The organism is Novosphingobium sp., assembly GCF_039595395.1.
In the GTDB taxonomy this organism is placed as follows: domain Bacteria; phylum Pseudomonadota; class Alphaproteobacteria; order Sphingomonadales; family Sphingomonadaceae; genus Novosphingobium.
The window spans coordinates 1,446,437-1,677,122 of the sequence record NZ_JBCNLP010000006.1 but is presented as its reverse complement, the minus strand read 5'-3'; the positions used below and the strand labels follow the sequence as shown (position 1 = coordinate 1,677,122).

The 230,686-nt window shown below is 63.3% G+C and carries 185 protein-coding genes, 7 pseudogenes and 1 other annotated feature (1 of these 193 only partly in view); of the genes and pseudogenes, 95 read left to right on the top strand and 97 right to left on the bottom strand.

The genetic code is table 11. The annotated features are described in order from the left end of the window. Window positions 1-74 precede the first annotated feature (74 nt). From ABDW49_RS26920 to ABDW49_RS26870, 11 genes are all read right to left on the bottom strand, one after another. Window positions 75-3,428, bottom strand: coding sequence for a glycosyl hydrolase (locus ABDW49_RS26920; protein ID WP_343616843.1), 3,354 nt, complete (start codon window positions 3,426-3,428; stop codon window positions 75-77). A gap of 99 nt (window positions 3,429-3,527) precedes the next feature. After that, window positions 3,528-4,166: a TetR family transcriptional regulator C-terminal domain-containing protein gene (locus tag ABDW49_RS26915; RefSeq protein ID WP_343616842.1), complete on the bottom strand. Its 639-nt coding sequence runs from the start codon at window positions 4,164-4,166 to the stop codon at window positions 3,528-3,530. Between the two features lie 71 nt (window positions 4,167-4,237). Then, window positions 4,238-6,379, bottom strand: coding sequence for a PQQ-binding-like beta-propeller repeat protein (locus ABDW49_RS26910; RefSeq protein WP_343616841.1), 2,142 nt, complete (start codon window positions 6,377-6,379; stop codon window positions 4,238-4,240). A gap of 619 nt (window positions 6,380-6,998) precedes the next feature. Beyond that, entirely contained in the window at window positions 6,999-7,466 is a 468-nt protein-coding gene (locus ABDW49_RS26905) for a hypothetical protein (RefSeq protein WP_343616840.1), read from the bottom strand. A gap of 29 nt (window positions 7,467-7,495) precedes the next feature. Further along, window positions 7,496-8,209 carry a trypsin-like peptidase domain-containing protein gene (locus ABDW49_RS26900; protein ID WP_343616838.1) on the bottom strand — a complete coding sequence of 238 codons (714 nt, stop codon included), beginning with the start codon at window positions 8,207-8,209 and terminating at the stop codon, window positions 7,496-7,498. Beyond that, a complete protein-coding gene (locus tag ABDW49_RS26895) occupies window positions 8,209-8,622 on the bottom strand; it encodes a helix-turn-helix domain-containing protein (protein ID WP_343616836.1) in 414 nt (137 codons plus the stop codon). Before ABDW49_RS26895 ends, ABDW49_RS26900 begins: the two co-directional genes overlap by 1 nt. 222 nt (window positions 8,623-8,844) lie before the next feature. Next, window positions 8,845-10,389, bottom strand: a complete 1,545-nt coding sequence (locus ABDW49_RS26890) for a CehA/McbA family metallohydrolase (protein ID WP_343616835.1) — start codon at window positions 10,387-10,389, stop codon at window positions 8,845-8,847. 83 nt (window positions 10,390-10,472) lie between these two features. Beyond that, a complete protein-coding gene (locus ABDW49_RS26885; RefSeq protein WP_343616833.1) occupies window positions 10,473-13,277 on the bottom strand; it encodes a TonB-dependent receptor in 2,805 nt (934 codons plus the stop codon). Between the two features lie 127 nt (window positions 13,278-13,404). Continuing rightward, the gene (locus tag ABDW49_RS26880; RefSeq protein ID WP_343616831.1) at window positions 13,405-14,406 is read right to left on the bottom strand and encodes a FecR domain-containing protein; all 1,002 of its coding nucleotides are present in this window, start codon (window positions 14,404-14,406) and stop codon (window positions 13,405-13,407) included. Then, window positions 14,399-14,947, bottom strand: a complete 549-nt coding sequence (locus ABDW49_RS26875) for an RNA polymerase sigma factor (protein ID WP_343616829.1) — start codon at window positions 14,945-14,947, stop codon at window positions 14,399-14,401. The genes ABDW49_RS26880 and ABDW49_RS26875 overlap by 8 nt, the downstream gene beginning before the upstream one ends. After that, window positions 14,947-17,793 (bottom strand): TonB-dependent receptor, encoded by a 2,847-nt coding sequence (locus ABDW49_RS26870; protein WP_343616827.1) that lies wholly within the window; start codon window positions 17,791-17,793, stop codon window positions 14,947-14,949. Before ABDW49_RS26870 ends, ABDW49_RS26875 begins: the two co-directional genes overlap by 1 nt. Window positions 17,794-18,577: 784 nt before the next feature. Between ABDW49_RS26870 and ltrA the strand changes: the two genes are divergently transcribed. Then, window positions 18,578-19,909, top strand: coding sequence for a group II intron reverse transcriptase/maturase (ltrA, locus tag ABDW49_RS26865; protein ID WP_343613260.1), 1,332 nt, complete (start codon window positions 18,578-18,580; stop codon window positions 19,907-19,909). Window positions 19,910-20,199: 290 nt separating this feature from the next. Here the strand turns inward: ltrA and ABDW49_RS26860 are convergent, their stop codons facing one another. Both ABDW49_RS26860 and ABDW49_RS26855 read right to left on the bottom strand, forming a co-directional pair. Beyond that, window positions 20,200-20,985 (bottom strand): DUF4886 domain-containing protein, encoded by a 786-nt coding sequence (locus ABDW49_RS26860; protein WP_343616826.1) that lies wholly within the window; start codon window positions 20,983-20,985, stop codon window positions 20,200-20,202. Window positions 20,986-21,297: 312 nt separating this feature from the next. Beyond that, entirely contained in the window at window positions 21,298-22,218 is a 921-nt protein-coding gene (locus ABDW49_RS26855) for a LysR family transcriptional regulator (protein ID WP_343616825.1), read from the bottom strand. A gap of 107 nt (window positions 22,219-22,325) precedes the next feature. On the opposite strand from ABDW49_RS26855, the gene ABDW49_RS26850 reads away from it, so the two are divergent. Next, window positions 22,326-23,447, top strand: coding sequence for an alkene reductase (locus ABDW49_RS26850; RefSeq protein ID WP_343616823.1), 1,122 nt, complete (start codon window positions 22,326-22,328; stop codon window positions 23,445-23,447). After that, window positions 23,444-23,926 carry a nuclear transport factor 2 family protein gene (locus ABDW49_RS26845; RefSeq protein ID WP_343616821.1) on the top strand — a complete coding sequence of 161 codons (483 nt, stop codon included), beginning with the start codon at window positions 23,444-23,446 and terminating at the stop codon, window positions 23,924-23,926. The genes ABDW49_RS26850 and ABDW49_RS26845 overlap by 4 nt, the downstream gene beginning before the upstream one ends. A gap of 171 nt (window positions 23,927-24,097) precedes the next feature. On the opposite strand, the gene ABDW49_RS26840 is transcribed toward ABDW49_RS26845, so the two are convergent. Continuing rightward, window positions 24,098-24,736: an NAD(P)H-dependent oxidoreductase gene (locus ABDW49_RS26840; protein ID WP_343616819.1), complete on the bottom strand. Its 639-nt coding sequence runs from the start codon at window positions 24,734-24,736 to the stop codon at window positions 24,098-24,100. A 281-nt stretch (window positions 24,737-25,017) separates the two neighbouring features. Between ABDW49_RS26840 and aac(6') the strand changes: the two genes are divergently transcribed. Then, window positions 25,018-25,479, top strand: a complete 462-nt coding sequence (gene aac(6'), locus ABDW49_RS26835; protein WP_343616817.1) for an aminoglycoside 6'-N-acetyltransferase — start codon at window positions 25,018-25,020, stop codon at window positions 25,477-25,479. A gap of 1,636 nt (window positions 25,480-27,115) precedes the next feature. Here aac(6') and ABDW49_RS26830 read toward each other — a convergent pair. Next, complete coding sequence (locus tag ABDW49_RS26830; RefSeq protein WP_343616814.1) at window positions 27,116-28,636, bottom strand: hypothetical protein; 1,521 nt, start codon at window positions 28,634-28,636, stop codon at window positions 27,116-27,118. 326 nt (window positions 28,637-28,962) lie between these two features. Continuing rightward, window positions 28,963-29,889 (bottom strand): intradiol ring-cleavage dioxygenase, encoded by a 927-nt coding sequence (locus ABDW49_RS26825; protein ID WP_343616812.1) that lies wholly within the window; start codon window positions 29,887-29,889, stop codon window positions 28,963-28,965. Between the two features lie 153 nt (window positions 29,890-30,042). On the opposite strand from ABDW49_RS26825, the gene ABDW49_RS26820 reads away from it, so the two are divergent. From ABDW49_RS26820 to virB11, 8 genes are read left to right on the top strand one after another with little or no spacing between them, the layout of a single operon-like run. Further along, a complete protein-coding gene (locus ABDW49_RS26820; RefSeq protein WP_343616810.1) occupies window positions 30,043-30,627 on the top strand; it encodes a lytic transglycosylase domain-containing protein in 585 nt (194 codons plus the stop codon). Further along, on the top strand, window positions 30,624-30,926 hold the full coding sequence (locus ABDW49_RS26815) for a TrbC/VirB2 family protein (protein ID WP_343616808.1): 303 nt from the start codon (window positions 30,624-30,626) through the stop codon (window positions 30,924-30,926). The genes ABDW49_RS26820 and ABDW49_RS26815 overlap by 4 nt, the downstream gene beginning before the upstream one ends. A gap of 5 nt (window positions 30,927-30,931) precedes the next feature. Continuing rightward, a complete protein-coding gene (locus ABDW49_RS26810) occupies window positions 30,932-31,216 on the top strand; it encodes a VirB3 family type IV secretion system protein (RefSeq protein ID WP_343616806.1) in 285 nt (94 codons plus the stop codon). Further along, window positions 31,206-33,587 (top strand): VirB4 family type IV secretion/conjugal transfer ATPase, encoded by a 2,382-nt coding sequence (locus tag ABDW49_RS26805; RefSeq protein WP_343616804.1) that lies wholly within the window; start codon window positions 31,206-31,208, stop codon window positions 33,585-33,587. The genes ABDW49_RS26810 and ABDW49_RS26805 overlap by 11 nt, the downstream gene beginning before the upstream one ends. Next, window positions 33,584-34,732 (top strand): type IV secretion system protein, encoded by a 1,149-nt coding sequence (locus ABDW49_RS26800; protein WP_343616803.1) that lies wholly within the window; start codon window positions 33,584-33,586, stop codon window positions 34,730-34,732. Before ABDW49_RS26805 ends, ABDW49_RS26800 begins: the two co-directional genes overlap by 4 nt. Next, on the top strand, window positions 34,729-35,433 hold the full coding sequence (locus tag ABDW49_RS26795; RefSeq protein ID WP_343616802.1) for a TrbG/VirB9 family P-type conjugative transfer protein: 705 nt from the start codon (window positions 34,729-34,731) through the stop codon (window positions 35,431-35,433). The genes ABDW49_RS26800 and ABDW49_RS26795 overlap by 4 nt, the downstream gene beginning before the upstream one ends. A 13-nt stretch (window positions 35,434-35,446) precedes the next feature. Beyond that, window positions 35,447-36,529 (top strand): TrbI/VirB10 family protein, encoded by a 1,083-nt coding sequence (locus ABDW49_RS26790; RefSeq protein WP_343616801.1) that lies wholly within the window; start codon window positions 35,447-35,449, stop codon window positions 36,527-36,529. Next, window positions 36,526-37,500: a P-type DNA transfer ATPase VirB11 gene (virB11, locus tag ABDW49_RS26785; RefSeq protein ID WP_343616799.1), complete on the top strand. Its 975-nt coding sequence runs from the start codon at window positions 36,526-36,528 to the stop codon at window positions 37,498-37,500. The genes ABDW49_RS26790 and virB11 overlap by 4 nt, the downstream gene beginning before the upstream one ends. Before the next feature lie 30 nt (window positions 37,501-37,530). On the opposite strand, the gene ABDW49_RS26780 is transcribed toward virB11, so the two are convergent. Further along, the gene (locus ABDW49_RS26780) at window positions 37,531-38,283 is read right to left on the bottom strand and encodes a response regulator transcription factor (RefSeq protein ID WP_343616797.1); all 753 of its coding nucleotides are present in this window, start codon (window positions 38,281-38,283) and stop codon (window positions 37,531-37,533) included. 350 nt (window positions 38,284-38,633) lie between these two features. Between ABDW49_RS26780 and ABDW49_RS26775 the strand changes: the two genes are divergently transcribed. Together ABDW49_RS26775 and ABDW49_RS26770 are read left to right on the top strand one after the other, a co-directional pair. Then, the gene (locus ABDW49_RS26775) at window positions 38,634-38,777 is read left to right on the top strand and encodes a hypothetical protein (RefSeq protein WP_343616795.1); all 144 of its coding nucleotides are present in this window, start codon (window positions 38,634-38,636) and stop codon (window positions 38,775-38,777) included. An 82-nt stretch (window positions 38,778-38,859) separates the two neighbouring features. Next, window positions 38,860-40,827 carry an ATP-binding protein gene (locus ABDW49_RS26770; protein WP_343616793.1) on the top strand — a complete coding sequence of 656 codons (1,968 nt, stop codon included), beginning with the start codon at window positions 38,860-38,862 and terminating at the stop codon, window positions 40,825-40,827. Between the two features lie 475 nt (window positions 40,828-41,302). Here ABDW49_RS26770 and ABDW49_RS26765 read toward each other — a convergent pair whose 3' ends face one another. From ABDW49_RS26765 to ABDW49_RS26755, 3 genes are read right to left on the bottom strand one after another with little or no spacing between them, the layout of a single operon-like run. After that, window positions 41,303-41,521, bottom strand: a complete 219-nt coding sequence (locus ABDW49_RS26765) for an EamA family transporter (protein ID WP_343616791.1) — start codon at window positions 41,519-41,521, stop codon at window positions 41,303-41,305. Then, on the bottom strand, window positions 41,500-41,730 hold the full coding sequence (locus ABDW49_RS26760; protein ID WP_343616789.1) for a hypothetical protein: 231 nt from the start codon (window positions 41,728-41,730) through the stop codon (window positions 41,500-41,502). The genes ABDW49_RS26765 and ABDW49_RS26760 overlap by 22 nt, the downstream gene beginning before the upstream one ends. Window positions 41,731-41,753: 23 nt before the next feature. After that, complete coding sequence (locus ABDW49_RS26755; RefSeq protein ID WP_343616787.1) at window positions 41,754-41,945, bottom strand: hypothetical protein; 192 nt, start codon at window positions 41,943-41,945, stop codon at window positions 41,754-41,756. Between the two features lie 261 nt (window positions 41,946-42,206). On the opposite strand from ABDW49_RS26755, the gene ABDW49_RS26750 reads away from it, so the two are divergent. Continuing rightward, window positions 42,207-44,402, top strand: coding sequence for a TonB-dependent siderophore receptor (locus tag ABDW49_RS26750; protein ID WP_343616786.1), 2,196 nt, complete (start codon window positions 42,207-42,209; stop codon window positions 44,400-44,402). 274 nt (window positions 44,403-44,676) lie between these two features. Here ABDW49_RS26750 and ABDW49_RS26745 read toward each other — a convergent pair whose 3' ends face one another. From ABDW49_RS26745 to ABDW49_RS26720, 6 genes are all read right to left on the bottom strand, one after another. Then, entirely contained in the window at window positions 44,677-45,051 is a 375-nt protein-coding gene (locus ABDW49_RS26745) for a glutathione S-transferase family protein (RefSeq protein ID WP_343616784.1), read from the bottom strand. A gap of 161 nt (window positions 45,052-45,212) precedes the next feature. Next, window positions 45,213-46,130 carry a formylglycine-generating enzyme family protein gene (locus tag ABDW49_RS26740; protein WP_343617407.1) on the bottom strand — a complete coding sequence of 306 codons (918 nt, stop codon included), beginning with the start codon at window positions 46,128-46,130 and terminating at the stop codon, window positions 45,213-45,215. A gap of 83 nt (window positions 46,131-46,213) precedes the next feature. Beyond that, window positions 46,214-48,145, bottom strand: a complete 1,932-nt coding sequence (locus tag ABDW49_RS26735) for a glycoside hydrolase family 3 N-terminal domain-containing protein (RefSeq protein WP_343616782.1) — start codon at window positions 48,143-48,145, stop codon at window positions 46,214-46,216. A 79-nt stretch (window positions 48,146-48,224) separates the two neighbouring features. Next, on the bottom strand, window positions 48,225-50,618 hold the full coding sequence (locus tag ABDW49_RS26730; protein WP_343616780.1) for a TonB-dependent receptor: 2,394 nt from the start codon (window positions 50,616-50,618) through the stop codon (window positions 48,225-48,227). Between the two features lie 518 nt (window positions 50,619-51,136). Continuing rightward, complete coding sequence (locus ABDW49_RS26725) at window positions 51,137-52,186, bottom strand: LacI family DNA-binding transcriptional regulator (RefSeq protein WP_343616778.1); 1,050 nt, start codon at window positions 52,184-52,186, stop codon at window positions 51,137-51,139. Between the two features lie 128 nt (window positions 52,187-52,314). Continuing rightward, window positions 52,315-53,355 carry a LacI family DNA-binding transcriptional regulator gene (locus tag ABDW49_RS26720; protein ID WP_343616776.1) on the bottom strand — a complete coding sequence of 347 codons (1,041 nt, stop codon included), beginning with the start codon at window positions 53,353-53,355 and terminating at the stop codon, window positions 52,315-52,317. 273 nt (window positions 53,356-53,628) lie between these two features. On the opposite strand from ABDW49_RS26720, the gene ABDW49_RS26715 reads away from it, so the two are divergent. From ABDW49_RS26715 to ABDW49_RS26695, 5 genes are all read left to right on the top strand, one after another. Next, on the top strand, window positions 53,629-56,040 hold the full coding sequence (locus tag ABDW49_RS26715) for a TonB-dependent receptor (RefSeq protein ID WP_343616775.1): 2,412 nt from the start codon (window positions 53,629-53,631) through the stop codon (window positions 56,038-56,040). A gap of 65 nt (window positions 56,041-56,105) precedes the next feature. Beyond that, window positions 56,106-57,485 (top strand): sulfatase, encoded by a 1,380-nt coding sequence (locus ABDW49_RS26710; RefSeq protein ID WP_343616774.1) that lies wholly within the window; start codon window positions 56,106-56,108, stop codon window positions 57,483-57,485. 11 nt (window positions 57,486-57,496) lie between these two features. Continuing rightward, window positions 57,497-58,948, top strand: a complete 1,452-nt coding sequence (locus ABDW49_RS26705) for a sulfatase-like hydrolase/transferase (RefSeq protein ID WP_343616772.1) — start codon at window positions 57,497-57,499, stop codon at window positions 58,946-58,948. Window positions 58,949-58,952: 4 nt separating this feature from the next. Continuing rightward, window positions 58,953-60,410: a sulfatase-like hydrolase/transferase gene (locus tag ABDW49_RS26700; RefSeq protein WP_343616770.1), complete on the top strand. Its 1,458-nt coding sequence runs from the start codon at window positions 58,953-58,955 to the stop codon at window positions 60,408-60,410. A gap of 176 nt (window positions 60,411-60,586) precedes the next feature. Next, window positions 60,587-62,170, top strand: a complete 1,584-nt coding sequence (locus ABDW49_RS26695; protein ID WP_343616768.1) for a sulfatase-like hydrolase/transferase — start codon at window positions 60,587-60,589, stop codon at window positions 62,168-62,170. Between the two features lie 39 nt (window positions 62,171-62,209). On the opposite strand, the gene ABDW49_RS26690 is transcribed toward ABDW49_RS26695, so the two are convergent. Beyond that, window positions 62,210-63,640, bottom strand: a complete 1,431-nt coding sequence (locus ABDW49_RS26690) for an MFS transporter (RefSeq protein WP_343616767.1) — start codon at window positions 63,638-63,640, stop codon at window positions 62,210-62,212. Between the two features lie 148 nt (window positions 63,641-63,788). Between ABDW49_RS26690 and ABDW49_RS26685 the strand changes: the two genes are divergently transcribed. The 5 genes from ABDW49_RS26685 (at window position 63,789) to ABDW49_RS26665 (ending at window position 71,541) form a co-directional block, all read left to right on the top strand. Then, window positions 63,789-64,799 carry a LacI family DNA-binding transcriptional regulator gene (locus ABDW49_RS26685; protein ID WP_343616765.1) on the top strand — a complete coding sequence of 337 codons (1,011 nt, stop codon included), beginning with the start codon at window positions 63,789-63,791 and terminating at the stop codon, window positions 64,797-64,799. A 38-nt stretch (window positions 64,800-64,837) separates the two neighbouring features. Further along, entirely contained in the window at window positions 64,838-65,893 is a 1,056-nt protein-coding gene (locus ABDW49_RS26680; protein WP_343616764.1) for a LacI family DNA-binding transcriptional regulator, read from the top strand. A gap of 175 nt (window positions 65,894-66,068) precedes the next feature. Further along, window positions 66,069-68,348, top strand: a complete 2,280-nt coding sequence (locus tag ABDW49_RS26675; RefSeq protein WP_343616762.1) for a TonB-dependent receptor — start codon at window positions 66,069-66,071, stop codon at window positions 68,346-68,348. Window positions 68,349-68,417: 69 nt separating this feature from the next. After that, on the top strand, window positions 68,418-70,154 hold the full coding sequence (locus ABDW49_RS26670) for an arylsulfatase (protein WP_343616760.1): 1,737 nt from the start codon (window positions 68,418-68,420) through the stop codon (window positions 70,152-70,154). 4 nt (window positions 70,155-70,158) lie between these two features. Further along, window positions 70,159-71,541, top strand: a complete 1,383-nt coding sequence (locus ABDW49_RS26665; RefSeq protein WP_343616758.1) for a sulfatase-like hydrolase/transferase — start codon at window positions 70,159-70,161, stop codon at window positions 71,539-71,541. Window positions 71,542-71,613: 72 nt separating this feature from the next. Here ABDW49_RS26665 and ABDW49_RS26660 read toward each other — a convergent pair whose 3' ends face one another. The 3 genes from ABDW49_RS26660 to ABDW49_RS26650 form a co-directional block, all read right to left on the bottom strand. After that, window positions 71,614-72,483 (bottom strand): SDR family oxidoreductase, encoded by an 870-nt coding sequence (locus ABDW49_RS26660; RefSeq protein ID WP_343616757.1) that lies wholly within the window; start codon window positions 72,481-72,483, stop codon window positions 71,614-71,616. Window positions 72,484-72,666: 183 nt separating this feature from the next. Further along, entirely contained in the window at window positions 72,667-73,041 is a 375-nt protein-coding gene (locus ABDW49_RS26655) for a hypothetical protein (protein WP_343616755.1), read from the bottom strand. Window positions 73,042-73,053: 12 nt separating this feature from the next. Beyond that, window positions 73,054-73,824, bottom strand: coding sequence for an isocitrate lyase/phosphoenolpyruvate mutase family protein (locus tag ABDW49_RS26650; RefSeq protein ID WP_343616754.1), 771 nt, complete (start codon window positions 73,822-73,824; stop codon window positions 73,054-73,056). A gap of 190 nt (window positions 73,825-74,014) precedes the next feature. Between ABDW49_RS26650 and ABDW49_RS26645 the strand changes: the two genes are divergently transcribed. The 3 genes from ABDW49_RS26645 (at window position 74,015) to ABDW49_RS26635 (ending at window position 76,073) form a co-directional block, all read left to right on the top strand. Further along, a complete protein-coding gene (locus ABDW49_RS26645; RefSeq protein ID WP_343616752.1) occupies window positions 74,015-74,587 on the top strand; it encodes a TetR/AcrR family transcriptional regulator in 573 nt (190 codons plus the stop codon). Between the two features lie 198 nt (window positions 74,588-74,785). After that, the gene (locus tag ABDW49_RS26640) at window positions 74,786-75,712 is read left to right on the top strand and encodes a bifunctional helix-turn-helix transcriptional regulator/GNAT family N-acetyltransferase (protein ID WP_343616750.1); all 927 of its coding nucleotides are present in this window, start codon (window positions 74,786-74,788) and stop codon (window positions 75,710-75,712) included. A 163-nt stretch (window positions 75,713-75,875) separates the two neighbouring features. Next, window positions 75,876-76,073, top strand: a complete 198-nt coding sequence (locus ABDW49_RS26635; RefSeq protein ID WP_343616748.1) for a hypothetical protein — start codon at window positions 75,876-75,878, stop codon at window positions 76,071-76,073. A 157-nt stretch (window positions 76,074-76,230) separates the two neighbouring features. Here the strand turns inward: ABDW49_RS26635 and ABDW49_RS26630 are convergent, their stop codons facing one another. Next, window positions 76,231-76,539, bottom strand: coding sequence for an alkylphosphonate utilization protein (locus tag ABDW49_RS26630; RefSeq protein WP_343616746.1), 309 nt, complete (start codon window positions 76,537-76,539; stop codon window positions 76,231-76,233). 179 nt (window positions 76,540-76,718) lie between these two features. Between ABDW49_RS26630 and ABDW49_RS26625 the strand changes: the two genes are divergently transcribed. Together ABDW49_RS26625 and rarD are read left to right on the top strand one after the other, a co-directional pair. After that, the gene (locus tag ABDW49_RS26625; protein ID WP_343616744.1) at window positions 76,719-78,722 is read left to right on the top strand and encodes a beta-L-arabinofuranosidase domain-containing protein; all 2,004 of its coding nucleotides are present in this window, start codon (window positions 76,719-76,721) and stop codon (window positions 78,720-78,722) included. Between the two features lie 89 nt (window positions 78,723-78,811). Beyond that, window positions 78,812-79,720, top strand: a complete 909-nt coding sequence (gene rarD / locus ABDW49_RS26620) for an EamA family transporter RarD (RefSeq protein ID WP_343616743.1) — start codon at window positions 78,812-78,814, stop codon at window positions 79,718-79,720. Window positions 79,721-79,743: 23 nt separating this feature from the next. Here the strand turns inward: rarD and ABDW49_RS26615 are convergent, their stop codons facing one another. Next, a complete protein-coding gene (locus ABDW49_RS26615; protein ID WP_343616742.1) occupies window positions 79,744-81,189 on the bottom strand; it encodes a TonB family protein in 1,446 nt (481 codons plus the stop codon). A 268-nt stretch (window positions 81,190-81,457) separates the two neighbouring features. Here ABDW49_RS26615 and ABDW49_RS26610 point away from each other — a divergent pair, with 268 nt between their 5' ends. The 4 genes from ABDW49_RS26610 to ABDW49_RS26595 all read left to right on the top strand — a co-directional run bounded on the left by ABDW49_RS26610 (window position 81,458) and on the right by ABDW49_RS26595 (window position 86,576). Next, window positions 81,458-82,309 (top strand): helix-turn-helix transcriptional regulator, encoded by an 852-nt coding sequence (locus ABDW49_RS26610; RefSeq protein ID WP_343616740.1) that lies wholly within the window; start codon window positions 81,458-81,460, stop codon window positions 82,307-82,309. A 100-nt stretch (window positions 82,310-82,409) separates the two neighbouring features. Next, window positions 82,410-83,993: an efflux transporter outer membrane subunit gene (locus ABDW49_RS26605; protein ID WP_343616738.1), complete on the top strand. Its 1,584-nt coding sequence runs from the start codon at window positions 82,410-82,412 to the stop codon at window positions 83,991-83,993. Beyond that, entirely contained in the window at window positions 83,990-85,531 is a 1,542-nt protein-coding gene (locus tag ABDW49_RS26600; protein ID WP_343616737.1) for an MFS transporter, read from the top strand. The genes ABDW49_RS26605 and ABDW49_RS26600 overlap by 4 nt, the downstream gene beginning before the upstream one ends. A 10-nt stretch (window positions 85,532-85,541) precedes the next feature. Further along, complete coding sequence (locus tag ABDW49_RS26595; RefSeq protein WP_343616735.1) at window positions 85,542-86,576, top strand: HlyD family secretion protein; 1,035 nt, start codon at window positions 85,542-85,544, stop codon at window positions 86,574-86,576. A gap of 31 nt (window positions 86,577-86,607) precedes the next feature. Here the strand turns inward: ABDW49_RS26595 and ABDW49_RS26590 are convergent, their stop codons facing one another. Both ABDW49_RS26590 and ABDW49_RS26585 read right to left on the bottom strand, forming a co-directional pair. Beyond that, window positions 86,608-87,552, bottom strand: a complete 945-nt coding sequence (locus ABDW49_RS26590) for a transporter (protein ID WP_343616733.1) — start codon at window positions 87,550-87,552, stop codon at window positions 86,608-86,610. Between the two features lie 393 nt (window positions 87,553-87,945). Next, window positions 87,946-88,887, bottom strand: a complete 942-nt coding sequence (locus ABDW49_RS26585; protein WP_343616731.1) for a LysR family transcriptional regulator — start codon at window positions 88,885-88,887, stop codon at window positions 87,946-87,948. Between the two features lie 108 nt (window positions 88,888-88,995). Between ABDW49_RS26585 and ABDW49_RS26580 the strand changes: the two genes are divergently transcribed. From ABDW49_RS26580 to pcaD, 8 genes are all read left to right on the top strand, one after another. Next, the gene (locus tag ABDW49_RS26580; RefSeq protein ID WP_343616729.1) at window positions 88,996-90,156 is read left to right on the top strand and encodes a muconate/chloromuconate family cycloisomerase; all 1,161 of its coding nucleotides are present in this window, start codon (window positions 88,996-88,998) and stop codon (window positions 90,154-90,156) included. Between the two features lies 1 nt (window position 90,157). Next, window positions 90,158-90,448, top strand: coding sequence for a muconolactone Delta-isomerase (gene catC, locus ABDW49_RS26575; protein WP_343616727.1), 291 nt, complete (start codon window positions 90,158-90,160; stop codon window positions 90,446-90,448). A 54-nt stretch (window positions 90,449-90,502) separates the two neighbouring features. After that, the gene (locus ABDW49_RS26570; RefSeq protein WP_343616725.1) at window positions 90,503-91,399 is read left to right on the top strand and encodes a dioxygenase; all 897 of its coding nucleotides are present in this window, start codon (window positions 90,503-90,505) and stop codon (window positions 91,397-91,399) included. Between the two features lie 14 nt (window positions 91,400-91,413). Further along, a complete protein-coding gene (locus ABDW49_RS26565; protein ID WP_343616723.1) occupies window positions 91,414-92,766 on the top strand; it encodes a Rieske 2Fe-2S domain-containing protein in 1,353 nt (450 codons plus the stop codon). Further along, window positions 92,763-93,269, top strand: a complete 507-nt coding sequence (gene benB / locus ABDW49_RS26560) for a benzoate 1,2-dioxygenase small subunit (protein WP_343616722.1) — start codon at window positions 92,763-92,765, stop codon at window positions 93,267-93,269. The genes ABDW49_RS26565 and benB overlap by 4 nt, the downstream gene beginning before the upstream one ends. A 38-nt stretch (window positions 93,270-93,307) precedes the next feature. Next, window positions 93,308-94,330, top strand: coding sequence for a benzoate 1,2-dioxygenase electron transfer component BenC (benC, locus tag ABDW49_RS26555; RefSeq protein WP_343616720.1), 1,023 nt, complete (start codon window positions 93,308-93,310; stop codon window positions 94,328-94,330). Then, window positions 94,327-95,097, top strand: a complete 771-nt coding sequence (locus ABDW49_RS26550) for a 1,6-dihydroxycyclohexa-2,4-diene-1-carboxylate dehydrogenase (RefSeq protein WP_343616718.1) — start codon at window positions 94,327-94,329, stop codon at window positions 95,095-95,097. The genes benC and ABDW49_RS26550 overlap by 4 nt, the downstream gene beginning before the upstream one ends. A 103-nt stretch (window positions 95,098-95,200) precedes the next feature. Next, window positions 95,201-95,998 carry a 3-oxoadipate enol-lactonase gene (gene pcaD, locus ABDW49_RS26545; RefSeq protein ID WP_343616716.1) on the top strand — a complete coding sequence of 266 codons (798 nt, stop codon included), beginning with the start codon at window positions 95,201-95,203 and terminating at the stop codon, window positions 95,996-95,998. On the opposite strand, the gene ABDW49_RS26540 is transcribed toward pcaD, so the two are convergent. Next, entirely contained in the window at window positions 95,995-96,894 is a 900-nt protein-coding gene (locus tag ABDW49_RS26540) for a LysR substrate-binding domain-containing protein (RefSeq protein ID WP_343616714.1), read from the bottom strand. The two genes, pcaD and ABDW49_RS26540, sit on opposite strands and share 4 nt — an antisense overlap. 118 nt (window positions 96,895-97,012) lie before the next feature. Here ABDW49_RS26540 and ABDW49_RS26535 point away from each other — a divergent pair, with 118 nt between their 5' ends. Together ABDW49_RS26535 and ABDW49_RS26530 are read left to right on the top strand one after the other, a co-directional pair. After that, window positions 97,013-97,753 carry an SDR family oxidoreductase gene (locus ABDW49_RS26535; protein ID WP_343616712.1) on the top strand — a complete coding sequence of 247 codons (741 nt, stop codon included), beginning with the start codon at window positions 97,013-97,015 and terminating at the stop codon, window positions 97,751-97,753. 40 nt (window positions 97,754-97,793) lie between these two features. After that, window positions 97,794-98,663 (top strand): SDR family oxidoreductase, encoded by an 870-nt coding sequence (locus ABDW49_RS26530; RefSeq protein ID WP_343616711.1) that lies wholly within the window; start codon window positions 97,794-97,796, stop codon window positions 98,661-98,663. A 131-nt stretch (window positions 98,664-98,794) separates the two neighbouring features. Here ABDW49_RS26530 and ABDW49_RS26525 read toward each other — a convergent pair whose 3' ends face one another. The 5 genes from ABDW49_RS26525 to ABDW49_RS26505 all read right to left on the bottom strand — a co-directional run bounded on the left by ABDW49_RS26525 (window position 98,795) and on the right by ABDW49_RS26505 (window position 106,616). Next, on the bottom strand, window positions 98,795-100,411 hold the full coding sequence (locus tag ABDW49_RS26525; RefSeq protein WP_343616709.1) for an alkaline phosphatase D family protein: 1,617 nt from the start codon (window positions 100,409-100,411) through the stop codon (window positions 98,795-98,797). Between the two features lie 5 nt (window positions 100,412-100,416). Beyond that, complete coding sequence (locus ABDW49_RS26520; protein WP_343616707.1) at window positions 100,417-103,608, bottom strand: TonB-dependent receptor; 3,192 nt, start codon at window positions 103,606-103,608, stop codon at window positions 100,417-100,419. 110 nt (window positions 103,609-103,718) lie between these two features. Continuing rightward, window positions 103,719-104,723 carry a FecR domain-containing protein gene (locus ABDW49_RS26515; protein WP_343616705.1) on the bottom strand — a complete coding sequence of 335 codons (1,005 nt, stop codon included), beginning with the start codon at window positions 104,721-104,723 and terminating at the stop codon, window positions 103,719-103,721. Continuing rightward, window positions 104,692-105,297, bottom strand: a complete 606-nt coding sequence (locus ABDW49_RS26510) for an RNA polymerase sigma factor (RefSeq protein WP_343616703.1) — start codon at window positions 105,295-105,297, stop codon at window positions 104,692-104,694. The genes ABDW49_RS26515 and ABDW49_RS26510 overlap by 32 nt, the downstream gene beginning before the upstream one ends. Before the next feature lie 107 nt (window positions 105,298-105,404). Beyond that, window positions 105,405-106,616, bottom strand: coding sequence for a hypothetical protein (locus ABDW49_RS26505; RefSeq protein ID WP_343616701.1), 1,212 nt, complete (start codon window positions 106,614-106,616; stop codon window positions 105,405-105,407). Window positions 106,617-106,781: 165 nt separating this feature from the next. On the opposite strand from ABDW49_RS26505, the gene ABDW49_RS26500 reads away from it, so the two are divergent. From ABDW49_RS26500 to ABDW49_RS26490, 3 genes are all read left to right on the top strand, one after another. Beyond that, window positions 106,782-108,227: an alkaline phosphatase family protein gene (locus ABDW49_RS26500; protein ID WP_343616699.1), complete on the top strand. Its 1,446-nt coding sequence runs from the start codon at window positions 106,782-106,784 to the stop codon at window positions 108,225-108,227. Then, window positions 108,224-108,526: a cytochrome c gene (locus ABDW49_RS26495; protein ID WP_343616697.1), complete on the top strand. Its 303-nt coding sequence runs from the start codon at window positions 108,224-108,226 to the stop codon at window positions 108,524-108,526. Before ABDW49_RS26500 ends, ABDW49_RS26495 begins: the two co-directional genes overlap by 4 nt. A 489-nt stretch (window positions 108,527-109,015) precedes the next feature. Continuing rightward, window positions 109,016-112,006, top strand: a complete 2,991-nt coding sequence (locus tag ABDW49_RS26490) for a TonB-dependent receptor (RefSeq protein WP_343616695.1) — start codon at window positions 109,016-109,018, stop codon at window positions 112,004-112,006. Window positions 112,007-112,154: 148 nt separating this feature from the next. Here the strand turns inward: ABDW49_RS26490 and ABDW49_RS26485 are convergent, their stop codons facing one another. Together ABDW49_RS26485 and ABDW49_RS26480 are read right to left on the bottom strand one after the other, a co-directional pair. Further along, window positions 112,155-113,330 carry a serine hydrolase gene (locus ABDW49_RS26485; RefSeq protein ID WP_343616693.1) on the bottom strand — a complete coding sequence of 392 codons (1,176 nt, stop codon included), beginning with the start codon at window positions 113,328-113,330 and terminating at the stop codon, window positions 112,155-112,157. Window positions 113,331-113,411: 81 nt separating this feature from the next. Continuing rightward, window positions 113,412-114,257 carry an AraC family transcriptional regulator gene (locus tag ABDW49_RS26480; RefSeq protein WP_343616691.1) on the bottom strand — a complete coding sequence of 282 codons (846 nt, stop codon included), beginning with the start codon at window positions 114,255-114,257 and terminating at the stop codon, window positions 113,412-113,414. A 181-nt stretch (window positions 114,258-114,438) separates the two neighbouring features. Between ABDW49_RS26480 and ABDW49_RS26475 the strand changes: the two genes are divergently transcribed. Next, the gene (locus ABDW49_RS26475; RefSeq protein WP_343616689.1) at window positions 114,439-115,308 is read left to right on the top strand and encodes a PhzF family phenazine biosynthesis isomerase; all 870 of its coding nucleotides are present in this window, start codon (window positions 114,439-114,441) and stop codon (window positions 115,306-115,308) included. A gap of 1 nt (window position 115,309) precedes the next feature. After that, window positions 115,310-115,774: a RidA family protein gene (locus tag ABDW49_RS26470; protein ID WP_343616687.1), complete on the top strand. Its 465-nt coding sequence runs from the start codon at window positions 115,310-115,312 to the stop codon at window positions 115,772-115,774. 47 nt (window positions 115,775-115,821) lie between these two features. Here ABDW49_RS26470 and ABDW49_RS26465 read toward each other — a convergent pair whose 3' ends face one another. Then, window positions 115,822-117,189 carry a TonB-dependent receptor gene (locus ABDW49_RS26465; RefSeq protein ID WP_343616685.1) on the bottom strand — a complete coding sequence of 456 codons (1,368 nt, stop codon included), beginning with the start codon at window positions 117,187-117,189 and terminating at the stop codon, window positions 115,822-115,824. A gap of 293 nt (window positions 117,190-117,482) precedes the next feature. Here ABDW49_RS26465 and ABDW49_RS26460 point away from each other — a divergent pair, with 293 nt between their 5' ends. Together ABDW49_RS26460 and ABDW49_RS26455 are read left to right on the top strand one after the other, a co-directional pair. Continuing rightward, window positions 117,483-117,653 carry an aldehyde dehydrogenase family protein gene (locus ABDW49_RS26460; RefSeq protein ID WP_343616683.1) on the top strand — a complete coding sequence of 57 codons (171 nt, stop codon included), beginning with the start codon at window positions 117,483-117,485 and terminating at the stop codon, window positions 117,651-117,653. Window positions 117,654-117,837: 184 nt separating this feature from the next. Beyond that, a complete protein-coding gene (locus tag ABDW49_RS26455) occupies window positions 117,838-119,295 on the top strand; it encodes a catalase (RefSeq protein WP_343616681.1) in 1,458 nt (485 codons plus the stop codon). 85 nt (window positions 119,296-119,380) lie between these two features. Here the strand turns inward: ABDW49_RS26455 and ABDW49_RS26450 are convergent, their stop codons facing one another. After that, window positions 119,381-119,617, bottom strand: coding sequence for a hypothetical protein (locus ABDW49_RS26450; protein WP_343616679.1), 237 nt, complete (start codon window positions 119,615-119,617; stop codon window positions 119,381-119,383). A 63-nt stretch (window positions 119,618-119,680) separates the two neighbouring features. After that, on the bottom strand, window positions 119,681-120,340 hold the full coding sequence (locus tag ABDW49_RS26445) for an HD domain-containing protein (RefSeq protein WP_343616677.1): 660 nt from the start codon (window positions 120,338-120,340) through the stop codon (window positions 119,681-119,683). 316 nt (window positions 120,341-120,656) lie between these two features. Between ABDW49_RS26445 and ABDW49_RS26440 the strand changes: the two genes are divergently transcribed. Together ABDW49_RS26440 and ABDW49_RS26435 are read left to right on the top strand one after the other, a co-directional pair. Beyond that, the gene (locus ABDW49_RS26440) at window positions 120,657-121,724 is read left to right on the top strand and encodes a GlxA family transcriptional regulator (protein ID WP_343616676.1); all 1,068 of its coding nucleotides are present in this window, start codon (window positions 120,657-120,659) and stop codon (window positions 121,722-121,724) included. A 359-nt stretch (window positions 121,725-122,083) separates the two neighbouring features. Then, window positions 122,084-122,920 (top strand): alpha/beta hydrolase, encoded by an 837-nt coding sequence (locus ABDW49_RS26435; RefSeq protein ID WP_343616675.1) that lies wholly within the window; start codon window positions 122,084-122,086, stop codon window positions 122,918-122,920. A 749-nt stretch (window positions 122,921-123,669) separates the two neighbouring features. Here ABDW49_RS26435 and ABDW49_RS26430 read toward each other — a convergent pair. The 7 genes from ABDW49_RS26430 to ABDW49_RS26400 form a co-directional block, all read right to left on the bottom strand. After that, window positions 123,670-124,281 carry a TetR/AcrR family transcriptional regulator gene (locus ABDW49_RS26430; protein ID WP_343616673.1) on the bottom strand — a complete coding sequence of 204 codons (612 nt, stop codon included), beginning with the start codon at window positions 124,279-124,281 and terminating at the stop codon, window positions 123,670-123,672. 124 nt (window positions 124,282-124,405) lie between these two features. Further along, entirely contained in the window at window positions 124,406-125,017 is a 612-nt protein-coding gene (locus ABDW49_RS26425) for a carbonic anhydrase (protein WP_343616672.1), read from the bottom strand. A 234-nt stretch (window positions 125,018-125,251) separates the two neighbouring features. Continuing rightward, complete coding sequence (locus ABDW49_RS26420; protein ID WP_343616671.1) at window positions 125,252-126,445, bottom strand: acetyl-CoA C-acyltransferase; 1,194 nt, start codon at window positions 126,443-126,445, stop codon at window positions 125,252-125,254. A 79-nt stretch (window positions 126,446-126,524) separates the two neighbouring features. Then, window positions 126,525-128,291: an efflux RND transporter permease subunit gene (locus ABDW49_RS26415; RefSeq protein ID WP_343616670.1), complete on the bottom strand. Its 1,767-nt coding sequence runs from the start codon at window positions 128,289-128,291 to the stop codon at window positions 126,525-126,527. Window positions 128,292-128,459: 168 nt separating this feature from the next. Beyond that, on the bottom strand, window positions 128,460-129,671 hold the full coding sequence (locus ABDW49_RS26410; protein ID WP_343616668.1) for an efflux RND transporter permease subunit: 1,212 nt from the start codon (window positions 129,669-129,671) through the stop codon (window positions 128,460-128,462). Next, window positions 129,668-130,804, bottom strand: coding sequence for an efflux RND transporter periplasmic adaptor subunit (locus ABDW49_RS26405; protein WP_343616667.1), 1,137 nt, complete (start codon window positions 130,802-130,804; stop codon window positions 129,668-129,670). The genes ABDW49_RS26410 and ABDW49_RS26405 overlap by 4 nt, the downstream gene beginning before the upstream one ends. 72 nt (window positions 130,805-130,876) lie before the next feature. Continuing rightward, window positions 130,877-131,494, bottom strand: a complete 618-nt coding sequence (locus ABDW49_RS26400; protein WP_343616666.1) for a TetR/AcrR family transcriptional regulator — start codon at window positions 131,492-131,494, stop codon at window positions 130,877-130,879. A gap of 89 nt (window positions 131,495-131,583) precedes the next feature. Here ABDW49_RS26400 and ABDW49_RS26395 point away from each other — a divergent pair, with 89 nt between their 5' ends. Genes ABDW49_RS26395 through ABDW49_RS26385 form a run of 3 tightly spaced genes read left to right on the top strand, consistent with a single transcriptional unit; the run spans window position 131,584 to window position 135,336 of the window. Then, the gene (locus ABDW49_RS26395) at window positions 131,584-133,041 is read left to right on the top strand and encodes an efflux transporter outer membrane subunit (RefSeq protein ID WP_343616664.1); all 1,458 of its coding nucleotides are present in this window, start codon (window positions 131,584-131,586) and stop codon (window positions 133,039-133,041) included. A 46-nt stretch (window positions 133,042-133,087) separates the two neighbouring features. Then, window positions 133,088-134,578 (top strand): aldehyde dehydrogenase family protein, encoded by a 1,491-nt coding sequence (locus ABDW49_RS26390; protein ID WP_343616662.1) that lies wholly within the window; start codon window positions 133,088-133,090, stop codon window positions 134,576-134,578. A 47-nt stretch (window positions 134,579-134,625) separates the two neighbouring features. After that, window positions 134,626-135,336: a dienelactone hydrolase family protein gene (locus ABDW49_RS26385; protein ID WP_343616661.1), complete on the top strand. Its 711-nt coding sequence runs from the start codon at window positions 134,626-134,628 to the stop codon at window positions 135,334-135,336. A 62-nt stretch (window positions 135,337-135,398) separates the two neighbouring features. Here the strand turns inward: ABDW49_RS26385 and ABDW49_RS26380 are convergent, their stop codons facing one another. Continuing rightward, window positions 135,399-136,265 carry an alpha/beta hydrolase-fold protein gene (locus ABDW49_RS26380; RefSeq protein WP_343616660.1) on the bottom strand — a complete coding sequence of 289 codons (867 nt, stop codon included), beginning with the start codon at window positions 136,263-136,265 and terminating at the stop codon, window positions 135,399-135,401. Window positions 136,266-136,486: 221 nt separating this feature from the next. After that, entirely contained in the window at window positions 136,487-136,909 is a 423-nt protein-coding gene (locus ABDW49_RS26375) for a hypothetical protein (protein WP_343616658.1), read from the bottom strand. Between the two features lie 276 nt (window positions 136,910-137,185). On the opposite strand from ABDW49_RS26375, the gene ABDW49_RS26370 reads away from it, so the two are divergent. After that, the gene (locus ABDW49_RS26370; RefSeq protein WP_343616656.1) at window positions 137,186-137,722 is read left to right on the top strand and encodes a TetR/AcrR family transcriptional regulator; all 537 of its coding nucleotides are present in this window, start codon (window positions 137,186-137,188) and stop codon (window positions 137,720-137,722) included. A 184-nt stretch (window positions 137,723-137,906) separates the two neighbouring features. Here ABDW49_RS26370 and ABDW49_RS26365 read toward each other — a convergent pair whose 3' ends face one another. Together ABDW49_RS26365 and ABDW49_RS26360 are read right to left on the bottom strand one after the other, a co-directional pair. Next, a complete protein-coding gene (locus ABDW49_RS26365) occupies window positions 137,907-138,704 on the bottom strand; it encodes an oxidoreductase (protein WP_343616655.1) in 798 nt (265 codons plus the stop codon). 21 nt (window positions 138,705-138,725) lie between these two features. Beyond that, entirely contained in the window at window positions 138,726-139,469 is a 744-nt protein-coding gene (locus ABDW49_RS26360; RefSeq protein WP_343616653.1) for an SDR family NAD(P)-dependent oxidoreductase, read from the bottom strand. Between the two features lie 268 nt (window positions 139,470-139,737). Between ABDW49_RS26360 and ABDW49_RS26355 the strand changes: the two genes are divergently transcribed. Further along, window positions 139,738-140,307: a TetR/AcrR family transcriptional regulator gene (locus tag ABDW49_RS26355; protein WP_343616651.1), complete on the top strand. Its 570-nt coding sequence runs from the start codon at window positions 139,738-139,740 to the stop codon at window positions 140,305-140,307. Between the two features lie 4 nt (window positions 140,308-140,311). On the opposite strand, the gene ABDW49_RS26350 is transcribed toward ABDW49_RS26355, so the two are convergent. The 3 genes from ABDW49_RS26350 to ABDW49_RS26340 form a co-directional block, all read right to left on the bottom strand. Further along, window positions 140,312-140,689, bottom strand: a complete 378-nt coding sequence (locus ABDW49_RS26350) for a hypothetical protein (RefSeq protein ID WP_343616649.1) — start codon at window positions 140,687-140,689, stop codon at window positions 140,312-140,314. Between the two features lies 1 nt (window position 140,690). Then, window positions 140,691-140,870, bottom strand: coding sequence for a hypothetical protein (locus tag ABDW49_RS26345; protein ID WP_343616647.1), 180 nt, complete (start codon window positions 140,868-140,870; stop codon window positions 140,691-140,693). A 128-nt stretch (window positions 140,871-140,998) separates the two neighbouring features. After that, entirely contained in the window at window positions 140,999-141,616 is a 618-nt protein-coding gene (locus tag ABDW49_RS26340; protein ID WP_343616646.1) for an AraC family transcriptional regulator, read from the bottom strand. 47 nt (window positions 141,617-141,663) lie between these two features. Between ABDW49_RS26340 and ABDW49_RS26335 the strand changes: the two genes are divergently transcribed. Further along, window positions 141,664-141,849 (top strand): hypothetical protein, encoded by a 186-nt coding sequence (locus ABDW49_RS26335; protein ID WP_343616645.1) that lies wholly within the window; start codon window positions 141,664-141,666, stop codon window positions 141,847-141,849. A gap of 304 nt (window positions 141,850-142,153) precedes the next feature. Here ABDW49_RS26335 and ABDW49_RS26330 read toward each other — a convergent pair whose 3' ends face one another. Further along, window positions 142,154-143,866, bottom strand: a complete 1,713-nt coding sequence (locus ABDW49_RS26330) for an ATP-binding protein (protein ID WP_343616644.1) — start codon at window positions 143,864-143,866, stop codon at window positions 142,154-142,156. 197 nt (window positions 143,867-144,063) lie between these two features. On the opposite strand from ABDW49_RS26330, the gene ABDW49_RS26325 reads away from it, so the two are divergent. Continuing rightward, the gene (locus ABDW49_RS26325; protein ID WP_343616643.1) at window positions 144,064-144,438 is read left to right on the top strand and encodes a response regulator; all 375 of its coding nucleotides are present in this window, start codon (window positions 144,064-144,066) and stop codon (window positions 144,436-144,438) included. On the opposite strand, the gene ABDW49_RS26320 is transcribed toward ABDW49_RS26325, so the two are convergent. After that, complete coding sequence (locus tag ABDW49_RS26320; protein ID WP_343616642.1) at window positions 144,435-145,070, bottom strand: response regulator; 636 nt, start codon at window positions 145,068-145,070, stop codon at window positions 144,435-144,437. The genes ABDW49_RS26325 and ABDW49_RS26320 overlap by 4 nt on opposite strands. Before the next feature lie 370 nt (window positions 145,071-145,440). On the opposite strand from ABDW49_RS26320, the gene ABDW49_RS26315 reads away from it, so the two are divergent. Together ABDW49_RS26315 and ABDW49_RS26310 are read left to right on the top strand one after the other, a co-directional pair. After that, complete coding sequence (locus ABDW49_RS26315; RefSeq protein WP_343617405.1) at window positions 145,441-146,271, top strand: alpha/beta hydrolase; 831 nt, start codon at window positions 145,441-145,443, stop codon at window positions 146,269-146,271. A gap of 69 nt (window positions 146,272-146,340) precedes the next feature. Next, the gene (locus ABDW49_RS26310) at window positions 146,341-146,493 is read left to right on the top strand and encodes a hypothetical protein (protein WP_343616641.1); all 153 of its coding nucleotides are present in this window, start codon (window positions 146,341-146,343) and stop codon (window positions 146,491-146,493) included. Between the two features lie 87 nt (window positions 146,494-146,580). On the opposite strand, the gene ABDW49_RS26305 is transcribed toward ABDW49_RS26310, so the two are convergent. Both ABDW49_RS26305 and ABDW49_RS26300 read right to left on the bottom strand, forming a co-directional pair. After that, the gene (locus ABDW49_RS26305; protein WP_343616639.1) at window positions 146,581-147,453 is read right to left on the bottom strand and encodes an AraC family transcriptional regulator; all 873 of its coding nucleotides are present in this window, start codon (window positions 147,451-147,453) and stop codon (window positions 146,581-146,583) included. Between the two features lie 40 nt (window positions 147,454-147,493). Next, entirely contained in the window at window positions 147,494-147,646 is a 153-nt protein-coding gene (locus tag ABDW49_RS26300) for a hypothetical protein (RefSeq protein WP_343616638.1), read from the bottom strand. Between the two features lie 224 nt (window positions 147,647-147,870). Here ABDW49_RS26300 and ABDW49_RS26295 point away from each other — a divergent pair, with 224 nt between their 5' ends. Together ABDW49_RS26295 and ABDW49_RS26290 are read left to right on the top strand one after the other, a co-directional pair. Next, window positions 147,871-148,539, top strand: a complete 669-nt coding sequence (locus tag ABDW49_RS26295) for a response regulator transcription factor (RefSeq protein ID WP_343616636.1) — start codon at window positions 147,871-147,873, stop codon at window positions 148,537-148,539. Between the two features lie 111 nt (window positions 148,540-148,650). Beyond that, entirely contained in the window at window positions 148,651-151,665 is a 3,015-nt protein-coding gene (locus ABDW49_RS26290) for an ATP-binding protein (protein ID WP_343616634.1), read from the top strand. Here ABDW49_RS26290 and ABDW49_RS26285 read toward each other — a convergent pair. From ABDW49_RS26285 to ABDW49_RS26225, 13 genes are all read right to left on the bottom strand, one after another. Then, window positions 151,634-151,909, bottom strand: coding sequence for a hypothetical protein (locus tag ABDW49_RS26285; RefSeq protein ID WP_343616632.1), 276 nt, complete (start codon window positions 151,907-151,909; stop codon window positions 151,634-151,636). The genes ABDW49_RS26290 and ABDW49_RS26285 overlap by 32 nt on opposite strands. Window positions 151,910-152,039: 130 nt before the next feature. Then, complete coding sequence (locus ABDW49_RS26280) at window positions 152,040-153,089, bottom strand: fatty acid desaturase (protein ID WP_343617404.1); 1,050 nt, start codon at window positions 153,087-153,089, stop codon at window positions 152,040-152,042. A gap of 57 nt (window positions 153,090-153,146) precedes the next feature. After that, complete coding sequence (locus ABDW49_RS26275) at window positions 153,147-153,704, bottom strand: ankyrin repeat domain-containing protein (protein ID WP_343616630.1); 558 nt, start codon at window positions 153,702-153,704, stop codon at window positions 153,147-153,149. 67 nt (window positions 153,705-153,771) lie between these two features. Then, window positions 153,772-155,331, bottom strand: coding sequence for a catalase (locus ABDW49_RS26270; protein WP_343616628.1), 1,560 nt, complete (start codon window positions 155,329-155,331; stop codon window positions 153,772-153,774). 510 nt (window positions 155,332-155,841) lie between these two features. Next, window positions 155,842-157,113, bottom strand: coding sequence for an SGNH/GDSL hydrolase family protein (locus ABDW49_RS26265; RefSeq protein ID WP_343616626.1), 1,272 nt, complete (start codon window positions 157,111-157,113; stop codon window positions 155,842-155,844). An 87-nt stretch (window positions 157,114-157,200) separates the two neighbouring features. After that, a complete protein-coding gene (locus tag ABDW49_RS26260; RefSeq protein ID WP_343616624.1) occupies window positions 157,201-158,388 on the bottom strand; it encodes a family 43 glycosylhydrolase in 1,188 nt (395 codons plus the stop codon). After that, on the bottom strand, window positions 158,385-160,031 hold the full coding sequence (locus tag ABDW49_RS26255; protein WP_343616622.1) for a tannase/feruloyl esterase family alpha/beta hydrolase: 1,647 nt from the start codon (window positions 160,029-160,031) through the stop codon (window positions 158,385-158,387). Before ABDW49_RS26255 ends, ABDW49_RS26260 begins: the two co-directional genes overlap by 4 nt. 23 nt (window positions 160,032-160,054) lie before the next feature. Beyond that, the gene (locus tag ABDW49_RS26250; RefSeq protein ID WP_343616620.1) at window positions 160,055-163,138 is read right to left on the bottom strand and encodes a TonB-dependent receptor; all 3,084 of its coding nucleotides are present in this window, start codon (window positions 163,136-163,138) and stop codon (window positions 160,055-160,057) included. A gap of 208 nt (window positions 163,139-163,346) precedes the next feature. Further along, the gene (locus tag ABDW49_RS26245) at window positions 163,347-164,735 is read right to left on the bottom strand and encodes an ATP-binding protein (protein ID WP_343616618.1); all 1,389 of its coding nucleotides are present in this window, start codon (window positions 164,733-164,735) and stop codon (window positions 163,347-163,349) included. Further along, on the bottom strand, window positions 164,732-165,451 hold the full coding sequence (locus ABDW49_RS26240; protein WP_343616616.1) for a response regulator transcription factor: 720 nt from the start codon (window positions 165,449-165,451) through the stop codon (window positions 164,732-164,734). Before ABDW49_RS26240 ends, ABDW49_RS26245 begins: the two co-directional genes overlap by 4 nt. A gap of 1,383 nt (window positions 165,452-166,834) precedes the next feature. Further along, window positions 166,835-167,239: a thioesterase family protein gene (locus tag ABDW49_RS26235; protein WP_343616614.1), complete on the bottom strand. Its 405-nt coding sequence runs from the start codon at window positions 167,237-167,239 to the stop codon at window positions 166,835-166,837. Between the two features lie 279 nt (window positions 167,240-167,518). Next, complete coding sequence (locus ABDW49_RS26230) at window positions 167,519-167,893, bottom strand: hypothetical protein (protein WP_343616612.1); 375 nt, start codon at window positions 167,891-167,893, stop codon at window positions 167,519-167,521. 113 nt (window positions 167,894-168,006) lie between these two features. Beyond that, window positions 168,007-168,294, bottom strand: coding sequence for a hypothetical protein (locus ABDW49_RS26225; protein WP_343616611.1), 288 nt, complete (start codon window positions 168,292-168,294; stop codon window positions 168,007-168,009). Window positions 168,295-168,780: 486 nt separating this feature from the next. On the opposite strand from ABDW49_RS26225, the gene ABDW49_RS26220 reads away from it, so the two are divergent. The 3 genes and pseudogenes from ABDW49_RS26220 to ABDW49_RS26210 form a co-directional block, all read left to right on the top strand. Continuing rightward, window positions 168,781-169,104: a PsiF family protein gene (locus ABDW49_RS26220; protein ID WP_343616609.1), complete on the top strand. Its 324-nt coding sequence runs from the start codon at window positions 168,781-168,783 to the stop codon at window positions 169,102-169,104. Between the two features lie 84 nt (window positions 169,105-169,188). After that, entirely contained in the window at window positions 169,189-169,962 is a 774-nt protein-coding gene (locus ABDW49_RS26215) for a slipin family protein (RefSeq protein WP_343616608.1), read from the top strand. A gap of 280 nt (window positions 169,963-170,242) precedes the next feature. After that, window positions 170,243-170,457 (top strand): annotated as a pseudogene (locus ABDW49_RS26210) (IS5/IS1182 family transposase); the annotation flags it as partial. A gap of 58 nt (window positions 170,458-170,515) precedes the next feature. Here ABDW49_RS26210 and ABDW49_RS26205 read toward each other — a convergent pair. Beyond that, window positions 170,516-170,893 (bottom strand): hypothetical protein, encoded by a 378-nt coding sequence (locus ABDW49_RS26205; protein WP_343616607.1) that lies wholly within the window; start codon window positions 170,891-170,893, stop codon window positions 170,516-170,518. Window positions 170,894-170,920: 27 nt separating this feature from the next. After that, a complete protein-coding gene (locus ABDW49_RS26200; RefSeq protein WP_343616606.1) occupies window positions 170,921-171,811 on the bottom strand; it encodes an NmrA/HSCARG family protein in 891 nt (296 codons plus the stop codon). 110 nt (window positions 171,812-171,921) lie between these two features. Here ABDW49_RS26200 and ABDW49_RS26195 point away from each other — a divergent pair, with 110 nt between their 5' ends. The 5 genes from ABDW49_RS26195 (at window position 171,922) to rsgA (ending at window position 176,804) form a co-directional block, all read left to right on the top strand. Beyond that, window positions 171,922-172,779 (top strand): LysR substrate-binding domain-containing protein, encoded by an 858-nt coding sequence (locus tag ABDW49_RS26195; RefSeq protein ID WP_343616605.1) that lies wholly within the window; start codon window positions 171,922-171,924, stop codon window positions 172,777-172,779. A gap of 196 nt (window positions 172,780-172,975) precedes the next feature. Next, the gene (locus tag ABDW49_RS26190; RefSeq protein ID WP_343616603.1) at window positions 172,976-173,812 is read left to right on the top strand and encodes an SHOCT domain-containing protein; all 837 of its coding nucleotides are present in this window, start codon (window positions 172,976-172,978) and stop codon (window positions 173,810-173,812) included. Between the two features lie 170 nt (window positions 173,813-173,982). Next, entirely contained in the window at window positions 173,983-175,170 is a 1,188-nt protein-coding gene (locus ABDW49_RS26185) for a PHB depolymerase family esterase (protein WP_343616601.1), read from the top strand. A gap of 448 nt (window positions 175,171-175,618) precedes the next feature. Further along, window positions 175,619-175,741: a hypothetical protein gene (locus tag ABDW49_RS26180; protein WP_343616599.1), complete on the top strand. Its 123-nt coding sequence runs from the start codon at window positions 175,619-175,621 to the stop codon at window positions 175,739-175,741. 7 nt (window positions 175,742-175,748) lie between these two features. Next, window positions 175,749-176,804: a ribosome small subunit-dependent GTPase A gene (gene rsgA / locus ABDW49_RS26175; RefSeq protein WP_343616597.1), complete on the top strand. Its 1,056-nt coding sequence runs from the start codon at window positions 175,749-175,751 to the stop codon at window positions 176,802-176,804. A 272-nt stretch (window positions 176,805-177,076) separates the two neighbouring features. Here the strand turns inward: rsgA and ABDW49_RS26170 are convergent, their stop codons facing one another. Continuing rightward, window positions 177,077-177,493 (bottom strand): helix-turn-helix domain-containing protein, encoded by a 417-nt coding sequence (locus ABDW49_RS26170; RefSeq protein WP_343616595.1) that lies wholly within the window; start codon window positions 177,491-177,493, stop codon window positions 177,077-177,079. Between the two features lie 67 nt (window positions 177,494-177,560). On the opposite strand from ABDW49_RS26170, the gene ABDW49_RS26165 reads away from it, so the two are divergent. Continuing rightward, window positions 177,561-178,406 (top strand): methyltransferase domain-containing protein, encoded by an 846-nt coding sequence (locus ABDW49_RS26165; RefSeq protein WP_343616593.1) that lies wholly within the window; start codon window positions 177,561-177,563, stop codon window positions 178,404-178,406. A gap of 1 nt (window position 178,407) precedes the next feature. Here ABDW49_RS26165 and ABDW49_RS26160 read toward each other — a convergent pair whose 3' ends face one another. Continuing rightward, window positions 178,408-179,067 carry an NAD(P)-dependent oxidoreductase gene (locus ABDW49_RS26160; protein ID WP_343616591.1) on the bottom strand — a complete coding sequence of 220 codons (660 nt, stop codon included), beginning with the start codon at window positions 179,065-179,067 and terminating at the stop codon, window positions 178,408-178,410. Between the two features lie 260 nt (window positions 179,068-179,327). Between ABDW49_RS26160 and ABDW49_RS26155 the strand changes: the two genes are divergently transcribed. Both ABDW49_RS26155 and ABDW49_RS26150 read left to right on the top strand, forming a co-directional pair. Then, window positions 179,328-180,224, top strand: a complete 897-nt coding sequence (locus tag ABDW49_RS26155; protein ID WP_343616589.1) for a LysR family transcriptional regulator — start codon at window positions 179,328-179,330, stop codon at window positions 180,222-180,224. 98 nt (window positions 180,225-180,322) lie between these two features. Beyond that, entirely contained in the window at window positions 180,323-180,718 is a 396-nt protein-coding gene (locus ABDW49_RS26150; RefSeq protein ID WP_343616587.1) for a carboxymuconolactone decarboxylase family protein, read from the top strand. Here the strand turns inward: ABDW49_RS26150 and ABDW49_RS26145 are convergent. After that, window positions 180,709-181,575, bottom strand: coding sequence for a LysR family transcriptional regulator (locus ABDW49_RS26145; RefSeq protein ID WP_343616584.1), 867 nt, complete (start codon window positions 181,573-181,575; stop codon window positions 180,709-180,711). The two genes, ABDW49_RS26150 and ABDW49_RS26145, sit on opposite strands and share 10 nt — an antisense overlap. A 93-nt stretch (window positions 181,576-181,668) precedes the next feature. On the opposite strand from ABDW49_RS26145, the gene ABDW49_RS26140 reads away from it, so the two are divergent. After that, entirely contained in the window at window positions 181,669-182,115 is a 447-nt protein-coding gene (locus tag ABDW49_RS26140; RefSeq protein WP_343616582.1) for a cupin domain-containing protein, read from the top strand. Between the two features lie 2 nt (window positions 182,116-182,117). Here the strand turns inward: ABDW49_RS26140 and ABDW49_RS26135 are convergent, their stop codons facing one another. Then, the gene (locus tag ABDW49_RS26135) at window positions 182,118-183,011 is read right to left on the bottom strand and encodes a LysR family transcriptional regulator (protein WP_343616580.1); all 894 of its coding nucleotides are present in this window, start codon (window positions 183,009-183,011) and stop codon (window positions 182,118-182,120) included. A gap of 129 nt (window positions 183,012-183,140) precedes the next feature. On the opposite strand from ABDW49_RS26135, the gene attM reads away from it, so the two are divergent. Together attM and rlmJ are read left to right on the top strand one after the other, a co-directional pair. Continuing rightward, window positions 183,141-183,932 (top strand): N-acyl homoserine lactonase AttM, encoded by a 792-nt coding sequence (gene attM / locus ABDW49_RS26130; protein ID WP_343616578.1) that lies wholly within the window; start codon window positions 183,141-183,143, stop codon window positions 183,930-183,932. Between the two features lie 471 nt (window positions 183,933-184,403). After that, window positions 184,404-185,234 (top strand): 23S rRNA (adenine(2030)-N(6))-methyltransferase RlmJ, encoded by an 831-nt coding sequence (gene rlmJ / locus ABDW49_RS26125; RefSeq protein WP_343616576.1) that lies wholly within the window; start codon window positions 184,404-184,406, stop codon window positions 185,232-185,234. A 622-nt stretch (window positions 185,235-185,856) separates the two neighbouring features. Here rlmJ and ABDW49_RS26120 read toward each other — a convergent pair. Next, a pseudogene (locus tag ABDW49_RS26120) lies at window positions 185,857-187,024 on the bottom strand (IS3 family transposase). A gap of 66 nt (window positions 187,025-187,090) precedes the next feature. Here ABDW49_RS26120 and ABDW49_RS26115 point away from each other — a divergent pair. The 4 genes and pseudogenes from ABDW49_RS26115 to ABDW49_RS26100 form a co-directional block, all read left to right on the top strand. Next, a pseudogene (locus ABDW49_RS26115) lies at window positions 187,091-187,933 on the top strand (IS3 family transposase); the annotation flags it as partial. 51 nt (window positions 187,934-187,984) lie between these two features. Beyond that, on the top strand, window positions 187,985-188,737 hold the full coding sequence (locus tag ABDW49_RS26110) for a hypothetical protein (protein WP_343616574.1): 753 nt from the start codon (window positions 187,985-187,987) through the stop codon (window positions 188,735-188,737). Window positions 188,738-188,766: 29 nt separating this feature from the next. Further along, window positions 188,767-189,255, top strand: a complete 489-nt coding sequence (locus ABDW49_RS26105) for a DUF1543 domain-containing protein (RefSeq protein WP_343616572.1) — start codon at window positions 188,767-188,769, stop codon at window positions 189,253-189,255. A 101-nt stretch (window positions 189,256-189,356) separates the two neighbouring features. Further along, window positions 189,357-190,604 carry a DUF2252 family protein gene (locus ABDW49_RS26100; protein ID WP_343616571.1) on the top strand — a complete coding sequence of 416 codons (1,248 nt, stop codon included), beginning with the start codon at window positions 189,357-189,359 and terminating at the stop codon, window positions 190,602-190,604. Window positions 190,605-190,706: 102 nt separating this feature from the next. On the opposite strand, the pseudogene ABDW49_RS26095 reads toward ABDW49_RS26100, so the two are convergent. Beyond that, window positions 190,707-190,796: pseudogene (locus tag ABDW49_RS26095) on the bottom strand (transposase); the annotation flags it as partial. A gap of 928 nt (window positions 190,797-191,724) precedes the next feature. On the opposite strand from ABDW49_RS26095, the gene ABDW49_RS26090 reads away from it, so the two are divergent. Continuing rightward, the gene (locus ABDW49_RS26090; protein WP_343616570.1) at window positions 191,725-192,543 is read left to right on the top strand and encodes a hypothetical protein; all 819 of its coding nucleotides are present in this window, start codon (window positions 191,725-191,727) and stop codon (window positions 192,541-192,543) included. A gap of 426 nt (window positions 192,544-192,969) precedes the next feature. Beyond that, window positions 192,970-194,137 (top strand): annotated as a pseudogene (locus ABDW49_RS26085) (IS3 family transposase). 1,507 nt (window positions 194,138-195,644) lie between these two features. Here the strand turns inward: ABDW49_RS26085 and ABDW49_RS26080 are convergent. Beyond that, window positions 195,645-196,163: an STM3941 family protein gene (locus ABDW49_RS26080; protein ID WP_343616568.1), complete on the bottom strand. Its 519-nt coding sequence runs from the start codon at window positions 196,161-196,163 to the stop codon at window positions 195,645-195,647. A 631-nt stretch (window positions 196,164-196,794) separates the two neighbouring features. On the opposite strand from ABDW49_RS26080, the gene ABDW49_RS26075 reads away from it, so the two are divergent. Further along, on the top strand, window positions 196,795-198,210 hold the full coding sequence (locus ABDW49_RS26075; protein ID WP_343616567.1) for a hypothetical protein: 1,416 nt from the start codon (window positions 196,795-196,797) through the stop codon (window positions 198,208-198,210). Window positions 198,211-198,502: 292 nt separating this feature from the next. Here the strand turns inward: ABDW49_RS26075 and ABDW49_RS26070 are convergent. The 8 genes and pseudogenes from ABDW49_RS26070 to ABDW49_RS26035 all read right to left on the bottom strand — a co-directional run. Continuing rightward, window positions 198,503-199,442, bottom strand: a pseudogene (locus tag ABDW49_RS26070) (IS3 family transposase); the annotation flags it as partial. Next, window positions 199,335-199,448: a sequence feature (AL1L pseudoknot), on the bottom strand. Its footprint overlaps the pseudogene before it by 108 nt. 279 nt (window positions 199,449-199,727) lie before the next feature. Beyond that, window positions 199,728-200,765 carry an IS110 family transposase gene (locus ABDW49_RS26065; RefSeq protein WP_343616565.1) on the bottom strand — a complete coding sequence of 346 codons (1,038 nt, stop codon included), beginning with the start codon at window positions 200,763-200,765 and terminating at the stop codon, window positions 199,728-199,730. A 76-nt stretch (window positions 200,766-200,841) separates the two neighbouring features. Beyond that, window positions 200,842-201,132: pseudogene (locus ABDW49_RS26060) on the bottom strand (transposase); the annotation flags it as partial. Between the two features lie 50 nt (window positions 201,133-201,182). After that, window positions 201,183-201,989: an Arm DNA-binding domain-containing protein gene (locus ABDW49_RS26055; RefSeq protein WP_343616564.1), complete on the bottom strand. Its 807-nt coding sequence runs from the start codon at window positions 201,987-201,989 to the stop codon at window positions 201,183-201,185. A 1,109-nt stretch (window positions 201,990-203,098) separates the two neighbouring features. Next, a complete protein-coding gene (locus ABDW49_RS26050; RefSeq protein WP_343616562.1) occupies window positions 203,099-205,678 on the bottom strand; it encodes a glycosyl hydrolase 115 family protein in 2,580 nt (859 codons plus the stop codon). Then, window positions 205,665-208,301 carry a family 78 glycoside hydrolase catalytic domain gene (locus ABDW49_RS26045; RefSeq protein ID WP_343616560.1) on the bottom strand — a complete coding sequence of 879 codons (2,637 nt, stop codon included), beginning with the start codon at window positions 208,299-208,301 and terminating at the stop codon, window positions 205,665-205,667. The genes ABDW49_RS26050 and ABDW49_RS26045 overlap by 14 nt, the downstream gene beginning before the upstream one ends. Window positions 208,302-208,380: 79 nt before the next feature. Beyond that, on the bottom strand, window positions 208,381-211,302 hold the full coding sequence (locus tag ABDW49_RS26040; protein ID WP_343616559.1) for a TonB-dependent receptor: 2,922 nt from the start codon (window positions 211,300-211,302) through the stop codon (window positions 208,381-208,383). Between the two features lie 427 nt (window positions 211,303-211,729). Then, window positions 211,730-214,507, bottom strand: coding sequence for a TonB-dependent receptor (locus ABDW49_RS26035; RefSeq protein WP_343616557.1), 2,778 nt, complete (start codon window positions 214,505-214,507; stop codon window positions 211,730-211,732). A gap of 235 nt (window positions 214,508-214,742) precedes the next feature. On the opposite strand from ABDW49_RS26035, the gene ABDW49_RS26030 reads away from it, so the two are divergent. Both ABDW49_RS26030 and ABDW49_RS26025 read left to right on the top strand, forming a co-directional pair. After that, window positions 214,743-215,357, top strand: a complete 615-nt coding sequence (locus tag ABDW49_RS26030; RefSeq protein ID WP_343616555.1) for a sigma-70 family RNA polymerase sigma factor — start codon at window positions 214,743-214,745, stop codon at window positions 215,355-215,357. After that, complete coding sequence (locus tag ABDW49_RS26025; protein WP_343616553.1) at window positions 215,266-216,243, top strand: FecR domain-containing protein; 978 nt, start codon at window positions 215,266-215,268, stop codon at window positions 216,241-216,243. The genes ABDW49_RS26030 and ABDW49_RS26025 overlap by 92 nt, the downstream gene beginning before the upstream one ends. A gap of 24 nt (window positions 216,244-216,267) precedes the next feature. Here the strand turns inward: ABDW49_RS26025 and ABDW49_RS26020 are convergent, their stop codons facing one another. From ABDW49_RS26020 to ABDW49_RS26010, 3 genes are read right to left on the bottom strand one after another with little or no spacing between them, the layout of a single operon-like run. Next, window positions 216,268-216,801 carry a DUF3237 domain-containing protein gene (locus ABDW49_RS26020; RefSeq protein WP_343616552.1) on the bottom strand — a complete coding sequence of 178 codons (534 nt, stop codon included), beginning with the start codon at window positions 216,799-216,801 and terminating at the stop codon, window positions 216,268-216,270. Then, window positions 216,798-218,534, bottom strand: coding sequence for a tannase/feruloyl esterase family alpha/beta hydrolase (locus ABDW49_RS26015; RefSeq protein WP_343616550.1), 1,737 nt, complete (start codon window positions 218,532-218,534; stop codon window positions 216,798-216,800). Before ABDW49_RS26015 ends, ABDW49_RS26020 begins: the two co-directional genes overlap by 4 nt. Before the next feature lie 14 nt (window positions 218,535-218,548). Further along, the gene (locus ABDW49_RS26010; protein WP_343616549.1) at window positions 218,549-221,461 is read right to left on the bottom strand and encodes a TonB-dependent receptor; all 2,913 of its coding nucleotides are present in this window, start codon (window positions 221,459-221,461) and stop codon (window positions 218,549-218,551) included. Between the two features lie 229 nt (window positions 221,462-221,690). On the opposite strand from ABDW49_RS26010, the gene ABDW49_RS26005 reads away from it, so the two are divergent. From ABDW49_RS26005 to ABDW49_RS25970, 8 genes are all read left to right on the top strand, one after another. Further along, complete coding sequence (locus ABDW49_RS26005; RefSeq protein ID WP_343616547.1) at window positions 221,691-222,083, top strand: BlaI/MecI/CopY family transcriptional regulator; 393 nt, start codon at window positions 221,691-221,693, stop codon at window positions 222,081-222,083. Continuing rightward, window positions 222,080-223,756: a M56 family metallopeptidase gene (locus ABDW49_RS26000; protein WP_343616545.1), complete on the top strand. Its 1,677-nt coding sequence runs from the start codon at window positions 222,080-222,082 to the stop codon at window positions 223,754-223,756. Before ABDW49_RS26005 ends, ABDW49_RS26000 begins: the two co-directional genes overlap by 4 nt. A 246-nt stretch (window positions 223,757-224,002) precedes the next feature. Next, window positions 224,003-224,398 carry a UrcA family protein gene (locus tag ABDW49_RS25995; RefSeq protein ID WP_343616543.1) on the top strand — a complete coding sequence of 132 codons (396 nt, stop codon included), beginning with the start codon at window positions 224,003-224,005 and terminating at the stop codon, window positions 224,396-224,398. A 295-nt stretch (window positions 224,399-224,693) separates the two neighbouring features. Then, window positions 224,694-225,122 carry a prephenate dehydrogenase/arogenate dehydrogenase family protein gene (locus ABDW49_RS25990; protein WP_343616542.1) on the top strand — a complete coding sequence of 143 codons (429 nt, stop codon included), beginning with the start codon at window positions 224,694-224,696 and terminating at the stop codon, window positions 225,120-225,122. Then, window positions 225,097-225,435, top strand: coding sequence for a hypothetical protein (locus ABDW49_RS25985; protein WP_343616541.1), 339 nt, complete (start codon window positions 225,097-225,099; stop codon window positions 225,433-225,435). The genes ABDW49_RS25990 and ABDW49_RS25985 overlap by 26 nt, the downstream gene beginning before the upstream one ends. Window positions 225,436-225,739: 304 nt before the next feature. Next, on the top strand, window positions 225,740-226,108 hold the full coding sequence (locus tag ABDW49_RS25980; protein WP_343616540.1) for a hypothetical protein: 369 nt from the start codon (window positions 225,740-225,742) through the stop codon (window positions 226,106-226,108). Continuing rightward, window positions 226,105-228,945: a response regulator gene (locus ABDW49_RS25975; RefSeq protein ID WP_343616538.1), complete on the top strand. Its 2,841-nt coding sequence runs from the start codon at window positions 226,105-226,107 to the stop codon at window positions 228,943-228,945. The genes ABDW49_RS25980 and ABDW49_RS25975 overlap by 4 nt, the downstream gene beginning before the upstream one ends. Then, window positions 228,942-229,910, top strand: a complete 969-nt coding sequence (locus tag ABDW49_RS25970; protein WP_343616537.1) for a diguanylate cyclase — start codon at window positions 228,942-228,944, stop codon at window positions 229,908-229,910. Before ABDW49_RS25975 ends, ABDW49_RS25970 begins: the two co-directional genes overlap by 4 nt. A gap of 48 nt (window positions 229,911-229,958) precedes the next feature. On the opposite strand, the gene ABDW49_RS25965 is transcribed toward ABDW49_RS25970, so the two are convergent. Beyond that, window positions 229,959-230,686: the 3' portion of a beta-N-acetylglucosaminidase domain-containing protein gene (locus tag ABDW49_RS25965; RefSeq protein ID WP_343616536.1), read on the bottom strand. Its footprint extends 1,174 nt past the window's final position; only the last 728 of its 1,902 coding nucleotides appear in the window; its start codon lies off the right edge, out of view; the stop codon is at window positions 229,959-229,961.

Genomic DNA, 230,686 nt, shown 5'->3' with positions numbered 1-230,686 from the left:
GCCGGAAAGACCCGTGCCAGCCCATGGATGAGCCTCCTGTCTTGCGGGAACCAGCCAGTGGCTCCCGCCCGGACTCAGCGCGGCGCCGCCATCAGGCGGACAGGCCCCAACAGGCCCGATGGTCGCAGCGGAGCATCTGCCGCATAGGTCGGCCCGGTCACATGGGTGATCTTTTTCGCCCCCGGCTGTGCATCCCCGATCAGGCGGTTGACCCACAGATTGGCCACTCTGACGCTGATCGTGTTGGTGCCCGTGTGAAGCAGGCCCGTGACGTCCACCTGATAGGGCGCTCGCCAGGCAACCCCCGCGCGATGGCCGTTGACGGTGACATCGGCCACGTCATGCACCTGCCCCAGATCGAGCGACAACCGCCCCTGCGGCGGCGCCCAGCCCCTGGGCAGGGTCAAGCTGCGGCGATAGGTGCCGATCCCCGAGAAATAGCGGATGCCTGCCTCGGGCGACTGTGACCAGTCGGTCAGCCCGGTGGCGCTTTCGCCAGCAGGCGCGCCCCGGCCAGATTGATAGGTCACGCTCCAGCCATCGGTCAGGGCCATCAGGGGGCGCTCCACGCGGGGCGACACCGCGCGGTGAGCCAGCGTGGTGGGGCGGCGCATCACGACAAACACGGCTTCGCCTGAAGCCAGCGCCAGCGGGATCTCCGTCCGGCCATGCGCGGCGGTAAAGCCTGCCGCCTCAACCCTGCCCGTTTCGGCATGCCACAGTTCGGGATCGAGCCCGGCTCCGCGCAGGCTGATCGCGCCCTTGGCCGTGACTGACGAGGGATTGCTGACGAACCATATGTCGCCATCCCCGGCCTTGCGGTGAAGCACGGTGAGCGCTCCCGAGCCCTGCCATATCCAGTCGGGCGCAATCGCTTCGGCGCGCAGGGCAGGCGCCATCTCGCGCCCCTCATGCAGATGGGGCGAGATCGCGGGGTTCTTGCCGTCTCCCCAGATCGCCGCGATCGTTGCCGAAACCTCACCCGGATCGTCGGCCAGACTGGGCGAGCCGCTGGGCCGGGGGCCGATCACCGTGGCCCCCGCCTGCAGCAGATCGCGGATCTTGCGCAGCACCGGCAAGCTCATCCGCCCACTGTCACCGCCCAGATAGAGCGCCCGCCAGCTTTGCCCGTCAGGCGTCACCAACTGCCCGTCCCGCACCGAAATCCGCGTCAGCAGCCCTTCGCGGTTGAGGAAATCATAGTCGTGCCCCGCAGGCACCTGTTCCATCACCCTGTCGCCATAAAGGCTGGTGAGCGGTGCGTCCTCGCCATAGAAACAGGCGATGTCGGCGTCGTGATGCCCCTGCTGCAGCAGATAGCTGGAGCGCGCGAGATAGCTGATCCAGCCATCGGCCATCGGCGCCCATGTCTCGTTCCGGTTGAAATACTGGCCCAGAAAGGTGGCCAGCGCCAGACCGGGCGCCGCATCGGGCAGGGGCTGATGCGCGCTTTCATGGATATGGATGCGGTTCACCCCCAGCGCGAATTCGGCATCGACCGTGCGCTTCAGATCGGCGGGCGCAAAGCCCCAGGGATGGCCGAAAGCGGACATGGATTCCGCCGCCACCGCGCTGCGCCCATAGACATTGGCGACCGATGCCGCGCCCTTCAGATCGGCGCGATAGGTCGGCTGGGCTTCGGCATCGGGTGCGATGGTCCACATCGCGCCCATGGGAACATCGGCGCGGGCGCGCATCGTCATGTCATCGCCCAATTGCGGGCGATGGTCTTCCAGCGCCTCGGCGGAGAGCGTCATGCCGCGCGCGTGGGCGGCCTGCGCGATCGTGCCGTAATAGGCCTCTGCATAAAGATCGCCGATGGTCTGCCGCCAGTCGTGGAGAAAGCCATCGCTGGAGCGCGCGTCGCCCACCACATAGCCGGCCAGGGTCGGCAGCCATGGCGTGGGATCATACCCCCGGCGGCGGGCAAATTCGGCGGGCAGCGTTTCGGTCCAGTTTTGCGGGCCGGCCTCGATGCTGTCGCTGAGCAGGGCTGAGAGGCCTTTCGGGCCGAAGGCATCCTTGCCCAGCGCTGCAGCATAAAGGCCAAGATAATGGTCGAGATAGGCCGCAACGCGCGGAGCCGACAACTTGTCGACCTCCAGCCCGGTCGCCTCATCGGGGGCAGGGTCGTTGTGATGCCCGGTCAGCGACCATCCCATGCGCAGGATGCGCCAGCGCCCCGGCGGCGGGGTCCAGTTCAGTGTGCCATCGGCGGCCATGAAGCGGCTGATGTCGATCACGGATTGGGGCGCGGGGCCCGATGCCTCTGGCGTGGCGGCCGCCGTATAGTCCGACAGCGTGGCAAAGCCCGCCTGCTCGATGGCGCGGTTGACATGGCCCTCGGCGGAAAGGGTGAATTCCGAGACGGCAAAGCTGGCTGGGGGCGCGGTGTTGAAAGGCGGGCGCAGGGCTCCGGGAGCAAAGGTGAAATGGTCGATAAAGCCCGGCGCGGGGTCATGTTTCAGCCGCAGGCGGAACCAGTTGGCAGTGACCGGCGCGAAGCTGGCGGCCTTCGCGGGCGATGACAGCGACGAGGGCGCATTGGCGGCGAAACTGGCGATCTGGCGCCAGTGCTCGCCATCGTCGCTGGCTTCCAGCGTGGCCAGCGCAGGATTGGGCGTGCCAAAGCCACTGCGCGCCGGAACCCCGGCCAGCGCCGCGCGCACGGTTTGCGGCGTGTCGTAATGATAGGCGATCCAGGCGCCGTCGGCGGTGGCAGGCAGATCGAAACTGTCCGCGAAACGGCCATTGCTCAGCGCGGTGGCGGTGGGAGCCGGGCCGCCGGACACGGTGATCTGCGGCACGGGCAGGGGAGAAGCCGTCACCGGCATGGCCAGCACCCGCGCATCGCCATAGAGGCTGGGCGCATCGGTATGGCCGGTGGAGACCATGGCCATCGGCACATCCTGAAACGGCCCGGCCACACTCGGCGGCTGAGGCAGCGCCAGATGCAGCGCGTGCCCGCCATCGACCAGCGTTTCGCTCCACACCAGCTTCTTCATGGCATCCTCGGGCTTGACCCATGGTCCGCCCGTGGCGCTCCAGCCCGGCGAGGTGGCGATGCCCAGCGTCATGCCGCGCTTGCCCGCCTGATCCATGCTGGCCCGCAGCACCTCTTGCCATTCCGGCGACATATAGCTGCGGCGTTCGGGAATGATCGTCGGCGTGCCCATGCCGCCTTCGAAGATATGGGCCTCGGCAATGCCGCTGGCGGCCATCCAGTCGAGGTCGCGGCGGGCGCCATCGGCATCGACATTGCCGTTCATCCAGTGCCACCAGACATGGGGGCGGGCTGAGGCGGGGGGATGGGCAAAGCCCTCTGCCCAATGGCTGCTGGCCTCGCTCTGGGCCTGGGCGATGCTCGCGATGGTCAGGCCAAGCGCGGCGGCGCCATGGAGCATGAACCCTTTGCGCCACCGCTGCATCACGACACTCCCGACATTTATATTGGAATTGCGAATCTATTACGATCGATTGCGCGTCTTGCCAATGTCAAAAAATGGGATTTGATGTCATGATATGATTTATTGCCCGACGCCTCGATCACCGAACCGGCGCAGTTCGCGAATGGCATCGCGCAGATCCCCGGCGGCATCCACCTGCGCATTGACCAGCGATTGCAACTGGAGCCCGTCGGACAGGGCAATCAATTGCCTCGCCTGCCGGGCGGGATCGACCTCCGGCGCGATGATGCCTGCTTCCTGCTCGCGGCGGATGTTCCGTTCCAGCATGGCGCCGACTTCGGCAAAACGCTTGAGAAAGAAATCATGCGCCGGATGGGCGGGATCGACGGCCTCGGCGGCGAAGCTCAGATAGAGGTGCATGATGCCGGGGATGGCCATGTTGCGCACCACCTGATCGGCAAAACTGTCGAGCGTGCTGCCGTCACGGCCGACGCTGGCATGGCTCTGCTCGTCCCAGCGCATGATGACGCATTCGAGCAGCTCCTCGCGGCTGGCGAAGTAATAGAGAAGGTGGGCCGCCTCCATCTCCATCGCCCGGCCGATTTCGCGCAGGGACGGATTGAGCAATTCCTTGCGCGCGATCTTCTCCATCAGCGCGGTCAGGATCTCCTCGCGCCGCGCCGCTGCCCGCGCCGAGATGCGCGGGGCCGCCCGCTTCTGCCCGTTTCTGGCCGACCCGTCGGCTGGTTCTGCTGTCATGGTTTGGGCATGGCACAATCATGACAGCGAGAACAGCCTGACGGGGCGGAACGCATGGTCGGCAGGATCGGTCAGTGCCGGGGCAGGGCAAAGGCCGAATAGCCTGTCCCCGGCGGCGATTTCGCATCGCGCGCATTGCTGGTGGCGATGACCACGAATTGCCGTCCGCCCGCCATATAGGTCATGGGGGTGGCGGTGCCTGCCTGAGGCAGGGTGGTCTGCCACAGGACCTTGCCCGAACCGGCGTCAAATGCCCGCAACTGGTGGTCGTAGATCGTCGCGCCGATGAACAGCAACCCGCTGGCCGTGGTGATGGGGCCGCCATAATTCTCGCTGCCGGTGGTGGCCATGCCGGAGGCTTTCAGGGCCGGATACTCGCCGAAGGGGATATGCCACAGATACTGGCCGGTGTTCATGTCGATGGCGCTCAGCGTGCCCCATGGCGGCGCCACTGCCGGATAGCCGTCGGCATCGAGGAATTTGCGATAGCCGGTGAAGATGAAGCGCTGGCCCTGCGCGCTCCCGCTCCCGATGGCCTGCATCTCGCCGCGCTGGGGCTGGTCGCCATTGCGCAGATAGTCCATCAGCGCGGTCATCTGCGGGGCCAGATTGCTGAAGGCGGGCATGCGGCCCTGCCCATGCAGGATGGTACTGGCCACATCGCCTTCCAGACGGCGGCTGAACACATCGGTCAGCGAGGGGAAGTCTGGCGGCGACCCCTTGCGGTCCAGCCCGTGGCAGGCAGCGCAATTCTGCTGATAGACCGCCGCGCCCTGCGCCTGAGAGGCCGGAGCCAGCGCGCCGGTCCAGGCCACATCGTTGGCGTTGATGTAGAGAATGCCCTTGCCCCGCGCGATGGCCTGCCCGCCCCATTCCGCGCCGCCGTCGAAGCCGGGAAAGACCACGGTGCTCTTGCCCACCTGCATCGGCGCGAAGGGCCCGTCACTGGCCAGATCGGCAAAGGCTTTCAGCGCCTGGGCATGGGCGGCAGGCGTGCGGTTGGTCAGCAGATCGGGGGTGAGGCGCTGGCGCGCATAGGGTGCGGGCAGGCGCGGCATGGGCTGGGTGGGGGCGCTGTGCTCGCCCGGCACGATGCTGGCCGGGATCGGCACCTCGTCGATGGGGAAGAGGGGCTCGCCGGTGACGCGGTCGAAGAGGAACAGGACGCCATGCTTGGTGGCCTGCGCCACCGCCTCCACGGGCTTGCCATTGTGCTGCACGGTCAGCAGCACGGGCGGGCTGGGGGGATCGCGGTCCTGAATGTCGTGATGCACCAGTTGGTGGTGCCACAGCAGCCTGCCCGTCCGCGCATCGAGGGCGACCAGACTGTTGGCATAGAGATTGTCGCCCTGCCGGTTGCCACCGTAGAAATCATCGACCGCCGAGCCGGTGGGGGCAAACAGGATGCCGCGCGCCGTATCGACCACCATGCCCGCCCAATTGTTGGCGCCGCCCGCGGTTTTCCAGGCATCGGCGGGCCAGGTTTCGTGGCCGGGCTGTCCGGGGTGGGGTATGGTGTTGAAGGTCCAGCGCAGCGCGCCGCTGCGCACATCATAGGCGCGGATCGCGCCGGGCGCGGCAGGGGTGGCCTCCGCCGTGCGGAAGCCGACGATGGCCAGATCGCCCCAGATGGTGGCGGGGGTGGTCAGCGCCAGAGCAATCGCCTCGGCGGGGCGGCCCAGCCCCTGGCGCATATCGATGCGGCCATGGTCGCCGAAGCTGTCGATGGGGGCGCCCGTGGCGGGATCGAGCGCATGGAGATACATCCCCGCGCCCACCAGCAGGCGGCGCTCCTTGCCGTCGGTCCAGAAGCTGAGGCCGCGCACCGGCTGCTTGTTGGCGTCGGCAAGGGTTCTGCGCCAGAGGATGCTGCCCTTGGCGCCGTCGATCGCCAGAACCTCCTGCTCGGGGGTCATGGCATAGAGTGTGCCGCCGATGGCCAGCGGTGTGGTTTGTAGGCCGCCCTCGCCGGTGTCGAGGCGCCATGCCGGCGTCAGTGATGCCACATTGGCGGGGGTGATCTGGGTCAGGGGCGAGAAATGGTCGCCGCCCGGATTGCCGTGATAGCTCGCCCAGTCGGTGTCTTCACCGGGCGCGCCGCGCAGCGCGCTGCCCTGAACAAGCGCGACGGCGAGCGCGGTGATCGCGCCGAGTCCGACAAGGCGCATCACGGCTTTCGAGGCAAATCCGGTGTCTGAGGCTTTGGCCTGCATGTGTCTCTCCCGATCCTGTTTCCGGGATTTTTAACACAATTAAAATTCCAGCACCAGACCTCGCATCTTAACTCCGCCGAGACCCGCAGGATTCTGCGGATTGCAGTAGCATACTCCAGATCTGTAGATAACTAAATGAAAATCATAGCATAAATCATAGCAGACGTTCGGATTGATCGGTCGCCTCTGTCTAAGCAGACAGCCGATACAAATTCGATCGGCACCACTTCGCTTGGATTACCCAATCTACATGATCGCCAAGCCGAACCGATGAAAACCTGAAGCGGGAGCTTCCGGGCCCTCCGAAGTGCCCTTAAACTGATTGCATCAGCCCTCCAGCGATTCTCGATCTCGTGCGCTGCCTGTAGACAATGAGGCCCTCACTGTGGACCCGGCGGGCGAAGGGACTGTGCTTCAGCCGCGCGACGATCAGGCCCGAGACCGCATACGAGGGTTGACCGTCGAAATTGACCCGAGGATTGCCTTGGCAGCGCCATCGACGGGCGCCAGTGCGACCGCTTGAACTAGGCGCCGCACCAGAATTCCGGGGAACATCGGTTGATAGGATAGGCTGTGCGCATACCACGCACCGCAATTTCTTCCTCAATCGCCAACGGGATTATTGAACAGATAAGTAGGAGTTTGCTGGTTCGAATCTAGAGTGCCACCCCATGTTGTGGTTCTCACGCTTCAGGAAATTTTCGCCGTCATCGATCGAGATGAGGTAAAGTGCGATGCTGTCGGGGACGCGCCGAAGCATGGGCTCGATGCGCAGCGGCTGGATGAATCCACGGACGATATCGCGGGGCGTCCCCCGCAGTGTCAGCGCTTCACCAAACGTCCAGCGATCGCGTTCAGCCGGTGGGAAGTCGGAGACATCCGGATCCCATCCGGTCTCGTCGAGTGCCATCTTGAGCAAGCCCATTATCTCCCAGAGTGGGCTGGCAGTATTGTCGTCGAGTCCGAACTCGCGCCGCCACACCTCCATGTCTTCCGCGGTGCGTGGGAGGCTGGCGATATCGACATCCTGCGGCTCGATCTCGCGCGCGAAGGCGAACAGGCAGTGGGCAATTTCTTCTGGAAGCATGGGTCAGCTTTCAAGCAGGGGATATGCGCTCAGGCGCGCGGCGGCGCACCGTCGGTGCGCCATTCCTGCACCGGCAGGCGGGGCCGGCTGTCGTCGATGATCCAGCGGATCGCCTCGACCGAGGCGATCCGGCCGATGCCGTTATTATGGCCCATCACAAGCCCGAGCAGCGCGCCGCGCTCGTCGAGCACCGGCCCGCCCGACATGCCGTTGCTGGTTGAGAGAAGATGCTCGATGACGCCGGGCGACAGCGCCACGACCGAGAGGCCCCGAACGACTGCCTGGGGCCAATCGTCGACGTCGGTCGGGAAGCCGTGAGCGGTGATGGCTTCGCCAACTGCCACCGCCGCAGCGGCTGCAAGATCGTAGATCTCGACGCTGCCCATAAAATCGAACTCCGCCACGGGCGAGAGATCGAGCGCGAGAATATCGGCGACACTGCCGGCCTCCGCCTTGTAGGCGAACAAGGGTTGGCGCTGATCGTCGAACAGCACCGATACCATGCCCGGGCCGACATGAACCGCGATCTCGTCGGGCCACTCAGCCCAGCGGTCATGCACGCCATTCGCTCCGAGCGCAACATGCGCGGCTGTGACCAGCCAGAGCCGCCCCTCATAGAGGGCGAAGAAGCCGGTGCCGCCAGCCACCGCGCCCGCCGCATTGCGGGTGCGGATCGGGACGGCCTTGGCCTTCGCGACAGCGGGCGCGGCACCGGCCGCAGCGAGTTCGTCAGGAGCCCCCATCACGCAGCCTCGCGGTCACGCGAGGCGCCGAAGGCCACGACAGCGGCATCGACAGCAGGGCCATGATCGAACGCCCAAGCGCACAGCGCCTCAAAGGGCTGACGGAGCGAATGCCCCAGCGGCGCGATCGCATATTCGACGCCGATCGGCTGAGTTGGCAGCACGGTTCGGCTGACGAGGCCATGGCGTTCGAGGCACTTCAACGCATCGGACCATGCCTTGTGGCTAATGCCGTCGAGACGCCGTTTGATCTCGGTGAAGCGCGCCGGGCGCAGGCAGATTACGGTGAAGATCATCACCATCCATTTGTCCGGGATCTTGTCGAGGACTGGCCCGAACTGGGGGATGTGCAACATTGCTGCCGCCGAGGCGGCGTCGACATCGGTATGCTTGACGATATCTGCACTAGTCATGGTGGGTTCTTGATAGCAGATATAGTCTGCATATCTAGACCGGTCATTGCAAAGGTAGGGACCGATGATGGCGAGAAAGGCAGGTTCGGGCGGGTTATGCCATTCAGCAAGAGGTCTTTAATGTCCGTAAAGTCCCACGGTCGGTCGATCTGAGCCCTTCCTGGCGAGGTGAACGACCGGCAGCTATGAACGGGACCAATCGACCCTTGGATGACCGCTTTGTCAGCGGTACCTGTCTCTATCGATATAGACCGGATTCCCGATGAGCAGCCGCTTGCCGTCCTTGTCCCGGACATCGACCCGCAGCCATCGCGCCTGTTGCATTGGGGCGAGCGGAATACGCAGAGTCTCGTTATCGCCGGTCAGCACGCCGCCGCCGGGAACAGAGTTGTGATCACCATCGATGATCAGATCGATCATGCTGCCCGACATGCCCCTGACCGAGACGGTCGCCTCCATGGCCTGACCCTTGCCTCGGCTGAGCGTGCCGCCCATGGCTGCGGACTTTGCGCCAGCTCGCACCGTCAGATCGAGAAGCGCGGCACGATGCGAACCATCGACATCGATAAACACCCGGCCAGCCTTGATCCCGGCCAGAATTGCGGGTTGCGACAGGGCCTGCGCATAGACCACCGTGGTTGGCGTGCCGACCGGCGATTGCGCGCCCACCGGCGAGATGGCCGCGCGGCCATCGATCGGATCATGGTTGTCGCTGCCGCCCACGCCGGTGAGATGGAAGCCCTTGTTCAGCAGATCTTCCCAATAGGCGGTGCCCGATCCCTTGCCGTCGTCGAAGTGACCCTTGTCAGCGGCCAGACCGCCATTGGCGACCTCGATCGAGGAGACGCGGCGATAATCGGTGCCCGGTGCGCTCCAGCCGCAGCCCAGACAATCCTCGCCAGTGGGGATTTCGGGGTGGTTGACCGAGATCAGCGCTCCGGAAAAGGCGGAGGCATCGAACATGGCGTTGATGTCGCTCTGCCCCGGTGTGCCCAGGCGGAAATCGACGAAATCAGTGATGCCCAGCAGATTGTAATGGCCATATTGCGTGGTCATCTCGCGGCCGGGGATCACCAGCATACGGTCGAAATAAGGCGCCAGTTCAGCCAGAAAGCCGACCTGTGACGTGGCGTTGTGATCCGTCACCACCAGAAAATCGAGCCCGCGTTTCGCCGCCGCATCCAGCGTGAAATAGACCGGGCAGGGCACCGCCTTGCCGCTCTGGCTCTGGCAGGCGGCATCGCTTTCCCCGGTATGGGTGTGCAGATCGCCGCGATACCAGCCGGGGGTGTCACGGATCGGCGAGGGGGTGATCACCTGCGCCGCCGCGCCATGGTCAAAATGGACCGTCACCTTGTAAGGCGATGTCTCGCCCGCCCGGATGCTCGCCACCGCCAGGCTGAGGCGCCAGACGCCGGGGTGGATCGGCCCGGGCAGATAGGAGGAGGAGGCATAGCTGTCGGCCACCACGATATGCGGCTTGATGCCGCCGCCCCAGCCGCGCAGGCGCTCGGGGTCGTAGAGGCCATTGACCAGGGTCGTGCCCTTTTCGCGGCCTAGCCAGGTGACATCGATGGTGATCTTGCTGGTCCCCGCAGGCACATCGAAAGGCAGCTCGCGGTAGGAGCCGAGATCGGCATGGGTCAGGGTGCCGGTCAGCACGGTCTCGGCGGGCGTATCGGCGAAGGCTGGCGCGGTGGTGAGAAGGGGGGCGGCAAGAAGGATCGCGGTGCCACTGGTAAGCAGGGGGAGGGCGGCGCGGATCATGGCAATCTCCATTGTCGGGCTCGATCGTCGGGCGGGTCGCGGGGGCAGATCGCTGCCCCCGCTCGTCATTGGTTGCAGGCCGATCAGAACTTCCTCGTCGCCGAAATGGTGAAGAAGCGCCCCGTCGCCACATAGGAGCCATTGCCCCCGCCATCCTGCGTACCAAGGTATTGCGTCGTCTTGCCCAGCGTCTTGTAGAACATGATCTCATTGGTCAGGTTCTTGGCGGCCACGGTGAAGGTGATGCCGCGCACCGGATAACTGACGCTGAAATCCAGCGTCTTGGTGGGCTGGAGATATTCGTCGAGATTGTTGCTGGTCAGTCCCACCAGCTGCAGGCCCTGATACTGGTAGGACAGGTCTGCATGCAGGCCATGGGCGTCATAGAGCAGATCGAAGTTGTAGATCGTCTGCGGCGCGCGCGGCAGCCAGGTGCGGCGTCCGTAATGGTCGGCCCGGCCGCTGTCGGCGCTGCTGTGCTGAAGCGTGAGCGATCCGGCCACGCCAAAGCCGCTCAGCAGGCCTGGGGCGTTGCGGAAGTAATGCCGCGCATCGATCGAGAGGCCATAGATCATGGCATCCTTGCCGTTTTCCGGCATGGTCACCGCCACGCCGCCATTGTTGATCGTGGCGCTGCTGGCGCTGGGCATCGCGCCGGTGGTGGTGGCGGTGTAAATGAAGTTGTTGATCGACTTGTAATAGGCATTGGCCTCGATCAGCGTGTCCTGCGGGCCGTACCATTCGGCCGAGAGGTCGTAATTCCAGGCGGTGGCGGGTTTCAGATCGGGGTTGCCCTGGCTGATGCTGTCGATGGCGCCGGTGATGTCGTTGCGGGTGTAGGTGACCGGGCTGGCGATCAGCCCGAAGGCCGGGCGCGAGAAGCTGCGGCGCACCGCACCGCGCACAACCAGATGCTGGTCGGGGCGCCAGTTGGCGATCAGGCTGGGCAGCCATTCGCCGTAATGGTTGCCGGTGGAGGTGAAGGAGCCGGTGTTGCCATCGACGATCCATTGGCTGCTGGAGAAATCGGTGTATTCATAGCGCAGCCCGGCAATCGCTTCGAGCGGGCCCGATTTCAGCTTGGCCGAGACATAGCCGGCATAGATCGATTCATTGCCGCTGACCGTGTTGCGGTTGTAATCGTTGATCGTATAGGCGCCCGGATTGCCCACGACATTGCCGTTGGAATCCAGCGCATACTGGCTGGTGTAGATATAGGGCAGCACCCCGTTCTCGAAGGTCGAGCGGTCGAGGACGCGGAAGGTCCCGGCGTAATCGCCCAGTGTCGATGACAGGTTGCGCCCTGCCAGCAGCGATGTGGCGGGACCGGCCGGATTGTTGAAGGGGCGCTGCACGCCATTGGCATCGGTGATGACGAAATTGTCGCCATTGTTGCCGAAGAACTGATGCTGATACTGATAGCGGTCGGTCGAGCTGTATTTGGCACCCGCCGAGATCGTGTCGAGCAGCCCGCGTTGCACATCGTAATGCATGTCGAGGCGGCCGCTATAGGTGTTGGCGCTGCTGCCGCTGTCCGATCCCTGGAACTTCCAGAGGCGATCGGTGTCCTGGTTCAGCTCGTAATTCTTCGTCGCCTGGGAATCATAGGTGACGACGGTATGCGCCGGATTGCTCAGATCGATGTTCGAGGCATAGCCGGTGGTGTTGACCGTACCATACAGGCTGCCCTCGACGTAATTGGGGCGGGCGGTGGTGCTGCGCCCGAAGGAGCCAGAATAGGACAGGTGCAGGCGGCCCAGATCGCTGGTGCCCCCCAGCTTCACCGTCAGCAGCTGCTCTTTCTGGTCACGCAGCTGGAAATAGCCGCCCGGCATGATGCCTTCGGGGCTGTAGGTGACACCGTTGGAATAGAGGCTGGTCTGGCCGTTGAGGATGCTGTGCTGCGTATCGTCGCCCTTGACCGAATAGCGTGAATAGGACCCCTGCAGATAGAAGCTGTGCCGGTCGCCGTGGTAATCGAGCGAGGCGCTGCCACCATAGCGCTTGATGTCGTCATGGTAATAGTCATAGCGCACGCCGGTTGGCGTCAGCCCGCTGACATTGCGGTAATTGGTTGCCGTCGCCTCGGAAGCGAGGTTGGGGGCATAGCCGGTGGCCTCGACCGTTTCGGCGGCGGTGCTCTTCTTGTCGTAATAGGCGGTGAGGTAGAAGCCGATGTTCCTGGCGGCGCCGAAGGTGCGGGCGAATTCGAAGGAACCGCCCACGCCGCCCCAGTCCGCGCCGCTGCGCGTGGCCTGATCGGCGATATGGCCCTGAACGGTGGCGCTGGTGTAGGTGCCCTTGAAATCGAAGGCGGTGGGGGTGCGGATGTCGATCGATCCGCCAATGGCATCGCCGTCCATATCCGCTGTCGGCGTCTTGGACACGGTCACGGACTGGATGCCGTTGGGCGGCAGCATCTTGAGCGACAGGGCGCGGGTGTTGGGATCGGCCTGAGGCACGCGCATGCCGTTGAACGTATAGGCGTTATAGGCTGAATCGATGCCACGGATGGAGACATATTCCTGCTCGCCGGTGGCCGCCTGGCCCAGCCCCATGTCGCTGAAGCCCGAAAGGCCGGGCAGATGGGTGATGGCATCGACGATGGTGCCCGCCGGGCGCGCGGCGATTTCTTCCTTCGACATGATGTCCACCACGCCCGCGGCTTTCTGCTTTTGCTCCAGCGCGTCATGCAGGCTGCTGATCCGGGTGCCGGTCACCAGAATGCTGCCATCGCCCTGACCGTCAGCGGTAGTGGCGGCGGAACTGGCGGCACCGGCGGTGTTGGCATCCGTGGCGGCATGGGCCAGCACCGGTGCGGCCAAGGCCAGCGCCATGACCGAAAGGCTGGCCACGCCCAGCGCGGCTCGACAGGAAGAAAATGACATATGTGTCCCCAATGAAGATGCGAGAGGGCGGCCCGATCAGGCGGCCTCGCGGGGGAAAACGGGGGTGCCGGCGCCACCCCCAAAATTTTCACACAAATGTCACAACAAAATTCGGAGCGGGCAGGGCTCAGCCGCCCCTGCTGGTGATCTCGATCCCGTCGGGCGCCTGTTCGACGCGCACCGGCAGCGTGGCCTCGAAGGCGGCGCCCCAGTCCTCGGGCCGGTCCCAGCGCAGCACGCCCGAAAAGCGCAGCGCGCCCACGCCGGGGCCGCCGATGCCGATCCGCCGCCCGCTGTAGCCCGACAGGCGCTGCGCCACCTCGGCCAGCGGCAGATCGTTGAACACCAGCCGCCCTGTCCGCCAGTCGGCGGCGGAGGGATCGGCGGGGGCGACATGCGGATGGGCCCCGCCGATAAAACGCTGCCCGGCGGTGAGGAACACCGGCGCATCGCCGCCGCGCGCGGTCTCGATCCGCACCCGGCCCGACAGCAGGTCGACCACCAGCCCCGCCGGGCCTGGCGCCACATTGAAGCGGGTGCCCAGCGCGGTGACGCGGTAACCCGAAGCCTCGACGGTAAAGGGGCGGGTGTGATCCTTGGCGACCTCGTAATAGGCCTCGCCGCCGATCTGGCGCAGCAGGCGCTGATGCGGTTTGAGCTGCACCTCGACTTTGCCGTCGCGCGAGAGCGAGACGCTGGAACCATCCTGAAGCGTGGTGGTGATCGGTTCGCTGGTCGCGGCGATCAGCAGGGGTTTGGCTTCTCCGCTGCCGAACTGCCGCCAGGCCAGTGTGCCGCCGGTGAGGGCCACCAGCGCCAGCGCCGCCGCGATGGCCCCGCGCCGCCACCAGCCATGGCGGGGAGCATCGGAGGGCGTCTGCTCGACCTCGCCGAAGGGTTCTGCGGAGGGCACGGTGACCCGCGACCGGGGCTTTCCGGCGATGCCGGCCAGCGTCCACTGGTCGATCAGCTCCTGCGCGAAGGCCTCGCCGCCCGGCGTGGCGGCGATCAGCCGGTCCAGCTCGGCGCTGTCGGCCTGATCCAGCGGGGCCGAGAGGCCGCGCGTGACGAGAAGGGCGATGGCATCGAAGGCGGGATCGCGGGGCCCGGCCTGCCCGGCCTCACTCATCGTCGCCGCCCGCCATCGGGTGCCGCAAGGTCTCGAGTGCCGCGGCAATGTATTTTTCGACGGAACTGACGGACACATTCATGCGGCGGGAAATCTCGGCTTGGGACAATTGGTCGAAACGATGAAGGATGAAGGCACGGGACAGTTTGGAAGGCAAGTCCCGTATTTTCTTGCGTATAACGCGCAGAGTTTCCCGATCCTCAACGATGCGGTCGGGCAGGGGCGCTTCGCAGGCCAGTTGTTCGTCGAGCGCGACGGCCAGACCGGCGGAGGGGCGCACCGCCACGGCGCGCCGATGATCGACAAAGACGCTGGCGGCGGCGGCAAAGACATATCCATCGGCCACCGTGCCTTCCAGCCTCACCTTGTCGAGCAGCTTGAGGAACACGCCCTGGGTCAGATCCTCGGCCTCCTCGCGCGTGGCGCCGCGCCGCCGGAAATAGCGTTCCAGTGGCTGGCGATGGCGTTGCACGAAGCTGTCAAAGCTGCGCGCCTGCTCCAGCCTCTGACTGAAGGGCGGTCTTGGTGGATCGTCAGACATCAGGGTTTGCGCTTCCAGGTGACGGACAGGACGAAACGGCGACCAAAGGTATTGATTTCATTAGGCTGGTTCGTATCGACGCCATAGAGATATTTGCGGGCATCCGTTATGTTGGTGACGCCGAAGCCGAAGAGCAGATTGCGCGGCCCTTTCCAACTGATCTGGCCGTCGAGCGTGCCAAGCGGGGCAACATATTCCTCGCCAATGGTGCTGCTGCCATAGCTGATCATGTAGCGGCTGCGCCAGAACCATGCCAGATCGAGGCCCAGAGGCCCGCGCGTGTAATGCCCGCGTGCGCTCATGCTCAGGCGCGAGAGGCCCACCAGTTCGTTGCGGATGATGCGGTCTCCGGCATCGAAGCTGGCATGCACCCCATTGGCGGTGACGGAGCCGTCGAAGGTCAGGCGGCCCGCCAGCGGATGGGGCAGCGGCACGGGCAGCGACCAGGCCAGCTCCGCGCCTGAGATGATTGCCGCCTTGCCGTTGACGGTGATCGTTTCGGTCAGGTCGCCATAGGGCGGCACATTGACCAGCTGGTTCTGCGAGGTGAGATAATTGTCGAGATAGCGCTGGAACAGCGTGAGCGACACCGTTCTGCCGCGCGGCCCGTAATAGCTCAGGCCCACATCGACATTGGTGCCCGTGAAGGGCTTCAGATCGGGGTTGCCGCCCGATGCGGTGCGGTTTTCCAGCGAAGTGGTGAAGCGCGGCGCGAGGTCGGTCAGGTTGGGCGGGGTGAAGCTGCGCGCCGCATCGACGCGCAGCACCCAGCTTGGCGCCAGATCGAGCCGTAGCGCCAAGCTGGGCAGCGCCACCGTATAGGTGCGGGCATAGGACACCGGCGAGGCGAGGTTATCGACCTCCTCATAACCGCTCGACAGCTGGCGTGTCTGGTTGACCCGCAGCGCCAGCGTGCCGCTGACGGGCAGGCGGCCGATCCGGCCCGCCATGTCCAGCGCGCCATAGGCCGCGCGCGAATCCTCGATGATGTTATAGGTGGCGGCCAGATCGTCGGCGGTGAGCGGCGAACTCAGCAGGTCGGGGGTGAGCAGATCATTGAAAGCCCCTGCCTTGGGCACCAGCCATGAGGTGGGAATGGAGGTGGCGCCCGCAAAGGCATTGCCGATGGGCATCACCTCGATCTGGCTGGCGAGGGCCGATCCCGTTTCGCCGACCAGCGTGTCGATGAAGAAATCACGCCGCCAATAACGCCGCGTGCGCCGCCCCAGCGCGATGCCGCCGCGCAGCGTGCCAGCCACCCAGTCCAGATGCCGCGCAACATCCAGCCGGGCCGAGGCATCAGTGTCGAGCGAATCCTTGGGGGCGTAATTGTAGATCCAGCCCTGATAGGTGGCGCTGTCCTGCAGGTTGACGTTGGTGGAAAGCGAGGCGACCTGCCTGTATCCGCCCGAAAAATCGAAGGTGAGCGGCGCGAAGAACGCGATCCGCTCGCGCGAGGTGCCAAGGCCGCCGGGCTGATAGCTGTGGGCATTGGAATAGGCCAGATCCGCGCTCCACTGCCAGGCCCCGGCAGAGCCCGTGTAATGCGCCCCGGTGGCCAGCAGATCATGGCGGTTCAGGCTGGTTTCCAGCGAACCCATCCAGCGCACATTGTCGATGGTGCCGGCCACCACCGTATTGCCGACCAGCTTGGCCGTGTTCGCCTCGAAGACCGGCGTGTTGTAGGTGGCGTCATCGGGATAGATGTCGAGGCCATATTCCGTGTAATGCACATCGAGCCTGGTGCGCAGCACGGTAAGCTCAATCTGGTGGCCCGGCGCGGGTTGCCATTGCAGCGCCATGAAGGTGGATTTCTGCTGGCGGTCCTCCATCTCGATGGTCGGGCGCACCCGGCCGGGCGTGTAGGTGCCGGCGGGAAACACGCCCGGCCAGGCATCCTTTTCCCATTCGAATTCCAGAAAACGATCGTTGCGCACCTTGAGCGCCTGGCTGGAAAGCTGCGCCAGAATCCCGAAGCTGCGGGCATCGTTCACCCAGCTGGCCAGCCCAGAAAAGCCGTTGGCCCCGCCGGGGCGCATGCTGCTGCGCGTCTGCTGGGCCTTCAGGATGATCTGGCGGCCCATGGCGAAAGGGCGCGGCGTCTTCACATCGGCGGTGATGCCGATGGTGGGATCGGAATCGCCGGTCAGCCCGGTTTTCGCCACCGAGATCGTGTCGATCAGATCGGCTGGCAGCATCTCGAAACGGAAGCTGCGGCCCATTGGCGTGCCATTCTCGATCAGATCGTTGATGGCCACCGTCCGCCCGTCGAGTTTGGCCAGATGGAAGGAGGAATCGAGCCCACGCGCGAAGAGATAGATGCCGTTGCCGCGCTCATTGTCAAATTGCAGGCCGGGCACCAGCCGCAGCCCGTCGGCGGCGGAGGTGGCGGGCAGGCGGCGCATCGCCTCGCCGCTGACGACATCGACCGGTGTGGTGGACAGCCGCGCAACCATCGAGGCCGCTTCGCTGTCGGCGTTTCTGGCAATCACCACGATGGATTGTTCGGCCAGCGTGGCCGGGGCGGGCTGGTGCCTGTCGTCCTGTGCGATGCGGGGAGACATGGGGCGGGGTGGCGGCGGGGCGGCCGGCAGCAGGGCGTAGAGATTGGGCCGCAGCGTCACCAGACGCAGGTCCGATTGTTGGGCCAGTACAGCCAGAGCCTTGAACGGATCGGCAGCGCGCGGACGCGAGACGCAGCGGCGCGGTACGCGCGCGGCGTTGAAGGCCAGTGTGATCCCCGATTTCTGGCCCAACTCGACCAGAGCCTGGGCCAGCGCGATGCCCTTGCAGGCTTCCCCCGCGCTGGCGGGCGTGGCGGTGCACAGGCAGGCGGGCAGCGCCATCCAGGCCCGGATCGTGGGGCTTCGGAGATTCGGGCGAGGGGAGATCGTCATAGCAACACGCCGGTCGCCGCTTATGGCCGCTTTGTTTCAAGCCCATGAAACGCGCCGGCATTCAACGGTGCTCGTTATAATCGTTGCGCATGACCGTTAGGTCAGCGAGCCCTGCTGCGAGCGGGACGGGGCTTGAACCGGCAGGTCTCGGCCTAACTCAAGCCATTCCACTGTACGAGCTTGAATGGCTGCTCCTGCCGGAAGCCGACATTTGGAAAGCCAGGGCGGAATGACGGGATTGTCCGTGCGCCGTGCCAAGGCGGCGTTTTCCAGTGGGTGAAAGCCCCACCCGGCTATGCTCCAGCCGGAAGCAACCGGGGCAGGCATGGAGGTGACGAAATGTCTGAAGCCCCTGGATGACAGTCACATAGGTGACTGTGCGAGTGTGCAGGCCGCAACGTGAGTGAACGCTGAGCAAACCTCGAAAACGTCGATGTGTGGGCCGACCCGGCCGGACTTCCGGGGAAGGCTGATATGGATGGGGGAGTTTGAGCGACGCTGAACCCATCCGCCACACCGGGGTAGTGGCGGCAGCATGTACACAAGGAAAGCGCACGCAACACGGGAAACCCCATCACGTGCTCGGGGACGAGCAACCGGACGCCCGCGAGGGATGGGACGGGCGGGGTGGGGTGGCGGAGAGGCCCGTAGTACCGGGGAAGCCGGGTAATGCCGGTGGAGGGAAGGAGCCTCAGTTCAAGGCGAACGCACCAAGTAGTGAGGGACCGCGAGATTGGGAAACCTATCAACTCCGAAAAGCGTCCAGAAACTGCAGACGGCGTTGCACGCGAAAGCGAAGGCGGAAGCCGACTATCGCTTTTACGCGCTGTACGACAAGATCAGCCGCGACGACATTCTGGCGCATGCCTATGCCCAGTGCCGCTCCAACAAGGGCGCACCGGGGATAGACGGTCAGGACTTCGCGGATATTGAGGCATACGGCGTCGAGCGGTGGCTGGCGGAACTGGCGCGTGCCATCAGAGAGGAGACGTATCGACCGGAACCGATCAGGCGGGTCCATATACCGAAAGCCAATGGCAAACTCAGGCCGCTGGGCATTTCCACCGTGCGGGATCGGGTCTGCATGACAGCAGCAATGCTGGTGTTGGAGCCGATCTTTGAGGCCGACCTTCCGCCGGAGATCTATGCCTACCGAGCTGGGCGTAATGCTCAGCAGGCCGTGATCGAGGTGGAGGATCAGCTGTTCCATGGTCGTCCCGATGTCGTGGACGCCGACCTTGCCGACTACTTCGGCAGCATTCCCCATCCCGAGCTGATGAAGTCCTTAGCCCGCCGGATCGTCGATCCACGCGTGCTGCATCTGATCAGACTGTGGCTGGACTGCGCTGTCGAGGAAACCGACGACAAAGGCAGGAAGACACGAACGACGGTGGCCAAGGATCAGCGACGCGGCATCCCGCAGGGGTCACCCATCTCACCATTGCTGGCAAATCTGTACATGCGCCGGTTCGTGTTGGGGTGGCGGAAGCTCGGTCTTGGGCAACGTCTTGGCGCTCGGCTCGTCACCTATGCCGACGACCTCGTCATCCTGTGCCAGAAGGGCAGCGCGGAAGCTGCGCTCGACCATATGCGCAGGTTGATGGGCAAACTGAAGTTGACGGTGAACGAGGAAAAGACACGCATCTGCAAGGTACCGGACGAGACGTTCGACTTTCTGGGATACACATTCGGTCGGATGTACTCTCCGACGACGGGAAGAGCCCGCATGGGCTACCGACCGTCGAAGAAGAGCATCAAGCACGCGGTTGAGAAAATCCACGCGCTGACCGAGATGACGTCTACGTGGCAGGATTCCGCAGTACTGATAGCCAAGATCAACCGGGTGCTACGCGGTTGGGCCAACTATTTCTCGGTCGGCACAACGAGCAAGGCATACCGGGCCGTCGACAGCTATACGTTGGTGCGGGTGCGTCGGTGGCTGCGTATCAAACATCGAGGCAAGCGACGCAGGGCTCGGACCTATCCAGACGAGTACCTCTACGAGACCATCGGCCTCGTACGCCTGACCAAGCTTGGACGTGGCTCGTCGTGGGCGAAGGCGTGATGTCTTGTCCGAGAGCCGGGTGCGGGAAATCTGCACGCCCGGTTCGCCGAGCGGGGGGTGAAAACGGAACGTCTGGCAAGCCCCACAGGCGCGCCGCACGTCACCGCGTCACCTCCCGACTCTACCAAGGGCGGCCTATCAGAACCGCTGCCTACGAGGTGAGCCACCGGCAGCGTTTGACTAGGTCAATCGGGCCCGGGAACGGCAGCTATGTCAGCGTAGGTAATCCTGGGACTTGTCAGAAAACCGCTTGGTTTAGCCGGAAAACAAAGATCCAAATTTGAGCGGTCTCAGATTTCGTTGCGATGCAGGCTCACAACGTTGCGAATGTTGCTTGCGGTTATGGAGGATAATCTTTCCGGAGCCCATGAAACCCTAGCCGCATCTGACCCTGAAAGTGCTTCATAGAGGCATAGGGCAACGAAGTAGCTTGCTGCCACAGTAGGATGGTTGCCGTCCTCGGTCAGCGCAATCTCGGGTTGGCTCTGGCGCAGATATTCCCAAAGGTTGCCGACATTCACAGGCAAGGCATTGCTTCGCCGAGCCAGCTCAAGATGATCCTTCTGGATTTTCTGGTAATGATCCGCCCGGCTCTCGTCGTTGGTATAGAGGGAGCGATCATACGCCCAATTCACGATCAGTTCCGATTGCCCGCTGCGGGGATGCACGGATTGCAGCAATGAAAGGCCGTGGCTCATGAAGTTCGTAGCCTGGTTCTCGCTTGATTGCCCCCGGCTTTCTCCCTGAAAAACGACATCGTCCCATGGACGGACGACTTCGCGTTGTACCCTCCAATCCTGAGAAAGGCTTTCAAAGCTTGAGCCATCGGGGGCGATCAGCAGGATTTCATATTTTTGCGACGCGCCAGCAGAGTCTGCAATGTGGCGCAGCATGCCAGGCATGTCATTGTGCGATGTCCGGCTGTTGCCGATGATGAGAATGCGGCGGGGCGGGCGAGGGTCGGTTTGATCCCGGGCAATCTGTCCGAACTCTGTGGCGGAGTAATCCTGCCCAAATTCGAACCAGCACAGACTGCCCAATAGCATGGCGAGTAAACATGAGCGGAAGGTAAGCATACCTCTCATTAAACTGCGAAACGTTCAAAAACACTTATCTGTAGGGCATAGGGTGAGGCAGGCGGGAAAGCCTTCTGGCCTCAATGACACGAGATACGTTCGCTGGTCGGTCAATGAAGTCGAGGATTGCAGCATTGAGCGGCTTGGAGGGGGTGAACCGCTCCGGATTTGCCGGAGGGTTCAGCTCTGGAGTGTTGGATGAATGAAGGCCCGCTTGTGACGATCGCGTTTAAGGCCCTGTATGGCGGCTTTGTCAGCGAACGTCGCCTTTGTCCGACTGTGCGAGCAGCAAGAGGCTGCGTTTAAGGGCTTTTAGGCCTCAAAACCCGATCCGGGCCTGTGGGCTGCTTCGGTCAGCGCGTCGATGACGGTGCGCATTTTCGGCTGGAGATAGCGGGAGGTCGGCCAGACGGCGTGGATCGGCATTTCGGCCCCGGCATAATGGTCGAGGACCGAAACCAAACGGCCCGCCGCCAATTCCTGTGCAATCAGCCATGTGGGCAGCTGACATAAACCACCGCCAGCCAGCACGGCCTGTACCATGGCATCGCCGTCGCTGAATTCGTGCCGCACATGGATTTCGTGAGGGACACAATCCCCGACCTCGTTCTTCAGCAGCCAAGTCGGCCGCGGAATCCGACGCCAGCCAATGATGCAATCGCGCTGCTTCAACGCGTCCAGCGTCGCTGGCGCGCCATGTGCCACAATGTAGGCCGGTGAGGCGCAGATCAGCAACCGTTGGGTGCCAAGCCGTTTGGCAGTCAGGTCGGCATCATTGCCCAGAGTTCCGATCCGCACCGCCAGATCGATCCCTTCGTCAACGATGTCGCTGGTGCGTTCAGAGAACATTACCGACAGATCGAGGCGCGGATGCCGGGCGGTCAGCTCCATCAGCACCGGCATCACATGGCGGCGCCCGAAAGCGGCGGGCAGGTTGAGGCGGATCGTGCCGACCGGATTGTCGCGCCCGGTGGTGATGCCGGTCTCGACCCCGTCCAGATCCTCGAGAATGCGCTGGCAGGCGGTGAAATAGTCCTGGCCCTCAGGGGTCAGCGTCAGCCGCCGTGTCGTGCGGTGCAGCAGCTTGATGCCGAGTTTCGCCTCAAGGCGCGAAACGCTCTTGCCGATGGCCGAACTCGTCAGGCCGAGATGAGACGCTGCGGCGGTAAAGCTGCCGGTCTGCACGGTGGTGACGAATTCGGCGAGCCCTGTGAAGCGGTCCTGATGGATCATTCCGGAACTGTGGGATGAAGTGATGTGCCTCGCAAGGGGATTATTTCGCACAGATCGCAGGATAGATCATCGGGAACCTGCTGCCATCGCTTTGCAAGGAATGCACCTTGAACCAGCTCTTCTCGCCATTCGACCTCGCCGGTCTCCCGCTGCCGAACCGTATCGTCATGGCCCCGATGACGCGCGCCCGGGCCATCGACACGATCCCGGACGAGCTGACCGTGCTCTATTACCGCCAGCGCGCGAGCGCCGGGCTGATCGTCAGCGAGGGCGCCCCGGTCTCGATGGAGGGGCGGGGCTATCTCTTCAACCCCGCGCTTTACACAGCGGAGCAGGCCGCCGGCTGGCGGCGGGTGACCGATGCCGTTCACGACGAGGGAGGCCGGATCTTCGCCCAGCTCTGGCATGTCGGCCGCGTCTCGCACAGCTCGCTTCAGCCCGATGGCAAGGCGCCGGTCTCCCCCGCCGCCACGCGGGGGGCCGCGTCCTGCGCCTTTTCCTATGACGCGGATGGCCAGCCCGGCCTCGTGCCGGTGAGCGAGCCGCGCGCGCTCGAGACCGGGGAGGTCGCGGCGATCACGCGGGATTTCGTACGCGCGGCGCGCATGGCGGTGGATGCCGGCTTCGATGGCGTCGAACTGCATGGCGCCAATGGCTATCTCTTCGAACAATTCGTCAATGGTGCGCTCAATCAGCGCGCGGATTGCTATGGTGGCTCGATCAAGAACCGGCTGCGTTTCATGCTGGAAACGCTCGATGCGCTGATCGCTGAGGTGGGCGGCCATCGCGTCGGGGTTCGCATCTCGCCCTTCGGTCGCCTGTTCGACATGCAGCCCTATGCCGATGAGGCCGAGACCTGGGTTGCGGCGGCGGCGGCCTTCAACGAGCGCCCGCTCGCCTATGTGCATCTGAGCGACCAGTTGACGATTGGCGCCGAAAAGATGCCCGAGGGTTTCGGTCATGCCTTCCGTCAGGCCTATCGCGGTACGTTGATGGCGGCGGGCGGTTTTGACCGGGACAGTGCCGAGCGCGCTTTGGCGTCGGGCGATCTTGACCTTATCGCTTTTGGTCGCCCCTTTATCGCCAACCCCGATCTGGTCGACCGGCTGAAGCATGGTCATCCCCTCGCGGTGCCTGAACGTGCCACCTGGTACGGCCCGTCGGGTGAAAAGGGTTATACCGATTACCCGACATGGGCTGAACACACCGAAGCGGGAAGCGCAGCGTGAGCGAGGGAACAATGACCTCCATGGAGATGCGCCTCGCAGCCTTGCTGGACATCGAGGACATTCGGCAATTGCGGTTGCGATACTCCCAGTCGCTCGACAGCGGCGACATTGATGGGCTGGATCGAGTCTTTGCCGTGGATGCGCTGGTGGAGGTGACCATCGGCGCGATGCAAGGGATCGACACGATCAAGGCCGGGCTGGCCGAGGCCTATCGCCAATTCGACCGCGATGGTCGCAACCATTATCCCTTCCTGCATGTCATCGCCAACCATCAGGTGGCGCTGACCGGGCCTGATACGGCAGAGGGGAGCTGCTATCTGGTGGATTTCGAAACGGCATCCAAGCTCGATCCCAACCCGCTGCTGTTGCTGGGCCTATACCATGATCGCTATCGCAGGATCGATGGCGCATGGCGGATCAGCGAGACGAGGCTGGATGTCATCTGGCCTTCTGCGGACCCGTCCGAGGATACGGCGTAAGGGCGAAGCTGCGGGGCTGGATCGACAGGCCACCCCAAAAGATCTCGGAAGAGAGTGATGAATGGAGGGCAGGATTGAAGACCTGGGTATGAAGGTTGGAATGTCCGCATTTCAGCGTGAGCGGCGGGATGGTGACAATCTCGTGAAAGATGCCACCATCCTGTGCGATAATTATTGGACCTCAGTGACGAAGCTGGCCCGGTCACGGCGAACCTTCTTGAGGTTGACCAGCCAGTCGCCTTCTTCCTGCCGATAGCCCAGCGGCAGCAGGATCACGCTGCGTAGATTGCGAGCCTTCAGATCAAGGATTTCGTCAACGGCCTCGGGATCGAAGCCTTCCATCGGCGTGGCATCCACCTCCTCGAAGGCTGCCGCCACGAGTGCTGATCCCAATCCGATATAGGCTTGGCGGGCTGCGGCCTGATAATTGGCCTCGGTGCCGCGACCGGCAACGATACTCAGCAACTGCTGCCGGTAGTTTTCCCAGCCCTCGTTGATAAAGCCGCGCACCTCATTGGTCAGATCGAACATCATGTTGACGCGCTCGGGGGTGATGTCGTCCCAGGCCGCGAAAACCAGCAGATGCGAACAATCGGTGACCTGCGCCTGATTCCAGGACACTGCGCGGATCTTTTCGCGGATCTCGGGATTGGTCACCAGCAGCAGTTCGAAGGGCTGGAGTCCGCTCGACGTGGCGGTCAGCCGAACGGCCTCAATGATCCGCTCGATGCTCTCGGTCGAGACAGTCCTGGCAGGGTCGTATTTTTTGGTCGCATAGCGCCAGGACAGTTTCTCGATAAGCGTGCTCATGTCAGCTTCCTTGCTAGCCCACGGGGGAAAGGCGGTTCGCGCGGAAAGGATGCGGTACCGCTTATCTATAGATATTTCTGCTACGGTCCCCAATCAAGAACTAGAAGAGGAGATTGCAGAGACCCGTCGATACAAGGCGCGGCAGCACCAAACCGGCAGATCTCGACGACATATGGCCATTACCAGTTTGCCCAAGGGGAAGTCCCGGGCCGTCCTCGCCGACAGTCGTTTTCAGGAATCGGGAAAGCGCCGACCGGGGATTGCCAACCTCCGCAATCTTGATGCACAGTTCTGTCATGATTGTTCGAACCGCCGTTGAACTCGACATAGATGCCTTAGCTGCCATGAGGGCAGAGCTTTGGCCGGATGGGTCAGTGGATGAGCATCGCGCGGAAGTGGTGGCTATGCTTGGTAGAGGCCTTGACGTGTCCGCTGCGTTCGTCGCTTCGGACCAAAAGGGATGCCCTTTCGGCTTTGCAGAGGCCGAGTTGCGTTACGACTACGTGAACGGTTGCGATACTTCGCCGGTGGCTTTCCTTGAAGGCATCTATGTTAGCCCGCAACGTCGAGGTACAGGGATCGGCACGAGGCTCGCGCTGGCGGTGCAGAGTTGGGCACGGGAACGTGGCTGCGCTGAACTCGCGTCTGACGCACCCCTAGACAACCATGCAAGCCATGCCTTCCACGCGGCCATCGGTTTCGTTGAGACGGAACGGGTTGTCTACTTTCGACAGTCTTTGTAGGATTTCGTTCTGGAAACCTAAGGACACGACCCTCTTTCCCGATCCCCATGGTAATTCCGAATCTACGAGGGAAGGGCCAAACTTGGTCCGGAATGGCAGGCTGCGGTGGAAGTCGCCGTTTGCCGATGGCCTCGCATACGGCGGGTCTGTCCCAACGCCTGACAATCAAGGCTCTGCAAGGAAGGTGTATGAGCGGCAGCTTTTGACGAGGTCAATCGGACCCGGAAACGGCAGCTAGGTCAGCGCAGAGTGCCTAACAGCCATTGGATCAAGCGCGCTGAAGCGGTTCTGGGTACACGCCAGAGCAGCGCGATCCAAGGGTCCCTCTGGAACGGGCATTGATCCCACCGCGCCCCAAGAATGCCTTTTGGAACATCAGCTTGTTTTTTAGCCGGGAGGCCGAAGATACGCGGAATTTGACTTGGAGGCCGCATTTACCGAGCGCGGTACACCGGGATGGGCGATGGTCGTGCCGGGGCGAAACCGGGACAGAGTTGTTGGTGACAGCACCATTGGTCCCCATATCCGGCTTGGGCTCCGTGCGCATTCGTTGGACCGCCTTGTTCGCCTTACTTGCCACTGAGCGCGGCAGGGAACCTGGCGACTATTCTGCCGGAGGGGCGGGCGTTACCCCGAGAAGCTGACCGTCATTTGATCCACGCCCAATAAGTTTGTAAAGGCAGCCCCGCTGACCCGTCTTTGCTGCTGGTAGCGCCCTATTCTGAAAGCGGCAATTCTTACAGGCCAATCGTTAGGCAATATCGGCGCATCTGCAAATCACCGCGCGCATATAGATCGCTGTCTACGGGCTCATTGATCGTTCTCTCATAGGTCGCGTCCGATTTTTCCAAAGTGCGCTAAGGGGCGAGATTATCCGGACGATAGGTGATCCAGATTTCATGAAAACTGTGTCGCCGCTCGATCGAATTTAGTTTCTTGATTGCTGCACCGGCGCATCCATGACCGCGATATTGCGGTTCAACGCTATAACCGACGTGGCAGCCATAAAAACGCATATAGTCAGTGTTTCCGAGACGTAGCTGGATGGTGCCGAAGACCTCACTCTCGCTTACAATGTCGTAGTGTTCAGCTGGAACCCGGCCTCGCAGCGGATCTGCTTCAGTCGCCTTCCGAAATTTAAAAACCGCCATAGCACGCCACTGTCGATTAAAACCTCGTTGGCTTCATAGGCATCACAGTTGCTTATGGCATTTTGCCAGAAGAGGCCTGCCGAAAATCCGCCCACTTGCCCGCGTTCGCTCAGGGTGTCATTTCGCCCTCAGCCGAAATCGCCCCAGCTACACTACACCGCGGGGCAAGATCGGCGGCCGCGCCAACGTTTGGCAAGCTTTTTACATGCGTTACTGTTCGCCGCTCGATATAAATCTCGTCTCGAGGAAAAATACCAGAAATTTATTGCTGCCGGAAACACGTCAAAATCGCCATGTCGCCATTATGTGATGCATGATTGTTACGCCAAATGCCTTGATCAATTCTGTCACAGCTGCCAAAAATCTATAACTTTATCATCATATTTAATTAAATTATTATTTATATATCGAAATCATCGATATGGTTGCGTAGATTGATCAAAACTTCATTCTGTAAATACCTAGCGCCTCATCGATTTTCAATATTATCTTAAGCGGTATATCAAGAATGTCCGCCACCCCACGACTGTATGATCAGCGAGTCGATAATCTCGCTGAAGCACGCCTTTGATGTAGAGGCGTACCGGCCAGTTCGGCGGGATTGAAGATGGTTCGCTGGACATCACTACCACTCGGGGATGACTATTCATTATACGATGTACTTCACCCATGCCATCGACGCCTAGCGCGTAAAAATCAACCGTACCATTTAAGTGGTTGGGAAATATGTAAGGGGTGACGAGGCAGGCGTGAGTATATTGGTAGAGAATCGGATCGCCCTCATTGATGTAGACGCAAGCACCTTTACGCTCTCGATCAATGATGGCAGCGAGCTTCTCCACCTGTTCGATGGTTCCTTGATGATGCATTGTGTAACGGGTCACCCCAAAGGCGGCCCCAATGCCAACGAGGAGAAATGCGACCGTGAAAAGCATTCCATCTCGCCACCGACGGCCGAGCGCGGGAGAGGCAAGGATGCAGAGAGGGACTAGCATAGGTGCGACATAATGATCGTACCACACGCCAAACATCAGAAAGCCAAAAATGGCGACTGCCGACCAGAACCGAAGAAAGGCTATCACTCGCTGGTTCTGGTGAATCGGTTGCATAAGGATACTTGGTGCTAAAAAGATAGCAAGCCAAATGGGTAACAGCGCCCCCATTTCCTTTGCTAAGCGGCTAAAAGCGTCTTCGGCATCTTTCGATCGGGCGAAAATGGATTGGAAATTCGCATAAGCGAATTCATGTCCGTGACCAATCGTGATATAAAAGGCGAAAGCGGCGAACGTTGGGAGCAAAGCCATCGCCACCCATCCAGAACTGATCATTGCAAGCTGAAGTTTTGACCAGCCTTGCTGACATCCCAGCCACATCAGCGCTAAGCCAAAAGCAATCCCCTCGAACAATACGGTATATTTGATCTGCAGGGCAAGACCTATCAAGGCCATCACAGCTAGACCACCGCTAAGCAACCGGGCGTGCGCGCCCTGAGTGATCAGGCGACAGAGAAGCAAAGCGGCCAGCGCCACAGGCAAATTGAAAAATACAGGAGCTTGGCCACCGAAGCAGAGATAACCAGACAGGCAGAGCAAATAACCAAGGCCTGCGCAAAAGGCGCCCGGTGCCTTTGCCACCATCCGCGCAATCCGATAGATTGTCAGTGCAGTGCAAACCGCAAACATTGTTGCCACGAGCTGATATTGCACCACGCCTAACCCACCCAGCAATCTGATGGCGGCGTATATGACAAAAAGCCCTATCGGTTTGCGGTCCCAGATATCTACGAATGGCAGCGCCCCATGTAGCATGCGATCACCGACCAACAAATAAAATTGCTCGTCGATATGCAATAAAGGGTAGCCAAACGTTGATCCGCGGATCAGCAAAGCGGCAAGCACGAAACCTGCGAACGCTATAAATATCTCTCGATATGCCGGATTGTCATCGTTGCTGTGCGCGGGTGCCCTATCGGGCAAGGCGCAAAAGTTGGGAGAAATCTTTAGCATGATGTACCGTTTCTATCCAGTCGGGATGATCGGTTTGAGGATGTGACTGAGAAATTTCTCGAATTTTGCATCTATCACTGCTGATATTGGGTTGACGCACTTAAGTCATGGATTGTGAAAATCACCTCTTGATTATTCGATCACTGGAAATTCGCCTTAGGAAATACAGTCACTCGCCACCCTTCCAAATGGGGTCCATTACGAATGCGGATATTGAATTTATTTTCATGTATTCTCCAAAGAATAGGGTGGGGTTGGCGAATTTCTTTAACGCTCTTCGTCAGTGCATTTTCATCGCCGCTCACGCTTGAGAATGACCTGAATCCTCAAACAGCAATCCCGATTGTGGCGGTGGCCGTGTATCCGTTGGCGATGCTGCCGGACATGGATGGCGTCTGCTGGGCCAGTACGGCGGCACTGTTGTCGCCGAATACATTGTCCGATGACAGCGAGATCTTCGAATAATTGCTGATGCTGGCGCTGTAACGGGAATCGCTGTTGAAGACGACGGTGTTGATCGCGGCAGGCATCGCCAACTGTGAGATCAGCGAGGAGGTGGTGCCCTTGGGCGAGGTGCCCAGCCCGTTCAGGAAGACCTCGAAATGGATATGAGGCCAGCGCCCCGAATAGCAGGCGGGATAGATGGTGGTAAAGGTTACCTCTCCGTTGGCATCTGTAACCTGCACGCCGCGCAGATAGCTCTCGGTGGTCACGCCGCTGGAATAGAGCGAATAGAGCCCGGCCGCATCGCAGTGCCAGACATAGATCGCGGCGCCCGAGATCGGCGCGCAGCTTGAGTTCACATTCACCAGCGTCAGCGTCAACTTCACCTGCACTCCCGAAGCCGTGGTGGTGGAGGAAATGAAGCTGGAGCGAATGTCCGAGCGCACCACACCGCTGACGGTCAGCACGTTGGAAGTGGCCCCGGCGGAGGTGTTGGTGCCGTCAGCCGGGTAGGGGCCGTTTGTTTCCACCGAATCCGCCACGCAACTGCCTGAAGTCGTCGAAGTGCTGCTGCTGGCCGAGGATGATGCCGAGGAAGCAGCGGACGAACTGCTCGATGCGGCAGAGGAGGACGAGCTGCTCGACGAGGAGGTGCCGCTGCCATCGCCGCAGGCCGCGACTGTGGCCATCGTGCCCGCTGAAGCGAACCACATCAGCGCGCGCCGCCGCGCCAGGGTCAGTTTTTCAAGGGCAGGCAGGTCGCTCATCAGACCGTGAGCGTGATCCTCGTCCCTGTCGCTCTCGCGCATGGGGTTTTCTCCTGAAGCAGTGGGTTGATCCTGCCAAGTCTTGTGCGCCTGTGTTTCCTGCGAATTTCAGGAGAAGAGCGCCGATGGTGATCGGCTGATCATCTGCAACAAAGGTGAAATCCTGCTGCAATTGGGCCGCGTCAGCAAAGCAGGATGCGACATCTTATTCCTCTTCTGGCAGCATGGGTCTGCTGGCCCGGTTCGGCCCATGCCGATGTTCTCGACATCGCCCCCGATGGTGGCCAAAGCTGGCGTCGGGGCGCCATGACTGTGCAATGGCGCGAGGAAGGCGCCGAGCCTGTCGCGAAGGCCCGCGCTACCGCCCCAACCGCTTCCTTCGCGCCTGCTTCCTATGCCGCCACGGTGCAGGCCGCAGCCGCCCGCCAGTCGCTCAGCCCGGCTCTGCTTGGGGCGCTGATCTGGCAGGAAAGCCGCTGGCACCCCAATGCCGTTTCACGCGCGGGCGCTGTCGGGCTGGGCCAGCTTATGCCCGCCACGGCCCGCCATCTGGGCGTGGACCCACGCGATCCGCAGGCCAGCATCCATGGCGCCGCGCGCTATCTGCGCGAACAGATTGACCATTTCGGCGGCAATCTGGAGCTTGCGCTGGCGGCCTACAACGCTGGGCCCGGACGGGTGGAGCGGGCTGGCGGCGTGCCCGCCATCGCGGAAACCCGCAACTATGTCCGCGCCATAACCGACCGCCTGATCGCCACGACATCCGGAGACGGCCAATGAGGCGCACCATTCTGTCCCTGTCCGTCATACTCTGGGCCACACCGGCCTTCGCGGCTAGCCGTGGAGGGCCTGCTGGCTCAGGTCCCATCGTCTCGGCGCTGACCTGGGTGCGCGACACGCTGCTGGGGCAGGTGGCGACCTCCGTGGCGGTGATCGCCGTGGCCATGGTGGGTTTCATGATGCTGACGGGCCGCATGAACTGGCGCTTCGGGGCGACGGTCATTCTGGGCTGCTTCATCCTGTTCGGCGCGGCCAGCATCGTGGCGGGCATCCAGTCCGCCGCCAGCATGGGCGGCTGAGCGCCATGGCGGGGCTGGGGCGTGCGCCGGTGTTTCGGGTGTTGACCCGGCCGCAGATGTTCGGCGGCGTCACCTTTTCCTTTTTCGTCATCAACATGGCGGCCACCACCGAGGCCTTTCTGGTGCTGCGCAGCTTCTGGGTTCTGCCACTGGCCTTGGTCCTCCATGGCGCGGGCTATCTGGCCTGCCTGCGCGAACCGCGTGTGTTCGACCTGTGGCTGACCCGCGTCAGCCGCTGCCCGCGCGTGCGCAATTGGCGACATTGGGGGTGCAATTCCTATGCGCCCTGACCGCACATGGCCCCGAGGCTGGTTGGGCCCCGCCGCATGGAGCGCGCGAGAAGCCCGCGCGGGCGACCGTCTGCCCTATGCCGCTCATCTTGATCCCCAGACGCTGCGCCTGCGCGATGGGGCGCTGATGCAGGTGCTGGTGGTGCCCGGCCTGCCCTTCGAAACCGAGGATGCCGAGCATCTCGACCATATGCTTGCGGTGCGCGATGTGATGCTGCGCTCGGCGCTGGATGCGGGCTTTGTGCTCTATCACCATGTGGTGCGCCGCGCCGTCTCCGTGGCGCTGCCCGCGCGTTTCCCCGATGCTTTCTCCGCGGCGCTCGACGGGGCATGGCAAGACCAGCTTTCGCATCGCCAGCTTTTCATCAATGAGCAGTTCGTGACGCTGGTGCGCCGCCCGCCGCGCGGCAAGGTGGGTCTGCTCGAACGCCTTGGCCGCAGGGTAAGCCCTGAGGCCGATCCGGCCCTACGCCGTGAACTCTCCGCCGCCAGCGAGGCGCTGCTCTCCGGCCTCGCCCCCTATGGCGCAAGGCTGCTGGGGTGCCCCGATGGCCGCTCCGAGCCGCTCGAACTGCTCTCGGCCATCTACAACGGCGACTGGCAGGCGGTGGCCCGGCCCTTGGAGGGTGTCGATCTGGGCCATCATCTGCCCTATGCCCGCGTCTCCTTCGGGCTGGAGGCGCTGGAAACGCGCCGTCCCGATGCGCGCGATGTCGCGGCGATCCTCTCGATCAAGGACTATCCCGATACCACCCGCGCGGGTCTGGTGGACGCCATGCTGCGCGTGCCCGCCCCCATGGTGCTGACCCAGACCTATGCCCCCGCCGACCGGCAAGTGGCGCGCGAGAGGATCGATCTGGCCATCCGCCGCCTGACCAGCGCCGATGCCGATGCTCTGGCCGAACGCGCGCAGATGAGCGCGGCGCGTGATGCGCTGGGGCTGGGGCAGGCGGGCTTTGGCGACCATCATCTGAGCGTGATGGTGCGCGCCGAAACACTTGCCGCGCTGGAAACCGCCTGTTCCGCCGTCCGCCATGCCCTGTCCGAAACAGGCGCCATCGCCGTGCGCGAGGATGTCAATCTGGAGCCCGCCTTCTGGGCACAATTCCCCGGCAATGAGAGCTATGCCGTGCGCCGTGCGATGATCTCCAGCACCAATGCGGCGGGGTTCCTCTCGCTGCATGGCTTTGCGCCGGGGCAGGCGCGGGGCAACCAATGGGGCGATGCGATCAGCGTGCTGGAAACCACCAGCGCCACGCCGCGCTACATCAATTTCCATCAGGGCGATCTGGGCCATTTCACCGTGATCGGCCCCAGCGGCAGCGGCAAGACGGTGGTGCTCAATTTCCTGACGGCGCAGGCGCAGAAGGTGGCCCCGCGCACCGTCTTCTTCGACAAGGATCGCGGCGCAGAAATTTTCCTGCGCGCGATGGGCGCGCATTACACGCGGCTGGTGCCGGGCCAGTCCACCGGTTTCAATCCACTGAGCCTGCCAGACACACCGGGCAACCGCGCCTTTCTGCATGATTTCCTCGCCTGCCTGCTGGATGCTGGCGATCCGGGCGAGCTGGCCACCATCGCCGATGCGGTGGAGACGCTCTACGATCACGCGCCGCCCCTGCGCCGCCTCTCGCATCTGGGCGAGCTGCTGGCCGGGCATCACCGCCCGCGCCCCGGCGATCTGGCCAGCCGTCTTGCCCCATGGGTGGGGGGCGGCGTGCAAGGCTGGCTGTTCGACCATGCGCAGGACCGGCTCGACCTCGACCAGCGCGTGCTGGGGTTCGACATCACCGCCCTGCTCGATACGCCCGCCTTGCGCACCCCTGCCCTGATGTATCTGTTCCACCGCATCGAGGAGCGGCTGGACGGATCGCCCACCATGATCCTTGTCGACGAGGGCTGGAAGGCACTGGACGACCCCATCTTCGCCGCGCGGCTGCGCGACTGGCTCAAGACGCTGCGCAAACGCAATGCCATCGTCGGCTTCGCCACCCAATCGGCACGCGATGCGCTGGACAGCGGCATCGCCGCCGCGCTGGTCGAGCAGACCGCCACCATGATCTTCACCCCCAATGCCCGCGCCCGGGCCGAGGACTATTGCGAAGGCTTCGGCCTTTCCGCCCATGAGCTTGAGCTGATCCGCGCCCTGCCGGTGGCGAGCCATTGTTTTCTTATCCGCCAGGGGCAGGACTCCGCCGTTGTGCGGCTGGATATGGAGGGTATGGCGCCTTTTCTCACCGTGCTGTCCGGGCGGGAGGGCAGCGTGCGCCAGCTCGATGCGCTACGTGCCCAGCTCGGGAATGACCCCGCACTCTGGCTGCCTGCGCTGACCGGCGCGGACTGGCCCGGCATAGCGGAGGAAGCGGCATGACCTGCCCGGCCATCGCCTCACCCTCGGGCCTCAGCATCGCCGACAGCCTGCGGGCGGTCGACTGCCTTTCCGCGCAGGCCACGGCCAGCGCCTTTTCCCGCCTGTTCGGCACGCATGGCGCGCTGACGGCGGCGCTGACCATTGCACTCACCCTCTATGTCGGCTTTCTGGCGCTTGGCCTGCTCAGCGGGCGGCTGACGATCGGGCTGGGCACGCTGGGGCCACGCTTTGTGGTGCTGGGGCTGGTGCTGACCTTCGCCACCAGCTGGGCCGCCTATCAGACGGTGGTCTGGAGCGCCCTGACCGCCGGGCCAGACGAACTGGCCGGCGCCATGCTGGGCATCAAGGGCAGCGCGTCCCACGCCTTTGCCGGTCGGCTGGACGACATCTTCACCGCCATCAGCGAGGCTGCGGAACGCGCCCGTGCGGCTCAGGGTGACGCCAAGGGCACCACGCCCGCCGATTTGCTGACATGGGCTGCGCTGATCTTCCTGTTGGGCACGGTGGGCGTGCTGGTCACCAGCCGCATCGTGCTGGCGGCCCTGCTGGCGGCGGGGCCGGTCTTTGTGGTGCTGGCGCTGTTTCGTGGCGGGCGCGGGCTGGCCGAGGGCTGGCTGAAGGCGACGGTGCTGTTCGCGCTGGTGCCGCTGTTTGCGGTGCTGATCGGCGTGGGCGCCGTGGGTGTGCTTGGGCCGATGGTTACGGCACTGGACACCGGCGATATCCCCATGGCGCAGGCCGTCACAGTGCTGATGGCAGCAATCATCCATGCGGCTCTGATGGGTTTGTCGCTGAAGGTGGCGGGCCATATCACCGGGCAGTGGCGGATCTTCTCGCCCGATGCGGCGGCTCCCAGGCAGGCGAGCCAGAGCTTTGCTCAGACGGCCTATCATGCGCGATCGCAGGCACAATCCTTTGCCTCCCCGCGCGCGGGAACAGCGCTCGGTGCGGCTCACACACAGGCCGATGAAAGGGTGCGCGACATGGTGATGGCGATTGGGCACCGCACCGGCGGGGCCGCGTCGTCCTCGATCACGACCATCACCAACGCCACCACGCCGGTCGGGGGGCAGGGGACCAGCCGCGCGGCACAGGTCGGGCGCAGCCTGCGCCGACCCGCACCCTGGCAGGAGACACGCTCATGACCCCGCGCATATTTGTCCTGCCGCTGGCGCTGCTGATCGCCCAGCCTGCTCCGGCCGCCGACCGCCGCGTGCTGGAACTGCCATGGCAGCCCGGCGTGGTGGTGCCGATCACCACCACCCCCGGTTTCGAGGCGGCCATCGCCATGTCGCCTGACGAGCGGGTCGAGAACATCGCCATCGGGGATTCCGCCTTGTGGCAGGTGACGCCCAACCGTCGTGCCAATCTGATATTCCTGAAACCCGTCAGTGCCCGCGCTCCGGTCACCAATATGACGGTGATCACCGACAGGCACATCTACCTGTTCGAACTGCATGCTTCGGCGAAAGGCACGCCGCTCTATCATGTCAGCTTCGCCTATCCGCCCGCGCCTGCGCCCAACGCCGCCGCACCGGACAAACCAGCCGCACCCGAGGAACCGGCCGCCATGCCCCGCCTCAATTTCGCGTGGAAACGGGGCGGTGACACCGCTCTGTTGCCCGACCGGGTGTTCGATGACGGTACTTCGGCCTATCTGTCATGGCCGCAGGGCCGGGACCTGCCCGCCGTGCTGGCCAGCGACGGCAAGACCGAAGGCCCGGTCAACTATGCCATGCGCGACGGGCTGATCGTGATCGATGGCCTGCCCCTGCGGCTGATCCTGCGCGCGGGCAATGCCACCGCCACGCTGGAGCACTGTCCCGATGCCACCGCCTGCCGATGAAAGCCTCTTTGCGATGAGCTCACAGCCCCTTTCCGCCCGCAACGATCCGCGCGCCAGCCTGTCGGATGAGGATTTGGCGGAGGCCTCCACCAACAGCTTTCCCGTGGTGGCCAGTGCTACGCGGCGCAGCGACCGGATGGGCCTTCTGGCGGGCGCCGCCATTGCACTGACGCTGGGCGCGGTCACGTTCCTTTCCCTCGGACGAGCCCCGGCGGCAGAGCCTGTTCGCGCAGATGACGAGGTCGCATCCACCCCGGCGTTGTCGCCCACGCCAACCGCAGTTGTAAACGCTATTCCGGCAAGCGCTTCGATGACGCCGCCGCCCGCTTTGACACCGGCACAGCAGGCCGCGCTGGCGAAAGCGGGAGTCGTGGCGCCCGATCATCTGGCCTCGCCGGTGATGGTTTATGATGCGCCGATGGATGTGATCCCGGCAGTTGCGACTAAACCCACCGCCCCCGGCGCGGCCCCGGCAGCCGGGCCGCTGGCCGAGAACGACGCCTTCGCCAGCCGCATCGCGGGCGGCGGTGTGGAAACCGCCAGCGCCAGCCGTCTGGCCAATCCGGCGTTCACGCTCACGCAGGGAACGCTGATCCCGGCCATTCTGGAAACCGCCATCGACAGCGATCTGCCCGGCTTCGTGCGGGCCGTGGTCACGCAGGATATTCGCTCCTTCGATGGATCGCAGGTGGTGGTGCCTCGCTCCTCGCGGCTGATCGGCCAGTACAAAAGTGGCCTGGCCGTCGGGCAGACGCGGGCCTATGTCATGTGGAGCCGCCTGATCCGCCCCGATGGCGTCAGTGTGGCTTTGGGCTCGCCGGCGGTGGAGTTTTCGGGCCGCTCGGGCCTGTCGGGCGAGGTGAACGGTCATTTCTTCAAACGCTTCGGCTCTGCCGCGATCCTTTCGGTGCTGGGCGGGGCGGGGGCGCTGGTGGGCTCCGGCACCAGTGTCGTGATCGGCTCCAGCGGGCAGAGCGCGGCCTCGGTCGCGGCGCAGCGCGATGCGCAGATCCCGCCCACCGTGCGCATTCGGGTGGGCACGCCGATCCGCGTGTTCATCGCGCGCGATCTCGATTTCTCGACCGTCGAGCCATGAGCGCCATCGTCGCTGAGGGGGCTTTCCTCGCCGCCGCTCTGGAGCCGTTGCGCTCCTTTCTGGACCGGGAGGAGGTGACCGAAATTCTGGTCAACCGCCCCGGCGAGGTCTGGGTGGAGGCTGCTGGGCAGGCCGCCATGGCCTGCCACGCCGTTCCCGAACTGACTGACCGACACCTTGGCCGACTGGCCCAGCAGGTGGCGCGCATCAGCCATCAGGGCATCAATCGGCAGAGCCCCTTGCTGGGCGCGGTGCTGCCCGATGGCGCGCGCATCCAGTTTGTCGCGCCGCCAGCCACGCGGCGGCATTGGGCCATGGCCATCCGCCGCCATCGCCTGCCCGATCTGCCGCTGGACAGTTGGCGCCCCGATGGCCCTTTGCTCCCGCCGCGCGCACCCTTGCCGCCGGATCGCGACGGCGACCCCATCGGCTGGCTGAAGCGGGCGGCGGCGCAGCGGCGCACGATCCTGATCGCGGGGGGCACATCGACGGGCAAGACCACCTTTCTCAACGCGCTGCTCGCCGCCGTGCCGGTGCAGGATCGCATCATCGCGGTGGAGGATACGCCTGAAATCCGCCTCTGCGCGCCCAATGCGCTGGGTCTGGTGGCGGTGCGCGAGGCTCAGGGCGAGGCGCAGGTGACCACCGGGGACCTGCTGCAGGCCAGCCTGCGCCTGCGCCCCGACCGGATCGTGCTGGGCGAAATGCGCGGCAGCGAGGCGGTGACCTTTCTGCGTGCCATCAACACCGGCCATCAAGGCTCATTCTCCACCATCCATGCCAACAGCGCGCGCGGGGCGCTCGATCAACTGGCGCTGATGGTGCTGCAATCGGGACTGGGGCTCAGCCGGGCCGATACGCTGGCCTATGCCGCATCGGTGATCGATGTGGTGGTGGTGCTGGGGCGGGACGGGGGGCAGCGCCGGATCGTCGATATCGCCTGCCTGGGCAGCGGCAGCGGCGACCTCTGACCGGATCGCCGCCCCCCGGGCCGGCAAGGCCTATCCGGCGCGCTGGGTCACCACCGGCTGGAAGAGATAGCCTTCATTGCGGATCGTGCGGATCACATCCTGCCCGCCTTCGCCCATCGACAGCTTGCGCCGCAGGCGGCTGAGCTGCACGTCGATGGCGCGGTCGAACTGGTCGCTGTCTTCCCCGCGTGACCAGTCGAGCAATTGGTCACGCGTCAGCACCCGGCGCGGATGTTCGGCAAAGGCGCGCATCAGGCGGAATTCGCCATCGGTCAGGGTGATCGCCTGCCCGGCGGGATCGATCAGCAGACGCATGCCGATGTCCAGCTGCCAACCGGCGAAATGCAGCACCGGCTGGGCCGGCTCCGCGGGCGCGGCCTCCGATGCCGTCGTCTGGCCGGTGGCGGAGCCCGCGCGTGCCTCACGGCGCAGCACCGTGCGGATGCGGGCCAGCAGCTCGCGCGGGTTACAGGGTTTGGCCAGATAGTCGTCGGCGCCCATTTCCAGCCCGACGATCCGGTCGATATCGCTGCCCACCGCGCTCAGCATGATGACGGGGGGCGCGTCCGGGCCCAGCTGGCGCAGGGCGGTCAGCCCGTCCTCGCGCGGCATCATCACGTCGAGCACGATCAGGTCATAGCGCTGCTGCGCCAGCATGGCGCGCATCGTGGGGGCATCCGCGGCGGTGTCCGTGCGATAACCGTGCTTCTGCAGGAAATCGCTGATCAGGCCGCGAATGCCGTCATCGTCATCCACGATCAAGATCGAGGTATCGAGGTCCATGGTGCAAGGTGATATGTGCATCATGGAGTGATAGCAAGGCCGCGCGCCAACAGCATTTCAGCCCATTGGCCCGCTGACATCCGGGCGCGACATCCGTGAAATCCGCCTGCAACATGGGGCCCCCAGAAAAAACCTGTGCAGGCAGCTTCCTCTCTCGATCATGGCCCGTCCGCCCCTGTGGCGGGCTCTGGATCGTTGTTGACGAAGACCGCGCACTGCCTGCTTGCCGCCGCCGGGTCGATCAGGACCGGTGTCGGCGTCGGGGCCGTCGATTGGACAGGACGCGAGGTCGCACCCGTTCATGTCCGCAGGCGGCCCCGACTTTTCCGGTATGACGAAGGGAGGAGGGGATGAAGGCATCGCCGAAACCGCGCCGGATCGCGCTTGCGCTGCGCTGGCTGGGCGAACCCCGCCCCGAACGCGTCGCGGCTGTCGCCACGGTGGTCGGGCTGCTGGTCGCGGCGGGCATTCTCAGTGTGGTGGGGCGCGTATGACCACCCGTACCCGGCGCTGCTGCTGATGCCGCGCGCCAAAAGACTTCCTGCGGCCAGCCCTTCTGTGGCAGAGCAGCACGCCATGAGAACACCGCGCTTTCCCCGTCTGGCCGGGCCGCCGCTGGGCTGGCAACTGGTCGCCATGCTGGTGTGCACGCTGGTCGCCGCGCAGCTGGTGACGCTGGCGCTGACCCTGCTGCTGCCGCCCCATCCGCCACGCCAATGGAACCTCGATTCCGTCGCGACGGCGCTTGCCGGGCGCGGGCTGGACCCGGATCTGGAGCAGGCTCGGCTGGACGGCCCGCCCGATGTCGAGGGCACCGGCTGGCTGATATCGCAGACCGCGCGCGAGGCGCTGGCAAAACAACTGGGCAAGCCGGTGGATGACATCGTGCTGGCCTTCTATACCCAGTTGCCGGTGGGCGGCGTGGCCATCCCCGCCCGCCAGCGGGTGCCCTTTACGGCGCGCTCCGCCAGCGTCTCGCCCTTCACCGTGCCCCGCGCCTATGCGCAAGGCATGCCCGGCGGCCCCGGTGGCCCAGGCGGTGGTTTCCCGGGAGGGCCGCTGCCCAATGTGGGCTTCCCAGGCGGCATGCCCGGCGGTGGATATCCCGGCGGCGCCAGAGGCGGCGGCATGCCAGGCCCCGGCCCGGGCGGCAATAGCGGCGCAAGGGGCACCGGCCCCTCCCACGAGGGCCTGCCGATGGGGCCGTCAGCGCCCAATCCGGCGGGCAGCGGCCCCGCGCTGGGGGCAACTGTGCTGAGCCAGCTGCGCGCGCCCTTGCCGCGCGAGGCTTTCGCGCCGGATCAGAGCTTGCCGGAGGCGCGGGACAGTGTGGCGCCCCCGCTGCCCGCCGCTCAGCCCTCATCCTCGCCCGCCGCTGCGCCAAGGGTGGCCCCCCATGTCGAAGCCGCCCCGCTGGTGGGCGCCCGCACAGCGCCGCTGGAGATGGCGCTTCCCGCAACGGCTCTGCCCACGGTTGCCCCCAGGGGCGCGCAATCGCCCGTCGCTGCCCATGCCGAGAAGCCGCAGCCCATTCCCTTCCGCAGCCAGCCGCAAGGCCTGCTCGACCGCGCGACGCCGCCCTTTATCGAGGGCGATTTCATCGCCGCCGTGCGCCGCCCCGATGGACATTGGGTGGCCGTGGCCCCGCGCGCCGAACCTTTCCCCAACCGCTGGCAGAAGCAGGTGCTGCTGTGGTTCATCCTCTCGCTGGTGTTCGTCAGCCCGCTGGCCTGGTTCTTCGCGCGGCGCATCGTGCTGCCGCTGGAGGGCTTCGCGCGCGCCGCCGAGATGCTGGGGCGCGATCCTTCGGCCACCATCATCCCGCTGAGCGGCCCGGCCGAGATCGGTCGCGCCGCCCATGCCTTCAACCAGATGCATAACCGCCTGCGCGCCTTCGTCGATGATCGCACCGCCATGGTTGGGGCGATCAGCCATGATCTGCGCACGCCTCTTACGCGCCTGCGCTTCCGACTGGAGGATGTGAGCGACGACCAGCGCCCGGCCTTGCTGCGCGAGGTGGCCGAGATGGAGGACATGATCCATGAGGTGATCGCCTTTATCCGCGATGCCTCCACGCCGGGCGTGCGCCAGCGCCTCGATCTGGCCGATCTGGTGGCCGACAGCATTGCCGATGCCCGTCTGGTGGGCGCCGATGTCGAACTGATCGGGCAGGTGCCGACGATGGTGGAGGTCGATCCGGCGGGCCTGCGCCGCCTGCTGAGCAATCTGCTGGAAAACGCCGTCAAATATGGCGAGCGCGCCCGCGTGCGGGTGACGCTGGATCATGGCGAGGCCATGGCCGAAATCCTCGACGCGGGTCCCGGCATTCCCGATGAGGATCTGGACCGCGTGTTCGAGCCCTTTTACCGCAGCCCCCAGGCGCGCCGTTCGGGCCGCCCTGGCAGCGGGCTGGGGTTGGCGGTCTGCCGCTCGATCGCTCGGGCGCATGGCGGCGATATCCGTTTCCGCCGCGGCAGCGAGGGCTTTGCCGCCGTGCTGACGATGCCTGTCGTCTATGATGCGCGGCCAAGGCTGGCGGCATGAGGCCTGAGGGGCTGACTGGCAGTATAACCATACTTTCCATTCCAGCGAAAGGATCGCACCGTCAAACCCTGGGATCAAACACCTCGCGCGCCTGGGCTGGCAGTGATTTGCCTGGCAGCTCAGGAAAGACCAAAGAGCTGGTGCGGCATTTGTCGGTAAGGAGTATGCTCTTTGTCGGGAAGCCGACTGGCATATTCCTAAAAAGGCCTTTCCTAACAGATCTGTTCGGTATCGAACTTGCCCCAAACGAGCAGGTTCGGCTCTGGGCGACAGGATGCTGATCACAGCTTCCGCCAGCCGCCCAAACCCAAACCAAGGTTGTTTGACTCAACGATGGTCAGTGCGGCCCTGAGCCTGGCGAAGCCGGCTTATTCGTTCACCAAAAGGTGAAATTGGAACGGAGGCAAGAACACATAGAAGGGTTGAATAGCACCGAGGTCACAATCTTACGCCCACCAGGCTGACGACACCACCGTCAATGTTGCCCGCCGCGATTGGCGATAAACACACCGCCCAACGTCACAACCAGCCCGATCCCCATGCCCAGTGAGAGCGGTTCGCCAAACATGGCTCGCGCCCAGAGCATCGCCACGGGTGGGCTGAGATACAGCACCGTGCTGACCTTCGTCGGTGAAAAGCGGCTCAGGCAAACATAATAGAGGCCGTAGCTGCCTAATGTTGCCAATGCGACCAACCATGAATACCGTTCCAGAAGCCCGCCACCAGCGATGGCAAAATAGAGCCGCTTTGCAAGGCAAAGGTCAGGAACACCAACGTGCTGGTGGTCCAGCGACGATGCATCAGCGTTACCAGTGTCATAGAGGCCATGCCGGTGATGGGCAGCGCATAGGCCCAGAAGGGCGCACCACCCACATGAACCGTGCCTGCCGACGCAGTCAGCATCCCCACCAACGCAATGCCAATGCCTAGCCATTCCGTCCGGGAATTTGCTGACCCAGGATCGAGATGGAAAACAGCGCGATGGCCAGCGGCAGCATATCCGGCATCAGCGCCACCAGACCGGTGGGCACACCCCGACCGATCGCCACGATGCAGCTGCCCATATAGCCGGCCATAGTGAAAGTGCCGACGAAGCCCTCGATCAGCGTGCTGCGCAACCTCAGGGGTGGCCCATAACAGTTAACGATGCGATGTGGACTGTCCGGCCTTTCGTCACCTCAAGATGCTTGTCGGCCCTTGAATATATGGCTGCTCTTCGGCGGTTTTGCTGCCTGCGGGGACTGGGCATCACTTGTACGGCGAATGCCCTATAGCAAAAACATAAAGCTTATTGCAATCAATTGGCAATAGCGATAACCGCATCCCTAACGTCGCTCGATCGCGGCGTCGATTGATATGACGAACAGCGGGGAACGACATTGGCAACCAAATTCAAGCTCTGCCTGGGCGTGGCGCTCGTGGCATGTGCGGTGCCGATCTGGGCGCAAGCCGCCGATGCGCCTGCACCCGCCGCGCCATCGCTTGCCGAAAAGGACGCGCCAGCCAGCGAGGACGAAACGGGCATCGTCGTCAGCGGCAAATACACGATCCCCAACAAGATCGACACTGCCACCGGCCTTGGCCTCACCATTCGCGAGACGCCCCAGTCGGTCAGCATCGTGACGGCGCAGCGCATCCTCGACCAGAACCTCATCAGCGTGAAGGACGTGGTCGAGAACGGCATCGGCGTGGTCGTCAAGGAAACCGATGACGTCCGCAACTCCTTCTACGCGCGCGGCTTCCAGATCCAGAACACCCAGATCGACGGCGTGCCGACCGCATGGGCGCTGGGCGGCGACCGGGGCGAAACCATCGCCGACGTGTCGATTTACGATCGCGTCGAGATTGTGCGCGGCGCCACCGGCCTGCTGAGCGGCGTGGGTGACCCTTCCGCCTCGATCAACTTTGTGCGCAAGCATGCCGACAAGACGAAGTGGGGCGGCTACGCCAACGCGGCCTACGGCAGTTGGGATACCTGGCGCCTGTCGGGCGATGTCGGCGGCAAGGTCGACGCCGAAGGGCGCGTGCGCGTGCGCGGTGTGGCCCGCTATGAACAGGGCAAAGGCTTCACCGACTTCTACAGGAACAAGAAGCTCGTGCTCTACGGGGTCGTCGATGCCGACATCACGCCGGACACGCTGCTGCGCGCGGGCTTCAGCCATCAGAAGAACACGCCGCACGGCGTCTTCTGGGGCAGCCTGCCGACCTTCTACAGCGACAACACCGTCGCCAACTGGGATCGCTCGAAGACCACCACCCAGCCGTGGACGACCTGGCAGACGGTCAATCAGTCCGCCTTCGCCACGCTCAGCCATAATTTCGGCAACGGCTGGAGCCTGACCGGCAATTACAACCGCAACCGCAACACGCAGTTCACGCAGATCCTGTATCTCTCGGGCAAGGTGGACAAGACGACCGGCCTCGGCCTCGCCAGCAATCCCTATTCGGCCTATGGCGAGAGCATTCAGAACAGCTACGATGCGCAGTTGAAGGGCAAGCTGACCGTCTTTGGTCGCGACCATGAACTGGTGCTGGGCTATCTGAACAGCGTCATCAACCGCCAGACCGACTCCTACACGCCGCTCGGTGGCTACCCGCCGGCCGGGAACTTCCTGACGTGGAACGCCAATTCCTATCCGAATGCCGGCTTCTCGACGACGCCGAACGTAGGCGTGGAAAAGCAGCGGATCAAGCAGATCGGCTATTATGGCGCGCTGCGCATCAATGTGGCGGATTGGCTGAAGGTGATCGGCGGCGGGCGTCTCGCCTCGTGGCGGCAGACCGGCGTGGCTTATGGCACGGTCAGCAATTACGGCAACAAGGACGTCTTCATTCCCTACGCCGGTGTGCTGGCGGATCTGGCGCACAACCATCGCCTGTATGCCAGCTACACCACCATCTATCAGCCGCAGAACCTGCGTGACAGGAACTACAATCAGCTCGACCCGGTCACCGGCAAGTCCTACGAGGTCGGCGTGAAGAGCGCCTTCTTCAACGAGGCGTTGCAGACCTCGGCCGCCCTTTTCCGCATCGAGCAGGACAATCTCGGGCAGGTCGATGGCGAGCAGATTGCCATTCCGGGCGTCACGCTGGCTCAGTTGTACCAGCCCTATGTCGGGGCGCGGGGCGTGGTGAGCGAAGGCTTCGAGCTTGAGGCGACGGGCAGCCCGCTGCCGAACTGGAACCTGAATGCCGGTTACAGCCTGTTCCGCGCCAAAACCGCCGCCGGACTCGATGCCAACGCCGATCAGCCGCGCAGCGTGTTCAAGGTCTTCTCGACCTATACGATCCCGACCATCCTGCAGGGTCTGACCTTCGGCGGCGGCATGAACTATCGCAGCTCGGGCTACACGAACGGCACGATTACCGGCACCACGACGGCGTTCCGTTTCCAGCAGGATGGCTTTGCGCTGGTCAGTCTGATGATGCGCCTTAACCTCACCGATCGGGCGAGCCTGCAGGCGAATATCGATAATCTGCTGGACAAGACCTATTTCAGCCAGATCGGCTCGTTCAGCCAATATCGTTATGGCGAGCCGCGCAACTTCACGGTGAGCGCGAATTACCGCTTCTGATCCGGCAATTTCGGATCCTGTAATGCCGATGGCGTCGAGGGGCGGGTGGCGACACTTGCCCCTTTCGCTGTCTGGCCGTTATTTGATCGCAGGGTACGATTTGACGCATTTTCCCGGCTCAATGCCCGGCAGTACTCCGGGTTTCGCGATCGCAATGAGCCTTGGTTGATGCCCTGAACTACCGGCAGCATTTAACCAGGGCAACTGGACCCGGAAAGGTCGGCTTTTTTGGCGAAATCGTACGCGCTTTTCGCGCTTGACCGAGAGAAACCGATCAATCGCGATCGGGGGCGCCCAATGGGAAAAACCTGCGATAGGGCCGTGCCTCATCGACACAGCGTCTGACGCTCGGTCGCGTCAGCAACCTTGCGCGGTAAGCGGCGAGTTGCGGAAATTGGTCGCCGATCGGATGCGCCCAGTCTGCATAGAACAGCGACGGGCCGGCGGCGCAATCGGCCAGCGAGAAAGCGTCTCCCGCCGCCCATTCACGTGAGCGCATACGGCGATCCCACCAGTCATAGGCCGTATCGAGCATCCCCCTGGCCCGCTCCACGCCAAAGGCGTCGCGTTGATCGTCAGGGCGCAAGGCATCACCGACGATCGCCTGCATCGGCGTCATCGCATAGTTGTCGAACAGGCGGACAAGCATCCTGACGTTGATCGCCGCTGGTTATGAACAGACGGCAGCTTGTGGCAAACTGACCATTGGCTCTGCACGTCGCCTTTGTCAGCGGTGGGCGCCATACCCCTGGGTAAAAACACAATTAAAAATTCTGGGAAGATGAAATGAGCGGGGCTGGCCAGCCCCGTTCAGCCCCGCAGCACGCAGCGGAAGCCGATATGGCTGGTGGAGCTGTCCACGCTCTGCGGATGGCGGGCGGCGGGGCGATAGCGCTGGCAATAGCTGGGCGCGCACAGATGCGAGCCGCCCTTCAGCACCTTGCGCGGGATCTTGACGAGGGGGCTGGCCGGATCGAAGCTTTTGGCGCGAAAGCCGCCGCGCGGGTTGCTGACGGCGCAGCAGGCGGATTTGGCTTTCTTTTTCGCGGTTTCGGGCAGGCTCCACCAGTCCTCGCACCATTCCCAGACATTGCCGATCATGTCGAAAACGCCATAACCATTGGCGGGAAAGGCCTTCACCGGGCTAGTGCGGATCCAGCCATCCTCGGCCAGATTGGCGAAGGGGAACAGGCCCTGCCAGGTGTTGGCCTGATGCACGCCGCCTGGTGCCAGCTCATCGCCCCAGGCAAATTCCTTGTCGACCAGCCCGCCGCGCGCGGCACATTCGAACTCGGCCTCGGTGGGCAGCGCCTTGCCCGCCCAGGCGGCATAGGCGGCGGCATCCTGATGCACCACATGCACCACCGGATGGTCCATCAGATCCGCGATCCCGCTGTCCGGCCCGGTGGGGTGGCGCCAGTCGGCGCCGGGCATCCAGTGCCACCATTGCGACGGGTCCGACGTGTCGACCGGCCGGTCGGTCATCGTGAACACCGCCGAGCCGGGCACCGCCAGCGCCGGGTCCATGCCGGGATATTGCGCGGGATCGGGCGCGATTTCGGCGAAGGTCCGATAGCCGGTCGCTTCGACAAAGCGGGCGAATTCGGCGTTGGTCACAGGCACTTCGTCGATCCAGAAAGGATCGACCTTGACCCGGCGCAGCGGCGCTTCCTCAGGGTAAAAGGCGGTTGATCCCATGGTGAAGGTGCCACCGGGGATGGCCACCATGCCATCGGGAGCGGGGCGGGATGCTGCGTTGGGGTCCATGGCCATCCCCAATCTCTAGGCCAGATGGATGGGGGCGACAACCATCACCGATGCGCCCCCGCCACGATGCCATCGCCCCGGCGATAGAGCGGCTGGGCGCTGTCGTCGGGCAGGGCCGGGTTTTGCGCCATGACCGCCGCCATGGAGGAGGGCAGTTCGAAAGGCAGGCGTCCGCGCGCCACCGCCTTGCCGGTCACCACATCGAGCAGCGCGGCATCGCTCGCGCCGAAAACGGCGAGCAGGGCGCCCGCGCGGTCCTTCACATTGGTGAGGATCGCGGGCCGGTCCATATCGACGGCCAGCACCACCGGCAATTTTGCGGGCAGTCGGGCCAGCGCCGCGAGCAGCGGATCGCCGGGCTGAAAGTCGAGCCTGCCCTCGCTCTGGCGCCCGCCGAAGAAGTGGTTCGGGTGCAGCTTTTCATGCGGCGCGGCGGCGCGCATCAGGGCGACATCGGCCTGTGCCGGGTCCTCGACCGGTGTGAAACCGGCGGCTTTGGCGGCCTGAGGCGCGATGCCCAGCAGCCAGGCGCGGCGTCCCGAGGCGTGGAGCGGCAGCAGGTGATTACGGTTTTCCAGCAGCACTTGCGAGGCACGCTGCGCGGCATCGGCCTCATGCTGCGCCTGTGGCGCCCCCACGATGCGCGCGGCCTGCGCCACATCGACAAAGGGATGATCGAACAGGCCAAGCTGGAATTTCAGCATCAGCACCGGGCGCACCGCCGCATCGATGCGCTCGGGCGAGATTGTGCCGGCATGCACCGCCTCCAGCAGCGGCGCCGGATCGTTGACGCCGCCGAACTGGTCGACACCAGCCTCGGCGGATTTGGCGAAGCGCTGCGCTTTGGTGAGTCCCTCCACGCCCCATGGCATGCCGATCGCGGGGGGCACCTGGGGCTTCTCGGCGGTCGGCGCGGCGCAGGTGCCGGTGCAGTCATTGGTGATCGCCCAGTCGGAGAGGATCAGTCCCCTATAGCCTTCGCGCCCGCGCAGCAGATCGGTCAGCAATTGCTTGCTGAAGCCCGCGCCCACCGGTTCGAGCGGCTTGCCGTCCAGCGTGACGCCGGTGGTGATGACATAGGTGGGCATCACACCCGCCGGATGCACCGCCAGCGCGCCCTTGAAGGCAGCCAGATGCAGGGCGAAGCTGCGGTCGTCCAGCCTGGCGGTACGGCCATAGATGTTGTGGCCGTCGAAACCCTCGGGCTCGGCGCCATAGCCGACCCAGTGTTTGACCACCGTGGCCACGCCCGTGGGGGTGACGCCGCCCGCGCCGCCCTGAAAGCCCTCGATATAGGCAGCCGTCAGCGCCGAGACTGTTGCCGGGTCCGAACCGAAGGTGCCCACCTGTCGGCCCCAGCGCGGTTCGCTGGCCAGATCGGCCTGAGGCGAAAGCGCCATATGGATGCCCACGGCGCGATATTCGCGCGCGGCAATCGCCCCGAAGCGCTTCACCACCGCAGGATCGCCCAGCGCGGCAAAGCCCAGCGTCTCGGGCCATTGCGAGAAGCCTACGCTGCCGTTGCTCATGCCCATCACCGCCTGGAAATGGCTGCGCGGATCGGTGCTGATGGTGACGGGAATGCCCAGCCGCGTGGCGGCGGCGATGGCCTGCACATCGTTGTTGGCCTTGGCCATCTGCGCGGGCGGCAGCGTCAGGCGGCTGATAAAGCTGGTGAGCTTGCCCTCCCCGATCAGCGTTTTGACCGCTTGCATGTCATAGCCCTCGCTCGACGTGCCCGAGGAGGAGCCCGGCGCCGGCAGCGAGCCATGCAGCAGCGTGCCCACCTTCTCTTCCAGCGTCATGCGCGCCAGCAGGTCTTCGGTGCGCTGCGTCGGCGTCAGGCGCGCATCCTCATAGGGATCGAGGCGGTGATTGTGGTTGAGATCGCGCCAGCGGGGCGCGTCCTTCGTCGCGCCGCACAGGGCAAGCGACACCAGAGGCAGCAAAAGAGCAGTGGCAAGCGGGCGGGACATCAGGCGCGGGCTCCCGGAAAAGAAGGTCAAAGAGGCGGCGCGCAAATGCTCTGCGCGCCGCCCCGGATGGCTTCCGCGCTTAACGGAAGCGGTAGGAGATCGAGCCGCCGAAGTAGCGCGATGCATCCTTGTTGTAGGTGCCCACCATGTCATAGGGCGTCGCCGTCGTGGAGAGCAGCGAGTTGTGGCCGATGCTGGTCAGATAGTTCTTGTCGAACAGGTTCTTCACGAAAAGCGTGAAGGTGTAGCGGCCCGACGCATCCGAAAGCCCGATGCTGGCATCGACCAGCGTATAGGCGCCCTGCACCGCCAGCGGGTCCTGCTCCAGCGTGAAGTTCTGCGCGCTGGTGTAGACCACGCCGATCTGACCGAAGGCGTTCAGATTGCTGCTGACCGGCGCCTCATAACGGGGCACCGCGCTGATGCGCCACTTGGGGCTGGCGGGCAGCGGGGCGCCGCGCAGGTTCTGCTGATAGGTCGTGCCGTTGCGATAGCACTGGTTGATCGGCATGCCGCTGCTGGCGGGCGAGGAGGTGGTGTTCTGGAACTCGATCGGGCAGTTCAGCCCGTCGATGTTGACCTCGGTCTTGGCGTAGGTGACCGAGGCGTTGAGGGAGAAGTGGCTGTTGAGGCGGAAGGTCGTTTCCAGCTCGACCCCGCGCGAGGAGGCGGTGCCCGCATTGGTCGGCACGAACTGGATCACGCCGGTCGCTGGGTCCGAGCGGTTGGCCTGCACCTGCAGATTGCTGTATTCCGAGAGGAACAGCGCAGCGTTGAAGCTCAGCTTGCGGTCGAAGGCGCTGCCCTTGAAGCCCAGCTCATAGGCGTTGACATATTCGGGCTTCAGCACGGTCTGGCTGGCGAAACCGTTCGAGATTTCGGTGTCGTAACCCAGCCCCTTGTAGCCGCGCGTGTAGGAGCCATAGGCCTGCGCACTGCGGCTGAACTCATACTGCAGCCCCACCTTGCCGGTCAGCGAGGTGTCATGCGCCGAGGTCGAACCCGAGGAGGTGCCGTTCGAGGGGAACACCACATCGCCCGGCTGGATCGCGCCCTGACGCCAGCCCGCGTTGGTGCCTTCCTCATAGCCGACGCGCAGCCCGCCGATGGCCTTCAGGCCGCGCCACACCTGATAGTCGACCTGACCGAAGGCGGCCACGCTGGTCTGCTTGAGATGCGCGTCGCTGGCCGCCGACTGCCACACGGTGTTGGCGGCGGGGCAGGCCTGATAGAGCGTGCCGCCGGTGCACTGGGCGCGGCGACGGTCGAAGGGACGGTCGAGGATGCTGGTCATGAAGAACACGCCGCCGACATAGTTGAAGCGGCCATGGCCCTTGTTGGCGACGCGCAGCTCCTCGCTGAAGGCCGAGAGGTCGACGATGCCGTGGTTCTGGTTCCAGTAGGAATAGGGCGCGGCGGACGTCGGCCCCAGATAGAGCGGCGTGGTCGAATTGATGCGGTCGATCGGCTGGTTCACCGCCAGATGATACTTCTGATAGGCGGTGACCGAGGTCAGCGTGACCTTGTCGAGGTCCCAGTTGGCCTGCATCGAATAGGTCTGCGAGCGGCTGTTGGCATAGGTGTCGCTGTCTTCGCTGATGGTGCGGTTGTTGCGGCCGGGCGTGACGGGCCCCATCACCTGCAGCAGGCCGGGCGTGGTGGCCGCGATCAGCGTGGAGGCGCAGCAGTTGGAGTCGCTCTGGCGGTATTCGCCGGTGAAGAGCAGGTTGAGATTGTCCGCCGCATCCCATTCGAGCTTGCCGCGCACGCCGCCGCTCTTTTCGCCGTTCACCCATTTGCCGGTGCCGACATTGTAGGTGACGCCCTTCACATTGTTGTAAAAGCCCGAGATGCGGGCGCGCACCGTGTCGCTGAGCGGGCCCGAGACGGTGCCCTTGACGCGATATTCGTCATGCTCGGCGATGGTGGCGTCGAAGCCGGCTTCCAGCTTGTGCGAGGGGCGGGCGGTGGTGACGCTGATGACGCCGGCGGTGGCGTTCTTGCCGAACAGCGTGCCCTGCGGCCCGCGCAGCACCTCGATGCGCTCGACATCGGACAGGTCCGAGAAGCCCTGGGCGGCGCGCACGGCGACCACGCCATCGACCACGGTGGAGACCGAGGATTCCACGCCCTGACCGAAGAGCGCGGTGCCGATGCCGCGGATGCGGAAGACGGTGTTGGTGGGATTGGCGCCCTGCTGGAAGGTCAGCGAGGGCACGGCGGCGACCAGCGAGCTGGTGTCATTGATCTGGCGCTTGGCCAGCATGTCGCCACCCACGGCGGTGACGGCCAGCGGCACGTCCTGCAGGCGCTCGGAGCGCTTTTGCGCGGTCACCACGATGTCGCCGGGGGCCGGGCCGTCAGCGGCCGGGGCAGCGGCAGGCGCGGTTTGGGCCAGAGCGGCGCAGGGCGCCAGCACGGCCAGGGCCAAAGACAGCGGGGCAACGCCGCCGCGCAACAGGGTCTTGGTCATTGTTGTTTCTCCATCCCGGAAGGGGCTGCCGTCTGGCGGCGCCCGTGTGTCGTCATATCTGTCAGGCATGCGCGCCCGGTTCCGGCATGGTGGATGCCGGATGGAACAGGGCGGTTGCCGGGGAGTGGGAAGCGGCCCGATCGGGCGCGATTTCCGCGTTGAAAATGCCGGCCATGGCGCAGGCTGTGTGCCGCGCTCATTCTTCTATGGCTGGGATGTCATCTGTCTCGTTCCCTCCCCGGCCCGCTGCCCTTCTGTTCGGGGCGCAAGCTCAATCCCATATGGAAGCCCGGCGTTTTGCCTGAGTTCCAGCGTTTGAATTTATAGCGCTAAAATATACTTCCGGAGAGAAGTGTCAATCGTGGAGCCGAAAGGTCGCAGCAAGCGGCCAGTTTGGCATCGCATTGATAGAAAGCAAATTTTATGGAAATTGCATGATGCAGAAAGGCAACTGTCGGGATTTTAAAACGATGTTGCTCTGCGATCAGGCCTGTCCCTCGGGCGAGGCGACCATGGGCTCAGCCCTCGACGCGGCCCACCGACTCGCGCTGGATCAGCGTGTAGGGCAGATAGATAGCCTCGGGCTGCGGCGCCTCCTTGCCGGGATCGCGCAACCGCTGCACCAGCTCGGCCATGCCGCGCTCGGCGATCTGGGCGATCGGCTGGTGCATGGTGGTGAGTTCGGGCCAGATTTTCACCGCCAGCGGATCATCGTCGAAACCGCAGACCGACACATCCCCCGGCACCGAAAGGCCCATGCGATGGGCCACCGAGATCGTCGCGGCGGCCATTTCGTCATTGCTCGACAGGATGGCGCTGGGCCGCCGGGGCAGGGTGAGCAGCATGGTGGCCGCCGTCATGCCGGTTTCGTAATTCAGCGCGCTGTCCACCACCAGCGCCGGGTCATAGGGCAGGCCGGCCTCTTCCAGCGCCGCGCAATAGCCGCGATGGCGGGTCTGGCGGATCAGATTGGTGCCATTGGCGCGGATAAAGCCGATGCGCCGGTGGCCCATGGCGATCAGATGGCGCGTCATCTCATGCGCGGCCGAGACATCGTCGATGCGCACCGAGGGGATGCGGCTCAGCGTGTCACCGGGGGCCAGGGCGATCATCGGGATGCCGATCTGCCGGGCCAGGGGGCTGTCATTGATGATCTCGCCCAGCGGCGGCGGCAGCAGCAGGGCGTTGACGCCATCGCGGATCAACTGGTCGATATGGTCGCCGATGGAGGCGAGTTCGCGCCGCTCGAAGGGCTGGGCCGTAAGCTGGACGCGGAACTTCGAGGCGCCCGCCAGAGCGCCGATCAACAGCGCGCTGACAAAGCCGTTCTGCGCATTGTGATAGAGCAGGCCGATATGCGGCTGGATCGCGCTGGCCAGCGCCTGCGCGGCGGCATTGGGGCGATAGCCCAGTTCGCGGATCGCCTCGAGCACAAGCTGGCGGGTGGGTTCGGCGGTGGTCTGGCGCCCGTTGATGACGTTGGAGACCGTCATGGTCGACACGCCCGCGCGCTGCGCCACCATCGCCATGGTCACGGCCTGACTGGATCGTCTTGGGGCTCTGGCCACGTGTGCTGTCTGTCCTTTGCGAAAGGGGACCTCTTGCCTAAGCCTTCGCGGACCAAAGGCAAGGGGGGAGGCGCGCGCGATTTAGCCTTACCTTATTTAGCGCTAAATTCGCGCGATGACGCGGTTTGTCAACCCGAGATCGGGCGGTTGCCGAGCAATCGTCCGCAACTGGCGCGATAGACCAGCTCGATGGGAAAGGCCTGTTGCCGCACGGCAGCGACCGGGGCGCTGGTCAGCCATTCCACCGCGCAGATGGCCATTTCGCGGTTGGGCTGGCGCACGGTGGTCAAGGGCGGCCAGGTCAGCCGCGCGAATTCGGCATTGCCATAGCCGACCACCGCCAGATCGCGCGGCAGGCTCAGCCCCATCTGATGGCCCTGAGCCAGAGCGCCCGCGGCCAGCTCGTCGTTGAAGGCCGAAATGGCGGTGGGGCGGGACGGGTGGGCGAGCAGGCGCGCGGTCTCGGCAAAACCGGCGGTGTCCTGATCCTGCGGCCTTTCCCACATGACGGCGTTGATTTCGGCGGGGTCGGCGCCCAGCGCCAGCAACTGATCGCGAAAGGCATCGTGGCGCAGCCGTCCGGCCAGATGGAAATGCGGCCCGCGCAGAATGCCGAAGCGGCGATGGCCCAGATCCCAGAGATGGCGCGCAAGGGCGCTGGCCCCGGCCACGTCATCGGCAAAGACCGCGTCGGAGCGATCGACGTCATCGATGGGCGAATGGCGGACATAGCGGATTTTCAGCCGGTCCAGCATGTCGAGCAGGGCGTGATTGTCGCTGAGCGGGGCGGCGACGAACAGGCCGTCGAGCGGATTGGCGCGCAATTGCCGCTCCAGATCGACCAGTTCCTCGGGCGTGTTGCCCTCCAGCTCGCGCAGCACCATCTGATAGCCGCGCGCCAGGCACACATCGGACACGCCGCGATAGATCTGCGTCATGAAAAAGCGCGTGATCGCCGAGGACAGAATGCCGATGCGGAAGGTGCGCGAACTGGCCAGCGCCCGTGCCGAGACATTGGCCTGATAGCCGATCTGCTCGACCACCGCCATCACGCGGGCGCGCATCGCCTCGCCCACGCCGGGCTCGCCGTTGATCACGCGCGCGACCGTCTTGCCGGAGACGCCCACGAGGCGGGCGACATCGTCGAGGGTGGGGCGTTTTTCACTCATGCCGCATGGCGTTAGCGCAGCAGGGCGGGGGCTGTCCATGGCGGTGATCGAGGGGCTGCGCGCGGGTCCATCAAGGATCGTTTGACAGCGCTGACGTTGACCCATATCAATCAACGTCAGCGCTGACGTTGATTCGGCGCATGGGCTTATAAAACGCTGATAAAATCAGGGGCGAACACGCCCCGGCCATCGGGGGGTGAGACTGCGAACCGGATCATGCCGGCAGCGCCCCCTGATGCTCGCACAAGATGCACCAAATAGGGGGAGGACCACGTGACCAATCGATTGATCGCCACGCTGCTGACCGGGATCGCCATGTCGGCGCTGGCCCATCCGGCCTGCGCGCAGACCGCGCCCCATGCCGCGCCCGCCGCCGAGGAACCGGCGCCCGGCGAGATCGTGGTGACGGCGCAGAAACGCGCCGAACGTCTGCAGGATGTGCCCGTTTCGGTGACCGCGCTCAGCGCTCAGTCGCTGGCCACGCGCAACATCACCGACACCACCAACATCGGCCAGATCTCGCCCTCGCTGACCTATACGCAGGGCACCAATCCCACCAACTCCACCTTCCGCATCCGGGGGATCGGCACGGCGGTGTTCGGGGTGGGCAATGAATCCTCGGTTTCGGTGGTGATGGACGGGGTGGTGATGGCCCGCGCCGCGCAGGGCTTCACCGATCTGGCCGACATCGAGCGGGTCGAGGTGCTGCGCGGGCCGCAGGGCACGCTGTTCGGCAAGAATGCCACGGGCGGCGCGATCAACATCGTCACCGCGCGCCCGACCGACACCTTCACCGGCAAGATGTCGGCAACGGTCGCTGAAATGGGCGAATATCACGTCAACGGCACGGTCTCGGGCCCGCTGGCCGAGCATGTGAAGGCGCGCCTCACCGCCTTCTACAACAAGGATGACGGCTTCACCTACAACACCACGCTGCGGCACAAGACCAACGGTTCGGAAAGCTGGGGCGTGCGCGGCAAGGTGGAGTTCGATTTCGACCGGCTCAATGTGCTGGCCTCGGCCTCTTACGGGCGCACGCATACTCTGTGCTGCCAGTCGGTGTTCATCCGCGCGGACAATCCCAATCTGGCGACGCTGCTTTCGCCGGTGGTGGCCGGGCCGAACAACAATCAGGTGTCCTCGAACCTCGACACGGTGACCTCCACCAAGCAGCAGGTCTATTCGATCGAGGCGAAATATGACGCCGATGCCATTTCGGTGACCTCCATCACGGCCTATCAGAAGTTCAACCTGTTCAACAATCAGGACGTGGACAACATCAACACCGGCGTGCCGATCTACACCGGCGGTACGGCGGCGCCTTACTATGCCTCCTTCGATGTCAATGGCGGGGCGTGGCAGTTGGGCAATTTCACGCAGGAGCTGCGCGCCTCCAACGCGCATCAGGGGCGGCTGAACTATGTCGCGGGCGTGTTCTATTCGGACGTCACCATCGATCGCGGCTTCACCCGCCGCATCGTCACCTGCAATGCGCCCGCCACCGCGGGTCTGGCCATCGGCGCGCCTTGTCCGGCGGCCAACACCGTGGGCTCATCGGGGCAGAGTCTGGCGCATCTGCGCAGCGACCAATATGCCTTTTTCGGCCAGGTGGATTACAATCTGGTCGGCGGTCTGAAAGCCATCGGCGGGGCGCGCTGGCAGCATGAATTCATCTCGGTCTATGGCTTCCAATATGCCACCCCGCCCTTCGCCGGAGACAGCCAGAATGTCGCCGTCACCAACGGTTATACCGCCGCCGCCGACAATGTGCTGACCGGCAAGCTGGGGCTGCAGTATGAGTTCAGCCGCCGCGCTCAGGCCTATGCCACCTACACGCGCGGCTATAAGGGCCAGTCGCTGGGCACTGAATACAACCAGACCTTCAACAACAATGCGCTGGTGCGGCCCGAAACCGTCAACGCCTATGAGGTCGGCTTCAAGGGCAGCACCGCCGACCACAAGCTGAGCATCGCCATCTCGGCCTATCTGGCCAAATACAAGGATCTGCAGGTTCAGGCCAACCGCTCGGACCAGTCGACGGGCAATTTCCTTTTCGTGGTGACCAATGCCGGCCACGCCGAAACCAAGGGCGTGGAGATCGAGGGCACGGTGCGCCCCACCGACCGGCTGAGCATCGCGGGCTCCTTCGCCTACACCCATGCGCGCTTCGATGCCGACGGGCTGGCCTGCCCGCTGCAGTATCAGGCCGCTTTCTCGACCGTGGCCTATGGTGCCGCCGCACCGACCAACGCCTGCTTCAAGCAGGTGGGCGCCAATGGTGTGGTCTCTGGCGCGAACCAGAATGTGCGCAATGGCGTGCTGCCCAACACGCCCGAGTGGCGCTTTACGCTCAACCCGCATTACGACCTGCCGCTGGGGCGCTACACCGCCTATGCCGACGCCAATCTGAACTATCAGAGCAGCGTTCTCTTCGCGCTGGAGCAGGATCCGCTGCTGGTGCAAAAGGCCTATGCCACTGTGGACCTGTCGCTGGGCCTGCGCCCCGCCGGCAAGGGGTTGAGCTTCGCGATCTTCCTTAAGAACCTCACCGACCAGCGTTTCTATTCCGCCATGGGCCATGCCAGCGAGCTGACCTCGCAGGCGGTGACGCCCAACAACCTCACCGCTTTCGTGCCCAAGGCGGCGATGCGCTATGTCGGGGCGACCATCGGTTACAGCTTTTAAGTTCCCCTCTGCCGGGGCGGTGGTCTTCACCGCTCCGGACTTTTTCGAGACGAAGGCAAGACAGCATGCAACACAATCGGCGCGGATTTCTGGGTGTGGCGGGCGCGGCTCTGGCGGCGGGGCTGGCCAGCAGCGTGACGCATGCGGCGGCGCCGAAACGCCAGCCCAACTTCATCGTCATCCTGTGCGACGACATGGGCTATGGCGATATCGGCCCGATGGGCGGGCGCGATATTCCCACGCCGCATCTGGATCGCATGGCCCGCGAAGGCATCACGCTGACCGATTATTACGCTGCGGCCAATGTCTGCACGCCCTCGCGCGCGGGGCTGCTGACCGGGCGCTATCCGGTGCGCACCACCATGTCGCGCGTGCTGCTGGCCAATGACAAGCAGGGCCTGCCCAAGAGCGAGAAGACCATTGCCGATGCGCTGAAGCCCGCCTATGCCAGCGCCCTGATCGGCAAATGGCATCTGGGCCATACGGGCGACGCGTGGGACGCCACCCATTACGGCTTCGACCTGTTCTATGGCATCCCCTACAGCCACGACATCTCGCCGCTGGCGATCTACGAATTCCAGAAGGGCGAGAAGAAGGGCCAGTGGGATGTCGATTATCCCAGCCTGCAGCAGCAGTTCTACGCCCGCGCCGAAAAATTCATCGACGAGAACGCCAAGCGGCCGTTCTTCCTCGAACTGGCGCTGAGTTCGCCGCATCTGCCCAACTATCCGGCCAAGGGCTTTGCCGAGGGCTCGAAGAACGGCGGCGCCTATGGCGATACGGTGATGGAGATCGACAGCATCGTCGGCCGCCTGATGGCCAGGCTGGCGGCGCTGGGGATCGACCGCGACACGATGGTGATCTTCACCTCGGACAATGGCCCGTGGTTCGAGGGTTCGACCGGCGGTCTGCGTCAGCGCAAGGGTGGCGGCGCCTATGACGGGGCGTACCGCGTGCCCTTTATCGCCCGCTGGCCCGGCACGATTCCGGCGGCCCGACGCAGCGATGCCATCGCCATGGGCATCGACATCATGCCCACGCTCTGCGCGCTGGCGGGGTTGCCCCAGCCTGCGGGCGTCACTGTGGATGGCAAGGATATCTCCGGCGTGCTGACGCGCGGCGGCGCCACCCCGCATGAGCAGTTGCTGCTGTTCCAGGACGAGGATGTGGTCGGCATCCGCACCCAGCAGTGGAAATATGTCCGCGCCGATTTCTACATGCGGTTCGAAATGTCGCTGGAGGGGCGCGGCTATCCGCAGCTCTACGATATGCGCGACCCGCGTGAGCAATACAGCGTGGCCTCGCTGCACCCCGATATCGTCAAGGCGATGCAGGCGCGGATGAAACAGGCCGAGGCTGATTTCGCCCCCTTCAAAGGCGATCGGCCCAGCGGGCTGATGCAGGCGCGCGACGGCGCCCATGTGCCCGCCATCTGGCAGGACTGAACGAAAAGAGGATGCAGGCAATGGCAGAGCGGATGACAGGGCGGATCAAATGGGCAGCAGCAGCCATGGCGCTGGCCTGCGGGCTGGTGGACACTGGCGCGATGGCTCAAGCCCCCGCGCCGGAATACAGTCACGGCCCGGCTGGCCCGGCTTCCGTCCAACCGGCGCGCACCGGCGGCAGGCCCAATGTCATCTTCATTCTGGCCGATGACATTGGGGTTGAGGGCTTCAACACCTATGGCGGCGAATATTACACGCCCAACATCGACCGTCTGGCGTGGGAGGGCACCCGCTTTGCCAATGCCCATGCCATGCCGCTGTGCAGTCCCTCGCGCACCCGGCTGATGACGGGCATGGAAAACCACCGCAATTACGAGGCCTTCGGCTATCTGGCGCCCGGCCAGACGACCTTCGGCAATGTGATGAAATCGGCAGGCTATGCCACGGGCATCGTCGGCAAATGGCAGTTGATGGGCAATGGCTTCGACGGGCGCGTGGGGATCACGCCCGAGGCGGCGGGCTTCGATGAGAGCTATCTCTGGCAGTTGAAGGCGCTCGACGCCAAGGGATCGCGCTATTGGGGGCCGACGCGCGCCACCAACGGCCACAACAGGATCACCGAGGAAGGCTTCGGCCCCGATTTCGACAGCCGCTATGCCCTCGATTTCATCAGCCGCCACAAGGCCGAGCCCTTCTTCCTCTATTACCCGATGGTGCTGGTCCACAGCCCCTTCGTGCCCACGCCCGACAGCATGAACGCCCAAGGCCCCAAGGCCCGCTTTGCCGCCATGGTCACCTATATGGACGGTCTGGTCGGCCAGCTTATGGCCCGCCTGAAGGCCGAGGGGCTGGACAGGAACACGGTGGTGATCTTCAGCGGTGACAATGGCACCAACCGCGCCATCACCTCCACCCGCGACGGCTATCAGATCCGGGGCGGCAAGGGCACGCCCACCGTGAACGGCACCCATGTGCCGATGATCGTCTGGGCGCCGGGCAAGGTGCCCGCCAATGTCACGCGTGACGGCCTGTTCGACTTTGCCGACCTTATGCCCACCATCGCCGATATCGGCGGGGCGAAGGTGCCAGCGGGGATCGATGGCGTCGACCAGATGCCGGTGGTGCTGGGGCAAAAGCCCGCTGCCCGCGACTGGATCTTTGAGCATTATGCGCCGGTCTGGGTGTTCAACCCTGCACGCTATGTGTTTGATACCAAATACAAGCTCTATGGCGACGGGAAGTTCGTGGCCATCGATCAGGCGGCGGGCACCGAGACCGAGATCGCCAAACCCACCGGCGAGGCCGCTGCCCGCAAGGCCGCGCTGCAAAAGGTGCTCGACGGCATGCATGACGGGGCGCTGAACCCCGAACGCTTCCCCTGGTGCAAGGGCGAACCTTCGCTCGACCCGGCCAGACCCGCCGTGGTCGCCGGATGCAAGATCACGCCCGAGGGCAATGAGTAAACCCATGCGTAAACTTGTGAAAACCCTGCTGGCCGGTGCCGCGCTGGCGGTTACGGCATCCTCCGCCCCGGCGCGCGGGCCTGTGCCCGCGCCATCGGCCCGCCCCAATGTGGTGGTCATTCTGGTCGACGATCTGGGCTGGCCCGATGTCTCGGCCTATGGCCGCCACGATGTCGAGACGCCCAACATCGACCGCATTGCCCATAGCGGCGTGGCCTTTTCCAGCGGCTATGTCACGGCCTCGGTCTGCGCGGTGTCGCGCGCCGGGCTGCTGAGCGGGCGCATGCCGATGCGTTTCGGCTACACCTACAACATCAACGACGACGGCAATGGCGGCGACGATGGCGCGGGCCTGCCCGAAAGCCAGAAGACCATCGCCGAGCGCCTGAAACCCCTGGGCTATCGCACCGCCGCCATCGGCAAATGGCATGTCGGGTCGGAGGACCGTTTCTATCCCACCAACCGGGGCTTCGACGAGTTTTTCGGCTTTCTGGCGGGCGAGACGATCTATGTCGATCCCAAGACCCCCGGCATGGTCACCACGCCGACCGCTCAGGATGCGAAGAAGCCGCCCTTCGATCATCGCATGAAAAACGGCACGATCCTCGAAGGGCCCGACCGCCATGTGGTGAACAACTTCAACCGCTATCTCACCAATGAGATCACCGACCATGCGGTGGATTTCATCGACCGCTCGGCCAGGGGCAAGCAGCCCTTCTTCGCCTATGTCGCCTACAATGCGCCGCATTGGCCTTTGCAGGTGCCGCAGGTCTGGTACGATAAATTCCCGCAGATCAAGGATCCGATCCGCCGCACCTATGTGGCGATGATCGCGGCGATGGACGCCGGGGTGGGGCAGATCCTCGACACGCTGGAGCGCGACCATCTGCGCGACAACACCATGGTGGTGTTTCTCGCCGACAATGGCTGCCCGGTGCAGTTCGGTTTCTGCAATCAGGCGCATCCCTGGGGCGCGGGCAAGTTCACCTATCTGGAAGGCGGGGTGAGGGTGCCGTTCCTGCTGTCCTATCCCGGCCATCTCAAGCCCATGGGGGTGGTGGATACGCCGGTGTCCTCGCTGGATATTGCGCCCACCATTTTGCGCGCCGCCGCGCCGCGCATGGCGATGCCGGGGGAGTTGGAGGGCCGCAATCTGCTCGATGAGGCGCGTCATCCGCCCGCCACGCCGCGCCTGCTGGTGTGGGGGCAGGCGCCGGTCTTTGCCGCGCGTCAGGGCGACATGAAGCTGTGGCGTTCGGACGACTGGCATCAGACGCATCTCTACGATCTGGCGAAAGACCCCTGGGAGAAGACCGATCTCTCCTCCGCCAATCCTGCCGCCAGGGCGAAGCTGGATGCCGATATCGAGGCCTTTGCCAAAAGCTTGCCCCAGCCTTTGTGGAAGCTCCATTTCACCCGCAAGGTGATGATCGGCGGGCGTGAGACGGAATGGGTCTATTGATGAGGACAGCGTTGTCTAATTCGTATCGCATAGTTTTATAGGACAAGAGGCGAGGCTATATCCTCGGGAATATCCCGAACAACAGCAAGGCTTGACAACGCTGTCTCAATCATGATCTCTGCCCTTATGGCGTGAGGCGGGTACCGCCGTGCCCGGAGAGGATGGAAGGACGACACATGCTGCGCAGGGATTTTATCGCCGGGGCAGGGGCGCTGGCCGGCCTGTCGCTGGCCGGATCGGCACGCGGTTTCGATGGCACGCCGATGGGGGCGCCACCGCGCCGCGCCGATGGTCGCCCGATGAACATGATCCTCTACTTCACCGATGAATGCCGCGCCGATGCGCTGGCCTGCTACGGCAATCCGGTGACAAAAACGCCCAACCTCGATCTGCTGGCGCGGCAGGGCACGATCTTTCGCAACTGCCATGTGCAGAACCCGGTCTGCGCCCAGTCGCGCTGCTCGATGCTGACCGGCTGGCCCACCAGCGTGCGCGGCCATCGCAGCCTCTATTACCTGCTGCGCCAGAACGAACCCAACATGTTCCGCACCCTCAAGAAAGCGGGCTATGATGTGTTCTTCTTCGGCAAGAACGATGTCCTCACCCCCGACAGTTTTGCCGACAGCGTCACCGAATGGAAGGATATCGCGGGTGGCGGAGGCTTTTCCGCCTTGCGCGGCAAACCCTCCACCGGGCCGACCACCATGCTCTTCCCCGGCGGCGGAGACCGGCGCAACACCGGCGACTATCGCATGGTGCAGGACGCGATCCGCGTGCTGGAACGGCGCGAGGCGGACAAGCCTTTCTGCATCTTCCTGCCGCTGCTCCAGCCGCATCCGCCCTATGCCGCGCCCCAGGGCTTCGACACGCTGTACAATCCTGCCGACCTGCCCGCGCTGGTGCCGCCCGGCCTGCCGGGCAAGCCGCTGTTCCATCAGGCGATCCGCGAGACCTATGGCCTCACGCAGGTCAGCGATGCGGAATTGCGCAAGGTGCGCGCCACCTATTACGGCCAGGTCAGCTACACCGACTGGGTGCTGGGCGAGCTGATGGAGGCCATGGAGCGCACCGGGCGTGACCGCGACACCGCTCTGGTGGTCAGCAGCGACCATGGCGATTACGCGGGCGACTATGGCCTGATCGAGAAATGGCCATCGGGTCTGGAAAGCTGCCTCACCCATGTGCCGCTGATCGCCCGCGTGCCCGGCGGCAAGGCGGGCGGCGATGCGCGCGACATGGTTGAGCTTTACGACATCATGGCGACCTTCCTGGAACTGGGCGGCACGCGCGCCACGCATACCAATTTCGCGCGCAGCCTGCTGCCGCAGATCCACGGGGGGCCGGGCGATCCCAACCGCGCGGCCTTCAGCGAGGGCGGCTACAACATCTATGAGCCGCAGGCCTTCGAGCCCAAGCTGGGCGGGCTCTATGCCCCCAAGACCAATTTGCAGAACGACCGGCCCGAGACGATCAGCCGCAGCGCCTCGGTCAAGACCCAGCGCTGGACCTATATCGCGCGGCCCGGCGGGCAGAGCGAACTCTACGACCGTCAGGCCGACCCCATGGAAACGCGCAACCTGATCGCCGAGCGCAAGCATGAGGCAGTGCGCGGCGAGATGCAGCAGCGGCTGATGAACTGGTACATCGACACCAGCGGCGTGCCCGAAGAGTATCGCGATGCCCGCGATATGCCGCCTTTCGTGCGCAATTCGACCTTCCCCGATGCCGATGCGCGCAGCCGGGTGTTGCTGGACCAATAGCCATCAACGCCGGGGCGGAGAAACCTGCCCCGGCTTCGCTCAGGCGACGATGGCTCCTTCCACCGTCGGAGCCGGGCGGATGACGGGAAACAGCGGCGCGTTGAGCCGCAGCGCCAGCAGCGCCACCATCACCAGCACGGCCTGCAGGCTGAGGATCGCCAGCAGCTCCTTGGGATAGCCCCAGGAGCCGCTGTCGGCGAAATAGGGCTGCACGATCAGCACGCTGCCCAGCACCATCCCCATCTGCTGCCCCAGCCGCAGCAGCGCGGCGGCCATGCCCGCGTGTTGGACATGGACCCAGGCCACCGCCACAGGCCCCAGACAGCCCGAGGACATGCCGCAGCCGATCCCCGCCACCACGCAGCCGGGGATCGCCCAGAGCAGCGGCATGTCGCTGCTGCCCAGCACCGCCATCACGCAGGAGGCGCCAAAAGCGATCAGCAGCGCGCCAAGCGCCAGCACCCGCCGCCCGTACTGCACCAGAAAACGCCGTCCCAGCAGCATCAGCCCGGTCAGCGCGCCGCAGCCGAAGGGCAGATACATCAGCCCGGCATGAAAGGCCGAATGGCCCCGCCCATGCTGCATGGCGAAGTTGAAGATGACCAGAAAGCTGCCATGGCTGGCGGCCAGCCCCACGGTCATCAGCGTGCCGGTCAGCAGGTTGGTGTAGCTGGTCAGCTCGGGCGAAAAGATCGCCTCGCGCCGCGTGTCCGCCGCCAGCCACTGGCGGCAGGCCAGCCCCAGCAGCACGGCCAGCACCATAAAACCGGCCGGATAATGGAAGCGGCTCTCACGCCCCCAGCACATGAAGGCCATCATCAGGCAGGCGATGGCTCCCGACAGCAGCAAGGTGCCCATGACCCCTGTCGGGCGTCCGCCGCGCGCGGTGCCTCTGGGCAGGAAGAGCATGCCGCACAGCAGCGCCGCCAGCCCGCCCGCCATGTCCATGGCAAAGACGGCGCGCCAGCCCATCCCGCCCGCATCCGGTGAGATCAGCCCGCCGCCCAGCACCGGCCCCAGCATCGTGCCCATCGCCGCCGAGACACCCAGATAGGGCAGCTTGCGCACCCGCTCGACCGGAGAGAACAGGATCTGCATGAAGGCCAGCATCTGGGGCGCCACCATCGCATTGCCGATGCCTTGCCCGATGCGCGCCGCGATCAGCGATCCGATGCCCGGTGCCAGCATGCTCCAGCCCGAACAGGCGGTGAAGATCGCCATGCCGGTCAGATAGATCAGCCGGTGCCCCCAGATGTCGGCCAGATTGCCTGCCAGCAGCAGACTCATGCCGAAACCGAAGGCATAGCCCGAAATCAGCCAGCGCGCCGACAGGGCGTCGGCATGGAAATCGGCCTTGATGCTGGGGATGGCGACATTCATCAGCGATGCGTTGAGCATCTCCATGAACATGGTCAGCACGATGGTCAGCAGGATCAGCATCCGCGCACGCTCGGAGATGCCTGTCTGCATGGTTGCCTTGCCCTCCCCGTGTGTGGCCGGTCTGTGCCGGATTCCTGCCGGGACCATAGACGTTATGCCGCCCCTTTGCCATGAGCAAACTTGCCTTGCGCGCCAGAGCAGGCAATGGTCCGGCCTGACGCTGATGGATGGGATGCAGGTGGCGACGATCAAGGATGTGGCCAAGGCGGCGGGCGTGTCGTTCAAGACCGTTTCGCGCGTGGTCAATGGCGAAAAATCGGTCGGGGCGGCGCTGCGCCAGCGGGTCGAGGCGGCAATCCGCGATCTGGGTTACACGCCGAGCCTTGCCGCGCGGCAATTGGCGGGGCAGCGCAGCTTCATCATCGGGCTGGTCGTGCCGCGCGCGGGGATCAGCTATATCGCGCGGATGATGATCGCGCTGGCCGCCGCCTGCCGCCAGGCGGGCTATCATCTGATGACCGAGGCGGTGGATTACGATGCCGTTCAAGCCTCGGCGACTGGCAAGATCCATTTTTCCGCCCGCCCCGATGCGGTGATCGTCACCCCGCCCTTCAGCAACGATCCCGCCCTGGCGGCGCATTTCGCGGCGGAAGCCATTCCGCTGGTGCGCATCGCCACGGTGATCGAGGGCCATGGCCTGCCGATCCATGTCGATGAGGAACCGATCACCATCAAACTGATGCGCCATCTGATCGCGCAGGGGCATCGGCGGATCGGCATGATCGGACCGCCGATGCCGGTGCGCGCCTCCGAAGCGCGGGTGAGCGGTTACCGCCGGGCACTGGAGGAGGCGGGCTTGCCGTTCGATCCCGATCTGATGCAGCGCGGGGATTTTTCCTTTGCCTCGGGCGTTCATGGCGTAACGGCGATGCTGGCGCTGCCCGACCGGCCCACGGCGATCTTTGCGGCTGGCGACGAGATGGCGGCAGGCGTGCTGGCCCAGGCGCAGCGGCTGGGCTATCGCGTGCCCGAGGATCTGGCGGTGGCGGGCTTTGACGATTCCCCTGTGGCGCGCATGGTCTTTCCGCCGCTGACCACCGTCTATCAGCCGGTGAACGAGATTGCTCAGGCGGCGGTCGATGCGGCTGTTCACGGGCATGTGCCCGCCGCGCCCTTTGGTTATGAATTGCGCATTCGCGGTTCGACCAGCGGCGACCGGCAGCTTTGTCTGGAGCCATATCGGTTCTAGATGGGCCATCATACAAACAACCCCACTGGATGGAAACAATGGCTCCGATTCGCCCGACCATCATCGACATTGCCCAGCACGCCGGAGTCTCGTTCAAAACCGTGTCGCGCGTGCTCAACAACCACCCCAAGGTGGGCGAAGAGTACCGGCGCAAGGTCGAGGCCTCGATGGAGGCGCTCAACTTCAAGCCGAACCGGGCCGCGCAATTGCTGCGCGGGGGCAAGAGCTTCGTGCTGGGCCTGCTGGTGACCTATGGGCAGTCGATCCAGCAGCTCGATGAAAGCAACCGCCTGGCCAGTTACACCACCGACGTGATGACCGGCATGATGCAGGCTTGCCAGGCCAAGAGCTATCATCTGGTGGTCGAGAACATCGACTCGTCCAATCCCGAGGCGGGGCTGGCCTGGCTGTCGAACTGCATGGACGATGTCAGCTTCGACGGATTGGTGCTGATGCCGCCGCTGTGCGATCTGCCGTGGATGCTCGATGCGCTGGAGGCGGCAGGGGTCAATTTCGCGCGGATGAATCCGGGCACCCAGCTTGGGCGCGGCATCTGCATGGTGATCGACAATTACAGCGCCGGGCGCCGGATCGGGGATCTGCTGCTGGGCCATGGTCATCGCCATATCGGTTATATCTCCGGCCCTCCGGCGCATCAGGCGCATACGCCGCGCGGGGCCGGGTTGCTCGATGCGGCGGCACAGATCCCGGCGACACAGGTCGATGTCGTGCCCGGCGATTTTACCCTGGCGACCGGTCTGGCGCGGGCGCGCGACCTGTTGACGCGCGATCCGCGCCCCACGGCGATCTTTGCCGCCAATGACGAAATGGCCGCAGGCGTGCTGGCGGCGGCGATGGAATTGGGGGTGGCGGTGCCTCGGGACCTGTCGATCGTCGGCTTTGGCGGCCTGCTGATTTCGCAGACGACATGGCCGCGCATCACCACCGTCCATCAGCCGACGATCAGTATGGCGCGCATGGCAGCCGATGCGCTGATCGCAGGTTTCGGCAAGCCCGTGAGCGAGATCGGCCGGGTGATCGAGATCGATTTCGAACTCAAGGAGCGGCAATCGGTGGCGGATATTCCGGCCTGATGTCTCCCTGCAGCGGCATCAAATCGTTCTAAAATAGCGCCATACTTGAAATTTTGCTGCTTCCTTGACGGTCTCGCGTATTTGAGACAAGGTTGTCTCGACTCGGAACGCATCCGTTGATGCGTGCTGGCGACAACAAGGGCCCAGGCGAAAAGCCGGGAACAGGAGGGGGATTATGCGGAAATTTCAGGGGCATCTGTGGCTGTGTGCGTCTCTTGGCGCGATACTGGCCGGCACGGCGGGGCAAGTGCAGGCGCAAGCTGCCGACAATGCCAATGGCGACATCATCGTTACCGCGCAGAAGCGCGAACAGAATCTGCAGGATGTGCCGGTCTCGGTCTCGGTGCTGTCCTCCGCAGCGCTGGCCAACAACCGTGTCGCGGGCATCGAGCAACTCGCTCAGATCGCCCCCTCGGTGAACTTCACCAACAGCGCCAACACGCGCGGGCAGGGCGTTTCGGTGCGCGGCATCGGCACGCTCAACTTTTCCGACGGTGTGGAGCCTTCGGTTTCGACGGTGATCGATGGTGTGGTGATCGGGCGCTCGGCGGCGTCCTTCTTCGATTTCAGCGACATCCAGCGTGTGGAAGTGCTGCGCGGGCCGCAGGGCACGCTGTTCGGCAAGAATGCCAGCGCGGGCGCGATCAACCTCGTCACCGAAAAGCCCAGCCTGAGCAGGAATGCGCTCGACGCCTCGATCGGCTATGGCTCCTACAATGATTTTCGGGTCAAGGCCTCGGTCTCGACGGTGCTGGCCAAGGATCATCTGGCCGCGCGCCTGTCGGGCTTTCGCACCACGGCGGATGGCGTCATCACCAATCTCTACAACGGGCAGAACCTCAACAACATCAACAGCTGGGGCCTGCGCGGCAAGCTGCTGTGGGATCTGGACGGTGACACGTCCTTCTATCTGATCGGCGACTATTCCAAGAACGACCGCCGCTGCTGCGTCTCGACGATCCGCTCGATCCTGCCCACCACCACCTATTACACCGGCCAGACCCGCGCGCAGTTGACGGCAGGCCTGCCGCTGGGCCCGGTCAACCGCTTCGTCAATCAGGATGGCGCGGCCTTCGGCAACCAGAGCGCGGGCGGCGTCTCGCTGGAGGGCAACACGAAGATCTTCGGTCAGACGCTGACCTCGATCACCGCCTGGCGCGCGTTCGACGATTACGACAACAACGACACCGATGGCGTGCAGGTGAACGTCTACAACATCAACAATGCCCGCCAGCACCAGAAGCAGTTCACCCAGGAACTGCGCCTGACCTCACCGGCGCGTCAGCGGCTGGAATATGTGCTGGGCCTGTTCTATTTCTGGCAGGATCTGGCCACCACCACGCAGACGGCGGGCACCGGCAATCAGGTGTTGGCGCCCGGCGCTTTTCTGGGCAGTCAGGTCGATCGTGACATCAAGAACAACAATGGCGCCGCCTTTGGCCAATTGACCTTCCATGCCACGCCTGCCTTCTCGCTGATCGGCGGCTTCCGCCTGACCACCGAAAGTGCCGATGCCAATTTCGCGCGCACCGTCATGACCGGGGCCAGCGGCGCTGCGCCCAACACGGGCGGCGCCTACACCACGCCCAAGCTGCATGTCGCCAACACCGATTTCAGCTACAAGGCGGGGGCCGAATACAAGATCTCGCCCGATGTGATGGCCTATCTGACCTATACGCGCGGCTATAAGGGCCCGGCGGTCAATCTGCTCAACAACCTCTCGGCCTCGGTGGTGAATTCCGGGCAGGCGATCCTCAAGCCCGAGATCGCGCGCAATCTGGAACTGGGCCTGCGCACCCAGATGTTCGACCGCAAGCTGACGCTGAACATCACCGGCTTCCACGAGACCTTCACCAACTTCCAGGCGCAGACCTTCAATGCGATCCTGAGCACCTTCACCCTGGCCAATGCGGGCAAGCTGACCACCAATGGCGCGGAGGTCGAGGCGATCCTGCATCCGGCCACCGGGCTCAACCTCTCGGCCAATGTTGCCTATACCGACACCAAGGTGCAGGGCTTTGTGATCGCCTGCTATCCCGGCCAGACCGTGGCGCTGGGCTGCAACAATGCGCAGCAGGACGTCAGCGGCTCGCCGCTGGCCAATGCGCCGAGATGGGCCTTCACCCTTTCGGGCGATTACGGGCATGATCTGGGCGCGAACCTGCGCGCCAAGGCCAGCCTGAGCTACACCTATCGCTCCTCGGTGTTCTTCAGCTATTCGGATCGCAACACGGTGCAGGGCGCCTATGGGTTGCTCAACGGATCGCTGGGGCTGGAAACCAAGGACAAGCGTTATCGCCTGACCATGTGGGCCAAGAACATCACCAACCAGCATTTCGCCACCAGCATCAGCACCGGCTTCCTCGACACCAATGCGAGTGGTGCCGGTTACACGCAACTGCTGACCACCGACGCTTTCCGCACGGTGGGCGTCGAGGCGGGTGTGCGCTTCTGACCCGTTCTACCCTGCCGGAAGGGGCATCCCCTCTCGCCCCTTCCGGCTTTTTTTCATGGATATGCCGCGATGAATCTGTCCCGCCGCCACTTCACCCGATCGCTTTTGGCGGCCACGGCGCTGGCCTGCCCGGTCGCTGCCCGTCTGGGCGCCGCTCCGGCGCAGCGGCCCAACATCATCACCATCGTGCTCGATGACATGGGCTATTCCGACATCGGCTGTTTCGGCGCGGAAATCCGCACGCCCGCCATCGACAGCCTCGCCAGAGGCGGCCTGCGCTTTGCCCATTTCGACACCAAGGCGGTCTGTGCCTCGACCCGCGCGGCGCTGCTGACGGGGCGTAACAGTCACACGGTCAACATGCCCGACGTGCCTGATCTGACCGGTGTGATGGGCAAGGACCCGATGGCGGCGCAGCTTTTCCGCATGCCCGCCAATGCGCAGACCATGGCGCAGGCGCTGAAACGCCACGGCTATGCCACATGGGCGGTGGGCAAATGGCATCTGATCCCCATGGCCGAACTGGGGCAGGGCACGCCGCGCGACCATTGGCCGCTGCAGCGCGGTTTCGACAGCTTCTATGGCTTCCCGCGCGGCTGGACCGACCAGTACCGGCCGGAGATCGTGCAGGGCAATGACTATGTGAAGCGCGACTTTGCCGAGGGTTACCACCTCTCGGTCGATCTGGCCGACCATGCCATCGATCTGATCGAGCATCACAAGGGCAAGGATCGGCCCTTCTACATGAACCTTGCTTTCGGCACGGCGCATGCCCCGCTGCAGGTGCCGCGCGACTTTTCCAAACCCTATGATGCGATCTACGCCAAGGGCTGGGACGCCATCCGCGAGGAACGCTTCGCCCGGATGAAAAGGATGGGCATCATCCCCCAGAACACGCTGCTGCCCCCCCGCGCCGAGCGTGACCGCGCCTGGTCCAGCCTGAGCGAGGACGAGAAGGCCGTCTTCGCGCGCTATATGGCGGTTTACGCCGGTTTTATCGAACATTGCGACCGCCAGATCGGCCGCGTGCTCGACGCGCTGCGCCAGAGCGGGCAGATGGACAACACGCTGATCGTGCTGCTGACCGACAATGGAGCCGCCTCCGAGGCCGGGCAGAAGGGCGAGTTCGACGGCCTCTACAAGCCCAACACGCTGACCCCGGCGCAACAGCGCGCCCGCATCGACGAGATCGGCACGGGCAAGACCCAGGCCGAATATCCGCGCCCATGGGCCTATGCGGGCACCACGCCGCTGCGGCGTTACAAGCTGTGGCCCTATTCGGGCGGCACGCGCACGCCGATGATCGTGCATTGGCCGGCGGCGCATGTGCCCGATGCGGGGGCGATCCGCCGCCAGTTCGTCGATGTGGTCGATATTGCCCCCACCCTGCTTGAGGCGGCAGGGACCAGCTTCGACGCCAGCGTCGATGGTGTGGCGCAGATCCCGGTGGCGGGGCGCTCTTTCCTGCCGGTGCTGCGCAATGCGCGGGCAGCGGGGCGCCAGACGCAATATTTCGAGCTGCGCGGCAACCGGGCGATCACCGATGGCCCATGGCGCGCGATTGCCATGCATGACTGCGGCAAACCCTATGCGCAGGACCGCTGGCAATTGTTCAATCTGGAGCAGGATTTCTCGGAGAACACCGATCTGGCCACCCGCTATCCGGCGCAGGTCGAGCGGCTGAAGGCCCTGTGGGACAGCGAATGGCAGCGCCATGTCGGCAAGCCGCTGCCTCAGCCGGTCGCCTTCACCTGCGGCCCACGCGACCTGTTCGACCGCGCGCCGGTCAGCATTCAGGGGGATTGATAATATGGCGACCAACGCGACTTCACTCTCGCGGCGGAGCCTGCTGGGCGGCGCGGCAGGGCTGGCCCTGATGGCCTCGACCGGGGGGCTGGCGGCCATCGCGCGGGCGGGGAAAAAGCCTAATTTCATCGTCATCCTCTGCGACGATCTGGGCTATGGCGATACCGGCCCTTTCGGCAACACGCGGGTCCGCACGCCCAATCTGGACCGCATGGCGCGCGAGGGCGCGGTGCTGAGCAGCTATTACGCGCCCGCCAATCTGTGCACCCCTTCGCGCGCCGGGCTGCTGACAGGCCGTTATCCGGTCCGCACCGGTCTCGCCCGCGCGGTAATCCAGGCTGCCGAAAAGCGGGGGCTTCCGCGTTCGGAAGTCACCATCGCGCAGGCGCTCAAGCCGGCGGGCTATGCCTCGGCGCTGTTCGGCAAATGGCATCTGGGCCACACCGGCGACTATTGGCCGCCGACGAATTACGGTTTCGACCGCTTTTACGGCATCCCCTACAGCCACGATATGGTGCCGCTGGCCATCTTCGATGCCAAGGCCGGTGTGGCCGAGGTGAAGCAGGAGCCGGTCGATTTCGCCTATCCCGGCGCGTTCAAGGTCAAGCCGGGCGTGGACGATGTGGCCAATTACACCTCCTCGCTGGAGGAAAAACTCTACGATCAGGCGGCGGGCTTTATCGAGGCCAACAAGGATCGCCCCTTCTATCTGGAACTGGCGCTGACCACGCCGCATCTGCCGGAAATCCCCTCGAAGGACTTCAAGGGCCGCAGCAAGGTCGGGCCCTATGGCGATACGGTCGAGGAGATCGATTCCATCGTCGGCAAGCTGCTCGACACGGTGCGGCGGCTGGGGCTGGAGCAGGACACGCTGGTGCTCTTCACCTCGGACAATGGGCCGTGGTACTGGGGCTCTGTCGGGCCGCTGCGCGACCGCAAGGGCGGCGCGGCCTATGATGGCGGCTATCGCGTGCCGATGATCGCCTGGCGTCCGGGCTGGATTCACGCGGGCGCGCATTATGATGCGCTCTGTTCGGGCATCGACCTGCTGCCGACCTTCTGCAAGCTGGCCGGGGTGGCGCCTCCCGCTGGGGTGACGCTGGACGGGATCGACATCACCGCCACCTTGCGGAACGGTACGGCGCTGGATCGCGAAGTTGTGTTGTTTCAGGGGCCTGAGGTGGTCGGCATCCGCACGCAAAAGTGGAAATACATCCGCCTCGCCCCCTATCCGCTCTTCGGTTATGATGAGCTGTACGATGTCCAGAACGATATCGGCGAGAGTTACAACCTTGCCGCCCTGCATCCCGATGTTCTCAAAGACATGCGCGAGCGTTTTGATCGCGCGAAGGCCACCTTCCAGCCGATGGTGAAGATGCAATCCTGACAGTCTTCACGGCGCCATGACATGGCGGGCTCTCCGTTGACCGGAAAGCCCGCCTGCATGAGTACCCTCGACTTAGCTGGTCTTGAGGTGCTTCAACGCCTCGAAGCCCAGACCGCTGATTAGCTGATCCTGAAAGGGCGCGATGGCGGCATTCGCCCCATCGGCGCCAAAGCCCAGACCCTTGACCACGCGGGCCGGGCGCTGCCCGGCGGGCGTGTCGATCAGCGAGACGATCTCGGCGGCGATATCATGCGGATCGGGGGCATCCGCGCTGGCGAACACATCCTGCACGATGGCTCCGACCCGCTCGGCCAGGGGCGCGACATCGCCATAGGCCGCCGCGCGAGCCCCATCGGAAGGCTGCTGGATCGAGGTGTAGAGCGCGGTGGGATAGGGCCCCGGCTGGATCAGCACGACATCGATCCCCAGTTGCGACAGCTCATAGCGATAGGTGTCGGTCAGCGCCTCGACGGCATGTTTGGTGGCACCATAAAGGCCGAAGAAGGGAATCGTGACCCGCCCGACAATCGAGCCGATGTTGATCACCAGACCCGACTTTTGCGCATGCATCGCGGGCAGCGCGGCGCGCAGCACACGCTGGACGCCAAAGACATTGACCTCGAACATGTCGCGCAACTGTTCGGGGGTGAAGGTCTCGGAGATGCCCCCCGCCGCCAGCCCGGCGTTGTTGACCAGCACGTCGAGCGTGCCTCCGGTCTCCTCAAGCAGTTCGGCAAAGGCCGCATCGACGCTGGCATTGTCGGTGACGTCCAGCTCCAGCGTATGGATGCCCTTGGCGCGCAAGGCTTCGGCGGCGGCGCGGTGGCGTCCGTTCATCTCGCGCATGGTGGCGAAAACGCGGTGGCCGGCGGCGGCCAGCGTGGTGACGATATCGGCGCCGAAGCCGTTCGAGGTTCCGGTGACGAGGATGGTTTTCGACATGATCATTCCTTTCGGGCGGGATGGAGATGGCGCAGCCCCTCCCTGCCGCAAAAGCGCGGGGAAACGGGGGGCAGCACAATGTGGAGGGGAGGGGCAGGCCGGATCAGCCTGTGGGGTTTGGGGGCAATCGGTTGGGCAGGGGTGGGATTGTTGCCTCCTTTCTCGGGCCTGCGTCTGTCGGGGTCAGGACAGGGCGGGGCGGCAGGAGAGGGCCAGCGCGCGGGCATCGCTGATCTGGCCGGGGGTGAAGTTCAGGGCGATCAGCCGCGCTTCTTCCCTGTCGGCCATCTCGTCCCTGCGATGCGCCACCGCCACGGCAAAGCAGCGCAGCGCTTCCAGACGTGGATCGGCCAGCGGATTGATCCGCTCGGAGCCGAGCAGCAGGTCGCGCAATGTCCGGCGAAAGCTGCTGTCGGCCACGCTGGAGATCGGATCGATCCGCGCCAGCAGCACCGCCTTGCGCTCGATCTCGCTGAGCAGGCATGGCGCAGGGGCGGGCAGGGTCGAGGGATGGGTAAAGCCGCTGGTCTCATGAACAGCAAGGTCGAGATAGGCCATGGGGTTGGTCCTTTACCGCAGGAAGGAGGCTGTGGTGGCGATGGCCTGCTGCTCCAGCGCCTTCATCGCCTCGATGTAGGGCGTGGCGCCATAGCTGATGCGCGCGACGCCCAGTTCCGCCAGACGGTCGGGGGAGCGCGCGCCCGCCATCATCATCACATTGACGGGCAGGGGAGAGCCTGCGCAGATCCGCGCGATCAGCACCTCGTCGATCAGGCCGGGCACGAAAAAGCCCGAAGCGCCCGCATTGGCATAAGCGCGTGCCCGCTCCAGCGCGGCATCGATCGACAGGGCTGGGTCGCCCGTCTGGCCAAGGAACAGGTCGGTGCGGGCATTGATGAAAAGCAGCGTACCATGCTTTTCGGCCGCGCGGCGCAAGGCGCCGATGCGGCGCGCCTGCTGATCGACGCTGTAGAGGCCCTGGCCCTGCACCACCCGATCCTCGAAATTGATGCCGATGGCGCCCAGCGCCAGCAGGCGGGTGACGTTGCGGGCAAGCTCATCCTCGCCTTCGGCATAACCGCCCTCGAAATCGACAGAGACCGGAAGATCGACCGAAGCGGCGATGCGCCCCGCGACGTCCAGCAGGCGGTCGATCGGTAAATCTTCCCCGTCGCGATAGCCTTGCGCCGCCGCAACCGCCCAACTGCTGGTCGCGATGGCCTGAGCCCCCGCCCCGGCAAGCGCGCGGGCACTGCCGGCATCCCATACATTGTAGAGGCTGACCGGATGGCCGGGCTGGTGGAGTTGGGCGAAACGTGTGGCTTGCTCGCTCTGGGGCATCCGGGGTCTCCGTGGTGGGTTATCCTTGCCTATCGACCGATAGGTTGATGGTGATGTATGGCTGCTCTGCGAGTCTGTCAACGACTATCTACTGATAGGTTGAAAATTTCCATACGCCCCGATCACTCCCCGAAAACAGGCTGATGAATGTATATTGATCTATCAGTAGATCGGTGATACCAACGCGCCCATGAGCACCGCACCCAAAATCGACACGCGCGAAGCCATCATGTCCGCTGCCCGTCTGACGGTGCAGAGCGATGGCTACAACGCCCTGAGCTTTCGCGATCTGGCCACTGCCGTCGGCATCAAGAGCGCGAGCGTCCACCACCATTTCCCCACCAAGGGCGATCTGGCCGAGGCACTGGTCTGCCGCTTTTCCGACGATTTCAGCGCGCGGATGGCCCCGCTTGCCGAACAGTCGTTCGAGGAGGCGATCGCGGGCTATGTCGCCCTGTTCCGCGGCGCCTTCGATGGCGGCAACCGCATGTGCCTGGGCGGCATGATGTCCGCCGAGATCAGCGCTCTCCCCGAACCCGCCCGCAAGCGTCTGCAGGAGTTCGGGCAGGCGCACAGGAACTTCCTGCGCGTCGTGCTGGCCAAGAAGCACCGCCGCCTGTCGGCCGAAGCGCTGGATGCGCGCGCCATGGCGATCTACTCCGCCATGGAGGGCGCGCAGCTTGTGGCGCGCGGGCTGGGCGGCGACGTCAAGGCGTTTGACGCTGCGGTCGAGGTCTATCGCGCGACCGGCCTGCTCGACTGAGGGGCTGTCCTTTCGGGAACCGGAAGCGCCGGACGGCCCGTGTTCCCGGCAGGACGCTGCCCGCTTCCGAGTCAGATGAACGGAAGATAGGGCCCTTGATCGGCCTTGCGCATGACTATGCGCGAGAGTTCGGAATTTTCCTGTTGTTGACTCAATCAACATTGCGTATGTTGATTGAGTCAACAATGGATGCCCGAGATGATAACGCAACGCGAACAGGACATTGCCGCACTGCGGGCCTTCAACCGCACCTATACGCTGAAGCTGGGCCTGCTGCAGCCCAAGCTCGACAAGAGCCCATTCACCCTGAGCGAGGCGCGGGTCCTGTATGAGCTCGCGCAACGCACCGATCCGACCGCGGCCGAGATCGGGCGCGTGCTGCACCTCGATCGGGCTCAGCTCAGTCGCACGCTCAAGCGATTTACCGACGCCGGCCTGCTGGCCAGTCGGGACGATCCCGCCCATGGCCGACACCGCCTGCTGGCGCTGACCGAGGAGGGCCGGGCCACCTATCAGGCCCTTGAAGCCGCGACCTGCGAGGTGGTTGGCGGCCTTCTGGAGTCTTTGCCGGAGCCGCGCCGGAACCGGCTGCTGGCGGCAGCGTCCGATATCGTGGGTATTTTCGAGGCCGCGTCCCCGCCCTCCCCGTCGCTGCGGGGTTTGAGGCCGGGCGATCTGGGCATGGTCATTGCCCGGCAGGCGATCCTCTATGCCCGTGAATACGGCTATGACAGCGATTACGAGGCCCTCATCGCAGCCATTCTCGCCGAGTTCCATCAGCATTTCGACCCGGCGCGCGATGACGCCTGGATCGCGGAGTGTGACGGCGGCAGGCTTGCCGGCTCCATCTTCCTGGTGCGCGGCGACCAGCCCGGTGTGGGCAAGCTGCGTCTGCTTTATGTCGAGCCCGAGATGCGCGGCGTGGGCGTTGGCAAGCTGCTGGTCGACAGCTGTGTGAAGCGCGCGCGCGCGCTGGGTTACGAACGGCTCGAATTGTGGACGGACAGCCAGCTTGTTTCGGCGCGCAGGCTTTATGATCGAGCCGGCTTCTCCCGCATGGATGTCAGGCAGGAGCGTTTCTTCGGTCAGGACATCGGCAGTGAGACCTGGGCTCTGGACTTGTGAGGTCAACCCTCCGCGCGCGATCCACAACGCGCTTTGGTTGATGGCGTCCGCGCGGGTCTGGTCCGCTTCGGCAGACATGCCGGGGGTGTGGGGGCATGCCGATTTCGTCGACAAAGCGCCGCATGGGGCTTGATTGTGCAAGGGATCGGGATCAAAATTGGGGATGATAGATGACGTTTCCCCATCCCTGAGCAGGCCGCAAAGGCGGCTGCTTCGCCGTATCTACAACGGTCGCACCACCCCGATCATGGCGGACGGCAAGCCGTTCCTGACCTATAAAGCCGCAAAGCAATATCTGCTGGGACTAACCCCGGAAGAGCGCGACGCGGCCTATCTCGAGATGAAAGAACAGGGGCAATAGGCGTTTGAAACAATCAGGACGTTCGCGTTTTTGAGGCAATATCATCGAAACGCGGCTTCCTTGCCCTCCCGTCCATGTTTTGAAACCTCCGGTGCGGATTGTGCTTTGCGCCATCGCACCGGCGGTTCGTCTGGCCCCGTAACGGCCAGCGCCTTCCTCAGCGCTTGCGGACAAATTCCGCCCTCAGCACCAGGCCCTTGATCCCGTCGAACTTGCAGTCGATCTCCTGCGCGTCGCCTGTCAGGCGGATGGACTTGATCAGCGTGCCGCGCTTGAGCGTTTGCCCAGCGCCCTTCACATCCAGATCCTTGATGAGCGTCACCTGATCGCCATCCGCCAGCAGATTGCCGACAGCGTCGCGCACCTCGGGCCGGGATGCGGCATGGCGGCGCTCTGCCAGTTCGGCGGCGGGCATCCATTCACCGCTGTCCTCATCATACACATAGTCATCGTCGGTATCTGTCATGAGCCCATATCCTGCTGTGGTCTCACCGCTCCTCGCTTCTATCGGTGGCGCTGTCGACCGAATTCTGGAAGGCGTGCTCTCGGCTTCGTCCTCTGCCCGCCCTGCTTGATTATCATATAAATATGAGTAAGGCTGGCGACCATAGGCCGTGATGCGGCGCATAAAACGAGAGGGCGACGATGGACGTCAAGCGCCGTGTGTTTCTGGCGGGAGCCGCTGCCATCAGTTCCGGCCTGCGCATACCGGCTGCGCAGGCCGCCCCGGCCACAGCAGCTCCACCCGCCAATCGCGCCCCGCTTGCGCGGCAACCCTTTTATCCGCTTCCGGCCGGCACGATCCGTCCCGCCGGATGGCTCCGGCGCCAGTTGGAGATTCAGGCGACCGGCATGGGCGGACGCATCGACGAGATATGGCCGGATCTCGGGCCGGACAGCGGCTGGCTGGGCGGTTCCGGAGAAAGCTGGGAGCGGGGTCCCTATTTCCTCGATGGCCTGCTGCCGCTGGCATGGATGCTCGATGACGCGGCGCTCAAGGCCAAGGCGCAGAAATTCATCGACTGGACGCTCGACAATGCGGCGCCCGGCGGCATGTTCGGGCCGCGCTCCAACGATGATTGGTGGCCGCGCATGGTGATGCTCAAGGTGCTCACCCAATATCATGAACTGACCGGGGACCCGCGCGTGATCCCGGTCATGACCCGATATTTCCATCATCAGCTCGCCGAGATGCCGAAGCGGCCGTTGCGCGACTGGGGCCGGTTCCGCTGGCAGGATGAGGTGGCTTCGGTCCTCTGGCTTTACAACCGCACCGGCGATGCCGCGCTGCTGGACCTGGCCCACCTGCTCAAGGATCAGGGCTTTGACTGGCAGGCGCTGTTTGCCGGAGACTATCCCTATCGCGGCAAGGTGACCAAGGCGCAGATCGGCCTGGACCAGCCCGACAAGCCCGGCGAGGCGCCCAACGGGTTGAAGGAACCGGCGCTCTCGGTCCACGGCGTCAACAATGCGCAGGCGCTCAAGGCCTCACCGGTCTGGGCGATCCTGTCGGGCAAGGAGAGCGACCGGCAGGCGATCCATCGCCAACTGGCGGTGCTCGATCAGTATCATGGCCTGCCCATCGCGATGCCAGCGGCGGACGAGCATCTCGCCGGTCGCAGCCCCAGCCAGGGCGTCGAACTCTGCGCGATTGTCGAGGCGATGTATTCGCTGGAAATCGCGCTGGCCGTGACCGGCGATGCCGCGCTTGGCGACCGGATCGAGCGCATCGCCTACAACGCCTTGCAGGCGACCTTCACCGACGACATGTGGGCTCACCAATACGATCAGCAGCCCAACCAGATCCGCTGCACCCATGCCGAGGGCCCCTGGACCACCAATGGACCCGAAGCTAACATCTTCGGTCTGGAGCCGAATTTCGGCTGCTGCACCGCCAATTTCCATCAGGGCTGGCCCAAGCTGGTCGCCAGCCTGTGGATGGCGACGGCTGAGGGTGGCCTCGCCGCCACGCTCTATGGCCCCTGCGAGTTGAAAACCACGGTGGCGGGGGCTTCACTGCATCTGCGCGAAACCACCGAGTACCCGTTTCGCGACAGCGTGACGATCGAGATGACGCCGGATCGCCCGATACGCTTTCCGCTGAAATTGCGCATGCCCGGCTGGTCCGATGGCGCGAGCATCAGCATCAACGGCCAACAGATGGCGGGAGCGCAAGCTCACCAGGGGTTTGTGACGATCGATCGCGATTGGCACGCTGGAGACCGGATCACGATCCATTTCGCGGCCAAACCGCGCCGTGTTGCCACGCCGGATGGCAGCTTCGTCGAGCTTGGACCGCTGGTCTTTGCCCTGCCGATTGACGAGCAATGGCACAAGCTGCGCGATCATGGGCTGACCGCCGATTGGGAAATCCAGCCCAAGAGCGAATGGCGGTATGCGCTCGCCCCCGATGCCTGCTTCGAACTGGTCGACCGTCCGATCGGGCCGACGCCATTTTCCCGCAGCAACCCGCCTGTCGCCTTGGTGACGCGCGGCCAGCGTGTGGTGAACTGGCCGCAACAGGGCGCTGACGCTGCCCCGCCGCCAGAGGTTCCGCAGCTTGATCCGGCAACCACCACGCTGATTTTGCTGCCCTATGCCGCGCCCAAGCTGCGCATCACGGCCTTTCCACGGACCGGGCCAAGCTGAAGTGCCGGACTGAGGCGAGCGAAAGATCATGGGCCATCGCGGACAATAATCGATGGCGAAGCGCGGCGCGGCGCTCTACGCTTTGCGGCATGACCGACAGCCTTGTTGCCCCCGCCGTTCCCTCCGACCGTTCGCCGCTGATCGCGAGCATTGCCTGCTTCACCTTCTGGGGGCTGTTGCCGATCCTGTTCATCTGGGCGGACAGGCTGGGGGCCAGCGCGATGGAGATCGTGGCATGGCGGGTCATCTGGGCCTTGCCCTGGGCCATTGTTCTGGTGCTTGTGGCGGGGCAGGGCGGTCATTTGCGCCGTCTGCCGCGCCATACGCTGGCGGCGCTGTTGCTGTCTGCGGCGCTGATCGCGGTCAATTGGTCGATCTATGTCTGGGCGGTCTGCTCGGGCCGGACGATTTCCGCCAGCCTTGGCTATTATCTCAATCCCTTGCTGAACATGGCGGCAGGGGCGGTGCTGTTCAAGGAAAGGATCGACCGACCGGGGCGCATCGCCATCGCACTGGCCGCCGTTGGCGTGGCCTTGCAGGGCTGGGCGCTTGGCGAATTTCCATGGGTGTCGCTGGGGTTGGCTTTCAGCTTTTGCGGCTATGGCATCGTGCGCAAATCCGCCGTGGTGGAGGCGCAGACGGGGCTGCTGGTCGAATGCGCGATCCTGGTGATCCCGGCCGCCATCTATGCCTTCTGGCTGCATCACGCCGGTCATGGCGTGTTCGGAACGGCGCCGATGGTGTCGCTGGTGCTGGCTCTGGGTGGGCCCTCGACCGTCATCCCGCTGGCCCTGTTTGCCTTTGCGGCGCGGCGGATGCCGCTGACCGCCATCGGCTTTCTGCAATTTATTGCGCCCACGCTGCAGTTTATGGTCGGGGTGGAGACCGGCGAGGCGATGTCACCGCTGCGCGCTTTTTCCTTCCTCTTCATCTGGGCCGGCGTGTTGGTGTTCCTTGTCGGCGCCTGGCAAAAATTCCGGGCTCAGCGGCGGGCGTGAGCGGGCCGGGCATGGCTGGTGCGTCATGGTGCGGGTGTGACTGTCGAGGGGCCCACAGCCATCTGGCTGGTCTGGGGAATTGTCCAACGGATTGAGCCGGTGTGGACACCCGAGGTTGGCTTGCCCGTCGCATCCGTCGCGGGGCGGAAGGACCCGCGCATCATGCGCGCGCATGTCGCGGTATCCAGCGATGTCGATCCACTGGACTGCGTGACGTTGCAGGCTGTCGCATGGCCGGTGGGATCGATGGTCAGTTCATAGCCGACCACGCCTTGCTCGCCCATGCGCAAGGCGGCCGCAGGATAGTTCTCTGGCCCGCTCCGGCTGGCCGGGGTGGTAATCGGCATGGCGCGCTGGTTTGGCGGCGCGGGCGTTGCCGCGATCATGGCGTTACCCGGCGCGGTTGGCACAACCGGCTCGCTGGCGATGTGCGGCGTGGTGCCGGGAAGCGCCATAGCCGCAGGCGGGTTTGCCGGGGGAGGCGGTTGAATGAACACCTCACCCGTCGTGTAGGACACCCAGATCCTGCGCCGCCGCATGAAATCGCTGCCGAGCAGCATGTCGATATCCTCCGATTGCAAGCCGTCGGTGACGATCATGCCGCCGCCACGGAAGGTCTCCGGCCCGATCCGCACGGTGTCGAAGTGGTGAAGATGGCTTTTCATGGCCTTGCCGCTCACGCCATAGCGGGTGCCTGCCTTATCCGCTTCGAGCGCCTCTTGCGTCACGCCGGAGGCCAGCGCCGCTTCGCGTGATACCTGTGTGGCATCGGAGCCGGTGTCGAGCAGCGCGCGGACCACATGGCCATTGAGCGCAACCGGGATCACGAAGGCATTGCCGCGAATGCGATTGGCGTGAAACGACGCCATCCGGCCTTGCCAGGGCGGAACCAGGCGCGTGCAGCCATCCGCGGACCAGAGCGCCATGACACCCTTGGGGAAATCGAACTCCACGTCATAGTGCGACAGCATGTCCGCCCCGATGAGGCCAACGGGGCCGGCGCTGGCATCCATGGCCAGCATCTTCAGTCCGGGGGTCGGGACATCGGAAAAAGTCACACCGCCGAGTTTGAGGGAATGGACAAGAGCGGGATGCTGAACTTCGGTTTGGCCGCCGACACCGCTGACGACGATCGACCTGTCCACGTCATGCGCCAGCCCCAGTGACTCGATCGCGCTGAACAGCAGCCCCGAGCCCATGGCACCGGTATCGACCATCATTGTGGCCGGCCTTCCGTTGAGCAGGGCGGTCACCACATAATGGTTCTGCACCAGATCCATCGGCATCTCGGTCCGTTTGGTGAGGTGGCAGCCGGGATCGAGGCGAGGCGCGGTCGCGGCCATGGCGGGCGGCGGCGCTTGCGCGGCTGCGGTGTCTGGCTGAAGCGGCAGCAGCGCCACGAGAAGGGCTGCGAACCGTGGCGAAAACACCCTTTCTGGCGAACGGGATTGACGATCGGCAGTCAGCATTCGTCCTCTGGGATGATGAGGTGTGGAGCGGCCTGTTCTATCGGGTTTATATATGTTTTTTACCCTGCCGGGGCGGGTAGAAACGCTTAGAGGGGACGCTAGGGAAGGCCCTCCTGCCAGCGACCGACATCGCGTGCGCCTTGCCTGCAATGCTGCGCAGCCGGTGCCGGGGGCGGCACTTTTGCCTTGGCGACCATTGCGCGACGGCTCTACCATGGGCCATCCCGGCCAAGAAGGGCCGCCGCCCGATCCGGATCGACCAGACGCCATGCCAGAGACCATGAACGCCCACGCCGAGCCGGACATCGGCATTCCACAAGCCATCGACCCGGAAACCGCCTTCGAGGATTACAATCTGGAGCGTCCGCTCTCCGCCATGGTGATCACCCATGGCTGGGAAAAAGAGCCCCATGCCCATCGTCGCGGCCAGTTGCTGCTCTCGGTCAAGGGGCTGATCACCTGCGAGGTGGCCAGCGGCCTGTGGCTGGTGCCTTCGCAAAACGCCTTGTGGATCCCGCCGGGGAAGGTCCACGACATGCATTGTGTGGGCGATGTCGAGATCTATCTGGTCTTCATGGATGCCTCGCTGATCGGCGCCCTGCCTCAGCAATGCTGCACGCTGGCGATCTCGCCGCTGCTGCGCGAGCTGATCCGGGCGGTGTCCCATCTGCCGCCGCTCTATGATGAGGCCGGGCCGCCCGCGCCGCTGATCCAGACCATGCTCAACGAACTGGCCGCAGCGCCGGTGGAACGGCTGCACCTGCCGATGCCGGGGGATATGCGCCTGCGCAAGGTCGCCGATGCCTGGGCCGCCGATCCGGCGGATCGCGCCGGGCTCGGCACCTGGGCACAGCGCATCGGCATGAGCGAGCGCAGCCTGTCCCGCCTTGTGCTGGGCGAGACCGGCATGTCCTTCATCCGCTGGCGCCAGCAGTTCCAGATCATGCAGGCGCTGGAGCGGCTCGCGCGCGGGGTCAGCGTGCAGCATATCGCCTTCGATCTGGGGTACGAAAGTCCCAGCGCCTTTATCGCCATGTTCCGCAAGATCCTTGGCGCCTCGCCAAGCCGCTATCTGGCGCGCAGCGAGAAGTACCTGCCACGCACCGACATGCCCGCCTGATTTTGGCGAGATCGAACGATAATCTGTCCGAGTGCCGCGATCCGGGCGGTGATTGCGGGTCTAGAGAGTGCCGCATCGCACTCTCACGGACTCGCCCCTCATGCTGCCGGAAGCCCAGACCTGTTCCCTCGTTCATAACCGCTTCGGGCCGGGCGGCGGTGGCACGAGCCTTGCCGCCCTGCTGAAGCGCTGCCGCAGCTTTGCCCTGATCGTCACGCCATGCCTGATGCTGTCGATCAGCAGCTGCACCCTCGGCCCCGATAACCCCCCGCATGTGGCCCTGACGCCCCCCGCCGCAACCAGCGCTTCGGCTCAGGCCTTGCTGCAGGGCGGCGTGATCAGCGCGGCATGGTGGCAGACTTTCGGCGATCCCGTGCTCGACCAGCTTGAGCAACACGCGCTGACAGGCAACCTCGATCTGGCCGAGGCATCGGCCCGCATCGGCAGCGCGCGGGCCCAGTATCGCATCGCTGGCGCCGCAGGCCTGCCGCGCGTTCAGGCCGGGAGCTCCTATCAGCGAGAGAGGGCCAGCCCGAAGGGCATTCTGGCGCTGACCGGCGCGGGCAGCCCATCCTCTTCCGCCGCCGGAGGCACCGATCCCTTCGGCGCCACCACCCTGTCGCCCACCGACAAATCGAATGACTACGACCTGTTTCAGGCAGGCTTCGACGCCAGTTGGGAGCTGGACCTGTGGGGCAAGGCCCGCCGGATCCGCGAGGCCAGCCGCGCGCAGGCGCAGGAGGCGGTCTTCGCGCGCGATGCCGCGCGCATTTCGCTCAGCGCCGAGGTCGCGCGCACCTATATGCATCTGCGCGGGGCCGAGGCCCGGCTCGCCATTCTGCGCGACAATCGCCAGACCATTCTGGCCGGACAGCATATCGCCGAGCGCCGCTTGAGCAGCGGCGCGGCCACCCGCTTCGATGCGGCCACGGCGGGCACGCAACTGGCCGCGATCGATGCCCGCCTGCCCCTTGCCGAAAGGGAAGCCGCCGAGGCCCGCAACGCCCTGGCCCTGCTGGCCGGGCTGGAGCCGCATGGGCTCGATGCCCTGCTGGTGGCCCCCGCTGGGCCGGGCGAGACAACGCAGTCCGGCCTGCCCGCTGGCCTGTCCTCCGATCTCGCCCGCCAGCGTCCGGACATTCAGGCCGCCGAGGCGGCGCTCCATGCCGCCACCGCGCGGATCGGCGTGGCGCGGGCGGATTTCTATCCCTCCATCTCGCTGAGCGGCAGTTTCGGGCTGCAGTCGCTGGCCCTGTCCGATCTGCCCTTGTGGAATGCGCGGCAGTTCGTGGCCGGGCCGGTGCTGTCGCTGCCGATCTTTCAGGGCGGCCGCCTGACCGGGCGGCTGGAGCTCGCCAAGGCGGAGCAGCAGGTCGCCGCGTTGCGCTACCGCGCCACGGTGCTGCGCGCCTGGCATGAGATCGACGATGCGCTCGAAGCCTTGCGCACCGCTGACGCACGCCTCGCCGCGACCAACGCCGGGGTCGAGCAGAGCCGCATCGCCGCCCATGTCTCGGAGCGCCGCTATGGCGCGGGGGCGACAGGCTATGTCGCGGTGCTGGTCGCCCAGCAGGCCCGGCTCGACCGCGAGGCCGAATGGATCGAGGCGCGCACCGACCGCGCCGTGGCGCTGACCGCGCTCTACAAGGCTCTGGGCGGCGGCTGGACGCCGCCCTCGGCATGAGCGCGGCGGCATCCGCGATGGGGCCGGTGGCCGATGCCCGGCCGGTGCCCGCTCCGATGCCTGCGGCCCCGGTCTGGGGGCTGCGTCTGGGGACGGGGTTGTGCGGCATTCTGATCGCGGCGATGATGTCGGGCCTCAACGACCGGGTCACCGGGATCACCCTGACCGATATCGCCGGAGCGCGCGGGCTGGCGGGCGATGATGCCCATCTGCTCGGCACGATCTATGCGGCGACCCAATTGGCGGCGATGCCGGTTGCCTCTTGGTTTGCCGCCACCTTTTCGCTGCGGCGGTTTCATCTGGCGATCACCTCTGTCTTTCTGCTCTGCGCCCTGCTGCTGCCGCTGGCCCCGAGTTTCGGCTGGCTGCTGGTGCTGCGGGCTGTGCAGGGGCTGGCGGGCGGGGCGATGATCCCCTTGCTGATGGGCGCCGCGCTGCGCTTTCTGCCCCCGGCGATCAAGCTGCAGGGGCTGGGCTTCTATTCGCTGACCGCCACCTTTTCGCCCAATCTTGCCCTGTGGTTCGCCGCAAGCTGGCTGGACGGCTGGAGCGACTGGCGCCTGACCTATTGGCAGGTGCTGCCCATTGGCATGCTGGTGCTGGGCATGGTCTGGTGGGGCCTGCCGCAGGACCCGGTGCGCCCCGAACGCCTGAAGGAGGTGGATGCCCCCGGTCTGGCCACCGGTCCGCTCGGCCTGATGCTGCTGGCTTTCGTCGCCGAGGAGGGCGAGCGGCTCGACTGGTTCCATGCTCCGCTGATCTTGGGCGCGGCCATCGCCAGCGTAGCGCTGATTGCGGCTTTCGTGGTGAGCGAATGGCATCACCCGCAGCCTTTCATGAAGCTGCAGATGGTGGGGCGGCGCAATTTCGCGCTGGGCCTGCCGCTGTTCATGGGCATTCTGGTCGTGGTGATCGCCAGCGCCTTGCTGCCTGCCGCCCATCTGGCCGAGGTGCAGCGCTTCCGCCCGCTGCAGATCGCGCCGATCGGCCTGATCATCAGCCTGCCGCAGATCCTGCTGGCTCCGCTGGTGTCGGCGCTGTTGTATCGCCAATGGGTCGATGCGCGCCATGTCGTTGCCCTTGGGCTGGCGCTGATCGCCACCTCCTGCTGGCTGGGCATGCAGGTCACCGATGGCTGGATGGTGCATGAGTTCTGGCTGGCGCAGGCCTGCCAGATGGTCGGTCAGCCTCTGGCGGTGGTGCCCTTCCTCTACATTTCCGTCAGCACTCTGGCCTCGCCCGCCGAGGGCGCGCTCTATTCCGGCCTGATCAACACGCTCAAGACGCTGGCCAGCGTGCTGGGCGCCGCCATTGTCGAGCGCCTGCTGGTGACGGGCACCGCAAGCCATCTCACCACCATCGCCGACCGCGCGGGGCGCCTTGCCTTGCCCGGTCTCCCCGCCGCGGCGGAAACGCAGGCGGTCACCTTTGCCATCGCCGATGCCTATGGGCTGGCCGCGCTGCTGGCCGCCCTGCTGATCGTGCCGACCCTGCTGCTCAAACATGTTCCCCCGCCCCCTCCCGCCAAGACTGCCTAGGACCATCGCCATGCCGCTTCCCCTGCCCGCCAAAGTCGCTCTGGGTGGCCTGATCGCCACCGCCCTGATGGGCGCCACCTGGGCCGCGACCCATGAGGAAGGCGCCGCCGCCGACCAGACCACCGACGATGCCTATGTGCTGGCCGATGCCAGCACCGTTGCGCCGCGCATCGCCGGTCAGATCGCGCAGGTGCTGGTGACGGACAATCAGGCCGTGCGCAAAGGGCAGTTGCTGGCCGTGATCGATGACCGCGACTTCAAGGTCGCTCTGGCCTCCGCCCAAGCCGAGCTTCACGCCGCGCAGGCCAATGCCGAAAGCCTGCGCCACCAGCTTGCGCGGCAGAGCGATGTGATCGCGCAGGCCCATGCCACGACGCAGGTCGATGCCGCCGCCGTGATGCTCTCGCAGGCCAATGCCAGCCGTTATCGCGATCTGGCCAGCGACGGATCGGCCAGTCGGCAGGAGCAGCAGGAGGCCACCTCGCGCCTCGCCGCTGACGAGGCCGCCAGCCGCCGCGATTCCGCCAGCCATGGCGCGACCCGCGCCCAACTGCCGATCCTGCGCGCGCAGATCGAGGAAGCGCAGGCCGCCGTCGCCCGTGCGAGCGCGGCGGTCGATGCGGCCGCCCTGAACCTGTCCTACACGCAGATCCGCGCGCCGGTGGATGGGGTGGTCGGCCAGCGCACGCTGCGGGTTGGCAATTATGTCCAGTCGAGCACGTCGCTGATGGCGGTGGTGCCCGTGGCGCTCGCCTATATCGAGGCGCGCTATCGCGAGACCCAACTGGCGCGGATCCGCCCCGGACAGCGCGCCACTTTCCATCTGGACGCGGCGCCGGGCATCACCTTCACCGGCCATGTCGAAAGCATTGCTCCGGCTTCGGGCGCTTCCTTTGCGGGGATTGCTCCGGAAAATGCGACGGGCAATTTCACCAAGATCACGCAGCGGCTGGCCGTGCGCATCGCCATCGATCCGGCTCAGCCGGGGCTGGACCGGCTGCGCGTCGGCATGTCGGTGGTGCCCACGGTGAGAACGCAAGGCTGAGCGATCGATGGCCCGGATGGACGGGCGAGGATCATTCGCGATGCGACTTCCCGAGCGGCACGGCGAATTCCAGCCAGAACTTCTCGCCTTCGGGCCGGTTGCGCACGTCGAATTCCTTCTGATATTTGAAGAGAACCGCCAGACCCGGCCGGAAATCCCAGCGGATGCTCGGCCCCAGCGCCATCTGCTTGCCGCGGAAGCCGTCGGTGCCGACCTTCAGGCCGTTGACCTTGTCGTCGCTGAACTGGCGGAAGAAATCGCCGTTCAGCGCGAGCTGAAGCTGAGGCTGCTTGACCAGCGGGCGATAGCCGACCACGAAGTCGACATCGAAAGTGTTGCCGGATTTGTAGCCGGTGGCGTTGTTGCGGTTGAAGGCGAAGCCGGTCCAACTGTCCGCGCCGATCTCCCAGCGCTTGGTGGGCATCCAGGTGAAGCCCGCCTCGAGATCGCCGGACCAGTAGTTGAGGCCCGCATTGACCAGGCGATTGGCCCGATAGGAACCGGTGGGAGCCCAGACATTGGCGGCCACCATCACATGCAGGTTCTTCCTGTTGGTCCAGCGCAGCATGATCGGTGAGATATTGGTGTCGGCCAGTTGGAAGCGTTCGCCGTGTTCGGCCCCGACGCTCAGGCTGGTGTTGTAGAAATTGATCGCGCTGCCGCTGCTGATCGTCAGTCCGTTCAATTCGATGGGCCAGGTGTAGATAAAGCGGGTGGCCTGCACTTTCACATTGAGGTGAAAGTCGGGAAGCAGCTTGTTGCCATTGCCGTCGTTCATACGGTCGGCGTCGTAGATGACGTCGTAATTCTGGACGGTTGCGTTGCCGGGCTCGGGCATGATCGATTGAGAGGCGGTCAGCAGGCCGACGGGGTAATGCTGCGTGCCGTTCTCGGTGGCCTGCGCGGTGCTTGCCGAGAGTGCGGCGACGCAACATGCGAGGGCCGACAGGCGTGCCTTCAGGCTGGTGGTGGCCATGTATTGTCTCCCTTGAGGGCGCAGCTTATGATCCGGTACGATGTATTCGCCCGATCGTGCGCTTCTGTTTTTTGGATTCTTGAGGTCGTTGAGGAAGCGATCAGGCGCTATCGGATGAAAGCTTGCGGCTTCATCATCATCTCCCATGACATTGTTTGGATTTTGTGGATCATATACGGGCGGGATATCGCCCGCTTCCATGATCAGACTAGGATGAAGTTGCTCGGGCGGTCCAAAACTATAAAAGTATCACCGCGATACCCTGAGTGTATGCCGCCTTGTCCCAAGCGTCCCTTGGCCATCTTATGATGGGTCATACATCGATCAGGATCAGATGGTTATGACGATGCGCAAGCCGCCGCGCGACGAACATGTCGGGCTGGCGAGAGGCCGCTATATCAGGCCTGATCTCTCCGCCATCTCCGAGATCGTATCGGGCACAGGGTAGTCCCACCTGCCATAGGTCGTCGCGATCACCGCCGCCATGATCGCCAGCTCCGGCGAGATGTCGTTCACCCGATGGCTCATGATGACCGGAGACGAGAGCGCTTCGGCGATGGGCAGATAGCAGACATCGACAGTGCGCGACTGATGAACCGATTCAGGCACGATGCACACCCCCTCCTCGGCGGCCACCATGCCCACGGCGATCTGCAGTTCGCGCACCTCGTGAGCGATGGCCGGCTCCAGCCCGTTGTCGTGAAACAGCGAGAGCACCTGGTCGGCATAGCTGGGGCGCGGCGCGCGCGGATAGAGGATCTGCGGCTGGGTCGCGATGCGTGAGAGCGGGATGGGCGCCGTTTCCTGCGTGAAGGGATGGTCCATCGGCACTGCGACCACCAGCCTCTCGTTGCGCAGAATGGTGCGCCGCACGGCAGGGTCGTCGAAGCGGATGCGGCCGAAGCCGACGTCGATCAGACCCTCCTTCAGCGCCGTGATCTGCTCGATGCTGCCCATTTCGACCAGGCTGAGATTGACCTCGGGCGCGACCTTGCGAAACTCCCGGATCAGATCGGGCAGGCGGGCGTACATGGTGGAGGCGACGAAGCCGATCGCGAAGTTGCGTTGCTGAGTCGCGATGGCGCGGGTGATCATCGAGCGCATGTCCTCCACGCGACTCAAGACCTGATTGGCCTGATCGTAGAAGAGGCGCCCCGTCGGGGTGAGGCCAAGGGGACGGGCCTCGCGGTCGAACAGGCTGGTCCCCAGTTCGGCCTCAAGCTGCTGAATCTGGCGGCTGAGTGGGGGCTGGGCGATATGCAGGCGCTGCGCGGCGCGGGTGAAATTGCGCTCGTCGGCCACCATCTTGAAATACCGCAGTTGACGCAGATCCATCGGCAATACCTTTCAGGTATGGCATATAGACCTCAATGATCTTTGCCAAGACTCCGTTTCGAGGAGTAGCCCTGCCTCACCAAGACCCGACAAGATGCAGGAGCGGACATGGCCAAGCTGGCCCACATCGACAGTTTCATCGTGGATTTGCCCACGATCCGTCCGCATATCCTGGCGATGGCCACCATGCATGCCCAATCGATGGTGCTGCTGCGGCTGACCGACAGCGACGGGATCGAGGGGATCGGTGAGGGCACCACCATCGGCGGCTTGAGCTATGGCGAGGAGAGCCCCGAAGGCATCAAGCTGGCCATCGATACCTATATTACGCCCCTTCTGCAGGGTCAGGACCTGAGCCGGGTCGGCGCGGTGATGGCCCGCATCGGCAAGCATGTCGCGGGCAATCACATCGCCAAATGCGCGGTCGAAACCGCGCTGCTGGATATGCAGGGCAAGCGTCTGGGGGTGCCCGTCTCGGAACTGATCGGCGGCGGTCGTCGTCGCGAAGCCTTCCCCGTCGCCTGGACTCTGGCCAGCGGCGATACCGCGCGCGACATCGAGGAGGCCGAGGCCATGCTCGAGGCGCGGCGGCACGCCATCTTCAAGCTCAAGATCGGCAAGCGCAGCGTCAAGGCCGATGTCGCCCATGTCGCCGCCATCAAGCGCGCCCTTGGTGACCGCGCCAGCGTGCGGGTCGATGTCAACCAGGGCTGGAGCGAGGCTCAGGCCGATCGCGGCATGGCCCTGCTTCAGGATGCGGGCGTCGATCTGGTCGAGCAGCCCATCGCCAAGCTCAATGTGGCGGCGATGGCGCGGCTCTCGGCCAAACACGTCATTCCGCTGATGGCCGACGAGGCGCTGCACGGGCCGCTGGAGGCCTTCGATATTGCCGCGCGCGCGGGTGCCCGGATCTATGCGGTGAAGATCGCCCAGTCCGGCGGTCTGCTGCCCGCTCATGCCGTGGGCATGATCGCCGATGCGGCCGGTATCGGTCTCTATGGTGGCACGATGCTGGAAGGCACCGTCGGCACGGCGGCCTCGGCCCATGTCTTTGCCACCTTTCCGGACCTGGAATGGGGCACCGAACTCTTCGGCCCGCTGCTGCTGACCGACGACATCGTCACCCGGCCGCTGATCTATGCCGACTTCCAGCTCCAGGTGCCGACAGCTCCGGGGATCGGGGTCGCCTTCGACGAGGACAAGCTCGCGGCCTTCCGCCGCGATGCCACCAAAACTCAACATGGCAGCGCCGCGCTGCAGGGAGCCTGACATGCTGTTCAAGGTCGAGATGACTGTCCGCGTCCCGCTGGGTTTCGACCCCGAGGAATTCGAGCGCCTGAAGGCGAAGGAAAAGGCCTTCTCGCAGGATCTGCAGCGCCAGGGGATCTGGCGCCATATCTGGCGGGTTGCGGGCCTCTACGCGAATGTCTCCATCTTCGACGTGCGCGACAACGCCCATCTGCACGAGCTGCTGATGGCCCTGCCGCTCTACCCCTTCATGGACATCGCCGTGACGGCGCTGTGCCGCCACCCCTCGGCCATTCACGAGGATGACCGCTGATTGTCCCATCTGGCCGCGAACCCACAGGCCAAAACCATAAGTCGGGAGAGAAAAGTGACAGAAGATTTCATCCAGACCCCCGCCATACAGACTCTGCTCGACCGGGCCAGCGGCCGCAACGAACCCAAGGGCGATGTCCGTCTCAAGGCGATCATGCGCGATCTGCTCGAAGCGTCGATGGCGATCATCGTGCGCCATGACATCTCGGAGAGCGAGTTCTGGGGCGCGGTCAACTATCTGGCCCGGAGCGGTCCGGAAATGGGCCTGCTGGCCGCCGGCACCGGTCTTGAACACTTCATGGATCTGTTCCTCGACGCCAAGGATACCGAGGCCGGCCTGTCGGGCGGCACGCCGCGCACCATCGAGGGGCCGCTCTATGTCGCGGGCGCACCGCTGGTCGATGGCAGCGGCGAGGTCAATCTCACCGACGATCCCGATGACACCACGACGCTGCTGATGGGAGGCCGCGTCACCGATCCCCAGGGCAATCCGGTGAAGGACGCCATCCTGCATGTGTGGCATGCCAATTCGCAGGGCTGGTACTCGCATTTCGATCCGACCACCGAGCAGACGCCCTTCAACAACCGCCGCCGCATCAAGCTGGGCGCCGATGGCAAATATGCCTTCCGCTCGAAGATGCCCAATGGCTATTCGGTGCCGCCGGGCGGCGCGACCGACACGCTGATGAGCGCGCTGGGCCGCCATGGCCATCGCCCCGCCCATGTCCATTTCTTTGTCGAGGCGCCGGGCTATCGCACGCTGACGACGCAGATCAACTTCGGCGACGATCCCTTCGCCGCCGACGATTTCGCCTTCGGCACGCGTGAAGGCCTGCTGCCGGTTCCCAACCGTCAGGGCGACACCGCGCATATCGGCTTCGATTTCGTGCTGCAGCACGCTCACGACAAGGGCGAGGAGGAATTCTCCACCCGCGCCCGCGCCGTGGCCTGAAGGGAGGATGTGACATGACCACCGATCTTCTCACCGCGCTCGATCAGGCCATCGTCGATGACCGCGAGGCGGGTGTCATCCGCTGCCGCCGCGACGTCTTCACCGACGAGCGCCTGTTTGAAGCCGAGATGAAGCATATCTTCGAGGGCAACTGGGTCTATCTGGCGCATGAAAGCCAGATCCCGGCAGTGAATGACTATTTCACCACCACCGTCGGTCGTCAGCCCGTGGTCATCACCCGCGACAAGGCGGGCGAGCTGCACGCCCATATCAATGCCTGCTCGCATCGCGGGGCCACGCTGTGCCGCCGCAAGCATGGTAACAAGGGCAGCTTCACCTGCCCGTTCCATGGCTGGACCTTCAGCAACAATGGCAAGCTGCTCAAGGTAAAGGATGGCAAGACGGGCGAATATCCCGCCGCTTTCAACACGGAAGGCTCGCATGATCTGACGCGGCTTGCCCGTTTCGAGAACTATCGCGGCTTCCTCTTCGGCTCGGTCAATCCCGATGTCGTCTCGCTGGAAGAGCATCTGGGCGGCGCGCGCGCGGTGATCGACCAGATCGTCGATGCCGCGCCCGAAGGCCTTGAGGTGCTGCGCGGTAGCTCCAGCTACATCTATGAGGGCAACTGGAAGCTCCAGATGGAGAATGGCGCGGATGGCTATCACGTCAGCTCGGTCCACTGGAACTATTCCGCCACCATGGGCCGCCGCGATTACGAGCAGGAAGGCACACGCACCGTCGATGCCAATGGCTGGTCGAAGAGCGTGGGCGGTGTCTATGCCTTCGAGCATGGGCATATCCTGCTCTGGACGCAGTTGCTCAACCCCGAGGTGCGCCCGATCTTCGCCCATCGCGAGGAGCTGGTGGCCCGTCTGGGCGCCGAGCGCGCCGGTCCCATCGTGGAGCAGACGCGCAATCTGGGTGTCTATCCCAATGTCTATCTGATGGACCAGTTCTCCACCCAGATCCGGGTGGTGCGTCCCATCGCCGTCGATAAGACCGAGGTGACGATCTACTGCTTCGGCCCCAGGGGCGAGTCCGCGCAGGATCGCACCTTGCGCATCCGCCAGTATGAGGATTTCTTCAACGTTTCGGGCATGGGCACGCCCGACGATCTGGAGGAGTTCCGCGCCTGCCAGACCTCCTACACGGGCGCTGGCACCTTGTGGAACGATCTGAGCCGCGGCGCGCTGCGCTGGCTCGATGGGCCGGACGACAATGCCAGGGCCATCGGCCTGCAGCCGCTGCTGAGCGGCGAACGCACCGAGGATGAAGGCCTCTTTGTCCGCCAGCACGAATATTGGGCCAGGGTGCTGGGCGAGGCTCTTGCCAGGGTGCCTGAAACCGAGGGAGAGGTGGCATGAGCGACACGCTGACCCGTCCGCTGTCTGCCGAACAGATCGCCGGCTTCCTCTATCGCGAGGCGCGCCTGCTCGATGACCGTCAGTGGGACGAATGGCTGACCTGCTACACGCCGGGCGCCACCTACTGGATGCCCGCATGGGACGATGACGATCAGCTCACCCAGGACCCGCAAAGCGAGATCTCGCTGATCTACTACCCCAACCGTCAGGGGTTGGAGGATCGCGTCTTCCGCATCAAGACCGAGCGCTCCGGCGCCAGCACGCCCGAACCGCGCACCAGCCACTTCATCGGCAACATCGAGGTGGTCGGGCCTGAGGGCGAGGGCACGAAGGTGCGCTACAACTGGCAGACGCTGAGCCAGCGCTACAACGCCACCACCACCTTCTTTGGCACCGCCTTCGTCACGCTGGTGGGCGAGGGGCACGATCTGCGCATCGCGGCCAAGACGATCATTCTGAAGAACGACTACATCCCCCAGGTCATCGATATCTACCACATTTGACCTGGATAACAGACAACTGGGGGGGCCGGAGAGGACCCATGACTTACCGTATCGCGCTCAATTTCGAGGATGGTGCCACCCGCATGATCGCCTGCAATCCGGGCGAAACGGTGCTGGACGCGGCCTATCGCAACCAGGTCAACCTGCCGATGGATTGCTCCGACGGCGTTTGCGGCACCTGCAAGTGCCGCTGCGAGGAAGGTGACTACGACCTCGGCGACGATTACATCGAGGATGCGCTTACCGAGCAGGAGGCCGGCGAACGTCTGGTGCTGACCTGCCAGATGCGCGTGTCGAGCGATTGCGTGATCGATGTCCCGGTCCCCTCCACGGCCTGCAAGCTGGCGCCGGAACGCCATGAAGGCACGGTCACCGCGGTCGAGCAGGTCTCGCCCAGCACGATCCGGCTCGAGCTGAAGCTGGACAGGGCGACGGGCGTTGACTTCCTGCCTGGCCAATACGTCAATCTGGCGATCCCCGGCACCGGGGAGGCGCGCGCCTATTCCTTCAGCAGCGCGCCGGGCGCGGATCACGCCAGCTTCCTGATCCGCAACGTGCCGGGTGGGCGCATGAGCACATGGCTGACCCAAACCGCGAAGCCGGGCGACCGGATGAGCTTTGTCGGCCCCAACGGCAGCTTCTTTCTGCGCACGCCCGCGCGTCCCATTGTGATGCTGGCGGGCGGCACCGGTCTTGCGCCGCTGCTCTCGATGCTGCGCGTTCTGGCGTCGCAGAAGAGCGAGCAGAAGATCCGTCTGGTCTATGGCGTCACCCATGACGCCGATCTGGTCGGTCTCGAGGCGATCGAGGCGGCGGGCGCGCAGCTTCCGGGCTTCTCCTATGCCACGGTGGTCGCCGACGCCGCCAGTGAGCATCCGCGCAAGGGCTATGTCACCGCCCATCTCGACGCGGACGATCTCCATGGCGGCGACTGTGACGTCTATCTCTGCGGCCCGCCGCCGATGGTCGAGGCGGTGCGTACCCATTTCCGCGACACCGGCGTCACACCGGCCAGCTTCTATTACGAGAAATTCGCGGCGAGCGAGGCGGTGCCGGCATGATCTTCAAGGACCGCTTCGCCGGCAAGGCGATCATCGTGACCGGCGCGGCGCAGGGCATCGGCCAGGCCGTGGCCGAGCGCGCCGTTGCCGAAGGGGGCCAGGTGCTCTTCGTTGACCGGGCCGATTTCGTGGAAGAGGTCGCACAAAAGGCAGGCGGCCATGCGTTCATCGCTGATCTGGAAACCCATGCGGGGGCGGCCGCCTCGGTGGCGCGGGCGCTCGAGCTGTTCGGGCGCGTCGACATCCTCATCAACAATGTCGGCGGCGCGATCCGCATGCGGCCCTATGCCGAGTTCGAGGCGGAGCAGATCGACGCCGAGATCCGTCGCTCGCTTTTCCCCACGCTCTATATGTGCCATGCGGTGCTGCCGGCCATGCTCGAGGCAGGGAGGGGCACCATCGTCAGCGTCTCCTCCAACGCCACGCGCGGCATCCGCCGCGTGCCCTATTCGGCGGCCAAGGGCGGCATCAATGCGATGACCCAGGCGCTGGCGATGGAGTATGGCGAACAGGGCATCCGCGTGGTGGCGACCGCGCCCGGCGGGACGCAGGCCCCGCCGCGCCGTGTGCCGCGCAACGCCGCGGGCGACAACCGGCAGGAACAGGCCTGGATGGCCGAGGCGGTCGAGCAGGTCACGACCTCCACCTTCCTCAAGCGATATGGCACCATCGAGGAACAGGTGGCACCGATCCTGTTCCTCGCTTCCGACGAGGCAAGCTATGTCACCGGTTCGGTGCTTCCCGTTGCCGGCGGCGATCTCGGCTAGGTTGCAAGGACCGGTGCGCCTCTCAAGCCGGCTCTTGCATGCGCCGGACCCTTTCAAGCGTGGAGGCCGATCAGGGCTTCCGTCATTTTGTGGAGCGAGTTGAGTGGAACGGATCAAGCTGGGTGATGGCACTGCATTGGCCTATCGTTTCGATGGACCTGCCGATGCCCCGGTGCTGCTGCTGTCCAACTCGCTGGGCACCGATCACGCCATGTGGGACCCGCAGATCGAAGGTCTGACGCGGCATTTCCGCGTTCTGCGCTATGACCAGCGTGGCCATGGGGCCTCGGATGCGCCTGCCGGGGCCTATTCGATGGACCGGATGGGGCGAGACGTGGTTGACCTGCTCGATGCGTTGGGGATCGCCCGCGTACAGTTCTGCGGCCTCTCGCTTGGCGGCATGGTCGGGCAGTGGCTGGCGGTCCATGAGCCCGAGCGTATCCGCAAGCTGATCCTGGCCAACACCTCGGCCTATATGGGCCCGCCGTCGGGCTGGCAGAGCCGGATCGAGGGCGTGCTGGCCAATGGCATGGCGCCGCTGGCGCAGGCCTCGATCGGGCGCTGGTTCACGCCGGGCTTTCCCGCCGAGGCGCCCGAGGCGGTCGAACGCATCCGCCAGATGCTGCTGGCCAACAATCCGGCAGGCTATGCCGGCTGCTGCGCCGCCATCCGCGACATGGACCAGCGGATGACGGCGCATCTCAACCGCCTGCCGACGCTCGTCATCGCCGGAGCGCAGGATCTGGCCACGCCGGTGGAGGCCTCGCGTTTTCTGGCGGATACGGCCGGCAATGCCCTGCTGCACATCCTTGAGCCCGCCGCGCATCTGTCGAATGTCGAGCAGCCTGATGGTTTCCTTTTGGCCATGGTCAAGTTCCTGACGCCTGCACAGATCGTTTAGCGGGGACTCGCGGTTCTCCGAAACCTGTGCGTTGCCCATTCCATGAACAGCCGGACCCGAGGCGATAGCTGGCGGCTTCTGGGATAAAGGATGGAGACCGGCTGCGAAGGCAGCGGCCTGTCCGCGAGGACCCGCACCAGACGCCCTTCCTTCAGATCCTGTTCGACATGGAACATGGGCAATTGCGCAAGGCCCAGCCCCAGAAGCGTCGCATCGCGAAAGCTTTCCGTGCCCGTGATCGAGAAGGGCACCGGCAGGTCGATATGCACGATCTCTCCGCCCTCCAGAAATTCCAGAGGGGTCAGCGCGCCGGTGGTCAGGGATCGCAGGCAGACCGCCCGGTGTTCGGCCAGTTCGGTGAGCGATTGCGGACATCCGTAACGCTCCAGATAGGAGGGGGCGGCCACCGTCACGCGTTCCAGCATCATGACGGTGCGGGCGATCAGATCGCTGTCGGGCAGGGCTCCATAGCGCAACACGCAATCCACGCCTTCCCGCACGATATCGACCCAGCGATCGCTTTCGCTCATCGAGATTTCGATATCGGGATAGCGTTCGAGGAAATCGGGAATGCCCGGCATCAGGAAGTGTCGGGCGATCGTGCCCTGAACCTCGATCCGCAGCATGCCGCGCGGGGTCGCGCCCTGAAACGCGCCTTCCGCATCCTCGATATCGTCGAGAATGGCAAGACAGCGGCGATAATAGGCTTCGCCGTCCAGCGTCGGGCGAACCGTGCGGGTGGTCCGCTGGAGCAGCCGCACGCCCAGACGTTCCTCCAACTGCTGGACCGCCTGCGTCACGGTCGAACGCGGCAGGCCGAGATCCTGCGCGGCCTGTGTGAAGCTGCGGCGATCGAGCACGCGGGTGAAGACCCGCATCGCATCCAGCCTGTCCATACCATTGTTCCAGATCTGCAAACAGTATTACCGTATCTAGGGCGATTATCCGGAGGCGTCTATCGCTTATCTCCTGCTCATCCGCTCACGAGGGGCGGCATCGAGAAGGAGCAGAACAATGGAAAATCAGACCAACCCAGTCGCGATCGTCACCGGCGGTTCGCGTGGTATCGGCGCCGCAATCGTGGAGCGGCTGGCCGCCGACGGCTTCACGGTTGTCGTCAATTACGCCGGCGGCGCGGCCGAGGCCGAAGCGCTGGTGGCGAAGATCGAGGCTGCGGGTGGCCACGCCATCTCCGCGCAGGCCGATGTCAGCGATCCGGCGGCGGTGGCGCGCATGTTCGATGCCGCTGAAGCGGCCTTCGGCGGCGTCGATGTGCTGGTCAACAATGCCGGCATCATGAAGCTGGCCAGCCTGGCCGAGAGCGACGATGCCCTGTTCGACAGCCAGATCGCCATCAATCTGAAGGGCAGCTTCAACACGCTGCGCGAGGCGGCAAGGCGGATGCGCGACGGCGGCCGCATCGTGAACCTGTCGTCGAGCGTCGTCGGCCTGAACCCGGCCACCTATGCCGTCTATGCCGCCACCAAGGCGGGCGTCGAGGCGATGACTCACATCCTGACCAAGGAACTGCGCGGCCGCAACATCAAGGTCAACGCCGTCGCCCCCGGACCGACGGCCACGGCCCTGTTCCTCAATGGCAAGCCGCAGGCGGTGATCGACACGCTGAGCAAGGCGGCCCCGCTCGAACGGCTGGGCCAGCCCGAGGATATCGCCGCCGCCGTCGCCTTCCTTGCCGGCCCTGACGGCGCATGGATCAACGGCCAGGTGCTGCGCGCCAATGGCGGCATCATCTGAACTCCCCTGTCACTCCCCCATTTTATCGAAGGACATCGTCATGAAGAAGATCATTCTCATCACCGGCGCCTCCAGCGGTTTTGGCCGGATCACGGCAGAGGCGCTCGCGAAGGACGGACACACGGTCTATGCCTCGATGCGCGATGTCGCCGGGCGCAATGCCCGCAACGCCGCCGAAATGGCCGCCATCGCGGGCAGCGATATCCGCCCCATCGAGTTGGATGTGCAGTCGGATGCCTCGGCCAATGAGGCGGTGGCCCGTATCATCGCGGAAAGCGGGCGGATCGATGTGCTGATCCACAATGCTGGCCATATGATGTTCGGCCCGGCCGAGAGCTTCACGCCCGAACAGTTCGCCCAGCAGTATGATGTCAATGTGCTGGGCACTCAGCGGGTCAATCGTGCGGCGTTGCCGCATATGCGGGCTGCGCGGCAGGGCCTGCTGGTCTGGGTGTCGAGTTCAAGCTCGGCGGGTGGCACGCCGCCTTACCTTTCGCCCTATTTCGCGGCCAAGGCGGCCATGGACGCTCTGGCGGTGCAATATGCCCGCGAGCTGGCCCGCTGGGGCATCGAAACCTCGATCATCGTGCCGGGGGCCTTCACCAAGGGGACCAACCACTTTGCCCATTCCGGCCGCCCGGCGGACGAGGCGCGCCTCGCCGAGTATGAGGCCGGTCCCTACAAGGGCTTTGGCGAGCAGGTGCAGGAGGCCTTTGCCGCGATCGTTCCCGAGGATGCCGATGTTGCGGGCGTCGCCGATGCGATTGTCGAGGTCGTCGACATGCCTTTCGGCCAGCGCCCCTTCCGGGTTCACTATGATCCGACCGAGGATGGCGCCAATATCGGGTTCAGCTGCTGGATCGTCTGCGGGCGGAAATGCTGCACCGCGTCGGCCTGTCGGATCTGTTGAAGCCTGCCAGGCTGATCTGATCGCGGGTTGCGTGTTGATGCCACGCCGGGGTGCTGCAGGAACAGCATCCCGGCGTGGCTTTCATGGCAAGGTTAAGGGTGGCTCGTTAACAGCGCTCTCTCAACGGTTCATCATGCGGCGAAGGTGCGATATCCACGCTTGACGACCATCCGGTGCATCCCCGCCAGCGTTGGGTCGCGCGTCGCGATGGTGCGCATGAACAGCCATTCTCCCGCAACGCTTTGCGGTGTGACGGTCATCATCATATAGCCGCGCCGGCTGGTGTCGGCCCATGTGAGTTCGGGATTGGCGGCGATAAAGCCCTGAGCAACCAGCCTCGGGTCGGCCCCCATGCTGCCCTCGATCCCGCCCGAGGTCACCGAATGGCCCGCAAATTCCACGCCCACCGGCTTGCCGCCTTGCGACAGGGCATAGGCCCAGGCGTTATGGCTGTCGCCCGAAAGCATGACCAGATCGGCATCGGCGCGCTGTGCCGCATGGAGCAGGCGCTCGCGCGCGGCGGGATAGCCGTCCCAGCGGTCCATCCACATCGGCAGGCCCAGTCTGGCGGCACGGATGGCGTCACGATAGCTCTGGGCCGATTTGGCGCTGGTGCCCGGCTTGAGCCAGTCCACAGCATCGGCGGGCATGGTGGTGCGACCCAGAATCGTGCCCATGCCGACCATCTGCCACGCGGTTTTGCGGGCATTGGCCTGCAGGGCATGTGCCAGCCAGCTTTCCTGCTGCGAGCCGAGCATGGTCGCCGAAGGATCGCGCCAGACCCCATCGCGAAAGGCGGACAGCGCGGCATCAGGGTTCCCCGCGCGATAGGCCGCACCGATATCGGCCTGCCGTGTGCGGGCCAGCAGTCGCGATTCTGTGCGATAGAGCGTGGCCAGCGTGCCGATCGGATAATCCTGCCATGCCTGATCGGAAACCGGCATCCATTCGCGATAGGCCTGCATCGCGGCGGCGCGGCGCAGGTTCCAGTCGCCCTCGCTGGTGGGCTGGTGGTTCTGGGCGCCGCCTTCCCAACTGTCATTGGCGGATTCGTGGTCGTCCCACATGCCGATCATCGGCGCCATCTGGTGCAGCTTTTGCAGATCGGGATCGGCGCGATAGCAGGCATAGCGCAGGCGGTAATCGGTCAGCGTTATGATCTCGCGGTCAGGATCGGAGATGCGGCCGGGGGTCAGAGTCTCGTGATAGGCGGCATTGCCATATTCGTAAAAATAATCGCCGACATGCATCCACAGGTCGAGGTCATCGCGCGCGGCGGCATGGCCATAGGCGTTGAACCAGCCCAGCGGCAGGTTCGAGCAGGAAAACACCGCCAGGCCGAAGCGGTTGACATGGCCTTCGGGCAGGGTTTTCGTGCGTCCGACCGGGGAATGGCTGCCGTCCGGCCCGATAAAGCGATACCAGTAGCGGGTGCCGGGGCGCAGGCCATCGACCGTCAGCTTGGCAGTCCAGTCGCGATAGGGACCGGTGCGGACGCTGCCTCCGGCCACGATCCTTGCGAAGCCGGGTTCTGTCGCCACCTCGACATCGAGGCGCACGGTATCGGCGGCGCTGGATGGCACATAGCGTGTCCACAGCAGCATGGAATCAGGGCCCGGCTCACCACTGGCGACCGCATGGGTGAAGCCGCCGCTGCTCTGGGCCAGCAGCCGTCCGGGGGTGAGAAGCAGGGCACCGAGGCCGATGCCGCCAGCCAGAACGCCGCGCCGTGTGATGATGTTGGCCATGTCGTTCAGAACCTCATCCGTACGGCAGCATTCCACATCGAGCCATAGCTGCTGTATTGCTCCACCCGGCTGCGGATGTTGGAATAGATGATGTCAGGCGCGTTGAAGATGTTGCGCCCGGCGACCTGCAGCGAGACCTTGGGCGAGACATTCCACGTCGCGCTGACATTCCACAGCGTGCGCGCGGCGTGATAGAGGATGCCGTTGTTGGCGGTGGTTTCGGTGTTGCTCAGGGCGCTGGTCCGTGATGAGGACTGGTAATTGCCGGTCAGTTGGATGTCGATCGGGCCCAGGCCATAGCGCAGGCCCCAATTGGCCGAATATTTGGGCAGGTTGACCCGCACGCCATCCGGATCGACCCAGGTGACGGAGCCGCGCAGCCCCAGCCCTTTAAGCAGCCCCGGCAGGAAGACCAGTTGCTGGTCATATTCGCCGGTCACGCCATAGGTGCGGCTGATACCGGGCTGGTTGATGGTGCTGACAAAAGTATACCCCGCATAATCGCTGCCGCTGTAACCCGCATCGGCAGGATCGATGGTGATGCCGGTGACCTGCATGTCCTTCACATCGAGCCGATAGCCGGACAGGGCGATGATCCCCGAAGGCTCCAGATAATACTGCAGGCTGGCGTAATATTTGGTCGAATGTTCGGGTTTGAGCAGCGGATTGGGAACGGTGGCGATCTGCGTGCTGTCATTGGTGGAGATGGCGCCGCCCAGATTGCCGTAATCAGGCCTCAGGATCGACTGGCTGAAGGCGAATTGCGCCACCAGATGGCGGTTGAAATCATACTTCAGCCCGCCGCTCAGAAACCAGTCGCCATAGTCCGATGTCTTCCAGAGCTGCTGCCCGTTGTAATATTGGTAGTTGATGCCCGTGACGGTGCTGGTCGAATAGCCCGCAGCCTTGACCTGCGCGGCGGTACGGATCTGTGCGACCTGCGTGCCGTCATGCGTGCCTTCGTAGCGCAGGCCCAGATCGGCTTTCAACTTGCCCAGCTTGGCCTGAAGCTCGATATAACCGGCGGTGACGGTTTCACGCACCCGGTTGTTGTTCTGATAGTCGCGGGTCAGATTGCCCACGGTGTCGGGGGTGAAATATTCGGGATGTTGTTGCGACAGCGTATAGGCGCCGTAATTGCTGTCGGCGCGCCAGCCCAACTGGTTGATGTTGCCAGAATTGTAACCCACGATGCCGAATTGATAATTGCTCGTGGCGGGAAGCGTGCCGGGCCCGGTGTAATTGTAGAGGTCGTAGGAGCCTTCATTGGTGCGCCAGTCATTGGTACGGATGCCGCCGCCGGTCAGCACGGTGGCCTGCAGGCGGCCGATGTCGAATTTGCGCTTGATGTCGAGGTTGCCGCCATATTGCTGGTCGATGGCATTGGACTCGGCCGAGCGCACCGAATTGCTGACGCTGGTCCAGTTGGCCGGATTGCTCCAGCTCGGGCCCGAGGTCTGGTTGATGCTGTAGGACTGCGTGTCGGTCGAGGCGCGGTCGAGCGTGAAGCCGATGCCTGACAGCTTGGTGTCGTTGCGCTGGAAGAAGCCCTTGCTGCCGTCGCGGAAATTGTACTCCGACGAGGAGTAGGAGCCGCGCACAGTCACATCCCAGCGATCATCCTTGTAGTTCAGCTTGGGCGTGTAGATCATCGCGGGCGTACCGGCGTAGCGATGCGAATAGGATGTGGTCACATTGGTGTTGGTGCCATTGGCGGGAACGACGATATGGGTGGCCGTGGAGTCCGCCGTGACGTAGCTTTTCGTCGTCGTGCCGAAATTGAGATAGGTGTATTGGTTGAAATATTCGACATCGTAAAACGAGTAGGTGCCGCGCAGGGAGAGCGTAAGCTTGTCGGAAATCTTGTAATCGATCGCGCCGTTGATCGCCTCGCGATGGGTGAATTTCGGGCCCGGACGATACATCAGGCGATAGGGAATGATCGTGCCGTTGGGCAGATAGGACCAGTCGGTCTGCACGCGATCCTGTTCGACGAAATTGGCGTTGTAGCTGGTGCTCAGCGCGACACCGAGCCGTCCCCCAAGATAGACATTGCCGAAGCTGACCTGCGCCGAAGGGAAGATTGTGGCATGCTTCTTGTCGTCGGGCATATAGGTGCTGCCCAGATGCGAATCCGATGTGCCGATCGCGCCGATCTGCACCTGCAGCATCCGCTTCTTGCGCTCGAAGGCATATTTGCTCACCAGATTGACCGAGCCGCCCGGCGCATCGGCATCCATGCTGGCCGAAAGCGTGTTGTTCAGCTCGATGCGCGAGATGCCGGTGATCGACATCTGCTCGAAAGAGTTCTGGCGCCCGGCATTGTTGTTCGATGTGGCGGTGGCCATGCGCGCGCCATCGGTGGTGAAGATCGAATATTTGGGATCGAGCCCACCGATACGCACGGCATTGGTATCGACCTCGACATAATCGAGCGAGATGCCCGGCATGTTCTTGAGGAATTCGCCGACGTCACCCATGGTCAGCGCGCCGAAATTGTCGGCATCGACAGCGGTGACGGCGTTGAGCGCGCTGCGGCGCTTCATCAGCGCGGCGGCCTGACCGGATCGTTCACCCACCACAGTGATGGCCTTTTCGGCATTGGCGGAAAGCCCCTGAGGCGCCATTTCGACATCGAGCACCGTGGCCTGCTCGCTCATCACCGTGACGCGGCTGCGATAATCCTTGAGGCCGGTGTAGCGCACGACCACATCGACCGGCCCGGTGGGCATATCGGGGATGCGGAAGCTGCCGTCCTCGGCGGTATAGACCGAGATGTTGGCCGAGGTGACATCCACCTCCGCATTCTGCAGATACTCGCCGGTCGCCGCATTGAGCACGCGACCGCGCAGGCTGCCCTTGGCGCCGCGCGCTGTACTCCCGCCGCCGGGCTTTTCGGAGCGCAGGGTGATGATCTGGCCGTCATCGCTCACGATATGCAGCGGGGTTCCGGCGATCATGCGGCGCAACGCGGCGCGGGTATCCATCGCGCCCTTGACGGCGGGTGTGTTCACCCCCTGCAGATCGCGGGCGGCGGCAATGATCTGCACCTGCGCCTGCCGGGCCAGTTCGGGGATGGCCTTGATCGCGGGCAGCGAGGGAATGTCGAAGCTGCGCGTCTGGGCAAAAGCGGGCGAGGATGTGACGACAGCAGCAACAATGGCGGTGCTGGACAGCACGCAGCGACGCAAAGACATGATGGACCCCCATACCGGCGTGGCCATCGCCACGCGCTTCGCCATGGAAGAGCCTTGGGGAGGAGAGTTCCGCTATTCCCGCAGCGCAAATTTTGCGCTGCGGTGCGATTTTATTGCGGTGCGGGGGCGTTGCGGCGGGTCAGCGTGATGCTGTCGCCGTTCTGGTCCAGTTTCGCGTCGAAAATGGCCGCCACGGCGCGGCTGAAACCGACCGGATCGGCCGCCGCGAACAGGCCGCTGACCGGCTCCGCGGCCAGTGCGGGATCGGGGATGGCGATGCGCGTGCGGCTGTAGCGGGCGAATTGCGCCGCCGCCTGATCGAGCCTTTCGCCCTCGAAGGCGATCTTGCCCTCGCGCCAGGCCAGCTCGCGTGACACCAGATCGACCGGGGCGGGCTGCGGCACGGGGATGGCGGCGGCGCCGCTCAGGGGCAGGGCGATGCGCGTGCCCGCCGCCAGTGTGATCGCCGCGGGCAGATCGGCACTTTTCAGCATCGCGCGGCCCTGATTGACCAGAATATCGACCGGCGCATCCTGCAGATTGCGCACCCTCAGCGTGCCGGGGGCGGCGCTCAGATGCGCGCTGGCGACATCGACCGTGAAGGGGCGGTGAGGATCGGCGACAATGGTGAAATAGGCCTCGCCATAGAGCACATGGACGCGCCGTTCCAACTCGGTATAGCGCACCTTCACGCTAGTTTCGGTGTTGAGCATCACGCTCGATCCATCCTCCAGCGTGACCAGACGCACCTCGCCGCGCCTTGTGGTGATGGCCCCGAAGGCCGGGGCGCTCAGGCCGAAAGCGGCGAGGGAGGCCGCCGCCACGCCGCCCGCGCCCGTCCACGCCAGCACCTTGCGCCGGGACAGGCCGCGCGACAGTGGCGGGGTGGCGGGGGCAAAATCCTGCGGTTTGAAATCGCTGCCCAGCGCCTGCGCGGATTCGCTGAGCATCGCCAGGGCATCGGCACGCAAAAACGCCCCGCGCCGACGCGGATCGCCGCTCAGCCAGGCTTCGAACTGTCGGTTTTCTTCCTCCGACAAGGGTGCGCGATCGCGCCGCGCGGCCCAGTCGGCGGCTTGATCGTCAATGTCTTGACTGGTTTCGTAGGCGTTCATCGAGGCGATAGGTCTCCAATTCCCCATCTCTAGAGGCTTGTGCCAGAGCTTTTCCGCCATGGCCAAACCAATCGGCCAAAAATTTGAGGCCGCGTGATATATGCTTTTCAACGGTGTTTTCGGAAATCGCCATGCGTGTGGAAATTTCCCGCTGCGACAGGCCCTCGATCCGGCGCATGACGAAGGCCTCCTGCGCCTTGGCGGGCATGGCGCTGATCGCCTTGGCGAGGCGTCCGAGCTGGTCGCGGTCGATCGCCACATCCTCGGGCGAGGGGCGGTCGTCGGGATGGTCGAGATGCGGGAAATCCTCGATCGCATGGATCGAGACGACCCGCGCGCGGCGCACATGCCGCGAAATCACCGAACGGGCGATCTGAAACAGATAGGCGCGCGGGTTGCGGATGCCCTCGACCGTGTCGAGATCGGCCAGCACGGCATAGGCTTCCTGGATGATGTCATCGACCTCCAGCCCGGCGGGATGCCCCCGGCCCAGCCAGCTTCGCAAGGCCGGTTCATGCGGCAGGATGTTGCGGAGGAACCATCGCGTCCGGTCCCGGTCGATCGCGCGCATCATTGCTCCTGAGACATGCGGGGCAAGGCGGATGTTGCCGCCCTGCGGGTGGGGTCGCCTGATTGTCTCGCGCGGGGCTAACCGCGCAATGTGACAGCCAATGGTCGGTTCTATTGCGCCTGCGTGACAGGCGGCCGATCGCCGCCGGGCATCGGCGAGGTGACGGGCACGAAAGGTTTTTCAGCATCGCCGGTCCAGCGCATCAGCCGCAGATCGGCTGACTGCCGCCCTTTGGCGCCTGCCTTGGCGGCGATGTAGAACAGGCCGTCACCCATGGGCTGAAAGCCGACATTGGCCTCCTGCCGCCAGCCGCGAATGCCGGTGGCGGGGTCCTTCAGGCCGTCAGCGGCCAGATCCAGCATCATGCCCTGTTCCCAGCCCTTGCCATCGGGTGCAGGCACGCCGACCAGCGGGCGCATCGCGGGGCGCGCGCGCGCCTCGACGGCGAAGAGCAGATAGTTGGGAAAAGCCGGCTTGCTGCCCTGATAGACGCCCAGAAACCAGCGCCGCATCTGCGGATCGTAGGACAGGTTCTGCACGCCATAGGATGTGTTGCCGGTCCGCAGGAAATATTTGCCCGCAGGCCGCTCCGGCCCGTTGCGGTGAGGCGCGCTCTCGCTCAGCGGCGCGGCATAGCGAGCCCAGTCGGCGATGTCATATTGCAGCAGCACCTGATGGTCGTTGTCGCCGCGCCGGGTGTTGCCATAGATGCCATAGGCCACGGTCAGATAGGTCTTGCCGTCGCTGTGCCCAAAAGCCGGGCCGAAGGCCACGCCATCGATCCCCGAGCAATCATAGCGATGATCGGGCGAGGCGATGACATCGTCGCGATATTTGCCGTCATCGCCGTCGAAGACACCGTCGCCATTCACATCCGCCGCATAGTCCTTGAACACCTCGGGCAGATAGACGGTGCGGATGATATCGCTCTCTCCCGCGACCATGCCGACATGATCGATCCGGTCGACATCGAGGATGGCGATGTAAAAGCCCTGGTTCTTCTTGTATTCGAGCGAGCCATAGACCTTGCCGTCGCTGTCATTGAAATCGAGGTCGCCCAGATGGCCGGTCCAGCCTGTCAGCGTGCCGATCAGATGACCCTTGAAGTCATACTTCGCCAGCAAAGTGGTGAAGGAATAATAGATGAAGCCATGCCGCCGGTCGACCGCAATGCCCTGAACATGACCCGCGTTCCACACACCGCCATTCTGGTTCAGCGGCAGCGGGAGGGGGGCGGCAGGCGCAGTCGCCACAGCACTTCCGGCCAGCAGGCAGGCGAGCGGCGCGACCAGATAGTGTAACAAGGGGCGGGGCGAAGGCATCGCTTCTGTTCCTCTCTCCAGAGCCGAGGGCTGTGGCGGTTAAGTCGCCCGGATGAAGCTTTTGTGACGATTCGCATCGCGAAATTTCTGCATGCACCGATGGCGGAAAGGAGCGTTTCGCGGCTCTAGCCAGCACAATTCCCGCGCTGCTCAGAAAGCCATCCCATGCCCGATACGAACCGCTTTACCCGCCGTCGCCTGCTGGCCGGAGCGCGCCAACTGGCGGCTCTGACCGCCGCCACAGGCATGATGCCGCCCAATCTGCAGCGGCTGATGGCGCAGGGTACGGGCCGCAAGGGCTCGCTCAAGGATGTGAAGCATGTGGTGATGCTGATGCAGGAGAACCGCTCCTTCGATCACTATTTCGGGACGCTGCCCGGTGTGCGCGGTTTTGACGATCCGCATGCGATGATCCTGCCGCATGGCAAAAGCGTGTTTCACCAGCCCGACCATCATCATCCCGATGGTTATACGCTGCCCTTCCATCTCGACAGCTTTGCCAGCAACGCTCAGAAACTGCCCTCCACCAGCCATGCCTGGTCGGTGCAGCATCGCGCCTGGAACGGCGGCAGGATGGACCAGTGGCTGCCAGCCCATCGCGAGGTGGATGGTGCCAACGGCCCCTACACCATGGGCTATTTCAAGCGGGCCGACATCCCCTTCCATTTCGCGCTGGCCGAGGCCTTCACCATTTGCGACGCCTATCACTGTTCGGTGATGGGGCCGACCTGGCCCAACCGGCTCTATTGGCTGACGAGCACGATCGACCCGGAAGGCCGGGCAGGCGGGCCGGTGATCAGCAACAAGGCCCCGCCCGAGGGTTTCCAATGGACCACCTATGCCGAGCGGCTTGAGGAAGCGGGCGTGCCCTGGGGCGTCTACCAATATGGCGAGCATGGGCGGCCGCACAACATGTTCAAATATTTCAAGCGGTTTCGCGAAGCTCCGGCAGGCTCGCCGCTGGCCTTGCGTGGCATGCCCGAGGGCGATGAGGGGCGCTTTGCCGCCGATGTGCTGGCCGATCGCCTGCCCGCCGTCTCATGGATGTTCCCCAGCGCCGAAGCCAATGAGCATCCCGATCACTTTCCGGCAGCGGGCGCCGATTTCATCAGCCACCGCCTGAACGAGCTGGCCGCCAATCCGGATGTCTGGGCCAAGACCGTCTTCATCCTCAATTACGACGAGAATGACGGCCTGTTCGATCATGTGCCGCCGCCGGTGCCGCCCCATGGCACAGCGCATGAATTTATCGAGGGCTTGCCCATTGGCGGTGGCTTTCGCGTGCCCTGCATCATCGTCTCGCCATGGACGATGGGCGGGCAGGTGTGCAGCGAGCCCTTCGACCACACCTCGGTCCTGCAATTTCTCGAAAGGGTGACCGGCGTGCGCGAGCCCAACATCACGCCCTGGCGCCGCGCGGCTTTCGGTGATCTGACCTCGGCTTTCCGTTTCGACCATGCGGAAAAGCAATGGCCGATCCTGCCCTCTACGGGCGAGATGCTGGCCCTGGCCAACCGCAATGCCGCGACGCTGCCCGCGCCGACCATCCCCCAGACGCAGCAGGAACCCATGCAGGAAGGGCCGGGCCGCAAGCCTTCCAAACCGGCATGAGCTGGATGGCGGTTATCGGCCTGCTGGCGGCTGCATCGCTGGGGGCGGGCGATAACGCGGAAGGTTTGAAGATCTATGCCGAGCGCTGCGCGGTTTGCCATGGCAGGGCGATGGAAGGCGCGGAGGAGGGGCCGCCACTCACCGGACCCAGCTTTGATGCGACATGGCGAGGCAAGCGCGCCGCGCTGCGCGAGAGGATCAGGCGCTCGATGCCGCAGGATCAGCCGGGCAGCCTGACGGGCAGGCAGGCGATTGCGCTTGCCGCCCTGCTTCTTGGGCGCAGCTCTTCGGGGCATTGAGCGGATCGGGTAGCCTTTGCCTCGCCGGAACCCGTTCCGAGCTTGAACAAGAGCATCGCCTTTCCCGCCGCTCGCCCATTGGAACGACCCATGCGATGACAACAGCAAGCGTCCGTGTGCCACCGGTGAAAATCAGTTGGGGTGGTCGCCTGGGGGCGTCGGTCAAGCTGCCTGGGGCGCAGGTGCCAAGCCGGTGCATGTGTTCCTGCCGGGCGCGATAATATAAAATATATATATAAATATATTCTGTGGAAAGTTCTGATGGTCGGTCGATTTTATATTATAATGATCGATAGCATCGGTCGGAAAGCCTCTCAATTCTCGCATTTTTCACTTGAGGCTGTAGCAGGACTGCAACAAAATTTTGCGTCATGGCGCGGATGGATCCAAAGATATTGTGCCAATCTTGGGCGCGTAAGTATAGTCTCCTATCGACCGCTGCCTGCGTGGGGCAAACATTTCAGGCAGTGGCATAAGGGGTAAATTATCATGAATCTCGCGACCTCTCTGCGTGGCCAGCGTTTGCGCGTCAGCGCCGCCGCCATCGCTCTTTCCACCCTTGTCTGCGCCACCTCGGCCTGGGCGCAGGATACGGCGGTGGCACCCGCTACGGCGCCTGAAACCGCGCCCAAGGAAGACAATACCATTGTCGTGACCGGCACGCTGTTCCGCCGCGCCAACACCGAAACGCCTTCGCCGGTCACCGTGCTGACGACGGATTATCTGAACAAGGCCGGCATTTCCAACGTGTCGGACGCCATCCGCTCGATCTCGGCCGACGGCGCAGGGTCCATCGGCACCGGTTTCCAGTCGGGCTTTTCGGCTGGCGGCTCGGCGGTTTCGCTGCGCGGTCTGGGCGTCTCCTCGACGCTGGTGCTGGTCGACGGTCTGCGTTCGGCCAACTTCCCGATCAACGACGACGGCCATAACGCCTATGTCGATCTCAACTCGATCCCCTTCAGCCTGGTCGACAAGATCGAAGTGCTCAAGGACGGCGCTTCGGCAACCTATGGTGCCGACGCGATCGGCGGCGTGGTCAACATCAAGCTGAAGAAGCAGTTCGTCGGCCTCGAAGGCAAGGCCGAGGGCGGCCTGGCGTCGCGCGGGGATGCCGCGCATCAGCGCATCAGCCTGACCGCCGGCTTTGGCAATTATGAAGAGCAGGGCTTCAACGTCTATGTGAACGGCGAATATCAGCATGACGGCCGCGTTTCGAACGCCAGCCGCGGCTTCCCGTACAACACGACGGATCTGTCGAGCATCGGTGGCATCGACAAGAACACCGCGGATTCGGCGATGACCACCGCCTCGCCGACGGCCTATGTGACCCGTGTGGCGCAGACCGATCTCAACAATCCGCTCAGCGGCGGCACCGCGCTGCTCAACCCTGCCAACGCGTCGCAGTACACCGCGCTCGGCCTGGGGAACTGCACCAGCGGCACCTTCACGGCCTCTAACGGCACGGGCTGCAAGTACGATCTGGTCAACCAGTATCGCCAGATCCAGCCGCTGCAGGAGCGTTACTCGGCCAATGGCCGGATCAGCTTCCGCGTGTCGGACACGATCGAGGGCTATGTCACCGGCAGCTACAGCCACAGCTATGTGAGCATCTGGGGCACGCCGCAGGTTATCCGCAACACCCAGCCGTTTGGCGCCGCGCCCAGTGTGGCCTCGTCGAATCCGGGCATCGTGCTGCCCGTCTACATCTGCGCCTCGGGCGTGAACTGCGCGACGGCGGCCAACCGCACGCTCAACCCCAACAACCCCTATGCCGCCGCCTATGCCGCCAACCCTTCCCAGGGCGCCGCGCGCATCTACTACATGTTTGGCGACATCGCGTCGGGCAGTGACCGCTCCAACGACGTCTATCGTGCCACCGCCGGGCTCCATGGCCGGATCGCCGACGCCTGGGATTGGCGCGTTGACGGTGTCTACGCTTACGACAAGCTCAAGCTGGTGCAGCATGGCTTTATCAACATCGCGGCACTGACGCAGGCGATCAACACCGGTTCGTATAATTTCGTCAACCCTTCGCTCAACAGCGATGCGGTGCGTCAGGCGCTGGCTCCGGACAAGACCACGCCGTCGCATTCGGAAACCTATGCGCTTGATGCCTCGGTGACGCGCAAGCTGTTCACGCTGCCGGGCGGCGATCTTCAGCTGGCCGTCGGCGGGCAGATCCGCCACGAAATGCTGGAAAACAACAACCAGAACGTGGCGCTCGATACCTACAGCCTGACTACCGCGTCGGCCTTTGGTTCGCACACCGTGTCGGCGGCCTTCTTCGAGCTGGACGCGCCGGTGTTCAAGCAGCTTGAAGTGAACGCTTCGGGCCGTTTCGACCATTATTCGGAGGGCTTCAGCCGCTTCTCGCCCAAGTTCGGCTTCAAGTTCACACCGACCAAGGCCATTGCCCTGCGCGGTACCTATTCGCAGGGCTTCCGCGCGCCGACCTTTGCCGAATCCGGCCCGCGCAGCCAGTACGCCGGCTTCGTGTCGAGCACGCCGCCCTGCGCCTATATTCTGGCCCATGGCGGCACCGGCAACACCACGACCTGCTCGGCCAACGGCAATCCCTATAACACGACCTATAATCTGGGTCGCGGCGTGGTGGGCAATCCCAATCTGCAGCCCGAAACCTCGCGCAGCTTCACCTTCGGCACGATCGTTCAGCCCGTTCGCTGGTTCAGCCTGACCGTCGACTACTACAATGTGAAGAAGTCGAACCTGATCGTCACCGGCCCGGATATCGGCAAGGCCGTCAGCGCCTATTTCGCCTCTTCCAATCTGGACGCCGCCAAGGCGGCCGTGGCGGCCGTGGGGCCTGGCTATTCGGTCAACACCGTCGATGCTGTCGATCCGCTCTATCCCAACCTGCTGCCGCGCCCGCTGATCATCAATGTTCCCTATGTGAACGCGAATTATATGGTGACCTCGGGCATCGATCTGTCGGCCACGGCCAATCTGCGCCTGACCGACAAGATCCGGTGGACCAGCCGCATCGAGGGCACCTATCTGCTGACCTCGAACCTGCATACCGCGACCGGTATTCAGTCCTATGCGGGCACGTTTGGACCCTATGACCTGTCATCGGGCAATGGCTCGCCGCGCCTGCGTGGCAACTGGCAGAACACGCTGGAATTCGGCGAGGCTTTCTCGCTCAGCCTGACCACCAGCTATGTCGGGCGGATCAAGGAAGTCGCCACCGATCAGGGCAGCCTGTCGACCGACTGCTCGCAGAACCTGTACGGCACGGGCGACGCCTTCTGTTATGTCAGCCCGTTCATCACCAACGATCTGACGGCCAGCATGAAGTTCGGCAATGGCGGCGTGTTCTCGCTGATGGTCAAGAATGCGTTCGACGCGAGGGCGCCGATTGCTCCGGCGGCCTATTCCAGCGCGCCCAACTTCCTGACGTCCTGGCATTATGCCGGGTTGATCGGACGTGAATATCGCGCCAGCGTGTCGTTCAAGATGTAACATCTTGGCAAGACAGACATGACTTGCGACGGGCGGCATCCCTGGGATGCCGCCCGTTTTGTTTGGCGCGCGCCAAAGTCTGGACTGATGAATGTGCGAGCGCTTTTGAATGAGGCCCTTGTGGGCACGAGCGTCAGCAAGGTTGGCGTTAGCCGATGGCCCTGCGCACCGCCGCGATATAGGCAGCTTCGGCATCGTGATAACGCTGCCCAACAGCATGGGGCCAGGCCGAGAGCGTGACGATCACCAGCTTGCTGGCCGGATCGATGTAGATCATCTGCCCGAAGATGCCGATCGCGCGATAGGTGCCATCCTTCCACACCCACCACTGATAGCCATAGCCGACATCGGCCCATGTCGCCTGCGTCTGGAGATGCAGGGCGGAGGCGTCCTTCACCCAGCCCTCGGGCAGCACCTTGCGCCCGCCCGCCATGCCGCCGCCCATAAAGAACAGGCCGAAGCGGCCGAAATCGCGCAGCGAGACGCTCAGGCCGCCGCCGCCCGTCTCGCGTCCGCCGCTGGTGACCCAATAGGCGTCGTTCTCCATGCCGAAGGGCTGCCAGATCGTCTTCGCCAGATAATCCGCCATCGACATGCCCGTGGCATTGGCCAGAGCGATGCCGATCAGGTCGGCGTCGCCGGTGCTGTAATGAAACTGGCTGCCCGGTGGCGCAATGCGCGGCAGATGCGCCATATAATCGACCGGCGTGCCGCCCTTGCCGCCGTCGATCTCCTTCATCTTCATCTCGTCGGAGTTGGGGTCTTCGTAATTTTCGTTCCACCGCGCGCCAGAACTCATGGTCAGCATATTGCGCATCGTCACGCCGTCATAGACGCTGCCCTTCAGGCCTGGGATATAGCGGATGATCGGATCGTCCAGGCTTTGGATGTAACCATCCCTGATCGCCGCGCCGACCAGCGTGGAGGTGACGGATTTGGCCACGGAAAAGGAATTCCAGTGCCCCTTGGCCGTCAGGCCCAGACGATAACGCTCGATCCGGATGCGGCCATCCTTGATCACCAGCAGCCCGGCGACATGGTTGGCGGCCATAAAGCCGGTGGTGTCCATCGGCCGGCCATCGACGGTGTAGCGCACCGCCAGTTCATGCGGGGCCTTGGGCAGGGGACGGGGATGGGGACCGGCTTTCACCACGCGGGTCGGGAAGATCCTGTCCATATGGCTGAAACCGGCGGGGCGCTGCTCGGGCTGCCAGAGCAGGAAATTGCCGCTGGGCAGCGTCTCGGGTTCGGCTTGCAGGGCAGAGGCGCCCGGCAGGCTGAAGGCAAGGGCAAGCGAGAGGCGAAGGGGCAGAGAATGGGGCAAGTCCGGCTCCTGAGGATAAGCGCAAGGGGCCGCCTGCCGGGACGGCATGCGGAAGCGGCAGGCGCGATGGGGAAGGGGACGCTATCGCGTGAGGGTTGGTGGCGGCGGATCTTGCGCGGCGGCTTTCATCCGGCGCCAGCCATCGGGCGATTGTCCATGGCTGCGGCGAAACAGCGCCGCAAAATGCGAGGGTGACCCAAGGCCCACCGTCTGCGCTATATCCAGCACCGAGAGGCGTGTGTGTTCGAGCAGATCGCGCGCACGCGCCATGCGCATCGTCTGGGTGAAGTCCAGCAGGCTCTGCCCGCCATGCTCCTGAAACAGCCGTGTCAGGTGGCGGCGGGAGATGTGAAACGCCGCCGCGATGGCATCGATATCGGGCGCCTGATCCAGCGTGCCCGCCAGATAGGCCTTCACCTCGCGCACCAGTGCCGCACCATGCCTTTGCGTGGTCGAGCGCTGGATGCCCGGCCCGCGCAGCGCGGTGGCGGCGCATTCCAGCAGCAGCAGATGGTCCATCGCCGCCAGCCGCTGGGCATGGCCGTGGCTCGCGCTGTTGCCGCGCATATGGCTGCGGGCCACCAGCAAATGCTGAAGCGTGGGCGAGGCGGCCCAGACGCCCGGCACCGGCCTGCGCAGGAAGCTTTCGGCGCTGGCGGAAAGCTCCCGCAGCGCATGGGCCATCACATCGGCCTCGACATAGAAGGCGCAATGGCTCTGCGTGGTGGAGAGCGATGCGGTGGAATGCGCCCGGTCAGGCGGGACCAGCAGCACCTGCCGTTCCAGCAGGGTGGTCGACCAGTCGCCATCCTCATCGGTGAAGCGCATCAGGCCCTGTTGGGGCAGCATCAGCATATAGCTGTCATGCGCATGGGCTGGCTGGCTGTAGGCTGCCACCGAATTGAAGATGCTGGTGATGCCGCTCATGCAGGGGCCCTTTGGCAGGTATGACGCAAGGTCTGGGCCTATTAAGCCCCCTCCTGCCGGATCGGGTCAAGGGCTGGAGGCGCCGATGTCCCGATCCCGCGCCACAAAAGGCCCTTTTGCGCGCGCCAGATTGTCTCGCGCCGCGCCATGGGTAAGATCACGCCAGAAAACGAGGACCGTTATGCCCTTCAGCCCAGCCGATGTTCATGTCGTCGATGTTTTTGCCGATGGGCCGGGGGGCGGCAATCCGGCGCCCATCGCTCTGGATGCGCGCGCCATGACCGATGGCGAGATGCAGGAGGTGGCCCGGCATTTCGGCCATGAGAGCGCCTTTGTGATTGCCCCGCCGGAGGGGGCGGGGTGCGATCTTGGGCTGCGTTTCTGGGTGCCCAACCATGAGATGCCGATGTGTGGCCATGCGACGGTGGGGGCGGTCTGGCTGCTGGATCGCCTTGGCAGGCTGCCTTCGGAGGATCTGCGGATCTGGACGGCCAGCGGCATCGTCGAGGCTGTCGTGACCGGGACGGGTGAGGCGCGGCAGGTGGCGATCTCTCAGCCGCGCGGGGTGGTGGAACCCTTGCCGAAGGAGAGTGAGGCCGAGATTCTCTCCGTGCTGGGCATCCCGCCCGGCGATCTGGCGCCCATGCCCATCCGCAATGCCGCGACCAGCCGGGTCAAGACGTTGATCCCGCTGGCAAGTGTGGCGCTGCTCGATGGGCTGCGGCCCGATCTTTCCCGGATGGAAAGCCTGTGCGAGGCGATCGGCTCGACCGGTATCTACCCCTATGCCGCCAGCGACGGGAGCGGGCAGCGTTATGATGCCCGCCAGTTCCCCAAATCCTCCGGCTATCCCGAGGATGCGGCCACCGGCATCGCGGCGGCGGCCCTGGCCTTCGGGCTGCTGGCGCAGGGGCAGGTCACGCCGGAGAGGCCGGTGATCGTCCGTCAGGGCCGCGCCATGGGGCGCCCTTCGCGGATCGAGGTTCGTTTCCGTGAGGAAGCAGGACGGGTGAGCGGCTGCTGGCTGGGCGGCGCGGGAAGGGTGGCCTGACATGGCGACACCCCATGATCGTCTGCGCGACCTTGGCCTGACCCTGCCGTCGGTGCCCAGGCCTCAGGGCGCCTATCGCGCGGTGCGGGTCCATGGCGGGCTGGCCTATGTCGCGGGGCAGGTCAGCCGAACCGAGGATGGCATCATCACCGGCCCGGTCGATGACGCCACCGATCCCGACAGGATTGAGGCGGCGGCCCGCGCCTGCACCTTGCGCGCCCTGGCCGCGCTTGAGGATGCCGTGGGGCTCGACCATGTCACGGGCATTCTGTTTCTGCGCGGCTTTGTTTTCGCCGGCCCCGCGTTTCAGGGGCATACGCAGGTGCTCGACCATGTCTCCCGGCTGCTCATCGCCATCTTCGGCGATCATGGCCAGCATGCGCGCTCGGCGGTGGGGGTGGCGGGGTTGCCCTCGGGCGGCATGCTGGAAATCGAGGTCGTGGCGGTTGTGGATGCCGCTGTGTAACTCTCCGGGGAGCAATCGGTAGCTGCCTGTCGGCTTCGATCCGCCTCCTAGCGCCTTATGGACAGCGTCAGCCCGTGGGTGACCGGGCGTGCCGCGATCCGGACCAGCGTGTCGGTGAACCGGTACATGTTGTTCCAGTAGTAGGCGTTGGTGACGTTGCGGCCCCACACGATCATCGACCAGCTATCGTCGGCTGCCCGCACGCCTGCACGCAGATCGAGCGTGGCGTAGGGCCGCAGGCGCAATTCAGGATCATCGCCGAGGCTGGCGTTGGTCGCGCTGTGATGCGTCAGATCGGCGCCCACAAAGCTGCGAAGGTCAGCCCCGACAGTCCATTCGTAGGTCGCGTTCGCGACCATCTGGAAGCGGGGCGAATAGGGGAAAGGGGATCCAGCGAAATCTGTCAGCACGCCATTCTGGTCATAGCCGGTGAAGCGCTGGACCTTGCTGTCGACGACGACCGCGGACACGCCGAGGTCAAGCCCCCTTGCAGGCCGTGCTCGTAGCGATCCCTGGAAGCCGAAGACGCGTGATTTCGGGATGTTGACCAAGGCTTCGACCGCACCGAACACGGGGTCGGCGACACGACCGCGTACCTGCTTGTTGCGGTAGTCGTAGTAGAAGCCCGAAGCTTCCACCCGCACCATTCCGCCCGATATCGGAGCCTTGATGCCGACCTCGCAGGCCAGCAGGGATTCCTGGCTGACCGGAGCGAACTGCAGTGAACTGCTCACGCTGAGCGAGGGAAAGCTGCCGGACTTGAAGCCCTTGGCGATGCTTGCATAGAGAAGCGAGCTGCCATCCGTCTTGTAGTTCACGTTGCCCCGCCACGAGACGTTGCTCTCCGCCAGGCGATCATGGGTGGCCACCTGCTGCAGCGTCGCGGCATCGATCTGGATGCAGCCGCTCTGCGGGACGGGATCGACGCTTGGAAGCACGCCGCGCGCGGCGGCGCTGAGATAGGCGAGGGTTTCACCCAGCGCAGGATCGCTTCCGCTCTGCTGACAGCCGTAGAACCTCTGGAGAGAGTTGGTGTAGCGAAGCCCGCCGATTAGCGTCAGATGCTCTCCTGCGCGATACTCCACGTTTCCGAATGCGGCGAGGTCGCGCTTGTGAAATTCGAACGCGCCGCCGACGGTGGTGAAGCGCGGGAAGATGCCGGGCAAGGGTTCGGCAAGCGATCCCGACACCACGTCGCCGGCGAAGCTCTCATCGGATTTCTGCCACGCTGCATAGCCACCTGCCAGCCAGCGCCACCGGCCGGTCTCGCCCGCGAGACGAGTTTCCTGATTGAACGACCCCACCTGACCCAACTGACGGAAATCGAGAGCCTGGAGCGCCGTGCCATCCTCGTCGAGGTGCTTGTCCTGATGAAACCGCTGATAGCCGCTGATGGTCGTCAGGGTCAGCCGCATAATCCCATCGACTGCCTCGTCAGTTGATGCTCCGCCTGAGAGAGGGGATCTGTCATGGTCCTACGCCCTCGTCTCGTCGTTTGTGCCTTGCGTGTCGCAGGATAAGAAAATGGCCGGACGATTCAGATCGGGGGGAGGGAACCGCCCGGCCAGGTAAGACCCTTGGGGTCTGGTCGGCTTGGGGGAGAGCCGACAGTATCGACGGGGTATCGATAACGAATATTTGCCATAAGAATCGTATGTCGAAAATTATATGAAAGTATGGGGTCGATCTTCAGGCTGATGGTACATGCTTGCTGTTGAAAGAGGCGCGGTCATTTTTCCGCGTTGGCCTCAATGAGGGCCTGATCACGATGGAAGTCGCGCCCTTCGGTGGTGTGAAGGATAGCGGCGTCGGACGCCAGGGAAGCCATCATGGGATGGAGGAGTTTCTCCATATCACATATGTCTGCATCGACCCCTAAGGCCGTCTGATCGACGTTTTGTTGCCACTAGGGGGCTTTCCCTCGCAACTTTTCCGGTTCATGCGGCAGCCGCACGTCTCATTTTTTCTCATGCTCACTTTCTGCAAAGCCGCTGGATTTTTGCAATCGGCCCCACGGGCCTTTCGATACTTTCGCCGCGCAATTCCGAAGACGGAGACAAGCGATGGCCGATCACATTCCCTTTACCAATGCTGCGGGTGCCCCTGTTGCCGACAACACCAACATTCTGACGGCAGGCCCACGCGGTCCTGCGCTGCTTCAGGATGTCTGGCTCATGGAGAAACTGGCGCATTTCGACCGTGAGGTGATTCCCGAAAGGCGCATGCACGCCAAGGGCTGGGGTGCCTATGGCAGTTTCACCGTGACCGGCGACATCACGCATTTGACCCGTGCAAAGCTTTTTGCGGAGATTGGCAAGAAGACCGACCTCTTCATGCGCTTTTCCACCGTGGCGGGCGAGCGCGGCGCGGCCGATGCCGAGCGGGACATTCGCGGTTTCGCGATCAAGTTCTACACCGAGGAAGGCAATTGGGACATTGTCGGCAACAACACGCCGGTGTTCTTTTTCCGCGATCCCCTGCGCTTCCCCGACCTCAATCATGCCATCAAGCGCGATCCGCGTTCCGGGTTCCGTTCGGCCGAGAACAATTGGGACTTCTGGACGCTGCTGCCCGAGGCGCTGCATCAGGTCACCATCGTCATGTCCGAGCGCGGCCTGCCCAAAACCTTGCGTAACATGCACGGCTTTGGCAGCCACACCTTCTCGCTGATCAATGCGGCCAATGAGCGCGTCTGGGTCAAGTTCCATTTCCGCAGCCAGCAGGGCATCGAGAACCTGACCGATGCGGAAGCGGAGGCTCTGGTTGCCAAGGACCGCGAAAGCCATGGCAGGGACCTTTACATGGCGATCGAGCGCGGCGACTTCCCCCGCTGGACGTTCAGCGTCCAGATCATGACCGAAGAACAGGCCAAAACCCACAAGCACAATCCCTTCGACCTGACCAAGGTCTGGCCGAAGGCCGATTATCCGCTGATCGAGGTCGGCGTGATCGAGCTGAACCGCAATCAGGAAAACTATTTCGCCGAGATCGAGCAGTCCGCCTTCACCCCGGCCAGCGTGGTGCCGGGCATCGGTTTTTCGCCTGACAAGATGCTTCAGGCCCGACTGTTCTCCTACGGCGACGCGCATCGCCACCGGCTTGGCGTCAACGCGCATCTGATCCCGGTGAATGCGCCGCGTTGCCCGCATATGAGCTATCATCGCGACGGCGCCATGCGCACGGATGGCAATCTGGGGGGCACGACCACCTATCATCCCAATTCCAAGGGCCTATGGGCCAATCAGCCTGATTTTTCCGAGCCGCCGCTGCCGATCGATGGTCCGGCTGACCATTGGGATCATCGCGTTGATGACGACCACTGGGAGCAGCCCGGCAATCTGTTCCGCATGATGGACAATGATCAGCGCGAAGCGCTTTTCGGCAACACCGCAAGGGCGCTGGGGGATGCTTCCGTCGAGGTCAAGGAGCGGCACGTCGCCAATTGCGCGCGCGCCGATCCGGCCTATGGGGCTGGTGTTGCTGCCGCTCTTGGCTTTGCCGTTGCGGATGCGGCGGAATAATCACCATCGCAGAATCTCCGATTCCCGGCATGCGCTGGGGATCGGAGCCGTATGTGCAGCGCGAGGCAGGCGCCAAGGCTTGGATTTACCTATGCGTGGGTCCTGGTGGCATCATTGCTTTGATGAGCATGCCGATGATGGCTCTCTGACGGCTCACTTTGCGCGCCGGCATCGGAATGACGTCCGAAATGCTTTGGCAGGTGACGGCCTGACAGATGGTGCAATGGCAGATCAGTCGTACACCCGGCGCTTCACTGAGCATGAAGCAATAGGTGCCGCAGGGGCAGAAACCGCACCATGTCAGCATCGCCGCGTCGAACATGATCAGAGCCCTGCGCGATCGGAGTGGGAGCTGACCGCAAGCCAGCCCCCCTTCCGCATGCTGTCAGGCTGCCCAGCGCGACTGGCGGATGACGCTGCAGAAATTGCCCTTGTGGAAATGCGGCTCCTTGTCGGCGATGACATCGCCTTTCACATTGCCGAAGGTGGTGTCGGGCTTGTGTTTGATGCCGTCATAGAAGGCCTGAATGATGTCCTCCTTGAAGTTGGGCGTGCGCGGATAGGCAGAGACCACCGCCTGGCGCGTTTCCTCGGAATATTGGCCATAGGTCAGGCCCAGCACGTCCATTTCAACGCCTGCGGTGGTCAGCGCGATCACCGGGCTCATGAATTCGGGTACGCCCGGCGTGGTGTGCAGGGCAATCGCCGTCCAGACCGTGTCGAGGTCGAGCTGGGGAATGCCATGCCCGCGCAGAAAGTCGCGCGCGGCATTGGCCCCATCCACCTCGAAGCGGTGATCGTGGCTGGAGTGGTCGTGCATCAGCCCCAGATCATGGAACATGGCCGCGGCATAGAGCAGTTCAGGATCATAGGTCAGGCCGCGCTGCTTGCCAGCGATGCCACCGAAGAGGAACACCCGGCTCGAATGGTTGAACAGCAGGTCGGTCTCGCGGTCGCGGACGAACTCCGTGATTGCCTTGGCCAGAGCGCTGTCCGGAATCGAAACGCCTTCGATGCCGGCCTGAACGTCAAGAGTGCTTGCCATCGTAGTCTCCATCTTGGGGGCGTGGCGACCGCTTGCGATGTGCTGGGCGGCGCGCGAAGGAACGAAGCATCGAAGCAAGGCCGATTGCGGAATGCGGTCAGGACCCTTGGCTTCGACACCCATTCTATGCCGTCTTGCAGCAGCAGTGGGCAACGCGGGCGAGGCCCCAGATGCTGCCAATCACCCCCTATTTTCCGCCTCGCCCTTTCGCGGCCTCTCCTTCCGGGAGGCGCCACGTTTTGTTGTCGCATCGTTTTGCGCGAAAAACCGGTTCCCCCTTTTTCGCACGATGCTTTAGAACCTATGGGAGATCACAATGGCCCGGCATTCCGTTGCGCTTGTCATTCACAATGGCGTTCAGGCTCTGGACGTCGCGGGACCACTTGACGTTTTCTCCGAGGCCAACAGTTTTGTCAGTCCGCAGGATGGATATGACATCACCGTCGTCGCGGCGGAAAAGCGACCGATGCGAGCCTCCAACGGGATGGGGATGACCGCGGACCTCGACTTCGGGGAGGCGAGTATCCGGTTCGACACCGCTTTGGTGGCCGGTGGTCCGGGCTTGCCGGATCGTCCCAAGGATAAAGCCATGAATGCCTGGCTGAACAACTGGGGCACCGGAGCGGGCCGATACGGATCGATCTGCACCGGAGCTTTCGCACTGGGGCAGGCTGGATTGCTCGATGGGCGAGCGGCCACGACACATTGGCAGAACGCCCCCCGGCTCGCCGCGATGTTTCCTCAAGCGCGGGTGGAGCATGACAGAATCTATCTGCGAGACGGTCCGCTGGTGACGTCCGCCGGGGTGACAGCGGGGATCGATCTGGCCCTGGCGCTGGTGGCTGAGGATCATGGCCCGGCGGTGGCATTGTCGTGTGCCAAGCGCCTGGTTGTGGTTGCGCAGAGGCAGGGAGGGCAATCACAGTTCAGCCCCTATCTTTTGCCGCTGACTGCCCCCGGATCTCCGTTGGCCCGAGTTCAGGCTTATGTCCGCGAGAATCTGAAGGATCCGCTGCATGTTGACCGGCTGGCGGAAATCGCCGGGGTGAGTCCGCGCAGCCTGGCGCGTCTTTTCACGACCGAACTGGGCATCACGCCGCACGAATTCGTGGAGCGCGCCCGCGTCGACTATGCTCGCAACCTTCTTGAGGCCACGAACCTGCCGCTTAAGGTTCTGGCCTATGAATGTGGCTTTGGCGGCGCTGAGCAGATGCGGGTGGTGTTCCAGCGCCGTCTGGGTATCAGCCCCGCGATCTATCGCGGCAATTTCCGGCCAGCAGACCAGGATGCAGCCGCCCTTATTGCGTCGGACTGTCGTGCGGAGAGATCGGATGCCAAGCTTGCCGGCCTTGTGTCGCTCAACGACGTTGCGCTTACGGCCTGAGGGCTATCGCCACGATACGCTGGTCGTGGGGTGCGCAGCTTCGCCTCATGATTTTGACAATGCGTTTCGAAGGGAGGGCTATTTTCGCCGATAGGGAGGGCTGTGTCTGGCACGATCTGTCCAGCTTGGCAGCTTTCCGTCGAATGTGGCAGTAATCATGGGATCAATAATGTTTAAGAAGGACGTGAAATAGCGGATTTATCAGTCGTCACGAAGGAGATGACGATGATCTGCGCGACCCTTTCAGCCTGTCATGGCCCGTCTCGAACCGAGGGGTGGCGGCGTGGAAGACGTGCCTGCTCGTCGCTGCGTCGGGCTGGCATGACGGGCAATCGACACAGCAGGAGGGCGTTGCGGTGATGGCAATCAGCCGCTTTGCGACACTGTCCGAGGTGACGCTTCACTACCGTGAGGCAGGTGAGGGCGAGGTGCTTGTCCTGCTCCATGACTGCCCGCAGACGTCGCATGCCTGGCGCCATGTGATGCCTCGCCTTGCTTCGCAGGTTAGAGTGATTGCGCCCGACCTGCGGGGGTTGGGAGACAGTTCAAGGCCACTGGATGGCTTTGATATCGGCACGTTGGCCGGAGACATTCTCGAGCTGCTCGACAGGCTGGGCGTGCCGGAATTTTCGGTGGCCGGGCATGGCCATGGGGGGGCAGTCGGTGTCGCCATGGCATGTCTGGCGCGCAATCGAATCAACCGCCTGGCGCTCATCGACGCTGTGCTCCCCGGGCAAAGCCGGAGCGAAAGCGCACGCTGGCATGAGGATTTCCATCGGGTGCCCAATCTTCCGGAAGCCCTCACGGCAGGACGGGAGGCGATCTATCTGGGCTGGCTCTATGAGGCCTTGAGCCTGCGCGGTGGCGCCGTTGGACCGGATGATCTGGTCGAATATACCCGCTGCTACCAGCAACCCGGATCCATGCGATGTTGCTTCGATTATGACCGCAGCCATGATGTTTCGGCTGCTTTCCTGCGGACGCATCTGGAATGGGATGGCAGGCTGGCTCTGCCTGTGTTGAGTGTGGCGGGCGGGGCGGCGCCTGGTCGCGCGGGAGATGCGGAAGACAGCATCGGCCGCATAGCCAGCGATGTCCGGCCTCACATCATTCCCGATTGCGGTCATCTTATTCCCGAGGAGGCGGCGGAAGAAATATCTGAGCTTCTGAGCGCATTTCTCTTCGCGAGCCGATGAAACGAGGAGATTGTTCATGCCCGCGAGCAATTTGGAATGGGCATTGCCGGAAGTCATCGCAGGATGCCCAGTGACCTATGCCGTGTCCGACCAGGCGATAACTCCAGTTGCTTGTGCGCGAGGCTGGGATGCGCAGATATGATCGCGCCAGCCGCTTGCGACGGCATCGCCTCGTGAGAAAGCGCAGTCGCCAGCCATCTCGCGGTCTTCAGATCGTGATCAAAGATGGATGTTTGGCGCTGACTGCTGTCCTGCTTGTTGTCTTTTTCCGCCGCATAATCTTGCAGCCGCCCGACCAGGGTGAATTGGCATTGCTGGCACCCATGGTCGCGGTCGTTGTTGTGATTTCCTTGCTTGCCGATGGCAGCCTATGGCGGACTTGAAGTCCAACTAAGCCTCTTAGGACCTTGTCTCACCGTCGTTGGATCGCCCCCGACCGCTTCGCGACATCAGTCATTTCGGGGATGGGGCGGCATTGCTGCGGTCATACTACAAATGATGCGGCTTTCATCCAAGTGCGCGAGCCACTTCCATGCAATTCTGTCGCCAATTCCCACTCAAAGGAGGCATTCATGAGGTTCGTTGGTCCCCGCAACGCAGGTCGCCCTTGGTCATTTGTGGCTTTTCCTCCGATGCTGGAGAAAGGGTATCCGTTGCGAGCGCAAGAGGAGGAGTTGCTCGACAAAACACTGGAGGAGAGCTTTCCCGCGCGTGATCCCCTCGATCCTCAGACATTCAATTGAGGCGTCCTAAAGGGCGTCAGCTCTTTGCTTCGTGCAGGAGGTTAACGATTTACTGGCCTCCACCAGGAGGGCAACTTCCTCTGGTGTCCCCCCGGCACGGATTCTCAGCGCGATGCTGTCGTTTATAGCCACCAAGGACGCCGCAAGAGCATCGGGATTGATCGACCTGTCGATCTCGCCATCCATCTGGGCCTTGGCGACACGCTGCGAGATCACACCATGGATATTCTGCTCACGGGCGAAAGCCTCGCGCATGATTGCCGGTGGCCCGCCCAATGCAAATTCGCTGAGCGGCGAGCATGAGGTCGAGATGGGGGACTTCTGTTGGGTCGCCTTGATAAGATGTTCGATCACCAAGGGAAATTGCGGCTTTTTCAAAGCGGAGAGAACACAGTTGAGGCGCCTGTGGTGATGCAGTTTCATCGCTGCACGAAACAAACCCTCCTTGTTCCCGAACGCTTGATAAAGGCTGGGGCGGGCTATCCCCATCGCCTCGGTAAGCTGTGAGATCGACGAGCCCAGGAAGCCAAGTTCGAGGAACATTGCCAAGGCCTTCGACAGGACGTCTTCAACATCGAAGCGATGTTGGCGAGCTCTTCCAGATTGATCGAGGTCCATTGGTAACTCAAGCATATTGGCCTTCGCTTTTCCCGGCACCCGCGAGCCTGTGACGATTTGGGCCGTGGCGCCGTTTCGATTGCAGGAATTGGGTTGTCATTCGTGCGGGGGAGGAGTGATGATGTTAGCGCTGTTGCCGGGAAACCCGCGTCGGCGGCACGATGACCTCCACGCTCCCCGTCGCAACATCATAGACCAGCCCTGATACGCTGCGCTCGCCCACAACATCGGGATGTGCCATCAACGTGGCCACGTCGCGCGCCACTGAAGCATGAGGATCGGCGATCGCCTGCTCGTCCAGCGCCTCTGGCGCCACACCCATATGCCGGGCCAGAAGATCCGGCGCCAGATGGCGGCAATGATCGATGCCGCAATCAGTGTGATGAAGCAGGATGACATGGGCCTCAGGACCCATTCGCCCGCCCGCTCCGCGCGCCACATCGTTCAAAAGCGCAAGGGTCTCGATCATGGCTGGGGTGACGCGGCCGCCGATATTGCGCAGGATGCCCACCTCCCCCTGTTCCAGCGCGAAGATCTTAGCCGGGTCGACGCGCGGATCGACACAGCCGATGATGAGCGACTTGCTGCTGGGCAGCATCCGCAGCGCGGGGTTGAAATCCTGCTGAGCGAAATCCGCACTGCGGGTTATCAAGCTGTCGATATAATCCATGGCTGGCGTCCTTGATGTGTTGCCGGGGCGTCCGTTCAGGGCGGTATCAGGGTGAAGGCCGGTCACTGAGACCGGGCGGGACGTGCGACCGACCTTCTCGTCCGCTTGGGTCGGACGACCTCAAGCAGGGCTCTTCGGGTCGAAGACACGGGGATTGGGGTTCAAAAGACCGCAGTCGGATTGGTGGTGGTCAGGAACCGGTGGCTGGCCGCGCCCACTTTGAGGAATTGCGTGGGGGCGGTGAGGTTGCTGGCAGTCGTGGTCAACACGGGGCATCTCCTTTGGGGCGTGTTGGAGGGTTCAGAGTTGCGGGATCTCGATGCCGATGGAGGTCGCCTCGCCGCCGCCGATGCAGAGCGAGGCCACGCCGCGCGTCAGGCCGTGCGCCTTCAGGGCATGCAGCAGAGTGACGATCAGCCGGGCTCCGGTCGCCCCGATGGGATGGCCGAGCGCGCAGGCCCCGCCATTCACATTGAGCTTGTCATAGGGGATGCCCAGCGTCCGCGCGGCGGCCATGGGCACCACGGCAAAGGCCTCATTGATCTCGAAAAGATCGACCTGTTCCACCGACCAGCCCAGCTTGCCCAGCAGCTTCTCGATCGAGGGCGCCGGCGCTGTGGTGTACCAGGCGGGCTCTTGAGAATGGGTGGCATGGCCCTTGATCTCGGCCAGCACCGCCAGACCGCGCCGCTCCGCCTCTGAGCGGCGCATCAGCAGCAGCGCCGCAGCACCATCGGCATTGGCCGAGGCGCTGGCCGCCGTGATCGTGCCATCCGGGCGGAAGGCAGGCTTGAGATGAGGGATCTTGTCGGGCGAGACTTTCATTGCATGCTCGTCATGCTCGATCAGCAGGGCGCCGCCCTTGGCGGGCACGTCGACCGGCACGATTTCGGCGGCAAAGGCGCCACTTTCGATGGCGGTGCGCGCCCGCGTCAGAGTGGTGGTGGCATAGAGATCCTGCTCTTCGCGGGTAAAGCCGTAGGCTTGCGCTGTTGCCTCGCCGAAGTCGCCCATCGGGCGGCCCTGCGCATAGGCATCCTCCAGACCGTCGAGCATCATATGGTCGAGAATGCGGTCATGGCCGACACGGTAACCCGCGCGGGCCTTGGCCAGCAGATAGGGCGCGTTGGACATGGATTCCATGCCGCCCGCCACGACGATATCAGCCGAGCCTGCCAGAATCAGGTCATGGGCCAGCATGGCGGCCTTCATGCCCGATCCGCAGACCTTGTTGATGGTGGTGGCGCCGGTGGCATCGGGCAGGCCGGCAGCGCGCGCTGCCTGCCGTGCCGGTGCCTGACCGTGCCCGGCGGGCAGCACGCAGCCCATGATGACCTCATCGACATGGGCCGGATCGAGGCCCGTGCGCTCGATCACGGCGGCGATGGCTCTGCTCCCCAGCGCGGGGGCGGTCAGCGGGGAAAGATCGCCCAGATAGCGCCCCAGCGGGGTGCGGGCGGCGGCGGCGATAACGACAGGATCGGAGGCAGTCATCGAAAGATCCTTTGCGTAAAAAGAGGGATGGCCGACGCGCGGGGGACGGAGGGATGAGCGCGCCGGCCAAGCTGCTGGATCAGGCCGGTACCAGTTCCTCGATGGGGGCATGATCGATATGCGGCACCGCGCTGGTGTCTTCATCCTCGGGCGGACGGATCTTGAACCACAGGGCGTAGAGCGCGGGCAGGAACACCAGCGTCAGCACCGTGCCGCCCAGCGTACCGCCGATCAGCGTATAGGCCAGCGAGCCCCAGAACACCGAGAAGGTGAGCGGAATGAAGGCCAGCACCGCCGCCAGCGCCGTCAGGATCACGGGGCGGGCACGCTGCACGGTGGCCTCCACCACGGCGTGGTAAGGGCTATAGCCGTCATGCTCATTGGCGTGAATCTGGCCGATCAGGATCAGCGTGTTGCGCATGATGATCCCGGCCAGCGCGATGACGCCAAGGATGGTGTTGAAGCCGAAGGGCTGGTGGAAGATCAGCAGCGTGGGCACCACGCCCACCAGAGCCAGAGGCGCTGTCAGCAGCACCATGGCCATGGCCGACATCGAGCGGACCTGGAAGATGATCACCACCATCATCAGGATGAACATCACGGGGAAGACCGCCGCCAGCGCCACATTGGCCTTGGTTGCCTCTTCCAGCGCGCTGCCGGTTTCGATGCGGTATCCGGCGGGCAGGCTCTGCACCAGCGGCGCCATATCCTTGATCACCTGATTGGCGACATCGGGCGGTTGCAGTTCATCAGCGACATCGCCCTGCAAGGTGATCGTCACCAGACGGTCGCGGCGATGCATGATCGGGTTTTCCTCGCGGATTTCCATATGCCCGATCTGGTCGAGCGGGACGCGTTGGCCATTGACGCCTTGCAGGGTGAAGGCATGCAGCTTGGCCGGATCGAGGCGATCCGTTCCGGCTGAACGGGCCACCACATCGACCTGACGGATATCCTCGCGCACGGTGGTGACGGGAAGGCCGGTCAGCAGGAATTGCAGTTGCAGGGCAGCGTCATGCGAGGAGAGGCCCATGGCATGCAGCCGGTCCTGATCGAGCACGAAGTGAACCGCGGGCGCGCGTTCGCTCCAGTCGGTGTTGACCTGCCGCAGCCCCTTGTTGGCCAGCATGACGGTGCGCAGCTTCTCGGCGATGTCGCGCACCTTGCCTTCCTCCGGCCCCATGACGCGGAAGGAAACGGGGAAGTGGGAGTAGGGGCCGAACACCAGCTTGGTGACGCGGATGCGCGCCGCCGGGGCCAGTCCATGGGCCGCCGCGCTGCGGGCCCGCGCGATCAGCGCCTCGCGCTGTTCTTCGCTGCCGGTCAGGATGACGATCTTGGCGAAGGACGGATCGGGCAGCTCGGGCGCCATGGCCAGATAGAAGCGCGGCGGGCCCTGACCGATGTAGCTGGTGGTGATCAGCGCCTCGGGCTGCTTTTTCATCCAGCCTTCGACCGCAGCCACCGCCTTGTCGGTCTCGTTGATCGAGGTGCCTTCGGGCATCTGCACTTCAAGCAGCACCTCGGGCCGATCGGACATGGGGAAGAATTGTTGCGTCACGAAGCCGAGGAAGAAGAAGGCGACCAGGAAGAAGCCGACAACGCCGATGACCACCTTCTTCTTGTGCGCCACCGCCGAGGAAATCATGCCCCGCAGCTTGCGGTAATTGGCGGTGCCATAGATCGCGGCATGACCGCCGGCCATCTTGGGAATGTTGGGCAGCATCTTGACGCCGAGATAGGGCGTGAACACCACCGCGACCACCCACGAGGTGATCAGGGCGAAGACCACCATCCAGAACATGTTGCTGGTGTATTCCCCCGCGGTCGACTGGGCAAAGCCCATTCGGCATAAAGCCGATGGCGGTGACCAGCGTGCCCGCCAGCATCGGCGCGGCGGTGTGGCTCCAGGCCTAGGTGGCGGCGAAGATGCGGTCGCAACCTTCCTCCATCTTCACCACCATCATTTCGATGGCGATGATGGCATCGTCAACCAGCAGGCCCAGCGCCAGGATCAGCGCGCCCAGCGTGATGCGGTCGAAGATTCCCGCGGCCCGTCCATCAGCATGATGACGAAGACCGCCGCCAGCGTCAGCGGCACGGCCGCCGCCACCACCAGACCCACGCGCCAGCCCATGCTGACCAAGCAGACCGCCATCACCACGAGCAGCGCCACGAAGAATTTGATCATGAATTCATCGAAGGATCGAGCGATGTTCACCGCCTGATCGGTGACCTTGGTGAAGGAGATGCCGGTGGGCAGGCCCTGCTGGATCTTGCCCGCTTCCTCTTCCAGCGCCTTGCCCAGATTGAGGCCGTTCCAGCCGTCCCGCATCACCACGCCCAGCAGCAGGGCCGGTTCGCCCTGATTGCGGATCATGAACTGGGCCGGATCTTCATAGCCGCGCCGCACATTGGCGACATCGGCCAGCTTCAGCGTCTTGCCGCCCACATTGATGGGGGTGTTGCGGATCTTGTCGAGATTGTCGAAATTGCCGTCGAAACGCGCCAGCACGGTGGGGCCATGGGTCTCGATCGAGCCGCCGGGCGTGATGACATTCTGGTCGTTCAGCGCGTTGAACACCTGCTGCGCGGAGATGCCCAGCGTGGCCAGCTTCTCATAGGTGAATTCGACGAAGATCTTCTCGGGGCGCTCACCCACGATGTTGACCTTCTTGACGCCGGGAACGGCCAGGAGCTGCTGGCGCAGGGTTTCGGCCTCGCGCACCAGCATGCGCTGGGGCACGCCATGGGCTTTGAGCGCATAGAGGCCGAAGGTCACATCGGAATATTCATCGTTGATGAAGGGGCCGATGGCGCCGGCGGGCAGGCCAAGCTTGTCGTCGCCCAGCTTCTTGCGGGCCTGATAGAACTCTTCCTGCACCTCCTCGGGCGGGGTGTTGTCCTGCAGGGTCAGCGTGGTGAAGGCCAGGCCGGGGCGGGTGTAGGTCTCGGTACGGTCATACCACTTCAGTTCCTGCAGGCGCTTTTCCAGCGGCTCGGCGACCTGGTCCTGCATTTCCTGCGCGGTGGCGCCGGGCCAGACGGTGTAGAAGGTCATCGCCTTGATGGTGAAGCTGGGGTCTTCCGCGCGGCCCAGCTTGTTGAAGGCGAACAGTCCGGAAATGACGATGGCGATGATCAGGAAGAGGGTGATCGACTTTTCCCGGACCGCCAGAGCGGACAGGTTGAAGCCGGTGCGGGTGGGGGGCTTGGGGGCGCTCATGGCTGCACCGCCAGCTTGCTGGCCGAGAGCACGACGCTCTGGCCCTCATGCAGCATATGCGCGCCCAGCGCCACGAAGCGCTGGCCCGGAGCAAGGCCCGCCGTGACGGTGGCGCTTTCCTCGCCCAGCGCGCTGATGGTCACGGGGGTCCAGTGGACCTTGAGGGCGCTCTCGCTGCCGGTCAGCACCCACACGCCCTGGCCGTGGCCGTTGTTGTAGAGCGCGCTGAGCGGCACCTGATTGGTGGCGGCGCTTTCCTTGCCATCAGGGATGGCGATGCTGACGGTCGAGCCCAATGCGGCCCCGGCGGCGGCGCCCTCCAGCACATAGCGCGCGTCGAAGGTGCGGGTCTGCGGGTCCGCCGCGTCGGAAAGCTGGCGCAGGCGGGCATTGGCGGCGATACCCCCGCCCCCGGCAGGGGCCGCGCCGCCGAACAGCGTGGCCTTGGCCACCGAACCGAGGGCCGGGCGGATGGTTTCGGGCAGGTTGACCGTGGCTTCGCGCGGGCCGGCATGGGCCAGCTTGATGACGGTCTGGCCTGCGGCGACGACTTGTCCGGGTTCGGCCAGCGTTTCAACCACCACGCCATCGGCATCGGCGACGATCAGCGAATAGCCTGCCGCATTGACCGCGACATCGGCCTGGGCGAGGGCCGCATCGAGCTGGGCCTTGGCGGCATCGGCATCGGCCTTGGCCTGATCGTAGCGCGACACCGAGACGGCGCCCGCCGACACGAGATCGCGATAGCGCTTTTCATCGGCGGCGGTCTGGAGCGCGCGGGCACGCGCCGCATTGACCGAATTATGTGCGGCCTGAGCGCTCAAACCGTAGTCGGTGCGGTCGATGCGCATCAGGGGCTGACCCTTGTGCACCACCTGCCCCGTATCAACGAGGCGTTCGATCACCTTGCCGGGGACGCGAAAGCCCAGATCGCTCTGCACCCGCGCCGAGACGACACCGGTGAAGGTGCGGGCGGGAGAAGAGGCGCTGGCCACGCTGGTCACTTCGACAAGCGCCGGGCCGGTGCGTGGATCGGGCGCCGGGTGGGAGCAGGCTGCGAGAGCGAGCGCCACCGACGCCGAGAGGCTGAGGTTGCGGATGAGCGAAGACGGTAGGGGGGGCTTGTGTGACATGGGGGGACCTCCTGTACGAGGTCCAGAAGTGATGTCGAATTACCGATTCGTCAATTGGTCACTGGTGGATTTCTAGGGTGCGAGGCTGCGCAGGACCAACGCAATGACCTCATTTGAGCCGTCAGGTACAAAATCGAGATGAAATTGCAAAACTCTGGGGTCGATGAAAGGACGCATTGCCATTAGGATGGCTCTCGTCAGTTCATCCAGAGGAGTCTTTCGCTCAAAATCCCCTCCGTCGCGGCCTTGTTGCAGGATCGAGCGGAGCATTTCGGATAATCTTTCCCAGTAATGGACAGATGATTCCCATTGCTCCGCTGCCGATGTGGCGGCAACATCGTGGAGTTTTCTTTCCTGGAAGAACAATTCCATGCCCATTTTGGGAATTGTCCGCAGCATTCTGCGCAGTTTTTCCGGGGCGGATGGCGCCTTGGCGAGTTCTTCGTCGATCGTCTCCAGGATGGTGCCCAGCACCTGCGAACAGACCGCTTCGCCGATTTCCTGCTTGGAGCGGAAGAAGCGATAAAAGTATGTTTTTGAAAAGCCTATGGCTTTTGCCAGATCGGCCAATGTGGTCTTTTCATAGCCATAGGTGCTGAAGTGTTCTCCGGCAGCGGCAATGAGCTGTTCGCGAATGCTGGCATCGGCCGAGGCGCCCTCGACCCAATGGTTGCGGTTGGTCTGAGTCATGCTCTGGATATAGCCTCTGCGTGAGGATTGACAATCAGTAACCCAAATATACATTGGTCATCATTCATTTCAAAGGCAGGAAGATTGCCATGCGTGCTCCCCCCGTCACGATGCCGCTCACCCTCACCATCGCTCTTCTGCTGAGCGGCTGTGCTGTCGGCCCCAATTATCATCGCCCCGCTCTCGAGACGCCCAAGAGTTTCATGGGTGAAGCCTCGGTGGAGGCGCGGCAGGCCGCGCAGCCCGCCGATCTGGCGCGCTGGTGGGATGGCTTCAACGATCCGCTGCTCACCAGGTTGATCGAGGATGCGCAGAGCCGCAATCTCGATGTGGCGCAGGCGCTGGCGCGCGTGAGCCAGGCCAAGGCCGGGCTCAATGCCGCCACCGCCGCGCTGCTGCCCTCGGGCGGGGTGCAGGCCAGTGCCGGGCGCACACGTACCTCCCAAGATGCCACCATCGGCGCGGTCCTGCACGGGCTGGGCCAGCCGCGCGACTTCAACTCCTATGAGGGCGATCTCACCGCCAGTTGGGAAATCGACGTCTTCGGCGGGTTACGGCGGGGGCATGAGGCGGCGGCCGCCGATTATCAGGCCTCGCAGGCCGGGCTGGTCGCGGCGCATCTGGCCGTGGTGGCGCAAGTGGCGGACACTTACGTCACCATTCGCGGCCTGCAGGAACGGCTGGCCATCGCCCGCGAACAGGTCGAAACGCAGCGCAAGCTGGTCGAGACGGTGCGGCTGCAATACACAAAGGGCGTCGCGGCGGAGCTGCAGATGCGCCAGGCCGAAGGCATCTACGCGCAGGTGGCTGGCACGGTGCCGGTGCTCCAGACCGGGCTCGATGCCGCGATGAATGCGCTCGATGTGATCGAGGGCGTCCAGCCCGGCACCTATCGCCCTCAGCTTGAGCCCGCACGGCCCATCCCGATGGCCCCGGCTATCGCGAATGCGGGCGGCCCGGCTGATCTCCTGCGCCGCCGCCCCGATCTGATCATTGCGGAGCGCCGTCTGGCTGCTTCGAATGCTCGGATCGGGCAGGCGGTGTCGGAATATTTTCCCAAGGTCTCGCTTTCGGGCCTGCTGGGTACGGCCTCGACGATGGGCACCGGCTCGCTCTTCAGCGGATCGGCCACGCAGGGGCAGGGCTTTAGCGCCCTGCGCTGGCGCCTGTTCGACTTTGGCCGGATCAATGCGGAGATCAAGGCGGCCAAGGGCGCCAATGCCGAGGCGCTGGCCAGCTACCGCCTTGCTGTGTTGCGTGCCTCTGAGGATGTCGAAGACAGTTTCTCGGCGGTGGTCAACCGCGAGCAGCAGCAGCAGGTCCTGGCCGATGGCGAGGTCTCGCTCACGCGCGCCCGCGACGCTTCGGAGGCGGCGTATAAGGGCGGCGTCGTCAGCCTGATAGAGGTGCTGGATGCTGACACACGCCTGCTCGCCACACGCGATCAGCGCGCCCAGGCCCGGACCGAGGCTGCCAAGGCAGCGATTTCCTCCTTCCGCGCGCTGGGCGGCGGTTGGAACGCGCCTGCGCAGTTGGCGGCGAAGTAAGCCTATGATGCTGACACAGGTTGCAAAAGTGCAGGAGCATGCTCGTTTGACCCGGCTGGATCCGGGCATGGCGGTGCCCTTTGGCGGGGATCGTCTTGCCTTTGTCGGTGAAGAGCTGGCGGCCGCCTTTTTGCCGGGGGATTCCCTGCTCGTTTCGCAGCGATCGGGTGAGCTTCTGCATATCCGCGCCGCAACCAGGGCGGTGGTTTCCGCCAGCATCGATGACGCTGTGGTGGCCTTCCGCACGATGGCGGGCATGCCTGCCGGGCGCCGGGGCCATTTCTTCGACGCCTTTGCCAGCCGGCTGGCGGAGGATGCGATCTGGGAAACGATTTTGCGAGCCAACAAGGCCGATGTGCTGCGCGTGCATGGCCGGGGGCGGGATGTTTCGCGGTTGGGCCTCAATGATGTGTCGCGCCATGATATGATCGCGGGCCTGCGCGCCTGGGCGACCATCACGCGCCGGCCTGAGCATGCGGTTGCCAGAATCGATCATCAGGGCTGGCAGGTCGAGGCGCATCGCGCGCCGCTCGGCGTGATCGGTTTTGTGTTCGAGGGGCGCCCCAATGTGCTGGCCGATGCCTGCGGCGTGCTGGCCACCGGCAATGCGGCGGTGCTGCGGATCGGCGACGATGCCGCCGGCACAGCCAATGCCTTGCTGCGCCATGCCTTGGAACCGGCTCTGGAAGAGGCGCAATTGCCACAGGGTGCGGTCACTGTGCTGCCGCCGCTGGGGCGAGAGGCGGCCTGGGCGCTGGTCACGGACCGTCGCCTTGGGCTGGCCGTGGCGCGCGGGTCGGGACCGGCGGTGCAATTGCTGGGCGATCTGGCCTCGCAGGCGGGCATACCCGTCAGCCTGCACGGTGTTGGTGGCGCCTGGCTGGTGGCCGATCACAGCGCCGATGCCGGGCGTTTCGCGGCGGTGGTCGAGGCGTCGCTGGACCGCAAGGTGTGCAACACGCTCAACACCTGCTGCATCCTGCGGTCCCGCGCTCATGATCTGGTGCCCTTGCTGGTCGAGAGCATGACCGCTGCCGGGCGCCGGTTGGGCCGGGAAGCGCGGCTGCATGTACTGGCGGGATCGGAGGATGACGTTGCCGCCGATCTCTTCACCCGCGAGGTCGGGGTGGAACGCCATGGCGCCTGGGTCACGGAGCCCTTTGCCAGCCTGATCCAGCCCGCCGATCTCGGCACGGAATGGGAGTGGGAGGGCACGCCCGAGGTGACGCTGCTGGTGGTCGATGATTTGGATGAAGCGGTCTATCTGCTCAACCGCCATGCGCCGCGCTTTGTGGCTTCACTGATCGCCGAGGATGGTTTGGCGCAGGAGAGTTTCTATCAGGCGGTGGATGCGCCCTTTGTCGGGGATGGTTTTACCCGCTGGGTCGATGGGCAATATGCTCTGGGCGAGCCTGAGCTGGGACTGGCGAATTGGGAGTTCGGCCGCCCGCTGGGCCGGGCCTCGGTGCTGACGGGCGCCGGCACCCATACGCTGCGTCTGCGCATGCGGCAGGCTGACCCCACGCTTCGGCGCTGACATGCGCTGCTCGTTCTTCGTGACCGTTAAGACAGGAAAGGTGCCCCATGCTTGCCGCTCATCTCGAACTGAAGACGTATGTGCCTGATGGCGCGTTCGCCGCCTTTATTGCCCGGCCCGTACAGGCAGCTCCCGCGCCGGTGGTGATCGTGCTGCAGGAGATTTTCGGGGTGAATGCCGATCTGCGGGAAACCTGCCGGGAGCTTGCCTCGGCCGGCTTTATCGCGGTGGCGCCCGATCTGTTCTGGCGCGATGCGCCCGGCCTTGACCTCAACGCCTGGAGCGAGTCGGAATGGGCGCGCGGGCTGGCTCTCTATCAGGCCTATGATGTCGATCGCGGGGTGCGCGATATTGCTGCGGTGGTGGATATGGCGCGGGCCATTCCGGGCGCGACCGGCAAAGTGGGGGTGATGGGCTTTTGTCTCGGCGGGCTGATGACCTATCTGACGGCAGCGCGGGTCAGGATTGATGCAGCGGCGGCTTTCTATGGCGGAGGAATCGATCAGCATCTGGAGGAAGCCGATGCCATCAAGGCGCCTTTCATCCTGCATCTGGGCGATCAGGACGAATTTATTCCCGCCCCGGCTCAGGCTGCGATCCAGTCACGGCTGAAGGGGCGGGTGGAGACCTCGGTCTATCTGTATCCGGGCTGCTCGCATGCCTTTGCCCGCCATACCGGCGCGCATTACGATGCGGATGCGGCGCGGCTGGCTTTCGGGCGCACGCTCGATCATTTTGCCTGGTCTTTGCTGTCCTGAGAGTCTGTTTGGAAATCCGGCGAAAGCCGGATTTTCGGCACCGGCCCTCTGCCCCGTCCGGATCATTGTGCGCGCGGGAAAGCGAAGTCCAGGACCGGATTGATCGCGCTCCACGGCATGCTGTTATGGGTGTCGCCTTCGAAGACTCTGGCCTTGAAGCCCATCGCGTGGCTGGCGAAGATCGGCTGGAGGTCTGCGGCCATGTCGCTGGCATTGCCGACCATGCGGGCATAGCTCAGGGACTTTGCCAGATCCTCATGTGACATTTGCCCCGCCATCATGCCGGGGAAGGCTTCTTCCTCGCGGCTGCCGGCGCCGATGAACAGTCTTGGCCGGGCGCCCGAAGCCTCGACCTTTTGCGCAAAGCCGGGAATGGCCTTGAACAGGATGCGGTCGCTGCGCCACAGGGCGGGGCTGAGCGCGATATAGGTTCCGAAGGCCTCGGGATGCTCGAACATGGTGTGCATCACGAAATGGCCGCCCAGAGACCAGCCCAGCAACGCGCCCCTGGCCGGATCGACCGGGGCGAGCCTTGCCACTTTGGGGCGGATTTCCTGCTGGATCACCTGAAAGAAGCGGTCGGCCCCGCCGAAGGGAGGGTTAGGCCCGAGATCCTTGATGATGTCTTTCTCATGGGATGTCATGTCGGAGAAGGTGAAATCCAGCGTGCGGCTGGCGCCATGCTCCCCGGGAGCGCCGGCGATGCCGACGATCAGGGCAGCGGCGACCTCATTGGCGCCGGATCGATTGGCCATGGCCTGGGCATAGCCGCCGAACAGCGCATCGCCGTCCAGCACATAAAGCGTGGGATAGCCGCCCGGCGGAGGGGCGCGGCGCGGGATGAGAATTTGCACCCGGTACGTCTCGCCATTGATGTGCGAGTGCAGGTCGAATTGCTGGGTTGAGCGCAATTCGGCCTGCTGCGTCACCTCGGGGCCTGGCGGCGGGGATGCGCTGGCGGGGGAGACCGACGCAAGGGCCAGAGCGGAAGCGAAAAGGAGGTGAGGAGGAGAGCGCATGGCAGGAAAGGGTCCAATCGGGCGGGGAGAGACCCATCTGATCGTCCCGGCATCAATCTTCCAGCGGGTGCTTCCGGCATATTCTGCCAAAAGCACCACAGTTTCGGTCTGCCCGGCCGGGTTTTCTCGCGTCAGCGCAGCAGCATCCGCAAAGGGTTGAGCGGACCAAGCGGCGTCAGCTCAAAATGCATCAGCTTTTCGCGACCGAGCGGCAGGGCCTCAAGCAGGGCCTGCGCCTCCTGCGGCGAGGTGACATTGAGGATGAAGACGACGCCCGTGCCATCCTGTTTCACATACCACTGGTCGATCTTGCCGCCCAGATAGAGTTCGACCGTCTTGCGCACCTCCTCGGGCATGGTGGCGCGCAGGCGGGGGGTGTCACGCGGCGCGGTCAGGCTGCCGATCGCGAGGATTTTGGTGGTTGGCACCGCAGGTTGTTGGGGGACGGCGGGGGAGGGGCCCTGAGGTGCCGTCGATGGCTGGGCCAGAGCGGCGTTGCTCGCCATGAGCAGCACTGCGCCAAGAATGAGACCGGATTTGAAATGCAGGCCCATGAAGCCGATCCTTCGCTGTTGAAACAGGGTTTTGGGGAGTGACTGGCCCTTGTGCTGCGATGTCAGCCTTGCCTGCCAATCGATAGGATTTGAAATGATGGATGAAATATATATTTTAATCGTCATATGTCCAGATCGATTGCCGGAGGCCTTCCAGGGCCCTGTGCAGCAGGAGATGCAAGGCATGCGCGTGCCATATTATGATCGGTCATTTGTGGTGGCCGACCAGTGATGAAACCAGCCCTCACGCATAAGGAGAGGACCAGGGCCCGCATCTTGGAAGAGGCCGCCAAGGCGATGCTGATCCACGGCACGGATGGATTGGGCGTGGCCGCCTTGATGCGGCGTGCCGGTCTGACCCATGGCGGCTTCTATGCCCATTTCGCCTCGCGCGAGGATCTGGTGTCGCATGCGGTCGAGCGTATGTTCGCGCGCTCCGAAAGCTTCATCGCGCGGCGGTTGAAAGGCAAGGCGCCGGGCGAGGGTCTGGCCGAGATGATCGAGGGCTATCTCTCGGATCGTGCCCGCCTTTCACCTGACTTTGCCTGCCCCATCCCTTCGATTTCCGGTGAAGCGCGCCGCCTGCCCGAGGCCGCCCGAGCCCGGCTGAGCGCCGGGGTCAGACATGTCGAAGCGATCATCGCCGAGAGCCTGCGGGCGATGGGCCGCGATCAGGCGGAGGATCTGGCGCAGTCGGTTTTTGCCGAGATGGTGGGAGCCATGGTGCTGGCCCGCACGATTGACGACACACAGGGGGCTTCTGCCACGCTGGCCACCGCCCGCGAGAGGATCAGGGCGCGGCTGGGCGTCTGATCCATCGCGGAGCGGTGCCCCGGCTGGAGGCGGAAGACCGCGATCGGCCTTATTCCGCCAGGAACTGCCGCGCGTGCTTCAGGAAGCGCTCCGGGTACTGGAAATGTGCGCCATGCCCGGCATCGGCCCCGCACATGGCGGGCTAAGCCATGCGCGGGGAGGGGGGCCTGACGGGAAAGCGGCGTTAAAGGCCGAAGGCGCCGCGCAGGCTTTTGTCGACCTGCTTGGCAGGAGCGAAGCGTCGCAGCGTGCTCAGCAGCTTCGCGCGCTTGTCGGCAGGCTGGCGCAGGCGGTGCGGAGCCTGCAAGGCCTTGACGATGGCCGCCGCCACGCTCTCGGGCGAGGGGGCGCTCTCTACCTGTTCCTGCACGGCCCGCGTGCTGCGGTCCAGCGCCTCGGCATAGGCCGCGATCCGCGTGCTTGTGCGCGCGGCATTGGTGTCGAGCTTCGTGTTGGTGAAGCTGGGCTCCACCAGCATCACGCGGATGCCGAAATCACGCACCTCATGGTCGAGCGTTTCGGACAGGCCCTCCAGCGCATGCTTGCTGCTGGCATAGAGCCCCATGAAGGGCGCCGGCAGAAAGCCCAGCACCGAACTGATGTTGACGATCAGCCCGGCCTGCCGCTGGCGCATGCCCGGCAGCACCGCCTGCACCACATTGAGCACGCCAAAGACATTGGTGTCGAACAGCGCCCGCGCCTCTGCCACGCTGGTGGCCTCCACCGGGCCGACCAGCGAGACACCGGCATTGTTGATGACGATGTCGATGCTGCCGGCTGCCTCCTCGATCTGCGCGACGGCGGCGCGCACCTGCGCCTCGTCCCGCACATCGAGAGCCACGATCTCGACACCGGGGATCGGCGCCAGTTTGGCGGGGCTGCGCGCCCCGCCAAAGACCCGGTAACCGGCCCCGGCCAAAGCCAGGGCGGTCGCCGCGCCGATCCCCGAGGAGACGCCGGTGATCAGAACCACTTTACGCATGATGGTCTCCTTGCCGGGGGCTCAGTCGAGGGCGTGAGCCATCTGGGCGAACTGCGCCTGCATGCCGACCGGATCGGCGTGGAAGGCCTGCGCCGCACCCTGCGACAGGGCGCCGGGGAAAACCTCATCCTCGCCAGCTTCCAGAGCATCCAGCGTGCCGATGGCGACTTCAGCGGGGGTCAGGCGCGGTTCGGGCAGGGCGACGCCCATGGTGGTTTCGGTCTGCACGGGGAAGGAGGCCAGCACCTGCACGCCGCGCGGCTTGAGTTCGGCGCGCAGGGTGCGGGTCAGCGCCTGTGCCGCGGCCTTGGAGGCCGAATAGGTGCCCGCCACCGGCAGGGTGACATGGGCCAGGAAGGAGAGGATGTTGATCACCGCGCCACCCTTCTGGAAGACAGGGGCCCCGCGCAGGGCCTGGCTCAGCGCCAGCGTGCCGAAATAATTGACGTCCATCTCCTGGCGGGCGGTGGCGGCATCTGGCGCGGACAGGGCGCCGGTGAAGGCGGCCACGCCGGCGTTGTTGATCAGCAGGGTGGTGTCTGCGGCGATGGCGGCGGCCTTGGCGACCTGCTGCGCATCGGTCACGTCGAGCTGCACCGCAACCAGCTTGTCGGAGGTGGCCAGCAGCGGCTCAAGCGAAGCGGTGTTGCGGGCGCCGAGATAGATCTTGGCCGCGCCGCGCTTGAGCAGTTCGGCAACCAGAGCCTGGCCGATGCCGCCGTTGGCGCCGGTGATCAGAACGATGGAATCCTTGATGGTCGTCATGGTGATGGTCCTTTCTGTGGTGAGGGCATGAGCCCGGTCGGGGTGAGGGTTTTTATCATTACGTCTGCAATGAATGTATTGATGGTGAATGTAATGATTAATGTCAAGGGGGCAAAATCGACGACGTGAAGGGCGCTGGCGCGGGCATGGGGGCCGCTGCGGCATAGCTCTTGATAAATGCGGTTCTGGATCTATAATTATGAATGCAATGAATAGGCCGGCTGCCGATCCGTCATCGTGAGGCGCCCGCTGCAACGGACAGTCGCCCATGAAAGTTACCAAGGCCCAGGCCACCGAAAACCGAGAAGCGATCCTGCGTGCCGCAGCCGAGCAGATCCGCTTGCGCGGTTTCGACCAGATGAGCGTTGCCGAAGTTGCACGCGCAGCCAGCCTGTCTCACGGTGCGCTCTACAGTCACTTCAAATCGAAAGAGGTTCTTCAGGCCGAGGCCACGCGGCACAGCTTTGATGACACGATCAGCACGTTCACCGGTCTGAGCCCGGATGCCTTTGTTCAGACCTATTTCTCAGTCGATCATCGCAATCATCCGGAACTTGGATGCCCGAATGCCGCGCTGGTGTCTGAAATCTGGCGCCAGCCCCCAGCGACGCAGCAAGCCTTCCGTGCGGGGATCGAGCGCTTTGTTGAACTCGTCTCCGAAACCCTGACTGGCAGTGACGGGCAGGAGAACAGGGATCGCGCCGTGCTGCTGTTCGCGGCCATGGTGGGCGGCATGGCCTTGTCTCGCGCTGTGTCGCAGGTCGATCAGGCCTTTGCGGATGATATTTTGCGCGCTGTGTCGAGCCAGATGGCTGGCCTGATTGATCCGGCAGGCTGAGCATTCAGGCCAGACTCAAGGCGCTGGCCTCGGCCAATTGCGCGCTGCTGTAATGGCCCTTTTCCAAAAGGCTTTGCGCGATGCTGCTGCTGCGCCTGTCGCCCAGCACGATGAAAGTACAGAAAACCCTCAGCATTTCGAGGCGGGGGCTGGCAAGCGGACGCGGCGTTTCGATATCGCCAAGCAGCCAATGCATCAGCCGCGCAGCGGCGGTCTGAAGCGCGAGACTACGCCAGGCCTCCTCTCGGGCCAAGTGAACAACGCGCAGGGATAGTGTGTCGAGCGGTTCAGTGACGGCTGCGTCTTTCCTTCTTTTCGCGGGGAAGGGTGTCCAGGGCGCACCGCAATCTTCGATGGCTTCGGCATGGGGCAGGTCGAGCATATCAATGCCTTCCGGTTTCGTGGCCGGTGAACAGTGATCCCACCGCAATAAAGATGACGATGGGGGCGAGCAGCGCCAGCATGCCATCCTCGCCCTCGTTCAGGACGACACGGAAAAGGGCGAAACCGGCACATAGGATGAAAAAGCTGACAAGCAGCGGTTCCAGATGGCGACGCGACAAGCGTGGTTTCCAACTGCGCGATACATGGGGGCGTGTCGAACTGGATGGCTTGCAGTGTGTCGTCATGACCAGCCCGCCTCTTATTGCGCCGAACGATCTCAAGCGAATGGATGAAAGGAAACGGGAGCTCAGAGCATGGCGCCCGCATTGTTGCGCCACAGGCGGCGCATGGCTCCGGGGGGCGAGCCGAACTGCTTGGAGAAGGCGTTGGTGAGATGAGCCTGATCGGCAAATCCGCATTCCATGGCGATGCTGGCGAGCGGCATATCCGTCTCCTGAAGCAGGGCCTGCGCTTTCTCCAGACGCCTGCCCATCATCCAGCGATGCGGCGTGGTGCCGCAAGACTGGCGAAAGGCGCGCGAGAAATGCGTGGCGGACAGGCCGCAGGCTGCCGCCAGATCGCCGATGCTCAGATCCTGCTGCTTGCCTGTTTCCATCATCTCCTTGGCGCGACGTTCCTGCCAGGGGGCGAGACCGCCCCGCATCGGTTTGAGCGCTGTCCTGACCGTGCGCTGAAGATAGCTGCTGACACCCAGCAGGATATGATCGACAAAGGCTTCGTCTGGCGGCAGACCGGTTTCCAGCGCCGATCCAAGGCTCAGCGCGAAGGTTTTCAGCACCATATCGGCCAATCCATGGGCCTCTGCCGGCAGGGTCCGGGCGGCAGGCGCGGCATGCTCCGCCACCTCGCCGCGATACAGCGGCGGAAGCGTCATGATGTTGTGTTCGATGGCAAGAGGCATCATGGCTGAGTGCTCCTTTGCTGAAGGGGGAACGGGGGCATCATGCCCGTATGAAAAGCGGCAAGGATCAGGGCCAAAACGAGATTTCCATCGGTGCGGATAAAGGCCTCAAGGAAGAACCCCTGCCTGACCCGAAGCAGGCCGAGCGTCCTTTCGCCCAGGCCTTGAAGATCGGCGACAGCCGCTGTGACGGAAGACATGTTCCTGTGAACTGCCCTGCGAAAGAATTTTCCTGAATAATAAGAACTGAATTCATCGCAGGCAGGAAGATACGCACCAGTCATCGGTCTGGTCCTTCATCGTTGAGCGAGCGGTGATGGCTTTATGGGGGGTGTTTCGTCTTCGGATCTGCTGATAAGACTTTGCGACGGTATCGCGATAGTTGACCGAAGGTATAGGTTTGGGTTTAGATGGTGGGCAGGCTGGGCAAGCACTCCACCTTGCGCTGGAAAATATCTATAAAACAAATGCATCCAGTGCCCCTTGGCAGGGGAGCTGAATGCACCGCGGAAAAAGCCCTGGGATGGCTGGTCGCAGCCTTCACCCGGTCGGTAGCGTAAAGCGGAATTCGGCACCGCCTTCTTGCGCGTTCAGTGCAAGGATGCGGCCTTCATGGGCGTGGATGATCGACTGGCAAATCGTCAGGCCGATGCCCATGCCCCCTTCCTTGGTGGTGAAGAAGTGCTCGAACAGGCGTTTTACGTGGTCGGGCTCGAAGCCGGGGCCGCTGTCGCGAACTGAAAAGGCGAGCGTGCTGTCCTCGGCTGGCTCCACGCTGATGGTGACCTTGCGTACCGGCGACCCGGCTTGGTCCATGGCCTGCAGAGCGTTGATGATCAGATTGACCAGCACCTGTTGAATCTGCGTGCGATCCACCAGGATGCCGGGTGTATCGCGCGGGATGATCACCACAGGCACGGTGCGAAAGGCGTGCAACTCGCGGCTGACGAAATCGACCGCTTCATCGACCAGACCCCGTACCTCCACAAGCTCGCGTTGAGGCTGCCTTTTGACCGCCATGCCCCGGATACGGTCGACGATCTCGCCCGCACGATGCGCGCTTTTCGCGATGGTGGCGAGTGACGCGGCGGCTTGCTCCAGATCGGGTGGCGTGAGGGCCAGCCAGCGGCGCGCTGCCGAGGAGGCCGCCTTGAGCGCGGTGAGCGGCTGGTTGATTTCATGCGCGATCGAGGCGGCGAACTCACCCAGCATCAGCACGCGACCGGCATGAGCCAGACCTTCGCGCAGGCTTTCGATTTCGCGGCGGGAGGCGATCTCCTCGGTCAGGTCCTGAATGGCGACCATCACCGTTCCGCTGGCCCGCATCTCGGGCGGGGCAGCCATCCAGAAGCGGCAATCGACCTCGCGTCCGTCGAAGGTGCGGGTGCGGGTCACCATCTGGAACTGGGATTTGCCGTTGAAGCCGGCCTCGATGCTGCCCTCGAAGGCTTCGTAACGGCCCGGCAGCCAATAGCCGAGAATGGATTTGCCCAGAGCATCGCTCTTGTCTCTCAAGCCATAGAGCTCGATGCTCTTCTGGTTGATATCGGTGACGATGGTGGCCTCAAGCGCCCGGACCACGAAATCGGGATGCTCGTCCATATAGGCGCGCAGATCGGTCACGCCCTGGGCCTTCAGCTCGCCCAGCATGCGGTTGGTGACGCTGCAATCAAGCTGCCAGAAGGCGAAGGCCTGTGCTTCGGCCAGCGTATCGGCGCGCAGCTTGGCGTGACGCAGGTCCCGCAGTGCCCGCTTGGTCTCGGAGAGATCCATGATGCCGACCAGCATGCTTCCCGCTGTTGCCAGTTCGACCGGGAAACAGGCCGTGAACAGCACTTCCCGTTGCTCACCCGCCAAGCTGAGCAAGGTGGTTTCCGCCGAGAAACCGGGTTGCCCCGCCATGTAGGCCAGCACCGATCGGGCATAGACCGCATAGCTTTCGGGCGGCCAGAAATGGTCGATGGTGGTGATCAGCTCATCCTTGAGCCCGCGACCGAAAACGGCGATCGTTCGCTCGTTGCAATCGACCACACGGGTTGCGCGCATCAGGGTGAGGATGTTTGCAGGGTCATCGAGATGAGAGACGAAATCGATGACACCCTCTTCGCCCCAGCGCCGCAGTATGATGCCCACCTCCCGGAAATCGAGCTCCCAGAAGCAGGCGGGCATGGCGTTGAAAAGATTGCTGTAGCGATACTCGCTTTCTTGCAGCCGCTGCAGAACGTCGCTTTCGCCCGGTTGGATCTTGATCATGGTAACTCCCTGACGGCGCTGCTGTTTTTGTGATGCCGAAACCCTGTCAGGATCCGGCGCCTGTTGGTCCTGGAATGCCGCGGCAGCGTGCTGCTGCAGTGCCGCGACACTATCGTATAATTGCTATATCCCGGTACCGATGCCACTTGGAGCGGTGAAGCATAGGGGCTCTCTGCCCTGCGAAAGAAAGTTGGCACATGGTTACGAGTCCCCTGGTAGCGATCGTTGAAGATGACGATGTGCTGCGGACTGCAATCGATGAACTTCTGCGTTCCTGCGGTTATCGTACGAGCGGTCATGACTCTGCCGAAAGTTTCCTGGCATCGGATGTCATGGGCAATGCCGGTTGCGTCATCACGGATATCCAGATGTCGGGCATGGATGGCGTGGATTTGAAGCGCCGGATCGACCGGGACGCACCGGGCACGCCGGTGATCATCGTCACCGCGCGCAATGAAGCTCATGTTCTGGGCCGTGCCGAGGCCTGCGATCCCTACTGCCTGCTACGCAAGCCTTTTGATCCGGACGCACTTGTTGAATGCGTCGAAGCCGCGCTTGGCGCGGTAGCCTAGGCGGGGTCATCGGCTGCAGCCTGTGAAACGGGCAGGGACTGCGCCATCTTGACGAGATCGGCAAGAGAGGCGGCCTGCATCTTGGTCATGGCCGATCGCCGATGCACTTTCACAGTGATCTCGCTGAGCCCCAGTTCGTAGGCGCTTTGCTTGTTGAGCTTGCCGGCGGTCACCAGTGCCATCACCTGCCGCTCACGCGGGGTGAGCGTGGCATAGCGCGCGGCGATTTCCGCACTGGCGCTGCGCTCCGTGAAGCGCCGACGGTCGCGTGAGATGGCGGCGCTGATCGCATCGAGCATCTGGTCATCATCGAAGGGCTTGGGCAGGAAATCGACAGCGCCCGCCTTCATCGCCCGCACGGACATGGGAATGTCCCCATGGCCCGTCATCATGATGACGGAGAGATCGCAGCCATCGCGCGCCAATTGCTCCTGGAATTCCAACCCGTTCGCGCCGGGCATGCGAACATCGAGCAGGACGCAGCCGAGTGCTGCACTGGCCGCCTCCGGCACAAAGGTTTCAAGGCTGCCATAGGTCATGGTGGCGTAGCCCGCCGAGCGGACCAGTTGATCGAGTGATGTTCGAACATCCTCGTCATCGTCGATGATGTGAACAGTCCCGACCTTGCTCATGCGTCCCTCGTCATTATCCATTACAACCAAACGGATGGCGCCATTTAACATGCGTTGCAGTCCGCGTCGATCCGGGCGCTTGCCATCTTGTCACTCCGTGTGCGCCTTATGCAAAAGCGATCTGATTGACCAAGACGGGATGCCGCTCAGCAACGATCTTCACCTCCATCGGAAGGGCGCAAACCGCCCGACAGGAGAAAGATCGATGCCCACCATCGAAAACAGCCCCCAGGCTGGCCAGCGTTCCGGGCGGACGCTGGAGATCGAACGCCGCAGCTTCATGGCGGGCGCCGCGAGCCTCGCGGGCGTTGCAACTTTCACATCGAGCTGGCCGGCAGAGGCCAATACAACCGGAAAGGACAGTCAGGACATGAGCAGCATCACCACCGCCGACGGCACGGACATCTTCTACAAGGATTGGGGCGCCAGGGATGCCCAACCGATCGTGTTTCACCATGGCTGGCCGCTCAGCAGCGACGACTGGGATGCACAGATGCTCTTCTTTCTGGCCAAGGGCTTCCGGGTGATCGCCCACGACCGGCGCGGGCATGGCCGGTCCAGTCAGACCTTCACGGGCAATGAGATGGACACTTATGCCGCCGATGTCGCGGCGCTGACCGATCATCTCGACCTCAAGGGCGCCATCCATGTCGGCCATTCGACCGGCGGCGGCGAGGTGGCGCGCTATGTCGCCCGAGCGAAGCCGGGGCGTGTGTCGAAGGCGGTGCTGATCGGCGCCGTGCCCCCGATCATGCTCAAGACCCCGGCCAATCCCGGAGGCCTGCCGATGGAGGTCTTCGACGGGCTGCGCGCGGCGCTGTTGGCCAATCGGGCCCAGTTCTTTCTCGATCTGCCTTCGGGGCCTTTCTATGGCTTCAACCGCCCCGGCGCGACGATCAGCGAAGGCACGATCCGCAACTGGTGGCGCCAGGGCATGATGGGCGGTGCCAAGGCGCATTACGATTGCATCAAGGCCTTTTCCGAGACCGATTTTACCGAGGACCTGCGCCGTATCACCGTGCCGACGCTGGTGTTGCATGGCGATGACGACCAGATCGTGCCGATCGCGGATTCCGCGCTGCTTTCGGTCAAGCTGCTGAAGCATGGCACGCTGAAGGTCTATCCGGGCTATCCCCATGGCATGGCCACGACCCATGCCGAGCAGATCAACGCCGACATTCTCAGCTTTGCCCGGACTTGAGGGAGCGATGATAGGACGACCGAGGCGAACAAGCCCGAATGTGGCGATCACGAGAGGGCAACGCTGAACATGATCGAGACCTGTTGCACGGCTCATGGTATGGCCTTGCCGACGATCACCATCGTCGAGAACGGCGGGCACATTGCCTTGACTGGTATGGCGAAGGATCGGCATTTCTCTTTCGGCATCGCTTCAGAGGGCTGTTCGCCTCGGCTCGGTTGAACGGATCGACGCAACGACCATGCGCTTGAGCACCATCGGGTGCGAGAGATCGGCATGGTCGTTTGCAGGTCAAGGCGAAGGCGCCGCTTAATTGCTGGCCCAGTACCTCCTGAATGCTCCGGGCGGACGGCCCAGCGTTTTTGAAAAGACATTGGTGAAGTGGGCCTGATCGGAAAATCCGCATTCGGCGGCTATCCAGGTCAAAGGCGTATCGGTGGTTTGAAGGAGCTTCTTGGCACGTTCGATGCGTTTTGCAATGAGCCATTTATAGGGCGTGGTTCCGCATGACTGGCGAAAGGCGCGAGTGAAATGGGCAGAGGAGAGGCCGCATTCCCTCGCCAGATCCTCGAGTGAGAAATCCGTGGCCATCCGCGCCTCCATCATCTCTTTCGCACGACGTTCCTGCCAGGGTGCCAGCCCGCCCTTGCTGATGCGCTGGCTGGTCGCGAAGCTTTTGAAAAGATAGGCACAGACGCCGTCAAGAATGCTGTCGATGAAGAACTGGGAAAGCGCGCCCTGCTGCTTGAGAGCGGGTATGACAGCCAGGCCAAAAGCGCGCAGTGTGGGATCAACCACACTCAGGCCGGATTGCAGATCGCGCAGCAGGCATTTGGCGAGCGCATGGTTTTCGGCCCAATGCGCCACGGCGTTGGTGGGAAGGCTGAATGCGATGTGATCGAGCCGATGAGCGATGGGCCAGGAGCAAAGGTCACCGACATCGCGGAAAGAGGTCTCCATCGAGCAGCGCGGCGGGACCAGGAATGTGCGTCGGGCCTGGTGAACCTCGCTGGCTTGCGTGCTGTGCAGATAGAGGCGCGCGATATGGCCGCTGTGCCCGCCATAGGTCAGGGCAAGCTCGGGATTGCTGACGGGGACACGCGTGCGCCAGACGCAGATCGGGTTGCCCGTCGATGGGCCGCCATAATGGGCTTTGCCGATTATATAGCGCTCTTCGGGCACGAATTCGGGGCTTGCTGAGGTCTGAAGCACGCGGAATTCCTCAAAACCGGCTGGTCGAGGATGCTTCTCGAAAGCCGTGCATGAATCGAACCGTGGTTGTTTCCGTGATCGATGACGCTCGCATGGCCGTGGCGCGGGGCGTGGCATCGCCCGCGGCATCACGGCGGAACCCTGAACTGGATATGGCGATCATGGCTCTACTCCTGAAAATAGGCAGACATGAAGCATTGTCCAAAAGCTCGGCTGATAGGAGCATGATGCCGCCTACGTGGTTTCCGAGCGATATCGAAAAGGGGGACGTTCACTTATCTTTTGGGTATTCGGCCCAATCGTTACCGCGCGAGGCATGGATATTGCTCACGGCATGGGTTATCGATCTTGCCCGCGATCTGCAGGATCGCAGGAAGGGAGCCGGTTTTGACCTCGATTGCGAATCAGGCAAAGAGCGTGATCGCTGCCGCGCCGGGCGAAACCATCCGTATCCTTGTTGTGGATGATCATGAATTGCTGCGTGACGGTGTCGCAGCCTATGTCAATCGTCAGGCCGATATGGTGGTTGTGGGGCAGGCTTCAACGGGCAGCGAGGGTGTGGAGGCGTTCTGCAATCTCAGGCCCGACGTGACTTTGATGGATCTCCAGATGCCGGGCATGAGCGGGCTGGACGCGCTGGAAGCGATCCGCGATGTCGATCCTGAAGCGCGAATTCTGGTGCTGACGACCTTCACCGGGGATGTTCAGGCAACGCGCGCCTTGCGGGCAGGGGCCACCGGCTATGTCCTCAAGAGCAGTCTGCGCCGTGAACTCGGCGATGCGATACGAGGGGCTCATCAGGGCCGGCGTACCCTGCACCCCGAAGTGGCGCAAGCCGTTGCTCTGGCCACGGCTCAGGAGGACTTGTTGCAGCGCGAGATCGATGTGCTGGCCCTTGCTGCCAGAGGCAAATCCAACAAGCTCATCGCTCATGCGTTGGGGCTTTCGGAGGAGACCGTGAAGGCAAGGTTTCGCAGTATCTTCAACAAGCTTGACGTGGCGGACCGCACCCATGCCGTAACGGTCGGCTTGCGGAGGGGTATTATTGACCTTTGAGTGAGGGAGCGGTGGGTCTCCGTGATGGTGCGTTGCGCTTTATCCTTCTACGGTTACACTCCCGCTTAGTCATCGGCCTCATCGCGAGGCAACGTGTTATTCGGGATCGACATGAAATTGACGCGGCGACACCGCACGACCTCCGTCCTGCTGGTTATCATGGCGTCTGCCCTATCTATCCCGTTTCGGGGTACAGCGGGCGCATCCCCGCCGCGTGCCCAGCAAAATTTCGAACAGTTCGCTTATTCTTCCAACAATGGATCTCCCCCAGACGTCGGCGCGATCGCTCAGGCCCGTAACGGTGACCTCTGGCTGGCCAGCCAGACCGGCCTTTTTATCTTCGACGGCTTGCATTTCCGCCGTTTTCAGCCTGCTGGCCCTGGGGATTTGCGCAGCGATCTGACCTATTCGATGTTCCTCGACAGCAAGCAACGGCTATGGTTCGGCTATTACAGCGGCGGGGCATCGGTCATCATCGATGGCCGTGTCACCAACTTTTCTTCCGGCCTCCCCAAGGGCCCGCTCAAGACTTTTGCCGAGGATGGGGAAGGGCGGATCTGGGCATTGTCGGTCAAGGGCCTGTCCTATTTCCAGGACAACCGCTGGCACAGTTTCAGCGGCGGCCTGAAGCCCGAATTTGGCATACCCTATGTGATGCTGGCAGCGAAGGATGGCACCTTGTGGGTCGCCACCAGTTCGGCGTTGTTGTTCTTGCGCCCCGGTGCACAAGCGTTCGAACGCAGCGATATTGCAGTCAAGGAAGCCTGGGCCATGGCGCAGGCGCCCGATGGGCGGCTCTGGCTCTCGGATGAGGGACATGGAACGCGACCTATCCTTCCCGGAGCCGGCAGTCGTGTGACGGCAGCCCCGGACGCCTATCCCGATCTTGTGGCGCGACGCTTACTGTTCGATCGCTGGGGCAATTTATGGCTCACGTTGCAACGTCAGGCTGGAATCGTGCGGATCGCCAATCCGGAGCGGGTCGCCACAGGCAAGGCGGTGGCGAAGGCTGATGTTGTCGCGCGATATGATGCCTCCAATGGGCTCAGTGCGGATCGCGCCGATACATTGATCGAAGATCGGCAAGGCGTCATCTGGGCTGGGACTCGCTTTGGCATCGATCGCTTCCTGCCGGTGACCTATTCGATGCGGCAAGACATCACCACCGCACCGCGAACCGGCTATCGTTTTGTCCAGGCGCCCGACGGGCGGATCGCCGTGGCCAATGACGACACGATTTATCTCTATTCGGACGAACGGGCCGTCGCGCGTATCATTCACGCGCCTGCGACCGTCCGCAGTCTGCGCGTGGACCAACAAGGCGGACTGCTTGTGGGCGGCGATTTCGGGCTGGCGCGGATCGTTGGCGAGCGGCTGCAAACCATCCCGATTCCCCGGCAACTCAAAAGCCTCGCATTGTTCGATGTCCAGGTCGGCCGGGATGGATCTGTCTGGGTTTTGACTCGGCAGGATGGGGTTTTTGTCCTGCGGGCAGGGCGTTGGAGCCAGATCTTGCCGCAGAAGATGCTTGGCGCACCCTCGCCGCGAGTTATGTTGCTCGACGGCAAAGAGCGCCTGTGGATCGGGACGGATGACAATGAGGTCGGTCTTTGGTCCGATGGCAGGTTTCGCCGGTTTGGTGCTGCGGCTGGCCTGACGATCGGCTTTCCTCAATCCGCGCTGGCGGTGGGAGACAAAATCCTGCTGGGCGGAGAGCTGGGTCTGGCAGGGTTTGATGGCGAGCGTTTTCATTCCCTTTTGAGCCGGGATTATCCGCAAATAAGCCTGGTATCGGGTTTGGCACGGGATCGGAACGGTCAGTTATGGGTGAGTGGCAGCCGGGGCGTCGCCGCGCTGAAACCGGGACAATGGGAGGCGTTGAACAAACCGGGCGGACCGCAGCGGCCTATCGATCTGCTGACCCCCGTGGGGGAAGCTCTGTTTTTTTCGCAGTTGAACTGCTGCGCGAATACGGTCCTGAGCACCGTGCAAGGCAATCTGTGGTTTCTGACCGTGCGGGGGATCGCCTGGCTTGACCCGGCAGGCCACGCGGATCTGTTCACACAGCCCAGGGCGATCTTCCGGTCCGTCTCGTCCAATGGAGAGGACAGGACGATTGCGGAGCCACTGACCCTGGCCGCGGGCTATCCGGACATCAACATCGAATACACCTCTGACAATATCGCAAATGCCCAGCAGATCGAGTTCCGCTACCGGCTGATCGGCGGGAGCGATCACAGGTGGATCAATGCCGGGTCACGTCGACAGGCATCCTATACCTCGCTTGCTAAAGGCGACTATCGCTTTGAATTGCAGACGAGGCAGGGGAACGGCGCGTGGAGTTCGCAGTCGGCCACGTTGCATTTCATCGTCCCGCCGACTTTCGTACAGACTGTTTGGGCCAAGCTATTGGGCTTGCTGGTGCTGGTCGGGGCGATCGTCGTGATCTATCGCATCCGGCTGCGCTACGCGATGGAAGCCTTGCGCAAGCGGCTCGACGACCGAACAAGGGAACGCGAACGTATCGCGCGCGATCTTCACGATACGCTGTTGCAATCCGTGCAGGCTTTGATCCTGCGCATCGATAACGCCATGCAGGATATCCCCGCTGGATCGCCAGCCCATGAGGAGCTGGACATGTCTCTCGATCAGGCCGAAACCGTGATCGAACAGACGAGACGAACGCTCCAGGGGCTGAGGCTGTCGGATCAGGAGGTTGGTCTTGACGAAGTGCTGGGCAAGATCGTGCAGGTCGTGGCCTTCCCGTCAGAAGTCACCTTGTCCCTTGATACGGCGGGTGATTTCAGTCGCTTGAATCGCGACGTGCAGTTGGAGGCGGCTTTCATCGCCCACGAAGCTCTCGCCAATGTGGCCCGTCATGCGGAGGCTTCGACCGTTAACGTCCAGCTTCAACTGGATCGCCATGGCCTGAGGCTTCTTGTCTCGGACGATGGCAGAGGTATCCCTGGCGAGATCCTGCATCATGGCCGGCGCGAGGGGCATTTTGGTTTGATCGGCATGCGCGAACGTGCGGAGCGGCTGAAAGCCAGCCTTCAAATATCGAGTGAGGAGGGGCAGGGAACCCGCGTTTTGCTCACTGTTCCGGCAAAATTTTGCGCGACATGAGCGCCGCTTGAAGAGCCCGGCTGACAGCCAGCATACCCTTGTCGTTGGGGTGATAGGCGAAGGCGCCCCAGGTCAGAGGAATGGTGTTGAAGGTGAAGCCATTGACCCAAGGATCGTGACTGCAGACATCATGTTCGGCGGTGGCCTGCGCTGCCGAAACCGCCAACACCTTTTCGTGCTGCGCGACACTTGAGATAATCTGCGAAAGGCGATCGGCCACATCGCGTCCCTTGCGGATGTCCATCTCATCGAGAGGAGCTCTCTCGGGGCAGGTTCCGCGTGACGGAAGAAGCGTGCTGTAGTCGAGTAGTACGATCCTGGCGGCTGGAACCCGCTTCCGGATGGGGCTTGCTCCCACACTGGGCCACAATGCTTCACAGTCGGCGACGCATGGTGCTGGCGGCCAGGCGGAACAGCAGGCCGCGCAGCGTGGCGTGGTTGCCGGCCTGATAGGTCCCGTCTCCGGGTAGGGCTGCGCTGATCCGGCGATGGGCTTCGCCCAGCGCGTGATAGGGCAGGCTGGGCAGCAGGTGGTGCAAGGCGTGATAGCGCAGGCCCACCGGCGCCCACAGCGCGGGCAGCAGGCCCTCGGGCACGTTGGTGCTGTCGAGATATTGCGCGGTCACCGTCATCTGCTCGCCGTCATTCTCCCACAGATGCGCCACCAGCGTTCGCAGTTGGTTGAGGACGGCCGCCCCTGAAACGATGGCCAGACAGATCAGGAAGGCGCGAAGCGGCAAGACATGCGTGGCAACGGCGGTCAGCAGCGCGATGGCCATCAGGCTGGCGCCCAGCTCCTGCCAGAACCAGCGCCGGGCGAAGTCTCCCTCGGGCCCGCGGCGCTTGAATTTCGGATTGGTCTGCAGGCCGGAGAAACGCTCGACCACCACCCGCCGCAGGCCGGGCGACAGCATGGAAAGCGGCGCCAGAATGCCGAAGCGCAGCAGCAGCCCCACCGGCAGCAATGCCGAGACGAGCAGGAACACCGGCAGCGACCATGGCTTCATCAGCGCCAGCGGCAGATACTCCGGATCCTCCACCGTTCCATAGCGCGTGCGGGTGTGATGGATGATGTGGATGCCCTCATACATGAAGGAAGGCAGCATGGTCGGCACGCCCAGCAGCAGGTTCCAGCCCGTGCGAAAGCCGGGCAGATGGGCGTGGTTGAGATGGGTGATCTCATGAATGAACAGCGTGGCGCGATAGAGCGCCAGCACGGCCAGCACAGCGCAGGCCAGTGCGGGGCCGAGCGGCAGCAGGATCGCGCCTGTCATGGCCGCATAGGCGAGCCCCGTCGAGCCCAGAAAATCGCCCCAATAGATCAGGGGATTGGGGCGGTGCAGATCGCGCGTCAATTCCGCGGCCTTGCGCAGCATTGCGCGGTCCTCGGCGATTTCGCTCGGGCGGGGGTGGGCGGTTTCCATCCAGCGACCCGCTGCTTCTTCCCGGACATGCTGCAACATGGGCGACTTCCTCAAAGGTTAGTTTGTGACACTGGCCGCTGCGGCGTCATTGCCCTGATCGCGGGCGACCGAGGCGGCGGTGCGGCCCTTGTCATCGACGATGTCGGCCTGTGCTCCGGCAGCTTTCAGCATGTCGATCTGCGCCGTGCGGTTGAACATGGCGGCCATCATCAGCGCGGTCTGGCCCTGACGGTTGCGGGCATTGGGATCGCAGCCGGCCGCGATCAGGCGGGCTGCCACTGCATCATTGCCTTTGAAAGCCACCCCCATTTGGGCGGTGTTGCCTTGGGTGGCGTCGGGCTTGCAGGCGTCCGCTCGCGCCGCGATCAGCGCCTCGACCGTATCGAGATGGCCATTATAGGCCGCCAGAATCAACGGGGTGAAGCCGCGTGGGTCATAGGCGTTCACATCGGCCCCGGCCTTCACCATGGTGTCGATCATATCTGTACGGCCAGCGCTCGCGGCATCGAAGAGCAGTTCCTGCACATGGCCCTTGGTCAGGGCCGGCTGCTGGGCCGATACATTGCCGGCGGCCATCGCCGCAACAACCAGAGCCAGATAAGCAATTTTTCGCATGGGATTATCCTTCTGAGGCAAAGCGGGCCCCGGAGCATGTCCGGAGCCCGGCCCTGTCAAAGCGCCATCACTTCGCCGAGGCGATCAGGCTGGCAGCGGCGGCCTGTTGGGCGGCCACCTCGCGCTCGACATCGGCGACCGGGACGTTCACCGCCTTGGCCAGATGCGTGCCGAAGTCCTTGTCGGCCTGATAGAAGTGGGCGGTCATCATCGCGCGGATCTTCTCATTGGCCACACGGCCCAGATCGGAGGCCAGATTCTTGACCAGGTGATCCTGCGCCATCTTGTCCAGCGAGCGATAGAATTCGCCGGCCTGACGGAAATTCTCGGTCTTGCTGATGGCGCGGGTGCGGGTGGTGCCGGTCACGTCATAGTCGGCGAGTTTGAACATGGGATCTTCCGCAGGCGTCGGGCGCGTCACCGAGGGTTCGTAATTGACATCGCCCTTGCGGCCGCCAGCCTGCATCACGCCGTCCTGATAATCGTTCGATACGGTGGCCAGCGGGCGGTTGACCGGCAGTTGGTTGTAATTGGCGCCGATGCGATAACGCTGCGTGTCGGCATAGGCGAAAAGGCGGCCTTGCAGCATGCGATCGGGCGAGGCTTCCACGCCGGGGATCAGGTCTGAGGGGGCGAAGGCGCTTTCCTCGGTGTATTCGAAGAAATTGTCGGGCACCTTGTTCAGCGTCATCGTGCCGACCTTGATCTCGGGCACATTCTCCCAGATCTTGCTGTCGTCGAAGGCGTCATAGGTCAGCGCCTTGGTCTGCTCGGGCGTCATCATCTGGATGGTGAGGTCCCAGCTGGGGAAGCGGCCAGCCTTGATCGCGCCATAGAGATCGGCGGTGGCATAGTTCACATCGGCGGCGGCCGACTGCTCCAGCGTCATGCCCTTGATGCCCTGATTGCTCTTCCAGTGAAACTTGGCGAAGACCTGCTGGCCCTGCGCATTGACCAGACGGAAGGCGTGGACGCCGTAACCATCCATTTCACGATAGCTGGCGGGCTGGCCATAGAGATCGGTGTACATGCGGGTGAGCATGTAGGTCGATTCCGGCACATTGGCGAAGAAGTCGAAAGCGCGGTTCGGGTCCTGGATGTTGGTGACCGGCGAGGGCTTGAGCGCATGCACGAAGTCGGGGAACTTGATCGCATCGCGAATGAAGAACACCGGCTGGTTGATGCCGACGATGTCCCAATTGCCCTGATCGGAATAGAACTTCACGGCAAAGCCGCGCGGGTCACGCGCTGCCTCGGGGGAGCCACGGAAGGGCATCACGGTGGAGAAGCGCGCGAAGACCGGGGTTTCCTTGCCAGCGGCGGCCAGCACCGTGTTCTTCGTGTAGCTCGAGAAATCGCCGCTGGCGACGAAGACGCCTTGCGCGCCGGTCCCGCGTGCGTGCACGACGCGCTCGGGAATGCGTTCACGGTCGAAATGGGCGATCTTTTCGATCAGGCGTGCATCTTCCAACAGCACGGGACCGTCTTCGCCGGCGGTCAGGCTGTTCTGATTGTCACCGACGGGGGCGCCGGTCTCGCGCGTAAGGGTGGTGCCGGGCTGGGCCTGAGCGGTGCTGGCCAGAACGATCAGACTGGCGGCAGTGGCCAGTTTGGCGATGAGCTTCATGAGGGATGTCTTTCATGCATCGAGGGGATGCGCGCCATGTCTCGCAAATAAATCCAATGCGGTAACGAGCTTCGCCACATTCAGTAAACGGATTTGGCGATAAATTTGGAAGACGGGATAGGAAAATGCGATCAGATGGGCTTTCATCTGCGTGCAGGCGATACGGTTTTGCAATTGAGCAGAGCATCATCGACGATTCTCGAGACGTCGTTTGGGCTCGTCCCGAAATCGCTCGCGAAGCGGATCTTGGCGTAGGCATCGCAAATGAACTGATGTCATCAGAGATGATCTGAATATCATTGTTCCTGAAGGTATCTGTCCTGCCACTTAGGTGGCGTTCTTAGTGTAGCGAGGCTGCGGGCTATACTAGGATTATCCAATCCGCTGTATTACCTTCTAGTTTTCGGTCGGCTCCATAAGGATGCATTGTTCCCCCCGCCAAGGCGAGTAACCGCCCTAACCTCTCGGCCATCAGTTCATTCGCGGAGGTGAGAAGCATGCGACCCTTCGTTATTCTAATGATTTTGCAAGAATTTTAAGGTTTTCGAACATGGAAAGATCAACGGCCTCTCCCATCGCTTTCGAACCCGCCTCATTCGGGTGAAGATGGTCCCCGGAATCATAATCGGAGCGCAGTTGCAGCGGATGTGCAGGATCGCTCAGAGCCTTGTCGAAATCGACCATCCCATCGGGTTCCCGCGATGTCCTGATCCAGGTGTTGACCGCCTCGCGCAGCCGTTCATGCTCCGGGCTGTCATGGCTGGCCGATCCGCCGAAGGGGAGGATGGTTCCCAGGAGGACTTTCACGCCGCGATCATGAGCGCGGGCCATGATCTGGCGATAGGCGCCGATGATCTCCTCGGCCGAGGTCGCCGGATTGTCGCCGAAGGATGAATGGCCCGACATGCCAATGTCGTTCGTGCCCTCCAGCACGACCAGATGGGTGATCCCCTCCAGCGCCAGAGCATCGCGGTCGAGACGAGCCAAAGCCGCAATTCCGCCAAAGCCGCTTGCCAGCAGCCGGTTCCCCGCAATCCCGGCGTTGACCATGGCATAATCCGTGCTGGAACCGCGCGCGGCCAGGCGCCGTGACAGTTCCTCGGGCCAACTGTGCAGGGCGGTCAGGCTCAGGCGATTGCCATCGGTGATGGAATCGCCAAGCGCCACGATGAGATGCGTGTCCCGCGCCGTCAGCACGGAGATACCCGTGATGTCCGGACGCCCTTCCATGACATGTGCATCCTGCATATGCGCCGCCATGGATTGATCGCCGGGGCCGACGCTGACCAGCGAGCCGCCGTTGCCGTCCAGCTTGAGCGTATTGGCGACGGTGAAACTCACCAGTATCTCGTCGCCCTGGGACACGCCCAGATCAATGGCATCGCTGACCACGGGCGCACCGGGAGGGATGCTGATCCCTTTGCCGCCTGAAAAGGTGACGGCCAGCAGCCTGTCGTCTTTGGCATCGAAATCCTGGCCCGCGAGCCCAACGCTGGCTGCGGTGATGACGAGCGGCGCGCTTCCCTCTTCATTGGACAAGCGCAGGCGCAGCTTGCTTCCCCCCGCCGAAACGCGGATGCGATAGCGCAGCGTGCCCGTGACGGGCTTGGGCCTGATCTTTTCCGCGATCTCCGGCGGCACCTTGATACGGTCGATAAGGGCCTTGAACTGATCATCGTTCAGGCCAGCCCGCGGGCTGGATTCAAAAGCCGCGCGCCAGCGTCCGTGAGGGGCCGAGGCCAGCGCCGGGCCGGTGCTCGCCAGAGCGAGCAAGGGCAGCATCAGGCAAAGAGCGTTCCATCGATACCGCATTCTTCTCTCCAGATTTTTCGGGCCCGGCTGACGAGCCTCTCATTCAGCACGTCGCCATCAGGTGAAGTCGTCCGGGCTCCACGTGCTGCGCCAGTCGATAAAGGGGCGGTCACCCTCGAAGCGGAGCGGCAACCAGACATAGGTGCCCCGCGATGTGTTGATCCGCTCGGCCTGCCCCTTCAGTTCCGCGCCTTCCGCCGGGGTGAGGGCAGGCCCGTCGGGATTGAACATCTTGGCGAACATCGGCTCGAAACGGCGATAGGCATCGCCGCTGGCAAAGCCCGCTCCTTCCGTCTGGGGCGGGTCGGGCATCCAGCGGTCGGCCAGGGCAATGTAGAGATCCTTCTTGCCCGGATGCTTGAACACCGAACTGACCTGCGAGTTGAAGGATGTGCGCGAGGCATCCCTGGGGTGCAGATCGCCCAATACGGCCCATGGCCCGTGGAATGTGTCGGCGATCGCCACCTCGGACGGGTTGGGGTGGTAACCGGTCGTGCCCGAGGTGATCAGGTAATGCTTGCCGCGCCGGTGGAAATAGGCCGGCCCTTCGCGCACCTGCGGCGGCGCGGGATGCGGGAAATGGGTGGAGTAATAACCGGTGACGTCGGTGTAGTCCTCGCTCAGATCGGCGCAGATAAGCTCGCTATGGACCCGCTCGAAATAGGTGTAGGCCTTGAGGTCATCGGGGTTGATCAGCAGATCGAAGTCCCCTGCATTCATGCCGAGCGGCTGAAGGCCGTTGCGGACGATGGTGTAGGGGCCGGTGAAGCGGTCGGCGGTCAGGATGGTGCGGGTCTGGCGCCCGTCGACCTCCATGATCTTGACCCAGCAGACGAATTTGCGCGTGCCAGCGTTGTAGAGGATGTGGGGGCGATCAAGCTGCTTGGCCGGATGCAGGGGCGAGGCCGGATCATCGGGCACCGGCGGAATGATCAGCCCCTGATCGGCCCAATTCACCAGATCTTTCGAGGCATAGGCCCGCACGCCCCAATGCCAGATGCCCGATCCCGGCAGGGTGCGCTCCTTGTTCTCACCATACCAGTAGAAGGTATCGCCGACCTGCAGGATCGAGGCACCATGGGCCTGAATGGGCTTTCCCGCCGTGTCGAGCCAGACCTCACCGGGCCGGATCATGGGCCTTGGTGCGCCCGCAAGGGCTGCCGTGCCCGGCAAAGCCGCAGCGATGGTGGCCAATGCGCCGGTTGTCAGCAGATCACGGCGTGTGACGGGCGAGGTGCGGATCATGCGCCGGCTTGCCCAGGCGCAGCGCAGGCAAAGCTGGCGGCGGAGGTCAGCGGTCCCTTGCCATCGTAACGCGCCACCGTTGGATAAGCGCAGATCGGCCGCTCCACGCCGGGAAACGCCTTGCCCTTGGCGACGAAAGCGTTCGGCGCATCGCCTTTCTCGACCCAGCGCACCAGCGAGGTCAGCGCGTCGAAATCATCGAGCGCAACACCGCCGCCGCAATGGGTCATGCCCGGCACCATGAACAGGCGGGCAAAGTTGGAGGCATCGCCGCCCTGCGCTTTGGTATCGCTGGTCAGCCGGTCATAATAGGCGGTCAGGTCGGTGGCCGAGAAGACCGGATCGGACCAGCCGGTGACCAGCATCAGTTTGCCGCCATGTCCGGCAAAGCTGGAATATTGCGTCGAGGTGGCGTCGGTAAAACCGGCTGTCTGGGCACTGGCCGCCAGCAGGGTCGCGGCTTCGGCATCGCCGCCCTTGAGCGGCAGCTTGTACTGCGGATAGGTGAAGTATTGCGTCAGAGATTGGCGCACCAGATCCTGCAGCACCATCAACGGCCCCTTGGGCGTGGGGATGCCGGTCTGCCAGATCAGCCAGTCGGGTGTGAAATTGGCGGTGTCGAAAGTCCATGAGCCCGCGATGGGCTGGTCTGCGGCATTCACCGGACCGCGATAGGCGCGGATGATCGCCTGAACCTTGAGCGGATCGAGGCAGCCGGCGGTTTGCCCCTTGGCGCAGGCCAGCGTGGCGATGTCGAAGTGGCAGGCAGCATGATCGAAGATCATCCCGTCTACCGCACCGTCGAGACCATCGCAGGCCTTGAGCAAAGCCGACTGGATCAGCCCGGCATCGGCAGGGGAGAACAGCAGCGAGGAATGCGTGCCCAGTTTCGTCGCCGCATCGGTGTAGGCCCAGCCCGAGTAGTTGGTCAGCACCGCTGCCGCGCTCAGATGGAAGGCGGGATCACCGGCCAGAACGCCGTCGAAATCGCCCGGGAACAGTTGGGCGGCCTGCATTGCCTCGCGCCCGCCGTTGGAGCAGCCCATAAAGTAGCTGTGATCCGGTGCGCGGCCTTTGATCTTGACGATCAGATGCTTGGCCGCCTCGCTGACCTTGCCGATGGCGGCGTAGCCGTAATCGAGCTTGGACTGCTGATCCAGCGCAAAGCTGACGTCATCGAAATTCTTGCCCTGATGGCCACTGTCGGTCGAGACCACGGCATAGCCCTGCGCCAGCGGCAGAGGCGATGTGGTGCCGGTGTTGATCGGGCTGCCCAGTGCGGGGACGATCATGCCATCCATGCCGCCATCGCCCTGATAGAGGAAACGCCCGTTCCACGCGGCGGGAACGCGCAGCTCCATGCCGATGTAATAGGGTTCGCCTCCAGCGCCGGTCCGCTGTTCCAGGCGGGCGGTGATCTGGCAATGGCGGGGCATGGTGGGCAAGGGCTCGGTGGATTCGCCATTGGGGCCGCTGGGGCCGCGCGGGGCGGGGCCTTCGGCGACATCATGGACTCCGGTGACCACCATTGAGCCTTCGGACAGTCCCTGCAAACGGGCGCATCCTGTGGTGAAATCGGTATCGGGCGAAGAGGCAATGGCAGTCGGGGCGGCAAGGCTGGCGGCGAGGGCGAGAAGGATCATGGAGGGTCTCTCGATGGAGGGTGTCAGAGGGTGTTGCGGCGGGCGATGGCGCCCAGCACGGCGGCGCTGGGTTTGGGCGTGCGCTTGAAGGTGGTGCGGTCGATCGAGGCGAGGCCGTAGTGAGGCTTGTAGCCGAAGGTCCATTCGAAGTTGTCGACCAGCGACCAGTGGCAATAGCCCAGCACCGGCGTTCCGACATCGATCCGGCGTTTGAGTTCGGCCAGCGCGGCGGTGATGAGGTCGGCGCGCCACGCATCATTGTCGCTGTTGAGGCCGTGTTCGGTGACCATGATCGGGCAGCCGGTCTCGGCATGGACATAATCGACCGCATTGGCCAGCGAGGCGGGGTAGATCTCCCAGCCTTCGCCGCCGGTGCGCGCGCCAGTGGGCACGGGAACGATGCCCTTGTCGTCCCAGACGATGCGGCTGTAGTTCTGCACGCCGACGAAATCGTCGCCGCGCACGGCGTCGAGCCATGCGCCATAGAAATCGCGGCGGCGGGCATCGCGCAGATTGTTGGGGCCGACGCCTTGCAGATCGACCAGCGCCAGCGACATGCCGACCGGCAGCGAGGGGCGTATTGCCTTGATCGCGGCGCGGCCCTGTTTGTGTGCGGCGATCAGGTTGGGCAGCATCTCCATGGCGAGCCTGATGGGCGAGCCGCCGACGAAATGCTCGCTGCCTGTGGCGCGCCCGGCAGCGGCCAGCATGGCGCGCTCGGCCTCCTTGGCCTGAGGCGGCGCCATGACATGGCCGAGCAGCGTGCCATTGGCCTCGTTGAGGGTAACGGCATAGGCTATCCCATCGGCAAGGTGACGCGCCGCGCGGTCGCAGAAGCGGGCGAACAAGGTGGCGCTGTCAGGCGCGGTCCAGCCACCGCGCATGGCGAACCAGCGCGGGGTGGTCCAGTGGCTGAAGGTTACCACGGGGGCGAGGCCCCGCGCATGGCACCCGGCGATGATAGCCTTGTAGTGGTCCAGCATGGCGATGGAAAACAGGCCGGGCTCGGGCACGTTGAACAGGTTGCGGGCGAACACTGACAGCGAGTAGCGATCGTCTGCGGTCTTCAGGCCGAGGCGGCCGCCCACCGTCCAGTGCGGCTTGTAGGTGTCGGTCAACAGCGTTGTCGATTGATAGGCCACGCGGGACTTCCACACGGCGTCAAGGCTGATGAAGCCGGACAAGGCATCATTGATCGGATGGGAGTAATCACTCGAGAAGGTGAATTTGTAGCGTGGCGAGAAAGGAAGCTGCGTTCCTCCGAGGGCGAAAACGCCGGTCGATGTGCTGGACGTATATCCGTCGGGATAGGTGGCCTTGGCATGGATGAAGCCGGTGCTGACCGAGAGGTCATGGGTGATCTTGCCGAACAGGTTGATTTCCGCGCCACGGCTCTTGACGCCATCCGCGTTGACAGCCGTGCATGACAGCGCACCGGTTGAGGTCGCTGCGCATTGCTGGAGCTGAAAGTCCTTGATAGTTTCGGAGAACAGGCTGAGATCGGCCACCCATCCGCCAAACAGCGTGGATTTCAGGCCGACTTCATAGCTGGTGGGGATTTCCGGCCGCACGATGTAAGGCGTAAGCGGGTAAGCCGGAATGCCGATCTGTCCGCTCTTGTAGCCGCGTGAAGCAGTGGCGTAGATCATGGTCTTGCGCGACAGATCGTATTGTCCGCCAAATTTCCAGGATACGATGCTCGTGTTGAGTTGCTTGTTGATAGCGACGCGATTGTCGAAATCATAGCCGTCGAGTGCAAGGCGTTCGGCGGTGTAGCGGCCACCCGCGATCAGGCGCAGGCCATGCGCGACATGGACGGTACCCTGGCCGTAAATGGCCATGGAGTCATCAGTGGTACGGTTTCGCGAGCCAATCGAGTTCGCAATGGGAATGAAGCCGAACAGGGTGATGTTTTGTCCCGTTGGATCAACGGTGCCCCTCTGGTGCGAGGCGAACAGGCCTGCTGTGTAATCGATGAATGCGTTTCCGGGCGAGGCGATACGCAGTTCCTGACTGACGAGGTCGAGCCGGTTGTGGCCGGGCGAGTCGAGGATAGTCAGCGCGGTCGGATCGGCACGCACGATGTTCTGTCCGGTATCGCTGTGACGAGTGCCGCGATAAGCCGAGATCGAAGTCAGTGTGAAGGGACCGGCATCCAGATCGAACTGGGCCGAAGCACCGAAATTGTTGTTTTTCGCATAGAGGCCCTGCTTCATGCAGAATTTCTGGTTGCCCTCAGCCGCAACGACACCGCAGCTTGCCAGAGCGGCAGCCGTGCTGGCATCCGTGGAGATGAGGGTGAAGAAATCGCCCTCGTTGGTCTGGGTGAAATAGGTGTAATCGGCGATGAAATTCGCGGTCAGCTTGCTGGTCGGTTCCCACAGGAGATGGGCGCGGCCACTGTAGCTGTTATTCTGGATATACTTGCCGTCGATGGTGTTCTGATTGGGGCCTTGCCGCAGATTTGTCGATCCCGACACGCGCAGGGCTGCATTGGCGGCAAGGGGCAGGTTGATCACGCCCTGGATCACCTGATTGCCGAAACCTGACGCTGCGGTGCCTGCATTGGAGAGATCCGCGTGCAGCCGGGCGCTGAATTTGGTCATATCCGGCTTGTTGGTGGTGATGTTGATGACACCGGCCGAGGTCGTCAGACCGAACAGCGTGCCTTGCGGCCCCTTCAGCACCTCGACACGGGCGATATCAAACAGGTTGGAGATGTTGGCGTTACCCTGGCTGACCTGATCGACCACGATGCCGACCGAGGCCACCGCCCCCTGCGCAAAGGTCTGGGTGCCAATACCGCGAATTTCACCGCCGCCACCCGTGCCCTGGCCAGCAGCTGCCGTCATTTCCAGGCTGGGGGCAATGCGCGAGAGATCGTCGACGGTGCGGACCTGCTGGCGCTCAAGCTGCCCGGCGTCCGCCACGGTGATCGAGATCGGCACCGAGGTCACCTTTTCCGCGCGGCGCTGGGCGGTGACGATGATCTCCGAATTGGCGGCGGCAGGCGGATCCCCTGCCGTCTGGGCCCGGCTTTGCGCAGGACATACCAGGGCGGCGAGGGCCACGGTCGATGCCAGACCGGCATGGTACACTTTCAGCATAAATCCTCCCTTGGATCTGCCGTCGGACGTCCTTGTGCGGACATCTCTTCGGGCCAGCGAACACGTCCGAAACATCAGGGCCGGTCGCTGTCATGGCGGCGGCCCGCTCTGCTCGGTTGTTATTGCTGATAGCTAAGCACTGGCCTTGGGAGGGAACAGGGGGCCGGGGAAAAGTGAGTAGAACGGATACAAAAATCCGTTCCGGCTTTCAGTATGTGGGAAGAGGAATGGTGATCCTGGCGATCAATCCGCCCTGCGCGGCATTGGCCAGCGACACGGATGCTCCGAATGTCGCGGCCTGTGCGCGGGCAATCGTCAGGCCGATGCCGGTCCCGCCGGTGCGGCGTGAGCGGCTGCTGTCGCCCCGCACGAAGGGTTCGAACATCTGATCGAGCAGCGCTTCGGGGATGCCGGGGCCTGCATCGGTGACCGATATGACGATCCGACCCTCCTCCTGTCGGCAATCGAGGCGCGCCTGACCGCCATAGCGCAAGGCATTGTCGATCAGGTTCTGGAGGCAACGGTGCAGCGCATCGGGCTTGACCCTGACCTCCACGGGATCGACATGACCCAGCGTGACTTCGCCAAGGCCCGCATCGGTCATATCCTCGACCATGCTGGCCAGCAGCGATTCCATGTCCAGCATCACCCAGTCGTCGGCGGACTCGCCCGACCGCGCCAGAGCCAGCCCCTCGGTCACCAGGCGCTGCATGGCCTCGACATCGTGGAACAAGCGGGTCCTAACGCCTTCGTCCGGCAGGAGATCGAGCCGCAGGCGCAGGCGGGTCAAAGGGGTTTGCAGGTCATGGCTGATTGCCGCCAGGATCTGGGCGCGTTCCTGCATGGCTTCGCGGATGCGTTGTTGCATCTGGTTGAAGGCGGCAAAGGTCTCGCGCACGTCGCGCGGGCCGGTTTCGGGAATGGGGGCGGCGGCGATGTCGCTGGAAAAGGCCCGCGAGGCGACGGCCAGGCGCCGCATGAAACGCAGCGTGATGCTGGCCACCAGAAAGGACAGGAGCAGCGCCGCCAGAGCCACCAGCGCGAGATAGTCCGGCGATTGCCTGACCGACAGCAGAAGGGGGAGCGGGGCCATATCGAAGGCCATGCGATGGTGTGTGACCTGCCCATCGCTTGCAAGGACGCCGAGATCGACGGCCCAACACTCCGGCGGAATGGCCAGCATGCCCGCGACAGCGCGAACATAGGCAACACCGGGATGGCCGGCGCAGACCGCTGGATCGGTGCGAAAACTATGGGCTGTCATGCCCCTCGGAAGACCCGAGGACAGGGCCTGATCGATGGCCGGGTCTGCCTCCAGGACGGGGGCAGAGGCGTCCTGCAACAGATGCGCGCCTCTGATCCGGTTGCTGGCCAGCAAGATCATGTCGGAATGGTCGTTGGCGGCGATATGTCCGGCGATGTCGGCCACGCTGCGGGCGATCATCTCCGCGCGGTACTGGCGCATCTGGTGCTGGAGATACCATTCGGAAAAGGTCAGCGAATACATCGATGCCAACGTGCCGCCGATGGCCAGTACAAGCGTCAGGCGCAAGGCCAGCGTGTCGAAACGCCGCAGGGACTGCCACAGGGCCGTCATACGTAAGTGACATCGCAGGCGAGCAGGAAGCCCTTGTTGCGCACGGTCACGATCAGATTCTCACCGCCAGGTGCTCGCGCCAGCTTGGCGCGCAAACGGGCGATGCGGTTGTCGAGCGAACGGTCGACCCACACGGTTTCCTTGCGCTCGGGCAGCAGATCCTCGCGGCTCAGCTCCTCAAAGGGGTTGTCCAGCAAGCGGCGCAGGATGGCGAATTCGGTGGTCGAGAGCATCATGCCGCGATCATCCTGACCCATCAGCCGTCGCTGCGCCAGATCGAGACGCCACGGGCCAAAGCTGGCATAACGGCCGGACTGGGATTTCGGGCCCTGAATGCCCCGCTTGAGCACATTGCGCATGCGGATGATGAGCTCGCGGGCGTCGAAAGGCTTGGAGAGATAATCGTCGGCGCTTCCTTCGAGCCCTTCCACGCGGTCGCCGGGGGTGCTGCGTGCTGTCAACATGATGACGGGCACGACAAATCCTTCAGCGCGCAGGTCGCGGCAGAAGGTCATGCCATCGCCATCGGGGAGCGTGAGGTCCAGCAGCATGAGCGCGATGTCGTGGCGGGCCAGAGCCGCGCGGGCTTCAGCCAGTGTCGCGGCCCCGACATGTCTGTATCCGGCGCGATCGAGGTGGCTGGCGATGAGGTCGCGAATATCGTCGTCGTCGTCCACGATCAGGATGCAGGCGGAGGGAGCGGATAGGGGAAGCATGCCGCCTCTTATAGCGGATTTTGGACGCTTGGGTCATTGCATCGTCAAAGAAGTGACAAACGGATACAATGCATCCGTCACAGGATGAACGCGTGGTCGCTCCGACTTGGTCTGCCTCCAAGCCGTTCGTTAACGACTCTTCGAATCCGGCAATCCGGCTCATGAATAAAGGGCTGCGCTTCTAACCGTTCTGTTCCGTTTAATTCGGCTATCTGGGGATGATCCACGCTTCTCGGTCCAGCAGATAAAGGCGTGGACCTGCGGCGCTAAATGCCGGCTGGCGGGATACATGATGGACGCTGGCTCGCTCGGTGTCGTTGATCATGACGCCGTTTCTGTGCGTGATTTCGCGGGTGCCATCGGCCCTGCGCAGTTGCCAAGGCATCAGCCGAGCCGGGTGAATTGACGAAGCCCCAGCATCGAGGCTGAACCTGCGTTGCCCTTGTAATTCTGTCGATGATCCCCATATCGAACTCATCGCCCATTATCGTGTTGCACGTGGGTGGCTGAGAGACCGCGCGCTCCCGCATCAGGCTGGAGCATGACCGTGGACCTTAATCATCTTCTCTACCATCACCAACTCTCGCTCATTCGAGCCGAGGGTCAGCCTGCTGCTTGCAGTGCAGGCGCGTTCGGGCTTGTCAGGCACTACCAGACACGGATTGACAGGCTACGGGACCTTATGGGTGTTTCGCGCTATCCCGCCTGGTGCATGACGAACCAAACGCTCAATCGGGCCATGAGCAAAATACCCCCGTTCGCGTGGAGCGTAAGCCAGTGATAGGTTGGACAGGATCGATGGAAACCAAAATCACACGGGCTATGAACCTGAAGCTGCCCGAGCATGAGGTCGTCGACAGGTGCCATCGCAATGCGATCGCGATCAGCGCAATCGAAACCTTACTGTCGGGAGGCACTCACTTGGTCTGTGTTACGATCGAGGGAGCCGACGAAGCTCGGCACCTGTTTCGGCAAAACATCATTCACGGGGCCGTGCGCCGTGCTTCCTTCCAGCGGATTGATACGACACGCTTTCGGTAGTTAGGCCTCTTTCGCGGATCGTCATCGATCTTCGCGAAGAACTTGCGTCCGCTCTGGTCGGTGCCCGGCCTGCCAGAGAAGGGAGGGGGCCTAAGCGCGAAGCGAAAAAATCGGCTGGGAGATAGCCGCGTATTTACCTTCGAAATGCGGCGCGGGACACATTCTCTCGATGTCGTCCGTTCGGCATGCTTTCAACGCAGAGCGGGAAGGTACGAAAAGCCTTGCCTGTGTACGTCACGAGGAAATCGCGTGGCCGATGGGCCGTGGCTCTTTCCAAGGGGCACTGATAGTTGCCTCGAAATATGTGGCTGGGGTGACGAGACCCCCATGGAACGGGATCAATCAGGTCTGCTTGGAGAAGAAGCGCTCCACCACGCTTGCTGCAAGCCGTGCCGGACGCCCCGTTTTTGCGTCCAGGCAGCACCAACTTGAACTGACTTCTGCCAGCACGTCTTCGCCCCGCCGAATGATCGTCTGGTAAAAGGCACGAGCGCCAAAGACCTTTTTGAGAATCACGGTCGCGATGACGTCGTCGTTCACAAACGCGGGTTTGCGATACGTGATCTCATGCTTCAACGCGACCCAAAGATGCCGGGCAATTTCTTCGGCTGGCGCGATCCCGCGCCAATGGCTGATCACAGCTTCCTGCACCCATTTGAGATAGCTTGCGTTGTTGACATGCCCCATGAAATCGATGTCCGAAGGATCGATGGCCACGGCAAAGCGATAGGGAGCGCTGTCAGTCACGATAACCCTTCTACGCTCTAAAGGTGCGCCAGGCAATCGAACCTGGATCAACTGATGATCGCCGTCCGCCTGGCCGACCGAAGATGCAGTGCTTGCAATTTCATAGCTTACCCAAGATCTCTGGAGGCACGGAAATCACGCTTTGCCTAGATGACCGCATTGCTGAGGCGATAATATCTATACATATTAAGGGTATTAATAATCGGCAGGGCGGCGCGTGATCCCAAATCGAACCATCTGTACGGAAGCCTCCGTTTGATCAAGTTCAGGAAAATGAGGTCATTGGCTTTTCTTCGGATCATTGAAGCTGTTTCGCATCGCATCCAGCTCTGCCCTTTGCAGGCGAAGCACTCGGGCGCGATGATCATATGTGTTGTAACGTGTCCCCACCCGACCGTTCGCAAAGTCGCTGGTCAGCTTGTTTGCCGATATTTTGATTTGAGCTTCCAATCTGTCGATTTCGTTGGAAAAAGGCCGGAGCGATGTTCCTTTGATATCGTGATTGGAAAGATGACCACCTTCATTTTCCCAGTTTTCTGCCGCGCAAGACTCAGCCGTTTGATCCGCATCGGCGATCAACGTCGGGTTGACCTGGTGCGTAATCTTCATGGCCGCTCCGCGCATCTTTCCAACATCCCTGAAGAATAGGGTCATGGTTCGTCTCCATCCAACAGCGTGAGCACTGTCTATTTCAATGGGCATGGTAACCTCCGTTGCAGGCCACTTGCCGGAATGGCCGTTTTTGCAAGGCCTCTGGGCGTGTGTGGTCAGCTGAAATCCCAGCTTTGAAAGATGCTGGTACTGGCAAGCCGCATCATCGTGAGATGGTCGATGGACTGCTTCTCGCTCACGATCTTGAAGCGCCACTGTTCCTCAACCGGCTGGCTGATCACATAGCCGATTGCTTCGCCGAGGGTCCACTCGCCTTCTTGGCGCATGCTGCGATCCGTGCCGAAGCGATCTGGCACCAGTTTCCAAAGCGCAACGGGGGAATCGAATTGAGGAGTTTGCATGGTGCGGCCCTCCAGGGGACTCGCAGTTTGCAGCGTGCCCATTCACCCCAGCGCTTTTTCTGGACAAAGGTCAAAGCAATTCGTGATGAGAGGAAACCTTTGCGATGGGACGACGCCAGGGAGCCTCACAGACTGAGCCTCGAGAAGCTATCAACAGATATTCACGCCTGAACCATGCCGGGTTTGCCGGAGGCCGCCTTGCGGGGTACCGGCTACGACCCATTAACTGAACACTGTTACCCCTGCGATATCGTCGCACCATCGCTGATCCCAAGGCGAGCTGGTGACAGGGTGAAGACCAACAGGCGGGAGGCGCTGCCCCGGCGCGCCCACCTGCGGATGAAGCGGATCCACGACTTTCTTCAGCGTGGGGGATTCAGGCTCCTATGATGCCGCCCGCCGCTATGCCCGCCTCTGGCTGGACGCGCAGCGCAGAGCCCCTAGCAGCGTTGTTCCAGACTATACCTTTTTTATGTGAGGGGGTAGGATCACCTGATCGCTACATCATTCTTGGGAGGAAGAACCGCCATGAAAACCACCCTGACGTTGCTGGCCGTTGCTGCCGCTTTGGTGTCCACTTCAGTTCTGGGCCAAGCGCCGTCTCCTGCCCCCGCCAAACCTTCGCTGCTGAGCCGGATGAAAGCTGCCGCACACACCAGCCCGGCCCCGGCGAAACCAGCTCCCGCCGCGCCAACTGCCAAACCCGGTGTACCGGCCAAGTCGACCCAAGTGGCGGCGAAGGGGCAGGCGCCTCGTACTGCAAAGTCGCTGGCCTGTTCCAAGGACGCCGATGCCAAGAACATTCACGGCAAAGCCCGAAAGACCTTCATGTCGCATTGCAAGAAGGCCTGACAGGTCCGCGATAATCGGGCCTGTTGACCAGCACCTCCGGTAGCCGGTGAAAGCTGGCTGCCGGACGGGCAGAAGGGGGTGGCGATGTTTGCAGCATTTTCCAGTATGGGATTGTTCCTGCTGGCCGTATTTCTGATCCTTGCGCTCAAATCCTTCGGGATCAATCAGGAGTATCAGCGCGGTGTTTTGTTCCGGCTGGGCCGGATCAAGATCACGAAAGGGCCAGGCCTTTATTGGCTGATCCCGTTGATCGAGCGTGTCATCAAGGTCGATCTGCGGACTGTCACCTTCGCGCTGGACACGCAGGAGACCGTGACGCGGGACGGGGTGGCGGTGCGGGTCAATGCCGTGCTGTGGTTCAGGGCCATCGATCCGGTGAGGGTCATCACCTCCGTCGTCAATTGGCAGGGAGCGGTGGTTCAGGCCGCCGAAACGGGCCTGCGCGACGCCATCGGCCAGAGCGATCTCGACCAGATTCTGAAGGATCGCACCACCATCAATGCGCGCCTGCTCGACCTGCTGGCGCGTACCTGCGAACAATGGGGTGTGGTGGTGGATGCCGTCGAGATCAAGGATCTCGACATTCCGGAACAGATGCAGCGGGCCATCGCGCGCGAAGCTGAAGCGATCCGGGAAAAACGGGCCAGGATCATCAAGGCGGAGGGCGAAAAGGAAGCTTCCCAGACGCTGGCCGATGCGGCCAAAATCATCGCGGAGGTGCCCGGAGCACTGGAATTGCGCCGTTTGCAGACGCTCAGCGAAATCGGCGTCGAGCACAATTCCACCATCATCGCCATGTTCCCGACAGAGATCCTTGAGGCAGCGCGTCGTATCGGTGGCATGCCGGGCGCCTTGTAAGGCGGGGCCGTATCCGAGGAGCCAATATGAACCTATGGCAGGGAATAGGAGAATTGGCTTGGAAACGCGCTTGATCGCTCTGTCAGCGGCGTCCTCCTCGGGATCGAGGGGCGTGGCACGGCGCTGCGTGATCAGCTCCTTGGCCAGCGCATAGAGGATTTCGCTGGTGCGCCCCACCGTCTCGACATCAAAGGCTTCCCAGGCCTTCACGAATTTTTGCGCTGTGTGCCAGAGCAGGTCGGATTGATGGGATGACAGCGCGAACCAGTCGGCAAAGACCAGCGATGCCAATGGCCGCCCGCTGAGCTTCTTCATCACGGCGGGCCAGATCAGCGATTACACCGGCGCGGCGGCCCTGCTCGACGATCTGTCCAAGGCGCCGTGGATGCTGGCATACCGGGGCTATGACGCCGCGTGGCAACGCGGTCTGATCGATGCCCCACCGTCTTCTTCTCCGCCCTCGCTCTGGGCGCCACCGTGCTCTTCTGCCTCTGATCAACCAGTCCTGACCCTAGCGAGCATATCGTGATAAATACCCGCTCGTGCTTGCGCCTCACCCGATCTGCCGCGCGGCTGCCACCGCCGTGTCTTCCGGGCGGGTGTTGAAGGCGATGGAGGCCTGTGGCGCCGCCTTGTGGACGGCGTTGATCACCTGCTCAAACAGGGCGAGACTCTTGGGCGGCAAGCGCAGCCCGCCGCCGATCACCACGCAGTCATAGCGTCGAGCGCGCAATGCGCGATCAAGCTGCGCCAGCCCCGCTTCATCCGGGGTAATCATGCAGGGATCGACCTGCCAGCCGCGTTCCTCGATCGTCTGCACGGCAATGGCGATGCCGGCGTTGATCTTGGCTGCATCGAAGCCGGGCGGCAGTGCAGGGTCGGAGAAATCGACGGTTTCGGGCTTTTGGCCGATGAAGAGAATGTGCGTCATAAGGGTCATCCTTTGTGTGAAGGGGGTTTAGGCTTGGGCCCAGCTTGCGGCGGCGTCCGTGGCGAAGGCGTGGTAGGAGCGCGGCGCATGGCCCAGCAGCCCGGTCAGGCGCGCGATGTCGCCGGCGCTCGCCACCGCGCCATCGCCCTGATAGCGGCGCATCATCAGCACCATGTCATAGGCCAGCCAGGCCGGGCCAAAGCTTTGGAGCTGCTGTTCCAGTGCTTCCAGATCATCGCCGCCATAATGGATCGGGCGGGCCAGAACCTTGCTCCACAACGCAGCCAGATCGTTGCCGGTCAAGGCTTCCGGGCCAACCAGTTCATAGGTTTCGCCGGGCAGGGGGCTTTCCGCATGCTCGCGGCGCAGCAAAGCGTTCGCGGCCGCCTCGCCGATGTCGCGGATGTCCACCATCGAGATGCCTTTCGCGCCAACCGGCATGCCATAGACACCGCCACCCAGCAGCGCGTCCTTCTGGCGCAGATCGTTCTGGATGAAATAGGCTGGGCGCAGGATGGTGGCAGGCAGGCCCAGCGCGTGGATCATCCGCTCGACCGTCACCTTGCTGGCGAAATGGGGGACGTCAGCATAGGCCTCGCCCTGGAAGACCGAGAGGTAGACAATGCCCTTCACCCCCGCATCGCGCGCGGCATTCAGGGTCAGCATGGCCTGAGTCAGTTCATCGGCGGCGTTGGGGGCCAGCAGAAACAGGGTGGAGACGCCCTTCAAGGCGGCCCGCACGCTCTCCACATCCGACAGATCGCCCTTGATCGCCGTGATGCCGGTAGGCAGGCGCGCGGTGTCGGGCGAACGGGTGAGGGCGTGAATGGCGGTGCCCGCCCCTTGAGGATGGCTTTGCAAAAAGTGGAGCACCTGCGTGCCGATTGTGCCGGTGCTGCCTGTTACCAATATGGTCATGAGATTGCTCCTTGTTTGATCCAGTCTTCGATGGAGCCAAGGTATGCGTTTCATTTTTTATCGGAAGATGGCATCATTGAGACATGTCGTCTTGAAAATGGAACATGGGCATGGATCTCCACGCGCTCGCTGACTTCAATCTGGTCGCCACCCATGGCGGCTTCGGGCGCGCCAGCCGCCAGTCCGGGCGCTCCAAGGCCACGCTGTCGCGCAAAGTGTCAGAACTGGAAGCGAGCCTTGGCGTCAGACTGATCGATCGCGGTTCGCATACGCTGCGCCTGACCGATGAAGGGCGGGCCCTGCACCAGCGCACGCAAGGCCCGCTGGCCGAGATCGCCGAGGCGCGCGAGGCCGTCGCAGCCGGCTCTTCCGAGCCGCGCGGCAAGTTGCGCATCAGCGCGCCGATCGTGCTGGCGCATGTGCTGTTGCCACGCGCAGCTTCGGCCTTTGTGGCGGCCTATCCGCAGGTCGAGGTGGAGATCGTTGCCGAGGACCGCAAGGTCGATCCGGTGGAGGACAATTACGACATCGTGATCCGCGTCGATCCCGACCCGGACGAGCGCCTGATCGGGCGGCGCATCGTCGAGGACGACCGGTTGCTGGTCGGCCCGGCGGATATGGCGGTAACGCTGGGTGAGGAGGAGCGGGCGGTCCCGGCGGTGGTTCATCCGGTCACGGCGGATGGCGACATCTGGCGCATCGAAACCGGCAACGGCATCAGCCTGCTGCGACCGCAGGCCCGGTTGCGATTCTCCTCCTTTCTGATGGTCCGCGATGCCGTTCTGGCCGGGGCAGGGGTGGCGATCGTGCCGTCGCTGTTGGTCAGGGAGGATCTGGCCGCCGGGCGCCTGAGGCTGTGGGGCAGGCAAGCCGGGCCCAAAGTCGAGATTTGGGCGCTGCAGAACTCACGCCGGTTGACCAGCTTGAAGGTCAGGACTTTTGTCGAGGCGCTGGGCGCCATGGTGTGAGCGTTTGGTCCCTTGGGCTCGAACAGAACGGCTATGCGCACCCGGTTGGAACGACCGCCAAGGACGCGTTGCGCAAGGCCGGATTAAAACGCCTGTTTTTTCGCGATGCCGGCATGCCAGTGCAGGATTAATCTGTTAGGTTGCCTTGGCTTTGCCGTGCGCCACCGCATGGACACCCAGCGGACTGGAACGCATCATGCAATTGCTCACCCCGGATGGCCAACAGATGGTCGATGCCATCGCCGCGCGCCATGGTTTCAGCGCCGATGCCGTCCAATCCTTGTTGTTCGCTCTGGCCGCAGGGGGTGGCCGACAGGCCCAGTTCAATCATTGGGAACTGGGCGGCATGGGGCAATGGTCTCAGGGTGGCATGATCATGATCGGCGACATGTTCAACAATGGGTTGAAATATCGCGTTGACAGCCTCTGCAACGATCTGACGATGGCGATGCAGAACAACTGGCCCTTCGCGCCTGTGCCGATGCATCCTGCCGCTCCTGTTGGGCAAAGTCAGAGCCAATCGAGCGGGGGGGCCAGTTTTTCCACCTCGAACGGTTTCCGGGGCGGCTTTGGGCACCGCTGGCCGGCGGAGTTGGGCCAGCCATCCTCCACCGGATCGCAGAATGACCTGCATTACGCGGTCTTTCCCGACACGCGCCGTCTGGCTCTGGATCAGGGTGGACATATTTCGGTCTATGATACAGGCGATCACTGGATCACGGGCTTTTCACAGGCTCAGGGGGGCGGCCAGTCGATCACCTTTACCAGCCAGTACGGGCTGGTCAGGCTCAGCGACTTGCCTCAGGTTTTCACCACGGCGGCAAGTGTGCCCGAGAACACGCCCTCTGGTCACATCACGCCTGAACCGGTCGCGGCTGTTGCGGTGGCCACACCTTCCGGTGGTGATGGACCCGTCCTGTCGGCGGACGAAATTTTCTCGCGTATCGAGCGGCTGGCTTCTCTGCACGAGAAGCAGATCATCACGGCCGAGGAGTTCAACGCCAAAAAGGGCGAGCTGTTGTCCCGCCTGTAAGGGCTTGATTAAAGTGCTTTCATACGAGGCGAACGTCGTTTCTCGCCGGCGGCCCTTTGGCTGCGTGCGGGCGTTTGATGCCCTGGATGTTTCGGTCGCCCGCGGGCTACGCCGCCATCTTCAGTCCCCGTTTGTGCCAGCCCTCATTGCCTGGGACGGTTTATTGTGCGATGCAGCAACCATTCATGCTGCATGTGCGATATGATACTCGCGCCGATCACTGTCGGTGCTGGAGACCCATCATGGTGCAATTAAGCTCTGCTGCAGCGCAAATGGCCAGGTTGGGCGCCAGTAGCCGCTCGGGAATCGGGGGCGTCGCTCCTGATCGCCTGAGCGATATGACCGACTTCGGATCGAACCCCGGTGCCTTGTCGGCGCGTTTCTATGTGCCTGCCGGAATGGCCGCCGGCGCGCCGCTGGTCGTGGTTCTGCATGGATGCACGCAAACCGCCGGTGGTTACGATCACGGGGCGGGTTGGTCTCAACTGGCCGACGAACAGGGTTTTGCGCTGCTGTTCCCGCAGCAGGAACGTGCGAACAACCCCAACCTCTGTTTCAACTGGTTCTCTCCGGTGGATGCCCGGCGCGGATCGGGTGAAGCCTTGTCGATCCATCAGATGATTGTGGCGATGCGGGCAAGGCACCGGATCGACTCGGATCGTATTTTCGTCACCGGGCTGTCGGCGGGCGGTGCCATGGCGTCCATCATGCTGGCGACCTATCCCGAGGTTTTCGCAGGCGGCGCCATCATCGCCGGCCTGCCCTTCGGGGCGGCGCGTTCAGTTCCCGATGCCTTTGCCCGGATGCGCGGCGATGGCTATCCGTCCGACGCGGAACTGGCTGCCGCGATCCGCCATGCATCCGGCCACAAGGGGCCCTGGCCACGCATCTCGGTGTGGCAGGGGGGCGGGGATCAGACCGTGGCGCCGTCGAATGCGGAACGGATCGTGGCGTCCTGGCGGATCCTGCATGGTCTCCCCGATGAGCCGACGCAGCGCAGCGCCACGGGCGGTGTCCGGCATGAGTGCTGGAGCAATGCTGACGGCGAAGCGGTGTTGGAGGCCTATAACATCGCAGGTATGGGCCATGGTACGCCGCTGCGCACAACGGGCCCCGGTGGTTGCGGAGCCAGTGGCCCATTCATGCTGGATGTGGGTCTGTCCTCCACACGCCAGATCGCGCAATTCTGGGGCTTGGGAGAGGCCATCCCATCTGAGGATGCCGACATCGATCCAGACAAGGCTGCGCCATTTGAGCCTGCTGCGGACGCGAGCGCGTTTTCATGGGGCGGGACAAGACCTGCAACGGTTGGCGCCGTTATCACGGATGCCTTGCGCAGCGCGGGTTTGCTGCGCTGATCCCCGGCGAGATGTTGCTGGGGCTGCATGAGGGATAACCCTTGCTCATCATGGGGTGTCAGCGGCTGGAAAGCCCTCGCTCCGGATTGTCGCTGACCGCGCTGTGCTCTTGCCGGTCCTGCCTGCTCTTGCGGGCTGAGGTGGAGGCGATGCCCGTGGCTTTGGCCTTGGCGATCGCGCAACTGAGCACATTGATAAAAAGCCGAAAGATAAGCTCTGAGGCACGGTTCCGGCATGCTATGCATGCGGGGGCTCGGGGTGGTTGATGGCGTATCTCGAGATGGGCACAACGAGGAGCCCGGCAGGCCAGGCCGCAAGAGCACCGGTCACGTCAATGCGATCACGCCTTGTCACCGGTGGCTTTTCATGAGCAAGAGGCTGGCATCAGCGCTTTGCTAAGGCCAATCGGGCCAAAGTGGCGGCTGATGCCCAGCAGACAGGATCGAACATGTCCAACATCCGCACCGCCAACAAGCGGCACAAGCGCTCACTCACCCTGACACTCGCCCGCAGCAAGAAGCAGGCAAAGGCCCCCGCCGAAAAAGCCAAGACTGCCAAGGCCAAGGGTTGACTTTGCGATGGTGCGTCCGCTCGATTCCGACCTGGACGCAAGTTTGATTGAACTGGGCTGGACGCCATTCTTCAGTTCGCAGCTTTCGCCCGACGATCGGGCAAGCCTGTGTCCAGTCCGTGTCATGGCGGTTCGCCGTGGCAAGATCGCCGTGAGCGGCTTGATCGCTGGTGCGGTGTCCGAACGGTTGATCCCGCCCTATGTTGCACAGGCTCAGGGTGAAGACTCGCATGCGACGGTCGGTGACTGGCTGCTGATCGATGAGGCAAGTTCTCAGATCGCGCGCATCCTGCGGCGGGCCAGCCTGTTCACCCGCCGCACGCCGGGCAATCAACGCAAGGTGCAGCTTATCGCTGCCAATGTCGATACGCTGTTCATCGTGGCGTCGTGTGATCAGGATTTCAATCTTGCCCGGCTTGAGCGCTATCTGGTGATGACGCGCGAGGCGGGGGTGACCCCGGTGGTCGTGCTGACCAAGGCTGACCGGGCCGATGATCCGGAAGTTTTCGCCCATGCGGCGCGCGCTTTGCACTCCGACCTGCAGGTGATCACCGTCAACGGCAAGGATCTGACAAGTGCCGGCCGCCTTGCGGCGTGGTGTGGCCAGGGCAAGACAGTCGCGCTGATGGGATCATCCGGTGTGGGTAAATCGACACTGATCAAGACGTTGACCGGATCGGAACGCATCATCACGCAGGCGGTTCGCGAAGGCGATGGCAAAGGGCGCCACACCACCACCGTGCGGGAGATGCACCGGCTGGATCAGGGGGGCTGGCTGATGGACACGCCCGGCATGCGTGAGCTTCATCTTTCCGAAGCGGGCGAGGGGCTGAAGGAGGTCTTCGATGACATCCTGTTGCTGGCTCAGCAGTGCCGCTTCTCCAATTGCCGGCACGATGTCGAGCCTGATTGTAACGTGCGAACCGCAATCGCTGCTGGCGGATTGGATAAGGCAAGATTTTTGCGCTGGCGCAAACTGACATTGGAAGAGTGTGCGAGTGCAACAGCGCGCTCCACGCAATCACGCACTTCGCAAAAACGGGGTCAATCTTCAGGTCGATAAGCGATTGCAATCGCCGTTGATCAAATGGAGAGCGGATGCTTGAGAACATGCGAAAATTTTAATCGGCGCGCACGCTTTTTTGTGTATTCCGGAAAATCACCTTTTAAGCTGACACTGGCATATCCTGCCGTTCATTCACGCCCGGTGTCGCCCGAAAACGTCACTTAAGCGCCAGTTGGGCAAAGGGGCGCCCCACCACGATTCCAGCGGCCAGGTCGCACGTCTTCCAGATGCTGCCAGCGCAAAGCAGAGGAGACATTATGAGAGCAACCTTAGGTGCGCGCTCTTGCCTTGCGCATTTTTTTCGACGCGATGGTCATCAACCGGCGAAAGGAGGAACATTGCCCGTGGCTTGGCGCGGGGCAGGCGACGGCATGGCGCAATCCGTCACGCCGGGCGATCAGGCTGCGGATCTTCCGATCGATCTCCTCGGCCTTGGCTTCCAGCTGCGCGCGCTCCAGGCGAATGTGGCCCTCGCGCTCCAGCATCGTGCCGATCTCCTCCAGCGAAAAGCCGGCTGACCGGCCCAGCGCGATCAGGGACAAGCGCTTGAACACCTGCGCATCGAAAGTGCGGCGCAGGCCATGCCGCCCCACGGACTCGATGAGGCCGCGTTCCTCATAATAGCGCAAAGCAGAGGCCGGTATGCCGCTGCGGCGAGCGACCTCGGCAATGTCGAACAATCCCATCTTGACCTCAACTTGGATTGAAGTGGCAGAATGGCCGCGACTCGATGACGGTCACAAGGACAATCTCATGAACGATCACACCTCCAAACCTGCCGGCTGGAGCGGTGCGCAAGGCCAAGTCTGGGCCGATTTGCAGCCGATGCTCGACAGGCTCTTCATGCCCTTTGAGCGCTTGCTGGTCGATGCGGTCGCCAAGGAAGGCGCGCACCGGGTTCTGGATATCGGCTGCGGCGCTGGCGCGACCAGCCTGGCGATTGCGCGCCATATGGATGGCCAAGGCCATTGCACCGGGCTCGACATTGCCGAGCCGCTTGTCGATGTCGCGCGGCGCCGGGCGCAGCTTGCGGGCCAGACCAATGTCAGCTTTCTCTGTGCCGATGCGCAGCGCCATGCCTTCGCATCCGAGAACCATGACGCCGTCGTCTCGCGCTTCGGCGTGATGTTCTTCGACGACCCTGTCGCCGCTTTCTCCAACATTCGTCGGGCGCTGCGCCCTGGCGGCGCGCTCATCTGCATCGCCTGGGCGCATCCCGCTGACAATCCCTTCATGGTCGTTCAAGAACGCGCTGCAACGGCTGTACTCGGGCCGCAGCCTGCCGCCGATCCTCTCGCGCCTGGCCAATTCGCTTTTGCGGACCGGCACAGGGTGCAAGACCTTCTGACCGAAGCGGGCTGGCATGCCATCGAGATCGAACCCATCACCGTCTCTTGCGCCATGCCGGTCGAGGATCTGTCGATCTATGCACGCCGCATGGGGCGGATCGGCGCGCTGATGCCCGATCTCGACGCAGAGTTGCAGGCCAGGCTCGAAGCCGCGCTGGACGCGGGCTTCGCGCCTTTCATCGCGGATGGCATGGCCCGCTTCGATGCCGCCTGCTGGATGATCCGCGCCTGCAACCCACAGACGATATAGGCTAGCCGTCGATCCCGCTGGCGCCCTCCCGGTTCAGGCGCGCCAGCAGGCTCGATGTGTCCCACCGGCCACCGCCCATCGCCTGCACCTCGGCATAGAACTCATCGACCAGCGTGGCGAGCGGTAGCTGGGCGCCATTGCGCCCGCCTTCCGCCAGGCAGATGCCCAGATCCTTGCGCATCCAGTCGACCGCGAAGCCGAACTCATAGCGGCCCGCCTGCATGGTCGATGCGCGGTTCTCCATCTGCCACGATCCGGCGGCGCCCTTGCCCAGAACCTCCATCACCGCCTCGACCGGCAGACCGGCCCGCTGGGCGAAATGCACGCCCTCGGCCAGCCCCTGCACGACGCCGGCAATACAGAGCTGGTTGACCATCTTGGCCAATTGGCCCGACCCCGTCGGCCCGAGATGGCGGCACAATCTGGCATAGCTGGCGATGGCGCCCTCTGCCTTGCCGACATCCTGCGCGTCGCCGCCGCACATGACCGTCAGCACGCCGTTCTCCGCTCCACTCTGGCCGCCCGAAACCGGCGCATCGACAAAGCCGAAGCCGCCTTCCGATGCGATGGCATGGAGTTCGCGCGCCACCTGCGCCGAGGTGGTCGTATGATCGATGAAGACACTGCCCTTGCGCATGGCCGCGAGGCCTTTGCTGCGCATCTGTTGCGGCATGGTATCGGAGTGACGGCCGGGGGGCAATTTGCCGCTCAACCTGGCCACGCGCCCAATGGTGTTCGGATGGCTCTGGCATCGCCTCCTCTCGACGATCTGGAGCGGGCCCTTGCGATTGTGGCCCGGATCGCTCTGGAACCTGCGCGGGACGAGGTCGAATGACCCAGGTGGCAGGATGCGGCCACACGGATTGAAGCCTTCCCCGTCAATGGCCTATGAGGGGCGATATTGAAGACCATGGAGATTGAATGGACCGTCTCGAAAGCATGGCCGTGTTTGTCGATGTGGTGCAGGCGGGCAGTCTGGTCGCGGCGGCCGAGCGGCGTGGCCTGTCCCCCAGCATGGTCGGCAAGCATCTGCGTGCTCTGGAGGAAAGGGTCGGCCTGCGCCTGTTGCAGCGCACCACCCGGCGGCAGAAACTGACCGAGGCGGGGGAACTCTTCCTCGAACGCTGCCTGGCGGTGCTGCAGCAGGTCGAGGCGGCGGAGGAGGATACCGGATCGCTGCGGGGAGGCGTTGCAGGACTGCTACGCATCTCGGCGCCCACATCTTTCGGTGTGACCCGCTTGTCGCCCGCGCTGGCCGCCTTTCGGCAGACGCATCCCCGGATCGAGGTCGAACTGATGCTCAGCGACGCCCCGGTCGATGTGATTGGCGATGGGGTGGATGTCGCGTTTTTACTCGGACCGTTGGCGGAATCCGGCTTGATCGCGCGGCCCTTGGAGCAATTCTACCGGATGATCGTCTGCGCGGCGCCCGACTATCTTGCCCTTCGGGGCGTGCCGCAGGTGCCGCAGGATTTGGCCGACCATGATTGCCTGGGCCATACGCGCTGGGGGTTGCGGCATGCCTGGCGTTTCATGGCGGGCGAGGAGATGATCGAGGTTCCAGTCCGTTACCCTCTGCGGATCGATCATGGTCTGGCTTTGCGCGAGGCGGCACTGGCCGGAGCCGGGATCATCCTGCAACCCCATGCGCTGGTGAGCGAGGACATTGCGGCGGGCCGTTTGCAGCGGCTGTTAAGCGATTATGAGGCGAGGGGGCGGCAACTCTATCTGGTCTATGCGCGCGATCGCGCGGCACCGGCCAAGCTGCGTGCTTTCGTCGATTTCGCGCTCGAGCGTTTTGGTCTAGTCAAGGGCTGATTGCGTACTCTGGGGGTGTAATCCTCGCACTGCGCGGGGCTGTTTCTCTCTATCGATCATCGGGCAGATCAGAGGCTCCAACCAAGGAGACGCACCCTATGACCGCCCCCTCGATGCCCCGTGATACCGAAGCCTATGCCCGCGGCCTTGCCCTGTTCGAGCGCCTGCATGGCGGGCACAGCGGCGCCGGTCTGGCGACCTCGCGCGACGAACTTTGCCCCGATTTCCTGACGATGACCATGGAATGGGCTTTTGCCGGCGTGCTGGACCGGCCAGGTCTCGATCTGGTGACGCGCGAATTCGTCATCATCGCCTGCTGCGTGACGCGCGGCTATCTGCCGCAACTGCGCGCCCATATCGAGGCGGCGCTGGTCGCGGGCGCCACGCGCGAGCAGATCGTCGAGGTGATCGTGCAGACCCAGTTCTACGCGAGCGGCGCGGCAGCCAACAATGCGCTGGGTGTGGCCGCCGAGGTCTTTGGGCTTCAGGCCTGAAGCGCCTGCGCCAGATGATCGGCAAAGGCCCGCACGCGCGGGATCATGTCGGCGCGGGTGGGAAAGGCCAGCTTGAGCCGCGTAGGGCTGAGCGTGACCATGGGGAGCAGGCGCAAGATCAAGCCCTGCTCCACCATCGGCTCCACCATGCCGGTGGGCAGCAGCGCGCAGCCGAACCCTTCCAGCACCAGCGAGCGGGCCATCAGCAGGCTGTCGACCTCGATGGCGGGCTCGGGCAGGGGGCTTGAAAGCACCTGCCGCTCCAGAAACTGCCGCAGCCCCGATCCCGGTGCGATCACATCGCCAAGCTCGGCCAGACTGTCGGGCAGACCATGGCGTTTCACCCAATCGGCACTGGCGCAGAGCATCCAGTCGATCTCCAGCACGCTGCGCTCGACAGCATCGGGTGGCGAGCCGTCGCCCATGCGTAGCGCGATGTCGATGTTCCGCGCCACCAAATCGAGCCGGTCGCCGGTATGCAGGATCTGGAATCGCACCAGCGGATGCTGGCGGCGAAAGCTGGTGATCGCGCTGGCCACCAACTCCGTGGGGAAATCGGCGGGCAAGGTCAGCCGGATCAGCCCGCTGAGCGCGCCATGCTGGCCCTGCATCGCATGCAGGCCCTGCGCCAGATGGTCGAGCGGCGCCTGAGCCATTTCGTGAAGCTGTTGCCCCTCCTCGGTCAGCACCAGGCTGCGGGTGGAGCGCTTGAACAGGCGCAGGTCCAGCGATGCCTCCAGCGACTGGATATGCAGGCTGACCGTGGAGCGCGGCACACCCATGCGCCGCGCAGCGGCACTGAAGCTACCGGCACGCACCACTTCGGCAAAGGTCTGGAGCAGGTCGAGTTTGATCATTGTCCATTCTTCTGGCCAATCATGTCGGTTCTGCAAGGATAATCGGGCGGATCGCGCAAGGCTAGGAGGGAGCATCACCCAAGGAGACGAAGCATGACCGATAACACCCCCGCCGGCAGGCTGACCATCGGCGCCACCGCGCGCTTTTCCGGCATCGAGGCGGGCATTCTGCTGGGCGGCGAGGCGGCGCCACTGACCGTGATGCGGATGCTGGTGACGCAAGGGCAGGGCGCGCCGCTGCATATCTCGCATGATGAGGACAAGCTGTTTCGTATTGTGCGCGGCACCTTGCTCTTCGTGATCGGCGAGGACAGGATCACGGCGACAGAGGGCGATACACTGTTCGTGCCGCGTGGCACCGTGCATGGCTTTTCCGCCCAGGGCGGGCCGGCGGAGATGCTGCTGGTGTCCACCCCAGCCCGACATGACCGCTTCTTTCAGGCCATGGATGCCTTGCCCGTGCCGCATCGCATGGAGGATGTTGCGCAGGTCTGCCAGCGCTTTGCCCAGAGCATCGTCGGCCCGGTGGTGGCAGGCTGAGCCTACCCCAGCACTTGCTGCGCCCTGGCTTCCAGCCTCGAGAGCAGCAGGCGCAGGCGAGGCGGCATGGGCCTGCCCGGAGCATAAAGCGCATGGAGACCGAAGGGCGGGACGGTGAACGCTGGCAACAAGGGGATCAGCGTGCCCTGCCGCACATCGTCCGCGCAGACCGATTGCTGCAACACGCCGATCGCCCCTCCGCCCAGCAGCAGCGCATGCAGGGGGCGCCAATGGCTGACGGTGATCATGGTCTCGATGGGCGCGGCCACCATGCCGCCATCAGGTGCGTGCAAGGGCAGGCGGTTGCCGTGGAACAGCCCCGCCACCCGTGCAAAGCCGTGGCGGGCAAGGTCTGAGGGGCTTTCAGGCCCGCCATGCCGTGCCAGATAGGCGGGCGAGGCCACCAGCACCCGGCGCACCATGCCCAGCCGCCGGGCGATAAAATGCCCCTCGCCGACTGGCCCGAGGCGCAATGACAGATCGACGCCTTCGGTCACCGGATCGACAACGCGATCATTGAGCACCAGATCGATCCGCAATTCGGGATGGTGTTCACGCAGGTCGAGCAGCACCGGCGTCAACAAAACCTCGCCCAATCCATGGGGTGCCGCGATCCGCAATGTGCCGCTGACAGGCTGGTCCTTGTGCGCGACCGCCATGGCATCGTCAGCCGCCTCGATGGCGAGCTTGCAGCGCTCGTAAAAGGCCGCCCCGGTGTCGGTTACGGACATCGCCCTGGTGTTCCGCCGCAGCAAGGGTTCGCCCAGATGCGCTTCGAGCCGGGCGATCCTTTCGCTCACCGCCGGCTGGCCCAGACCCAGATCCCGCGCGGCGGCCGAGATGCTGCCCCGTTCCACGATCCGCACGAAGACGCGCATGGCTGCCAGAGTGTCCATGCGGACTTATCTATCGTGTTTTCCGATAATTGAAAGCGGATTGGGCCACCTACCGATCGGGTGATTCATCGCTCACATGCAAATCCGGTCTGGCGCGCAGGGCGGCAGGCGGCATGTTGAGAGGTCCCCATGAACGACATCAGGCTCTATATGTTTCAATCGGGCAGCCAGTGCTGCAAACTGCACGATATCAAGATGAATCAGGGCGATGGAGCCGATTACACCATCCCCGTGCCGTGGTTCCTGCTCACCCATCCCAAGGGGCATGTCGTCATTGATGGCGGTCTGGCGGCCGAGGGGCTGGCCGATCCGCGGGCCTATTGGGGCGACGCCGTGGATGCTTATCGCCCGATTATGAGCCCTGAACAGGGCTGTGTCGCACAACTGGCCAGCCTGGGCATCGCGCCGGAGGCGGTGCGCTTCGTGGTGCTCTCGCATCTGCATTCGGACCATAGCGGCGCCATCGGTCGTTTCCCTGAGGCGACCCATGTGGTCCAGCGGCGCGAATATGAATATGCCTTCGCGCCCGACTGGTTTGCCGCGGCAGCCTATGTCCGCAAGGATTTCGACCGACCCGGTCTTAGGTGGCACTTGCTCGATGGCACCGGTAGCGACGGCCACGACCTCTATGGCGACGGCGTGTTGCGCATGATTTCCACGCCTGGGCACACGCCGGGACATCAGTCGTTTCTGGTCACCTTGCCGCGCCATGGCGCATTTCTGCTCGCCGCCGATGCTGTTTATACGCTCGATCACTGGAACGAAAGGGCCTTGCCCGGCTTCATGGCCTCGGCGGTGGATGCGGTGAGGTCGGTGCAGGCCTTGCGCGCTCTGGCGGAACGGACAAACGCACAGGTCGTGACCGGTCATGATCCGGATGCTTGGCCAGCCTTCAGGCAGGCGCCGGCCTACTATGATTGATCGTTCTGGATAGCGCGACGCTGATGTGATTTTGAGCCCGGTCGGATTGGCGTAGTGAGCGGCGCCCGTTTTTTCGGAGGGCTTGGCCATTCAGTTTCAGCTGAACAAAGGCCTGATTTTGATGATCGCGAAAGAGCATCCGAACGTCACTTCTGTCAGCGCTCCCGGTGGGGGCCGGGCGGCGTCTGAACCGTCTGGTCTCGACCAACTCAAGTCATCCGAAATTGAGTGGATGCAATTTCGCTCCTGACACAAGCAGACTCGGACGCGAACATTCCCATGTGTCCGGAGCCTTGCGTCCTCACCTCTGTTGACGATTGCTAACGCGGGCTTGAGGCCTCGCGCAAAAGTGCTTTGAAGGTTTCCGCCTGACTCTGTACGGGCTCCGGATTTGTTACTTCAATCGACTCGCGCCCGGCTTCTCCGCCCAGCAGCTTGTCTAAAGGCAGATCGTCAGGGTTTTCCATTACAATGAATTATCGCCATTCCTTCCATGCCGGCAACAGCGCCGATGTCGTGAAGCACAGCCTGCTGATTGCCCTTGTGCGGGCCTTGCAGCACAAAGAGGGCGCGCTGACCCTGATCGACACCCATGCCGGCTGCGGGCTGTACGACCTTGATGGCGACCAGGCCCAACGCACGGGCGAGTCCACGCAAGGCGTAGCGCGGGCCTTTGCCGACCCGAACCCCTTGCTCGACGACTACCGCGCCGCCGTGCAGGCGGTGAATGTCGGGACCAAGGCGCATCTCTACCCCGGCTCGCCGCGGATTCTGGCGCAGCTTCTGCGTCCGCAGGATTTGCTGATCCTGAACGAGAAACATCCGGAGGACGCTTATACTCTGCGCGGCGTCATGCGTGACACATCCGCTGCCATCCATGAGCGCGACGCCTACGAGCTTTGGCTGGCGATGGTGCCCCCCCGCACCGCGCGCGGGGTGGTGGTGGTCGACCCGCCGTATGAGCAGACGGACGAACGCAAACGTATCACGGCCACCCTGGCTGCGGCTTACCGCAAATGGGCGCATGGCGTGACGGTGATCTGGTATCCACTGAAAGACCGCGCCACGCATGCGCAGTGGAAGCACCAGTTACGCAAGCTCGGCATCCCGAAATTTCTGTCGGTGGAGCATTGGTTGTACGATAACGATCAGCCCGGCATCTATAACGGCGCAGGCCTTTTTATCGTCAACCCGCCCTACGCCTTCACGCAGGCGCTACCGCCTCTGCTGGAAGCCCTGCGCGCCGCGCTGGCACCCGAGGGGCATTGGGGTGAGCTCACAGCCGATTGGTTGAGCGATTAAAATGAACCAAAATCACCTCCCTTTCCCAAAGGAGGAATTGCCGCGCTGCAGGTCTCGCAAACAATGTCTCTCGTGAAATGCACTCGCTGTCGGAGGTTGGCTGGTGACCATCGCTGCTTGTGCTCCACGTTCACCGGTCAACGCTGGCAGGTCCGCTTTCTCCGAAAAGCAGTCGATTGCCGAAGGCGCTGGGCGCGGTGGCTAAGTCCCAGGGGACGTTGTTCAATCTCGGTGGGATGTCGGTGAATGAACGGCGGGAAGCAGGGATGGCTTCCGAGGGGGTGAACGGCGTTTCTGTTGGCGGAAGAGGGCAGGGGAGTCACCTGGCTGGTTGGTGCTGGGTTGACCGCTGGATTGTGGTTTCTGGAACGGCAGCCCTTAGGTTAGAAAATGCAAAAGCGGCCTATATGCCATACCTTCTCGTCGCACAGGGTAAGGCGGTGGCTACGGTTCGCACACATGATTTGCACAACAGCGCTGCGGACGAATCCGCCTTCAGTGCATAACTGATCGCTGATCGTCCTATACTTATTGGCTCCAGAACGCCGGAGAGGGCAGTCCGGGCGCAGCAGGGACGTGCCTGCGTAGTGATCGGCCCCCACTGAGTGGTCCGTGTTGATTGTTAGTGCATTGTTGCTTCCGGCGCCATGGCCGACCGTAGGTGGAGCGCAGCGGAACCGGAGGGCGGCCATGGCGGCGTCGCTGTTTCCGGTGCCGGCGGTCGATAGCCGAGCGAGCTGTGCGGGCGGATGGTGTTATAGTGCCGCCGCCAGGCTTCGATCAGGATCTTCGCCTCGGCCAGCGTGTAGAAGATCTCCCCGTTCAACAGTTCATCGCGCATCGAGCCGTTGAAGGACTCACAATAGCCATTTTCCCATGGGCTGCCGGGCGTGATGTAGAGCGTCTTCACACCGATCCTGGCCAGCCATTGCTGCACGGCCGTGGCGATAAATTCAGGACCATTGTCCGAACGTATATGTGCCGGCGGGCCGCGAGTGATGAACAGATCGGCCAGCGCCGCCAGCACATCCTCGCTTCTGAGCCGTCTCGCGACCGGCAAGGCCAAGCACTCCCTGCTGGCCTCGTCGATGATCGATAGGATGCGGAACTTGCGGCCTTCGTGGGTGCGGCCCTCGACGAAGTCGTAGGACCACACATGCCCCGGATACTCGGGTCGCAGCCGGATGCACGATCCGTCATTGAGCCAGAGACGGCCGCGTTTCGGCTGCTTCTGCGGCACTTTGAGCCCCTCGCGCCGCCAGATGCGCTCGACCCGCTTGCGGTTCACGTGCCAGCCGGCATCGCGCAGCAAGGCCGTCACCCGGCGATAGCCATAACGACCATATTGCCGAGCCAGAGCGATGATGTCCTCTGTGAGAGCTGCTTCCTCGTCTGCCCCGCGGGGGCCTTGCGCTGTGTCGATCGATGCTGGCCGAGCACACGGCAGACCCGCCGCTCGGAGACAGTCATCATCCCTTGGATGTGGTCGATACAGCGACGTCGGCGCGCGGGGCTCAGTAGTTTCCCCGTGCAGCCTCCTGGAGGATCATCTTGTCTAGCGTTAGGTCCGACACCGCCTGCCGAAGCCGAGCATTCTCGCGCTCCAAGTCCTTCATCCGCCGCGCCTGATCCATCTTCAGGCCGCCATACTCCTTGCGCCAGCGATAGTAGCTCTGTTCGGTGACGCCGATCCGTCGGCAGGCATCCGCCACCGTCCCACCCTGCGCCAGCACGATCTCCGCTTCACGCAGCTTGCCGATGATCTCCTCCGGCTTGTGCTTCCGAGCCATTCCATTCCTCCTTCGTGATCCAGACTATGATAGTCGATGGGCCACTCAGAAGGGGGCAGATCAACTGTCTCCGAGCGGCGGGTCTGCCGTGTGCTCGGCCAGCATCGATCGACACAGCGCAAGGCCCCCCGCGGGGCAGACGAGGAAGCAGCTCTCACAGAGGACATCATCGCTCTGGCTCGGCAATATGGTCGTTATGGCTATCGCCGGGTGACGGCCTTGCTGCGCGATGCCGGCTGGCACGTGAACCGCAAGCGGGTCGAGCGCATCTGGCGGCGCGAGGGGCTCAAAGTGCCGCAGAAGCAGCCGAAACGCGGCCGTCTCTGGCTCAATGACGGATCGTGCATCCGGCTGCGACCCGAGTATCCGGGGCATGTGTGGTCCTACGACTTCGTCGAGGGCCGCACCCACGAAGGCCGCAAGTTCCGCATCCTATCGATCATCGACGAGGCCAGCAGGGAGTGCTTGGCCTTGCCGGTCGCGAGACGGCTCAGAAGCGAGGATGTGCTGGCGGCGCTGGCCGATCTGTTCATCACTCGCGGCCCGCCGGCACATATACGTTCGGACAATGGTCCTGAATTTATCGCCACGGCCGTGCAGCAATGGCTGGCCAGGATCGGTGTGAAGACGCTCTACATCACGCCCGGCAGCCCATGGGAAAATGGCTATTGTGAGTCCTTCAACGGCTCGATGCGCGATGAACTGTTGAACGGGGAGATCTTCTACACGCTGGCCGAGGCGAAGATCCTGATCGAAGCCTGGCGGCGGCACTATAACACCATCCGCCCGCACAGCTCGCTCGGCTATCGACCGCCGGCACCGGAAACAGCGACGCCGCCATGGCCGCCCTCCGGTTCCGCTGCGCTCCACCTACGGTCGGCCATGGCGCCGGAAGCAACAATGCACTAACAATCAACACGGACCACTCAGTGGGGGCCGATCAATCCTTTCGCCTGGGCGGTGCGCGATCTGGCCGATGCGCGCCGGAGCCACCGCACCAGACATGCCCAGCCGTGGCGCTATGCGTTGCTGCGGATGCATGAGCCTTTCGGCCGGATCGTGCCCCTGTTGTCGAAGCGCGATCTGGGGCGTTTCGAGCGTGGGCTCAAGCGCTGCTTTACAGACAATTACGCCGCTGTGCCGCATCTCTCGATCCGTCGCCTGCTGGCGATGCATGAGGCCGGGGTTCTCGCGGTTAAACGGCTGGGCGACAGTTATGAGTTGACGCGCGAGGAGCAGGGGTGGCGCATCCGTTCGGCAGGCCGCGACCTGCGTTTCGACGCCATGGCCGATGCGCGTGGGCAACAGGCGCTGGGCTTGCCCGACTTTCCTTTCCCCACATTGCGGCTGCAGCTTTGCGCGCATGCTCTGGCTCATCATCGGGATGGCGATGAAGGGCTACCCCCGAACAGCGGCGCGAATGGTTACAGTCTCGATGCTTATGATCCGGCGCTGTCGCGTATCCATTGTCTGGCCTTGCCCTTCCTGCTCAAACGCCATCCTTTCATTCAGGGGCTGGTTGAAAGCGCGGCCATGGCGCGGGCCAGCGTCGCGGTCATGCTGGAGCCGGCAGATCACCGTGTGCCGCGTGATGATCTTGAGACGATGATCGCGCGGCTCGGCGACGATACCATCGTCTATTGTGGATCGAGCGGGGTCTTCACCATCCCCCGCACGCCTTCGGTCAATGGGGAGGCAACGGTGCAATCATGAGCCATCTTTACATTATCGAAATCGGCGGCGTGTCCGGCGACAGCCTGTTCGAGCAGCACGTGGTTCACGCCATGGTCGTGCCAGACGAGCGCAGCATGATAGAAGCCTGCCATAAGCGTTTTGCCGCAAGCTTCGAGGCGGCCCATATCGACGGTTGGGTGGCGATTGCGGTCGATTCCGAGGATCAGGGCCATGCTTTTAAACCGGCAAGCCGATGCTGGTTGCTGGAAATGGGGCGCAACTCACAGGCCTTTCTGCGTGAGCAGCATGATTACCGTTTCCTGCAAGCACCCAGCGCGCGCGACGCCATCGCGACCTTGCGCAAGGAGATGCCCGGCTGGCACATCGACAGCGTGGTCGATGTCGACCGCCTGGCGCATGAACGCGGCTGGCGATTGACCCGCAGCGAAGCCGATGCTTTGCCCGACATGTGTCAGGTGGCGCGCTACATTCGCTTTGATCGCATGGCTCCCGCCTTGCCGCTTTTAGAGGCAATGGGCGGCGTGTCGAAAGATTGATCGACGCTGCGGAACACTGGAAATTTATGTCTGTTTTATGTCTGCGATGGATGATCCGGCCATTCGGGCCGCTGTGCTGAAACCATCATCGCAGGAGATATATGGGCAAAAGCGCAAGGGTCGTTCAGACAGTTTCCCCCGATCATCGCGGAGCGGTTCTGGTCGCCAAGCGGCATCTCAAGATGGCGCGATCAGTGCATGCCTATGTGCGCGGCAACACGGAGAAATTCTACACCTGGCTGGCTGCTTCGCCCATCGCCCGGAACCTGCCAGAAGGTCCTGCGATCTGGATCTGCGGTGACTGTCACCTCGGCAATCTTGGGCCCATCGCCGATGAAAACGGCAAGGTCGAAGTTGCCATCCGCGATCTCGACCAGGCGGTGATCGGCAATCCGGCCCATGATCTTATTCGCCTCGCCCTCAGTCTGCAGACCGCCGCTCGGGGGTCGGACCTGCCTGGGATCGTCTCGGCGCGGATGATCGAGGCGATGATGGAGGGCTATGAAAGTGTTTTTCGCGATCGGGATGGCAAGCGGGACGATCAGGACGAGCCTGTGACCTTGCGCAGCCTGCGCAGGCGGGCATTAGGACGCAGATGGAAGCATCTTGCCCGTGAGCGGCTGGAGGATCTTGACCTTTCCCTCCCGCTCGGCAGGAAATTCTGGCCTTTGCGCTCCGAGGAGCGTGAGGCCATGGCTACCCTTGTTCAGAGCGATGAGGTTCACCGTATCGCCCTGACCGCTTGCGGAAACACGCCGGGCCGTCAGGCGGAAAGCGTAAGGCTGATCGATGCGGCCTATTGGTGCAAGGGCTGCAGTTCGCTGGGGCAGTTGCGCTATGCCGTGTTGATTGCGGTTCGCGATGCGCAGGGCGAGGAAACCCCTGCTCTGGTCGATATCAAGGAGGCCGCGCCTAGCGTTGCGCCTCATCGTGCTGGCGCACTGATGCCCGCTTCCCCGGCCGATTGCGTGGTGACAGCAGCGCGGGCCCTCTCGCCGCAATTGGGTGAGCGCATGGTGGCGGCCCATCTGTTGGGCAGGCCGGTCGTGCTGCGTGAACTGCTGCCCCAGGACCTCAAGCTGGAAGTCGAGCAGTTCAGCCGTGGCGAGGCCATTGCTGCGGCGCGCAGCCTTGCTCAGGTGGTCGGGCGCGCGCATGCCCGTCAGATGGACGCTTCGCAGCGGACTGTCTGGCTTGCGACCCTGCGTGGCGGACATGCCTGGGACATTGCAGCGCCTTCGTGGTTATGGGCCGCCACGGTCGATCTGGCCGCCGCGCATGAACGAGGCTACCTCGATCATTGTCGCCGCTTTGCGCTGAAACAGGCTGATCAAGCGGTTGAAGGTTGATCATGGCTGCGCAGTGGACCTGTTGGCTGAGATTCTTGACCAAGCGCAGAGGCACAAATGGACCGGCGCAATACCTGGGGGCAAGGCTTGCGATAAGGGGCGCCGGGCGGCCTGTGCAACCGCTACCCCGCGCTCCTTCACCAATCTTACCGCCTCAAGCTTGAACTCGCGGCTGAACTTCCTTCGTTGCATCGATGCTCTCCGCTTGATGAAAACACCTTATCTCGGTGTCCTTCAAACCGGCAGCAGGCCAGACCGGGCGCGATGATGACCTTAGGTCAGGATGGCGCCACTATCAAAGCATCCGCGAGCAATCCAGCGATTGTCGCGCTTTGAGAACATGCATGACTGAAAGAATCCACTTGGATGTGGGCCGACTGACATACCACCGAACGTCAGCCACGCCTCCCCTCCATCAGGTGAAATACTTAGATCCGCGGTATCACGGTGTAGGCTTTTGCTTTTCTCGCACTTGCCAACTGATGTCTTAATTCGCCCCCGTTTGAATTCGATTTTTATCCAACCCCAGTTTCCAGATTTGCGAGCTGACTCTGTGATCTCGCCAGGAACGCGCCTGGACTGGTCATCATCGTCGGGCATATTGAGATCGCCCGCAGTTGCAGCGGGAGAGGTTGTCTGCATTTCAAGGATCGAGCACACGTCCTCCAAAGTCCACGAAGGAGGGAGACTGGACATAGAGGCAGCTAAAGCGAGCAACCCGATCATTGGCGACATCCCAACATGGGCGCGGTCAAATTTGAATGCGCGATTCTGCTTTCCGTTTACGACGATCGGGCCATGTCCGCAAATGGCCGAAGTCAGAATGTCTGCGAAAGGGGTGCTAGCGGAAAGGACGGTTTGAATTGCGCTGAGTTTTCTGGCGGCTCGGTCCTTTTGAGGCATGCTTATAGCGGACCGCCCGCGCCTTCTCTTTGACTGGGAGGTCTCCGGCATATCCGGCGCAGTTCACCGCTGCCTGCACGGTGGATTTTTATAATATTTTTAGCTTTCTTGCGCGATAGGAACTCATCGCGTTCCTCAAAGGGTGGTTGGCAACCTCTGTCCCCCTAGATGGCGATCGCGATTACATCTGCTCTCCCTAACCCCTTAAGGACCGGACATGAATTTGCTGGCCAGGATCGTCCTGATCATGACCGTTGCCCTCACTCTGCTCGTCCATCTCACCGACGGAATGCATCCTTTGTTGGGAATTGCGTCCGAATGGAAGGTCGGCATCGGTCTCTGCATGGGGCTTGTTGCCATGCTCGCTGCAACGGGAGCTTTGGTGATGGGCATATTCAAGGTCACCGGTGCAACGTTCCGGCAATCGTCATATTCGTATCCGAACGAGGCGAATGCGCCTTTCAAGACCGGCACCTCCGGAGCCCGAAGCCTGCGGCAAGAACCTCGACGCAGGGGTATTGAAATACGACGTGGCCACGCTAGCGACGTAGTGACTCGCGCAGAATGCAGCAGGCCCACAGGCTGGTGTTCTGTCGCCTATTTCCGCCTCGATGGGGAACCGGCGAAAATGATTTGCCAAGCCCTGGAACCTTACTCACGGTCACCACTGCCTCCACCTTTCCTCGAGGGTGACGAACTTATAATCGCAGGGAGAATGGATCGGGCCTCGGCCCGGTTCAATGCGATTTCCAGCCGTCTTGTCCGGCAGCGGGAGACCATTGACCATAATCCAATAGCAATCATGGTGGCTGGCGGCCTCACATTTGCAGGCTTCGGATTTTATCCTGTGATCATCATGGCCATGACGGTCGCCAAATTCCCAATCGATAAGATCGGCCCGCTTGTGATGGGTAACTCAGGCGCAGTTTTTATAGCTGTGACGATGTCCTGCGTGGGCATACTTGGTCTGTTCGTGTTGGTGCACGCATCGCGGCTCTTATGGGTGCGCCGTATGCTGGCTGCGGCAGCAAATTAGACCAACATGTTTCAGAGGCTGTGATCCGGTAACCGATTGATGAATTGACCGCTGCCAGAGGGCCAGCTCAAAATGTAAGGTCAGTTCTTTTGGGCGGCCCCTGATCGGACCACCACGTTTTGGTCTTTTATAAGCATACTCAAAAGAGACCGGCCGCCGCCGCCACTGAACCGACGGTAGCTCATGGTGGGATAACCAGGGCCTTGGTATGTCGGCTTTGTTAGCGGGGCACTCCAGAGGAGCCCCGGCGATGATGGGTGGTGCTGATCTGACCGAGGGGTCGTAGCCTCCGGAACGACCGGAGCCGATCAAAAAGGTGGGCATAGCAGACATTTGATCGGCGGCTTTACGCATCCCTGCTTGTGATCTGCCCCCTTCTGAGTGGCCCATCGACTATCATAGTCTGGATCACGAAGGAGGAATGGAATGGCTCGGAAGCACAAGCCGGAGGAGATCATCGGCAAGCTGCGTGAAGCGGAGATCGTGCTGGCGCAGGGTGGGACGGTGGCGGATGCCTGCCGACGGATCGGCGTCACCGAACAGAGCTATTATCGCTGGCGCAAGGAGTATGGCGGCCTGAAGATGGATCAGGCGCGGCGGATGAAGGACTTGGAGCGCGAGAATGCTCGGCTTCGGCAGGCGGTGTCGGACCTAACGCTAGACAAGATGATCCTCCAGGAGGCTGCACGGGGAAACTACTGAGCCCCGCGCGCCGACGTCGCTGTATCGACCACATCCAAGGGATGATGACTGTCTCCGAGCGGCGGGTCTGCCGTGTGCTCGGCCAGCATCGATCGACACAGCGCAAGGCCCCCGCGGGGCAGACGAGGAAGCAGCTCTCACAGAGGACATCATCGCTCTGGCTCGGCAATATGGTCGTTATGGCTATCGCCGGGTGACGGCCTTGCTGCGCGATGCCGGCTGGCACGTGAACCGCAAGCGGGTCGAGCGCATCTGGCGGCGCGAGGGGCTCAAAGTGCCGCAGAAGCAGCCGAAACGCGGCCGTCTCTGGCTCAATGACGGATCGTGCATCCGGCTGCGACCCGAGTATCCGGGGCATGTGTGGTCCTACGACTTCGTCGAGGGCCGCACCCACGAAGGCCGCAAGTTCCGCATCCTATCGATCATCGACGAGGCCAGCAGGGAGTGCTTGGCCTTGCCGGTCGCGAGACGGCTCAGAAGCGAGGATGTGCTGGCGGCGCTGGCCGATCTGTTCATCACCCGCGGCCCGCCGGCACATATACGTTCGGACAATGGTCCTGAATTTATCGCCGCGGCCGTGCAGCAATGGCTGGCCAGGATCGGTGTGAAGACGCTCTACATCACGTCCGGCAGCCCATGGGAAAATGGCTATTGTGAGTCCTTCAACGGCTCGATGCGCGATGAACTGTTGAACGGGGAGATCTTCTACACGCTGGCCGAGGCGAAGATCCTGATCGAAGCCTGGCGGCGGCACTATAACACCATCCGCCCGCACAGCTCGCTCGGCTATCGACCGCCGGCACCGGAAACAGCGACGCCGCCATGGCCGCCCTCCGGTTCCGCTGCGCTCCACCTACGGTCGACCATGGCGCCGGAAGCAACAATGCACTAACAATCAACACGGACCACTCAGTGGGGGCCGATCACAATCCGGCAGAGCCGAAAATATAAAGATTGATGGATTTTATTATAATAATTCATCAACTAATCTTTTAACTTCAATAATTACGTCTGTTTTAGAAAATTCATTTGAGTAGAGTGCATGGTCGGGCCAGTTGAGGTCTATGTTGAATATATTTATTTTCCCGATAATTTCATTTTACTTCACCTGATTTTCTAGAACTTAATTTGGGTTTTGCATTAGTGATATTAATTAATTTATATTATTAACATTAACTTTATTTTGATATAATTTAATGGCGTACGAATGATAATGTTGTTCATATCGTACACATCAGGGTCGGTACATAGAGCTGACCAAGATGTTCGTCCCGATTTAAACCTCGCGGAGCAGAAAATCCTATCAATGCGCTAATGGGGGTCTGATGTCGTGCGGTGAGAAAAAGAAAGAGATTGCGATCGACCTTCCGTTCATCATCGGCGCTATTTGCTCTGTTGTTATTTATATCGCTATCATAATGGGACCGGCCGTACGGAAGGGCAACGCCCACATCGTAGTGGCTCTCATGATCGGCTCTCCGATGTGGGGTCTTTTCGAATAGCGCGATTCTAGCAACCGGAAATTTCTCGCCGGTCTCCTCGTCATTTTCGCGCTTGGGGCGCTTGGGGCGCTTGGCTTCGGCGACGGGGCGAGCCGTTGCCACGTTGAATATGACGCACGCGCAAATCCCGCCGTCTGCGATTAGCCTTCCGACAATCACATGATTTCCGCCGGGCGAGCTGCGCCGATAGAAATCAAACGTCCGAGTGGTATTGGGTGAGATGTGCTTCACGCGATCTGAGTGGGCGCGGGGAATCTAGATAGAGAAGTAAGATAAATTGCCTGTATGCTTGATGCGACCCCGGAGTCGCTGTAGGACCAGTCCGCACCAGCAATGGCTGGCCAGATCCTACCTGCCGTGCGAATGGAAGGCAGCTTTCAGGGAGGGCAACCAGGGGCGCGAACGGCGGGTTTGTCAACGTATCCGGTAAGGTCGCTTTTCCACGGCAATGCCGATAGCCGCCTCCCGCGACAAATCTAAGCCCGTCCAGAACATGAAGCATGCGACCACGAAACCGGCGAAACGCCCGCCCATCAACATCCAATAATAAAATGGTCCATCCATTCTGCTGTACCGTGCACCCTTCCAGCCCCAACGTGCTTCACCACGCCGTAGTTCGTATAGCGCCCAAATGAGATTGCCCGCTCCAATGCCGGCAACCAGCGTCAGTCAAAAGCAGGGAAACAACTCGAGTGGGAATTTTTTGGCATGGCGGCGGCTCTTCCTTCGATTCATAGTTGAAGAATGGACGCGGCTTCGCATGTCCGCAACGTCGTCGTAGCCAGAAAGCCTGTTTTCCTACCAAAACCAGCGATAGCTGCCCTCCGCGACAAATCTGACCTCCGGGCAGCTTTTAGGGTATCTGCCTGGTGGAGCCAATGGCGGAAGGGTTAGGGGTTAGCGGACTCTCGCAAGTTGACGAAATTTCGCGATGACTGCCATTGCCTCGTCAAAGCTGCGATCCGTACTGGTCATCGATATGCCAATATCTCCACCCGTCAGCCGGTGGTTCGCTTGCCCAACCCGCCCAATCAGACCCTTACCGGGATAAAGGGAAGGGTTGCGAAGGTGCAGAACGATTGTCCGTGTCGCCTTGTAGCTCCACTCCGTCACGTCGTTTATCTCAGACCATGGGATGATTTGGTCGCTCCAACGTAAATATTTGATGCCTGCCTCCCCGATCCGAAGCTGCTCGGCATTTTGCCGCCAAATTTTTGCGCCGACGGCTGCACACAGTCCAAAAAAGACGATGCCGCTCCAGCCCAAAAATACGGCCATCTCCGGGGCAATCCGCTGTGAAACTGGAACTGGCCCCATTAGCCCTGCCATCCATACTGCCAACGCAACAAATGTGATGGAACCTAAGATCGACAGGGCCGTGCGCCATCGCGAGGTGTATGCAACGAAATCGCTCATGCCCTCATCATACTGTTGAGATAAATTTCCACAACGTCGTCGTGTCCTGACAGACGGCTTGCCGATGGGGCGGAGCAAAACCAACAAGACCCGCTATGTTCCTTTGAACGATCAGGTGGCGGCGGGGTTGCGGTTCATACCGCGTTGGGAAGGGGGCGACTGGATGGCGTCAAACCCGAAGACCCGTAACCTTCGCGGCGATTTTCAAATCCTGGAACCATGCGCGGAAGGAAGCTGGAATTCCCGACATTCGTGTCCGCGATTTTCGCCATAGCTTTGCGTTTTGGCTGATCGAGTCTGGGCCTCCCCGTATGTCGCCTCCAAGGCCCTCGGGCACACGTCGTCCAGATCGACCGCATGCTCCCGTCAGTGACAACACAGTCAGGGGCGCTTCCAGCGCCTCTGCCGGTCTGATCGACTGGAGCGGTGGGCGTTTAACCTTCTTTATCCCTTTCCCCGGCCGCCAGCCAAGCGATGGGTGGCCGGGGCGAGGGAATATATATTTGTTGTCGGAATTAAGATCCTAACATGAACGAAGGGCCAAAGTTTTCGCCGCCAAATTTCAACTTTCCTACTCATATCGTCATCTATAATTTTTGATTGCCTTTAATGATGTGAAGGAAGTTTGAGCATGGCAGATAATCCCACGTTGCAGGACCTCCTCGATGAATATGATGGAAATGCTCGAAGCTTGCACAGCTTCGGTGCTCTTGGCGATGGATCTGACGAAGATGCTGCCATTCAGAGTGCATTTGATTGGATGAATGAAGTCAGGGGGCGCGCCTTATTGGTCCCTGCCGGGATGAATTATAAATTCAGCACCGATAAGCGCATTTTGCAATCTAATTCATCGATTATTGGTATTGGTAAAGGCTATGCTCGCCTTTCTGGCCAAAATGGTGCGAGGATCATTCTAGGGCAGTCGGATCAATCCGTTGTTGGCCCAAGTGGTCTTCCTCAGAAAAATGGAACAAAGGTTACCTATACGACTCTTTATAATGTCGGATTTTCACCAGCCGGCAATCATTCTGGTGAGGTTTTGCTTGTTGATTATGCTGATAGTACTACTATTGAAATGTGCCAATTTGGCCCATCAACTCAAGACGGCAGCACTGTCACCCACGGAATTAAATTGAATTGGTATCAATGGGTTTATATTAGGCGTTGTGACGTAAATGTGAATGGCGCTTGCATTTACATGGTCCTTCCGGCGACAGACGGCCTCCAAAATGAAGATCATATTCATATCAGTGAGTGTCAATTGTACAACGGAAAGTCTTTTAACGCATCATTTGTGCCATCAATTGTTCTAATTGATTGGCAAGTGGGTAGGCAGGTGTCAGTTTTTGAATTTGAGTTTCGAGGCAATCACTGTGGTCGGTTTCCTAGTTCCGATCAGTATAGTCCAACCGTGCAGACTGGTGGAATTACAGTTTCCTATGTCGGTGCAGTTACAACGGGAATTCCCGTTTTCCATGCTGCAAATATTTGCTATAATATGTGGGAATACGTTGATTATCCTATCGACTTCAAGAGGAGTCATTCCACTTCTGATGCAAGCAGGATTAATTTCATCGGAAATTCGGTTCTTTCGCCGAGGGGTGTGGTATTTAATGGTGATGACTATACCAAATCATCTGTTAATATTTCTGGAAACTATTTTCTGCAGGGCGTAAGTCTTGTTGATGGATTTCAGGGTTATTTTACAGGGCGCAATGACATATCGCAATTTACAGGAAATGTCTTTGTAACTCCAATTGCCAGAATGCGCTTTTGGAACAAGGCGTCAAATGCTGGCCTGACTGGATATAGACTCTCGCAAACTCAGTCTGTTTCAGTATCGGCTGGGGCGGCATATGTTGATATTGTGTGGAGCCTTTCTGCTTCTCCTACAATTATGTCCCAAAGTGTGATTAATGGTGGATCTTGGCAAACGTCGTTTGGGTGGGCAAATGTCAGTGCTACTGGAGGCAGGCTTTATTTTGGTACCCCTGCTCCTGTGTCAACACTTGTAAATGTCACTGCGGAAGTGGCTGAAATAGCGTAAATAAACTTCAAGACGATCAATGGGATTGAGATCTTTTGATTGATCAAAAATCCCATTGATTTTTAAGGTTGAGGTTCTTTTATTTATCCCGAAATGATTGATGCACATGAAGATGATGCATGCCTATCGCACTGGCGGATGGAAGCACAAGGAAGGCGATCAACGGCTTGAGCAGGTTGCCGTTGGAAAGGTGGTTGCTAGAACTGGCCTGCTGCCGGTTCGATGGTCATCGAGATGGGCGCCACAAGCAGGTTAAACTGCGCCGGATATGCCGGAGGCTGTTTGGTTTAAGTTAGGCAGCCATGGAGACGTCGTCCAGCATGGCGTAATAGAGTTCTTCGGCCTCGGCAGGTGGTATGTTGCCGATGGGCTCGAGCAGTCTGCGGTGATTGAATCAATCCACCCGTTCGAGCGTGGCAAATTCGACAGCTTCGAAGGATCGCCATGGCCAGCGCTGGTGGATTACCTTGGCCTTGTAAAGCCCGTTGATGGTTTCTGCCAAAGCATTGTCATAGCTGTCACCCACGCTGCCGGCGGAGGGTTTAATGCCCGCCTCCACTAAGCGCTCGGAATAGCGAATAGACGCGTATTGCGATCCGCGGTCGCTGTGGTGAATGAGGGCCGTCCCGATGCACCGGGCGGCGCTCATGGATAGCCTGTTCCAGCGCATCCAGCACGAAGCCGGCATGAGCGGTGCGACTGACCCGCCAGCCCACAATATAGCGGGCATAGACGTCGATCACGAAGACCACGTAGACGAAGCCAGCCCATGTCGCGACATAGGTGAAGGCGGACACCCAGAGCATGTTGGGTGCCGGGGCATGAAACTGCCGATTGACGTGATCGAGCGGGCAAGGCACGGCCTTGTTGCTGATTGTCGTGCGTACCGGCGTGCCCCGGATCATGCCCTGCAGGCCCAGGTCACGCATCAGGCGCGCAACGGTGCAGCGGGCAACAGCAAAACCCTCGCGGTTCATCTGCCGCCAGACCTTTCGCACGCTATAAACCCCAAAGTTCTCAGCAAAGACGCGCATCACCTCAGGCTTCAGGCGCTGATCCTCCCGAGCGCGGTCCGACAGCAACTCCGGATTGCTTCGCTGTGCCACGCGGGCCCTATAGGAGGATGGGGCAATCGGCAGAACCCTGCAGATCGGCTCGACCCCATACTCATCGCGATGCGCATCGATGAAAGCGGTCATCGTTTGAACGGGCGGTCGAGCTCCGCCTAGGCATATGTGGACGGCCTCTTGGCAAGCACTATATGCGTTGAACGAACTGGTCGGCTGCGGTCATATGTCCGGCCTCGACATGCGGCACATGTCCGCAGGGCCTTGATGAAATCCGACGACCTAGATCCCAATCAAAATAGCGAGCTCGCGGCTCTTGCCCAGGCTCTGGGTGTTCTGGTCTCGGTGGTGACCATGTCGTTCATCACGCGCTATGCGCTTGCCAATGCTGAAACTTACATACCCAGTTGCAGTTCATATAACTCGAAGGCGCTTTCCCCAATGTCACGATCACACGGCAGCAGCGCCTCGAGCGAAAATTTCTACGCGGAACTCCTCTCCACCTTTCATCATAGCCCAAAGGATACGGGCCAGACGGTTGGCTAGCGCGACTGTCACCAGTCGAGCAGGCTTGCGCACCAGCAAGGCTCGGAGCCATTCTGCAAGCGGCCCTTGCCGCTGCGGTTGCACTCGAAGCAGGGATGTGGCCGCGAGCACCAGCAACTTGCGCAGATATGGATTGCCTTGCTTACTGATATGACCCAGCGTTGACTTGCCGCCGCTCGAATGTTCTCGCGGAGTCAGCCCGAGCCAAGCGCTGAAATCTCGGCCTGAGCGGAAGTGCTTGGGATCGGGCACATAAGCCACGACCGCCGAAGCAATGAGCACGCCAATGCCGGGGACACCATCGAGTAATTGGCTGACCGGATTGATAGCATGATGACGGGCAATTTCTTGCTCGAGGCCCTTGATGGCCTTGGAAATGGCCAAAAGGACTTCAGCATCAATTTCAAGGCGAACCTTGGCGGTCGCCGGCAAGGCAGTGCTATCGCGCCCCACATCGAGTAAATCTGGGACACGGCAAATGCTTTTAGCTGCGACCAAGCCGAACTCGGCCAGAAAGGCCCGTAGTGCGTTGACGGCCATCGTCTGCTGCTTGATCAGCAACTCGCGTTGCTTGTGCAGGCTCAAAAGCGCCTGCTGTTCAATGGTTTTGACCGGCACGAACCGCATTCCCGGCCGCGACATCGCCTCGCAGATGGCTTCGGCATCTACGGCGTCGTTCTTGCCTCGTTTAACATAAGCCTTGGTATAGGCCGGTGGGATCAGGACCACATCATGTCCCAGCGCCTGCAAGGCGCGCGCCCAGTGATGCGCTGTTGCACACGCCTCCATCCCCACCCGGCTCGGAGCTATGTTACGGAAAAAATCAAGAAATTTGGCACGACTGAGCTTTCGCTGCAGCGCAGGCACTCCTTCTTCGGGCAGGGCATGCACTTGGAAGAAGTTCTTGGCGAGATCGACACCGATCCGAATATAGCTCTTCATGACGGTCCTCCTTGTCGCTCAGGAACTCCCCCGGCGAGTAAGAATGACTCGCGGAGGTGAGGCCGTCCACACCATCAAAATACGCCGACGCCTTGCGCAGGATCCCGTTGGCTTGGCGCAGCTCACGGTTCTCGCGCTCCAGCGCCTTCAGGTGATCTGCCATCTCGGTTGGTACACCGACCCGCTTGCCGCTGTCGACCTCGGCCTTCTTGACCCATTCAAACAGGGTCTGGGGAACGCAGCCTATCTTCTCCGCGATCGAGGCGATGGCTGCCCAGCGAGAAGGATGGTCACCTTCGTGATCCAGCACCATGCGCACCGAACGGGCGTGGACCTCAGGTGCAAATTTGTTCGTCGTTTTGCTCATATCGGCTCCACTTTCTCAGAAGTTGGAGCCTCCGGGAAACCCGGTGCGGTTCACTCGGAGGATTTTGCTTGAGTTACTTCCGATATACGAGCGGCAGTAAGCAGGCAAAGTAGGAAACAGCGCTGAATCTGGCGTGGTTGCTCACTCAGCGCCAGGAGAAGCCATTCGATCTCCCGCATATCGAGAATACGGGAGCGAGGTTTTTCGGGGAAACGTAGATCGCTCAGCCGGCTCGCTGGATCGGCTGCTAATCCGACCTCCTTGCCAGTTAGCGATGCGGCCCAGCCGAAAAAAGCTTTCAATTCATTCGCAAGGTGATTTGCGCTGATCTTTGTATTTTTTCTTTTTTCTACGATTTTAATGAGGTCCTCTTCCGTAACATCATAGATGTTGCGTTTTCTCAAATTTGGCCCGATGTCTCGTTGATAGGCGAGGATCTTATCTTTAATAGTCAATGGCTTGGTTGTCCTTTTTCTGCGGGACGAGCGTCCTTCGTGCACCGCGCGCATATAGAGTGCGTGGGCTTTGGCCACCGTCATTTCTGCACGCTCTTTTGCTTGACGCTGAGTAAGACGTGGGTCGAGGCCTCCTTCCACCTGCTCATTCAAGTCGCGAGCCCATACCCTCGCCTTGGAAATAGGTACTGCAGGAAAGAGCCCGCCAAACAGTGTGGCTACAATTTCTTTGCCCGCAATTTTCCGTCGATAACGCCACCGCTTTTTGCCGCTTCGCAGGACCTCAATGGCAAGGCCTGGCGTGGACAGATCTGTTATCGAACCACTGGTGAGGGCATCAATCGCAGCGGGGGTAAGTGCAATTTTTTTGGCCGTAGTCGATTCTCTCGGCGTCAGGCACACATGAAATCATGGCATGAATCCTGACATAAGAGCTGTCTGACCCTGTCTGATTGAGTCGGGTTTTTCATCTCTCACAACATTGGAGACCAAGCGATGACGCTGTGTATCTGATCCTAAACAAGAGGGCTCGGCTTTGTGAAAATTCAGAGATTGGTGCATCGAGGTTAAAGGCATATGAAAAAATAGCAATAAAAATCATACATTTGCTTGATTTTCGCGATCTTTGACGACGGCGCGGGTTAACCTTTGCCCTGCCTCGTGCGATCACGACCTGTCGCCCAGATGCCAGGCGCATTCAGATTTTTTGACTCTATATGAATTTTAAACGCCATCCTGCGGTTGTGTTCATCGTTCCTGCAGTGTGACGGTGGCAACTTTAAGCATGATCAGTTGAAGGGATTTTCTATGCCTATCAAATTTAATGCAAAGGCCGTTCTCGCTGCTGCGGGGCTTGCAACGCTTGGGCTGGGTGTGCTCCCGTCGCCAGTCTTGGCTCAAGGGTATGGATCCGATCAGCGTTATCGCGGCCCGAGCCGGGACTCGCATCGTCATTATTCGGATCGGGCCCGTGGTCGCTATGCCTCGCGCCATTGCGGAAGCGGCAATGGTGCCGTTGGGACCGTCGCCGGCGGTGCTGGCGGTGCTCTGCTCGGGAACGCCTTGGGCGGTGGTACCGCCGGGACGATCGTGGGTGGTGTCGCTGGTGCGTTGGTCGGACGGACCCTCGACAAGAAAAACACCCGTGATCGCAATATGTCTCGCAACGGCTGCTGATGTCGGGTGCCGCCGTCTTGCTGGAACAGTGACGGCGGCAACCCATGAAGCCTTCTATGCATCCGTGCCAGCGTGAATGATCGGTTCTGACAGGTGGAGCCGTCCGGGCCTGATGCAAGGCGCCGTTCGGTGCTGCGCAAGCGCCTGAGCGTCGGGCGCCAGCCGTTCCCGGCAGCGGAAAACACCGGCCGGCCCCCCAGCACCGAACCGATCGAACCAGCAGCAGGTCGCGTTGAGGATTTTTGCCTCTTCGCCCGCCGCTACTGCCAGACCATATTCAAGCACGAGCGCCCACAGGGACCCGCCCCCTTGTGATGGGAGCGAGAAGGGGCCCCTCAATGGGGCGGGCTGGACGGAGGGGCTATCAGCAGCAGACGATCAAGGGCAAGGCCGCTGGTCAGGGCCGTGATCACGATGTGATGGCTGCCCGGCTCAAGACGATCTGCCACGTTGAGCGTCACAAGATTGTCGATCACGCCCTGCTTCCACGCCTCGCTGTCGGCGGGATGGGCCTGGGTGAAAGTCTGGAGCGGCTGACCGTCGATCTGAACCGACAGGCGCAGAATGTCGTCTTGCTCGCCATCGGGATAGAGGGGTATCAGCCCCAGCGCCACGGAGCGCGAAGGCCCCGCCGGGATGACAAACCGGATTGCAAGCCGCCTGCCGCGCCCTCCCGCGAGCATGGCGCCCTCGCCATGACCCAGCCCATGGATCAGTGTCCAGCCGGAATTGGAGGCAAAATCCTCCGCTTCCTGCGCAAGGATGGCGTCGTTGCGCGGCAGTGCGGGCGTCGGCATGACCGTGGGCAGGGCCGAGGGCGTGAGGGCCGTAACCAGACCCGTGGCGGGCAGAATGGTGGGCGACAGGCGAAAGCGGCGCCATTGGTTGTCGGCCGGTTCCTCGGCCATCAGAAAGCGCCATTTTCCGCCCGCGACCTCATTATTGTAGCGCTCGGTCAAGGCCTTGACCTGCCGATCCGCCGCCACGGCCACCGCGGCTGCGTGGCGGGCCATGTCCGGCTCGCTGTCAACGAAAGCAGCGTAGCGCTCCGCGCCGAAATAGCGCCGATTGGCGGCAGCGGCGGCTTTTACCGGATAATCGACCAGCTCGAAAAAGGCGTCCGCCTGATCGGCGCGCATGGTCTTGCCGATCGCTTCGCTGGTCTGGGCGAGGCTGGCAAAGCGCTGCAATCGCCGGTCGATGTCCGAGGTCGAAAGCTTAAGGCGCCCGCCGATTTCCATGTTGGTCCCGCCGGGTGGAGGGATGGATTCACCCGGCAGCCATGCCTGAAGATGTTCCGGACGGCGCTCGAAATTGAGGCGAAAATGCTCGTCGAGGAGCTGTCCGATCGCTGTCGCATGCTCGGGGCCGAAGGTGCGCGAGGCCCAGTCGGAGAGGAAGGCGGGCTGATCGCGATGGCGCCAGCGGTCGATGTTCCAGGCCATCTCCATGAAGAGGCTGATATCGATCTCGGCCGGTTTGATGTCGCCGACATTGGCGATCCAGACCTTGCGGGCGCCCGCGTCCCAGGCGCGTGTCATCTCCTCTTGCACCAGAGCGGGCGGTGTTGTGCCGAGCCAGAGATAGGAGAGCGGCGCGCCCAGATAGGACAGGTGGTAATAAACCCCCATCCCGCCCTTGCGCAGCCGTTCGGCGGCGCTCGGGAACTGGCGGATATAGCCGAAATTGTCATCGGGCCAGATGATGGTGACATCATCCGGCACCGTCAGGCCGCCGCGATAGAGGTCCAGCACCTCCTTGTAGGGCGTGAACATCTGCGGCGCACCGGACAGGTCCGGGGAAACATGGCGGCGCAGCATCTCACGCTGATCGGCGATGATGCGACCGAGCAGATCGATCCTCTCCTGCCGGGACGCGGCGCCCACCATGCTGCTGTCGTGAATGCCGCGCATGCCCAGCGTCCACAGGCTTTCATGGGGGGCGTTCGATGCGACGCGCTCCTCCCAGTAACGCCGCACGCTTTGCGCATTGTCGGCGTAATTGAAGGCTTCGGGCGCGTCCTTCCATTCGCCGACATTGTTGCGCAGCATGGGTTCGGCATGGGACGATCCCATGACAATCGCATAGGCATCGGCAAGGCGGGCGTTTTCGGGAAGGGCGTTGAACGGCGTGCTGACCTTGTGCATCGCCGGCCACAGCGTGTTGGCCTTGAGCCGCAGCAGGAGCTGAAACACGCGCTCATAGGTTTTCGGACCCAGATTGCCCTGTCCGGGATCGAAGGTCCGTGACGCCCAGGGAAAAAGCCCCCAATCCTCATCGTTCAGGAAGATGCCGCGATAGCGCACGCTTGGCGGCCCAAAGCGGCGCAGCCCGGCGGGCACCCAGAGTTCCCGATGCTTGCGCGCGGGGACATCGGCCCACCAGTGCCAGGGCGACACGCCGATGGCTTCGCTCACTTCATAGACGCCGAAAGCCGTGCCGCGCCGGTCGCTGCCGGCGATGACAAGGGCGCTCTCGATGCCGGGAAAGGGATGTGGCACGGCGGTGATGACGAAACTTTCCCAGGCGCCTTGCAGGTCCCCCAGCTTCAGCCGCCCTTGGCGAACGAGCTGGTCGACAAGGCGGCTATGCCCCAGGGTTCCCACGATGACGGCGTGGCGTCCGGCTGTGCCCGACTCGCTTGTCAGGCCGGGCTTGCGGCCGGTCACAGCGGCGATGTCGCTTGCCAGATCCTGCACGGCGTGGAGGGTGACGGGGAAGTCGTTGCGGTCGTAAAGGATCGTCGCTGCGGTTTGGGATACCAGCGGAAATGCGGCGTCCTGGCGCTGGTCGAGCACCAGTGGCGCGTCATCGGCGCGCGCCATCTCCGGCATGACGAGCGCTGCGCAGCATAGCGCAGCAAAGGCCAGCGCGCCGATAAGGCGATGGCCAAAGGAGGCCTTATCGCCTGACACGGATATGCTCCCCGGCGGCAAGGGGAAGACGCAAGCCCCCGTTGGCGACGACAGCTTGCCCCGACGCCCCGAGGATGCGCAGGCGATGAGGATCGTGACCGGCCAGCAGCGTGCCGCCAAGGTCGAGCTCCGCCGCGACATTGGCGGGCAGCCGGATATCCAGCAAGGCGAGGGGATCCTGCGCGTCGAACCGGACCTGCACCGGGCCTCTGATCGTCGGCACCGTCGCGCTGAAGCGGCTGAGGCCGCCGGGCTCGGGCTTGATGCGGAGCGTTGCGGCGCCGGGGCTGGTGACCGACACACCCGCAATGTAGCGCTGGGCGATGTTGGCGGGCGCGGTGCCCCAGGCGTGGCTGAAGGTGGTGTTCGGCTTCACATCCGGGTCCCAGGCTTCCGCCGCGATGGTGGCGCCCAGATCATCCATCATGTGCAGCCATGAGGCATGCTCCCGGCTGGTCATCAGGCGGAGTGCGGCCTCGCTTTGCCCGGCGATATAAAGTGCTTCGAGCAGGAATTGCGCGCCATAGACGCTCATGCGCATCCCTTGCGTTGCCAGCACCCGCCCGGCCTGCGCCAGACGATCCTCGGGGATGACCCCGAGCGCCACCGCATAGGCCGTGGCATGCTGCGAGCGATGCGTGGTGCCGATGCCGTCCAGATAGGTGCCGTCGGCGAGGAGAAAGGCCTTGTTGATCGCCCCGTGCAGGTCTTTCGCCAAAGCAGTGAAGCGGGCATGATCGTCAGCCCGCCCCAGAGCGCCCGCGACCTGCGCCATGGTTGTCAGCGAAGCAAACTGCCACATATTGACCACCGCATTGACGCGGGTGAAGGCAAAACCGTCCCGGTTGGCGATCGGCCAGTCGACCAGATCGCTTTCGGCGATGCCGGGGCCGCCGATGTCTTTCTCGACCAGCCCGTCGGTGTTGAAGCGGTCCAGCCGCATCCGTGCCTGCATCGCGCCGTAATTGTCGGCAAGGACGCTTGTGTCGCCCGTCGCCATATAATCGCGCCATGCGAGCACCGGCGTCTGCATGCGATATTCCGTGGGCCATGTCGGGCGGCGCGCGAGATAGCCGGTCGAATAGCGGGAGAGGGCGTAGGAGCGCTGCACCGCGAATTCGGAGAGCTGGTTGACGATCGCATCGCCCTCATAGGGGCCGCGTTCGCGCGCGGGTGTGTCCTGATAGAGGTCGAGCCGCAGGGCCTCGATCGAATAGCGGCAGAGGTTCCACACGCGGTCCAGATCGGCGTGGGAGCTGGAAAAGGAGGCGTCCTGCGCCCGCCACGGCATGGCAAGCTGAACCCCGACAAGGCTGCTGCCGATGTCCAGCACCGGGTCGCAGAGCACCTCGATCCAGCGAAAGGCGCGATAACCCCAATGCTTCAACTGCTGGTGGCCGCTGCGCAGCGTCCAGATTTCCCGGTAGATCTGGGTGGTGCGCAGTTGATAGCGCGCCCCGCCATCCACGCTCTTCTCTTCGCCGAGCCGAAGCTCCACGGTCTGGCCCGCCGTGCCCTGTACCGTCAGCCGGACGCCGCCGACGATCTCGCGGCCCAGATCGAACAGCCATCGCCCTGAACCGAGCCGCGCCACGTTTGGCCTGACCAGCGAGATCGCCATGCCATCGACGCGCTGCGGCACCAGATCGAGCGGGAAGGGGCGCGGTTCGGGCCGGGACCATGCGCTGTCGTCAAAGCCGGGGTGTTCCCAGCCGACCGGTTCCTGCCGGGCGTCGATATATTCCTGCGGCGCCTTGTACCAGCCGCCCTGGGTGAAGTCCGCTGCGGGGCGCCAGCGATCGCCGGAGAGCACACGCCAGTCGGCTTGCCTGCCGATGATCCGGCGTTCTCCGCCGCGCCGGACGATCGTGATGCGCGCGAGAAAGGCCTGCCCCTCCGCCGCGTAACAGAGCGCGGCCAGGGCGTTGCGCCCCGGCTTCACCCTGTCCGTCAGGTCGTAGGTGGCATAGCGCGCCTCGGTTTGGGCATCGTAGGAGCGGACGGGCCCCACGCCCACAAAATCGCCATTGAGCATCAGGCGGTAGACGAATTGTCTGGCCGCTTCGGGGGAGCTGGCGGTGACATCGACCCACAGGGCCTCGACATCCTGCGGCACGTCGAATTCGCTGCGCGCCAGCATCCAGTTGGCCAGAGCGTCACCATCGCGCACCCAGATGGCATCGGCTTGCCATTCTTTGCCTGCCGCGCCGATGACATGTTGCGGCTCGGACCATGCCGAAGGCGTGTTCCGGCCATCCCATATGCGCACGCGCCAGAAGCAATGTCCGTCCCGTTCAATGACCGGCTTGGGCCAGGGGATGGATGCTGATGAGGTCCCTTCGATCCTGCCGCTGTCGTAATCGGCATGGCCCTTGAGCAGGGCAGACCGCGTGGAGGCGGCCTGAAGCTGATAGGCGCGCTGCCCGCCTTGCGAGGAGAACGGCGCAATCCACGACAGGCCTGCCCGCTCCGGGATGATGCCCGTGGGGCTGTCGCGCAGATCGACCATCAGGCCGGTGGGGCGATCGGCGGCTCCCGCCTTGGGGACTGCCGATTTGACCGGACCGATCTGGCCCAGCGCCATGACACCGCTTCCGACAAGCAACTCTCTGCGACGCAGCATTCATCCGTTCCCATCATACTCTGTTCGGTCGCCCGCACCCTGCCTTGCCAGCAGGCAGGATGCGAGCGGAGAGGCAGCTTCAGAACGTGCCGCGCACGCTCAGCGTGAAGGTTCTGCCGTCATAATCGACCTGACGCGGAATGCCTTCCTCCACCTGATACTGGACGCGCTGCGCATTGTTGAGGTTGAAGCAGTCGAGCGAGACCGAATATTGGCTGCTGAATTTATAGGAGAAGGACGTGTCGAGCTGGCCGCGTGTCGCCACGAAGCTGTTGCCGCCGGTGAAGCTGTTCGATCCGGTCAGGGAATATTGGTCTCGCCACGAATAGGTGACGCGGACGCCGATCTTCGGGCTCTCATAGTAAGCGATCACATTGACGTTGTTTTTCGAGACGCCCGGCAGGATGGCGTTGGTTCCATCCGCGTTTTTGCCCGAAACCGTCGTGTAGGAATAGTTGAATTGACCGCCCAGATTTTTCAGCAGGCCGGGCAGGAAATCGAGGTTCTGCTGAACGGTGAATTCAAGGCCGGTCACGGTGATCGGATTGGGCTGGTTGAAATTGCCCGATGCGGTGATGATTGCGGGTTGCCCGGCAACCTGCAGGTCGCTGTAGCAGGTGGTGCCCACCGTGGTGAGATGACCAAGGCCCAGGGCGGTGGCATCGGCCGGGCACAGCTTGTCGGTGCGGTTTTCCGCCGCGATCAGATTGCTGATGCTCTTGCGATAGGCGGCCAGCGAGACGAGGCCATTGGCGCGGTTGTACCATTCGATCGAGGCATCGAAGGATTTCGCATAATAGGGCTTCAGATCCGCGCCGCCATATTGAATGGCGTAACCGGTGGAATTGGCGCTGATCGTCGTGGTGGGCGTCAGCGTGCGCGCCAGTGGCCGCACGAAGGCCTCGTGATAGCCGGCGCGCAGGATCAGATTGTCCCGCAGATTGGCGGAGATGTAGAAGGCGGGAAGCAGATCATGGTATTTCTGCCTGAACTGCGTGGGCACGAAGGACACGCCCGAGGCGCCGAGCTGCTGGGTCAGCGCATCGATCAACTGGTCGGTGTGTTCGTAATGCAGGCCGGCGTAGCCCTTGAAGGGAATATTGCCGATCTTGAAGGCGAATTCGGCCTGCCCATAGAAGGCAAAGATATCGCGGCTGACGTTGAAGTTATAGAGCGAATAGGCCGAGTTGGTGGCATCGTTGATCCAGCCCAGCGGCGTGAGCGTATCATTGGCGCCCACCGTCACCGGCTGCAGCGCCGAGACGATATGATTGTAATCGAGCTGTGGCCAGTTCGCGAGATAATTGCCCGCCGCGCCCCCGAAGAAGGAGCTGGCATAGGGATTGGCGCCCAGGAAGCCGCTGTCGATGTTCTGTGTCTGCACACCCTTCGCGCTGGTGCGGTAACCGCGCGAGATATAGCGATCCTGCTCATAGCGCCCGCCCAGAGTGACGGAGGAGAGGAAGGGCAGATCGAACTTGCGCTCCACCTCGCCCTGCGCCGCCTTCACCTTGTTGAGGCCATAGCCCGAGGAGCCCGCGACAATGATCTGGTCGCCATTGGCCGCGATCTGTGTCGGCTGGTTGCCGGCGGTCCAAGTGTAAGGGCCGGACGGCACGGTGAGCGCCGGATTGTTGTTGAGCGACAACTGATAATTGCTGATGTTGCCGCTGCCCGAATTGTAGGAACCGCTGATGCCATTGCCCGCGCGGGTCGGCAGATTGCGCACGTCGAACTGGGTTTCGAGCTGGTTGTTCTGCCCGCGTGAACTGACCAGCGTGCCCGAAACGCGCCAGTCGTCACGCTTCCATTCGGCGGTTCCGTTGAAGTCCCACATCTCTTCCAGCAAGGGCTGGGCGCGAATGGAATCGTTGATCTGGATGTTGGAGAAATTGGCGCCCTGCACATAGGCATTGCCATCGGCCAGCACCTTGACCGGCGTGGTCGGCGAGATCACCGCCAGATTCGATCGCATGTCGAGTTCGATCAGATTGGTGAAGTTCTTGTTGAGATTACGTCTCGTGTAAAAGCCGGTGACGCCGACCTTCAGGCTGTCGGTCGGTTTCCACTCGGCGCCCCCGGCTGCGGTCAGCAGCGAGCCTTCATTGTATTTGACGAGCTGGCGCTCATCGGATGCGAAAAGCACGCCTTTGGTGCCCTTGGTGCCGGTGCCGGTTGCCGCGCAGACATTGCCGGCGCTGCAGGTGCCGTTGGCATTGTAGGGGGCGTAATAGTCGGCATAGGACGCGAAATTGGGCGTCGTTGTCGGCGACAACGGGGTGTAGGCGTTGAAATAGATCGAGTCCCGGCGGAACTTCTCCCTTTTGTAGGCGACGACGCCGAAAACCGCGAAATTGTCGGTGATATGCTTGTTGTAACCGGCGGTGATCTGCGGCGTCTTGTAGCTGCCCAGATCGTCATATTCGGCGGCCAGCTTGAAGAAGCCGCCATCCTTGCGGCCCAGTGCGGGCGCGATCTGCAGGTCGATGATGCCGGACATGCCGCCTGCCTGATCCTTGGCGGAGATGGTCTTGCGCACCGCGATCGCTGAAAAGACGTCGGAGTTGAAAGCGCCCAGCGGTGTCGAGCCATCCAGAACCGGGTCGGCAAAGGACTGGCCATTGATTGTATAGCGGGCGTAAGTACCAGGAAGACCGCGCAAATTGATGGTTGCGTCGCGTGATCCGGCCTCGCGGTTGATCTGCACCCCCGGCACGCGCTGCAGCGCCTCGCCAACGTTCAGATCCGGAAACCGCCCGAGCCCGTCAGAGGAGATCCCATCGACCACGCCCAGATCGTTGCGCTTCATGCGCAGCGCATCCGCATAGGATTTGCGGAAGCCGGTCACCACGATGTCCCTGTTGGACGGCTGCTGGTTGTCCTGAGCGCCGGTTTCGGCAGCCACGCTCGTTGCAGCGCTGGTCTGGGCCATCAGCGAGGTTGGACATGTCATGGCGGCACTGGCCAACAGGCACAGCTTCAGGACGCGCGTCGCGTTCATGTGAATCTCCCCCTTATTTCTGCCTGACCAATAGTTCTGATTTGGACTCGGCGATCTGTTGGTACTGGTTAGGCCAAGAGATGGTCAAGAGAAAAGCGCGGGAAAATATCAAATAACCAATATCGATCCCAATATATGGGATGTTATGGGTGAGGCGCAACCGTTCCAGGCCCGCAGAGGCGCATCACCCCTCGCGATAATTGGTTGGAATATTGGTTATACCACGAGGCGAGGCGCAACGTTCTTGTGCATGGGCGGCCTGTGGCTCGGGGATATGCCGCAAGGCCAACCACATCGTGGATGCGGGCAAAGCCGATCATGCGGGAGCGCCGGGCGACTGGCGTCTGACCAATAGGGAGAGAAAGAGGGCGGTGAAGCAGGGCAGTGTGATCTTGCTCTCTGCCGTAATCAACCGCCCTCAAGGGCATCAGAAGCTGAAATTGATGCGCCCGTAATAGAAACCGCCCGAAAAGCCATAGGGCGCATAAGGGTTGTAAAGCGAGAAGCCCGAGGACTGCAGCGAGACCGGCAGTCTGTCGGGATAGATGTTGAACAGATTGTTCGCGCCCGCCGTGATCTTGATACCCTTCGTGAGCTGATAACCCAGCTCCAGATCCACCAGCGTCTTGGGGGTGGCAACGGCATCGGGTGCCGCGGCATAGGCGGCGGTGCCGGGATAATAGCTGGAGGTCTGGGTGACCGAGCCATAGCGCGTGGCGCGCACCATGGCGGTGAAGGCGTCCTTGCTCCAGTTGACGCTGCCGATGATCTTGGAACGCGGGGTCCCCTGCGTGAAATCCCCCTGACGGGAGCGCCCGATCAGCACAAGACCGGCATTCTTCAGCACATCGGGCAGATCGTCGATATGGGTGAAGACGGTCTTGTTGAGATTGGCCGACAGGCTGAGATTGAAGCTGCCCAGCTTCGTCTCGGGCACGCGATAGGTCGCCACTACATCCAGCCCGCGCGTGCGGGTGCTGGCCGCGTTGGAGAAATAGAACCCCCCCGCCGAATTGAGGATGCCCGCCGATTGCAGCACACTGAGAACCGTGTTGCCCTGCAGCGTTTCGGAAAGCAGGATGCGGTCCCTGATCCTGATCTGATAGGCATCGACCGTGACCGTCAGGCGCGGAATGGCGGTGAAGACCATGCCCACCGAAAAATTGGTCGAACGTTCGGGCTTGAGCGGTTTGGCCCCCAGCGCGATGGCGGCGGGCGTATCGACCGGCAGCGCCGAAACCGGCAGCAGCACGCCGTTCACGCTGATCGTGCTGGCCGAGGAGTAATGCTCCTGCTGAAGCGTCGGCGCGCGAAAGCCGGTGCTGGCCGTGCCGCGCAGCGCAAAGCCGCGCACCGGTTCCAGCCGCAGCGAGACCTTGCCGGTGCTGGTGTCTCCGAAGTCCGAATAATGCTCATGCCGTCCGGCCAGACCCAGCTCGACGCCCTGGATGATCTTGCCTTCAAGATTGGCGTAGACGCTCCAGGCGTTGCGGCTCCATGCCCCCGCGGATGAGGCGGGAAAACCGTTGACGCCCTGCGAACCCACCGCGCGCATCACCCCCGCATAGGGGCCGGTGGTCGAGACATAGCCGCCATTGATGTAGGAGGAGGGATCGCCCGCGCCGATGGTGAAGGTGTCGCGACGGTATTCGGCGCCCAGCGCCACCAGCACCGGCTCGACCAGACCGATGTCGACCGGGCGCGACAGGTCGAGGTTGGTCGTCCATTCGCTGGTGCCCAGCTTGCCGATGTAGAAGCTGGTCGGCCCCGTCGGCCCCAGCGAGACGTTGAGCGCGCTCTTTTCCTCATACTCGACGCGGTCGTCGGAATAGGTGGTGGAGAGATCGTATTTGATCTGCGCCGGGCCGGTGCCCTTGATCCCCAGACTGGCCTGATAGTCATAGTCGGTCAGGAAGAGGTGCGGCGAATAGCCGTTGGGGAACAGCGTGGTGTAATTGGTGACCGCCGTGGGTGTGCGATAGGTCAGCCAGCCGTCGGCCTGACGGACGCTGGCCGTGTCGAAGCTGTAGAGCGTCGCCGCCTCGCCCACCGGCATCTCGAAGTTGATCGCGCCATTGGCCCCCACCGCGCCGGGCTGGCCGCCCATGTTGGTGAATTGGTTGACCAGCGTGTTGATGCCGCTGCGATAGGTATGGCCCTGATTGTAGGCCTCCGCCGAGAGATGCAGCGTGCCTGCGCCCAGCCTGAAGCCCTTGTCGAGCTGCATGCGCCCCTGCACCCCGTCGCCCGTGCCCGTCGCCCCGCCCAGCAGCGATGCGCTGCCCGTGGTGTCGTTCTTGAGCACGATGTTGATCACGCCCGCGATGGCATCGGAGCCATATTGCGCCGCCGCACCGTCGCGCAGCACCTCGACCCGGCCGATGGCGTTGGAGGCGATCAGGTCCAGATCGGGCGGCGACTGGCCCGACTGGGTGGTGCCGTTGATGAACATGGTGGCGGTGTTGTGGCGGCGCTTGCCGTTGACCAGCACCAGCACCTCGTCGCTCGACAGGCCGCGCAGCGACAATGTCTTGACCGCGAAGCTGGCGCCCGACCCGGCGTTCGACACGTTGATCGACGGCACCAGCGTGCCCAGCAGATCGCGGGTGGATTGTTTGCCGGAGGTCTGCAGATCGGCCTTGCTGAGCACATCGATGGGCACCGCGCTGCTGGTAACGGTGCGGCCCGTGGCGCGTGTGCCGGTGACGATGATCGTGTCGCCGTCGCTGGCGGGCTTTTCGGGCGCGGGGGCCGGTTCGGGCTCGGGCGAACTGATCGCCACATTCGCCGGGACCGCGGCGGGCGCCGGGGCCATCATCAGCCTTGCGGGCTGGACGCTGGCCTGCGCGCCGGTGGGCATCAACACCACCGCGCCCGAGGCGGTGACGCTCATGCGCAGGGCGCGGCCCGCGATCAGTCTCTCCAGCGCGTCGCGGGTGGAGAACCAGCCCTTGACCTCGCCGGTGCGCAGGCTGGAAACCGCCTCATAGCGGAACAGCACGCGCAGGCCTGACTGCTGCGAAAGCCGCAGCAGCGCATCGTTCATATCCTGCGCGGGAATGTTGAAGAGATGCGCGTCGTTGAGCGCGGAGGCGTTGCTGCGGGTCTGCGCAAAGGCGGGCAGGCACAGGCCCGGCGCGGCGCAGCCCAATGTCGAGCCGAGCAGTACCGCGCGAAAAACTCTGAGAGGCTTGAGCGATCGCATGATGATTGTCCCCCTGATGACCGGTGAAAGCGCGCCATGCGGACCCATGCGTCCATCAGGCGCCCATGAAACGGCATGCATCCGGTGAGACGAAGCTTTGCCGAGGGACCGCCATGCCGGGCAGGGGGGCATTTGACTTAGAGGGGCTGGCGGGCAGTCTGGTTACTCTCCCGCCGCACAAAAATGAAATATCAGAGAGAGCAGCCTGGCCGGTCACCAAAAAGCGGGGGCGCCGATGGAGGATCTTCATGCGAAGCTGGAATGGTTCGAGAGGGAGATTCTTCCTCACACCCCGGTTTTACGCTCGCGCCTGCGCCGATTGAAAGGCGCGGCGGACGATCTGGACGATCTCGTCTCGGAAGTGTTGACGCGCGCCTATGCCAATCCGCGCTGGCAACAGGTGGACAATGGTCGCGCCTATCTCTTCACCATCGCGCGCAACCTGCTGGTGGACAGCGCCAGACGGCAGAAGGTGGTGGCCTTCGACACGATCGTCGAGTTCGAGGCGCTGCAGAGCAGCTATGATCTGTCCGCCCATCTGTGCGCGCGCGACCAGTTGCGCAAGCTGCAGCCGGTGCTCGATGCTCTGCCCCCGCAGGCCCGGCGGGTGTTCGTGGCGCGGCGTCTGCATGAAAAACCGATGGCGCAGATAGCGGATGAGATGGGCTTGTCCGTCTCAACGGTTGAAAAACACTTGGGCGTTGCACTGGCCGCCTTTATGAGGGCGCTCGCTCAGCAGGAACAAGAGGTGATCAGCGTTGGAAAGCAGCCCGACAGCGCCGCTTCGACAGCACGAGGAGGAGGCGATCCGCCATCTGCTCGCGCTCGAGAATGGAGGCGGGGAGGCTGAGCGTCAGGCTGCCGAACGCTGGATCGCGGCCTCGCCCGAACATGCGGTGGCCTTTGCCCGCGCCCGTCAGGCCTGGCGCGCCGCCGCCCTGCTGGATGCCGAGCCCGAGGTGGGCAGCGCGGATCTGGCCATGCAAGCCCCGCGCGGCAGTCGGCGGGGCGTGTTGCTGGGCTCCGCGGGGCTTCTGGGGCTGGCGCTGGCGGGCGCGGCGGGGGGCTGGTTCTTCCTGCATCGCCAGCTTCTGACCACGCGCGTCGGTGAAATCCGCGAGGTCGCTCTGCCGGATGGTTCGCATGTGGTGCTCAATTCCGACACGGTGGTCGAGGTCGCCTATACGCGGGAGCGGCGGCGGCTGAGGCTCAAGCGCGGCGAGGCCTTTTTCGAGGTGGCGCATAATCCCGCGCGCCCCTTCGATGTCGAGGTGGGCGACACCATGCTGCGCGCGCTGGGCACGGCCTTCAATGTGCGCGACCGGGGCGCGGTGGTCGAGCTGACGGTCTCGCATGGCGTGGTGGGCGTGCGTGAGGGACAATCGGCGCTGCACAAGGTGCCGGCGGGCAATTTCGCGATCATCCACCCTGATGCCGTGGCGGTGGCGAGTTATGACGCGGCAGGTCTTTCGCAAAAGACGGCATGGCGTGAGCATGTGATCGAGCTGAACGGTGATTCCCTGGCTCAGGCGGTCGAGGAGTTCAACCGCTATCGCAAGCGCCCCATCGTCATCGGCGACCAGCGCGTGGCGGCGCTGCGGGTGGGCGGACGCTTCCAGACCGATGAATCCGCGCAATTCATCGAGGGGCTGGAGCAATCCATGCCGGTGCGCGCGATCAGGGATGCCGATGGCGGCATCCTGCTGCTCTATACCGATGAGGTGTCGCAGTCCTGATCGGTATAGAGCGATGCAGGGCCTTTAAAAGACGCGGAAAAAGCGCAGTTTGACTGCCTGACGCGCTGGTTTCAGGCTGGTGAGCGTGCCGACGAAAACGGCATGGTTCAGCCAGTCATAGGGGCCCTTGGGCGCGGTGATCTCTGGGGTGGAGAAGGCATAGCGGCTGCCGTCGGCAAAGTTCTCGACCAGCACCTTGTTCAGCACGGTGATGATCGCGCCATCATGGGTTTCCAGCTCGTAGAGGGCGCTGAGTTGTTTCACGCCATCGCTGCGGATCAACTGGCGGTCGGCGCCGCCGGGGCGCACCTTGCCGTGCAGAGCGTGACCATGCAGACCGGGGCCGGAAAACTCGCCGCCGATGATGGGCACGATGCGCCGTCCGCCCAGCGGGCCTTCGCCCATATCTTGCGATTCAGCGATATCGGCGATGATCTCAAGCGCCAGTTCGAGGCGAGGCGCGCCATCCGATGAGGGGGCGGGGGCGGCGAGGGCCTGCTCTCCCATGGCGAGCGACAGCAAGGCTCCGGTGGCGAGAAAATCACGGCGGTTGGTCATGATGATGGTCCTTTGCTGTTGGGTGCCACGCAGGAGAAGCTGGCGGCGCTTTCAATGTCGCCATGGCCGTCATAGCGGGCCGTGGCCGGCCAGGCGCAGAGCGGCCGGGTGCGGCCCGGCCATGGCGTGCCCTTGGGCGCGGTGGCCAGAATGGTCCGGGGCGCCTGCCCTTTTTCGACCCAGTTCTGCAGCGCGGTGAAGGCATCGAAGCTGGTGGTGCCCGGCCCGCCCCGGCAGTGGTTCATGCCCGGCACCGGGAAGATGCGGGTGAAGTCTGCGGCATGGCCATGGTCGGCCTTGTCCAGCGCGCGCCACCAGTCGAGCGTGTCGTTGAGCGAAAAGACCGGATCGGCCACGCCCTGCGCCACGATCATCCGTCCGCCATGGCGCTGAAAGGCGCTGCGATCCGCCGAGCGTGCCGCCATCAGATCCCAGGCCGAAACGGGGAAGTCCGAGGTGGTGCGATAGATGCCTGCCTGCGCGGCATCCATGTTCACACCCTGCGCATAGGTGATCAGCGCGGCGGGCGTGTTGGCCACGGCGACGGGCGGGCTCTGGAACATGGTGGGCAGTGCCGTGCCGCCCAGCAGCACATTGCGGCCATCATTGAGCGCAGCGCCCGCCGTGCCGATTTTCCACGCGCGCCAGCCGGTGAAGCTTCCGCCGCCCCAGTCGCCGCCGATCCCGGCATCCCACATCCAGTCGGTGTAGATGGCATGGCCCTGACTGTTTTTCGGCCCGCCCATCACCTGCGCGAAGGCCTGGATCTGACCGCCTGACAGGCAGGAGGCATTCTTGGCGCCGTTGCAGGTGAGACGTGCCAGTTCGGGGCGGACGCGCTGCGTGGTGCACGCGCCCACCGCGCCGACGATGCCGTCGCGCGCGCCATCCAGCGCGTCGCAGGCCCTCAGCACCGCGCCAGAGATCAGCCCGAGGTCGGCGTTGGAGAAGGTGGCGTTGAGCAAAGGCAGACCATTGGCGTCAAAGCGCCTATCGTCCTTGGCAAGGCGCATGAACGCCTTGCTGTCCCACACTTGCGCCAGCGCGGCGCGGGGCAGGGAGAAGCCCGGCGCATTGGCCATGATGCCGTCGAAATCATCGGGGAAGTGCTCGGCCATGGCCATGCCCTCCTGCCCGCCCTTCGAGCAGCCGACGAAATAGGAATATTGCGGCGGCCCGCCATAGAACGTCGCCAGCAGCGCCTTGGCTGTCGCCGTCACCCGGCCCAGCGAGGCGAAGGCATAGTTGCGCCTTGCGGTGTAATCCCAGCCAAAGCTGGTGGGGCCGCCGCGTTCGGGGCGGTCGTTGCGGTTGTTGTCATGGCCGGAATCCTGCGAGACCACGGCGAAGCCGCGCGAGAGGGCGACCTCGCTTTGCTCGCCTTGCAGGTTGCCCAGCGCATCGCCCAGCACGCCGTCGCCGCCGCCGCCGCCCTGAAAGAAGAAGCGGCGGTTCCAGTCGAAGGGCAGGCGCAGGTGATAGCGGATTTCATAGCTCTGCCCGTCGCTGCCTGTGCGGCGGGCGATATGGCCGATCACCTCGCAATGGGCGGGCAGAGGCGCGGCGGCGGGATGGACCACCGCGCTGTCCACGGCTGCGTCCTTCGCCAGACCGGCGATGGCCCCCGAGGCCAGCGCGCTGCAACGCGCCTGCGGCGGCGCCTCCTTCTGGGCCAGCGCGGGCATGGCTCCGCACAGGCCCAGCACGCTGCAGGCGATCATCCAGCGCCGCATGGGCTTCCCCCTCATCAGTAGCGGGCCGTGGCGCTGACCATAAAGGCGCGGCCCACCACATCATAGACACCCAGATTGGTGGTGCCCGCAACCCCGCCGACGATGGGTGGCTGCTTGTCGAGCACATTGTTCACGCTGCCGCGCAGTTCGAACTTGTCCGAGACTTTCACGCGGGCCGAGAGGTCGAAGTAATCATAGGCGGGCGTGCCCGGAACGGTGGTGCTGGCGCTGGTGACGCGCGAGCTGTCGGCAAAGGCCGAGGTGTGGCGCCAGCGCCCGCTGATCTGCGTCTTGCCGATGTCGACCGCCAGATTGGTCAGCAGCTTGAAGCGCGGATAGCTGACCGTGGAGCTGATCGTGCCCGCCCAGTTCTGATAGGCCGAGCCGGGCAGCACCTGAATGTCGAACTGCGAGAGATAGTTGCCCTCGACATTGAGTGTCACGCCGCCCTTGCCGCCAAGGCCCATGTCGGCAAAATCGGCATGCCAGTCGAATTGCGCGTCGATGCCTGAGGTCTTGTAGCCGCCCAGATTGAGATAGGGCTGCGAGGCGGTGGTGAACAGGCCCGAGGTCGCGTCGCGCCCGAACAGTTTGCAGAAATAATTCGACGGATCGTATGTGGGGTTCGACCCATCGCTGTTGAAGCATTTCTGCAGCGCGACATTGGCCGCCAGCGGCGAAATCGCCTGCGCGATCTTGATGTTGTAGTAATCGACCGTCAGGCTCATGCGGCGGAAAAGCCCTGCCCTGGCCGGGGATTGCAGCACCGCCCCCGCCGTGAAGGTGTCGGCCTTTTCGGGGGTCAACTGGCTGTTGCCCTGTGTCTGGGTCACGATGGAGGTCGTGGGCTGGGTGAAGCTGTTGTACAGCGCCGGATTGATCCCGGTGGCGATGCACAGGGCCTGCACCTTCGCCGCATTGGCCCCGGCGCGCGCGGCGCTGCGGGCGTCGCACGGGTCACCGGCGGAGGGCGGCAGGCCGATGTTGGTCACCGTCTGCGAGGGGGCTAGAAACAGCTCGCCGATGTTGGGCGCGCGCACCGAGCGCTGATAGCCGCCACGCAGCAGCAGCACCCTGGCCACCCGCCAGTCGAGCGAGGCCTTGTAGGCCGAGACGCCGCCCGAAACATTGTAATGCGAATAGCGATAGCCAAGATCGAGGTTGACCTCGCGCGCCAGCGGCGTGTCGGCCAGCAGCGGCACCAGCAGCTCGACCGCGCCTTCGGCCACGCTGATGGCGCCGGTGGTGGGCTGGGTGGCCGTGATGCTGGAGATGTCGCCGCCGATGGAGGCCGCATCGGGGTTGAACTTGTAGGTGTTGCGGCGATAGCCCGCCGTCACGGCGAAGCGCACATTGCCCGCCGGCAGGTGGAACAGGCGGCCTTCCATCGTGCCTTCCACGGCGGTCTGCGTCACCTTGGTCTTGTTGACCAGGGTGCGCAGCAGATAGGCGCGGCAACTGTCCGAAAGCTGGGTGATGCCGAAGGGATTGTAGCCGCCCGCGCAGATGCTGGCCCCGCCATCGGGCGCGTTGATCAGCGTGCGCGCCGCCGACATGCTCATCGCGCCAGAGGTGGTGATGTCCTTGTTCAGCCCCTCGCCATAGGAGGCGTAAAGATCCCAACTGCCGTCCAGCCCGGCCAGCTTGCCCTTGGCGCCGAGCAGGCCCTGATAGGTCTGGCCCTCGGTGGTGAAGGCGCGCGGGCCCGCTTCATCGGCGCGTTTGTTGAAGGTGAAGGTGGCGGTGGGGTTGGCGCGCGAGGCGAGCAGCGTCTTCAGATCCGCCGGGATGAAGGGGTTGGTGACGGGAATATCGAGCTGCCACGGCGCCGCCAGAATGGGCTGCGAGGATTGCGTCGAGGCGCTGGTGTTGTTGTAGAGCCCCTGCGCATAAAGGGTGGTGTGGTCGTCCACCTCGAACTCGCTATGCGCGAAGATGTTGTAGCGCTTGAGTGGCACCTGAATGAAATTGTAGAAATTGGAATTGTAGCCGAAGGCGGTCGGGGTGGAAACGTAAGGGTTGGTCGTCGGACCCTGATAATTGTAGGCGGGGGCCGTCTTGGTGAACAGCGAGCCGTTCTGGTTGAAGCCCAGATTGGTGGTGCCGCTCACCGTTCCCGCGGCCACGCCATATTTGGCGAAGACGCTGTTGAGCGCGGCCTGCGACGCGAAATTGCCCGCCTGAGGCACATAGTACCCCTGCGAGATAAAGCCGCTGGTGGCGCTGTATTTCGAGAAATCGCGATCCTGCGAACTCAGCACCGAGCGATGGGCATATTCGCCCGAAATGATCAGCGATCCGCGCCCGTCAGCGAAGGCGGTGCCATACAGCACGCCAAGCTGCTGGTTGCCCGCATCGCCCTGACCGGAGATCCCGGCCTGAGCGCGCATCTCCAGCCCGCGAAAATTCTTGCGCAGCTTGAAGTTGACCACGCCCGACATGGCGTCCGACCCATAGGTGGCCGAGGCGCCGCCCGAAATCACCTCGACATTGCCGATGGCGAGCGAGGGGATGGTGTTGATGTCGATGGTGCTGTCGATGCTGCCGGGCTGCAGGCGGCGGCCCTCCAGTAGCACCAGATTGCGCTGGGCGCCAAGCCCGCGCAGGTTGAGCGTCGATTGCCCCACCGTGCCGCCGGTGCTGGAGTTCGAAAAGCTGCCCGAGCCCGGCTGGAAAGCGGGCATCTGCAACAGCGCGGCATCCACGGTGGGCTGGGCGGTGGCCTGCAGCGCCTCGGCGGAGGCGGTGACGATGGGGCTGGGCGCCACCAGATCGCGGCGGGCGATGCGCGATCCGGTCACGATGATATCGGCGGCCTGTGGCTGGGCCGGGGCGGCAGGCGCGGTGTCCTGCGCCATGGCGGCATGTGTGGAGACGATAAGCGCAAGGATGCTGCAGCCGCGCGCGGCCTGCTTTCGATAGAACATCTCATTCCCCCAGTTTTGTTATGACTCACAGCTATCGTGATTTGCCGGGGGCGGCCAAGCGGATTTTGCTATTGAACAATGCAATATCAGCATGGGTTTTCACAAACACGCGAAAAATGGCATGATGGTAGCGCTCGGCCACCATCCTTTTGCTCGCTGTGAAATTGCGCTTGCGGATGTGCTACAAATGTAGCATGCTACAAATGTAGCGAGACTCGAGGAGAGGATCATGACGCTCAAACTGCCAAGGCGCGAACGCGAGGTCTTCGAGATCCTGTGCGCCAATGCCCCCATCACCGCGGCGGCCGTGCGCGATCGCATGGCCGATGCGCCCGGCTCTTCGGCGGTGCGCACCCTGCTCAGCCGTCTGGAAGCGCGCGGGCTGGTCAGCCATGTCGAACGCGATGGCGTCTATGATTACAGCCCGACGCAGGCTGTCGAACAGGTGCGCGGTTCGGCGCTCAGCCAATTCGTGAAGACCTTCTTCGAAGGCTCCGCCATCAGCGCCGCGACCGCCTTGCTGGGCATGTCGCGCCAGCCCGATGCCGAAGAACTTGAGGCGCTGGAAGAGGCGCTGAAACAGGCCCGCGCCCGCGCCGCCGCTCAGGAGCATCAGTCGTGAGCCCGGCGCTGCTTGGCGGCCTTGCCGCGCAATCGACGCTGGGCGCCGTGCTCGGGCTGGGAGGGCTGTGGCTGCTGCGCCATCGCTCGCCGCTCGACCGGGCCAGTTGGCTGAAGCTGGCGTTGGCCTTGCTGCTGGCGCTGCCGTGGCTGCCGCGCGTGCAGGTGCCGATGCCCGCCGCGCTGGCCGCGATGATGCCGGTGCAGAAAGCCGCGACACGCATCGAGCAGGCCCGTGCGGTGCCCGTGCAGGCCTCTGCGACGCCCGACCGTTCCGCCCAATCTGTGGCCTCGCCCTCGCAGGCGCCTTTGCAACTGCCCTCGGTTTCGACGCTGGCGCTGCTGGCCTATGGGCTGGGCGTGGGCGTTCTGCTGGGGCATCTGGCGCTGGGGCTGGCGCTTTTGAGCCGCTGGACCCGCCGGGCGCGACCGCTCGACGATAGGGCGTGGCAGCATGCACTCAGGGCGTCCGGCGCTCCGGCAAACACGCTTCTGCTGGTCAGCGACCGGGTGCGGGCCCCGCTGAGCTGGGGGCTGAGCCGCCCCGTCATCCTGATCGACCCGTCCAGCGCCCTGCGCCCCGCCGATGCCCCGGCCATCCTCGCGCATGAGGCGGCGCATATCGCCGGGACCGACTGGCTGGCGCTGATGGCGGCGCGGGTGGCGACGGCGCTGTTCTGGTTCAATCCCTTGGTCTGGGTGCTCACCCGCGCGCTGGTCCAGCATTGCGAGGAAGCCGCCGATGCCAGCGCCCTGCTGCGCTGCGCTCCTGCCGATTATGCCGAAACGCTGATGACCTGCCTTGCGGGCCGTGCGGGCGGGATGGGCACCACGCGTGCTGTGCCGGCGAATGGCATGGCAGCGGGCCATGGCCTGTCGCGCCGGGTGCATCAGGTGCTGGATGCCGCGCCGGGCGATCTGCTGCGCCGCTCACGCGGGGTGATGGTCGGCCTGACGGGTGTGGCCTCTCTGGCTGTGGCCGGGTCGCTGGTCAGCTTTGCCGCCGCCGCCGATCTGCCTCAACTCAAGCCGGGCCAGAGCTGGCGCATGGTTCACCCCGATGGCACGGTGGAAAGCCGCTATCGTGATCGGAATGGCGATACCACGATCAGCGTGGTCAAGGCCGATGGACATCACACCACGGTTCGGGTGGTGCGCAATGGCGGGCATTCCACGGTGGTGAGCGATGACACTGCCGATGTGATCCCGCCGGTTCCCCCCGTGCCGCCTGTGCCGCCTATGCCCCCCGCACCTCCGGCCCCGCCGCTGAGCGCCATGCGTGACGAGGGCGATGGCCCGCTGTCCCGCGCCGAAATCGCCCGCATCCGTGAGGAAGCCAGTCGGGCCCGCGCCGAGGGGCTGGCTCAGGCCGCCGCCGGTCGCGCCGAGGCCGAGCGTGGTCGCCGTGAAGCCGAAATGGGGCGCCGCGAGGCGGAACAGGCCCGCAACCAGGCTCTTCGCGACGCCGAGCAGGCCCGGCGTGAGGCCATGGCTCAGGCCGATCAGATCCGCCGGGATGCTTTGAACCAGGCCAATCAGGCGCGCGCCGAAGCCATGGCGCAAGCCTATCAGGCGCGGCGCGAGGCGCTGGCCGAGGCCAATCGGGCCCGTATCGAAGCCATGGCCGAAGCCCGCGCCGCCCGCCATGCCGCTTCGGACAGTTCCGACAACTGACGATATGACGATCTGATGATGTGACGATCGGGGGCGGGCGGAATCGCCCACCGCTCCCCCCGGCCGTCGGCCCGTCCGGCTTTCACCCCCCGGACGGGCCCCATACCGGCCCCTGAACCACACAGTTCTGACGCATTCCCCCAATGCATGCCCTTTACCCGCGATGGTGAAGCCGCCCCCGCTCGCCCTCGCCTGGCCCCATGCGGCCCCTTCGACACTGGGGAGCAAAACATCAGGAGATTGAGTATGACCACGTCTCTTCGTGCCACGCTTCGCTGCGCCCTTGTCTTCGCTGCCGCTCTGGCCGCAGCCCAGAGCGCGAGCGCACACACCATCGACGACAGTGCCGATCAGGCACCACGGGTCGAGATCAACCTGGCCGGCGTCGATCTGACCACACCTGAAGGCCAGAATGCTGCCCGGCACCGCATCAGCGCGGCGGCGTGGAACGTCTGCCGAGACACGGTCGACACCGACGGCACCGGCATGCGCCGCGCCGCTTGCGTCCTGACCGCGCGGCGGGAAGGTGGCCGGCAGCTTGACGGCTTTGTCGAGCAGGCGATGGCTCGGGCCGGGGGTGCGCGTAGCGCCGGCTTGCCGGGCAAGGATCTGGCCGCTGTCTCCGGGAGGGGCTTGCGGTAAATCGGTGAGGATCGCGCTTTCTCGTGGGGCGTCGATCTTCCATGATGCGGCCTGCATCCGGACGGGTGCGGGCCGCGATCCTGCGCGGGGTGCCGGGCGAGGTGCGCATCGCATTGACAAGGGTCCATGCCCGATCTAACCGCAGGCCATGGCCAAGACCTTTCTCCTGAACGGGACGTATTATTACCGCTGATCAGCGGTGGGTCTGTGTCGTCCTTCAACCGCTGCTCGACCAGCGGTTGCATCACTTTCAGGCAAGGCAGGTCCGGCAGCTTTCTTATGAAAGCACAATCTTGTGGCATCGCCTGATTTCTCGGATCGCCCCTCGCTCGGCATCATCGGTTTTGGCGCTTTCGGGCGGCTGATTGCGGATCATCTGCGCGATTTTCTCAAGATTTACGCCACGGACAGCGCGCCTTTGGCCGAGGCGCCCGAGGGTGTCACGCTGACCGATCTGGCGCGGGTTTGCGCTTGCGACATTGTGGTGCTGGCCGTGCCGGTGGCGGCACTGGGCGCGCTTTGCGCGCAGATCGCGCCTTTGCTGCGCCCCGGTGCGCTGGTGATGGACGTCGGATCGGTGAAGGTCGAACCGGCGCGGATCATGGTGGCGCAGCTTCCCCCGCATGTGTCGGTGATCGCCACTCATCCCATGTTCGGGCCGCAAAGCATCGGGGGGCGGCATGCGGGGGCTCAAGCTTGTGCTCTGTCCCATTCGAGGCGGTGAGGCGCGCCGTGTCGCCGCCTTTCTGCGCAGGGCGATGGGGCTGCGGATCATCTGGGCGACGCCCGAGGAGCATGATCGCGAAGCCGCCTTCACGCAGGGGCTCACCCATCTGATCGCGCGGGCGCTGCTGCCTCTGGAGGCGCCGCGCCGCATCACCACGCGCAGCTTCGACCTGCTGTGGGAGGCCGTTTCGATGGTGCGCCACGATGCGGTCGGCGTCACCGCCGCGATCGAGAGCGGCAATCCCTTTGCCTCTGATGCGCGGCAGGCGTTTTTCGCGGAGATGGATGGACTGCGGCGCCTGTTGGGCTGATCTGTATGGTGGAGCGCTACAAATAAGATAAATTACTTATGTTTGTATTGGTTGCGAAGACATGCCCTTGGAGGAACGCAAATGTCCAATGCTACACGAAAGGTGATGGATGACATGCTGATGTCTTTCATGTCGAGGCTGGTGGCATAGTTGGCATCATCCTGTTGTTTTCATCGCGTTGGGCTTGAGGGCATGTCCAGCAGGGGCTGCGTTAACGAAGAACAAGGACTTCAATGCTAAAGATTCCTCGAAAAGAGGATGAAGAGCTATGGTGGCACTTTGGTCGTCGTCTCGTGGCAATCGCATGAAGGTATCCTCCGATGCCGTGGCCCGGTTGCGCCAGAGCCCGGCGCTGCGCGACTTTGCGCCGGCAGCGGTGCTCTTCACCCTCGGGCTGACGGCCCTGCTGGGCGCCTCGCTCTCCGGGGACGGCCGTAACGGTCAATATGTGGTGATCGGCGCGCCATGGTCGGGCCAGAGCCGGATGATCGATGTCATCCGCGGCGCGGATGGCGGCCTTGCGGCGCTCGGCGGCTTTGCCAATGTTGCCATCGCCAGCTCATCCCGCAGCGATTTCGCCGCGAGGGCGAAGCAAGGCGGCGCATGGCTGGTGCTGCCAAGCCCACGCATCGCAGGCTGTTTCGGTCTCCAGTCGGAAGCGTCTCCCCAATGAACCTCGAACTTGACAGTCTGCGCCGCCATTTCGCGCGCCTTCTTCTCGCGCTGCTATGGGCGCATGTGCCTTTGCTCGGGCTGGTGGCCTGGTTCATGGGGCGCTCGCCCGTTTCGCCCATGCTGGCGGGGGCGGTGCTGGCCGGAGCCTATCACCTGACCTGGTTGCAGCGCGGCATTGCGCCCGCCACCCGCTATCTTTCCGCCGTTGCGCTGGTTGGCGAACCGGCGCTGCTGCTCTTCCTGCTGCGGGGCCATCCCTGGCAGATGGACATGCATATGTATTTCTTCGCCATGCTGGCCCTAACCATCGCCTGGTTTGACCGCACCGCCATCCTTGTCGCGGCGACGGCGACGGCGCTGCACCATCTGGTTCTGCTTTATCTGCTGCCTTTTGCGGTGTTTCCCGGCGAGGGCGATATTGGGCGGGTGCTGTTGCATGCGGCCATCGTCGCCTTCCAGACGGCCGTGCTGGTCTGGCTGAGCAATATGGTGGTCGAAAGCTTCGGGCGCATCGGCAGGATGAGCGCGGAAATCGTCGAGAAGAATGAGGCGCTGGAACTGCGCACGCAGGAGGCCGAGGACGCCAACCGCTCCAAGAGCATGTTCCTGGCCAATATGAGCCATGAGATCCGCACGCCGATGAATGCGATCCTCGGCTTTTGCCATCTCTTCCAGCGCACGCAACTTGATCCCAAACAGCGCGACTACATCACCAAGATCAATGGCGCGGGCGTGTCGCTGCTGCGGTTGATCAACGATATTCTCGATTTTTCGAAGAATGAGGCCGGGAAGCTCACGCTGGAAAGCCATGTCTTCGATCTGCGCGCCGCCATCGAGAACCAGATCCAGTTGGTGGCCGACAATGCCGCAGCCAAGGGCGTGGTCCTGCGGCGCCATGTCGAGGATGCCATTCCCCCCGAACTGCTGGGGGACGAGTTGCGCTTCAACCAGGTGCTGCTCAATCTGCTGAGCAATGCGGTGAAATTCACCAGCGCGGGCGAGGTTACGGTCTCGGCCCGGCTGTTGACCAGTGACGAGAAGGAGGCGCGCTTCGAACTCTCGGTGCGCGACACCGGCATCGGGCTGACGCCGGAGCAGCAGGCCTCTCTGTTCAACGCCTTCACCCAGGCGGACAGTTCGACCACGCGCAAGTTCGGCGGCACCGGGCTGGGGCTGGCGATCAGTAAGCAGATCGTCGAGCTGATGGGCGGGCAGATCCGCGTCGAGAGCGAGCCCGGCGTCGGCAGCACCTTTATCGTTACGGTCGGCATGGCGCTGCCTCAGGGCATGGATGCCATCGGGCTGCAGCCTTCCCCGGCGCTGCGCAAGCTCAAGGTGCTGGTCGCCGATGACAATGCCGCCGCGCGCCAGATCGCCGGAGAGATTTTCCGCGACTGGGGCATGGCTGTCGATCTTGTCGCCTCGGGGCCGGAGGCGATCAGTGCCATCGAGATGACGCTGCCCTCGGGCCAGCCCTATGATCTGTTGCTGCTCGACTGGAAGATGCCGGGCATGGACGGCATCGACACGATCGAGGCGATACGGCGCATTCCCGGCCTGGCCAGACTGCCCGTCACCCTGATCGTCACCGCCTATGGCAATGACGAGTTCATGGCGGAGCTGGGCAAGGCGGAAATCTCGGCCTTCCTCACCAAGCCGGTGGATGCCCGCGCGCTGCTGGGCACGATCACCAATCTGTTCCTCGACGCGCCGCAGGGCGAGGCAGAGGCGGCGCAAGGCGGCGTGCCGATGGTCTCCCCGGCCTTGCGCGGTCTGCGCGTGCTGCTGGTGGAGGACAATGAGATCAACCGCGAAATCGCCGAGGAACTGCTCACCGATGCGGGGCTGCTCTTCGATGTCGCGGAAAACGGGCGGATCGCCTGCGACCTTATGGCCCAGCGCGGCGCGGATTATGCCGCGATCCTGATGGATGTGCAGATGCCCGAGATGGATGGCATCGAGGCGACCGGCATCATCCGCCGGAGCTGGTCCGCCGATGCCCTGCCAATTCTGGCCATGACCGCCCATGCCTATGAGGAAGAGCGCCAGCGCTGCTTTGCCGTGGGCATGAACGACCATATCGCCAAGCCGATTGCTCCAGCCAATCTGGTGCGCACGCTTGACCGGTGGCTGAAGGCGGATCGCGCGGCGGCTGCGCCTGTGGCGGCCGTGAGCGAGCCGGCGTTGAAGATTGACGCCATTCTGCCCGACCAGCTTCCGCCCTTCGGACTGGAGGCGGCGCTGGGGCGGGTCAACGGCAAGGCGGCTCTGCTGCGCAAGCTGATCCTCTCCTTCGCGGACAGCTACGTCGATGCCGGAAAGAGCCTGACGGCGATGCTGGCGCGCGGCGACCATGCCGAGGCCCGGCGTTTTGCCCATACGCTGAAAGGCGTGTCGGGCTCGCTCGAATTGCCCGAGGTTCAGGCCATCGCGGCTCAGATCGAGCGCAGGATCGCGGCGGAGGACCTCTCCGGGATCGACAGCAGGATCGCCGAGCTGGAGGCGAAGATCGCCCCGGCCATTGCGGCGGCGCTCAGCCTGAAAGCGGATCGGCAGGTCGTGCGGGATGACAAGGGCCCGGCACTGGCCGATCCGGCCGAGGTGGCGGCTGCTGCCGCGCGGCTGCGTGACCAGATCCAGCGCCGCAGTCTCAAGGCGCGGTCCGGCTTCGATTCGCTGGCCCAGACTATGGGGCTGTCGCCGGAGGCCATCGCCGACCATCCCCTGCGCAAGGCGCTGGAAAGGCTCAATTACGATCAGGCGCTGACGCTGCTCGATGCCGGGCAGGACTGGCCCGTCCCCGAGATCGCCCCCGAGATCAGAGAGGCATCATGAACAGCTTGACCGGCAGCATCACCCGCCGCGCGTCCATTTTGATCGTGGACGATGAAGTCTCCAACATCGAGATCATGAACGCCATCCTTGAGGATGATTACGAGATCTCCTTCGCCACCTCGGGCGAGGAGGCGCTGGAGACCGCGCGGACCATCCTGCCCGATCTGATCCTGCTCGACGTGCTGATGCCGGGCATGAACGGTTTCGAGCTCTGCAAGCAGTTGAAAAGCGAGGCCCTGCTGGCCGATGTTCCCGTGATCTTCACCACCGGCCTCGGCGATACGGCCGATGAGGTGCGGGGGCTGACGCTTGGCGCCATTGACTATGTGACCAAGCCGGTGGAGCCGGTCATCCTGCGCGCGCGGGTCGGCAACCATGTCGAACTCAAGCGCCTGCGCGACAAGATGGCGGAAATGGCCGTCACCGATGCGCTGACCGGCCTGACGAACCGGCGCGGCATGGAAAAGATCCTGAACACCGAGACCGCCCGCCTGGCGCGCACGGGGGAGTGGCTGTCGGTCATCATGCTCGACATCGATTTCTTCAAGCTGTTCAACGACAATTACGGCCATCCGGCGGGTGACCGCTGCATCGCCATGATCGGCTCGGCGCTGAGCCGCGCCGTCAAGCGCGCCGCCGATGTGTCCGCGCGCTATGGCGGGGAAGAGTTCGCCTGCATCCTGCCGGGCGCGGATGCTCAGGCGGCGATGTTTGTCGCTCAGGAAATCCTGTTGCAGGTCCAGGCGCTCGACATTCCGCACGAACATTCGCTGATCAGCAAGCGGGTCACGGTCAGCGTGGGGGTGGCTTCGGCGCGCTGCGAGCCGGGGTTGACCCCCGACATGTGGATCGGCCATGCTGACAGTCAATTGTATCACAGCAAGCATGGCGGGCGAAACCAGATCACCACCCATACCTTCGGGAGCGAATGCGAAGAGCCCGTCGGTCAGCTCAAGGAAGCCTGACCTGCAAGGTGAGGGGCCCGCATCGCGGATCGACACGGGCCCTCTCGATCAGCCCTGTGGGCTTACAGGCGCCGTGTTCGCCTGAGGCTGAAACACCAGAGTCGGCGCCTGTCGAATGAAGAGATCGAGCACGCCATCGCCCACCCGGATCGCGCCCTGTGGCCGCGTCGTGCCCGATATCGTGTGGATCGCCTCGGCCTTGGTGGTCAGCGCTGCGGCATCGGCGAAATGCTGCGCGGCTGCGGGGTCTGCCGCAAGGGCCGCCGTCAGCCCCGCTGTGCTCGCCTGAAGGGCCTGGCCCCACAGCGCCATCGCGTCGAGCCATGGCGCGCTCTGGGCAAGGAAACCGGCATCGCTCACCCCGGCGCGGATGATGCCGGGCGCGGCGGCGATGCGATCGGCCTGCGTGGCAAGGTCGCGCAGCACCGCGCCGCGCTCGGCGGGCGTGCCATTGGCCAAAGTGTCGCGCACAAGGTCGAGGCGCTGTTTCAGCAAGGGCGCCTGCACCTGCCATGCCTGTGCGCCGAAGGTGGGGGCCAGATGCTCCAGATCGAAGAGCAGCATCAGCGCCGTGGTCACCTCCGCCTTTTGGCCCGCCAGAGCGCGCGCCGCGAAAAGGCGGCTGCTCTCGGGGTCGTAATCGCGGTCGTTCCAGGCGAAGGCGGCGCTGCCGGTCACCGCGACGCGGCTGGGCGCCTCCTGATTCATCGGATTGGCCAGAATGCCGTTCAACTCGTCCGACAGGCCGCCCGCCCGCCCCGCATAGGGGGCCATCA

What these genes read in the sequence shown, in the direction of transcription:
- ABDW49_RS26920 (WP_343616843.1), bottom strand. Translation starts at nt 3,428, where the DNA reads ATGCAGCGGTGGCGCAAAGGGTTCATGCTCCATGGCGCCGCCGCGCTT.
- ABDW49_RS26915 (WP_343616842.1), bottom strand. Translation starts at nt 4,166, where the DNA reads ATGACAGCAGAACCAGCCGACGGGTCGGCCAGAAACGGGCAGAAGCGG.
- ABDW49_RS26910 (WP_343616841.1), bottom strand. Translation starts at nt 6,379, where the DNA reads ATGCAGGCCAAAGCCTCAGACACCGGATTTGCCTCGAAAGCCGTGATG.
- ABDW49_RS26905 (WP_343616840.1), bottom strand. Translation starts at nt 7,466, where the DNA reads ATGCTTCCAGAAGAAATTGCCCACTGCCTGTTCGCCTTCGCGCGCGAG.
- ABDW49_RS26900 (WP_343616838.1), bottom strand. Translation starts at nt 8,209, where the DNA reads ATGGGGGCTCCTGACGAACTCGCTGCGGCCGGTGCCGCGCCCGCTGTC.
- ABDW49_RS26895 (WP_343616836.1), bottom strand. Translation starts at nt 8,622, where the DNA reads ATGACTAGTGCAGATATCGTCAAGCATACCGATGTCGACGCCGCCTCG.
- ABDW49_RS26890 (WP_343616835.1), bottom strand. Translation starts at nt 10,389, where the DNA reads ATGATCCGCGCCGCCCTCCCCCTGCTTACCAGTGGCACCGCGATCCTT.
- ABDW49_RS26885 (WP_343616833.1), bottom strand. Translation starts at nt 13,277, where the DNA reads ATGTCATTTTCTTCCTGTCGAGCCGCGCTGGGCGTGGCCAGCCTTTCG.
- ABDW49_RS26880 (WP_343616831.1), bottom strand. Translation starts at nt 14,406, where the DNA reads ATGAGTGAGGCCGGGCAGGCCGGGCCCCGCGATCCCGCCTTCGATGCC.
- ABDW49_RS26875 (WP_343616829.1), bottom strand. Translation starts at nt 14,947, where the DNA reads ATGTCTGACGATCCACCAAGACCGCCCTTCAGTCAGAGGCTGGAGCAG.
- ABDW49_RS26870 (WP_343616827.1), bottom strand. Translation starts at nt 17,793, where the DNA reads ATGGCGCTGCCCGCCTGCCTGTGCACCGCCACGCCCGCCAGCGCGGGG.
- ABDW49_RS26860 (WP_343616826.1), bottom strand. Translation starts at nt 20,985, where the DNA reads ATGCTTACCTTCCGCTCATGTTTACTCGCCATGCTATTGGGCAGTCTG.
- ABDW49_RS26855 (WP_343616825.1), bottom strand. Translation starts at nt 22,218, where the DNA reads ATGATCCATCAGGACCGCTTCACAGGGCTCGCCGAATTCGTCACCACC.
- ABDW49_RS26840 (WP_343616819.1), bottom strand. Translation starts at nt 24,736, where the DNA reads ATGAGCACGCTTATCGAGAAACTGTCCTGGCGCTATGCGACCAAAAAA.
- ABDW49_RS26830 (WP_343616814.1), bottom strand. Translation starts at nt 28,636, where the DNA reads ATGCTAAAGATTTCTCCCAACTTTTGCGCCTTGCCCGATAGGGCACCC.
- ABDW49_RS26825 (WP_343616812.1), bottom strand. Translation starts at nt 29,889, where the DNA reads ATGCGCGAGAGCGACAGGGACGAGGATCACGCTCACGGTCTGATGAGC.
- ABDW49_RS26820 (WP_343616810.1), top strand. Translation starts at nt 30,043, where the DNA reads ATGCGACATCTTATTCCTCTTCTGGCAGCATGGGTCTGCTGGCCCGGT.
- ABDW49_RS26815 (WP_343616808.1), top strand. Translation starts at nt 30,624, where the DNA reads ATGAGGCGCACCATTCTGTCCCTGTCCGTCATACTCTGGGCCACACCG.
- ABDW49_RS26810 (WP_343616806.1), top strand. Translation starts at nt 30,932, where the DNA reads ATGGCGGGGCTGGGGCGTGCGCCGGTGTTTCGGGTGTTGACCCGGCCG.
- ABDW49_RS26805 (WP_343616804.1), top strand. Translation starts at nt 31,206, where the DNA reads ATGCGCCCTGACCGCACATGGCCCCGAGGCTGGTTGGGCCCCGCCGCA.
- ABDW49_RS26800 (WP_343616803.1), top strand. Translation starts at nt 33,584, where the DNA reads ATGACCTGCCCGGCCATCGCCTCACCCTCGGGCCTCAGCATCGCCGAC.
- ABDW49_RS26795 (WP_343616802.1), top strand. Translation starts at nt 34,729, where the DNA reads ATGACCCCGCGCATATTTGTCCTGCCGCTGGCGCTGCTGATCGCCCAG.
- ABDW49_RS26790 (WP_343616801.1), top strand. Translation starts at nt 35,447, where the DNA reads ATGAGCTCACAGCCCCTTTCCGCCCGCAACGATCCGCGCGCCAGCCTG.
- virB11 (WP_343616799.1), top strand. Translation starts at nt 36,526, where the DNA reads ATGAGCGCCATCGTCGCTGAGGGGGCTTTCCTCGCCGCCGCTCTGGAG.
- ABDW49_RS26780 (WP_343616797.1), bottom strand. Translation starts at nt 38,283, where the DNA reads ATGGACCTCGATACCTCGATCTTGATCGTGGATGACGATGACGGCATT.
- ABDW49_RS26775 (WP_343616795.1), top strand. Translation starts at nt 38,634, where the DNA reads ATGAAGGCATCGCCGAAACCGCGCCGGATCGCGCTTGCGCTGCGCTGG.
- ABDW49_RS26770 (WP_343616793.1), top strand. Translation starts at nt 38,860, where the DNA reads ATGAGAACACCGCGCTTTCCCCGTCTGGCCGGGCCGCCGCTGGGCTGG.
- ABDW49_RS26760 (WP_343616789.1), bottom strand. Translation starts at nt 41,730, where the DNA reads ATGCTGACTGCGTCGGCAGGCACGGTTCATGTGGGTGGTGCGCCCTTC.
- ABDW49_RS26745 (WP_343616784.1), bottom strand. Translation starts at nt 45,051, where the DNA reads ATGCTTGTCCGCCTGTTCGACAACTATGCGATGACGCCGATGCAGGCG.
- ABDW49_RS26740 (WP_343617407.1), bottom strand. Translation starts at nt 46,130, where the DNA reads ATGGTGGCCATCCCCGGTGGCACCTTCACCATGGGATCAACCGCCTTT.
- ABDW49_RS26735 (WP_343616782.1), bottom strand. Translation starts at nt 48,145, where the DNA reads ATGTCCCGCCCGCTTGCCACTGCTCTTTTGCTGCCTCTGGTGTCGCTT.
- ABDW49_RS26730 (WP_343616780.1), bottom strand. Translation starts at nt 50,618, where the DNA reads ATGACCAAGACCCTGTTGCGCGGCGGCGTTGCCCCGCTGTCTTTGGCC.
- ABDW49_RS26720 (WP_343616776.1), bottom strand. Translation starts at nt 53,355, where the DNA reads ATGAGTGAAAAACGCCCCACCCTCGACGATGTCGCCCGCCTCGTGGGC.
- ABDW49_RS26710 (WP_343616774.1), top strand. Translation starts at nt 56,106, where the DNA reads ATGCAACACAATCGGCGCGGATTTCTGGGTGTGGCGGGCGCGGCTCTG.
- ABDW49_RS26705 (WP_343616772.1), top strand. Translation starts at nt 57,497, where the DNA reads ATGCAGGCAATGGCAGAGCGGATGACAGGGCGGATCAAATGGGCAGCA.
- ABDW49_RS26700 (WP_343616770.1), top strand. Translation starts at nt 58,953, where the DNA reads ATGCGTAAACTTGTGAAAACCCTGCTGGCCGGTGCCGCGCTGGCGGTT.
- ABDW49_RS26695 (WP_343616768.1), top strand. Translation starts at nt 60,587, where the DNA reads ATGCTGCGCAGGGATTTTATCGCCGGGGCAGGGGCGCTGGCCGGCCTG.
- ABDW49_RS26690 (WP_343616767.1), bottom strand. Translation starts at nt 63,640, where the DNA reads ATGCAGACAGGCATCTCCGAGCGTGCGCGGATGCTGATCCTGCTGACC.
- ABDW49_RS26680 (WP_343616764.1), top strand. Translation starts at nt 64,838, where the DNA reads ATGGCTCCGATTCGCCCGACCATCATCGACATTGCCCAGCACGCCGGA.
- ABDW49_RS26675 (WP_343616762.1), top strand. Translation starts at nt 66,069, where the DNA reads ATGCGGAAATTTCAGGGGCATCTGTGGCTGTGTGCGTCTCTTGGCGCG.
- ABDW49_RS26670 (WP_343616760.1), top strand. Translation starts at nt 68,418, where the DNA reads ATGAATCTGTCCCGCCGCCACTTCACCCGATCGCTTTTGGCGGCCACG.
- ABDW49_RS26665 (WP_343616758.1), top strand. Translation starts at nt 70,159, where the DNA reads ATGGCGACCAACGCGACTTCACTCTCGCGGCGGAGCCTGCTGGGCGGC.
- ABDW49_RS26660 (WP_343616757.1), bottom strand. Translation starts at nt 72,483, where the DNA reads ATGTCGAAAACCATCCTCGTCACCGGAACCTCGAACGGCTTCGGCGCC.
- ABDW49_RS26655 (WP_343616755.1), bottom strand. Translation starts at nt 73,041, where the DNA reads ATGGCCTATCTCGACCTTGCTGTTCATGAGACCAGCGGCTTTACCCAT.
- ABDW49_RS26650 (WP_343616754.1), bottom strand. Translation starts at nt 73,824, where the DNA reads ATGCCCCAGAGCGAGCAAGCCACACGTTTCGCCCAACTCCACCAGCCC.
- ABDW49_RS26645 (WP_343616752.1), top strand. Translation starts at nt 74,015, where the DNA reads ATGAGCACCGCACCCAAAATCGACACGCGCGAAGCCATCATGTCCGCT.
- ABDW49_RS26640 (WP_343616750.1), top strand. Translation starts at nt 74,786, where the DNA reads ATGATAACGCAACGCGAACAGGACATTGCCGCACTGCGGGCCTTCAAC.
- ABDW49_RS26635 (WP_343616748.1), top strand. Translation starts at nt 75,876, where the DNA reads ATGATAGATGACGTTTCCCCATCCCTGAGCAGGCCGCAAAGGCGGCTG.
- ABDW49_RS26630 (WP_343616746.1), bottom strand. Translation starts at nt 76,539, where the DNA reads ATGACAGATACCGACGATGACTATGTGTATGATGAGGACAGCGGTGAA.
- ABDW49_RS26625 (WP_343616744.1), top strand. Translation starts at nt 76,719, where the DNA reads ATGGACGTCAAGCGCCGTGTGTTTCTGGCGGGAGCCGCTGCCATCAGT.
- rarD (WP_343616743.1), top strand. Translation starts at nt 78,812, where the DNA reads ATGACCGACAGCCTTGTTGCCCCCGCCGTTCCCTCCGACCGTTCGCCG.
- ABDW49_RS26615 (WP_343616742.1), bottom strand. Translation starts at nt 81,189, where the DNA reads ATGCTGACTGCCGATCGTCAATCCCGTTCGCCAGAAAGGGTGTTTTCG.
- ABDW49_RS26610 (WP_343616740.1), top strand. Translation starts at nt 81,458, where the DNA reads ATGCCAGAGACCATGAACGCCCACGCCGAGCCGGACATCGGCATTCCA.
- ABDW49_RS26605 (WP_343616738.1), top strand. Translation starts at nt 82,410, where the DNA reads ATGCTGCCGGAAGCCCAGACCTGTTCCCTCGTTCATAACCGCTTCGGG.
- ABDW49_RS26600 (WP_343616737.1), top strand. Translation starts at nt 83,990, where the DNA reads ATGAGCGCGGCGGCATCCGCGATGGGGCCGGTGGCCGATGCCCGGCCG.
- ABDW49_RS26595 (WP_343616735.1), top strand. Translation starts at nt 85,542, where the DNA reads ATGCCGCTTCCCCTGCCCGCCAAAGTCGCTCTGGGTGGCCTGATCGCC.
- ABDW49_RS26590 (WP_343616733.1), bottom strand. Translation starts at nt 87,552, where the DNA reads ATGGCCACCACCAGCCTGAAGGCACGCCTGTCGGCCCTCGCATGTTGC.
- ABDW49_RS26585 (WP_343616731.1), bottom strand. Translation starts at nt 88,887, where the DNA reads ATGGATCTGCGTCAACTGCGGTATTTCAAGATGGTGGCCGACGAGCGC.
- ABDW49_RS26580 (WP_343616729.1), top strand. Translation starts at nt 88,996, where the DNA reads ATGGCCAAGCTGGCCCACATCGACAGTTTCATCGTGGATTTGCCCACG.
- catC (WP_343616727.1), top strand. Translation starts at nt 90,158, where the DNA reads ATGCTGTTCAAGGTCGAGATGACTGTCCGCGTCCCGCTGGGTTTCGAC.
- ABDW49_RS26565 (WP_343616723.1), top strand. Translation starts at nt 91,414, where the DNA reads ATGACCACCGATCTTCTCACCGCGCTCGATCAGGCCATCGTCGATGAC.
- benB (WP_343616722.1), top strand. Translation starts at nt 92,763, where the DNA reads ATGAGCGACACGCTGACCCGTCCGCTGTCTGCCGAACAGATCGCCGGC.
- benC (WP_343616720.1), top strand. Translation starts at nt 93,308, where the DNA reads ATGACTTACCGTATCGCGCTCAATTTCGAGGATGGTGCCACCCGCATG.
- ABDW49_RS26550 (WP_343616718.1), top strand. Translation starts at nt 94,327, where the DNA reads ATGATCTTCAAGGACCGCTTCGCCGGCAAGGCGATCATCGTGACCGGC.
- ABDW49_RS26540 (WP_343616714.1), bottom strand. Translation starts at nt 96,894, where the DNA reads ATGGACAGGCTGGATGCGATGCGGGTCTTCACCCGCGTGCTCGATCGC.
- ABDW49_RS26535 (WP_343616712.1), top strand. Translation starts at nt 97,013, where the DNA reads ATGGAAAATCAGACCAACCCAGTCGCGATCGTCACCGGCGGTTCGCGT.
- ABDW49_RS26530 (WP_343616711.1), top strand. Translation starts at nt 97,794, where the DNA reads ATGAAGAAGATCATTCTCATCACCGGCGCCTCCAGCGGTTTTGGCCGG.
- ABDW49_RS26525 (WP_343616709.1), bottom strand. Translation starts at nt 100,411, where the DNA reads ATGGCCAACATCATCACACGGCGCGGCGTTCTGGCTGGCGGCATCGGC.
- ABDW49_RS26520 (WP_343616707.1), bottom strand. Translation starts at nt 103,608, where the DNA reads ATGTCTTTGCGTCGCTGCGTGCTGTCCAGCACCGCCATTGTTGCTGCT.
- ABDW49_RS26515 (WP_343616705.1), bottom strand. Translation starts at nt 104,723, where the DNA reads ATGAACGCCTACGAAACCAGTCAAGACATTGACGATCAAGCCGCCGAC.
- ABDW49_RS26510 (WP_343616703.1), bottom strand. Translation starts at nt 105,297, where the DNA reads ATGATGCGCGCGATCGACCGGGACCGGACGCGATGGTTCCTCCGCAAC.
- ABDW49_RS26505 (WP_343616701.1), bottom strand. Translation starts at nt 106,616, where the DNA reads ATGCCTTCGCCCCGCCCCTTGTTACACTATCTGGTCGCGCCGCTCGCC.
- ABDW49_RS26500 (WP_343616699.1), top strand. Translation starts at nt 106,782, where the DNA reads ATGCCCGATACGAACCGCTTTACCCGCCGTCGCCTGCTGGCCGGAGCG.
- ABDW49_RS26495 (WP_343616697.1), top strand. Translation starts at nt 108,224, where the DNA reads ATGAGCTGGATGGCGGTTATCGGCCTGCTGGCGGCTGCATCGCTGGGG.
- ABDW49_RS26490 (WP_343616695.1), top strand. Translation starts at nt 109,016, where the DNA reads ATGAATCTCGCGACCTCTCTGCGTGGCCAGCGTTTGCGCGTCAGCGCC.
- ABDW49_RS26480 (WP_343616691.1), bottom strand. Translation starts at nt 114,257, where the DNA reads ATGAGCGGCATCACCAGCATCTTCAATTCGGTGGCAGCCTACAGCCAG.
- ABDW49_RS26475 (WP_343616689.1), top strand. Translation starts at nt 114,439, where the DNA reads ATGCCCTTCAGCCCAGCCGATGTTCATGTCGTCGATGTTTTTGCCGAT.
- ABDW49_RS26470 (WP_343616687.1), top strand. Translation starts at nt 115,310, where the DNA reads ATGGCGACACCCCATGATCGTCTGCGCGACCTTGGCCTGACCCTGCCG.
- ABDW49_RS26465 (WP_343616685.1), bottom strand. Translation starts at nt 117,189, where the DNA reads ATGCGGCTGACCCTGACGACCATCAGCGGCTATCAGCGGTTTCATCAG.
- ABDW49_RS26455 (WP_343616681.1), top strand. Translation starts at nt 117,838, where the DNA reads ATGGCCGATCACATTCCCTTTACCAATGCTGCGGGTGCCCCTGTTGCC.
- ABDW49_RS26450 (WP_343616679.1), bottom strand. Translation starts at nt 119,617, where the DNA reads ATGTTCGACGCGGCGATGCTGACATGGTGCGGTTTCTGCCCCTGCGGC.
- ABDW49_RS26445 (WP_343616677.1), bottom strand. Translation starts at nt 120,340, where the DNA reads ATGGCAAGCACTCTTGACGTTCAGGCCGGCATCGAAGGCGTTTCGATT.
- ABDW49_RS26440 (WP_343616676.1), top strand. Translation starts at nt 120,657, where the DNA reads ATGGCCCGGCATTCCGTTGCGCTTGTCATTCACAATGGCGTTCAGGCT.
- ABDW49_RS26435 (WP_343616675.1), top strand. Translation starts at nt 122,084, where the DNA reads ATGGCAATCAGCCGCTTTGCGACACTGTCCGAGGTGACGCTTCACTAC.
- ABDW49_RS26430 (WP_343616673.1), bottom strand. Translation starts at nt 124,281, where the DNA reads ATGGACCTCGATCAATCTGGAAGAGCTCGCCAACATCGCTTCGATGTT.
- ABDW49_RS26420 (WP_343616671.1), bottom strand. Translation starts at nt 126,445, where the DNA reads ATGACTGCCTCCGATCCTGTCGTTATCGCCGCCGCCGCCCGCACCCCG.
- ABDW49_RS26415 (WP_343616670.1), bottom strand. Translation starts at nt 128,291, where the DNA reads ATGGGCTTTGCCCAGTCGACCGCGGGGGAATACACCAGCAACATGTTC.
- ABDW49_RS26410 (WP_343616668.1), bottom strand. Translation starts at nt 129,671, where the DNA reads ATGAGCGCCCCCAAGCCCCCCACCCGCACCGGCTTCAACCTGTCCGCT.
- ABDW49_RS26405 (WP_343616667.1), bottom strand. Translation starts at nt 130,804, where the DNA reads ATGTCACACAAGCCCCCCCTACCGTCTTCGCTCATCCGCAACCTCAGC.
- ABDW49_RS26400 (WP_343616666.1), bottom strand. Translation starts at nt 131,494, where the DNA reads ATGACTCAGACCAACCGCAACCATTGGGTCGAGGGCGCCTCGGCCGAT.
- ABDW49_RS26395 (WP_343616664.1), top strand. Translation starts at nt 131,584, where the DNA reads ATGCGTGCTCCCCCCGTCACGATGCCGCTCACCCTCACCATCGCTCTT.
- ABDW49_RS26385 (WP_343616661.1), top strand. Translation starts at nt 134,626, where the DNA reads ATGCTTGCCGCTCATCTCGAACTGAAGACGTATGTGCCTGATGGCGCG.
- ABDW49_RS26375 (WP_343616658.1), bottom strand. Translation starts at nt 136,909, where the DNA reads ATGGGCCTGCATTTCAAATCCGGTCTCATTCTTGGCGCAGTGCTGCTC.
- ABDW49_RS26365 (WP_343616655.1), bottom strand. Translation starts at nt 138,704, where the DNA reads ATGCGTAAAGTGGTTCTGATCACCGGCGTCTCCTCGGGGATCGGCGCG.
- ABDW49_RS26360 (WP_343616653.1), bottom strand. Translation starts at nt 139,469, where the DNA reads ATGACGACCATCAAGGATTCCATCGTTCTGATCACCGGCGCCAACGGC.
- ABDW49_RS26355 (WP_343616651.1), top strand. Translation starts at nt 139,738, where the DNA reads ATGAAAGTTACCAAGGCCCAGGCCACCGAAAACCGAGAAGCGATCCTG.
- ABDW49_RS26350 (WP_343616649.1), bottom strand. Translation starts at nt 140,689, where the DNA reads ATGCTCGACCTGCCCCATGCCGAAGCCATCGAAGATTGCGGTGCGCCC.
- ABDW49_RS26340 (WP_343616646.1), bottom strand. Translation starts at nt 141,616, where the DNA reads ATGATGCCTCTTGCCATCGAACACAACATCATGACGCTTCCGCCGCTG.
- ABDW49_RS26335 (WP_343616645.1), top strand. Translation starts at nt 141,664, where the DNA reads ATGAAAAGCGGCAAGGATCAGGGCCAAAACGAGATTTCCATCGGTGCG.
- ABDW49_RS26330 (WP_343616644.1), bottom strand. Translation starts at nt 143,866, where the DNA reads ATGATCAAGATCCAACCGGGCGAAAGCGACGTTCTGCAGCGGCTGCAA.
- ABDW49_RS26325 (WP_343616643.1), top strand. Translation starts at nt 144,064, where the DNA reads ATGGTTACGAGTCCCCTGGTAGCGATCGTTGAAGATGACGATGTGCTG.
- ABDW49_RS26320 (WP_343616642.1), bottom strand. Translation starts at nt 145,070, where the DNA reads ATGAGCAAGGTCGGGACTGTTCACATCATCGACGATGACGAGGATGTT.
- ABDW49_RS26315 (WP_343617405.1), top strand. Translation starts at nt 145,441, where the DNA reads ATGAGCAGCATCACCACCGCCGACGGCACGGACATCTTCTACAAGGAT.
- ABDW49_RS26310 (WP_343616641.1), top strand. Translation starts at nt 146,341, where the DNA reads ATGATCGAGACCTGTTGCACGGCTCATGGTATGGCCTTGCCGACGATC.
- ABDW49_RS26300 (WP_343616638.1), bottom strand. Translation starts at nt 147,646, where the DNA reads ATGATCGCCATATCCAGTTCAGGGTTCCGCCGTGATGCCGCGGGCGAT.
- ABDW49_RS26290 (WP_343616634.1), top strand. Translation starts at nt 148,651, where the DNA reads ATGAAATTGACGCGGCGACACCGCACGACCTCCGTCCTGCTGGTTATC.
- ABDW49_RS26285 (WP_343616632.1), bottom strand. Translation starts at nt 151,909, where the DNA reads ATGGACATCCGCAAGGGACGCGATGTGGCCGATCGCCTTTCGCAGATT.
- ABDW49_RS26280 (WP_343617404.1), bottom strand. Translation starts at nt 153,089, where the DNA reads ATGGAAACCGCCCACCCCCGCCCGAGCGAAATCGCCGAGGACCGCGCA.
- ABDW49_RS26275 (WP_343616630.1), bottom strand. Translation starts at nt 153,704, where the DNA reads ATGCGAAAAATTGCTTATCTGGCTCTGGTTGTTGCGGCGATGGCCGCC.
- ABDW49_RS26270 (WP_343616628.1), bottom strand. Translation starts at nt 155,331, where the DNA reads ATGAAGCTCATCGCCAAACTGGCCACTGCCGCCAGTCTGATCGTTCTG.
- ABDW49_RS26265 (WP_343616626.1), bottom strand. Translation starts at nt 157,113, where the DNA reads ATGCTGCCCTTGCTCGCTCTGGCGAGCACCGGCCCGGCGCTGGCCTCG.
- ABDW49_RS26260 (WP_343616624.1), bottom strand. Translation starts at nt 158,388, where the DNA reads ATGATCCGCACCTCGCCCGTCACACGCCGTGATCTGCTGACAACCGGC.
- ABDW49_RS26255 (WP_343616622.1), bottom strand. Translation starts at nt 160,031, where the DNA reads ATGATCCTTCTCGCCCTCGCCGCCAGCCTTGCCGCCCCGACTGCCATT.
- ABDW49_RS26250 (WP_343616620.1), bottom strand. Translation starts at nt 163,138, where the DNA reads ATGCTGAAAGTGTACCATGCCGGTCTGGCATCGACCGTGGCCCTCGCC.
- ABDW49_RS26245 (WP_343616618.1), bottom strand. Translation starts at nt 164,735, where the DNA reads ATGACGGCCCTGTGGCAGTCCCTGCGGCGTTTCGACACGCTGGCCTTG.
- ABDW49_RS26240 (WP_343616616.1), bottom strand. Translation starts at nt 165,451, where the DNA reads ATGCTTCCCCTATCCGCTCCCTCCGCCTGCATCCTGATCGTGGACGAC.
- ABDW49_RS26230 (WP_343616612.1), bottom strand. Translation starts at nt 167,893, where the DNA reads ATGACCCTATTCTTCAGGGATGTTGGAAAGATGCGCGGAGCGGCCATG.
- ABDW49_RS26225 (WP_343616611.1), bottom strand. Translation starts at nt 168,294, where the DNA reads ATGGGCACGCTGCAAACTGCGAGTCCCCTGGAGGGCCGCACCATGCAA.
- ABDW49_RS26220 (WP_343616609.1), top strand. Translation starts at nt 168,781, where the DNA reads ATGAAAACCACCCTGACGTTGCTGGCCGTTGCTGCCGCTTTGGTGTCC.
- ABDW49_RS26215 (WP_343616608.1), top strand. Translation starts at nt 169,189, where the DNA reads ATGTTTGCAGCATTTTCCAGTATGGGATTGTTCCTGCTGGCCGTATTT.
- ABDW49_RS26205 (WP_343616607.1), bottom strand. Translation starts at nt 170,893, where the DNA reads ATGACGCACATTCTCTTCATCGGCCAAAAGCCCGAAACCGTCGATTTC.
- ABDW49_RS26200 (WP_343616606.1), bottom strand. Translation starts at nt 171,811, where the DNA reads ATGACCATATTGGTAACAGGCAGCACCGGCACAATCGGCACGCAGGTG.
- ABDW49_RS26195 (WP_343616605.1), top strand. Translation starts at nt 171,922, where the DNA reads ATGGATCTCCACGCGCTCGCTGACTTCAATCTGGTCGCCACCCATGGC.
- ABDW49_RS26190 (WP_343616603.1), top strand. Translation starts at nt 172,976, where the DNA reads ATGCAATTGCTCACCCCGGATGGCCAACAGATGGTCGATGCCATCGCC.
- ABDW49_RS26185 (WP_343616601.1), top strand. Translation starts at nt 173,983, where the DNA reads ATGCAGCAACCATTCATGCTGCATGTGCGATATGATACTCGCGCCGAT.
- ABDW49_RS26180 (WP_343616599.1), top strand. Translation starts at nt 175,619, where the DNA reads ATGTCCAACATCCGCACCGCCAACAAGCGGCACAAGCGCTCACTCACC.
- rsgA (WP_343616597.1), top strand. Translation starts at nt 175,749, where the DNA reads ATGGTGCGTCCGCTCGATTCCGACCTGGACGCAAGTTTGATTGAACTG.
- ABDW49_RS26170 (WP_343616595.1), bottom strand. Translation starts at nt 177,493, where the DNA reads ATGGGATTGTTCGACATTGCCGAGGTCGCTCGCCGCAGCGGCATACCG.
- ABDW49_RS26165 (WP_343616593.1), top strand. Translation starts at nt 177,561, where the DNA reads ATGAACGATCACACCTCCAAACCTGCCGGCTGGAGCGGTGCGCAAGGC.
- ABDW49_RS26160 (WP_343616591.1), bottom strand. Translation starts at nt 179,067, where the DNA reads ATGCGCAGCAAAGGCCTCGCGGCCATGCGCAAGGGCAGTGTCTTCATC.
- ABDW49_RS26155 (WP_343616589.1), top strand. Translation starts at nt 179,328, where the DNA reads ATGGACCGTCTCGAAAGCATGGCCGTGTTTGTCGATGTGGTGCAGGCG.
- ABDW49_RS26150 (WP_343616587.1), top strand. Translation starts at nt 180,323, where the DNA reads ATGACCGCCCCCTCGATGCCCCGTGATACCGAAGCCTATGCCCGCGGC.
- ABDW49_RS26145 (WP_343616584.1), bottom strand. Translation starts at nt 181,575, where the DNA reads ATGATCAAACTCGACCTGCTCCAGACCTTTGCCGAAGTGGTGCGTGCC.
- ABDW49_RS26140 (WP_343616582.1), top strand. Translation starts at nt 181,669, where the DNA reads ATGACCGATAACACCCCCGCCGGCAGGCTGACCATCGGCGCCACCGCG.
- ABDW49_RS26135 (WP_343616580.1), bottom strand. Translation starts at nt 183,011, where the DNA reads ATGGACACTCTGGCAGCCATGCGCGTCTTCGTGCGGATCGTGGAACGG.
- attM (WP_343616578.1), top strand. Translation starts at nt 183,141, where the DNA reads ATGAACGACATCAGGCTCTATATGTTTCAATCGGGCAGCCAGTGCTGC.
- rlmJ (WP_343616576.1), top strand. Translation starts at nt 184,404, where the DNA reads ATGAATTATCGCCATTCCTTCCATGCCGGCAACAGCGCCGATGTCGTG.
- ABDW49_RS26100 (WP_343616571.1), top strand. Translation starts at nt 189,357, where the DNA reads ATGGGCAAAAGCGCAAGGGTCGTTCAGACAGTTTCCCCCGATCATCGC.
- ABDW49_RS26090 (WP_343616570.1), top strand. Translation starts at nt 191,725, where the DNA reads ATGAATTTGCTGGCCAGGATCGTCCTGATCATGACCGTTGCCCTCACT.
- ABDW49_RS26080 (WP_343616568.1), bottom strand. Translation starts at nt 196,163, where the DNA reads ATGAGCGATTTCGTTGCATACACCTCGCGATGGCGCACGGCCCTGTCG.
- ABDW49_RS26075 (WP_343616567.1), top strand. Translation starts at nt 196,795, where the DNA reads ATGGCAGATAATCCCACGTTGCAGGACCTCCTCGATGAATATGATGGA.
- ABDW49_RS26065 (WP_343616565.1), bottom strand. Translation starts at nt 200,765, where the DNA reads ATGAAGAGCTATATTCGGATCGGTGTCGATCTCGCCAAGAACTTCTTC.
- ABDW49_RS26045 (WP_343616560.1), bottom strand. Translation starts at nt 208,301, where the DNA reads ATGCTGCGTCGCAGAGAGTTGCTTGTCGGAAGCGGTGTCATGGCGCTG.
- ABDW49_RS26040 (WP_343616559.1), bottom strand. Translation starts at nt 211,302, where the DNA reads ATGAACGCGACGCGCGTCCTGAAGCTGTGCCTGTTGGCCAGTGCCGCC.
- ABDW49_RS26035 (WP_343616557.1), bottom strand. Translation starts at nt 214,507, where the DNA reads ATGCGATCGCTCAAGCCTCTCAGAGTTTTTCGCGCGGTACTGCTCGGC.
- ABDW49_RS26030 (WP_343616555.1), top strand. Translation starts at nt 214,743, where the DNA reads ATGGAGGATCTTCATGCGAAGCTGGAATGGTTCGAGAGGGAGATTCTT.
- ABDW49_RS26020 (WP_343616552.1), bottom strand. Translation starts at nt 216,801, where the DNA reads ATGACCAACCGCCGTGATTTTCTCGCCACCGGAGCCTTGCTGTCGCTC.
- ABDW49_RS26015 (WP_343616550.1), bottom strand. Translation starts at nt 218,534, where the DNA reads ATGCGGCGCTGGATGATCGCCTGCAGCGTGCTGGGCCTGTGCGGAGCC.
- ABDW49_RS26010 (WP_343616549.1), bottom strand. Translation starts at nt 221,461, where the DNA reads ATGTTCTATCGAAAGCAGGCCGCGCGCGGCTGCAGCATCCTTGCGCTT.
- ABDW49_RS26005 (WP_343616547.1), top strand. Translation starts at nt 221,691, where the DNA reads ATGACGCTCAAACTGCCAAGGCGCGAACGCGAGGTCTTCGAGATCCTG.
- ABDW49_RS25995 (WP_343616543.1), top strand. Translation starts at nt 224,003, where the DNA reads ATGACCACGTCTCTTCGTGCCACGCTTCGCTGCGCCCTTGTCTTCGCT.
- ABDW49_RS25980 (WP_343616540.1), top strand. Translation starts at nt 225,740, where the DNA reads ATGAAGGTATCCTCCGATGCCGTGGCCCGGTTGCGCCAGAGCCCGGCG.
- ABDW49_RS25975 (WP_343616538.1), top strand. Translation starts at nt 226,105, where the DNA reads ATGAACCTCGAACTTGACAGTCTGCGCCGCCATTTCGCGCGCCTTCTT.
- ABDW49_RS25970 (WP_343616537.1), top strand. Translation starts at nt 228,942, where the DNA reads ATGAACAGCTTGACCGGCAGCATCACCCGCCGCGCGTCCATTTTGATC.